Source organism: Bradyrhizobium sp. STM 3557, assembly GCF_045571465.1.
GTDB lineage: Bacteria > Pseudomonadota > Alphaproteobacteria > Rhizobiales > Xanthobacteraceae > Bradyrhizobium.
The window spans coordinates 3,573,948-3,800,971 of record NZ_CP120697.1 but is presented as its reverse complement, the minus strand read 5'-3'; the positions used below and the strand labels follow the sequence as shown (position 1 = coordinate 3,800,971).

Sequence of the window (227,024 nt, the reverse complement as noted above, 5' to 3'; positions counted from 1 at the left end):
GACCGGCAAGGCACTCGGCGCCGAGGTCACAAACGTCGACCTGAAGCGGCTGGACGACGCCACTTTCGCTGCCTTGCTGCGCGCCTTCCATGATCATTCGGTGCTGCTGGTGCGTGGACAGACCCTGTCCGATCAGGACTTGATCGCCTTCAGCCGCCGGTTCGGCGAACTCGACTGGGCGCCGGTGCAGGAGAATGGCCGCCGCTTCGTCGAAGGGCTGCCGGAGATCTACATCGTCTCCAACGTGAAGCAGAACGGCGAGCCGATCGGCAGCCTGGGCGCCGGCGAAGCGGTCTGGCACACCGACATGTCCTATCTCGAGGCACCGCCGATCGCGAGTGCACTTTACGCGCTGGAGATCCCGCCTGTCGGCGGCAACACCTCATTCTGCAGCATGTATGCGATCCATGATGCGCTCGCGCCCGAGCTGAAGCGCCGGGTTACGGGCCTCAAGATCAAGCACGACAGCACCTACAATAGCGGCGGCTTCCTGCGGCAAGGTGTGACGCCGACTGATGACCCGCGTACCTCGCCCGGGGCGATCCACCCGCTGGTCTGCACGCATCCGGACACGGGTCGCGAGATGCTCTATCTCGGCCGCCGCCGCAATGCGTACCTGGTCGGACTCGAGCTTGCGGAATCCGAGGCACTGCTCAATGAGCTCTGGGCGTATGTCGACCGCCCTGAGTTTGCATGGGAGCACGTCTGGCAGGTCGGCGATCTCGTGATCTGGGACAACCGCTGCACCATGCATCGGCGCGACCCGTTCGATGACAACAGCCGCCGCATCATGCATCGGACCCAGATCAAGGGCACGGTACGCCCGGCGTGAGCCGGCTGCGCCTCGATCCTGAGTCGGAGTGACGCAGCTGACGTCGCGAGCAGCGCCGCATTTTCGACCCAACTTGCTGCACTGCGCCGACAATTTGCCGCCTGCGCAGCGTTTGTCCCGCGATTTGCCGCCACAGCGAGATACTGACGACACGTTCCCAGGGCTGAATCAGCCCGTTGGCAAATCAGCGGGGAGTGATGGCCATGACTTTCGGGAGCAACCTTGCCGGCAAGACTAGAGGCGAGATGCGCGCAACGACGCCGGCCATGCTGCTCGGCAGCCTGTTCGAGGTGATTCCGAGTGGACCGCCGCTCGGCGCCGAGGTCCGCAATGTCGATGTCAGGTCGTTCGACGACTGGGCTTTTGCCGCGCTGATGCGTGCGCTGCTCAAGCACCAGGTGCTGCTGGTTCGCGGGCAGACGCTTGGCGAGCACGAGCTCGCCCGCTTCCGCCGCCGTCTCGGTCAGGCCAGCGTGTCCTTGGCGCCGGCGCTCGGCACGACTTCGTCATTCAGCAGCCTGTATGCGATCTACGATGCGCTGCCGCCCGCACTGAGGGGCCGGATCGCGCATCTGAAAATCAGGCATCTGCTGCCCAACGAGAATGATGTCGCTCGCTACGTGGGTGCCACTGACGAGATCGCGATCGATACCATGGTTCAGCCGCTGGTCGGCATCCATCCTGACACCGGTCGATCGATGCTGCATCTCGGCGAGCGCCGCCATGCGTCGCTGGTCGGCATGGAGCCGGCCGAATCCAATGCCCTGCTCGAGGAGCTCTGGCAGTTCGCCGCGCGCACAGAGTTCGCTTGGCAATGCACCTGCAAGCCCGGTGACCTCCTGATCTGGGACCCGCGCAGCACGATGCACCAACGGGCGGCAGTAAGCGCGGCCCACCCGCGTCTACTGCAGCGGGCCGAGATCTGGAGCTCGATGAGCCTGAGCTGATGCACGCGTCAGCATCGCTCAGACCACGCCGCCAAGGTAGAGCCGCTTGACGAGGTCGTTGGCCTTCAGCTCGTCAACCGAATCTGCCGCGGCGGCGATCTCGCCATGGACGATGACATAGCCGCGATCGGCGATCCGAATCGCCTGGTTGAAGTTCTGCTCGGCCATCAACACGGTGAGTCCGAAACTCTGCTTCAGCTCGCCGATCTTGCTGATGGTCTGAGAGACCAACAATGGTGATAAGCCCACGGAGGGCTCGTCGACCAGCAACAGGCGCGGCGAGGACATCAGCGCGCGCGCGATCGCCAGCATCTGCTGCTGGCCGCCGGACATGGTGCCGGCGAGCTGGCGCCTGCGCTCCTTCAGAAGCGGAAACGTCTCAAAGGCCTGGGCGAGATTGTGCGCGATAGCCTTGCGCGCCGCCCTGCGGAAGGCACCCAGCATCAGGTTCTCCTCGACCGTCAGCTTGGGGAACAACCGCCGGCCCTCCGGCACCAGCGCGACGCCGAGCCCGACGATCGCCTCGGCCGGCAGCCGGGTCAAATCATGCTGCCTGCCGTCGATCATCAGCAGGACCCGGCCGCGCGTCGGGCGGACCAGGCCCATCACGCATTTCATCAAGGTGCTCTTGCCATTGCCGTTGGTGCCGAGCAGCGCCACCGTCTCGCCGGCGTCGACCCGCATCGAAACGCCGCGCAGCGCCTTCACTGCGCCATAGCCGGCATCGAGGCTGTCGATCGAGAGGCTAAACGCCAAGATAGGCCTCCTGCACCCGCGCATTGGCCATCACCTCGGCCGGCGCGCCGATCGCGATGATCCGGCCGGCGTCGAGGCACATCACCCGCTCCGAGAACCGCATCACCGCCTGCATGATGTGCTCGATCATGATGATCGCGATGTCCTCGCCGCCGAGGCTCATCAACAGATCCAGCACCTCGTCGACCTCCGAGTGCGACAGCCCGGCCATCGCCTCGTCTGATATCAGGAGCTTCGGCCCCATCGCCAGCGCTCTGGCCAGCTCCATCTTGCGTAGGTCCACCTGGGTCAGGGCGGTCGCGAGCGCGCCGGCCTTGGGTGCAAGGCCAATGCGCGTCAGGATCGACATCGCCGCGTCGCGGCGATGCGCGGCCGATTCCAGCACGCCGCGCCCAGCGGCGAAATCGAGTGCGACCATCAGGTTCTCGAGCACGGTCATGCTCCGAAAGGGGCGCGGAATCTGGAAGCTGCGCGCGATGCCGCGGCGAGCGCGCTGGTTCGGCGGCAGCGGCGTAAGGTCCTCGCCGGCAAGCGACACGCGGCCGCGGCTCGGCCGCAGCGCCCCCGAGATGCAGTTGACCAGCGTCGTCTTGCCCGAGCCGTTGGGGCCGATCAAGCCGAAGCGCTCGCCCTTGCGGATATCGACGCTGATATTGTCGAGCGCGACGAAGCCGCCAAAGCTCTTGGTGAGAGATTCGACGCGCAGCAAGGGCTCGGGCATGGCCGCATCCGTCATGCGCGCTCTCCGGGAGGCTTGGACCGGCGCACCAGGCCAATGATCCCCTTGGGCGCGCCGACCACGAACAGCACCAGCATGATGCCCAGCACCAGCACATTGACCTCGGAGGAGATCGTCACCGCGAGCAGCTGCTGCGTGGTGCCGAGCAGGATCGCACCGAGCACCGGGCCGATCCAGTGCGACGTGCCGCCGATCAAGGCCATCGCCAGCACCGACACCGAGGTGGTCAGGTTGAAGGCCGAGCCTGGATCGGCATATTGCAGATACATCGCCGCCGGCGCGCCGCCGGCCGCGATCAGCGCGCCGGAGATGACGCAGGCGACCAGCTTGAGCCGCAGGGTCGGGACACCCGTGCATTCGGCGGCGAGCTCGTCGTCCCTGAGCGCGTGCAGCCCGCGGCCGATCCAGGAATTCTGGATACCGCGCGTGATCGCGACGGATGAGACCACCAGCAGCGCCTGCACGAAGAACAGCATCTTCACATAGCTGTCGAACGGCGCCATGACCGGCGGCCGCTGCAATTGGATGCCGGCCGCACCGCCGACGAAGCGCCAGTTCGTCACCGTGGTTTCCACGATGATCGCGAGCGCAATCGTCGCAATCGAGAAGAAGATGCCGCGCATCCGCAGCGTCATCAGGCCGACGGTGAGGCCCAGCAGGCTGCCGACCACGGCGGCCATCGCGATCTGCACGCCAAGGGGCGCCTCGTAGGTGTGAGCGAGGAACACCGCCGTATAGACGCCGGCGCCAAAGAAAGCGTTGGTGCCGAAATTCACATAGCCGGCATAGCCGCCCAGGATGGTCCAGGCGACCGAGAGCACGATGAATTGCAGGATCACGTAGCCGGCAAAGAACGGGTATTCGTTGCGAACGAGCTGGGTCATCGTGAGCGCGACGGCAAGGAAGACGATGGCACCTAGCCAGAATGCGATGTTGTTACGCGTCACGGATCACCTGCCGAGCAGACCCTGCGGGCGCACGGTCAGGACACCGAGCAGCAACGCAAAGGAAATCGCCGGTGCCCAGGACGCGCCGAACATCGTGAGCACGATCGACTCCGCGACGCCAAGGATGAGGGCGGCGATCAGCGTCCCGGTGATGCTGCCGAGCCCCGCCATGACCACGACGCAGAAGGTGCGCCCGATATAGACGCGATCGAGCGTCGGCTCGACCGGTGCGACGATGATCATCAGTGCGCCCGCGACCGCGACCACCGCGGTCGCGATCCCGAACGCGAGCTGCTTGACCCGCACCGGACTAGCGCCCATCAGCCGCAGCCCCTCCTCGTCCTGCGCCACCGCCCGGATCGCGCGCCCGAGGAACGTCCGGGACAGATAGGTCGCCAGCAATAACGTGAGCGCCAGCGCGACGCCGAAGGCGACGAGCTGTCGGATCGGAATCCGCATGCCGGCGACCCGCCAGGCCTTGCCGATATAGGGTGCGGTCACCGAGCGCTGGTCGACCCCGAACTGCAGGATGATCAGCACCTCGATGATGAAGGCCACCCCGAAGAAGAACGCGATACCACGCACGGCGGCATCACTACCACGCCGCTCGAAGGTCTCGTAATAGAGCCGGTAGGTCACGAGCCCGAGCACGAAAAAGAGCGGCGTCAGCAGCAGGCCCGCCAGCAATGGATCGATGTCGAAACGGTCGTTGCAGAGGTAGACGCCGTAGGAGGCCAGCACCAGGAAGGCTGGATGCGCGACCTGCGGCACGTCGAGCAGACCGAAGGAGATCGACAGGCCCACGCTGACGGCCGCATAGAAGCAGCCGAGTAGCAGGCCGAGCACGATGGCATCGCGCATCAGTTCGAGTGAGAACAAGCGCCCTCCCCTTTATCCAGCTCTGGACTGACCGCCCCTCATGCGCGCCCTATTGGCGCGCGTCCTCGAAGGGAAAGACGAGATCACCGGTCTTCAACCGGTCCGGAAACAGGATGACCTGCTTGCCGGCGGAGCGGAACTGATCGATGTTCTTGTCCTTGACGCCGCGGAACTGCGCTTCCAGCGTCGCCGTCTCCTTCCACTCGCCATCCGGGCCGAAGATGATCGGGCCGACGATGGTGTTGTGAGTGTGCTCGCGCAGGTACTTGGCTAGCGTCTTCTGGTCGAACGACTTGGTCGCATTGACCGCCTGCTCGACCAGCTGGCCCATGGCGTAGCCGAACGGAGCCAGATAGTAACCGAGCGGATCGACCTTCGCCTCGACGGCGCGCTTGGTATAGGTGTCGAAGAACTTCTTGGTGCCGTCGAAATACATCGAGGGCTCGGGCAGCCAGGTATTGAAGTTGACGACGCCGTTCATCAACGATCCCAGATTTTCCATCACGCCGGCGAACTGCAGACCGACCATGGCGCCGCCGAAGATCTTGACGTTGTCGCCGACGCCGATCTCGTTGACCGCGCGCAGGATGGCGGCGGAATCAGGCGGATAGGATGCGACATAGACGATGTCGGGCTTGGCCGCGTTCAGGGCGCGGATGATGCTGGAGAATTCGACCGTGGCAGGCGGATAGGCCTGATCGAACACGATCGGCATGCCGCGGCTCTTGGCGACGTCGCGGGCGGTCTTGGCGAGGTTCTGCGCGAATTCCTGGTCGGCCGCAAGCAGCGCGACGGTCTTGCCGCCAGCCTTCTGGCCGAGACCAAGAAAGGCCGTCGCCCAGCTATCGGCCGGGCCCCAGGGCGCAATGTTGAACCACATATCGTGGCCGACCTTGCTGTTCACCTGGAATGAGAAATTGCCCATCAGCAGCATGCCGCGCTGCTTGACCAGCGGCATGATCGGCGCGGTCGGCACGGTGGCGTAGGGCGCGAACAAAAGGTCGACCTTGTCGACGTCGAGCAGCTTGGCGTAGATCGCCGGCGTCTCCGCCGCGCTCGACTTGTCGTCATAGACCACGAGCTCGACCTTGCGGCCGAGCAGCCCGCCTTTCGCATTGATATCGTCGCGCCAGATCTCGATGCCGAGCAGCGATGCCTTGCCGCCGGCGGCCAGCCCGCCGGTTTGCGCCATCGACATGCCGATCTTGATCGGCGGCTCATCGGCATTGGTGCCCGATATCCCGCCGAGCATGATCGCGGCCGCAACCAGGCCGAACATTGTCCTGCGATTCATTCTCCCCCCTCCACGCTCTGTTTTTTTGTGCGTTGGTTCGTTGTGTTGGGCGGCCTAGCTCGGCACGGCCGCCTCCCTTTCTTTCATGATGGCCGCCGGGTCGGAGCCGACACGGCCGCTGGTCTTGTCTGCTTCGCCCTCGCGCGGCAGCCTGAGATCGAAGCGGATGCTCGGCAGTCCCTTGATCGGACAGTCCGGATCATCCCGAACGATATCAACGGCGAGATCGTCCGACGAGCCGAACACGACATCGTCGGCGAGATGCGGATCGTCGCGAAGATAAAGCGCGGTGACGAGCTCGCGATAGCCGGGCGCGCCGACCAGGAAATGGATATGGGCCGGCCGCATGCCGTGCCGGGCCTGCGCCTTCACCATCTTGCCGACCGGGCCGTCCATCGGGATCGAATAGCCCAGCGGCCTGACGGTGCGGACGAGATAGCGGCCGTCGGAATCGGTACTGAACACGCCGCGATAGTCAGGTGTGCCGGGGTTTTCCTGAATGTCATAGAGGCCATCGGCGCCGGTCTGCCAGACCGAGACGGTCGCATTGGCGAGCGGCTTGCCTTGAACGTCGGTCACCTGGCCATAGAGCACGCATTCGCTGCCAGGCTTCACATGACTTGCGATCTGGCTGCCGGCCGGCAAGGTCGGCGTCTCTTCGCGATAGAACGGACCGAGCAGGCTGGTATGGGTCCCCTCCTCGATCGCGGTGCGATCATGCAGGCCGTTGACCAGTGCCGAGAGCCCGAGCGTGTCGGACAGCAGGATGAATTCCTGTCGCACCGGCGTGCAGGCCTGGCCGACCTTGGTCATGAATTCGATGCCCTTGATCCACTCGGCTGGGGTCAGGTTCACCTCGCGGGCGAAGGCGTGCAGGTGCTTGACCGCCGCGGCCATGATCTCGCGCAGACGTGGATCGGGGGTGGACGCCATCTGATCGAGCACGGCGTCCGTAATGGTGTCCGGCGTCAATTCCCGCATGATCTGCTTCCTTGCCTGCTCCGCCGACATGCGCAGCGGTATTCATCTCAGCCTAGCGCCCTCCACCGGACAAGGTCCAGAGCGGAGATGAGGCGCTCACGCCTGTGCGAGGGCCGCACAATTTGGGTTTCAGCCGTAGCCGTTTATCGGGGGCGGAATGCTCGCGACCGCGAGGCCCGCCACAGGGTCCACAGGGTGGAGAGGTGCGAGCGCGCCTGCGGCTGAAACGGATCAGCTTCGGCACGCGATCGACGCGCGATATCGCGGCGCACCAACGCGAGGGGCAGCAGGATGGGCCGAACCGCTGGCGGTGCTTCGGCCAGGAGCTGCAGTGCTGTTTGAAGATGCTGCTCGGCCTCGGCGGCGAGCTCGTCCAGCGCCTTGCGGATTGCCGGCGTCGGCTTGCCCGCAAACACCTCTTCAACGCGGCCGCCATGCCGTTCGAGCAGATCCAGCGGCACGAACAATTGCCGGCGAGCGGCATCGCGCGGCAGCGACGCGATGGCTTGCGCCATGCCCAGCGCGAGGCCGGCGTGGCGAGCGAGATGATTGATCTCCGGTGACGGCGGCGCCGCGATCTGCGCGGCAACCGCAATCAGGGCAGCCTGGGTGTCACTGAGATAGCCATCCAGCGCGGCACCGGTCGGCATCGGATCGTTGTAGAGGTCGAACGTGTGCTCGTCGATCAGACGGGTCAGGCGATCGACCGGCAGATCGAAGTGCCGCACCGTCAGCAGCAGCTCGGCCGCAACCGGATTGCCCTCGACGCCGCCATGAGCTGTACCTGTGAGCATGTCCCGCCACCATTGCAGCCGGACTTCGCCGGGCAAAGGCTGGGTGACCTGATCCCGCACCCTGACGATCTCGACATTGAAGGCATAGAGCGACAACAGCGCGCGCCGCAGCTCCGGCTCGACGAACAGCGTCGCGGCGTAGCGGTCGAAATCGTGCTCGCGCACCAGAGCAGCGCAGAACGCGGCCGCGTCTGCTTGCGGCTGGGTTCCGGTCATGGCACCGCGATCAGCGCGGCCGCAACGCGCCGCCGCTCGCCGATCATCACGTTGTAGGTGCGGATCGCCGGGCCAGTCTGCATCGGGTCGAGGACCACCTTGACGGCCCGCAGCGCGTTGCGCAGTCCTGGCGGCGGCATCCAGACCTCGGTCCCGGTGCCGACGATCAGCGTATCGATGCCGTTTGCCGCATCGAACACGCGCTGCAGGGAATAGCGGTCGATCTGGCTTGGCCGCGTCACATCCCAGGCCCAGATCGAATCCGGCAGGCATAGCAGCGAGCCGCGATGCGACATGCCGGCAAAGGCGAAGCCGCCATTGCCATAGCCGTCGATCGGTGCCGATCGCGGGAAATGCGGTGCGTCGTCGGGATTGGCCATGCCTGATACCAACTTGCAGCCCTCGGATATGATCCAACGGGCCAGCTTCGGATGATCAGGGCGACTTCTTCTTCGGCGCCGGCTTCTCCTCCTGCGCCTCGGCGCGGACCGAGTGCACGCCGAGATAGATCAGGATGGGCGAGGCGATGAAGATCGAGGTGTAGGTGCCGACCAGCACGACGCCGAACATCATCACCGCGGTGAAGCTGTGGATGGCCTGGCCGCCGAACAACAGCAGCGCGAGCAAGGCCAGAGTCACCGTGACGTGGGTGATGATCGAGCGCGACAGCGTCGAATTGATCGACTCGTTGAGCAGCTGCGGCATCGGCATCTTCTTGTAACGCCGCAGCATCTCGCGGATACGGTCGTAGATGACGACGGTGTCGTTGAGCGAATAGCCAAGAATGGTGAGGAGCGCGGCGATGCTGGTGAGGTCGAAATCGACCTGGCTGATCGACATGAAACCGATCGTCAGCACGATGTCGTGGACGTTGGCGATCATGGCGCCGAGCGCGAACTGCCATTCGAACCGGAACCAGAGATAGATCAGGATCGAGACGATCGCGAGCATCAGGCCGATCATGCCGAAGGCCAGGAACTCGCCGGAGACGCGCGGTCCCACCACCTCGACGCGGCGATAGTCGACGGCGTCACCGAGCGCAGCCTTCACCTTGTTGGCGGCCTCCTGCTGCGCGGTGTCGCCACCCGGCTGCTCGGCGACGCGGATCAGGACCTCCTCAGGACCGCCGAACTGCTGCAGTTGCACCTCGCCAAGGCCCAGCTTGCCGAGGGTTGTGCGCATCGCGGCGAGATCGGCAGGGCCGGACTTGGAGCGGACCTCGAGCAAGGTACCGCCCTTGAAGTCGATGCCGAGATTGAGGCCGTGGGTGAAGAACAGCGTGATCGCCAGGATCGACAGCGCGGCCGAGATCGGGAAGCTGATCCGGCGGAACTGCGTGAAATCGAAATGCGTGTTGTCGGGCACGATGCGCAGCGACGGCAGCACGCCAAGAGCGCTGACCACTGCCAGCACCACGATCAGGATGCCAAGCCCGATGAGAATCCAGTGTGTCACGGCAGCTCCTAAATAGGCACGCTTTGCGGCCGCTTCCACCGCACCCACCACGCCACGATCAGGCGGGTCAAGGTAAAGGCGGTGAAGACCGTGGTGATGATGCCGATGCCGAGCGTCACGGCGAAGCCGCGCACCGGACCGGTGCCGATGTAGAACAGCACGGCGGCGGCGATGAAGGTGGTGATGTTGGAGTCGAGGATGGTCGCCAGCGCGCGCTTAAAGCCGGCGTCGATCGCCGAGATGGCGTTGCGGCCGCCGCGCAGCTCCTCGCGGATGCGCTCATAGATCAGCACGTTGGAGTCGACCGCAATGCCGACCGTCAGCACAATGCCGGCAATGCCGGGCAAGGTCAGCGTGGCGTTGAGCAGCGACAGCAGGCCGAAGATCATGGCGACGTTGACCGCCACCGCGATATTGGCGAACAGGCCGAACAGGCGGTAGGTCAGCAGCATGAACACGACGACCAGGATCGAGCCGACATAGGCGGCAAGCTCGCCCTTGGCGATCGAGTCCTGTCCGAGGCCGGGACCGACCGTGCGTTCCTCGATGACGGTGAGCGGTGCCGGCAGCGCGCCGGCGCGCAAGAGGATCGCAAGCTCGTTGGCGGACTGCACGGTGAAATTGCCGGAGATCTGCCCGGAGCCGCCGGTGATGGGCTCGCGGATTACCGGTGCCGAGATCACCTTGTTGTCGAGCACGATCGCGAAGGGCTGCCCGACATTCTCGGTGGTGGCCTGGGCGAATTTGCGCGAGCCCGCGCTGTTGAAGCGGAAGCTGACGATCGGCTCATTGGTGCGCTGGTCGAAGCCGGTCTGCGCATCGCTGAGATCGCCGCCCGAGACCAGCACCTGCTTCTTCACCACATAGGGCCGGTTAGGTTCGCTGGCGCTCTGCAGCACTTCCGAATCCGGCGGCACCCGGCCCTGCAGCGCCTGCTCCGGCGGCACCGAGGTGTCGACCATGCGGAATTCCATCTTGGCGGTCTTGCCCAGGATCTCCTTGAGCTGGGTCGGGTCCTGCAGTCCCGGCACCTGGACCAGGATGCGGTCAGTGCCCTGCCGCTGGATCACCGGCTCGACTGTGCCGAGCTCGTTGACACGCCGTTCGACGATCTGGATCGACTGCTCGATCGCTTGGCGAACACGTTCCGTGATCGCCGCCTGCGGAATGGTCAGGCGGATGAGGCCACCGCCGGCATCGGAGACCTCCAGCGAGCGCTGGCCGCTGGAGCCGAGCAGCCCGCCGAGCGGCTGCGACAGCTCGCGCAGCTTGGACAGCGCGGTCTGAACGTCGGTGTCCTTGCTGATCTTGACCTCGACCGCATCGCCACGCGCGGTAAGGCCGGTGTAGCCGATCTTGGCATCGCGCAGGGTGCGCCGCACGTCATCGCGGATCGTGTCCAGCCTGTCCTTCTTGACCGAGTTGGCGTCGATCTCGAGCAGCAGATAGGAGCCGCCCTGCAGGTCGAGGCCCAGCACGATGCGCCGCTGCGCCCAGAGCGGCCAGCCTTTGACGGTGGCTTCGGGGAAGAAATTGGGGACCGCGAACAGGCACACGACCAGCGCCGTGAGGATGATGCCCAGCGCCTTCCACCGCGTGAAATACAACATCAAATTGATCCGTCAGATCAGGGACGATCGAAACTGCGTGGCAGGGATACACCCTCGCGCGAGGGCGCGCGGAGCACCGGCTCAGCTCGTCGCCTTCTCGTCCTTTTTCTCGTCTTTGGCGAGGTCCTTCGCCGGCTCGCCCTTGGCGCGGACGGCGGTGATCATCTGCCGCATCTGGCGGACGCGGACGCCATCGGCGATCTCGAACTCGACCTGGTCATCATCGACGACCTTGGTCACCTTTCCGACCAGGCCCCCCTGGGTGATGATGGTGTCGCCGCGGCGCACGTTCTTGACCAGGTCGGCATGCTCTTTGACCTTCTTCTGCTGCGGCCGCAGGATCAGGAAATACATGATGACGAAGATGATCGCGAACGGCAGCAGCATGCCGAGCATGCTGTTGGTGTCGCCGGCGGCCGCAGCCTGGGCGTAGGCGGGGGTAATCAGCATGCGGTCAATCCTCGTGACGGGAATAGCCGGCAGACCGCCATCTGGGCGGGCCGGAGGGACGTGAATTTGGCGCGGAATATAGCGGCCGCGGTCCCAATTGCAACGTGAACCAGCCCTGCCCCCGGCGTGGCTTGCGGCTCCCGGTCCGGCCCGATATGGCTGCGCCGTCAGGAACTTGCAGCATGTCGAAAAAGCCAGCCAAAACCCCTTCCCGCCGCCCCGCTAAGCCCGCTTCCCGAACCCAGCCGAAAGTCGCGGCAAATCGCCCCAACAGCCGTCTTGTCGACGACACGCCCGAACGGATCGCCCGTGCGCTCGAGGCGATTGCGGCGCACCTTGCCATCTCAACCCCAGCGCAGGCCCAGGCGCCCTCCTTCACTGACGCCGACGCCTTTGTCTGGCACCCGAACGGACGCCTCAGCAAGGTCGCGCGCGTCGCCCGCGTCGAGATCGACCTGCTCAAGGGTATCGACCGGATGCGCGACATCCTGATCGAGAACACCGAGCGCTTTGCCGACGGCCTGCCCGCCAACAACGCGCTACTGTGGGGCGCGCGCGGCATGGGCAAGTCGTCGCTGGTCAAGGCCGCGCATGCCAGCGTCAATCTGGAGCGCGATGAGGCGGACAAGCTGAAGCTGATCGAGATCCATCGCGAGGACATCGAGAGCCTGCCGGCGCTGATGGACATCCTGCGCGCCTCGTCGTTCCGCTTCATCGTGTTCTGCGACGATCTCTCCTTCGACGGCAACGACGCCTCCTACAAGTCGCTGAAGGCGGTGCTGGAGGGCGGCATCGAAGGCCGGCCGGAGAACGTGATCCTCTACGCCACCTCGAACCGCCGGCACCTGTTGGCCCGCGAGATGATCGAGAATGAACGCTCCACCGCAATCAACCCGGGCGAAGCAGTCGAGGAGAAGGTCTCGCTGTCCGACCGTTTCGGCCTGTGGCTCGGCTTCCACCGCTGCAGCCAGGACGAGTATCTCGCCATGGTGAACGGCTATTGCCGCAATTTCGGCATCACGGTGGCCGCGGACGAGCTGGAGCGCGAGGCGCTGGAATGGGCGACCACCCGCGGCTCGCGCTCTGGCCGCGTCGCCTGGCAGTTCATCCAGGAATTGGCCGGGCGGCTCGGCGTCCGTCTGACGGGGAAATGATGAACCGGAGGCGTCATTCCCCGCGAAGGCGGGGAATCCAGTACGCCGAGACAGTCGTGAGATTCGAGATGTCTGTGTTTACTGGATCGCCCGCCTTCGCGGGCGATGACAGGAGTGCTTGGAGCGGCGGCGCGGCACTTACTATTACTTACTATTGCGCTATTACGCCCCGTTCAGGAATTGCAGCGGGTCAACCGGCGACGATCCCTTGCGGATCTCGAAGTGGAGCTGCGGCGATCCGACCTCGCCCGATTGACCCGACTTGGCAATGACCTGGCCGCGCTTGATCGTGTCGCCGCGTTTCACCATCAGCTCACTCGCATGGGCATATGCGGTGACATAGCCGTTGGAATGCCGCACCAGGACCAGATTGCCATAGCCCTTCAATTCATTGCCGGCATAGGCGACCACGCCGTCCTCAGCCGCTTTCACCGGCGTGCCTTCGGGCACTGCGATGTTGATGCCGTCATTGGACTTGCCGTTGGTCTTGGCGCCGTAGCTGGTGATGACCTTGCCGCGCGCCGGCCAACGGAAGGTCGGCAATGCGCTGGTGGTCTCGGCCGGCCTTGCCGGCTCCTCTTCCTTCTCTTCCGCAGCCGGATTGGCTTGGGCCAGCCGCGCGCTCTGCACCGGCCCCGCAGTCGCCACCTTGGTGGTCGGAGCCGGCGCCGGCACGGCCGCGACCGCCTGGGGGACGGCCGCGGCCGGAGCCGCAGGTGCGGCCGCCGCCACCGGCTTGCCGGGGACGGTCAGCCGTGCACCGAGCTTCAACGGCGAGGCCGGGTTGAGGTTGTTGGCGTGTGCGAGTTCGGCGACCGAGATGTGATTCTGGCGCGCGATGCCGGCGAGCGTTTCGCCATGATTGACGAAGTGGACGCTGGACGCCACTGGTGCAGCAGGCATCGCGGCCGGCTTGGGCGGCACGGCGGGTGGTGCAGCCGACATGGCCGCGGCCGCGGGAGCGGTCGCGGGCGCCGGAGCGGCCGAGGCAACAGCGGCCGGATGCGGAATGATGATCTGCTGGCCCGGCGCCAGTGCGCGCGGTCCCTTGTAGCCGTTGGCGGCGAGGATTTCGGCCGGCGTCACGTGATAGCGACGCGCCAGGATCTCGAGCGTATCGCTGGTGCCGACGATGATCTTGGTCCCGCCTGCGGGGCGGACGGCCGCGATCGAGCGCGGCGGCGTCACGGCGCTGGTGGTCTCAAGCTGTGGCTGAGCGGGCGGTGCGTAGGATGAGACCCCGCGCCCGCCGCTGGAGACGCCGCTGTTTGCAACCGGGCCAGGTGCAATGCCACCGCTGCCGCCACCCGACGGATAGGATTGCGGTGCGGTGACGGCCGGCGGCAGGGCCGATGACGAATAGGCCGACGGCGCCGGGCGGCTGTATTGCGGCGCCTCCCGCCGCTGCTCGATCGGGGCGGGCGGCACCGATCCGGTGGAGTCCGAGTTGAACGGGTTGGAAAAGGAATTTTGCGTTTGCGACATCCGCGACGACATGTCGGCGCTGCATCCGGCGAAGCCGAACGATATCAGCGCCAGCGCCGCGACGTGCGGCAGACGGCGGGAGCGAAGCAACTCGACAATAGCGGGCATGGTTACTCACTCGTACGCAACAAACTACGATTTGAATAAACACGCCTGCAGTAAATAACCGCTTAAGCTCTTGGAACGGGAAAGCGCCGGACTGATCGGGCCTACGGGCTCAAAGCTCGCGCGCAATCCCCGGGATGGCCGGCACGAAGCGCACGTCCACCAGCTCCTTGCGCTCCAGACCGCCGGCCGTCCTGATCACGCGGACCAGGGTCTGGACTCCATGCGGCGGTCCGACCGGGGCGATCAAGATCCCATTGAGCTCGAGCCTCTCCAGCAGGGCATCCGGTATCCGGTCAACCGCCGCGGTGACGATGATACGGTCAAACTGTCCGACCGCAGGGGGCATGGCGAGGCCATCGCCGAGCATGACCTCGACGTTGAAGCAACCGAGCTTCTCCAGCCGCTGGCGGGCGATGTCGGCCAGGGTACGGAAACGTTCGACCGTGAGCACCTGCCCGGCCAAGCGCGACAGGATCGCGGCCTGGTAGCCGGAGCCGGTGCCGATCTCGAGCACGCGATGCGTCTTCCGCAGCTTGAGCTGCTCGGTCATGTAAGCGACGACGAAAGGCTGGCTGATCGTCTGTCCGCAGGAGATCGCCATCGCGCTGTCACGATAGGCGTCCGCGCGATCCGCCGGCTCGACGAAGTTCTCCCGCGGGACATCCTCCAGCGTCCGCAGCACGGCCTGATCGCTGATGCCCCGCCGACGGAGGGTAAGCTGAAATATCATTTTCTCCGGAGGAGCGCTGGCCATAGGGATCTCGGTTGCGCGCCGGGAGGGCGCGAGCTGACGTTTGCGGCGTCGGCCTTCGCGTGCCCTCGGGAAGACGGTTCAGCGGAAGCGGCGCCCAAGGGAACACTAGCCAATCTCTGGCCGCTCGTGCAGCTTCGGATTTCAGCTTTGCATCGGCGACGCGCGGTCAGCGGGCGTCCACAACAGAGTTGGCGTGCCTTTGATTTCGGGTGTCTTCAGCCTTGTGGCGGCGCAGGATCATGCAACCAGCCCGATTACGCTGGCCGACGGGACTGCCGATGGCGCTTTTTCCCGTCTCGGCTACCGACGCGTTGTTCCTGGGTCCGGAACCACCCCTCTTCCCACAGCTTGTTGTGCCGGAGGCCCATTGCTTGCAGGCGCCAAAGAGGTCACACCAAGGCTACCATGCGCAACGTTGTTGACGTTGCACCACATGCAGTTATTTGCGAACTTCACGCTTGGTATGGGCAAGGACTGACATCATGACTGCACCGCGGCCGCCGCGCGGCTCTGTGTTTCTCGTTGAAGATGAAGTCATGATCAGGATGATGGTCGCCGACATGCTCGAAGAGCTTGGCTACACCGTGGCGGCCGAAGCGGGCGAAATTGGCGAAGCGATGCGTCTCGCCGAGAGCACTTTTTTCGATCTGGCGATCCTCGACGTCAACGTCAACGGCAAGGTGATTTCGCCGGTCGCCGACCTGATCAAGGCTCGCAACCGCCCCTTCATTTTCGCCACCGGCTACGGCTCGTCCGGCCTGCCGGAGGAATATCGCGACCGGCCGGCCCTGCAGAAGCCCTTCCAGCTGGAGACGCTGGGCAAGGCGATCGACAGCGCCCTGCGCGGCGGCTGACCAGCCCTCCTGAGTCGCAAGCCGCCGCTTCTCCTCATCCTGAGAAGCTTGGCGGAAGCCAAGCGTCTCGAAGGACGAGGCCCGGGGCCTCATGGTTCGAGACGGCGTAGCGCGCCTCCTCACGATGAGGAGTTAGCTAATGACGCAGTAGAACTAACCCAAAATCCCATTGAGCGCGCCGGAAAACGCCTCGTCCGTGCGGTCGAGCCGCAGCGGCGTGACCGAGACGTAGCGCGCGGCGAGCGCCGCGAGATCAGTGCCTTCTTCCGGCGCGTCGAGCGCGGCCGCACGCTCGAAGCCGATCCAGAAATACGGATTGCCGCGGCCGTCGCGGCGCTCATCGATCTTGAGAAAGCCGAGGTTGCGCTTGCCCTGCCGGGTCACGCGAATGCCCTGGACCTCATCGGGCGCGCAGGCCGGGAAATTGACGTTGATGACGGTGTTCTTCGGCACGCCGGCGGCGAGCACCTTGCGGATGATCTCGGGTGCGAATTTCAGCGCGGCCTCCCAGGGCGGGCTGCTGCGGGTCGCAACCGAGAACTCCTGCGAGAGCGCAAATGACGGCAGGCCGAGAATCGTGCCTTCGAGCGCGCCCGCAATGGTGCCGGAATAGACCACGTCCTCGGCGACGTTGCGCCCCTTGTTGACGCCGGACAGCACGAGATCCGGGCCCTTCTCGCCGAGAATATGCTTGGAGCCCATGATGACGCAGTCGGTCGGCGTGCCCCGCACCGCGAAGTGGCGCGGGCCCACTTCGCGCAGCCGTAGCGGATCGTTGAGCGACAGCGAGTGCGAGACGCCGGATTGGTCGAGCTCCGGCGCCACGAGCCAGACATCGTCGGACAGCGCGCGGGCGATCTCCTCCATCACCTTCAGGCCGGGCGCGTGGATACCGTCATCATTGGTGCAGAGAATCCGCATGCTGCCAGACCTTTCGGAGAAATGAAGCCGTTTCGGCCGTCTTATCTGCAAGAGACAACCGAGGCAAACACGCGGGAATTCGCCGCCCGCCACACGCCTTTACGCCTCCGCCGTCACCGCCTTCAGGCCGCCCATATAGGGCTGCAACACGTCCGGCACCGCGATCGAGCCATCTTCCTGCTGATAGGTCTCCATCACGGCGATCAACGCGCGGCCGACCGCGGTGCCGGAGCCGTTCAGCGTATGCACGAAGTGCGGCTTGCCATCACTGCCGCGATAGCGCGCGTTCATGCGCCGCGCCTGGAAGTCGCCGCAGACCGAGCAGCTGGAGATTTCGCGGAAGGCGCCGCCGTCCCCCTGCCCCGGCATCCAGACCTCGATGTCATAGGTCTTCTGCGAGGAAAAGCCCATGTCGCCCGTGCACAAGGTCATGACGCGGTAATGCAGGTCGAGCTGGCGCAGCACCTCCTCGGCACAGGCCAGCATGCGCTCATGCTCGTCCAAGCTGGCCTCCGGCGTCGTGATCGACACCAGCTCGACCTTGCTGAACTGGTGCTGGCGGATCATGCCGCGGGTGTCGCGGCCCGCAGCACCGGCCTCGGCGCGGAAGCACGGCGTCAGCGCCGTCAGCCGCATCGGCAGCTCCTTCTCCTCGACGATCGATTCCCGCACCAGATTGGTCAGCGCGACCTCAGCCGTCGGGATCAGACCGAGCCGGTCGGTCTTCAACCGCTCGTCGGGCGAGGCCAGCAGTTCGCCCTTGATAGCCCAGAACTGATCGTCCTCGAATTTCGGCAACTGACCGGTGCCGAACATCACGTCGTTGCGCACCAAGAGCGGCGGATTGACCTCGGTGTAGCCGTGCTCGTTTGTGTGCAGGTCGAGCATGAACTGCCCGATCGCGCGCTCGAGCCGTGCCAGCCCCTTCTTCAGCACCACGAACCGCGCACCCGAGAGCTTCGCGGCCGACTCGAAATCCATGTAGCCAAGGCCGGCGCCAAGATCGTCGTGCAACTTTGGCGCAAAAGCATAATTGCGCCTGGCGCCGAACACGTGGTGCTGCACATTGTCGTGCTCGTCCTTGCCGTCGGGCACCTCGGCGAGCGGCAGGTTCGGAATCGCGGCAAGCTCGCGTGCCAGCTCCTCGTCGGCCTGCTTTGCGGCAGCCTCCAACTCCGGCATCGTGGTCTTGAGCTTGGCAACCTCTTCCATCAGCGCGCCGGCGCGCGCCTCGTCCTTGGCCTTCTTGGCCTCGCCGATCTCCTTGGAGGCGGCGTTGCGCCGCGCCTGGGCCTGCTCGGAGGACAGGATCGCCGCGCGACGTCGTTCATCGATGGCCAAGAGCTGCGACGACATCGGCGCCAGGCCCCGCCGCGCGAGCGCGGCATCGAACGCTAGCGGATTGTCGCGGATCGATTTGATGTCATGCATGGTCGTTCGGTCCTGAAGACGAAATGTGGCCGAGTCGCGCGGGCGTGCAAACCGCGCCTGCAGTACCGCGATTAACGACAATTGGGAAGCGAAGCGGGATCGGGAGAAGGGGCGGTGCCCTCCTCCGTTACTCCGCCGGTTTGACCGGGGTCGTGGTGGTGCCGGTACCGGCACGAGCCGCATCGGCCTTCTTCTCCACGATCCGCACGGCGATGATCGCGCCCTCATAGAGGGCCAGCAGCGGCAATGCGAGCGAGGCTTGGCTCAGCACGTCGGGCGGGGTCAGGATGGCGGCGATGATGAAGGCGATGACAACGAAATAGCGCCGTTTCTCGCGCAGCATCTGCGAGGTGACGATGCCGATCCGTCCCAACAGCGTCAGGATCACCGGAAGCTGGAAAGCGACGCCGAAGGCGAACACCAGCGACATCATCAGCGAGAGGTACTCGCCGACCTTGGGCAGCAGCGCGATCTGCGCCGTCTCGGCGCCGCCGGCCTGCTGCATGCCGAGCGAGAAGCGGATCAGCATCGGCAGGACGACGAAATAGACCATCGCCGCGCCGGCCACGAAGAAGACCGGCGTTGCGATCAGATACGGCAGGAAGGCATTGCGCTCGTGCCGATAAAGGCCCGGCGCGACGAATTTGTAGATCTGCGTCGCCACGATCGGGAACGAGATGAAGCCCGCGCCGAACAGCGCCAGCTTGAGCTGGGTGATGAAATATTCCAGCAGCGCGGTGTAGATGAACTTGGAGTTCTCTGGTCCCGCGACCCAGACGAACGGCCAGACCAGCACGTTGTAGATCTGCTTGGCGAAGATGAAGCAGAAGATGAAGGCAACACCGAACCCGAGCAAAGCCTTGATCAGCCGCGACCGCAGCTCGATCAGATGCTCCATCAGGGGGGCCTTGCTGGCCTCGATGTCTTCGGCGCTCATGACGCTTTGGCGTCCTTGAACCGGCTCTCATCGGCTTCAGCCGCAGCGTCCGGCGCCGGCGCGGCCTCCGGCTGCACCTCGCGAACGACAGCGAGCGGCTCACTCGCAGCCTGATGCGCCTCGGCTTCCACGAAGGTTTCGGCCTTGGGCGCCTCGGGTGTGGTTGGAATCGTAACGGTTTCGCCTGAGGACTCGCTGGATACCGGCGCCTGCTCGGTGGCCGATGAAGAGGCTGCCGGCTTGTCGACGCCTTCGATGTCCAACGCCTTGTCGACGTCGCGCTGCAGCGAGCTGATCACGCCGGTCGGGCTGAACCCCGAGGCCGCCTCGCGGACCTCGTCAAAGCTTTTCTTCAGGTCGGCCATTTCGGCTTCGCGCAGGGCCTCCTGGAATTGACCCTGGAATTCGGCGGCCATTCGCCGGGCCTTGCCCATCCACTGCCCGACCATGCGCAGCACGCCCGGCAGTTCCTTCGGGCCGATCGCGATCAGCGCAACGACCCCGATGACGAGCAGTTCACTCCACCCGATGTCGAACATGCAAACATCCGCCTACGCAGCGCTTTCGCATCCGGCCGAATGCGGATGCCGCGCCACTCACACCTCACCCGTTCCGGTCAGACGGCCTTGCTGCCGACATCCGTGCGGGTCGCCGTGGGCGTCGCGCCATGATCGATCGACTTGGCCGGCTCGGGCTTCTCGGCAGGCCTGTCGTCGTCCTGCATGCCCTTCTTGAAGGCCTTGATGCCTTGTGCCACGTCGCCCATCAGGTCGGAGATCTTGCCGCGCCCGAACAACAGCAGGACGACCGCGATCACCACGATCCAGTGCCAAATGCTAAGCGAACCCATCCTGCAACCCTCCAAACATCGGCGCGATCGACCGATCCGGCACGGAACTCATAATCGCTCCGCGCAAAGCCAAAACCGCGCCACAACCATGGACTTACCGGCCACCCTTCGCTTCTAGCATTCGTTTGCGAAACGGCAATACGAAGTCACGATACAAGCGAAGGGGCCGGCTGCCTCGAGCCCGATCCTCGCTCGAACGTAGGCGCCGCAGCCCTCAAAAACAAGGACTTAAGCTCGGTCAAATCACGCTCAACGCGACGTCATGACGCGAGCGTTAACCCGGGCTCAGAGGCCGTCATTCGGCCTCGCCACCGCCCCCGTCGTCGCGACGCTCCGTCCGGTCGGTGTCCGGATGATCGGTCTCCGCGTGGTCGTCCGCATCCGCAGCGAATGACGATTCGGATCGCTCTTCGTGCTCGGAGCCGGAGGTCTCTCCCAACGCCCCAGCTTGCTCGGCGCCGGCCTCCGTGCCTACGGCTCCGGGCCTTACGGCCGCTTCGGCCACGCTCTCCGCCGGAGCATCATTCTCCGACCGCGCATCGCTGTTGGACCTGTCGTGATCGTCCGGCTCGGCCCGGGGCGCCAGCGCCAGATCGAGATCGCCGGGCTCGAGCGGCTCCTCGTCTTCGCGCAAGGTCGGATCGTCCGACGGGCTCGGAACCGTGAAACCGGTCGGCAGGCGCGAGTCCAAAAGTCCGGTCCCCTTCAGCTCCTCGAGCCCCGGCAGGTCGCCGAGCGATTCCAGGCTGAACTGCATCAGGAACGCATCAGTGGTTCCGAACGTCAACGGACGCCCCGGCGTCTTGCGCCGGCCGCGCGGCTTGATCCAGCCCGTTTCGAGGAGGACATCGAGCGTGCCCTTCGAGGTCACGACACCGCGGATCTCCTCGATCTCGGCGCGCGTCACCGGCTGGTGATAGGCTACGATCGCCAGCACCTCGATCGCCGCACGCGACAGCTTCTTTGTCTCGGTACTCTCGCGCGACATCAGCCAGGCGAGATCACCCGCGGTGCGGAAGGTCCATTTGTTGGCGACGCGGATCAGGTTGACGCCACGGGTCGCATAATCGGCCTGCAGCTGCGCCAGCGCGGCCTTCACGTCGACGCCTTCCGGCATGCGCTTGGCGAGCGCGGCCTGATCGAGCGGCTCGGATGCGGCGAACAGCAGCGCTTCGAGAATGCGCAGCTCCTCGGGCCGGGCCTGCGGCTCGGCCGCGATCTCTTCCGGTTCCTCCATGCGCATTTCCGCCAAACTTGCCATGGCACGGTCTCCTTCTTCGTTACTCAACCGTCAAGTCCGGCGCGGTCATGGCGCCGGGCGGTTGCGGCGGACGCTTACGAAAATACAGCGGCGCGAAAGCCTGCTGCTGGTTCAGTTCAAGCTGGCCCTCGCGCACCAGCTCAAGCGCTGCGGCAAAGCTGGAGGCGAACACGGTGGCGCGCTGGGAGTCGTCGGCGACGTAGCTCATCAGGTAGCTGTCGAGTGAGCTCCAGTCGTCCGAGACCTCGGTCATGCCGACCAGCCGCTCCAGGGTCGCACGCGCTTCCGCCAGCGACCACACCGTGCGCCGCGCCAGATGCACCGAGGTCAGCACGCCCGATTGGCGCTGCGTCGCATAGGCCGACAGCAGGTCGAACAAGGTGGCGGTGAACTTCTGGTGGCGGATCTCGGCGATCGATTCCGGATTGCCACGCGGGAACACGTCGCGCTGGAACTGCGGCCGGTTCATCAACCGGTTGGCGGCCTCACGGATCGCCTCCAGCCGGCGCAGCCGGTTCGCCAGCGCAGTCGCCATCTCCTCGGCGCTCGGCCCCTCGGCCGCCGGCGGCTCGGGCAGCAGCAGGCGCGACTTCAGGAACGCGAGCCACGCCGCCATGACAAGATAGTCGGCGGCGAGCTCGAGCCGGATCTTCCGCGCCGCCTCGATGAACTGCAGATACTGGTCGGCCAGCGCCAGGATCGAGATCTTGGCGAGATCGACCTTCTGCTGCCGCGCCAGCGCGAGCAGCAGGTCGAGCGGGCCCTCATAGCCCTCGACATCGACGACCAATGCCGGTTCGGCCTCGGACAGCTCCGCGGGCCGGCCGGTTTCAAAAGACAGAATTTCGGCAGTCATGCGTTCGCTGGTCCCAGCCGGTTGATCAGGGCGTCGAGCTCGGCCCGCGCCGCCGCCCGGTCGAACGCGACCGGCGCCCTGCGGGCCGCAAGCGCCCGGTCCGCGCGCGCGAGTGCCCCGCCCGATAGCATCGGCGTCTCGGCTGCGACCGCCTGCATCTCGTCGAGCTTGCCGTTGCAATGCAGGACGATGTCGCAGCCAGCGGCGGTGATGGCCCGGGTGCGGTCGGCGATCGATCCGGCCAATGCATTCATCGAGACGTCATCACTCATCAACAGACCCTGGAACCCGATTTCGCCACGAATCACCCGCGAGATCATTGTCGCAGAAGTCGTGGCCGGATGGGCGGCGTCGATGGCGCTAAACACAACATGTGCGGTCATGGCCATCGGCAGGTCGGCCAACGGCCGGAACGCGGCGAAATCGGTCGCCTCCAGCTCGGATTCCGGCGTGTCGACGGTCGGCAGCTGAAAATGGGTGTCGGCGGTCGCCCGGCCATGGCCGGGAATGTGTTTGAGCACCGGCAGCACGCCGCCCTGCTCCAGCCCATCCGTTACCGCACGCGCGATCGCAGCCACCTTGGCCGGCTCGGTGCCGTAGGCCCGGTTTCCGATCACAGCATCAGCGCCGGGAACGGGCACGTCGGCGAGCGGCAGGCAATCGACCGTGATCCCGAGCTGCAGGAGATCATCGGCGATCAGGCGCGCGCTGAGCCGGGCCGCCTGCAGCCCAACGGCCGAATCAATGTCGTACAGCTGGCTGAACACCTCGCCCGGCGGGTAGACCGGCCAGTGCGGTGGCCCTAGCCGCTGCACCCGCCCGCCTTCCTGGTCGATCAGGACGGGGGCGTCCGGAGAGCCGGCCACATTCCGTAATTCTTGAACCAAAGCAGCAACTTGAGCCGGCGTCTCGACATTGCGTTTGAACAGAATGAAGCCGAAGGGCTGGGCCGCGCGGATGAACGCCTGCTCGTCCGCGCTAAGCGTCAGCCCTGCAACACCGGTAATGAAGGCCCGTCTGGTCATGGGGCCGCTTAACCCCGGCCCCATGCACGGTCAAGAAGTGGTTACTGGTTACTAAACGCGAAACACTGGCCGCCGGCGCTTTTCAACGTTCCGCACATCTTGTTGGCCTCGTCTCGGGTCGCAAACGGGCCGACCGCGGCGCGATACATCACCTTGCCGTTGGGTTCCACGCGCTTGATCACAGGCGAATAGGACCCGAGCACCGACGAATATTTCGCCTGCACGGCCTGGTAGGACGATATCGCATCGGCTTCGCTGATCTGCGACGAGATCGAGACCAGGTATCCGCCACCGCCCGAGGCCGCCGGGGCGGCAGCAGAAGGCTGCTCCGCCGGATTGACCGACGCCACCCGGCTGGGCGCCTGCTGCGGCGTGATCGCCATCGGCGCGTTGTTGGCGGATGCGTTGGCATTGGCGGGCGAGTTGTGCGGCAGCACCGGCTGCGCCGCGATCACCTTTGCCGGCTTGGGCGCAGGCGGCGGAGCCGTGGCGGCGTCGCCCTGGTTGCCGCTCACCGACAGCGTCTTGATCGGACGCGGATCGCCGTTCGGCATGGTGCCATTGCTGACGCTCGGCGCCGCCGAGGCCATCGCAGTCGGCGCGACACTTGCCGTCGAGGGCGGGCTGCCGTTCTGGTTGGGCGGCTGCGGGAAGACCACGCGCGGTCCACCATTGCTATTGCCACTATTGCCACCGATGGACCGGCTCGGATCGACCGGCGTCTCCTCGCGCGACACGAGCTTTTCGCCGCCATCGCCCCCGAGCAGCCGGTCCGGCACCTTCGGAGAGGTGTCGGCAGGCGACGCCATGATCTTGGTCGGGCTGTTATCGGCCCTGATGATCGGGGGCTCGCTGCTGTGCGTGCCTGAGAAATAGGTCCGGTAGGCGAACGCCCCGCTGGTGCCAAGGACGCCGAGCGCGAGGATCGCGACCACCATCACCTTGCCGCCGCGGCGCTTGGGCGCCTCTTCCTCTTCAGCCTCGTCGTAGCCGTCCTGGTAGCCGAACTGGTCTTCCTCATAATCCTGCTCGCCGTGATATTCCTGCTGAGCTGGACCGAGCTGCCCATACAGTGCCTCGTCATAACGGGACGGATCCGCGCCCTGCTCGTCGAACGCTACCTCCCGTTGAAAATGCGGGTCGGCCTCACCGGCACCGAAGCGATGGCGGGACTCGCCGACGCTGAAGTCGAGCTTGGCCAATTCGTCCGCAAAATCCTGATTGGGGTGCGAGCGCTGCGCGGCCGGATGCGGCGCCTGCTGGATTTCGAAGTCCTGCGCGGCGAAGTCGCGGTCGAGATCGCTGGGGCCTTGCACCGCGCCCGGAAACGGCGGCGGTGCAGCCGCGCGCTGCGGCTCGCGTGGCAGCTCGGCAAACGGATCGCGAGCCGATGCCGGGACCTGCTGCTGGCTCTTGGGAATTTCCTGCCGATTGGCCCGCTGCATCCATGATGGCGGCCCGGGGGGAATCGACGGCTCGGGCTCGGCGGGCTGCCGGGCTGCGGGCGGGCGCGGTGCGACAGGAGGCGTGCCGCGTCCGGATTGTGCGTCGGTCTGTCCGATCAGCCGCGCCAGCTCGGCGAGCGGATCGGCATCGGCGCGGGGATCTCCGCCGCGGCCGAAACCATCGGAGGGGAAGGATCTGTCCTGATAACGATCAGCCATGGTAATGAAGCGTCCCTGCGGGTGAGCCGCATATTCGAGCCAAAGGCGGACCCTGCCAGATTGAGGCCCCAAACCCAGGTTGCGTCCGTCTCCTACTACTACCTCATCGCATCGGGAGCATGGACGCCCAAAACAGCAAGTCCCGACGCCAGAACCGAGACAACGCCCTGAACCATGGCCAATCGCGCCTTGGTCATGTGTGCATCATCATTGATAATGAAGCGTAAATAGGGCAAATCGCGGCCCTTCGTCCAGAGCGCGTGAAATTCACTCGCTAGATCATAGAGATAGAAGGCGATCCTGTGAGGCTCGTGAGCTGCCGCCGCGCCCTCGATCATCCGTGGATACATAGCAAGCCGTTTCAAGAGCTCCAATTCCGTGGAATCACTGAGCAGCTCAAGCTTCGCATCCGACAGATACGCGATGCGTGCATCGTCCTCTTCCGGCAGATCCGGGAACACCTCGCGCGCGTTGCGGAAGATCGAATGTCCGCGTGCGTGCCCGTACTGCACGTAGAACACCGGATTGTCCTTCGACTGCTCGATCACCTTGGCGAGATCGAAATCCAGCACCGCATCGTTCTTGCGGTAGAGCATCATGAAGCGCACGGCGTCGTTGCCGACCTCGTCGACCACCTCGCGCAAGGTGACGAAGTCGCCCGAGCGCTTCGACATCTTTACCGGCTCGCCATTGCGCAGCAGTTTCACGAGCTGCACGATCTTGACGTCAAGCGTTGCCTGCCCCGCCGTCACGGCCTTCACCGCCGCCTGCATGCGCTTGATGTAGCCGCCATGGTCGGCACCGAACACGTCGATCAGGTCGGCAAAGCCGCGCTCGAACTTGTTGCGGTGATTGGCAATGTCGGACGCGAAGTAAGTGTAGGTGTTGTCCGACTTGATCAGCGGACGGTCGACATCGTCGCCGTAAGCCGTGGCCCGGAACAAAAGCTGCTCGCGATCCTCCCAGTCCTCCACCGGCGCGCCCTTCGGCGGCGGAAGGCGGCCTTCATAGACATCGCCGCGCTCGCGCAGGAAATCGATGGTCTCGGCGACCTTGTTGTTGCCATGAGCGATCAGCGAGCGCTCGGAAAAAAACACGTCGTGCTTGATGTTGAGCGCGGCGAGATCACCCTTGATCTCGTCCATCATCATCGCGATCGCCTTGTCGCGCACGATGGGGAGCCATTGGGCTTCCGGCAGGTCGCGCAGCTTGTCGCCGTGCTCGGCGGCGAGCGCCTGCCCCACCGGCTTCAGGTAGTCGCCGGGATAAAGGCCTTCCGGAATCGTGCCGATATCCTCGCCAAGCGCCTCGCGATACCTGAGAAAGGCCGAGCGCGCGAGCACGTCGACCTGCGCCCCGGCATCGTTGATGTAGTATTCTCTGACGACGTCACGTCCGGCGAATTGCAGCAGGCTGCACAGCGCATCGCCGAACACGGCGCCACGGCAATGCCCGACATGCATCGGCCCGGTCGGATTGGCCGAGACATATTCGACATTGACCTTGGGCGCGCCCTTGACCGGCGCGATCCGGCCATAAGCTGCGCCCTCGCGCAGGATGGTGGCGAGTTGCTCCGCCCAGACGCCCGGCTGCAAGGTCAGATTGATGAAGCCGGGACCGGCGACGTCGACCTTGGCGACCAGCGCATCCTCGCGCAAGCGTGCGGCGATCGCTTCCGCGAGATCACGCGGCTTCGCCTTCGCCTCCTTCGCCAGCACCATCGCAGCATTGGTGGCCATGTCGCCATGGCTCGGATCGCGCGGCGGCTCGACCACCACGCGCGAAAAATCGATCCCGTCGGGCCAACCGCCCGCTGATGCGAGATCGGCGCAAATGGCATGCACGCGCGCCAGCACGTCGGCGAAAAGATGCAGGTTTGGAGCTTTGTCGGGCATGGGCGCCGCCTAACGCAAATCCGGGGTCGAGTCAAAAAGCCTGTGGTGCTCGGTCAGCGCGAAACGGTCGGTCATCCCGGCAATGAAATTGCCGATCCGCCGGATGCGCTCCCCCTCCTCCTCGCAGCCCAGCAGCCATTCCGGCGGCAGCGCGGCGGGATCGGCTTGGTAATGGCCGAACAGGTCGGCGACGATCGCCTCGGCGTCGCGCATCACTGCGATCACCCGCGGATGGCGATACATGCGGTGCCACAGAAACGATTTGATCGCAGCCTCAGCACCCGAGACCTCGGGCGAGAAGGAGACGAGCTGGCGGCCAAGGTTGCGGACGTCCTCGACCGAGGTCGGCTGCGCGGCATCGATCCGGCGCCGCGTCTCCGACATGACTGCCGAGATCAGATAGGAAATCAGCTCCCGCACCAGCTCCGCGCCGCGCCTGATGTCGTCGAGACCGGGGTAATGCCGATCGATGGCGGCAATCATCTCCTGCGTCAGCGGCATCTCCCTGAGATCATCGACCGCGAACAGCCCGGCCCGCATCCCGTCGTCGATGTCATGGGCGTCATAGGCGATGTCGTCCGATATCGCGGCGACCTGCGCCTCCAAGGAGGCGAAGCTTTCAAGTTCCAGGTCCCAGCGCCCGCTGAACTCGAGGATTCCGAGCGGAACGGGCTCGGCCAGCGGGCCGTTGTGCTTGACGATTCCCTCCAGCGTCTCCCAGGTCAGGTTGAGCCCATCGAATTCCGGGTAGCGCTGCTCGAGCGCGGTGACCACGCGCAGCGTCTGCGCATTGTGATCGAAACCGCCATGATCCTTCAGGCAGGCATCGAGCGCCCGTTCGCCGGCATGACCGAACGGCGGATGGCCGAGATCATGCGCCAGCGCCAAGGCCTCGGTGAGGTCCTCGTCGAGCCCGAGCTGACGGGCGAGCGCGCGGGCGATCTGGGCCACTTCGAGCGAATGGGACAGCCGGGTGCGGTAATGATCGCCCTCGTGAAACACGAACACCTGGGTCTTGTGCTTGAGCCGCCGGAACGCGGTGGAATGGATCACGCGGTCGCAATCGCGCCGGAAGGCGCTGCGGGTCCGCGACGGCGGCTCGGCCACCAGCCGGCCGCGGCTGCGATCGGGATCGCAGGCATAGGGCGCACGGGGGGCAGCCATTCCGACCGACACGGGACAACCTTCCGAGAATTGATTCCTTTACGCAGTGCACTTAACTATGGGGAACGCCCGATACCAACCAAAATGGGCATGAATTTCTCGTCCGGAGACTGTTGCCATGACTGACGCCGTCACCATCAGCGAGCGCGCCGCCCGCCGGATCGGGCAGATCCTGAGCAAGGAGGATGCCGGTGCCATGCTGCGGATCTCGGTCGAGGGCGGCGGCTGCTCCGGCTTCCAGTACAAGTTCGACATCGAGCGCGCCAAGGCGGACGACGACCTCGTCATCGAGCGCGACCAGGCCGTGGTGCTGGTCGATCCCGCCTCGGTGCCATTCCTGGCCGGTTCGGAGGTCGATTTCGTCGACGACCTGATGGGCGCCTCCTTCCGCGTCAACAATCCCAATGCCACCGCCTCCTGTGGCTGCGGCACCAGCTTCTCGGTCTGAGGCATCACGTTCCCACCACATCGCCATTCCGGATCGGCTCGTTTCGCGCGCGCCGGAGTGACGACCCAGTTTGCATTGCGCGTCTCACATCCCTCTGCTGTCATCGTCCGCGAAGGCGGACGATCCAGTACTCAAGACGGTTGTGATCTTCCGAGAGGCCGCGGCGTACTGGATGCCCGCCTGGGCGGGCATGACAGTGGAGTATGAGGCGGCATTCTCGCGACATATTCTGCCCGAGCTTTGCAAGATACTTGTCCCTCTTTTGACAGAGGGTGCAGGGAAGGCCGGGAGCTCGCCGCCCCCATGGCCCGCCTGCAGAAAAAAATGCAGGCGGCAGTCACCACAGGTTCGGCCAAGACATCCCGGCCTTCCCTGCGCGAATGGGCTTCCGGTTTATACGCGCTCTCCTCAGGGACCGGCTTTCTTGCCCCTGTCGTCCGCGCACTCGTCAAAGCGCCGCGAACTTGACCTCAGCACCGGGAGGCCAGGACCACACGATTTCACCGTCCGTGCGGCTGCGCTCGTCTGGCGCCGCCCTCACGTCCATCGCAGCCCGCCTCTACGTATCGTGACGACGCGTACGCCCCTCTTCGACAAGGCGGGATGGCGTAGATAAGCATGATTTCCGAAAAATCGAAAGCGATTTATTTTCGCTCGGGGGGCTTGAACATGCTCATCAGGTTGAAGCGGCTGACGGAATCCGCCTTTCGGCGCAGATCATTTTGAGGCGCCCGGCTCTCGCCTGGGTCAGCCGCACGACAGAATTGCCCGACAACGCGAGTGGCGCCAGCAGAGGACATGCATGCCGCGCTCACGCAAGCCGGCGACCATTCAGTTGAGTGTCAGTCCGGGCGGTCTGTCGGAGGCGCCGCATGCAAGCTTGCAGTTCGATTTGCGAACGGCTGCGGAAAGCCGATCACCTCGTCCCGTGGATGAACGCTTGCATCTCTTCCGGCGTCAGCTTGCCATCCTTATTGGTGTCCATCGCCTTGAAGATTCTTTCGTGAGCTGCCTGAAATTCCTGCAGGGAGATGGTCCCGTCACCGTCGGCATCCATGAGAGCAAACATCATGCGCATCATGACAGGCGAGCCCATCGCACCGCTTCGCATCATGCCGCGTCCCATCATATGTCCCATCATCCCATGGTCCATCATGCTTCCCTGCCCCATCATGCCGCCACCGTCCTGACCCATCGAATGCGATTGCATCTGTTGCGGATCCGGTTGGTTGAGCGTCTGGGCCTGCGCCAAGACACCAGCAGTGCTGCACGCCAGTATGAGAGCAGATGTCGCCATTCCCAAGATGTGCTTGCACATTGAAGCCTCCTCAAAGACTCACCACGGCCCGATCGTTCCGCCCCAACGACATAATTCTATCATTTCGCGCCAAGGCAGCAGATCACAATGTCTGCAATGGGTCCGGTGCACAGCCGGAAGGCTGATGTCGCACCAAATCGAACATGGGTCACCGCGGGGTGAATTGGTCCAGGTCGTGAATGCCCATCTGCTGCTCCAGTCGGGCGACGCGAGCGACCATCTTCTCGAAGCCGTCCTCCCCGAACAGCTCGTGCTCCTTCTTCTCGAAATCCTCGGCCATCGCGTCATACTCGTTCGACGAGACCACGTCCTTCAGCTTGGGGAAAAGGTCGGTATCCTCGCGTGCCGCGTGCGGCCGGTACATCGTGACGAAGGATTGCATGGAGCCGACGAGCTGCTTGCGATCGTCATCATTGCTTCGGCCCGTCGGCGCGAGCTTCAAGATTGTCTCCGTGACCTTCCGTCCCGCTGCGTGCTGGCGCAGCAAGGTGTCTACAAGATCCGTCATCTTCCCGGCTTTCTTGAAGCGTGGAAATACGTGCTCCTCCTCCGACCTCTCATGATAGTTGTTGATGAAATCGCGGACGATCTCGGCCGATTGCGTGATCAAGGCCGGGTCGACGTCCTCGTTCGACGAGAACTTCCGGATTGCTGCTTCATAGAGCAGCAGCACGCGGTCGAGCACTCCGTGCTCGCGCATCAAGTCTTCGGGCGGCGTGACCTCCTCATCCTTCTTTCCGGTGACCATCTCCTTCAACTTCTCGCCGACGCCCTTCTCCTCAGCGAAGACCGGCCCGACGAAAACGGCCGGCGCGGCGACGGCCGCCAGCGCCCCGCCGACCAGAAGCAGACGGCGCTTGCTTGGCATGACGACTTCCATGATGGACGCTCCTGTGAATGCGAGGGGACGGTGGCAACACAGCGCCTTAACGGACGGCGAGGAGCGCCGTTCCAATTACGAAATTCGATAAGGAATGTCCGGTTCGGCCGGCGATCGGCGTGCCGGCACGCCTGACGAAACGTCCGGAGCAGCGGATGCCGGCCAGCGCATGACGCCGTGATCAGGACACCCTTCGGGCGAGACGATAGATTGATATCGCCTTGCTGACGCCCTTGAGCTCGGCCTCGCTCTTGGTCACCGGGTACGGCGCAATGATGTCAGCCACATCGGGCGCGCCGTAAACCTCTTCGGTCATGCAGATCTCGTCGCCATCGGCGAGGTTTTGCACCCGCGCAGCGATGTTCACGGTCTGGCCAAAATAGTCGAGCCGCTCGTTGAGCGTGACCGCGATCGAGGCGCCGCGGTGCACGCCGATTTTCAGGATGAAATCGCGCTGCGGGCGGTCCCGATTGAGCTGATCCACCGCCTCGCGCATCTCGAGCGCCGCCTGCACCGCGTCCGCCGATGTCGAAAACGCCGCCATCACGGCGTCGCCGATCGTCTTAGTGACGGCGCCGTTGTGCCGCACCGTGGCGTCGAGAAGATGCTGGAAGTGCCGCTGCACCTGGATGTAGGCGTTGAGATCGCCGATCCGTTCGTAGAGCGCTGTCGAGCCCTTGAGATCGGTGAAGACGAGGGTCACGTCGAGAACCGCAATGCCCTCCGTCGCGCCGATCACCTCCGAGCGGAAGAAGTCGCGAAAGGTCTGTGTCATCAGCAGCCGCTTGCCGGACAAGGATGGCGTGAACTGAAGCTTTGGGCGCTGAAACGTCGCCGAGGGAAGCTGCAGGATGCCGAACACCACCGGCTGCTTGCCGGCATTGCGAACGTCGAACACGACCTTGCCAGGTCCGATGCTTGCCGTGGGGGTCATGCATTTGCCGTGCTCGAGCGTGACCTGCAGGTGGGATGGGGTGAGCCCCGCTCCTCTTTCGACCGGGAAAGAGAAATGGGCGTCGCTGTCGAAATCCTGGCCCAGGAGCGCACCTTCGGCGGCATCAATATCGAGCTTGGCCACAGAGTCCGGCTCGATGCGGGTGAGCACCCTGACCAGCCCTTTGGCCGCCTCGCTCCATGGCACGCCCTCGGGCAGTAAGCCGCCCGGCGTCAGCTTATATTGGAAGACGTAGTCCCAGGCCGAAAGCGTATCCGGCCGATGGAAGCGGATGCTGCGGACGGCGGGCGACACTGTGAACGTCACCGTGATGTAATCGTCGAGCGCGGCGTCGTAGTCGCTTTGACAGAGATGGCAGTGGAAATGCGTGTGCAGCTTGCGCAAGCTCCGGAAGCTCTCGACAACATCGGAGCACATCGGACAAACCAGCTGCCAGTCCATGTCGAACAGCCCGGCCACGCAGGCGTGGAGGAACAGATCAATCGCCTCCGGCTCGGCGATCGATTTTTCCACGGCGAACTGGATCGGATTGATCCGGTACAGTGCCTCGTCCGTGCCCGCGCGCAGCAGCGTCTCCAACCGTGAGACCACGCGCGGACTCCAGGATTTGGCTGCTTCGAGCACAACCAGGCGCTCCTCGAGCTTCTTTTCGTCGATCATCGCATCACACCGCGACATAGTCCCGATCGTCGTCGGACGTTTTCCCTGAATACACAATTCACCAGCTCGGGGCGAGCCCGTCGCGACGGCAAGCGCGGTGGGAATGTCTATCATGGGAGCTTGCGCGAAGATGTTCAGTTTGCGCTGCTTGCTTGCGCCAAGCGACACAGCAGCTCCATGAGTCAGCAGGGCTTCACGTACCTCGCGCGTCGCGTATGGCCTGAGCGACCTTCGTCGCTTGCGACACCCGTCCCACCCTTGCGCCCGTCACGATCTTTCTACGACGTGGGCTCGGCTTCGCCACCATGCCGCTGTTCGCGCTTGCTCCGGCCGGAGGATACGTCATGAAGTTCGCGGCTCGGTACAGTGCGAGGGCCCTGCGAGCCGCGTCGACATGCGCGGTCCGGGCGGCCAGGTTGTGAAGACGAGCGAGCTCCTTGTTCAGCCGCTTCAGCGCCGAGGCGAAGACCTGCTTGCGCTCCGATGCATGCTCGGCTGTTCCGGAGAAGCTTGCTCCGCGCGCTTCGGCCTTTCCGTGCCGCTCGCGTCGCCGCTGCTGTTCGAATGTCCGCTCCTTATCGCGCATCTTGCGCAAGCGTGGTCGCAGGCGACTCCAGCTCAGCCACCTCGATCTCGTAAATGGCAGGATGATGCGTCAGGCGGATCGTCTCGTATTCGTCGTGGCTGAGCAGGCTGCGTTCGAACTTGCAAGGGACAGACATGATCGTTCCTCGACTTAATCTCTTGAAGTTCAGGCAACGGACGGATCCAGGCCGGTTCGAACAGGCTATTGTGCGAAGCCGCAGCTCTGCCATCAGTAAAATCGGAAGATGGTGGAGAGGGCTATTCCGGATATGCCGCTTCGGGTCGAAGGGCGATCCTGCGCGCCAAGTTCGAAATTTCGGCTGGCGGCCTTTGCGGGCGATACGTCCAGACAATCGGGAGGTGAAGCATGTATCGGCATATTCTCATTCCGACGGATGGGTCGGAGCTGGGGGAGCACGGCCTGGCGCATGGGCTGGCGCTGGCGAAGTCTCTTGGCGCCAAGGCGTCCATCATCTTCGTTGTCGAACCGTTTCCAGACATGACCGGACGCTTCCTCGAAGCATTCGCGACTTATGTCGAGCTCCGCAAAGAACAGGCCAACAGCGCGTTGGACCGCGCAGCAAAGGCGGCCAAGGAGGCCGGCGTTCCCTGCACGACGATCCAGGTCGAGAGCGCACAGCCGCATCATGGCATCATCGCAGCAGCCGAGGAGAACGGCTGCGATCTCATCGTCATGTCATCGCACGGACGCAGCGGACTTCCCGCGCTTCTCATCGGCAGTGTGACAAACAAGGTGGTGACCCACGCGAAAACCCCCGTCCTGGTTTGTCAGTGATGAGCAGACCGCTCGACGACGGTCACGGACGCGTCGGACTGGCGCGGTCCGGCCTTGGGCTGCGTTCCCCGCCATCTGTAAATTCGTAATCAAACGTGCTTGATCAGGATCGCGCGATGGAACGCCCCTAGATTGCATCATTGACTCACAATCTACTTCAGCGCTTAATCGTTCCTGGCGATGAGCGATCGAGGCGACCGGCGGCAGGCCGAGGAAAAGCAGGACGCAAAGAGCATTAGATAGAGCCTTAGTAAGCGTCGAGTCAGTTGCGTAGCACGTGAGTCCGAAGGAGCAGCCAATGGGCCTGCCTTCCATCGCGGAACAAAGGGAGCCGCCGTTCGTCTCGACGGCGCACCCGCCCGAACCAGACATCGCGCAGCGTCTGGTGTTCGATGCCCACCTGCGCTTCAAGGCGAACCAAGACCGCCAGAACTCACAAGCTTATCCGGCGCTTGCGCGCGACCTGTTCGGCGTCTGCGCGGTCGGGACCAGCGGCAATCTGGCCACGCGTCCGACGTTGCCGGTCGCGCCGAGGATCGGCCGTCTGGGCATGGCCGGCCTCGCGCTGCTGGCGGTAATCCCGGCCGGAGGCCTGCCGGACTATCTGCCGCGCGAGATTCCAAGCGATGGAGCCGCGGAGGAAGAACCGGTCTGAGCGAGCCGCCGCATGCCCCTGCATGCGGCGCTTGCGTGAAAGATTGCGCAACACGTTCGAGATGCGCGAAGACAGGAGGTTGGACATGACCACCTACGGCCACAGCTCTCCCATGGGCATGACGAGGCTGCCGACCCCGCCCTTCTGGGTATGCATCCTGCTCGGCATCGTCATGATCGGCGCGGGCTTCCTGGTGCTGGGCGACCTGGCATTCTTCACGGTGATCAGCACCATCTTCATCGGCTGGATGGCCATCGTCGCCGGTGGGTTCGAAGTCATCCACGCCTTCTGGACCAAGGGCTGGGGCGGCTTCCTGTGGCAGGTGCTGCTCGGCATTCTCTATCTTGCATTCGGGATCGTGCTGGTGACGCAGCCGCTGACCAGCGCACTGATCCTCACTTACGTGCTCGGCCTCGTGCTCATTCTATCGGGCGTGGTTCGCATTCTGCTCGGCATCAGCCATTGGCAGGAAGCCGGCTGGGTGATGCTGCTGTCCGGCGTGTTCGGCATCCTGGCCGGCGTGGTCATCCTGACCGGATTTCCGGCCACCGGCCTGTGGGTGCTCGGCTTCCTGCTCGGTATCGATCTCATCATGCACGGCATCGGCTGGCTGACCTATGCCTGGATGCCGGCATCACGGACCGTATAGCGGTCCTGAACCCGACGGTGGATCGATGAGCGCGTCGAGGTCATACGGGATCGCCGGATGCCTGCTGCTGCTGGCCTGGATCGGAATGGTCGCTCCATTCCCATCATCTGCATGGGCACAGCAGGATGCCGCCGTCCTGTTTCGCAATGTGCGCATCTTCGATGGCAAGACTGCTATGGTGTCGACGCCGTCGAACGTTCTGGTGCGGGCCGGCAAGATCGAGAAGATCTCGACATGGGAGATTTCGGCCGAAGGCGCACAGCGGATCAATGGCGATGGGCGGGTGCTGATGCCCGGCCTGATCGACGCGCACTGGCACGCGATGCTGGTGCGTCCCACGCCAATGGCTGCGCTCGTCAATGACGTCGGCTACACCAACCTGCTCGCCGCCGCGGAGGCGACCGATACGCTGATGCGCGGCTTCACCACCGTTCGCGACATGGGCGGACCGTCGTTCGCACTCAAGCGCGCCATCGACGAGGGTCTCGTCACCGGGCCGCGCGTCTATCCCTCCGGAGCGATGATCACCATCACCGGCGGCCATGGCGATTTCCGGCAGCTCTATGAGCTGCCGCGGGTGATCGGCGGCTCGCCCACTCGCATGGAGCAGATCGGGGGCAGCATGGTCGCGGACTCCCCGGACGAGGTCCGTGTGCGGGCGCGCGAGCAGCTGATGCAGGGTGCGAGTCAGGTCAAGCTGACGGCCGGCGGCGGCGTCGCCTCGCCGTTCAGCCCGCTCGATGTCTCGACCTTCACGGAAGCAGAGCTGCGGGCCGCCGTGGAGGCCGCCGAGAACTGGGGCACCTATGTCGCCGTGCACGCCTATACGCCGACGGCGATCCAGCGGTCGATCGCAGCCGGTGTGAAATGCATCGAGCATGGGCATCTGATGGACGAAGCGACGGCGCGACTGATGGCCGAAAAGGGCATTTGGCTCAGCACCCAGCCGTTCGGTGACGAGACCGGTGCGAGCGCACTGGGACCGGTGCAACAAGCGAAGGCGCGCGAGGTCGTCGACGGCACGGATCGCGTCTACGCGCTTGCCAAGCAATACAAGATCAAGACCGCGTTCGGCACCGACATCCTGTTCTCGCGGGAACTAGCGCAGCGACAAGGCGCGCTGCTCGCCAGCCTCACGCGCTGGTATAGTCCGGCTGAGGCGCTGATCATGGCGACCTCAACCAATGCCGAACTGCTCGGACTGTCGGGGCCGCGCAATCCCTATCCCGGCAGGCTCGGCGTGGTCGAGGAAGGCGCGCGGGCCGACCTGCTGCTGGTCGACGGCAATCCGCTCGAGGACATCAATCTCGTTGCGGATCCCGCCAAGAACTTCCTGGTGATCATGAAAGACGGAAAGATCTACAAGAACCGTCTGTCTGGCGAGACCCCCAAATAATCGATCCCCCGGCTCCGGATGATCCTCTCTGGAGTGCCACGTCTGGATTGTCAGGGTCCTGCCCTTGACCGCGGCCCCCGCAGCTTGATCTAACCATGACTTGATCTAAGCAGGCGTGATCCTGCTCTTGCCTATGTTCTTGTCTCTGCTCTTTCCTTGGACCTCCGCCATGCGTATCGCCACCTGGAACGTCAATTCGATCCGGCAACGGATCGAGCCCCTGCTGACTTGGCTCAAGGAATGCTCGCCGGACATCGTCTGTCTGCAGGAAACCAAGTGCACGGACGAGGCGTTCCCGCGGCTCGAGATCGAGGCGCTCGGCTACAACCTCGTCACCCACGGCCAGAAGACATTCAACGGCGTCGCGCTGCTCTCCAAATTCCCGATCGACGAAAGCAAATCGGGGCTCGCCGGCGACGACGAGGACACGCATGCGCGCTTCATCGAGGGCGTGGTCAGCCTCAAGCATGGTGTGGTCAGGATCGCCTGCCTCTATCTGCCGAACGGCAATCCGCCAAACACCGAGAAATATCCCTACAAGCTGAAATGGATGTCGCGCTTGCGCGACTATGCCCGCGAGCGACTATTGACCGAGGAGCCGTTGGTGCTGGCCGGCGACTTCAACGTGATCCCGGCCGCCGCCGACGTTGCCAATCCGGAAGCCTGGGTGACCGATGCGCTGTTCCGGCCCGAGACGCGGGAGAGCTTCCAGTCGCTGCTAGGGCTCGGCCTCACCGACGCGCTGCGCGCGGTGACCGATGCGCCCGGGCAATATACCTTCTGGGACTACCAGGCCGGTGCCTGGCAGAAAAACTTGGGAATCAGGATCGATCACCTGTTGCTGTCGCCGCAGGCCAGCGATCGCCTGGTCGAGGTCGGCATCGACAGCTATGTGCGCGCCTGGGAGAAGCCGTCAGACCACGTGCCGATCTGGGCGGATTTCGACCTGGAGACGGCGTGACATCGCCGTCATTGCGAGCGCAAGCGAAGCAATCCAGAGCGACGAGGAAAGCCTGGATTGCTTCGTCGCCTTCGGCTCCTCGCAATGACGGAGTTCACGAAGAGCGCCTCGTCATGCCCGCGCAGGCGGGCATCCAGGACTCCGAGGCAGCACCGATTGAACCGAAGTGCCGCGGCGTACTGGATCGTCCGGCTTCGCGGACGATGACAGCGTTGGGTGAAGCGAGACCGTGCCCTCAACGCACTCACAATGACGGCTCGGTCATTCCTGTACGCGAAGCGGCTTCACCATCGAATACGACGCCGCCGTGCCGAACTTCCCGACAGACGGTCCCTCGTCGCGGTAGCCGCGCGCGAGATAGAATCGGTGCGCGGTCTCGGTGCTGAGCAGCGTGCAGCTCGCCGCGCCATGCGCCGCCGCCCGCTGCTCCAGCGCTGCGAGCATGGCCGAGCTGACACCACGAAAGCGGGCCGCAGGCGCGACATAGTTGGCCGTGATCTCGCCCGCATGCGTCAGGCCGCCGACTGCGAGAATCGCACCATCCTCGACGGCGACGAGAAGCGCGCGGCCGCTTGCAACCGCCCATGCCGCCACATTGTCCGGTGTCTTGTTGGCAAGCCAGCGCGACAGGATGACAGGATCGTCGCGATGATCGGCGCTGCACAGCTCGACGATCGAATCGCGCAGCACCTGGCAGGCTTGCTTCGCATCGGCCGGCGTCGCGTCCCGGATGATCATTGCATTCCCCTCACATCGCAGGGGAATGCAATGCATTCCCCGCTTTAGTCCCGCTTGCCCTGCACCCAGTGCTCAAGCATCTGCAGCGCGGAGGCGCGGTCATCGTCGGACGCTTTGGCGAAGGCGCGGTTGTAGCTTTCCTTGATCCAGACCTCGTCCGGACCGGCGCCGTCGCGCGCGAGCGTCAGGAACATCAATCCGCGCGCCGCCTGTCGCGGCAGCCGGTCGCCGTTGAACAGCATCTGGCCGAGCAGCGCCTGCGCCTGGTGCTGGCCCTTCTGCGCGGCGAGACCGAGCCAGCGTGCACCATAGCGGAAGTCATCCCGCGAGGCGTCCGCCGTCTTCAGATACATCCGTGCCAGGTCGTACTGGGCGTCGGCATTGCCGAAATAGGAGGCGGCGTAGGAGAACATCTCCCTGGCGCGATCCGGATCCGGCTTGACCTTGGAGTTCGGGATGCCGCTCAGATAATAGCGGCCGAGCGCGACGAAGGCGTTGGCGACGATCTGCGCCTGCGGCGCCGACGGCGAGTCCTCGGCATGGGCATTGGCGATCCGGCTGAAATAGTCGAACGCGCGCAGATCGTCCTGCACAAGCCCACCCTCGCCATTCGCATACATCCGCCCGAGCTTCCACTGGGCGACCGGATGGCCCTCATCGGCGGCATATTGCAGCGCAGTGAGCGAGGAGCTGTCTGGCAGCCCCGCGGTGCCCTGCGGGCCGGCCTTGCGCAGATTGGCTGCCGCTCCGGACTGCGCCGTTGCCACCGGAATGGTCGGCTCCTGGTTGATGGGCGCCCCGTCGAACGCAAAGGACGGCGCGGATGCAACCAGTGGGCTCATGCCCAATATCAATGCAAAGACGAGACGCTCAGATGTCCGCATAGCAATATTTCTCTTGCGCACCGCCTGGGTGGGTGACGGCCCCCGCGACCGCCGGCCCGACCTGCTGGGCATATTTCCAAAGCGCACCTGACGTGTGGTGCGTCTCGCGCGGCGTCCATTTGGACTTGCGCTGCACCAGCTCGGCATCGCTCAATTTTACGTTAAGGATACCCGCCTCGGCATCGATCTCGATGATGTCGCCGTCCTCGAGCAAGGCGATCGGCCCGCCGACGGCAGCCTCCGGCCCGACATGGCCGATGCAGAAGCCGCGGGTGGCGCCGGAGAAGCGGCCATCGGTGATCAGCGCGATCTTGCCGCCCATGCCCTGCCCGGTCAGCGCCGCGGTGGTCTGCAGCATCTCGCGCATGCCCGGACCGCCGCGCGGCCCCTCGTAGCGGATGACGATGACCTCGCCTTCCTTGTAGGTGCGGTTCTGCACCGCCTCGAAGGCATCCTCTTCGCGGTCGAAGCAGCGGGCCGGCCCGGTGAATCTGAGATTGGACATGCCCGCGACTTTCACGATCGCGCCCTCAGGCGCGAGATTGCCTTTCAGACCGACAACACCTCCGGTCACAGTGATCGGCTGGTCGGCCGGCCTCACCACGTCCTGGTGCGGATTCCATTTCACGCCTTTGAGATTTTCGGCGATCGTCCGGCCGGTGACTGTGAGGCAGTCTCCATGCAAATAGCCATGATCGAGCAACGTCTTCATCAGAAGCGGAATGCCACCAGCTTCGAACATGTCTTTGGCGACATAGCGGCCACCCGGCTTCAAATCCGCGATATATGGTGTCTTTTTGAAGATTTCGGCGACATCAAACAGGTCGAACTTGATACCTGCCTCATGCGCGATCGCCGGCAGATGCAGCGCAGCATTGGTCGAGCCGCCGGATGCGGCGACCACGGCTGCGGCGTTCTGCAGCGCTTTCAAGGTCACGATGTCGCGCGGGCGGATGTTGGAAGTAATCAGCTCCATCACCTGCTCGCCGGCGGTCATGCAGAAGGAATCGCGGATCTCGTAAGGCGCGGGGGCGCCAGCCGAATAAGGCAGCGCCAGCCCGATCGCTTCCGACACAGTTGCCATCGTATTGGCGGTGAACTGCGCCCCACAGGCACCCGCCGACGGGCAGGCGACGCGCTCGATCTCGTCGAGATCCTCATCCGACATCGCGCCGACCGAATGCTTGCCGACCGCCTCGAACATGTCCTGCACGGTGACCTGCTGGCCACGGAAATTGCCCGGGAGGATCGAGCCGCCATAGATGAAGATCGAGGGCACGTTCAGCCGCACCATCGCCATCATCATGCCCGGCAGCGACTTGTCGCAACCGGCAAGACCGACCAGCGCGTCATAGGCATGACCGCGCATGGTCAGCTCGACCGTGTCGGCAATGGCCTCGCGCGACGGCAGCGACGAGCGCATGCCGTCATGGCCCATGGCGATGCCGTCGGTCACGGTGATGGTGCAGAATTCGCGCGGCGTGCCGCCGGCATGGGCAACGCCCTTCTTCACCGCCTGCGCCTGGCGCATCAGCGCGATGTTGCAGGGCGCGGCCTCATTCCAGCAGGAGGCGACACCGACGAAGGGCTGGTGGATCTGGGCCGTCGTCAGGCCCATCGCATAGAGGTAGGAGCGATGCGGCGCACGCGCCGGACCTTCCGTCACGTGACGGCTCGGCAGCCTGCTCTTGATGTCGGTCTTGGCGTCCATCGCTGGTTTGTTTTCCGCCGGCCCCGCGTGCACGGGCGAGAAAACCCAGTTCATGAAAACCGATTTTCCCTACACCCTTACGCGCCGCCTACTCATGTAAGGTGTTATTTCACGAAGGGGTGTGGCTAAAAAGCGGCGCACCTGCGGCGCGCCCGAAATCGTTACCAAATGGCGGCAAACTGTTGCGACCTCGCAACAAACGTGGCGATGAGGCAACCCTCAGCGGCCACGCTATACCACTCTTCACTCCGTAGAAACCCGGGCCGCTTTGATCATTGGCCACCATTTCGCAATCTCCGCGCGCTGAACCGCACCGAGTGCATCCGGCGTCAGCTGGTCCTGCGGCGGCATCTGCAACCCCAAGTCTTTCAGACGTTTCTGCACATCCGAATCATTCAACGCTGCGACCGCGGCCTGATTGAGCCTGGCGACGGTCTCCTTCGGCGTGCCCTTCGGCACCCACAGCCCCGACCACAGCGTCATGTGAAAGCCAGGCAGGCCTGCTTCATCTGTCGTCGGGACCTCCGGCGCACTCTCGACGCGCTTACCGTCGGTCACCGCATAAGCGCGGATGGCGCCCGCGCGAACCTGGTTGATCGAGTTGGAGGTCTGATCGACGATCAGATCGATCTGGCCGGCGACGAGATCGTTCAGCGCCGGGCCCGTGCCGCGATAGGGCACATATTGCAGCTTGATGCCGGTGACCTGCTCGAAATAGAGCCCGGCGATGTGACTGCCCGAACCATTGCCCGCCGTGCCTGCCGCTGCAGGCGTCGGCTGCGCCTTCAGCCATGCCAGCAGCTCGGCGAGCGACTTGGCCGGGACCGCCGTCTTGCTGACGATGATCATCGGATTGCTCGGCAGCAGCACCACCGGCTCGAGATCGGCGACGAGGTCATAGCTGAGCTTATAGACCGCGCCATTGGCGACATGTGTGCCGAGATGGCCGAAGCTCACCGTGTAGCCGTCCGGCGGCGAATGCACCGCGCGCCCGACGCCGATCGAGCCGCCGGCGCCGGTCACGTTCTCGATCAGGATCGGCTGCCCGAGCGTCTGGCGCATGTGCTCGCCGAGGATGCGCATCATCGCATCCGACGGGCCGCCGGCCGCGAACGGCACGATGACGGTGATCGGACGCGAGGGATAGGTCTCGGCGGCGCGCGCGGGCGCTGCCAAGGTCAACACCGCGAACAGGACAGCAGACAACAAACGATGCATCACTTCCTCCAAACGAGGCCGCGGTGCAGGCTTGTTATTAGAACTGCGCGAAGTCGATCGGCTGGTGACGATCGAGCGTGCGCGTGACCGGCGGCAGCGGATATTTAAGGCCTGTCGCGCAATTGAACAGCATCACGCGATCATTTTTGGTCACGCGCCCGTCGGCGAGGCTCTGCTTGTAGGCGGCGTAGGTCGCAGCTCCCTCGGGGCATAGCAGCAGCCCCTCCTCGCGCACGACTTCTTGAAGCGCAGATGAAATCTTCTCGTCATCGACCGCAATGGCGAAACCTTTGCTCTCGCGCACCGCGCGCAGGATCAGAAAATCTCCGATGGCCTGCGGCACGCGGATCCCGGACGCGATCGTGTGCGCGTCTTCCCAACGCGCGGCATGCTCGACGCCTGCGTCGAAAGCCCGCACCATCGGCGCGCAACCGGATGCCTGCACCGCGACCATGCGCGGACGTTTTGATCCGATGAACCCGATCTTCTCGAGCTCATCGAACGCCTTCCACATCCCAATCAGGCCGGTGCCGCCGCCGGTGGGATAGAAGATCACGTCGGGCACGTCCCAGCCGAGCTGCTCGGCGAGTTCGAGCCCCATCGTCTTCTTGCCTTCGATCCGGTACGGCTCCTTCAAGGTCGAGGTATCGAACCAGCCGACCTTGGCCTTGCCCTCGCCGACAATTTTTCCGCAGTCATCAATGAGCCCGTTGACGCGATAGACGGTCGCGCCCTGCAGCTCGATTTCGCTGACATTCACCTCCGGCGTATCGGCCGGGCAGAAGATCGTGGTCTTGATGCCGCAGCTGGTCGCATAGGCCGCGAGCGCCGCCCCAGCGTTCCCATTGGTGGGCATCGCCATGTGCTTGATGCCGAGCGCCTTGCCCATCGACACCGCCATGACGAGACCGCGCGCCTTGAACGAGCCGGTCGGCAGCCGTCCTTCGTCCTTGACGATGATCTCGCCGCCGCCGAGCTTAGCAGCAAGCCTCGGCAGTCTGATCAGCGGCGTCATGATCTCGCCAAGGCTGACGATGTCCTTGCACCTGCGCACCGGCAGGAGCTCGCGATAGCGCCACATGTCCGCGGGACGCTCGCTGAGCGCGTCCTTCGTCAGCGCCTGCTTCACGCCCGCGAGATCGTAGCGCACCAGCAGCGGCTTGCCGGCCTTGGAGAGATTGTGAACCTGGTCGGCCGCGTAGTGGTCGCCTTCCATCGCGCATTCGAGATGAGTGACGAAGGTCGGGCGCTCGATGGTGAGATTGTCGCTGGATTGCACGGCGGCGGTTCTTTCTTTTTTCTTTGCCAATAGTCAGTTTGTCTTCGTCATTGCGAGCGAAGCGAAGCAATCCAGTTCTGAGTGCGAGGCAGGTCTGGATTGCTTCGTCGCTGACGCTCCTCGCAATGACGGCGGGATCAGATGTTCAGCACGCGCCCGTAGGCGTCGAGCACGGCTTCCTTCATCATCTCGGACAAGGTCGGATGCGGGAACACCGTGTGCATCAGCTCTTCCTCTGTCGTCTCCAGGTTCATCGCGACGACATAGCCCTGGATCAGCTCGGTGACCTCGGCGCCGATCATGTGCGCGCCGAGGAGCTGGCCGGTCTTCTTGTCGAAGATCACCTTGACCAGACCCTGGTCCTCGCCGAGCGCGATCGCCTTGCCGTTGCCGACGAAGGGGAAGCGGCCGACCCGGATCTCGCGGCCGCCCTCCTTCGCCCTGGCCTCTGTGAGGCCGACGGAGGCGATCTGCGGCTGGCAATAGGTGCAGCCCGGAATCAGGTTCTTGTCCATGGCGTGCGGATGCAGGCCCTTGATTGCCTCCACGCAGATCACGCCCTCATGCTCGGCCTTGTGCGCGAGCATCGGCGGACCGGCGACGTCGCCGATCGCATAGATGCCCGGTACGTTGGTCTTGCCATAGCCATCGATGACGATCGTGCCGCGATCGGTCTTCACGCCGAGCTTTTCCAGGCCCAGATTCTCGATATTGCCGACCACGCCGACCGCAGAGATCACACGCTCGAACTCGACCGTCGCAGGCTTGCCCTTGCCGTCGTCGATCGTCGCCATGACGCTGTCGCTCTTCTTGTCGAGCTTGGTGACCTTGGCGCCGGTCAGGATCTTGATGCCCTGCTTCTCGAACCGCTTGCGCGCGAGGCCCGCGATCTCCGCGTCCTCCACCGGCAAGATCTGCGGCAGCACCTCGACCACGGTGACGTCAGAGCCCATGGTGTGAAAGAACGAGGCGAACTCGATGCCGATCGCGCCGGACCCGACCACGAGCAGCGACTTCGGCATCTTCTCCGGCACCATGGCCTCGAAATAGGTCCAGACCAGCTTCTTGTCCGGCTCCAGCCCGGGCAGCACGCGCGGCCGCGCGCCAGTCGCGATGATGATGTGCTTGGCCTGGTAGCTGCCCTCGCCGAGCGCGCCCTTCGGCGCCTCGACGTCGGACTTCTTCACCGTGATCTTGCCGGGTGCATCGATCGCGGCGTGGCCCCAGATCACCGTGACCTTGTTTTTCTTCATCAGGAAGCCGACGCCGTCGTTCAGCCGCTTCGAGACGCCGCGCGAGCGCTGCACCACCGCCTTGGGGTCAAGGGCGACGTTGTCGGCCGATAGGCCGTAATCCTTGGCGTGCTGCATGTAGTGGTAGATCTCGGCCGATCGCAAAAGCGCCTTGGTCGGGATGCAGCCCCAGTTCAGGCAGATGCCGCCGAGATAGGATTTCTCGATGATCGCGGTCTTGAAGCCGAGCTGCGCGGCGCGGATCGCGGTGACGTAGCCGCCGGGGCCGGAGCCGATGATGATGACGTCGAAATTTGTGTCGGCCATGCTGTGCAATCACTCTTGGGGTCAGCCGGATCGCCTGCATTCTCCACGTCATTGCGAGGAGCGTTAGCGACGAAGCAATCCAGCGTTCCGGCGGTTCTCTGGATTGCTTCGCTGCGCTCGCAATGACGGCGCGCACGTCCTGTGCGCCATTACACCATCATCATCACGGGATTCTCGATCAGCTGCTTGAACGCGCCGATCAGTTCGGCGCCGAGCGCGCCGTCGATGGCGCGGTGATCGCAGGACAGCGTCACGCTCATGATGCTGGCGATCTCGATCTTGCCGCCGCGAACGACAGGCCGCTCCTCGCTGGTGCCGACCGCCAGGATGGTCGCATGCGGCGGGTTGATGACGGCGGTGAAGTGGTTGATGCCGTACATGCCGAGATTGGAGACGGCGGTGGTGCCGCCCTGGTACTCCTCGGGCTTCAACTTGCGGGCCCGCGCGCGGGCCGCGAAGTCCTTCATCTCCCCGGAAATGGCCGACAGCGTCTTGGTCTCGGCCTTGCGGATGATCGGGGTGATCAGGCCGCCCGGCATCGCCACCGCGACGCCGACATCGGAATGCTTGTGCTTGAGCATGCCGCCTTCGGTCCAGCTCACGTTGCAGTCCGGGATCTTCTGCAGCGCCACCGCCATCGCCTTGATGACGAAGTCGTTCACGCTGAGCTTGTAGAGCGGCTTCTTCTCCTTGTCCTTTGGCGCCGCCGCATTGATCTCCTCGCGGGCGACAAGCAGCTTGCCGATATCGCAGTCGATCGTCAGATAGAAATGCGGGACGTTCTGGACCGAGGCCGTGAGCCGCTGCGCGATGGTGCGGCGCATGCCGTCATGCGGCACGACGTCGTAGGAGCCCGGCTCGAACAGCGCCAGGATCTGCTTGTCGGACATCGAGGGTGCCAGAGCAGGTCCGGCGGCAGGAGCTGCGGCCGGCGCCTTCAGGCCCTTGCCGGACTTGGCCTGTTCGACGTCACGCGCGATGACGCGGCCATGCGGGCCGGTGCCGGTGATGCGTCCGATCTCGATGCCGGCCTCCTTGGCGAGGCGGCGCGCCAAGGGCGACGAGAACACACGATCATGGCCGTTGACCTGCTGGGCGGGCGCCGCTTGCGCTGCTGGCGCAGCGGCCGGCTTCGCTGCCGGTGCAGCGGCGGCTGGTGCCGGAGCGGGCTTGGCCGCCTCAGTCTGCGGCGCGGGCTTGTTGTCCGGCTTGCCATCTGCCTTGGCTGGCGCGGCGCTGCCGGCGGCCTTCACGTCCTCGCCATCGCCGGCCAGCACCGCGATCACGTCGTTGACCGCGACATCCTGCGTGCCCTCAGGCACCAGGATCTTGGCCAGCGTGCCCTCGTCGACCGCCTCGACCTCCATGGTCGCCTTGTCGGTCTCGATCTCGGCGATCACGTCGCCGGACTTGATCTGGTCGCCTTCCTTTTTCAGCCATTTGGCGAGGTTGCCCTTCTCCATCGTCGGAGACAGCGCGGGCATCAAGATGTTGATCGGCATGGTGACCTCACGAAGCTAACTTTCACGGGCTGTCATCCCCTTCCGGGAGCCAGCCGAATTCATTTGGGCGCTGGGCGCGCCCGACCAGATCGCTCAATTGCCGATATCGCCTCGCAGATCCGCCCCTCACCCCGATGCGCCACGCTCAGTGCCCCTTTTGCGAACGCGGCGTGGTGGTGCCCGTGTCAGTGGGACGCGCAAGCTCGGCCTGAAACATGTCGACGATGCGCGACAGTGCTTCGTCCTCGGACAGGTCGGTCTCGCGCGCATAGGCGCGGGCGGCATGGCGGGCGACATCGACCAGCAGCAGGCCCCAGACATCCGGCTCCTCGAACGCGCGCTGAAACGCGATCGAGAGCCCGCCGTCGAGCACGAAGGCGCGCAACACTTCGGTGGCGTCCTCGCGGCCGATGACGTCGGGCGGCAACGGCTGTTCCTTAGGGCCCGCCATGGTGCTGTCCTCAGCGGTTACCGATAGCAGACGGCTTTGGCGGCCTGCACCACCTCGGCAGCGGAGGGCAGCGCCAGCTTCTCGAGATTGCTTGCATACGGCATGGGCACGTCCTTACCCGAGACGCGCAGCACAGGCGCATCGAGATAGTCGAAGGCGTGCTCCATGATGCGCGCCACGATCTCGGCGCCGACGCCGCTCTGCTGCCAGCCTTCTTCCACCGCCACCGCGCGGCCGGTCTTCTTGACCGAGGCGACGATGGTCTCGGTGTCCATCGGACGCAGCGTGCGCAGATCGATCACCTCAGCCTCGATGCCTTCCTTGGCGAGCTCCTCGGCGGCCTTCAGCGCATAGGTCATGCCGTTCGACCAGGAGACCAGCGTCACGTCCTTGCCGGCGCGCACGATGCGGGCCTTGCCGAGCGGGATCACATAGTCATCGAGCTTCGGCACCTCGCCCGAATGGCCGTAGAGCACCTCGTTCTCGAGGAAGATCACCGGATTGGGATCCCGGATCGCAGCCTTGAGCAGACCCTTGGCATCGGCCGCTGAATACGGCGCGACGACCTTGAGGCCCGGGATATGCGAGTACCAGGCCGAATAGTCCTGGCTGTGCTGGGCAGCGACGCGCGCGGCGGCGCCGTTCGGCCCACGGAACACGATCGAGCAGCCCATCTGGCCGCCGGACATGTAGAGCGTCTTCGCCGCCGAGTTGATGATCTGGTCCATCGCCTGCATGGCGAAGTTGAAGGTCATGAACTCGACGATCGGCTTCAACCCGGCCATCGCCGCGCCGATGCCGGCGCCGGCAAAGCCGTGTTCGGTGATCGGGGTGTCGATCACGCGGCGGGCGCCGAACTCCTGCAGCAGGCCCTGAGTCACCTTGTAGGCGCCCTGATATTCCGCGACCTCCTCGCCCATGATGAAGACGTCGGGATCGCGGCGCATCTCCTCGGCCATCGCGTCGCGCAGCGCCTCCCGGATGGTCATCGTCACCATCTCGGTGCCCGCGGGCACCTCCGGCTCGGGCTCGGCAACGGCCTGCGGCGCGGCCCGCGCCTTCTCGCCGCCGGTTTGCGCCGGCGCCGCGGCTTTGGCCTCAGCAGGCGGAGCCGATTCGGCCGCCTTCTCCTGCTTCGCGGGCGCTACGGCCTTGCCAAGATCGGCGGCGCTTTCGCCATCGGCCAGGATGGTTGCGATCGGCGTGTTGACCGCAACGTCGGCGGTGCCTTCGGGAATCAGGATCTTGCCGAGCGTGCCCTCGTCGGTCGCCTCGACCTCCATCGTCGCCTTGTCGGTCTCGATCTCGGCGATGACGTCGCCGGACTTGATGGTCTCGCCTTCCTTCTTCAGCCATTTGGCGAGATTGCCCTTCTCCATCGTCGGCGACAGCGCGGGCATCAGAACTTGAATAGGCATATCAGCTCCAGGAAAAAAGCTTGGCGCGCTGTGCGTTACGAACGATAGACGTCGGTCCAGAGCTCCGACGCATCGGGCTCCGGATCGGCCTGCGCGAAATCGGCAGCCTCGTTGACGATCTTGCGCACGTCGGCGTCGATCGCCTTGAGATCCTGTTCGCTGACCTTGGCGGCCAGCAGGCGACTACGCACCTGCTCGATCGGATCCTGATCGTTGCGGATCTTCTCGACCTCCTCACGGGTGCGATACTTCGCCGGGTCCGACATCGAATGGCCGCGATAGCGGTAGGTCTGCATCTCCAGGATATACGGGCCCTTGCCTTCGCGGCACCAGGCCACCGCCTTCTCGCCGGCCGCCTTCACGGCGCGGACATCCATGCCGTCGACCTGCTCGCCGGGGATGTTGAACGAGACGCCGCGCTTGGAGAAATTGGTCTGCGCCGACGCGCGGGTCACCGCCGTGCCCATCGCATAGCGATTGTTCTCGATCACATAGACCACCGGCAGCTTCCAGAGCTCCGCCATGTTGAAGCTCTCATAGACCTGGCCCTGATTGGCGGCACCGTCGCCGAAATAGGCGATGCTGACCGAATCGTTGCCGCGGTAGCGGTTGGCGAGCGCGAGCCCGGTGCCAAGCGAGACCTGGGCGCCGACAATGCCGTGCCCGCCATAGAACTGCTTCTCCAGGCTGAACATGTGCATGGAGCCGCCCTTGCCCTTGGAGTAACCGCCGCGGCGTCCGGTGAGTTCGGCCATCACGCCCTTGGCATCCATGCCGGTGGCCAGCATATGCCCGTGGTCGCGGTAACCCGTGATGACCTGATCGCCCGGCTTCAGCGCCATCTGCATGCCGACGACGACGGCTTCCTGGCCGATATAAAGATGGCAAAAACCGCCGATCGCACCCATGCCGTAGAGCTGGCCTGCCTTTTCCTCGAAGCGGCGGATCAAGAGCATATCGCGCAATGCGGCCAGCTCCTGCTCCCTGGTGAACTCCGGCGGCGGACCGTCGTCCCTGTCCTGCCCTTGTTCCTTCACGACGCTCTTCTTGGGTGCGGCCATGGCAATTCCGGATGAGAGAAAAAGTAGCCCTCTCTATCTCAACTCAAACCGCCGTAAAAGCACTGGCTTGGCGCACCACCGCTTTTGCTATGCCGCAGTGCAGCGCGGGCGAAAGTTTCGCAAAGCTTGAGCCGCCGTCCCGATATTGAATTGCTCACCTCGTCAGCAACGCTCGCAACCATGGCAGCTATGAAAAAAGCGGCGCCGCGCTTTCGCGCAACGCCGCCGAGGGTCCAAGTCCAGGGAGGAGGACTTGAAGGGATGAACAGGTTTGAACCCTAGAAGAAGCCCAGCTTCTTCGGGCTGTAGCTGACCAGGAGGTTCTTGGTCTGCTGGTAGTGATCGAGCATCATCTTGTGGGTCTCGCGCCCGATGCCGGATTGCTTGTAGCCGCCGAAAGCCGCGTGCGCCGGATAGGCGTGATAGCAATTGATCCAGACCCGGCCGGCCTGGATCGCCCGGCCGAAGCGGTAGCAGCGGTTGGCGTCACGGCTCCAGACGCCTGCGCCGAGGCCGTAGAGCGTGTCGTTGGCGATCGAAAGCGCCTCGTCATCGGTCTTGAAGGTCGTCACCGAGACGACCGGCCCAAAGATCTCCTCCTGGAAGATCCGCATCTTGTTGTTGCCCTGGAATACCGTCGGCTGGACATAGAAGCCGCCCGCGAGGTCACCGCCCAGCTGCGCGCGCTTGCCGCCGGCCAGCAGCTTGGCCCCCTCCTGCCTGCCGATATCGATGTAGGAGAGGATCTTTTCGAGCTGCTCGTTGGATGCCTGCGCGCCGATCATGGTCGCGGGATTGCGCGGATCATCCTGCTTGATGGCGGCAACGCGGCCGAGCGCACGCTCCATGAACTTGTCGAAGATGTCTTCGTGGACGAGTGCCCGGCTCGGGCAGGTGCAGACCTCGCCCTGGTTGAGCGCGAACATCACGAAGCCTTCGATCGCCTTGTCGAAGAAGTCATCATCCTCGGCCGCGACATCCTTGAAGAAGATGTTGGGCGACTTGCCGCCGAGCTCGAGCGTGACCGGAATGAGGTTCTGGCTGGCATATTGCATGATCAGCCGCCCTGTCGTGGTCTCGCCGGTAAAGGCGATCTTGGCGATGCGCGGGCTCGACGCCAAAGGCTTGCCGGCCTCCAGGCCGAAGCCGTTGACGATGTTGATGACGCCGGGCGGCAAGAGATCGGCGACCAGCTCGATCCAAACCATGATCGAGGCCGGCGTCTGCTCGGCGGGCTTGAGCACGATGCAATTGCCCGCAGCCAGCGCCGGTGCGAGCTTCCAGCAAGCCATCAGCAGCGGGAAATTCCAGGGAATGATCTGCCCGACGACGCCGAGCGGCTCGTGGAAGTGATAGGCCACGGTGTCCTGGTCGATCTCGGCAAGCGTGCCTTCCTGGCCGCGCACCACGCCGGCGAAGTAGCGGAAGTGATCGATCGCGAGCGGCAGGTCGGCGGCGCGGGTCTCACGGATCGGCTTGCCGTTGTCCCAGGTCTCGGCCACGGCCAAGCGCTCGAGATTGGCCTCCATGCGATCGGCGATGCGATTGAGGATGATGGCGCGCTCGACGACGCTGGTGCGGCCCCAGGCGTCCTTGGCGGCGTGGGCCGCGTCGAGCGCGGCTTCGACATCGGCCGCCTCCGAGCGTGCGATCTTGCAGACGACCTTGCCGGTCACCGGCGAGATGTTGTCGAAATATTTGCCCGAATGGGGCGCGACCCATTTGCCACCGATGAAATTGTCATAGCGCTCGGCAAAGGGCACGGTCGTCGTCGTCAGGAATTCCGGCTTGTTCATGGCGTGTCTGCTCCCATCATTGTTCATCGTTCGTCATAGCGCTCGGCCCGGCAAAACCGTCTTCGATCAGGAATTGCAGGGGGCTGTTCGCGTCGCTGCGACGTGACGAACGATGTCGCGGGAGGGCTCGTCTGTCAGCCCGGGCTCAGCGGCTCAGTGCCCCGAACTGTCTCAGATTTGCGACAGGTGCACCGTACTTCGTGGTGGGAGAGACGGTTGTACGGGCGAGACCACGCACTCCACCCGTCCCGCTCTCGCTTGGGCGAGCAGACCAGCCTAGAGCAAGTCAGTGTGCGTTGAGGCCGAACCGCTTCACCTTGCGGTGGAGCGTGGCGCGGCTGACGCCGAGTGCCTTGGCCGCGGCCGAGACATTGCCTTGCGCCCGCAGCAGCGCGCGTTGCAGGACGCCGCGCTCGACGTCGCCGAGCTGCTCCAGCGCCGCATCCGGGCCGCAGAGCAGATCAGCCGCCGGAGCCGGCTGAAACGCCCGGTCGGGCGCAAGACCCAAAGCGGAGCGGGCCATGCGCGTGGCCCCGATCACAAGGTCATCGGCATCGACCGCAAGCAGCCCGCCGCCATGGCCATCTCCCGCAGGCACCAGGACTATTCTCGCGTTCGGGAACGCCGCCTTGAACAGATCGGCTTCGATGCGGCGCGCCGCTTCGCCGACGACAAGCGTGATGAGATCAGTGAAGGCTTCGGTGCGGTCGGCGCGGCAGGAGGACACGTCGAGCACGCCGACGAGCTTGGCGTCGTGATCGTAGATCGGCGAGGCCGTGCAGCTCAGCGGCGTGTTGCGCGTGAAGAAATGCTGATCGCGGTCGATCGTCAGCGGCCGCTTTTCAACCAGGCAAGTGCCGATGCCGTTGGTGCCTTCGTACTCCTCGCTCCAGATCGCGCCGGTCCAGAGCCCCCACGACGCAAACGTGGCGTCGTCAACTGCGGCGCCACGACGATCGACCGGGACGCCATTCTGGTCGGCCAGCAGAACGCAGCAGCCCGTCGCGCCCACCGCATGATAGAGCCGGTCCATCACCGAGCGGGCGGCCTGCAGCAGCGGCGCAGCCTGCTCGCGAACCCGGTCGAGTTCAGCGTCGGTCAGCCTCAGCGGCGGCCGGGTTCCGGCGGGATCGAGCTGATGGAATCGGGCGGAGCGGCACCAGGAGGCCACCACGGCGGATTTCGCCGCATGGCCGGATGCGATCGCAGCCTCAACCTGCGCTGCGTGCTGCACGAGCTCGCGCTTGTTCATCGCGTTTGGCGCTCCTCCGAGAAGCATTGCTAAGGCAGCTCCGCCCTGCTCCGCTTGATCTGCGTCAAACTCGGAGGCGACGGAGGGACCAGCCGCCACGAGCCGGGACTGTGAGGGCAGGTCCGGAGGAGAGACTACTTCGGATGATTGATCCGGACCAGATCATGCGGATTGGCATAATCGAGCTGGAAGCGCGCCCGCTCGTCGAGCATGTCGGGGTCGACCCGGTCCGAGCGGAGCAGCGAGACCCTTTTCTCGCCCTCGGCGCGCTCCTGCTTCAGCCGCGCCAGCTCCGAGGTCAGCGCGATGATTTCCTGGTCCAGCTCCTGGCGGGCGTTGAGGCCATACTTGCCGGTATAGGCGTTGACGCCGAAATAGCCGACGATCGCAGCCGCCATCATGTAGAGGGCGACACCGGTGAGGAAGGATTTGAGGCGTGCACGGGAGACCATGCACGGAAGATGCGATGGCTTGGTTAATGGATTGCTAAAGGCCGGCTGTCGCGAACAGCGTTGGAGATGGCGAGAACTCAACTCATCCATCGACAGCCGGTTTCATGGAAATGCGCGTCTGGAGCGCGCTACCGGCTCTGCCGCTCGACGAAGGCCGCGAACGCTGCGAGATACTGCTCGAGCACCGTCTTCAGCGACTCCTTTGTCAGTTCGCCCTTCTCGTCGAAGGCATCGCCGACCGCGTTCAGATAGATCTCCGGCTGGCCGAGGATCGGGCCGCAAATACCCGGCAGGATGTTCTGCAGATGCTTGGCGGCCGCGATGCCGCCGAGCGGGCCCGGCGAGTTCGAGACGATGCCGACCGGCTTGCCGAGGAACGAGCTCTTGCCATAGGGCCGCGAGGCGACATCGATGGCGTTCTTCAGCACGCCGGGGATCGAGCGGTTGTATTCCGGCGTGACGAACAGCACGCCATTGGCTGCTTGAATCTTCTCGCGCAGCGCGAGCCAGTCGGCCGGCGGATTGGCCTCGAGGTCCTGGTTGAAGAACGATAGGCCATGCAGCGTGACCACCTCCAGCTTGAGGCTGCTAGGTGCGAGCTTGGCCATGGCGTTGGCGATCTTGAGCGTGAAGCTCTCCTTACGCAGGCTGCCGACCAGCGCAACGATGGAATAGGCCATGGGAGAATGATCCTTCTGAGCGATTTCGCGGACAGCACTTAATCCGCGCCGCGATGAACATGCAAGTGCATGAAATGGCCTCGTTCAGAAACGCAGCGTTTCCGAAATGGGCACATACAGGCCCCTCGCTCCAGCTCGGCTAACCAGCGCCCGCAAGGCAGCGGGCGAACTCGGCGACCGCCTTGTGCGTCAGCCAGATCGACTGTCCCTCGACCGGCTGCGCCCAGCTCGAGACCTTCGCAATCACCATCTCGCTCGCGGCATCGACGAACAGGTTCTGGCCGTGAATGCCCATCGCGAACAGCAGCTGCGGCGCGTCATCGATGACGTACCAGCCGCTGCGATAGTGCATGTTGCGGCTGATCGAAGCGAAGCTGCCGGCCCACTGCCCTTCGCGCCATGCCTCGGTATCGCCGTTGTGCCTGATATCGTCGATCCAGCCCTCAGGCACGATCGGAGTGGAATCCCGCCAGCCGTTCATCAGCACGAGCTGACCCAGCCGGGCAAAATCGCGCAAGGTCGCGCAGAACCCGCCGGTGCAGCGCGGCGCGCCCTTGGCGTCGACGGTGATGAAAGTCTCCCCGCTCGCACCGAGCGGCTTCCACAAGAGCGTGCCGACCAGGCTTGCGAAGCTGCGCCCGGTGGCGCGCTCGATCGCCCAGCCGAGCAGATCGGTGTTGGCCGAAACGTAAGCGAACGGGCCGCCATGCGGCACAGCCTTGGCGCGCATCGTTTCATAGAAGCTGTGCAGATCAGCGCTGGCGCCCGGCGCGAGCGCCTCCCAGCCGCTGGCATCGGCATAGGCCTGTAACGCGCCAGCATCGAGCACGACACCTGTGCGCATGTCCAATAGCTGGCGAATGGTGGCGCCGCGGTAGGCCGTACCGGCGACCTCAGGAACGTAGGACGTGACCTCCGCGTCGATATCCAGTTCGCCACGCCCGGCGAGGATGCCGGCCATCAGCCCGGTGATCGACTTGGTCGCCGACATCAGGATGTGCGGCGTATCGCGATCCAGGCCGCCGTCGTAGTATTCATACGCGATCCGGCCCTGATGCAGCACGATCAGTCCGTCGGTCGCGGTTGCCTTGAGGAAGCCCTGCAGGTCGAGCATCGATCCGTTCGGCAGTCTCAGGCCGAAACTGTCGAACGAGCACGGCCGCGCCGCAAACGGCCAGGCGCTGCCCGGCGCGCTCTCGATGTCGGCGACGGGTAGGATCGAACGAATATTGCGGAATGCCCAGCGGCTGAACGGCGCGGTGCGCCAGTTGGAAAGGTCGGCGCTCGAGGGAAGATCGGTCGACATGCGGAATCCGTCAGTAAGGTTCGGACAACGCTTTTAGTCGCGATCTGCTCGCAGCGCAAAAGATGCGGTGCCCGAACATAAGCAGGCCGCTCGTTCGGAAAACCGGTAACTTCAATGTTTCGTCATTGCGAGCGAAGCGAAGCAATCCAGGGGCAAGAAAGGAAGTCTGGATTGCTTCGTCACTGCGCTCCTCGCAGTGACAAATGGGATCACTTGTCCCTGCTCGGGTCGATCAGGAATTTCTCGCCGGTCGCCCTCTTAGCGTAAACCGCGATGTTGGCAGGATCGAGCGCCTCGGCGAGCGACACCACCTTGGTGTAGTGGCTGGCAAAGGTGGTCTTCAACTCGTCGACGACACGCTGGCGCAGCCGCTGTCCATCGGCCTGCCCGATCTTCATCAGGAACGGGAATAACAGCCAGCCGCCGACGCTCCAGGCCATGCCGAACGACCTGGCGATCTCTGTCGGGCGGGTATCGAGACTGCCGTAGATGTAGACCTGCTTGTGCACACTGGAGCCGTAGCGGCTGTAGGGATGCTTGCCCGATTTGTTGACCGCCGCCTCCATGGCAGCGAGGATCTGGCCGGCAAGCTTGCCGCCGCCGATCGCATCGAAGGCGATCGTCGCGCCGGTCTCGACCAGCGCGTCGGTCAGCTCACTCATGAAATTCGCCGAAGTCGAGTCGACGATATGCTTGGCGCCGATCTTGCGCAGGATCTCCGCCTGCTCGGCGCTGCGCACGATGTTGACCAGTGCGATGCCGTCCTTGATGCAGATCTTGTTCAGCATCTGGCCGAGATTGGAGGCGGCCGCGGTGTGGACCAGCGCGCTGTGGCCCTCCCGCCGCATCGTCTCGGTCATGCCGAGCGAGGTCAGCGGATTGACGAAGCAGGACGCGCCTTCGGCCGGCGTGGTCCCGTCCGGCAGCGGCAGACACTCGGACAGCTTCAGGCAGCGATATTGCGCGTACATCGCGCCGCCGATCATCGCGACCGTCTTGCCCGTCAGCGCCTTGGCGGCATCGGACGAGCCGGTCTTGATGACGATTCCAGCGCCCTCGTTGCCGACCGGCATCGACTGATCGAGCCGGCCGGCCATCGCGCGCATGCCGGCCTCAGGCACTTTCGCAGTAATGACCGGACGATCCTTGGTGCCCGAAGCCTTGACCGTCGACAGGTCCGCGGCGCCGGTGAGCAGCCCGAGGTCGGACGGATTGATCGGCGTCGCCTCGACGCGCACTACGACCTCATCGGGGCCGGGCTCAGGGGTCGGCACATCGAGCAGCGAGATTTCCAGCTCGCCGCTCGCCTTGATCAACGAGCGCAGTTGCAGACCATGCGTCGCGTCAGCCATGCCGACCTCCCTACCCGTTTTCAGCTTCGGCTCAGGCCAGCGCCTTCAGCGCGGCGCGGCCGGCATATTTGGCCTGGCTGTCCAGCTCCTGCTCGATGCGCAGCAGCTGGTTGTACTTCGCGATGCGGTCGGAGCGCGACAGCGAGCCGGTCTTGATCTGCCCGCAGTTGGTGGCGACCGCGAGATCGGCGATGGTGGAATCCTCGGTCTCGCCGGAGCGATGCGACATCACGGCGGTGTAGCCGGCCTTGTAGGCCATCTCCACCGCAGCCAAGGTCTCAGTCAGCGTGCCGATCTGGTTGACCTTGATCAGGATCGAGTTGGCGCGGCCGTTCTTGATGCCGTCGGCAAGCCGCGTCACGTTGGTGACGAACAGGTCGTCGCCGACCAGCTGGCACTTGTTGCCGATCAAATCGGTCAGCTCTTTCCAGCCATCCATGTCGTCCTCCGACATGCCGTCCTCGATCGAGACGATCGGATAGCGGGAGGCGAGGTCAGCAAGATATTTGGCCTGCTCGGAGCGCGAGCGGGTCTTGTTCTCGCCGCCATAGACATATTTGCCGTCCTTGAAAAACTCGGTGGCGGCGCAGTCCAGTGCCAGCATCACGTCGTTGCCAGCCTTGTAGCCGGCTTTGTCGATGGCCTTCATGACGAAATCAAGCGCTTCGTCCGCCGATGCGAGGTTCGGCGCGAAACCGCCTTCGTCGCCGACATTGGTATTGTGACCAGCTTTCTTCAGTTCGCTGCGCAGCGTGTGGAAGACCTCCGAGCCGCAGCGCAGGGCTTCGGCAAAGGTCGGCGCACCGACCGGCATGATCATGAACTCCTGGAAGTCGATCGGATTGTCGGCGTGAGCACCGCCATTGACGATGTTCATCATCGGCACCGGCAGCGTACGCGCGTTAGTGCCGCCGACGTAGCGATAGAGCGGCATGCCAAAGGCGTTCGCGGCCGCCTTGGCGCAGGCCAGCGACACGCCGAGAATGGCGTTGGCGCCGATCCGGCTCTTGTTCGGGGTGCCGTCGAGCTCGATCAGGATCTGGTCGATCGCGACCTGGTCCTGCGCCGACATCTCGCTCAGCGCCTCATAGATCTCGCCGTTGACGGCTTCGACCGCCTTCTGCACGCCCTTGCCGAGATAGCGGCCCTTGTCGCCGTCGCGCAGCTCGACGGCCTCATGGGCGCCGGTGGAGGCGCCGGACGGCACGGCGGCGCGGCCAAGCGAGCCGTCCGCCAGCACGACATCGACCTCGACCGTGGGATTGCCGCGGCTGTCGAGAATTTCGCGGCCGATGATGTCGACGATGTCGGTCATGTGTTCCTCATTCAGGCTTGTGGTGATCCTGCCGGCGCCGCTTCTAGCGCAAGCGGGAGGAACCGAAAAGCCACCTGACCGAGAGGTGACGCGCGGGCCATCATTGGCTAAGAGGGCCCGGAACGGAGACCCCAGGCCTCCGTTCCGATAAAATCGGAACGGAGGCTCTGGATTCTTGTTACGACGCGTTTTCTTGACGCGAACCGGTACCCACTTCGCTGGAACTCTAATGGCGAAAAACCCTCAGAAATCCAATACATCATCGGACCTGCAGCTCGGCCGCGCGGTCGAATGGCCCGATCGCCCGGAAGCGGCCAAGCTGGACCGGGTGCCGAACCCGCAGAAGGACACCGATTATCTTGTGCGCTTCACGGCGCCGGAATTCACCTCCCTGTGCCCGGTCACCGGACAGCCGGACTTCGCGCATCTCGTCATGGACTATGCGCCCGGTCCGTGGCTCTTGGAATCGAAATCGCTGAAGCTCTACATCGCGAGCTTCCGCAATCACGGCGCCTTCCACGAGGATTGCACGGTCATGATCGGCAAGCGGATCGCCTCCGAGATCAAGCCGAAATGGCTGCGGATCGGTGGCTATTGGTATCCGCGCGGCGGCATTCCGATCGACGTCTTCTGGCAGACCGGCAAGCTGCCCAAGGGGCTGTGGGTGCCGGACCAGGGCGTGGCGCCGTATCGCGGGCGGGGCTGAGACAAGCAGCCAGCAATGGCGGTTTTCGTGGCAAATCACTTATGTTATTCTGGTCAGTATGACCAGAATCGTAAAGCCATCAAAAGACAAGTCCACGAAAAAAGACAAGTCCACGAAGCTCCGCCGGCGGGCTCGCGTCTTCAAATCGGGACGCTGGCGGTTGCAGGATGCAAAGGCTCGCTTCAGTGAGTTGGTGCGCCGGGTTCGCAGCGAAGGGCCACAGCACGTGACCGTGCATGGACGCGAGGAAGTTGTCGTCATCTCCGCAGACGAATTCCGCAGACTCAAGGGTGGCCTTACTGGCGAGGCGCTGATCGCCGCAATGCAGGCTTCGCCTCGACGTGACATCGACATCGAACCGGCGCGCACGACGTCGCCCGTGCGCGAGGTCGTTTTGTGAACGGTTGGCTGCTCGACACCAACATCCTTTCGGAGCTGCGCCGCCCCAAGCCTGAACGTAATGTCCTGGCCTTCGTCGCCGCCCAGCCACTCGATCTGCTCTACGTGAGTTCGGTGACCTTTGCGGAAATCCGTTTCGGCATCGAGCTCGTCGCCGACGCCAATCGCCGCGCCGAATTGCACGACTGGCTCATTCATAGGGTGCGGCCGATGTTCGAGCAGCGCGTGCTCGCGGTCACCGAAGACGTGATGTTCAAATGGCGGCTTCTGGTCGAGGATGGCCGCAAGGTCGGGCATACCTTCTCGCAGCCCGATCTCATCATTGCTGCAACGGCCCTGCACCACGGGATGACGGTCGTGAGCCGCGACGTCCGCGACTATCAAAAAGCTCGCACGCCTATCTTCAATCCCTGGACCGATCCCCTTCCGGAGCACGACCCTCGAGCATAGTCCTGATTGAGCGGTTAGGTGTGTGCGTTCGGAAGCTACTCGGTTGTTGGTCTGAAAGACGCGGTCGTTCGGCTCGAGATGTTGATGGCTGCGGACGCTGCGTCGATTCAACCCAAATACATTATCTCCTAAGCGGCAAGCTCAGGCTTTGCCGCCGCATCCGCCGGCGGCCGCGACCGCAGGAATGCCGCGCAAGCGAAGCCGAGCGCGACCATCATGCAGGCGGCCGTGATCAAGGTCGGCTGCTTGCCGGCATGCTGGACGCCGAAGCCATAGGCGATCGGGCCCACCGTCTGCCCCATGAAAAAGAAGAACGAGTGCAGCGACATTGCGGTGGCGCGCGCCTCGATCGACAGTTCGCTGGCGAACACCTGCAGACAGCCATGGATCATGTAGAAGCCCCAGCCCATCAAGAGCATGCTGCCGAACTGCAGCTGCCAAATGGGGCCGAAGGCGACAGCGATCAGTTGCAGGCCAACGAGAGCAGCGCCAGCGATCATCATGCCCTTGACGCCGAGCCGCGGCAGAAACCGCGACACCGTCGCGGTATAGAACAAGCCACCGACGGCAAAGCCCGCGATCACGATGCCCGCGATCGACAGCGACGTCTGGCCGAGTTCGAACAGGAAGGCGGCAATGAAGGGAAACAGCCCAAACACGCAACAGCCTTCGACGAACACCGCCGAGAAGCAGAACTTGGCGTTGGGGTTGGTGAAGATGGTGCGATAGCCCTTGCGCAGCGCCTTCAGATCGGACGTCGGCACATGCGTCAGCGCGGCGCCGCGAAAGCCGGCCGCGACCGCGGCGGCTGCGATGAGCCCGAGCGCGCCGAGGATCATCAGCACGCCGCGCCAGCCGATGAGATCACCAATGACGCCGGAGGCGGTCGCGCCTAGCAGGTTGCCGGTCATCGAGCCGGCCAAGGTGCGGCCGATCGCGACCTGGCGCTTGGACGGCGCCACCAGATCCGCGGTGAGACCGAGCGCGATCGGAAACACGCCACCGGAAGCGATGCCGGCCAGGATGCGGGTGGCGAACAGCGCGGTGAAGGATGTCGCGAGCGCGCCGAGGATGCAGGCGAGACCGAGTAGCGCGAGGCACATCGTCATCAGCCGCGCCTTGCCGAACAGATCGGCCGCAGCCCCGGTCACCGGCTGCACCAGCGCGTAGATCAGCGCATAGCCGGCGGCGATGCTCGCCGCCGTGGTGATGGAGATCGAAAAATCCTCCGCGACGTGCGGCAGCACCGGATCGAGCGCGCGGGTCGACAGCGCCGCCGAGAAGCCGGCGAGCGCGATGATGTTGATGGCAGGCGGAAACTTCTGGTCGGATGCCGGCCGGGCCACGGGCTGGTGCATCAGCGCGCAGCGCCTTTGGTGCCGCTCTTGGCAACCGCGTCGAACGCCATCAGCGTGCGCAGCAGCCTCTCGAACTCGGAGAGCGGCACCATGTTGGGTCCGTCGGAAGGCGCGTGATCCGGATCGGGATGGGTCTCGATGAAGACGCCGGCGACGCCGACCGCCACGGCCGCGCGCGCCAGCACCGGCACGAATTCGCGCTCGCCGCCCGACGAGGTGCCCTTCCCGCCCGGCTGCTGCACCGAATGGGTAGCATCGAAGATGACCGGCGCGCCCGTCGTGCGCGCCATGATCGGCAGCGAGCGCATGTCGGAGACCAGCGTGTTGTAGCCGAACGAGGCGCCGCGCTCGGTCACCAGCACGTTGGAATTACCGCCGCCGACGATCTTCGACACCACGTTGGCCATGTCCCAGGGCGCCAGGAACTGGCCCTTCTTGACGTTGATCACGCGCCCCGTGGCGGCGGCGGCGAGCAACAGGTCGGTCTGCCGGCACAGGAAGGCCGGAATCTGCAGCACGTCCACCGCCTGCGCCACCTCGGCGCATTGACTGGCGTCGTGCACATCGGTCAGCACCGGCAATCCCAGCGAGGAACGGATCTCGGCGAAGATCGGCAGCGATTGTTCCAGCCCCAGGCCGCGCGCAGCGGAGGCGGAGGTGCGGTTGGCCTTGTCGAAGGACGTCTTGTAGACCAGCCCAATCTTCAGCCGCTGCGCGATCTCCTTCAGCGCGGACGCCACCTCCAGCGCATGGGCGCGACTTTCGAGCTGACAGGGCCCGGCGATCACCGCGAGCGGCTTGTCATTGCCGAAAGTCACAGAGCCGGTCGTGACGACCGGCGCGGCTGTTGTCGTGGTATTCAAGGCAGCATCCTTACAGTGAGGCGCGACCATGGCCCATCGGCAGGCGCCGGATCAACCCGTATCGCGGGGTCGAATATCAGGGTTGCGCGACCAGCGCTATCCGGACGGGCCCGCGCCCGGCCGGGCCGAAACGAGCCCCTCCTGGGTTCACTTCACAGCCGAGAACGCCGTTGGCACGAGGAGCTGGCTGACGATGTTGCCGACGATCTGGCCATCCTCTTCGCTCTTCGCACGCGCGGCGAGCCACTCAGGATCGGTCGCAAAGGCGGTCCATTTGGCCTCGCGCTCAGCGAGCGACTCCCAGGCGAGGAAATAGGTCAGCTCCTGGTTGGACTCGCCGATCAGCGTGGTGAAAAAACCGGCCTGGCGAATGCCGTGTTTCTCGAACAGCTTGAGCGTGACGGTCTCGAAGCGCTTGAGCAGCGCCGGCAGCCGGCCGGGAACGCAGCGATAGACACGGCTCTCATAGATCATTGGCAGTCCTCCCAGATTGTTGTGCGGGGGTTATAGCGAGTGGGTTCCGGGCTGTCTTGAGGGGATGACAACATGGCACCCCTGCTCGCCATCATCGGACCGTTCTCGCAATGTTACTGCAATGTTGATGGCGCTAGAACCGGCTGTTCCGGGACCTGGGTATCGAGGACATGCGGATTTTGCTGGTGGAAGACGAGGCCGAAATGGCGGCGGCATTGTCACAGGTGCTGAAGGGGTATGACATGGTGGTCGACCATGTGCCGAGCCTTGCCGAGGCCGAGGAGGCGATTTCCGCCGACGTCCACGGCGCAGTCCTGCTCGACCGCCAGCTTCCCGACGGCGAGGGTCTTACGCTGATCCCGAAACTGCGCGCCAAAGCCGATGGCGTGCCGATCATCGTGCTAACCGCGCGCGGCGATCTTGCCGACCGCATCGCTGGCCTCGACAGCGGCGCCGACGACTATCTGGCAAAACCGTTCGCCATCGAGGAACTGATGGCGCGGCTGCGCGCCGTGCTGCGACGTCCCGCCGGCCTGCAGCTCGACATCATCAGGGCTGGCCGCGTCGCGTTCGATTGCGGCCATCGCGAAGCCAGCGTCGACGGCCGTCCGCTCGACCTGCCGCGGCGCGAGCTGCTCGTGTTGGAGACGCTGCTGCGGCGCATGGGCCGAACCGTGCTGCGCGCGACGCTGGAGGAAGCGGTCTACAATTTCGACGACGAGATCCAGTCGAATGCGCTCGATGCGCACGTCTCGCGGCTGCGGCGCAAACTCGCCGACGCCGGTGGCGGCATCGAAATCCACAGTGTCCGCGGCGTCGGCTATCTCTTGAAGCAGGTGCCATGAGCGCCGCGGCCGATCATTATTGTCTGCGCTCGAAATTGACCTGGCGCCTGGTGACGTTGCAGGCCGCGCTCCTGATCGCCATCATCGCGCTGGTGGTCGGTGCGCTCTGGGCCTGTGGCCTGCCCGTCCTCGAACGCGACGAAGACCGCGTCATGGACGTCGTGCGGAGGTCGCTCGGGCGGGACGGCAACGGCAAACTGGTGCTGCACCCGACTGTCGAGCTCAAGCAGCTGCGCGAGGAAACGCCCGATCTGTGGTTCTTCGTGCGGGACCGCCAGGGCGAAACGCTCTCCGAAGGCAAGGTGCCGGACGAGTTCACGAAGGTCGGCGGCGCGCTCGATCATATCAGCCAGGCGCGGCTCGGCTGGCAGATGTTCGACGACGATCCTCGCAAGCAGCCGGCGCGCATGAAGCGCGTCGACACCGATGCCGGCAACGTCCAGATCATCTCCGCCGCGCAGGGGCGTATCTCCGGCGCCAAGGCGCTATTCGCGGCCTCCCTGACCTTTCTTGCCGTCACCGTGCCTGGCCTGTTGCTGATGGCTGCAGCGACCTTCGTGGCGACGCCGATGGTGATCAAGCGCGCCTTCGCCGGCATCGACACCACCGCAGAGCAAGCGCGCCGGATCGATTTCCGCAAGCACGGCAGCCGGCTGTCGGCGGACCACCTGCCGCTCGAAGTCGCGCCGCTGGTTGCCGCGGTCAACGATGCGCTCAAGCGGCTCGATGACGGCTATTCCCGTCACCAGCGCTTCGTTGCCGATGCTGCGCACGAATTGCGCACGCCGATCGCGATCCTCAACACGCGGCTGGAATCGCTGCCGACAGGCCCTGATAAGATCCGGCTGCTCGAAGACTCAGCGCGGCTTGCGACACTGGCTGAGCAACTGCTCGATATTCAGCGCTTCGATCAGTGCCGCAATCCGTTCGTCCGCGTCGATCTCGTTGCGGTGGCGCGGAGCGTCGCGGCAGATCTCGCTCCGCTCGCGATCAACGCCGGCTACGAGCTGTCGCTCGATACCGCGTCCGACCGCATTGAGACGCTCGGCGACCGCGCCGCGCTGGAACGCGCGCTGACCAATCTGGTGCAGAACGCCATCCAGCATGGCGGCCGGCGTGGCACCATCACCATTCGTGTCGGCTCGACCGCGACGATCGATGTCAGCGACGAAGGCGGCGGCATTCCGCCGGACGAACGCTCGCGGATCTTCGATCCGTTTTACCGCCTGACGCCGCTCGATCGCGGCGCCGGCCTCGGCCTCAACATGGTGCGCGAGATCGCAAGGCTGCACGACGGTCACGTCTCCGTGCTCGACGGGCCGAAGGGCGGCGCCTGCTTCCGCCTGATGCTGCCGCCAGCACCGCTCGTGCAGTGACACGCGCATCGCGCAATGCTGCCGTAATGCAGCCCCCGCAAAAAAGAGAGAGAACGCTTCGCAATCGAGCCGAGGCGATGACACTTTCTGGGAATGCCAATGTCACACGATCTCCTCTCCTTCTTCACGGCATGGATGGCGGCACCGCGCCGCGTCGGCGCCATCGCGCCCTCGGGCACGGCGCTCGCCGAACTCATCACCCGCGAAATCACCGCCGCGAGCGGCCCGATTCTGGAATTGGGACCAGGCACAGGCGTTTTCACGTATCAACTGCTGAAGCGCGGCATTCGACAGCAGGATTTGACGCTCGTTGAATATGGCTCCGACTTCATGCGGCTCTTGCAGCTCCGCTTCCCAGGCGCGCGCGTGCTGTGGATGGATGCGGCGCGACTAGGCGCGGAGCAGCTCTATGACGGCGCGCCCGTCGGCGCCGTGATCAGCGGACTGCCGCTGCTCAACATGTCGCCGCGGAAGGTCGTCTCGATCCTCAGCGGCGCGTTCAGCTATATGCGTCCTGGCGGGGTGTTCTATCAATTCACCTACGGTATGCGCTGCCCGGTGCCGCGGCCGATCCTCGACCGTCTCGGCCTGCGCGCCACGCTGGTCGACCGCGCGCTCCTTAACGTGCCGCCGGCCGCGGTCTATCGGCTGACGCGACGGCCACAGTACAAGCTGTTGACGCGCGACGCTGCGCCAGCGGCCGATGCGGGCATTTCCCCCGTCGCGAAGGATCACCGCGCCAGCGAGCACTATGCCACGCCCGCCTGAGCCGCCTCGCTCGGGGCAATCGGCGCCGTGAGCCGGCTCAGACCAGCCGGCTCTGCACCACAGCGGCCTGGATGAAGGACGCGAACAGCGGATGCGGCTCGAAGGGCCGCGACTTCAGCTCCGGATGGAATTGCACGCCGATGAACCAGGGATGGTCCTCGTACTCCACGATCTCCGGCAGCACGCCGTCGGGCGACAGGCCGGAGAATTTCAAGCCGTGCTGCTCGAGCCGGTCCTTGTAGGCGGTGTTGACCTCGTAGCGATGGCGGTGGCGCTCGGAGATTTCGGTGGCGCCGCCATAGACCTCGGAGACCCGGCTGCCGCGCTTGAGCGTCGCGGGATAGGCGCCGAGCCGCATGGTGCCGCCGAGATCGCCGCTCTGCGAGCGCTTCTCCAGCTCGTTGCCGCGCAGCCATTCGGTCATGAGGCCGACCAGCGGCTCCGGGGTCGGGCCGAATTCGGTGGAGTTGGCGTCCGCGATGCCGACCAGGTTGCGCGCCGCTTCGATCACGGCCATCTGCATGCCGAAGCAGATGCCGAAGTAAGGCACGTCGCGTTCCCTGGCGAACTGCGCCGCGCGGATCTTGCCCTCGGCGCCACGCTGGCCGAAGCCGCCGGGCACCAGGATGCCGTTGACGTGCTCCAGGAACGGCGCCGGGTCCTCGTTCTCGAACACCTCGCTCTCGATCCAGTCGAGCTTGACGCGGACCTTGTTGGCGATGCCGCCATGCGACAGCGCCTCGATGAGCGATTTGTAGGCGTCCTTCATGCCGGTGTACTTGCCGACGATGGCGATCGTGACATCGCCTTCCGGATTGCGGACGCGCTCATTGATGGTGTGCCAGCTCATCAGCGCCGGCGGAATTTTCGGCTCGATGCCGAACGCGGCCAGCACCTCGTCGTCGAGACCGGCGGCATGATACGCCTCCGGCACCGCATAGATGTTGTCGACGTCGCGCGCCTCGATCACGGCGCTTTCACGCACGTTGCAGAACAGGCCGAGCTTGCGCCGCTCCTCCTTCGGAATCTCGCGGTCGGTGCGACACAGCAGAATGTCCGGCTGGATGCCGATCGAGCGCAGCTCCTTTACCGAGTGCTGGGTCGGCTTGGTCTTCAATTCGCCGGCGCTCGGGATGTAGGGCAGCAGCGTCAAATGGATGTAGATGGCGTGACGACGCGGCAGGTCGTTGCCGAGCTGCCGGATCGCTTCGAAAAACGGTAGGCCCTCGATGTCGCCGACCGTGCCGCCGATCTCGACCAGCACGAAATCATACTCGTCATTGCCGGAGACGACGAAATCCTTGATGGCGTTGGTGACATGCGGAACCACCTGGATGGTGGCGCCGAGATAATCGCCGCGCCGCTCCTTGGTCAGGATGTCCTGGTAGATGCGCCCCGTGGTGATGTTGTCCTGCTTGGTCGCCGGACGCCCGGTGAAGCGCTCGTAATGGCCAAGATCGAGATCGGTCTCGGCACCGTCATCGGTCACGAACACTTCGCCGTGCTGATACGGCGACATCGTGCCTGGATCGAGATTGAGGTAGGGGTCGAGCTTGCGAAGGCGGACCTTGTAGCCCCGAGCCTGTAGCAACGCGCCGAGCGCCGCCGAAGCCAGACCCTTGCCGAGCGAGGAGACCACGCCGCCGGTGATGAATATGTACCGCGCCATGGGACTTTACCTTTAATGCCGCAGGTCCGATTCGCCAAAGCGAATCCTGCGTCGGCCCGGCTGACGCCGCGGGCCTGTGGGTTACCGAAAAATAAGAACGCTATCAGCGAGTTGGTAGGGAATTCCTGATGCAGGGAGATAGCTGCTCCCTGCATGATGCCCCCGCATTATTGCGATTGCGGGGCCTGCGGAGCCGCCGGCGCCTGCTTCTGCTGCTCGTCGGCCTGCTTGAGCTGGTCGAGCAGGCCGCCGCCGGCCGACGGCGCCACCGGTGTCGCCCCACCCGCGGGCTGCGACTGGCCCGGCACGTTGTTGAGGATCGAGGTTGGCTTGCGCTCGAGGCCCGCGAGCCAGGACAGCAGCAGGCTGGTCACGAAGAAGCCGACCGCCAGGACCGCCGTGGTCCGCGTCAAGAGATTCGCGGTGCCGCGGCTCGACATGAACCCGGCGCCGCCACCCATGCCGAGCCCGCCGCCCTCGGATTTCTGCAGCAGCACCGCGCCGATCAACACGGCCACGATCATGAGGTGAACGACGATAATGACAGTCTGCATGGTGACCTTCCGTCACAAGCCGATGCAGCCGACCACGGGCCGAGCTTTTCAGGGCTTGCGGGGTTCTCGGAGAAATTTGGGCGGTGTTACACGATCATAGCGGCCATTGTCACCCCCGCAGATAAGGACATTGCGGCTTCTCACAAGCATCCGCGGGCGCGAAAGGCACAGCCTTGTCCGCATCCGGATATTCCATTATAATTTACGAATGGATCAAACAATTGACGATCTCGGTCAACGTCTCGCCCATCGTCTGCGCCGGGAGCGCAAGAGCCGCGGCTGGTCGCTGACCGATCTCGCCGAGCGCTCCGGGGTGTCGAAGGCGACGATCAGCAAGATCGAGCGGGCCGAGGTCAGCCCGACCGCCGTCATCCTGGTCAGGCTGGCCAGCGCCTTCGACCTGACGCTGGCCGGCCTGATGCTGCGCGCCGAAGGCCATGGCGAGCGGCTGTCCAAGGCAGCCGAGCAGCCGGTGTGGCGCGATCCTGAGACCGGATATGTGCGCCGGCAGGTGTTCAGCCGCCCCGATCACCCGGTGGAACTCGTGACCGTCGAGCTGCCGCCGCGCCGCAGCGTGACGCTGCCGACCTCATCCTACGTCCATATCCGCCAGCTGGTCTGGGTCCAGAGCGGCAACCTCACCATCACCGAAGGCAGCGAGCGCCACGTGCTCGGCGCAGGCGATTGCCTCGGCTTCGGGCCGCCGATCGACACCACCTTCGCCAATGAGACCAACGCGCCCTGCACTTATGTCGTGGCGCTGGCCAGAACCTGAATGACAGGAGCTGAACGACAATGTCCGCGATCAGGATCGCCGCGCTGACCGATACTCCCGCGATTCGCAGCGCCCTCAGCGATCTCCTGGTCGAGACCGTCGCGCATGGCGGCTCGGTCAGCTTCATGCATCCGCTGCCCGCCGAGGTCGCCGACCGCTTCTGGCGGAGCTCGCTGGCGGCAGCAGAGCGCGGCGAACGGATCGTGCTCGGTGCCTTCGACGGCGATGAACTGGTGGCAACGGTGACGCTGCAGCTGGATTTGCCGCCGAACCAGCCGCACCGCGCCGAGATCGCCAAGATGATGACGCGGCTGAGCCATCGTCATCGCGGCGTCGCAACCGCCTTGATGCGCGCCGCCGAGACCCTCGCCCGCGAGCATGGGCGCACCCTGCTGGTGCTGGACACCGCGAGCGACGGCGGCGCGTCAGAGCTCTATGAGCGGCTGGGCTTCCAGCTCACCGGAATCATCCCGGACTACGCCTTCAAGCCGCATGGCGGCCTCACCGGGACGAAGATCTACTGGAAGCGCGTTGCGGCCACGATCTGAGACGTGGATTTAGTCTAGGATCATAGGAAGGGTTGATTTAGCCGCGGCAACGGAGATCCCCCACCTCTCTCATCGGGAGAGGTCGGATTGCATCGCCAGATGCAATCCGGGTGAGGGGTCACGGTCTATCGAGAGAGCGGCGCCCCCTCACCCGATCGCTGCGCGATCGACCTCTCCCCGCTGGGGAGAGGTGAACCGAGTTCGCGGTCGCCGTTTCGATTCAGCCAACGACGTGCAGCGCCGGCAGCCTGACACTAGCACCCCTTCGCAATCGCCAGGAAATCCGCGGCCTTCAGGCTGGCGCCGCCGACCAGCGCGCCGTTCACATTGGCGACTGCCATCAGCTCCGCGGCATTGGACGGCTTCACTGAGCCGCCATAGAGGATGCGCATCCGCGCCCCCTCCTCCTTGAAGCGCTGCACCAGCAGATCGCGGATAAACTTATGAACTTGCTCGACATCTTGTGCGGTCGGCGTCAGGCCGGTGCCGATCGCCCAGACCGGCTCATAGGCGACGACGAGATTATCGGCCCTTGAGGCCGCCGGCAGCGAGCGCTCGAGCTGGCCGCCGCAGATATCGAGCGTCTGGCCGGCATCGCGTTGGCTCTGGGTCTCGCCGATGCAGACGATCGCGGTCAGCCCCGCGCGCCAGACCGCCTCGGCCTTCTGGTGCACGATGGCGTCGGTTTCGCCATGGTCGGCCCGCCGCTCGGAATGGCCAACGATGATGGCGCTGGCGCCGGCGTCGGCTAGCATTTCCGCGGAAATGTCGCCGGTGTGGGCGCCGGAGGGCTTGGTGTGACAGTCCTGAGCCCCGACAGCGACGGCCTTCCCCTTGGCCTTGTCGGCGAATGCCGCCAGCAGGGTCGCCGGCGGGCACACCAAGAGGTCGGCTTTGGCCGAGACCTCGGAGCTGCCGGCCAGCATCGCCTCGAACTCGGACCAAGAGGCCTTCAGCCCGTTCATCTTCCAATTGCCGGCGATCAGCGGCCGGATACGATCGGTCATGGCGAAATTCCAGCAGACATTGTGACAGGGAGCATGATGCGCTAGCAGACCCGGTGGACGAGCACCAGAGCGAGGCGGTCCCCGTTCACGGCTTCGATCGGCCGCTCGTTCGACGCGTGGCGCTGAGGTTGCGACCGGACGACTGCCTCTTTATAAGCCATTTCAACTCGGTGACGCCCTTTTGCAGAATCTGCTTTAAGGCGCGTCCTCCCCTCCTGACGACAGATTGGACCCATGCTTCGAGGATTACGCAAAGCCTCATCAAACTGGCTCGGCAAGACCATCATGGCGGTGGTCATGGGCGTGCTGATCGTCAGCTTCGGGATCTGGGGCATCGCTGACATCTTCCGCGGCTTCGGCCAGTCGACGGTCGCGACCATCGGCCACACCGAGATCTCGGTGAACGAGTTCCGCCAGATCTACACCGATCGCCTGCAGCAGATCGGGCGCCAGTTCGGCCGTCCGTTGACGCAGGATCAAGCGCGGGCCTTTGGGCTGGATCGCTCGGTGCTGCAGCAGACCATCGCGGAAGCCGCATTGGATGAAGAAGCGCGCCGGCTCGGCCTCAACCAGTCCGATGCCGAGACCATGCGCGTGATCCTGACAGATCCGAGCTTCAAGGGTCCGAATGGCGCCTTCGATGCCAATCGCTTCCAGGCCATCATTCGGAACTATGGCTTCACTGAGCAGCGCTATCTCGCCGATCAGCGCCGCGTGTCGCTGCGGCGTCAGATCGCCGGCACCATCGAAGCCGGCCTCGAGCCCTCCAAGACCCAGCTCGAAGCGCTGACCCGCTTCCAGAACGAGCAGCGCTCTATCGAGTACATCAAGCTGTCCTCGGCCCAGGCCGGCACCATCGATGCCCCCTCCCCCGAGACGCTCGCCTCCTATTTCGAGGAGCACAAGGCGCAGTTCCGCGCGCCCGAATATCGCAAGATCGATTTCGTCGTGGTGACGCCGGAGGAGATCGGCAAATGGACCGACGTCTCCGACGAGGACGCCAGAAAACTGTTCGAGCAGCGGAAGGATCAGCTTGGGACGGCGGAGAAACGGCAGGTGCAGCAGATCACCTTCCCCACCGTCGAGGAGGCCGAGGCCGCGCGCAAACGTATCATCTCGGGCGAGGTGACGTTCGATGATCTCGCCAAGGAGCGCAAACTCACGCCGGCCGACGTCGACCTTGGCCTGGTGACGAAATCCGCCATTCTCGACCCTGCGATCGCCGATGCGGCCTTCTCGCTGCCGACAGGCGAGCTCAGCGAGCCGGTCAAGGGCCAGTTCAGCGTTGCGCTGGTCAAGGTCAGCGCGATCCAGCCAGGGCATCAACCGACCTATGAGGACGTCGCGACCGATCTGAAGAAGGAGATCGCGGCCGAGCGCGCCCGCACCCAGGTCGCAAGCCTGCGCGACAAGATGGAGGATGAGCGCGGCGGCGGCGCCAGCGTCGCCGAAGCGGCCAAGAAGCTCGGCCTTGCCGTCGTTACGCTCGATTCAGTCGATCGGTCAGGCCACCAGCCGAACGGCCAGCCGGCGGGCAACATCCCGCAAGGTCTCGACGTGGTCGCGCAGGGCTTCAACAGCGACGTTGGCGTTGACAATGAGCCGATCTCCTACCGGGGCGGCTATGTCTGGTACGAGGTGCTCGGCGTCACCCCACCGCGCGACCGCGCGCTCGACGAGGTGAAGGATCAGGTCGCCGCGCGCTGGCGCGAGGACGAGATCGCCACACGTCTGAGCACGAAGGCAACCGAGCTGGTCAAGAAGCTGAACGAAGGCGGCAAGCTCGCCGAAGAGGCGGCCGCGCTCGGCGTTCAGGTCGAGACCGCGACGAGCTTCCGCCGTGACGCGACGCTGCCGGGCCTTCCCGGCGGTGTTGTGACAGCCGCGTTCCGCACCGCCAAGGACAGCGCCAGCCAGACCGAAGCCGCTGGCGGCAGCCAGTGGGTGGTGTTCCGTGTCACTGACATCACCACGCCCGCGGTGGACATGGCGTCGGAAGACGTCAAGAAGCTGAAGGACACGCTGCAGCGTGCCCTCAGCCAAGAGCAGAGCGCAGAGTATGTCGCCCGGCTCGAGAAAGACATCGGCACCACGATCAACGAAGCCGCCGTCGCGCAGGTGGTCGGCAGTAACCAGTAATATTGAAAGCACGCGATGGACGATCTCAAGTCGATCATTGGCAAGGTCGCCACCGGCGCCACCCTGTCCCGCGAGGAAGCGGCCAGCGCCTTCGATAGCATGATGTCGGGCGAAGCGACGCCGTCGCAGATGGGCGCCCTGGTGATGGCGTTGCGTGTTCGTGGCGAGACCGTCGACGAGATCACCGGCGCGGTGAGCGTCATGCGCGCCAAGATGCTGCGGGTCGATGCGCCGGCCAATGCAATCGACATCGTCGGCACCGGCGGTGACGGCTCCGGCTCTGTCAATGTCTCCACCTGCGCATCGTTCATCGTGGCAGGCGCCGGCATCCCGGTCGCCAAGCACGGCAATCGCGCGCTATCCTCGCGTTCCGGCGCCGCCGACGTGCTGGCCGCGCTCGGCGTCAAGATCGACCTCAGGCCCGAGCAGGTTGGCCGCTGCGTGAAGGAGGCCGGCATCGGCTTCATGTTCGCGCCGGCGCATCATCCGGCGATGAAGAATGTCGGCCCGACGCGGGTCGAGCTCGCCACCCGCACCATCTTCAATCTGCTCGGGCCGCTGTCCAACCCTGCCGGCGTCAAGCGCCAGATGGTCGGCGTGTTCTCGCGCCAATGGGTGGAACCGCTGGCCCAGGTGCTAAAGAACCTTGGCTCGGAGGCAGCCTGGGTGGTCCACGGCTCCGACGGTCTCGACGAAATCACCCTCACCGGCCCGACCTTCGTCGCCGCGCTCGAGAACGGCACGATCCGCACCTTCGAGATCTCGCCTGATGAAGCCGACCTGCCCCGCTGCGGCCATGAAGGGCTAAGGGGCGGCGACGCCGAGGCCAACGCGACCGCGCTGATGAGCGTGCTCGACGGCATGCCAAGCCCGTACCGCGATGTCGCGCTTTTGAACGCCGCAGCGGCGCTGCTGGTCGCCGGCCGTGCTAAGACGCTCCGGGAAGGCGTGGCGATCGGCCGGGATTCGCTCGACAGCGGCGCCGCCGCAGCACGATTGAAGCAACTGATCGCCGTCTCCAACAGCTAAAATCAGTGCGGGCGAGCGTGCGACATGTCCGATATCCTGACCAAGATCGAGGCCTACAAGCGCGAAGAGATCGCAGCCGCCAAGCGCGCGCATCCGCTGTCGCACATCGAGGCCCTGGCGCGCAGCGCCACGCCGCCGCGCGGCTTCGCGCAGGCGATCCGTGCCAAGCATGCTGGCGGCGACTACGCGCTGATCGCCGAGGTGAAGAAGGCCTCGCCCTCGAAAGGGCTGATCCGCGCCGACTTCGATCCGCCCGCACTCGCCAAGGCCTATGAGGCCGGCGGCGCCGCGTGTCTTTCGGTGCTGACCGACGCGCCCTCGTTCCAAGGCCATCTCGATTTCATGGTGGCGGCGCGCGCGGCGACCTCGCTCCCGGTGCTGCGCAAGGACTTCATGTTCGACACCTATCAGGTGGTCGAGGCCCGCGCCCACGGCGCCGACTGCATCCTGATCATCATGGCTGCGCTCGATGATGGCGCCGCACGCGACATCGAAGCCGCAGCGATCGTCCACGGCATGGACGTGCTGATCGAGATCCATGATCGCGCCGAGCTCGACCGCGCGCTCAAGCTGCGTTCGCCGATGATCGGGATCAACAACCGCAATCTGCGCACTTTCGAGACCACGCTCGCGACCTCGGAAGCCCTGGCGCCGCTGGTGCCCAGGGATCGCGTGCTGGTCGGCGAAAGCGGCATCTTCACGCCAGCCGATCTGGCGCAGCTGTCGCGTGTCGACATCAAGACGTTCCTGGTCGGCGAGAGCCTGATGCGCCAGGCGGACGTCACTGCCGCAACGCGTGCCCTGCTCGCGCGCAATGACACGTCGGCGAACGCGGCTGGCTGATCGCGAATGACCGATCGTCCCGCCCTCACCCATATCGACGCGCAGGGCGAAGCGCGGATGGTCGACGTGTCGGACAAGCCGGCCACCGAGCGTATCGCGGTGGCAGAGGGCCGCGTCATCATGAGCCCGGCGACTTTGGAGCTGATCGTCTCCGGCAACGCCAAGAAGGGCGATGTGCTCGGCACCGCTCGGATCGCCGGTATCATGGCGGCGAAGAAGACGTCCGAGCTGATCCCGCTGTGCCATCCACTCGCATTGTCGAAGGTCGTCGTGGACATCACGCCGGATGCCGCGCTGCCCGGCTGCCGGGTGCAGGCCACCGTCAAGGTCACCGGGCCGACCGGCGTCGAGATGGAGGCCTTGACGGCAGCCTCGGTCGCCTGCCTCACCATCTACGACATGATCAAGGCCGTCGAGCGCGGTGTGCGCATAGACGGCATTCATCTCGTCGAGAAGCTCGGCGGAAAGTCCGGCCATTTTCGCGCCTAGTCTAGATCCGAAACGGTCGAACGATCCTTTCAAATTAATCATTTGCTAACTGAACTTCCTAACCTGGCCTCTACGGCAAAATGTAACCGTGAGTGGGAAGCGAGCGTTCCAGGACAATCTATCCGGGAACACCGTGGGGAAGCGTTCAGCGGCAAATGGGCGGCGACATCAATTCGGCGACGGCGGTGAAGGCTGCGACAGGCCGCGGGGGCCCAGTCCTGTGGCTCATCGCGGGCGGGTTGATGCTGATTGCAGCCATCGCGATCGGCACCACGATCATGGCCGATAGCTTCCGCGAACGTGCATTGAACAGCACGACACGGGAGCTGCAGAACACGGTTCTGCTGCTGGCCCGCCATTTCGACCAACAGCTCGACGATCTCGGCGCCGTCCAGCGCGACCTTGCCGCGTATGTGCGGCAGAATGGCCTGACGACACGCGCGCGTTTCAAGGAATGGATGGGAAGCGCCGAAGTCCACGCGATGCTCACGGCCAGGATCAGCGGATTGTCCTATGTCGGCAGCGTGAACGTCTTCGATAGCGACGGCAACCTGATCAACTCCACGGCGTCCTGGCCGGTATCGCCGGTGAACGTGGCGGATCGTGCCTATTTCATGCGCTTCCGCACTGATCCCGGCGCGCCGCAGATCTTGATTGAACCTGTGGTCAGCCGCGTGACTGGGATCGTCACCACCGTATTCGCATTGAAGCTGACGGGAACAAGTGGCGAGTTTCTCGGCGTCATCGCGCGTGGCCTCGAGCCGATCAATGTCGAACGCTTCTTTGCATCTGTCGCCCTCGGTCCGGAAGCATCGATCTCGATGATGCACCGCGACGGCACACTGCTCGCGCGCTATCCGCGTGCCAACGGCATGGTCAGCCAGAATTATCGCGATGCTCCGATCTTCCGTCAGATCCTCGCCGGCGACGGCAACACGACCGGGATATTTCACAGTCCTGTCGACGGCGTGCACAGAGTTGGCGCGGCGCATCGATTGTCGAGCTATCCGTTGATCGTGACTGCCACGACGACGGTTTCCGCCGCACTCGCGGATTGGCGCGAGCAGATGCGCTTTCTGATCGGAGTTGGAACAGCCTCCGTCCTGCTAATCGCGGCCATGCTTTATGTGGTGGTGCGACGGCTCTTGCGCGACCACCGGGCCTCGAGCGAGCGGCTGACACTCGAGAAGCAGCGGCTCGACAAGGCCGTCAACAACATGACGCAGGGGCTGTTGATGTTCGACGCATCGCAGCGCCTGGTCATCTGCAACCAACGATACCTCGATATGTACGGCCTGTCGGCCGAAGTGGTGAGACCCGGCTGCAGTTTCCGCGAGCTGATCGCCCATCGCAAGGCCTCCGGCTCCCTCGCCGGCGACGAGAACGAATATGCGGCGTCGGTGCTGCGCAGCATCGGGCGCAAGAAGCAGAACGTGATCGAGACGACCGACGGACGCTGGGTGCAGATCGTCGACGAGCCGCTCGCCGATGGCGGCTGGCTGGCGACGCATGAGGACATCACCGAGCGCCGGCGGACCGAGCAGCAGATCACCCACTTGGCGCATTACGATGCGCTCACCGACCTGCCAAACCGGGCGTTGTTCCACCAACGCCTCAAGCAGGAGCTGGCCGAACTCGGCCCCGACCAGCGGCTCGCTCTGCACTACATCGACATCGACGAGTTCAAGGGCGTCAACGACTCGCTCGGGCACCTGATCGGCGACGAGCTGTTGAAATCTGTGGCCGCGAGCCTGAGCGATTGCGTTGGCGATGCCGGCTTCGTCGCACGGCTCGGCGGCGACGAGTTCGCGATCGTGCAGACCGAGATCGGGTCGGCCAACGACGCAGCGCGGCTGGCCGAAGCCATCTTCGAAGCGATCCGCGCGCCGCATGAGTGCCGCGGCCACCTGATCCCCGCCGACGCCTCGATCGGGATCGCCTTGGTCCCGGAGCATGGCATCGAGCTCGACGAGGTGCTGAAGAATGCCGATCTCGCGATGTATGCGGCCAAAGCGGCCGGCCGCCGGACGTGGCGCTTCTTCGCGCCTGAGATGGACGCAGAGGTCAAGGCGCGCCGCCAGCTCGAAACCGACCTGCGCCAGGCCATCGCCGACGGCGCGCTGGAGGTCCACTACCAGCCGCTGCTCAGCCTGCATGACAACCGCATCTGCGGCTGCGAGGCGCTGGTGCGCTGGCGGCATCCGGAGCGCGGGGCGATCTCGCCGGCCGAATTCATCCCGATCGCCGAGGACACCGGGCTGATCAACCAGCTCGGCGAATGGGTGCTCGGCGTCGCCTGCGCTGAGGCCGCGACCTGGCCGGACGACATCCGGCTTGCGGTGAACGTCTCGCCAGTGCAATTCAAGAGCGGCACGCTGGCGCTCAGGATCGCCCATGCGCTGGCCGCCTCCGGCCTGCCGGCGCGGCGGCTGGAGCTCGAGATCACAGAGGCCGTGCTGATCCGCGATGATGAGACCGCGCTCGCCATCCTGCATCAGCTCCGCGCGCTCGGCGTGCGCATCGCGCTCGACGATTTCGGCACCGGCTATTCCAGCCTCAGCTATCTGCAGCGCTTCCCGTTCGACAAGATCAAGATCGACCGCTGCTTCGTGAGCGACATCACGAATTCCGGCGGCTCCGCCAGCATCGTCCAGGCCGTGGTCAACATCGCCGCCGTGCGCGACATGACGACCACCGCGGAAGGCGTCGAGACCGAGGCGCAGCGCGCGATGTTGCACACGCTCGGCTGCTCGGAGATGCAGGGCTATCTGTTCAGCCCGGCACGCCCCGCCGCCGAGCTGCGGGCGTTGTTCGCCACCTGCCTCGCCGATCCCGCTGCGCTCTCGGAGACGGCCTGAGGGCAGCCGCAAACACAATCTCTAAATACCGCTGCAATTTTACCGGTTCCCGCAATGGGAATCCAAACCTTAATCCCTGATTGCATCGCGGCAATCTTGCACGCGAGTACGGGCTCGTGATTTCATCCGGTTCGACAGACCCACGGTCTGCAGAACGACGCGTACACGTCGGTTGAGGCAAACTGGTTCAAGACGCGACGGGACGACCCTCTCTCAAGGTCGCCCCGTCGGGGCGTATCCGCTCTTGCCGACTCAGTTCGTCGCCGCTCAGTTCGGCACCGCCTCCTTGGACCGCACGACGTCGGCATTGACCGTGACGCCGCGCAGGAACTTGAACGCCGCGCCAAGCGCCTTGTCGTCCTTCTCGTCGGGCGGCACATAGGATTGCGAGCCGGTCTGCTCGGCGCCGTCGGCAGAGAGATGGCCGCGCATCGAGGCCTCGCCGCGAATATCGGTGCGGTCCTTCATGTCGTCAGGCACGTCCTGCTTGACCTCGACGTCGGGCGCAATGCCCTGCGCCTGGATCGAGCGCCCTGACGGCGTGTAGTAGCGCGCCGTGGTCAGCGCCAGCGCGCCGTTGCCGGCGCCGAGCGGGATGATGGTCTGCACCGAGCCCTTGCCGAACGAGCGTGTGCCGATCAGCGTCGCCCGCTTATGATCGTGCAGCGCGCCGGCGACGATCTCGGAGGCCGAGGCCGAGCCGCCATTGATCAGCACCACCAGCGGCTTGCCCTTGGTGAGGTCGCCGCCCTTGGCGGTGAAGCGCTGGGTCTCCTCCGGATTGCGGCCGCGTGTGGAGACGACCTCGCCGCGGGCAAGGAAGGCGCTCGATACTGACACCGCCTGGTCCAAAAGGCCGCCGGGATTGTTGCGCAGGTCGACCACGTAGCCGGCAAGCTTGTCCTGCGGAATCTCCTTGGCGATGCCGGCGATCGCCTTGCGCAGGCCATCTGTGGTCTGCTCGTTGAACGAGGTGATGCGGATGTAGCCGATGTCGTTGCCTTCGGTGTGATAGCGCACCGGGCGCACGCGGATGACCTCGCGGGTGATCGCGACGTCGAACGGCGCGTCCTTGCCCTTGCGGATGATGGTGAGCTTGGTCTTGGTGTTGACCGCGCCCTTCATCTTGTTGACGGCCTGCTCCAGTGTCAGCCCCTGCACCGCATCGCCGTCAATCTTGGCGATCAGGTCGCCCGAGAGAATGCCGGCCTTGGCCGCAGGCGTGTCGTCGATGGGCGCCACCACCTTGACGAGGCCGTCCTCCATCGTGACCTCGATGCCGAGGCCGCCGAATTCGCCCGACGTCGTTTCCTGCATCTCGCGCCAGGATTTGTCGTTCATGTAGCGCGAATGCGGATCCAGCGAGGTCACCATGCCGTTGATGGCGCCCTCGATCAGCTCGGTGTCGTTCGGCTTCTCGACATAGTCGGCGCGCACGCGCTCGAACACTTCGCCGAACAGGTTGAGCTGCGAATAGGTGTCGGCCACGCCCGCGGCCGCCTTGGCGCGGGCAACCAGCTGCTCGCCTTCAGGGCCGGTCACGAGCAGGGTCAGGCAGGCACCGGTCAGCGAGCCCGCGAGGAACAACCATTTTTTCCGCATTGCTTCCGCTTCCCCGAGCCTGTTGGCGCCCTGATGGATAAATACGAAGCCTGAGATCGAACCACCAGCCCTGTCCCAACCCTGAAGCTCACAACAGCTTTCGGGTTTCTTCAAGGCCTTTGGTTGCGGCGGCCGACCAGACCACATGGACGTCGGCTGCCCGATTTCAAGGCAGAATCGTCTGAACCTGCTGACATTATTCAGCATTCCAAAGGACTTTGCGATCAAGTCCGCATGATCGCAGGCCCCTCGCCCCGACATCCATCTCCGCCCCGCCGGCGCCGACGAATCGCCGTCGCCTCGCCATAGCCGCCGATGAGAGCCATGCGATTTTGCGATGGCGTGGCCCGATGGGACACGGTAGGCGATAAGAACACACGAAGACCACAAGGTCCGGAGGAAACGATGAGCGAGCGGAAGAACGTCGAGCTTGGTGCCAGCGACGAGAAATTCCAGAACCTGCACGAGTTCATCCGCAAGGCCAGAGCCCAGCTCAACCAGAATGCCTGGGACTATATCATCGGCGGCGCCGAGACCGAGACCACGCTTCGCCGCAACCGCATGTCGCTCGACGAGATCGCCTTCCGCCCACGCGTGCTGCGCGACGTCGCCCATGTCGATGCGTCGGTCGAGGCGTTCGGCCGCCGGATGCGGCTGCCGGTGGTACTGGCGCCGGTCGGCGCGCTCGAGATCTTCGATCCCGCGGGCGCTGCGAGCGTGGCGCGCGGCGCCGGCCGCTTCGGTGCCGCGCATATGCTGAGCTCGGTCTCCGAGCCGGGTCTTGAGAAGACGGCCGAGGCCGCGCCCGATGCGATGCGCATGTTCCAGCTCTATGTCCGCGGCGACGACGCCTTCGTCGAGGACTATGTCAGCCGCGCCATCGAAAACCGTTACACGGCCTTCTGCATCACCGTCGACACCGCGCATTACAGCCGGCGCGAGCGCGACATCGCCAAGCGCTATGTGCGCGAAAGCCGGCTCCGCGCCACCGGCGGCGACCATCAGAAGGCTCTGAGCTGGCGCACCGTCAAGCTGGTCAAGGACAAGTTCAAGATCCCACTCATCATCAAGGGCATCGCCACCGCCGAGGATGCTCAAATCGCGCTCGATCACGGTGTGGACTGGATCTACGTCTCCAACCATGGCGGCCGTCAGCTCGATCACGGCCGCGGGTCGATGCATGTGCTCCCCGAAATCGTGCAGGCGGTGAAGGGCCGCGCCAGGATCATGGTCGATGGCAGCTTCGCGCGCGGCAGCGACATCGTCAAAGCGATCGCCTCCGGCGCCGATCTGGTCGGCATCGGCCGGCTGCAATGCTGGGCGCTGGCCGCCGCCGGCGAGACCGGCATCCTGCGCATGCTCGAGCTTCTGGAGGATGAGGTGGTCCGCACGCTTGGCCTGCTCGGCGTGACCTCGTTCAAAGAGCTCGACGGCTCCTATCTGCATCCGGCGACCGCGACCAACGCACCGAGCGTGTTCAGCGCCTTCCCGCTGGTCGATATCGAGCCGTATCATTATTGATGCGGCGCGCCGCCTTGGGCGCGCCTGTGAGAGGTTGATGCCGTCATGACCGAGCCACATCTTGTACCAGGCAGCGCCGACGCGCTGCTGTTCGATCTTGGCCGCGTCGTGATCGACGTCGACTTCTCCAAAGCGGTGGCCTGCTGGGCTGGGCACGCCGGCTGTGCGCCTGATGACATCGTCTCCCGCTACGTGCAGGACGAGGCCTATCATCATCACGAGCGGGGCACGATCGAGGACGCTGCGTTCTTTGCCAATTTGCGCAAGATGCTGGGCATCACCATCACCGACGATCAGTTCCTGGAAGGCTGGAATGCGATCTTCGCCGGCGAGGTCGAAGGCGTCGTACCGCTGCTCGCGCGCGCGGCGAAGCATCTGCCGCTCTACGCCTTCTCCAACACCAACCGGGCGCACGTTGCGTATTTCTCGACAGCCTATGCCGAAGTGCTCAGCCACTTCCGCGAGGTCTTCCTCTCCTCGAGCATCGGCCTGCGCAAGCCGGATGCGGAGGCCTACGACCACGTCGTGCGGGCGATCGGCGTGCCGGCCGAGCGCATCGTGTTCTTCGACGATCTCGCCGCCAATATCGAAGGCGCCCGCGCGCGCGGACTGCAGGCCGTCCAGGTGCGCTCCTCGGCCGACGTCGCTGCCGCATTGGATGCGCTGGGGATTTAGGTTCGATTGCTTGAGCTGGTGCATCAAGCCTGGCTCTCTCCACATCGTCATTGCGAGGCGCCCTTGCGCCGAAGCAATCCAGGGCTGATGCAAAGACTCTGGATTGCTTCGTCGCTTTGCTCGTCGCAATGACGAGTTGGATCCATCAGCATCGTCCGGTGTCGTCCTACTGGAAATACAAAGACGTTCCCGCGACGCCGTCACGCCCGAGTCCTGCCTGTTAGTTCGTCCCTCCCCGAAGTAGAGGGCGCAGGGAATGCCGGGTGCTGGCCGCAACCCATGGCCCGCCTGCAACAAGAAAAGCAGGCGGCAGTCACCACAGGTCCAGCCGAAAACATCCGGCACTCCCTGCACGATGGTTGACCGGCTTATACGTACTCTCCCCGGGGACCGGCTTTTTGCCCCCGTCATCCGCGCGCTCGTCGCACCGCGGACTTGGCATCAGCACCGGGATGCCAGGACCATACGATTTCGCCGTCCGCGCCGCGTCGTTCGTCCGTGCGCTTTCCTGAGCATGATCTTTCCGGATCATGCTCGTGCACTGCGACACCTCGCGTCCACCGCATCCCACCTCGCGTGTCGTGACGATCGCGATGCGCCCCTCTTGCCGAGGCGGGACGTGCACAACAAAGCACAATTTCCGAAAAAGCGAAAGAGAAATTTTTCAGCCGAACGGCCTCGCAGCGGCGATCTGGTTCGTCGGATTGCTGAAATGAGTTTTCCGGCGCAACGGCTTTCGGTCACCCGGAAGAAGATTGGCGCAACTCGTGTCTGCAAACACCGACGGTGATTTGCCCGGCGACCGGTCACCCTAGAGGCGCGGCTATGGTTGTGACGCCGGATGGAGGAAGCTTTCGAGCATTCGGCGGAAGCGGTCAACTGCAGTCGAATTCCGTTCGACCTTCATCCTGAGCAGCGTGCCGTGCCAGGCTGCCAGCAGAAAGGCGCCGAGATCGGCTGCCCACGCTTCGTCGGCAGGCCGGAGCAGACGAGCGACCATCTCAAACCGCGCAGATTGCTGCGCGAGCACGGTGCACAGCCGCGCGCGGAGGGCGTCACCATGAGCGGCGATTTCCGCGGCAAGATCGGGAACGATGCACCCGCGCTGCCACTCCGCCTCGGCCACAGCCGTGGAAATGCGATCGAAATACGACCTTAGCCGCTCCGCTGGTGCGAGCCTCTCATCGTCGAGCGTCTCGTGCATGATCGCATCCAGCCTTTCGACGTAGCGGTCCAGCACGAGAATTTCGAACGCTTCCTTGGACCGGAAGTGATTCGTAAAGGAGCCATGCGGCACGCCCGCCGCCGTTGCGACGTCCCGAACCGCGGTCGCACCGAAGCCACGCGCGTGCACGAGCCTGACCGCCGCTTCGAGCAGCGCCTCACGTTGATCCGTTGTCATATGACCTTCTCAATACATGTGTATTGATCTCGCAATACAGATGTATTGGCACGGATGTGAAACGGAGAAAAAGCTGGATGCGCCACCACCACATCGAAGCTGCTGGGATCAGGCTGCACGTCGCCGAGGTCGGGAACGGCCCCGCGGTGCTGTTCTGTCATGGCTTTCCGGCGATCTGGTCGAGCTGGCGATCGCAAATGGAGGCTGTCGCCGCCGCGGGCTGGCGCGCGATCGCGCTGGACATGCGGGGCTATGGCGAGAGTGATGCGCCTGATGATGCCGAGGCCTATACGCCGTTCGAGTGCGTGGGGGACCTGGTGGGCATCCTCGATCGATTGGAGATCCCGAGCGCCGTCATCGTGGGACATGACTTCGGCGCGAACGTCGCTTGGAACGCCGCCATGATGCGGCCGGACCGCTTCACTGCCGTGTTCGGGATCAGCACGCCTTTCCGTCAGCCAGGCGGCCCCAGCTTCCTCGATCAGCTGCGCGCCGCCGGGACGGATGACTTCTATATGCTCGCGCAGATGCGCCCCGAGGCGGACCAAGCCTGGGCGGATGCGGCGACGACGATTCCCGGCTGTTATTACTGGACGTCGGGCCAAGCGCCGGACGAAACGCGCTGGGACCCTTTCGACCCATCACGCGGGTTGCTGCGAGCAGCGCCCGAGCCGCTTGCCGTGATCGACCGGGCGTATCTGGACGAAGCCGTCGCAAGCTTCGCGCGGACCGGCTTTCATGGCGGCCTCAACTATTACCGTGCCATCGACCCGTTCTTCCGCACTGCCTCACGGGCCTACGCTGGCGCCGTCATCCCGCAGCCAACCTTTTTCGTGAACGGAGCGCGCGACGGACTGAACCGCGTTCGCCGCCCAAGCGAGGCTACGATGCGCGCTGCCCTGCCCGGGTTGGCAGGTTTCGTGACGATCGAGGAGGCAGGACATTGGCCGCAGTTGGAGACGCCCGACAAGGTGAACGTTGCGCTGCTGGCTTTCCTGTCAGAGATCGCACGTGCCGCTCAAACCGCCGCCCCTTATTAGGTCCCCCGCAACGAACGCCATCGTCAGCTCGATCGGATCGCGAGATTGGGCGCAACGCCTGTCAGAGAAAACAGCCGTGCCACAGGCCGTACAGCAGGAACGGGGTTGAACACCAAAGGATAAAATAGAAGATCAGTCCAAGAAGATCGCTGTCATTGCGCCGATAAAAAGAACGGTCCGGGCTGGATATCAGCTTCTCCTCTCGAATCAACTTGCGGGCAGCCCGTACAAAAGCCCACGCTCCGACCATCACCCAGATTTGCAACAGGATGGACAACCAAACCTCCTTATGCGGGTAGGTTGGGGGCTATTTGGCGGAAACTGCCATCTCAAAGGTTATCGTGATCCGTCGCTATCCTCGCGATAAAATGCAAATTTGAAGATAGCAAATCCACCAAATACGACCATGCGCAGCATCACGAATGCTACAATTTGAGTGAATAGGCAGGAGGTCCGCAAACGGGTCCGAAGGTCAGCTTCAGGTCAAAGCGAACGCTAGAGTCGCTAGTAACTGCCGTTGGCCGGCTATGATGGCGCGCATTGCCATTTTTCGAGTGTACGCAAGGACGCTGATCAGCACATATGAGCGCATGACCTTCTTTTACAAATGCCTTTCCTGCGAACAAGCGTTTCCGGTATTCAGGGAGAATGTGAGGGCATGCCCGCTTTGCAACAGCCCTCAGATTGAGGAGTCGCCAGAAATCGGTATGGGCGAGCGCCTGGAACGCGGTGCCATTTACAAGGTGGATCTGACAAACGGGCACCTCACAAAGCAGAACCGGCCACCTTCGGACGGAGACTAGGCCAGCTCGGAACTGCCCAGGCGGCAGAGGATGTCTGCCGCGTCCCGTTGCAGCAACCCTCACAATTTCCGGCTTGCTGATTCTCATCAATGTCTTCACCGGCCTGCACAGAATCCGGTTTCATCGGCCGGTCGCAGCATTGCTCTTCGTCCGAGTCCTGCGGACAGCGCTGCGGCCTATACCCGCGTCAAACAAACATGAGGAGCGCCGACAGGGTCGGGAGTGAATGGCCCGACAATGGCGTGCCGAACTGAGTTATTGGATCGCGCGGTGTATTGAAGGTCGGTCTGAGTCAGGATGCGAACCACGCAACCTGGCAATTTGCGTCGATTGACCTCTCCTGAGCAGACCCGCCACTTCGTCTTCCGGCCAGTTCCGGACATTGGATCAATGTGGTATGCGACAGCCATGTTCGGACCGCCCAAAATCGTTACGCTGAATTCCTCCGACCTCCCTTTAATGAGGGGAATGCTCGGAACATTCGCGAGGGCATTCGCAGAGCCTGAGACCTATCTGAGCAAGCAGGCTGATGACACCTATCTGAGCGAACTACTCGCAAAGGCGCACTTCATTGCCATCTGTGCGGTGAACGACGACGCAGTGATTGGCGCCCTGGCCGCCTATCACTTGGACAAGTTCGAGTCGACGTGAAATCTACATCTACGACCTGGCAGTCGATAAAGACTTCCGCCGTCGCGGCGTGGCCACCGCGATGATCAACGCCCTCCGTGAAGAAGCTGTCCGGCGGGATGCCTATGTCATTTTTGTACAGGCTGATCTTATGGATGCTCCAGCCATCGCGCTCTATGAAAAGCTCGGCGTGAAAGAGAACGTTCATCATTTTGACATTGCGCCGACGCGAAGTCAGCCATCGGAGTGATCCTGCTCAACATCTCGTTTGGCCGAATCGCGACGGTTGTGCCCGATCTCTGTCACGTCTGGTCTACCCCTCCGAGCCGACATGCAGGCCACAGGCGGATTTCGTCGAAGGACCAGTTCGCGCGATCAGTCCAAAGACTGCGATCCCCAGACGAACCGTGCCCTTGGCGTACACGACGCGCGCCGGGTCACGTCGACACCCGCTCGACGTCGAGCGCGAAGACGTAGCCGACGCCGTCTAGGCCGCGGTCGGTTAGGATGACCTCGGGAAACCGAGCGTCGATCTCGAGCTTGCGGCGCAGCCCAAGAATCTCGAGCTCGACGCAGGGATCGCCATCATTGTCGTCTGCGGCGAGACGAGCCTGCAGCGCGGCAGCGAGATGGCCGCGCATCAGCAGCTGTCCGGGCGCTTCGAGGAAGATCGCAAGCAGCGCGGCCTCCCGCTTGGTCAGCGCGACCTCACCGCCTGCGGCATCGATCAGTTGCCCGCTTGCGAGGTCGAGCTGCCAGCCGTCGAAGCGGTACAGGCCGCTCGGCCGCTCGCTGAGTTGCGCTTGACCCGGCGCCGGCTCTGCGTCCTTGCCCTGCCCAAGCATGGCACCGAGACCGGACAGCAAGGATGCCAAAGTGTGCGCGCCGTCCATGGATTTTTTCGCCTTCCCGGCCGCGCCTTGTGAGTTGCCTGTTCCATCCTGGAACGACGACGGACTCAGCACGGCGCGCTCGCCACGTCCCTCGCACGGCCCTCGCCGCTGAGAGGATGTCGTGCGGGAACCGGCCTTGGTTCATACGCGCGCGCAGACGCGTGGCGCAGCATGGGCGAACGCCACACTTTACACGTGGCGGTTGGCAAAGAGCGCGAATTTCCCTCGCGCATGTCGATAAGCTCCGTCAGGTTAAGTGCGGGCATTACTTGCTCGCGCGCGGACACATAGCTGCGCATCAGCGCAAATGCGCGTGAAGAGTTGTGAAGTTTTGCGCCACAGGCCCTGGGAACGTGCGCCTAGAGCCTTTTCCGTTCCGATTGAATCGGAACGGGGCTCTAGCTTTTTGCTTTGACGCGTTTTCTTGACGCGAACCGGTGTCCACTTCGCTTGAAAACGCTCTAACGGCTCGCGGTACGCAAACGGAGCCTCGCCGCGCGCAGGTCCGCGGTGTCGAATCCGTCGACGAAATGGTTGAAGGCATCTTCGAGAATGCGCTCGCCATCAAGCGCCGGCGAGGTCTTGCCGAGACGGGCCAGGTCGATCGCAATTCGCAGCTCCCAGCCTGGCGAGGACTGGCTGCGGCTCAGCTCCACCGCATCAGTCAGCAAGGCCGCGACCTGACCGGCGTTAGACGCCGAGACGGCCAGGAGGATCTTGCCCTTCAGGCGCATCAGTTCGGGCTGGTCCATCGAGCCTCCGCTGACCTCGGCCCGGCCGATCGCCTCGTCGATCATCGCGAGCGCATCCGCGGTGCGGCCGAGCTGCAGCAGGCCTTCGGCGAGCGCGCCCCTGAACACGGCATCCTGAATGAGGTGATTCTCCGCCTGGAGCGTGTCGAGCGCCTTGCCCAGCAGCGAGACGCCGAGCTCGGACTGTTTCCGCCGCACCGCCAGCATGCCGCGGAAGCCGATGCCGACTGCGTGATACGGCGCGAGGCAATGCTGATCGGCGAGCCGGATCAACTCATCGATCTGCCGCGATGCCTCGGACCAGTCGCCGCGCCACAGCAACACCGGCGTCGTGTAGATCAGCGCGATGCAGATATCGACGGGATTGCCGAGCTGGCAGGCCTCATCGATGGCGAGCCGCGTCATCTGGATCGCGCGCTCGGGCTGACCACGAAGCCACAAGCAGCGGGCCTGCCCGACGCGCGCGCGAATGCGATGGTCGTAGCCGAACAGCCTGGTGTCGAGGTCGGGATCATGGGCGGCCCTGGCAAAGCCGCGATCGAAGCAGGCCTGCGCCTCAGCCTGCCGCCCTGCCAGATGGTGCGCGATCCCAAGCATCCAGTCGGCCGTGATCAGCGCCAATTCGTCGCCGAGCGACTCCGCGACCGCGCGATACTGGTCGGCGACATCGGATGCAGCCTTGAAGTTTGCGATCCGAGTGAGGAAAATGTGGCGCCCGGCCAGCAGCCGAAGCTGAAACATCTGATCTCCGGCGGCGGTCGCCAGCTCCAGCCCACGAAGCACCGCACTTTGCACGTCGGCGCTGTTGCCGCGGGTGAACATGGCGGCGATGGCGAGCGCCTCGCGCAGCTGCAATTCCTTGTCGATCGCGCCGCCCCGCGCGCGCTGCGCCTCGATCGCCTGCGCGCACCAATGATGGCATTCGCCGAGCAACGCCAGGTTCAGGAACACCGGCGCCGCCGCTGCGACCAGCCGCGCGCCGATCCTGATGTCGCCCGAGGGAGAGAATGCCCAGCATAGCGCCGCGCGCACATTGCCGAGATCGCCCTCTACCTCGCGCAGCGTTTCGTCCCGCCGCTCCAGAAGTGCGGCGAAATGGCCGGCATGGCGGCGCGCGACGTCATCCTGGTCGCTGCTCCGCATCAAGCGGTCGAGAGCGAATGCGCGGGTGGTCTCCAGCAGGCGGTAGCGCGGCGCTTCCCGCTCAATGCCGACGGCCACGAGCGATTTGGAGACCAAGCGCTCGATCACATCGAGCGCGCGGCCGTCGGGCTCGGCCAGGACAGCCCGCACCGCGTCGAGGTCGAAGTCTCCGACAAACACGGCGAGCCGCAGAAAGCAGCGGCGTTCCGCCTCGGACAGCAGATTGTAGCTCCAATCGATCAGCGCACCGAGGGTCTGGTGCCGCTCGCTCGCAGTGCGCCGCCCGAGCCATGCCAGGCGAAAGCGGTCATCGAGCAGCTTCGCCGTGCCCTGCAGGCCGTGACTGGCGACCTGGCTTGCCGCAAGCTCGATCGCCAGCGCGTTGCCGTCGAGGCGGCGGCAGATATCGGCGATCACAGCAGCATCGGCATTCGACAGCACCGGCTTCGCATCGGCGGGACCGGCCCGCTCGAGAAACAGCGTGATCGCGGAGAAGCCGCGCGCCTCGTCCGCGGTCAGCGCGTCGGCGGGCGCGGGCACCTCAAGCGGCGAGAGCGCGTGGACGGTCTCGCCTTCCACCCGCAAGGCCTCGCGGCTCGTCGTGAGGATGTGCACGCCCTCTGCGCTGCCGGCGATCCGCTCAGTCAATGCCGCGACGCTATCGATCACATGCTCGCAATTGTCGAACAACAGCAGCATCCGCCGGCCGGCGAGCTGCGCGACCAGCGCGTCGGTGCAGTCCTGCTCGTGAACGCGAAACCCGAGCGCCGTCGCGACGCTGCTCGGCAACAGAAGCGGGTCGCGCAGCAGCGAGAGATCGATGAAGGCGACCGCACCACCAAACTTGTCCGACAGCGCATGCGCCACCGCGAGCGCAACCGTGGTCTTGCCGATCCCGCCCGGACCAACCACGGACACGAATCGCCCAGCGAGCAGCTGCGTCGCCAGCGTCCTGACGACGTCGTCGCGTCCGACGATCCGCCTCACGGCGGGCAGCCGCGCCGGCATGGCTTCGCCAGCACCGGCGAGCCGCGGCTCGATCTCCTCGCGCGCGACCGGCGCCACGAAGCAGTAGCCGCGGCCCGCGACGTTGGTGATGTAACGGGCGCCGTCCTGGCCGTCGCCAAGCACGCGCCGCAATCCCTTGATGTGGGCGCGCAGCGCGCTCTCATCGACGGTCACGCGCGGCCAGACCCGCGCAATCAGCTCGGCCTTGCTGACGACCGTCCCGGCGTGCTCCACCAGCGCGATGAGGATGTCGAGAGCGCGACTGCCGATCCGCTGCGGCATGGCCGATTTTTCCAGCAGCCGTTGCGCCGGATGGAGCCTGAACGGCCCGAATCGAATCGTCGTCTTCGCCTCGGCCCCTTCCGCCTCGACCTTGGTTCGTCGCGACGGCCCTGAACTCTGCTCCGTAGTACTCAGGCGGTGACCTCACGCGTTGCGCCGTTCAACTGCAAAAACATGTAGGAGTGGCAGGCCAAAACGGCAAATCGGCGGTGTAGCGGCCATACCGGCGCTGTGGAACTGATGCCGCGCGTTTCGCGGCGATCTCGCGTGACAGACGCCTGCATTACAGATGTCATGGTCGCACCCCTCATTGCCGTGCCGGCCGCAGGCCCTGATCATTAGCTACGAGCAAGGCCGCCTTCGCGTTTCACATCACGAGGGCTTGGCCACAAGCCGGCCATTCGGCTAGAACGCGACTTCGCTCTTGTCCTGTCACCTGCGCCAGAAGGAACGATCATGGCCCTGATGCCGGTTGCCGATGCCCTGGCTGCGGTGCTCGCCGGCGCCGAGCCGCTTTCGGAAGAGACGGTCGATCTCGATCAGGCCTATCACCGGGTGCTGGCGCGCGACGTCGCGGCACTGCGCACCCAGCCGCCGCAGGCGATGTCGGCGATGGACGGCTATGCGGTGCGCGCAGCCGATGCGGCGCACGTTCACGCCAGGTTGAAGGTGGTGGGTGAAGTCGCGGCCGGCCGGCCGTTCGGCCGCATGCTGCAGCCGGGCGAGGCCGCGCGCATCTTCACCGGCGGCGTCATTCCCAACGGCGCCGATGCGGTCGTGATCCAGGAAGACACGGTGGCCGACGGCGATCAGGTCACGATCACCGAGGCCGCCGTCAAGGGACGCCACATCCGTCCCGCCGGCGTCGACTTCCACGAGGGCGCGGTGCTGCTGCAGGCCGGCCGCCGCCTGAGCGACCGCGACCTGTCGCTCGCCGCCAGCATGAACCACCCACAGCTGCCGGTGCGGCGGCGTCCGCGCGTCGCCCTGCTCGCGACCGGCGACGAGCTGGTGATGCCCGGCAACAATCCAGGCCCGGGCCAGATCGTCTATTCCAACGGCTACGCGCTGCGGGCGCTGGCCCGCGCGGAAGGCGCCGAGGCGATCGATCTTGGCATCGCCGCCGATACGCTCGCGGCGACCACCGCCGGCATCCGGCGGGGGCGCGAGGCCGATGCCGACATCCTGGTCACCACCGGCGGCGCCTCGGTCGGCGATCACGACCTCGTCAAGGAATCGCTGGAGGCGGAAGGCGTCACCATGGCGTTCTGGAAGATCGCCATGCGCCCGGGCAAGCCGATGATGCACGGCCGACTCGGCGCCATGCGCGTGATCGGACTGCCCGGCAATCCCGTCTCCTCCTATGTCTGCAGCCTGCTGTTCCTGGTGCCGCTGCTCCGGCGCCTGTCGGGGCTGTCGTCGATTCATATCCCGCGCGAGGCCGCCCTGCTCGGCCGCGATCTCGCCGCGAACGACCTGCGCGAGGACTATTTGCGCGCCCGGCTGGAGACGCGTGCCGACGGCAGCGTGATCGCAACGCCGGTCACGCATCAGGATTCGTCGCTGCTCGGCTATCTCTCCGCCACACAGGCGCTGGTGATCCGTCCGCCGTTTGCCCCGGCCGCAACCGCCGGCTCGGCTTGCGAGATTCTGCGCCTGCCGGAATGATCCGTCCCGAGCCGGCGAGCATGACCATCAGGACAAGTCGTGCTCCAGAACGGCTGCGATCGCCTCTAACGCCCAGTCGACCTGATCGCTGGTGATGACAAGTGGCGGGGCGATGCGGATCGTGTGTTCATGGGTGTCTTTGGCCAGGATTCCCCTGCCCTGTAGCGCCTCGCAGTAAAGACGCGCATGGCCGGCTTCCGGGTGAAGTTCGACCGCCAGCATCAGACCACGCCCGCGCACGTCACGGATGAGATTGGAGCGGATGCTCCTGAGCCCATCGAGGAAGCGCGCGCCCTGCACGGCCGCGTTCTCGATCATACCGTCCTCGACGAGCACGCGCAGGGCTGCCCGCGCTACCGCACAGGCGAGCGGGTTGCCGCCGAAGGTCGAGCCGTGCTGCCCAGGTTTGAGGGTGCCAAGCACCGCGTTATTCGATAGCACGGCCGAGACCGGATAAAAGCCGCCGGACAGCGCTTTGCCGAGGAGTGTTACGTCCGCCTCAATCCCCTCGTGCTGCTCGGCCAGCAGCTTGCCGGTGCGACCGAGACCGGTCTGGATCTCGTCGAGGATCAGCATCACGTTGTGCGCGCTGCAGAGTTCGCGCACGTCGGCAAGATACCCGGCTGGCGGGATGATGACGCCGGCTTCCCCCTGGATTGGCTCGACGAGGAAGGCAACGGTGTTCGGGTTGATCGCTTTCTTCAGCGCCGAGGCGTCGCCAAAGGGGATGATCTTGAAGCCCGGCGCGAACGGCCCGAAATGCTCGCGCGTCGCCGGGTCGGTGCTGAAGCCGACGATCCCGAGGGTGCGTCCGTGGAAGTTGTCGGCACAGACGATGATCTCGGCGTGGCCATCCGGTACAGCCTTGACCTCATAACCCCACTTGCGCACGGATTTGATCGCACTCTCCACCGCCTCGGCACCGCTGTTCATCGGCAGCACCTTGTGGGAGCCGGTCAGCTCCGCGATCTGCTCGTAGAAGGATGCCAATTGGTCGTTGTGGAAGGCACGGGAGGTCAACGTCAGCTTACCGGCCTGTTCAACCATAGCCGCCAGAATCTTCGGATGGCAGTGGCCCTGGTTCACTGCCGAATAGGCCGAGAGACAATCGAGATAACGATTGCCTTGCGTATCCCACACCCAGACGCCCTCGCCGCGCGACAGAACGACACCGAGCGGTTCGTAGTTCCTGGCGCCAAACTGCGCTTCCGTCGCGATGAAATCAGCGGCCGATCGACCCATATTCTCGTCAACTCCCATTGTCGCAAACTTGCATCAACCGGTTCTCCATTCACGCAGATAATGACGAGGGCTTCAGTCTGTGAGCAGCGGCGCAATTTCTCGAACAAATAATTCCATGCGGCTCGAGAAAAAACGGGCAACGGCTTTGGAGCTAAGCCTTCGCGTGCAAGGATTGGAGGAGCTGAAGCAAGCAATAGAACCGGAGCCTGCATTCAGCTTCGACGTCCTCAAATTGCGCCGATGTCTTCGGGATCAATTCTATCAGTTCTCAGCCATTCTGCCCATCGAGCCCAACCTGCTGCGTGGCGAGTAAGATGCGGCGCAGGCGACCGGCCGCTGCATTCCGGACACGGCAATTTCGATGGCCATCTGATACCAATCGCCCGCGGGTGAAGTCACCAGGCTTCAGTCCGAGTGCCTTCCATGGCGGCTCTGTTTCCGCGATCAGAGGGGATGTCCCACAGACCTGCAGTGCGGCAACGCTCGATGCAGCCGGCCGTGCTATTGCAAGGCGCGGGCGCAGGCACCAAATGAACATTCGTGGGAGGCAGAATCGCTCCGGAGAGAGAGCGTGGCCAGTCGAAGAACACATCAAGAGCTCCCCGTGATCGCGCGCTTCGAAGTGCGCCAGCGCAACTACCTTGCGCCAGACGGCTCGATAAACCGCGCCCTTCCCGCCTTCGCATCCGATGCCAAGCTGCTCATTGACCTGTATCGGGCCATGGTGCTCCTGCGCGTCTTTGACCGAAAAGCTGTCGCATTGCAGCGTACTGGCCGGCTTGGAACATATGCCGTTTCGCTCGGCCAGGAGGCAGTGTCGGTCGGGATAGCCAGTGCGATGCGGGAGGAGGACGTGCTGCTGCCCTCCTATCGCGACAATGGCGCGCTGATCTGGCGTGGCGTCAAGCTGGAGGAGATTCTGCTGTTCTGGGGCGGCGACGAGCGAGGCAATCACTTCTCCGGACCAGTCCACGATTTCCCATTCTGCGTTCCGGTCGGATCTCAGGCGCCGCACACCGCTGGCGTTGCCTATGCCTTGAAGCTGCGCAAGGAACCACGTGTCGCCGTCTGCATGTTCGGTGATGGTGCGACGTCGAAAGGCGACGTCTACGAAGCCATGAATTTTGCCGGTGTGCACAAGTTGCCGGTCGTGTTCGTCGCCGTCAACAATCAATGGGCCATATCGGTCCCGCTATCGCTGCAGACCAGTTGCGAAACATTGGCGCAGAAAGCCATTGCCGCGGGATTCAGCGGCGAACAGGTGGATGGAAGCGACGTGCTGGCGATGCGGGCCGCGGCTGAAGAGGCTATTGCTGCAGCCCGCGACGGCAAAGGCCCCCGCTTCATTGAGGCGGTGACGTACAGGCTCGGTGATCATACGACCTCCGATGATGCATCACGCTATCGTTCGGCCGAAGAAGTCCAGGCGCATTGGAAGGAGGAGCCTGTCACGCGCTTAAGGTCATATCTCGTCAACCAAAAAATGTGGAGCAAGTCGGACGAGGAGCAGCTCGCCGCCGAGTGCCATGAGCGCGTCGAGGCGGCGGCCGAACGCTACCTGGCAACGCCACCGCGCCGACCCGCAACCATGTTCGATCACCTCTATGCCGATTTGCCCGAGGCCTATGCCGCGCAGCGCCGCGAACTCGTGGGAGACGACAATGGCTGAGGTGACGTTGGTCGAAGCCATCAATCTGGCGCTCGCTCGCGCGATGGAGGATGATGCTGGCGTGGTCGTGCTCGGCGAGGACGTCGGTGTCAATGGCGGCGTTTTCCGCGCGACGGCGGGCTTGCAAAAGCGCTTTGGATCGGAGCGCGTGCTGGATACGCCGCTTGCCGAACTCTTGATCAGCGGGCTCTGCGTCGGCATGGCAGCGCAAGGATTGCGGCCGGTTGGCGAGATCCAGTTCATGGGATTTCTTTATCCCTGCCTTGATCAGCTGGTGAACCACGCATCCCGCATGCGCAACCGCACCCAGGGACGGCTCTCCTGTCCCATGGTTCTGCGCACCCCACACGGAGCCGGCATTCGTGCGCCCGAGCATCACTCTGAAAGCACCGAGGCGATGCTGGCCCATATTCCCGGTCTGCGTGTCGTCATGCCGTCTTCGCCGGAACGCGCCTACGGGCTTCTCCTCGCAGCGATCCGCGACCCCGATCCAGTCGTATTTCTGGAGCCGACACGCCTCTACCGCTCGGCCAAAGGCGAGGTGGAGGACAATGGCGAAGCCCTGCCTCTGGATCGCGCCTTTGTGCTGCGGGACGGTCGCGACCTCACTTTGATCAGTTGGGGTGCGGCGCTGAAGGAGACCATGGCCGCTGCCGACACGCTGTCTACCGAAGGCATCTCCGCCGACGTCATCGATCTCGCGACTCTAAGACCTTATGATGAAGAAGCCGTGCTCGGTTCGGTCGCAAAGACCGGACGCTGCATCATCGTGCACGAGGCCGCGCGCACCGGCGGATTCGGAGCCGAGATTGCGGCTACGATCGCAGAACACAGCCTGTCCTCGCTGCTTGCACCTGTGACGCGCGTCACCGGCTACGATACGATCGTCCCGATGGCGCGTCTTGAGCAGTACTATATGCCATCGGTCGAACGCATCGTGACCGCGGCGCGCAAGGTGTGTCAGTTCAGCTAGACCTCGACGGACTTCGCCCCATGCGCCAATTCATGCTGCCGGATCTCGGAGAAGGTCTTGAAGAGGCGGAGATCGTAACCTGGTACGTCAACGAGGGCGATCATGTCGTCACCGATCAGCCGCTTCTCTCCGTCGAAACCGACAAAGCGGTCGTTGAGATACCATCGCCCTCGAGCGGGCGCATCGCGCACCTGTTCGGCGGCAAGGGAGACATGGTGAAGGTCGGCACGCCCCTGGTCGAATTTGCCGAAGGCGCCGAGCAAGACACAGGCACGATCGTCGGCGAGCTGGGTCGCGGCGAGCATCCGCAGCCGACGGGAATTCACTCCGCGCGGCCAGGCGGCCAGGAATCTCGGGCGTTTCCGGCGGTACGCGCACTCGCGCGCAAGCTGAACGTGGCCCTTGAGCTCATCGAAGGCACGGGACCCGACGGTACGATCACGCGCGCCGATGTCGAAAGGGCCGCGAAGGGGATGGCCCAGACCGGTCGCGCCGAACCCCTGCGCGGCATGCGCCGCACGATGGCCCAGCGTATGACGGCAGCCCATGCGCAAATCGTCCCCGCCACCGTAACCGATGAAGCCGACATCGACGATTGGCCGACGGGCGAGGACGTGACAATCCGCCTGGTACGGGCCATCGCGGCCGCCTGCAAGGCACAACCCACGCTCAATGCCTGGTATGATTCCCGCACAGGAGAACGCCGCCTGATCGCCCGAATCGATCTCGGCATCGCCGTCGATACCGAGGGCGGCCTGATCGTTCCTGTCTTGCGTAATGTCGCAGAGCGGAGCGTATCGGACCTGCGGGCTGGCCTCGACCGCCTGCGCGCTGACGCAATCGCGCGCTCGATACCCCCGGAAGAGCTACGTGGTGCGACCATTACGCTGTCGAATTTCGGGATGATCGGCGGCCGGTTTGCCAATCTGATCATCGTGCCGCCGCAAGCGGCAATCATCGGAGCGGGTCGGATCTCACAGCGGGCAGTCGCGTATCGGGGCCAGCCTGCGGTGAGGCGCATGCTGCCCTTGTCGCTCACCTTTGACCATCGCATCGTGACCGGTGGCGAAGCTGCTCGCTTCCTGGTCGCGCTCAAATCGGATCTCGAGCTGATGTCTTGAACCACCTGCCTGCCATGTCCTGAAGAGAACTCGAAGAGACGCGGCAAGACCGACGAGGTGCAGGCATGGCGGCGACTTGCGTTACGGACTCTTGTATAGTCCGCGCATGGCCGAACCCGATCCAGAGCGAGGTGCCTCGGCGGCGCCTCATCGCAAGATCATCCATATCGACATGGATGCGTTCTACGCGTCGGTGGAACAGCGAGACAACCCGGAGCTTCGAGGAAAGCCGGTCGCGGTGGGCGGCTCGGCGGAACGAGGCGCTGTGGCCGCTGCGAGCTACGAAGCCCGGAGGTTCGGCGTGCGTTCGGCGATGCCGTCGGTCACCGCGAAGCGACAGTGTCCGGACCTGATATTCGTGAAGCCGCGCTTCGAGGTCTACAAGGAGATCAGCCGGCAGATCCGCCACATCTTTGCCGAGCATACGGCAATTATCGAGCCGTTGTCGCTCGACGAGGCCTATCTCGATGTCACGGAGAACCTACAAGGCATCCCGCTGGCCAGGGACATCGCGCTGCGGATCCGCGAGAAGATCAAGGCCGAGACCGGCCTCAATGCCTCGGCCGGCATTTCCTACAACAAGTTTCTGGCGAAGCTTGCCTCCGATCACCGAAAGCCAAACGGACAGTTCGTCATCTCTCCCGAAATGGGTCCGGCCTTCGTCGAATCGCTACCTGTCGGCAAATTCCACGGCATCGGCCCGGCGACGAGCGCGAAGATGAACCAGCTTGGTATCTTCACGGGCCTGGACATGCGCAAACAGGCGCTGGAGTTCATGTGCGCCAACTTTGGCAAGGCCGGAGCCTACTACTATTGGATCTCGCGCGCCGTCGACGAACGGCCAGTCCGCGCCAACCGAATCCGGAAATCGGTCGGTGCGGAAAACACATTCCGGACCGATCTTGCCGAACTCGACGCCATGATCGCAGAGCTCGAGCCGCTGATCGACAAGGTGTGGCGCCACTGCGAGTCAGTCGGCAGTCGGGGGCGAACCGTGACGCTGAAGATCAAGTTCGCGGACTTCGAGATCATCACGCGCAGCCGATCCGTTTCTACGGCTGTCGCGGACCGTGACGATCTCGCACGCCTGGCAATCGGTCTGCTGGAGAATGCCATGCCCCTTCCGAAGGCGGTGCGCCTGCTGGGAGTATCTTTGTCTTCCCTGCTGGGCGAGAACGACACGGACCCGCAACTGGATTTCAGTATTTGACGGAAAGCCGCTCTTGGTTTCACAAGAAGGGGGAACACGGAAGCCTTGTGCTGGCCGCCGAACCGTCGTCGATTTTTGCCGGGCCAGATAGACCCGGTTTTCCTGCGCTCGATATCGTCAAAACCGGGCGGATTCACCCCAAATTAATGATTGCGGAACACATATCGAACATATAGTGTCCGTTCATGATTTGTTTCGAGTATCTTGCGGTAACGCAATTCCGGACCTTCGCAAGCGACCAGTCGCGGAGCTCGGACGACATCAACCTGGGGACTTCATCGAGATGCTGACGCGCAAACAGTACGAACTCCTGCGGTTCATCAACGAGCGGCTCAAGGAAGCCGGCGTGCCGCCGTCATTCGACGAGATGAAGGATGCGCTCGACCTGCGCTCGAAGTCCGGCATCCATCGCCTCATCACCGCACTCGAGGAGCGCGGCTTCATTCGCCGCCTGCCCAATCGCGCCCGCGCGATCGAGGTGATCAAGCTGCCCGAGCTGTCGCAGGCCGCAGGCAACCGGCGCGGCTTCACGCCCTCGGTGATCGAAGGCAATCTCGGCAAGGTGCGCACCTCCACGCCCGCGCTGGATGACGGCGAGCGGCCGGTCGCCGTTCCGGTGATGGGCCGGATCGCCGCCGGTACGCCGATCGAGGCGCTGCAGACGCGCAGCCACACGATCAGCGTGCCGGCCGACATGCTCGGCAATGGCGAGCACTATGCACTCGAGGTGCGCGGCGATTCGATGGTCGATGCCGGCATCCTCGACGGCGACATGGCCTTGATCCAGCGCAACGAGAGCGCCGATACCGGCGACATCGTGGTCGCGCTGATCGACGACGAGGAGGCCACCTTGAAGCGCTTCCGCCGCCGCGGCGCGTCGATCGCGCTCGAGCCGGCCAACACCGCTTATGAAGTCCGTATCCTGCCGCCCAACCGGGTTAAGATCCAGGGCAAGCTGGTCGGGCTGTATCGCAAGTACTAATCCCTGCGGCGGACTTGCCGTTTGCGTGCAGGCGCAGCGCGCCCCGGTGCAAACGTCAGATCCAAAGCCGGACGGGTACGATAGACTGACGAGTGCTGCTGCGTTGCCGAAGTTCGCCGGAGTTGGTCTCTCGCGGGGCTGATGCGAACTTGCTGAAACGGGGGCCTCGTTACGCCGGCCCGCGAACAGGCGGCCGTGTCGGACTGATGCTGCGTGCCGAAGGTATTTGGCGGCAGAGTGATTTTGTGCGCTCGCTTTGCCGTAGGTTAAAGCTCAAACGCTTGTGATCGAGCTAGCCTATGGTCAGCGCAGAATTGCCGTGAACGACGCGCTAGGATTACGATCGATGTCCACTCTGATAGAGGCCTGCGCCTTTCCGGGGGGAGCGCGGGTCGGCTATCTCGAACGAGGAGCGATCCGATGTGTGACTATAGCCTGCATGCTGTTGCGTCCCGCCCGGCGAAGGTGGGTGAAACGCTGATGTCGACGACGTTCCGCGGCACGTCGACCCGTGGCTTCGCGTCCGAGAGCGAGCCCGGTGTCGCGGTTTGCATGCTTCCCGGAACGGAATTGGCATTCGAGGACGACGTCAAATATGACAGCCGTTGGTTCTGGACCAAGACGGTCCGTTCGCGCGTCGCCAAGTTCAACACGCTCGAGCGCCATGTCCCGGATCGTCATCACGACGCGATCGAATTCGCCGACGGCACCCGCGTGCTGGTGACGCAACTCCGCGAAGGCCAGCGCGTCACAGTGCTGCAGCTCCCGGTGACGGGAAAGCCCGCCGACCGCAAGTCCGACGTCCCGGCTGCGACCGCCGCCGCGACCCAAACGACGACGACACCAATAAGGCCGATATCGATAACTTAAACATAGAGGCGCCCACGCTTGATGGGCCCACGTTCAGCCCTCGGCGGAAATGATGAGGTCGCCGAGGGGGAGAGCGTGTTGTGGCCGATGAGATTGCTCCGAAAAGCATTTCGCAGATCACTGCTCCGCGGGGGCTAGGTCCCAAGCTTGGTTCGCAACAGCCTGCAGGGCCCAAGATCGTTGGAAAGATCACTTGGCAGAAGGCCGGGCGCGTGGTCGAGCCCGGCCGCTACATGCATCGGTTCGGCTGGCTCACGGTGACCGCCGAGGATCTCGCGATCTGGCGCCAATATCCTCAGGCCGAGTTCACGATGCTGCAGCTTCCGAAGTCGCACCAAGATGCTCCGGCGGAGGACGCCCTGTCGGACCTCGACGAGTATCATCTGGGCACCTTCGAGCTGCCACGTACTGGCTGATAGCTCGTCTTGATGCCAATCGGCCGCGCTGTGTTTCAGGCGGCAGGCCGGTCATGGCGCATGCGGCGACGTAATCAAGCAATCGAGATATTCTCCTTGGCCAGCACGCGCTGCACGGCTGGCCGCTGCAATACCCGTTGGGCCAGACGGTGCCATGCCGGATAGCTCGCCGACATATCGAGACCGACGCGTGCGCCCCATCCATAGAACACCAGCAAATAGGGATCGACCACGGAGTAAGCGCCGGGCAGCGCCCAATCGCGGCCGTCACTGACCAGGCTTTCGATATAGGCATATTGCTCGCGGACGTTCTGTTGTCCCTTGCCCTGAACGGCGGCGTAATCGCGCTCGTCTGCGACAAAGCGGTTCGGCCGCCAGATCTGGCCGTAGGACATCGCGTGCACATTGCTGGACAGCCAGTTCATCCATTCGATGGCGCGCGCCTCCCCGGCCGCGTCCGCAGGCAACAGTCCCGCATCGGGATGCCTGCGCGCAAGATAGAACAAGATGGCGTGCGCTTCGGTCAGCAGGTCGTCCGCACCTCCGATCCGCCCAGTGACGCCGGACAACGCCGGAATCCTCCCCTTGGGATTTTTTGCCATCCATTCCGGATTTGTCGTACCGACACCGCCGAGGTGTCCGCGGGACGACACCAGCTCCAATTCGTAGGGTTTGCCGATCTCCTCGAGCACGATGTGCACGGCCATGGAGCACGCGCCGGGAGAGTAATACAAACAATGCATAGGCATTCCTGCGAAGTTAGCTCCCGCTTACGAAGCTCTTTCCTCATATGGCATCGCCCAGAGGTCAAGCCGCAGCTTTCGCCGTGAACCGCACGCGGTCGCAGCCTTCGGCCGTGCGCCGAGCGAACGTCAGCGCCGCAGCCGACACGTCCATTCCGGTGACCAGACCGTCCGGGCCAACGAGGCTCGCAAGCTCCAGCGCGGTTTCGCCGCCACCGCAGCCGATGTCCAGCACGTTTTCACCGGGGCGAGGCCCAAGCGCGGTCAACGCACGGCGGCCGAGCGGCGCGAGCTGCAATTCCAGGAGGTCGCGAACCTCCGCCCATGCGGCCGCCCGCAGCTCGTCTTGGGCCGGCGGAGGCGACGAACTGATCCCGCTCATGCTGAAAGCGCCAGCCTTGCAATCGCGTCGACATGAATGGCGGCGCAGTCAACCAGCGGAAACGATGCGTGATCCTGGCTGAAGACCAGCGCGAGATCGGTGCCGCCGAGCATGATGGCCTCGGCGCCGTTCTCCTCGAGCAGCTTGCGACTCACATGATTGAAGATCGACCGCTGAGCCTCGGTCGCAACACCCGAAGCAGCCATCGCCACATAGGCTTGATGCACGTCATCCAGGTCGCTTCCGCTCGGCGGGATGATTTCGGCGCTGCGGATGCCGCCATAGAAGCGCGTTTCCATAACGGTGCGCGTTCCGAGGATTCCGATCCGCTTCAGACCATTTTTGTCGACGGCGTGGCCGACCTCGGCGATCATGTCGACAACCGGCAGCGGCGATACCGACTTGAACGCTTCGATGCAAAAGTGTCCCGCAATCGAGGTGACGACGACGCAACCGGCACCGGCGGCGACGAGACGGTCGGTAAGCCGCGAATAGATCGCCACCTGCGCCTCGATGTCATTGCGCGAGAGATTGCTGAGCAGCGTCTGCGTGTCGGCATGCACGATCGTTAGCTCCAGCGCCGCCTTCCGGCTTGCGAACGTCGCTATCAATCGTCGGTAGTAAAAATCCGTCGCGGCGGGACCAATCCCTCCGATAAGACCAATGTGCATGTCTTCCTCCGGCCACCCCATGCGTTGCCGAACGCACACAGGCGCATCTTGCGTTGCCAATCAAGCAGACCGCTGAGATCGCAGCAATGTGCTTGCGCGGTTGTTAGTCGTCCTGCTGCTGATCGGCCTCTGGCGGCGTTGCATCCGGCGTACGCGATGACGGCGGGCGCGGCGTCAAGCTGGTGTCGAATTCGCTCGCATCCGCTGCGCCTGGCCACCATGGCCGATAGATTCCGTTGGGCCTGACCGCATCGACCGCCAGGGTTGGACCCTCTCGGCGCAGCGCGAGCGCGCCCTGATGCGACAACCGCTCGCGATCGACCACCGCGGCGGCGCATTCCCTGGGCGCCTGCCGCACTGTCACGACCAGAGCGGTGCGCGCGCAATCGTCCGCGAGCGCGTCCGCGCGCCATGACAGAGCGATGAGGCGCCCATCGGCCATCGGCACCACGCAACCGGCATCGTCGCAGGAGACGCCCTCCCCCAGCGACGGATCGGTCGGGAGTCGCGCATCGGCATCGGCCGCAAGCCATTCCTTCAGCAGAAACACATCGTTCCCGGTGCGCATCAGATGCAGCCGGCCATCACGGCCGCGCACCGCGACGTTGCGGCTATCGCCGGAGATCAGCACGTCCGGCAGCGGCGCGGCCGCGGCCCAGCAGACGCCGGCCGCGAGCAGAAGCGCGCCCGACCAGCGCAGCGGCGTGCGCAACAGCCCGATCAGGATCAGGCCGAGACTCATCGTGATCAGCGGTCCGGTGCCGAAGGCGGCGACGCGGCCGACCGCGCCGGGCAGCGCGGCGACCCAGCGTCACCGCGATCATCCAGTCGATGCCCCAGCCCATCGCCGACCAGCACCAGCCGTCGAGCCCGAACGGCGCCGTGAGCAGCCCGAGCAGACCCATTGGCATCACCACCACGGAGACCACCGGCATCGCCGCGAGATTGGCCAGCACGCCATAGGGTGTGACGCGATGGAAATGAAAGGCCGCATAGGGCGTGGTCGCAAGGCCGGCGACCAGCGAGGCCAGCAGCAGCACGATCAGCTCGCGTCCGCCCCATAGCGCCATGCGTCCGGCAAGCGAGCTGTCTGGCGTCGCAAACAGGCGCGGCATGCCGATCTGCACCAGCGCGACGAGGCCGAGCGTCGCGGCAAACGACATCTGGAAGCTCGGATGCACCAGGGCTTCCGGCGCCATCACCAGCACGATCAGCGCGGCCACCGCCAGCGTGCGGAAGGTGATCGCGCGGCGATCGACCATCATGGCGATCAGCACCACCGCCGTCATGAAGAATGAGCGTTGCGTCGCGACCTCCGCGCCCGATAGCAGCAGATAGAACGCCGCGGCCACGAGCGCGGCCGCGGCCGCCCATTTCTTGATCGGGCGGCTGTCGGCGAGGCCTGGAACCAGCGCAAGCAGCGCCCGGATCACGAAGAACACGACGCCGGCGACCACCGCCATGTGATAGCCGGAGATGTGTCAACTGCGTTTATTCTCGAATTAATTCAATGCTCTAGCCCTATATTGCTTCCCGATATTCCCGCCTGGGAAGCGAATGGACACCAGAACGAAACGTTCGGCTACGTCCCCGAGCCGGGCGAAACGCTGGTGCACTCCGACGACGTCGCGGTGATCCTGGTCTATCGCTATGGCCGGCCGATTAAGGTCATCTATCCCGACGGTCGCGTCGAGCCGTTCACCGGGGCGGTCCGCGATCGCCCGAACTGAAGCGCGGGACCGAAGCCCCGCGCCCTGCTCTGTCAGCGCCGGTTCACGAATGCTCTTGGTATCGGCCGACGGCCTCGATCGCCGCCGTCCGCGCGTAGCACTCGATCAGCGTGGCCGCTGTCTCGATGCTGATGGCTTCACGGACCATCTCAGCGAGCTCGCGGGCGGCTTGGTTGGGCGCCGGCGCGACCGTCACCCTCGGAGATTCCGGGCGGCCGCTCATCGCTGACGCCCCTCTGCCAGCTGCCGAAGCTTGGCCTCAATCGCCCGCCGGTCCGCCATCGGCAGAGTGGTAACCACCTCTGCGAACTCTGCGCCGGTCATGTTCGGCCCCACCTCGATCGCGTCGTCCTTGAAGATGCGGCCGCGGCCCTCGAACAGCCATTCGGCTTGAACCCCGTGCTTCAGGCAGAAGCGTCCGATCTCCCGATGTCTGAGCGTCAAGGGCCACTCGATCTGCTCCTCGGAAAGCTTAAGGATTGCGGCAACCTTCCTGATGCGCCGGCGCATGGCCTCCCTGAACTCCCGCCGCTCTTGCTCGGCCTTGCGCTTCGGGGGAGCAGCCTTGACACCGCTCGCAAGCTGGTCGGCAACAGCCGCCTCGATGGCCACGCTCAGCTTGTTCTCGGCCTCGGTCAGCACCTGGATTTTGGCCGCCGCCTGCTCGCGCACGCCTTGCAATCGCTCCTGGATCTTCCTCAGCTTCACCCGGGCCTTGTGGATGTCGAGCCGGACATCGCGCACCAGGTCTGTGTCGTCCGATTCTAAGATCATGTCATAGCTGCGGAACGCGAACGTGTGCATGCTCGGCCCGCCACGCTCATATGGCTTGCGTAGTGTGCTGCGGCTCGGAATGGGCTCAGCAGACTCGGTACTCACAGGGGAAACGAGGCGCGCAGATGCGCTCCGGAAGTCGATGATGTTGGACATGGTGGTGCTCTGGATTGCCGGCTTTCGAAGGCCGGGTGCCAGTGGACAGCACTGGCGCCGGGAAGTTCGAAACGCCGCCAGAGACGACGCGCGACGGCCTTTCCCCGAAGGGTCTTGTATAGCCGCCGCCTTCCCGGCATAGTGATGCCGTTCACGCTGGCGGCTAACCAGCGCGTCCTAATCGATGGCGAAAGCTGATCCCGGCAAGGATCGCCCTGCCATCGCCCTGGTGCCAAACAGGCCCGGCAAGGCCTTTGGCGGGAGTTTCGAAGCTCCGCCGAGCATCATCAGTGATTTGCACCTAACGGTCAATTAACATCCCGCCTCGCGGGGCGCCTCGGCGCGCCTGCGGGTTACCGCCTGCGCTCGAACCGAGCCCGTTGTTCCGGCGTCGCATACTGGAAGAAATCCAGCAGCGTGCGGCCGCGCAGCGATGATGCCGGGTCGATCGCGCTCCGGGTGAGCCCGCGCTGCATCCCGTCCGGAACGCCGATGGCCCTCATGGCAGCCTGCGCGCCGGCGATATCCCCGCGCTGGATCTGCTTCTTGATGTCGGGCCAGGCGAGACTGAACCGCGCCTCAAAGTCTTCCTTGGCCTCCATTTGCTCGCCGCGGCGCGGGCCGCCTGGTGCGCCTTGGCTGGTCGTGAAACCGAGAGCAGGCCCGACAAGGCGCGCAACGTTGATGGTCTTGTCACCATCCCCGCGCAGGAGATCGCCGATCGCGGCGAATTGCCCCTCGGGAAGATGCTTCATGACGATGTGCTTTGCGACCGCCCACGCCGTGTTGAGATCGCCGCGAATGGTGCTGTCATGCTCGTTATAGACCTTCCGGCCAAAGCCGCTGTCATTCATGAGCACGTCGAGCAGGCCCGATGCGATCGGGCTGAGCTTGCCGCGGATCATGGTCATGGGCTTGGTGGCGTATCCCGTCATCTCCTCGCCAAACTTGCCCATGGGAATGCGCGCATAGATGCCGGTCCCGCGCGAGTCGTTGCCGACATAGGCCCGATCCTGCTTCCACGGCTCGTTGTCCCACGTCGGGCTTAGTCGCGCGAGCAGGTGCCGCACCTCGAAGGGATCTTCCTTGATGGCGTCGACCGCGTCATGCCAGCGCCTGACATAGCCTTTCAGCTCATCACTCACGGTCGAGTCCCGCGCGATGACATTGAAAGCGTGCTGCACCAAGGCGTTCACAGTGTAGAAAAGCCCGACCGACATCGCGATCGTGGAAACCGCCTTGCGGCGCGCGATCGACTTCGCGTCCTTCGATATCCCGGCAATGGCCTCGGCCGCTTCCGGTCCCAAGCTTTCCGCGCTGATCGGCATTCCGAAATCCCGCTCGATCTGGGCGAGCAGCGGCTTCGGCAGGCCGAACGCGGCTTGCTTGAACGTCGAGAGGTTTCCCAGCGTGAAGGATCGCGAGAACAACAGCATGTTGGCGGTCGCGCGAGCGCCGGCCGACATCGCTTCCTTCGGGATCGAGCCGACGATGATGTTCGAGAAATGCGTGGCGATCCGGTCAGCCATCAATCGGTCAACGCCCTTGGCGACAAGCTTGTCGCTGATGTGATCGGCCAGGCCAAAATGCACGTCACGAACACGGTCCCATAGCAACGTGTTGTGCCAAAAGTCGCCGGCCTTATCGATCGCCGCTGCGACCTTGTCGCCGAGCCCTCCAACAGTCTGGTTCGGCCGCGCCTCGTCGAATAGGTCAGGGATCATGCGGGCAATCTTTGCCGTCAGTGAGCGGCCAGGCGCGCCAAACTCCGGCGCCTCCATCTCTCCCGTGAGATCCTGATAGGACGCGCGCTTGCCGATCGGGTTCAAGCCGCGCTCGATCAGCTCTTGCGCTCGGCCGGTTACGCCGTTCACGATGCGGTTGCCCTTGAGGTAGAGGCCGAGCCCCATCCATTCGCGACCGCCGGCAGCCTCCGCGACCTTTCCCCATACCACTTGGTTGTGGATCAGCGGCGAATTGAGAATCGCCGTCATGGCCTTGCCCTTGAGCCCCATCATGAAGCCATAGGCCGATGGCGCGCCCGGAATCGCCTTCATGACGGACGAAGATTCGTCGAGGATCGCTTTCATCGGTCCGCGAAATTCCGGGTGCATGTAGATCGGGACCGGCTCAAAGATGATGTTGCCGTTGCCGTCGCGCAGCGGGCCGATTGTGCCGTCCGCCTGCTCGCCCATCTTGGGCCGCCACTTCCTGAACGACGGATGATCGATCGTAAACCAGCCCTGCGGCTTCGTCCCGTATGAGACCGTTTCGTCTCCCGTCGCTTTGCCGATCGCCTCGATCTGATTGATCATGTTCCGCCAGACTGCAGCCTCCTGCAGCCGCGCGGTTGCCAGCGGCAGAACGCGAATATTGCGGATCAGTTTGACCTTCTCGAGTGCCGCGGCAATTTCCTCCGGCGTCGCTCCCTGATCGGTCATGCGCGAGCGCACTAACTCTTGCGCCGCCGCTTCCGTCTCGTGCGCCTCGAGGTGGCCGCGGTGTAACATCTGCGCCGTGCGCGTGAACACGTTCCGGCCGAGCTCGTTGAGCGCGCGCGGTGCCATGGAGTCGCTCGCCATCGCAACGTTTGCCATCATGCGAGGCGTGTATGACGGCAGCCCTTCGCCCTCGACCAGGCCGGCGTCGACTGCCTGTAGCCAGGCATCCTGTGATTGCGCCTGCAGCTTCTCAACGGCCGCGCGCTGTTCCGGATCAAGCCGGGAGAGGCCGATGTTCTCGTTTGCGATATCGCCGGTCTGCCGCGCGACGCTCTCCTCGTCCGCGGCGCGCCACATATTGTCGAGCGCCTCGGCATCGAATTTCTTGACCAGGTCCGCATCAATCCGCGCGTGATCCCAGCGAATGCGGCGAACGCTGTTCACTGCATCCTTGGCCGGCACGATCGCGCGCTTCGATCCGGTCGCCATGGGATCAAGCAGGTATTGAATGTTGGTCGCGAGCCCGTTCCAATCTTCCACTGCCTTGCTTGCCTGCGCTGCCAGCCCGGGCCGAACCGGCTGCACGTCGGGAGATGGCAATTCCGTCGGATCGGTGCGGGCCGCAGACAATGACATCGGCGCGCCGTCCGCCGCCAATAGCTGGCCCTCCTCACCTTCCATCGGGGATTTCACGACGAGCGACGGCGCCGTGATCTCGTGCTTCAGGAACGCATCCCGTTCGGCATCATGCACCGCCTCGGCCGGGTGGATGCCGTCCTCGCTCCAGATCCGGCGGAGGTTCGGCTCGGCGTGCGGCGAGTCCAGCACCTTGCCCGCCAGGGCAAAGTCCTGCTGCGTAGGCAGTGATCCCACGGTTTTGTCCAGCACCACGGCACCGTCCACCGACGGCCGCGAAAACCGACCCATGCCGCCCTCGATCATCGCCCATTCGCCAAGGCTGATGATGTCGCGGCGAGCCATTGCGGCGCTGCCCTGAGAGCCGCCAAACTCGGAAACAAGTTGCTCCATTGCACCGCCGGCGCCATGCAAGCCGCCGGACAACGCGCGGTTGATGCCCTGCCACAGTTGAGCCGCCGGCATCATCAATGCTTCGTTGGCGAGCTGCAGGGGTCCTGGCCGGCCGGATGCAGGATCATGAAAGACGCCCTTCTCGATCAGGTAATTGAGCGTGGCGTCCTCAAATCCCGTCGGCGTGCCGGTGCCAGCGCCTTCCTTGGCGCCTGCAATCGCCGCCTGCATGATCCGACTGACCGCCCGGCCGGCCTGCAGGCGCGCGACGAACGCCTCTGGGATCTCCTGCGGAGCCGGAAATTCAAGCGCCGACGGATCGATCGGCCTGTCTAACGGATGAACTGGCTCCCAATCTTCATCCTGCGGCTGCTGATGAACCGGCTCCCAGTCTTCATCATGAGAGCTCGGCGCGGTCGATTGGTCTGCCATCTGAAATCCTGATCAGTTGATCCGAACTGCGGTGATCGTAGAGGCTTTGGCATCGATGCCGTTGCTCGATGCGATCGAGCCTCCGTTAGCACTTGCATTGGTGCAGCTGATGCGCAGGTTGCCGGCTGGCGATGCCAGGACACCGGAAAGGTGAATGCCGCTTGATGTGCCCACTGCGCTCGGCGTCTTCACGCCGCTGTCGATGACCGTGGTGCCATCCCATAGCTTGCATGCAATAACATTGCCGGCCGCGTTAGGTGCGAGAGACACATTCCCAAGGACGAGCCACGTCCCTGACGATCCCTGCGCGATAGTCGGTCCGTCGTAATAGGTGCTCTGCGTTGTCATCGTGACGGGGCTGGCAAGGCTGTTCGTCAGCGCAGACATCCCGCCCAGCCTTGCGGCTGGGAGCGTCCCAGAGGAGATGTTCGAGGCGTTGGTGGCATCCGTGGAGCACGACGCGCTCGCATTTGACAGATCAGCGCAGGCGGCCTGCGACACTACGCCCGAGCCGTTGGCTTTCAGGGCACCGGTGATGGTGCCGGCGCCACCGCGCGCGGCCGCGAGCGTGCCCGAGCTGATGTTGCTCGCGTTGGTCGTGTCGGTGGAGCACGACGCCGCACCATTGGAAAGGTCGGCGCACGCCGCCTGAGCGATGCCACCGCCTCCCGTTCCCTTCAGGGCGCCAGTCTGCGTGATCGCAGCCTGGTAGTCGGTTCCAGCGACCGCATTAGCGAAGCCACCGCCGCTCGCCTTCAGGATCGAGGTGCCGATGGTGGCCGGAGCATAATCGGTGCCCGACACCGCGGCGACCACGCCGCCCGAGCCATTGCCCTTGAACAGGCCAGAGTTCGGCGGGGTCGTCCCGTTCAGCTTGGCGACGGTCGGGTTCGGGTAGGTGCCGGACAGATCGCCGCCGGCGGTGCCGGCCGCGTTCGAGAGACCAAGCTGACCCAAAGTCCCCAGGAACTCCTGGAACGTCATCGCATAGCCGAGGCCAGTGCCGACATTGCCGCGGCCGACGATCGTGTTCGGCGGCAGCACCAGGGGGTTCGGAAGCGGGGATTGCGCCAGCGCCATCGAAGGCGCCAGCGCTGCGAGGCAGGCAATCAGGATGGACTTGCGCATGGGTTCTTCTCAGCAGGTGATGGAGATGTTGGCAGCGCAAGCGCGGCCACCAGCTCCACTGATGGTTAATGAGAACGTTCCGGTAGATCCTACGACCGACATTGATCCGGCGTTATGTTGAACAGCTGCGCCGAACGTGTTCCCTATCATCATTGCCGCGTGGACATGATTGATAAGGACCTGCGAGTCGAAGATGGAGTTCTCCATCTTGAGATACCCGTTATTTGTTGCATCGTCGTAATAGAATGCGTACGTCGCTCCTTGGACCGAGAAGTCGCACTGCACAAAGTAGTTTTCTGCCGTTGTGAGACCGGTCGCATTGGCTCCCTGAATAAATCCATAGGTCGCCGGAATGACACCTGGGTTCACACTGTCGAACTTGCAGCGCAGATACCAGTTTGCGCCGTTGCTCAGCACATTGCCGGTATATCCAGCGATGAAGCTGTTGAAACAGAGCCCGTCTGTCCCCGTGGTCTGAAGCCCATAAGAGCCGAACCACACGCGGCTGTTATAGATGTTCGCTAAGCAGTTGTTGCCGACGATGATCGCGGCCTGCGTGGCAGCTGCATTCTGGTAGCCGTAGATCGATAGCCGATCGATCCCGCCATTAAGGCCGCCGCTAGGACACGTGTTGATGCTGCCGCCGGTGCCCGTATAAAAGTTGAGGACATGACTATCTGACGCGACCTTGATCGCCGCGCTGTCAATGCTTGGGCCAACAAGCCAGATGCCTCCGGAGATGTGGAGCCCGCCGCCTGAAACGAGATACGTACCGGGCGAAACGAAAACCGTGCCGCCTGCGTAGGTCGAATTCAGATAGTTGATGTGGCATTGGATCGCGGACGTGTCATCGGTCACGCCGTCGCCTACGGCCGCCGGGCAGCCTTGTGCAGCCGACTTCACATCGAACCACGGCTGTCCCCCGAACCGCGTCACACCCTGGAAGTCATTCGTACCGCTCCAGACGTTGTTCTGCGCCAGGGGCGAACCGACGCCGGGTAGCTGCGACGGGCTGGAATACTTGATCTGCCCGGTGGCGTGATCGTAGATCGGCAGAAAGTCCAGCGTCGCGTTCGGCGCAGAAAGGTTCGGCAGGTTCTGGATGGCGAAGGCCTGGGGCGCGGCCGTGCCGCTCCCAGGATTGCCCATTAGCGTGCCGCCGCCCATCTGCGGCAGGTCGGAGAAGATCAACGACCGCGGCGACATAGCACCCGCGCCACCGGAGGTCGGACCGGCAAGTACCGTATTTGCGGCACCCTGCTGCGCGGCCGATAGTAGGCTGGTGATGGGGACGGGCTGCCCCGGGCCAGCACCGATGCCCAACCTCCCGAACACAGAATTCGCAGGCATCGTGGTCGGAAACTGTTGAGCGGCGACGAGCGCGGGCGCCAGTACAAGCAGCAGCATCGTCGCTGCTACTAACTTCGAACTGCGGCCATGCATTTGAATCGAGCCTTGTAGCTTGATGTTTGGCCGGTATCCTCATCGGGGCAGCCATCTCCTTTCGTTGCCGTGTCCTTGCGGGGGCATTTACGCGGTACGCAATCATGAAGGGGACGGGGCAGGCATCCCCTGGAGCTCTGTCACGAGCTGCTGATGACGCTCGTTGAAACGGTGTGACTTCCGAACGGGATACGCCACCGAAAGGCGGTAGCCGCCGGATCGAGCCGTGATGTTTTGACGCTGCCGATTTCTGTCTTCATGAATCGCATTCTCGGGTCGAGTTGCATCCAATTTCCACCGACTAACTGCTCTAGCTCTGGCGGGTCGATGCCATCGGCAATCGTGCCGGAAATGCTCGCGTTGATTTTGGCACCAGCCAAAGTGAACGGCTGCGAATTCGTGGTAATATTCGAATGTGAGACTGTGGTCACGTGTTTCTCCTCAGCTTGATCCTGTTAGTTCACGAGTGTGGCGGACCAGAGTGGGCCGACCTGCAGGGAAACATCTTTTCGATCGCACGCACGAGGCTCGGATTGAGATTGCAGAATGCCGCGAACGTGTCCCGCTGGGCGTAAATATCGAGCGACTTCGACGCACCGAGTTTCATTGCTTCCTTGACGATCTTAAAGCCCTCGTCGCACATCGGCTCTACAATGGAGACAATCTCAGGCGTGATGCTCGTATCGAGCATCTTGTCCAGGTGCTGCAGGAAACATAGGCGCATCGTCTCGGGCATTTCCCCCTGAAGCGCACGCTTCGTCACGGACATCAGCACGAGCGTATAGCGATAGCCCGGCGGGACATGGGCAAATGATAAAAGTTCAGTCATGGCGTACCGCCTTGCCATCGATTACTGTCGGCGCCGGCAAAGCGAATTTCGCCGACAGCTCCGCAATGCGCTTCATGGTTTCGGCAGCTTCCTCGGCGCTCAACTTGATCTCACCCTCGACCTTCACAACCGCTTTCGACTCCACCGGCGAAACGCGGTCCATGACGATGCCGAGTGCGCGACCGAAATCTCGATGGCCTGGGTTGTCCAGTACTTTCTTGAGCGCGCGCACGGCATGGGGACCCAGCACCGTCAGGTAGGCTTTCGAAACCTCCTGAATAGCTGCCTGCACCTTCGGGTCCTGGTTCAGCTGATAGGCCAGCTGCGCGATCGATTGCCGCGAGCTGCTTGCTGTGCCGTAGCCGGCCGCCCGTGCCGCGTGGACGCCGCTCCCGTGAGCCTTCGGTGCGTTGAACAACTCGAGCACATACCGTCGCTGCTTCTCGGTCAAAGCCTGCATGGCCGGACCAAAGTTCGTGCGCTCGACCGAGACATTTTGCGTGCTGTTTGCCATCAGTTCACGAGCGTCGGCGGACCAGAGTGGTCCCACTCCAGCGCGTTCAATTCGGAATATGCTGATTTGAGCACGGTGGCAGACGCAACAACCCGCGCAAGTTCATCTCCATGAGCGCTCCGAGCTTCTTCGATCGCCGCAATCTCGGCGGAGTCGAGCGAGGTAACAACTTCCCGCTTCTCGCCAGTCACCTGATTTACGAATTGCGTGAAGTATCGCATCGGTCATCCCTGCTTGACGGGCGCCAGGCGCATCGCCGACGCGATGTTCAGCAGTCGCGCCGCTTCGGGATCGCCTTCGAAGAGGCGTTTCATGAACGCCGGATCGCGCTTCCACGATTCCACTTTTGCGTCGACTTCTGCGCGCAGCTCGGGCGTGATCGCCAGCTCGCCGGCGACATATTTGGAGACCTCATCACCGACCGGCGTGCCGCCGGGCAACCCGACCGACATAAGGTGATCACGAAGCGCGGCCTGATCGCGCACCTCGGGAGCATTGAACGCGGCCGCAGCCGTGGCGAGCTCGTTGAACTCGCGAAGTATGTCTACATTGCCCGCCTCGAGCCCGGTCCGCTTCGCATCGTCCGCATAAAACGCGGTCAGCTTGTCCTGCGGCGAGACCGGCTGCGTCGCGCGATAGGCCTCGCTCATCTGTTGGAGCGCCGCCGCCGGGTCGGTGTTGTCCGTCATCGGATGGTATCCCCATCATTCGGCGCAACCACGATCCCGAGAATGGAGCGCGCCGCGTGCCTGTTAGCCAGCGTGATCGGGCCGCAACCCTGGTCGCTGGCGAAGACCGGGTGCTTGCACACGCCGACGGTCGAGATCACACACCGCTCCTCGGTGCAGCCGTTCGGGCAAGTCTCAAGGGTCATGCCGGTGAAATCGATCGACATCAGGCTGCATCCTTCGTGCTGTCGGCCGTGGCAGCGGCCATCTGTTTCTCATCGAGCGCCGCCACCTGCTCCTCGACACTGCGGACGATTGCCGTGTTCGCAGATGTGAACTCCATGATCGCCGGTGCCTGCTTGCGATAGTTGCGCTGGATCGGCGAAGGTGGCTTCGCAAAGGGGACCGCCCATCGGCCGCGGCCGTCCTTGCGCTCCGGAGCGACACGCCAGAGCTCGGCCAGGATCAGCGCCTCGCCAGAGCCGAACGCAGGCCCCATGGTGCCGAGCTGGCCCATTGCGATCGGTGGCGCCGACGTGCCGAAGGGAATGGCGGTTTGTGCCGTCAGCGTCGCCTGCCCGTAGGCTGCGAAGGCGGTCGCCATCGCTGCGGCGGCCTCCAGCAGATCCCCCATGGCCCGCTCGCGCGCCGACATCGCCGATTTGAACGCCGCCAGCTGCTCGGCCCGCATCTTCGCAGCGGCGGCCGCGATAGCCTCGCGGTCGAGCCGCTCGCCCAGCACGAGCGCACGCTCCAGCTCAGCCACCTCGCGATCGGCCGCGTCGACCCTGGCGCGCAGCTCGGCAAGCCGTTTATCGGCCCCGCGGACGCCCTCCGCAGCCTCCAGAACAGCCCGATCGAAATCCGGGTCGAGTACCGCCCGGGCCGCGCGCGCAGCCTCCAGGCGGGCTGCTATGGCGGGCGCATGAGTGTTGCTGGTCATCATGCTGCCCTACCCGTTTCGGCCGCGACAACCCGCGCCACCGCGGTCTCAATCAAGACTCGGCGCGCGAAGTCCGACAGCGTCCGCCCCTCGGCCGCGGCCAAATCCTCAAGCGCTGCCTTGAGCGGCGCTGCCACTCGAATTTTCGGCAGCTGCTCTTCTCGGACCTTCTGCATCGGTCGCCGGCTCCTCTCATTGCGTCGGCTGAATCTTCCGCTGGGTCGCAATGGGATGCAACGCACTCCGAAGCTCGGTTTTCGTACCTATTAGTCGGGAGTAGTCAGGAGAGGTCACCGTCCACAGGATTGTGCGGTCCAAAATTTTCAGAACCAGTCGCCGCCAATTTTTGAAAGCCGGTCCGCGAAAGCGGGTGATGATGTCGATTATTGAAAGCGTCGGCCCGTCTTGGGGTACCCCGGCATGGGTGGGGGTCTTTTTCGAGCCAATCCCATGCGTTTCGCGCGTTCAGCCGTTTCGCCAGGCACGCTGCTACATGACTGGTACTAATCGGACGCTGCGGCATGTAGTTGCGCAATACCAATAGGTTGCCGGCGTTTCCATCCTGTCCGAATGGACGAGGGAAGCACCTGGGAAGCACCTCATTGATTTTGCTGGGCGGATTGTGGCTTGGCAGACTGATGTGTGAACGATGCTCAGCGGATTGCTGGCGATCAATGCTGTTGATGCCGCAACGAGGTCCTTCCCGCCTTCCCGAGCTTTGGCCTGTCAGCCCTCGTGCGTGTGCGTGGTCTGCTTCAACAGAGTGAAAGACTGAGTTGGCACCCGTGCGCGAAAAGCCTTCCGGCTGGCTTGGCGATGGTCTGTCGAGAGCGGTTTCGATCCAGCGGAGCGCCAGCGCAGCGGATCGGAAGCGCGGGCGGAATGCGCGCGCGAGATACAGGGGGGTGTGGGGGGATTGAACACAGGGGGATCGCAGTGGATCGCAGCTTGATCGCAGGCGGATAGGCAGATGGAACGCAGGCGGGTAGCAGGCGGATCGCAGGCTGAACGAGTGGATCGCAGGCGGATCGCAGGCTCATGCGATGACCTTTCTCGCGATGCGGCGCGTGCCCTTGGAGGGCGGGCCGTAGGGTACGTTCTCGATCTCGCCGGCAGCGAACAGCCGCTCTTGGGCGGCTTGGAGCGCGCGCCAGGTGAGGCCTGCGGCCTGCGGCATCTCGGCGAACGCTTTGGGCGCATAGCCGCGGCCCTTGGCGTGGCAGACGTGCCGGCCCTGCGCCGTCATGATGTCGAGACAATCGAGATAGATCTGATCGGCCTGCGAATGCGCTGCGGCCCGCTCAGGGGCGCTGGCCGAGGCCTCTGGCACGAAGCAGCCATCTTCCCAGCGCAGCCGCACCTTCGCGCCCGCGGGGCCATAGTTCAGCTTCTTGACCTCGAGCACGCGGCTGGTGCCCCCATCGTCGTCTGTCGTGGTCTCGAGGTGCAGGCGCGCCCTGGTGGCGTTCTGCCAGTCCATCGAGCCGCCGCGACCGGTCCCGCTGGTGATGCCGGACAGACTAGGATGGTCGAGCAGCAGCACCGCGCAATCCGCTTTGCGTGCCAGCTGCCGGAACAGCGACACGAACATGCGAGCGTGCACCCGGTCGTTCTGGTTGCCGCCGAACGTCGCGGCGATGCTGTCGACCACGATCAAGGCCGGCCGGATATTGTCCGCTGCCGTCTCCAAAGCCTGGAACAGTCCCGTCGGCTCCATGGTGCCGTCGCGCTTGGAGACGCCGAGCAGGCAGGCATCGGGGTTTGCAAAGTGGAAGTGGAGATTTTCGAGCTCGCTCGGGTCTAGCCCTCGCTTGCGCGAGACGCGCTGCAGCCGGCGCCGCATCTCCGCTTCCGGCTCTTCGCCTGAGAAGAAGATTACGGGCCCGGCTTCGCAGGTGGTGCAAAGCCAGTCGCCAAGGTCGTGCGCCACTGCCACAGCGAGTTGCAGCGCCACCGTGGTCTTGCCGCCTCCGCCATCGCCGCTCAGGATGGTCACGTCACCTGCTGGGATACGGTCGGTCGCCAGCCAGCGCATAGGCTCCAGCGGCACTCCTCGCCATGACGGCGGCGAGACCAGCGACAGCGCCGGCGCATTAGCCTGCGGCTCGATTACCGGTTCCGCGTCAGCCCATTCCGGATAGCTGTCGTGCGGTGGCGGCTCATCGCGCTTCGGCAGGCCGATCCCGACGCGGGCAAACGCCTCATCTACGCTGCTGCGGTCGAGCATTCTTTCGCCTTCCAGAGCTTGTGGAGATGGACTGCATCGCGCGGGTGGCGCGCCAACCAATCGGCAATGCCGTCGGTGCTCTCGGTGCGGACGACGTACCAGAAGGCGTCGAGAGTAGACCTCGGCGTCTGATAGGCGCGCCGCGGAGACTCGGGCACCAGCGGGATGTCGTCCGGATCGATCTCGGGCTGCGGCCGAAGCGGACCGAACACGTCGGCCATCACGGCTTGCGCGGCATCAACGTCGGAGATGCCCCAGCGCTCTCTTATCCACTCGCAGGTGTCGATCGCGCGATGCCAGTCGATCCAGCCGCGGGCAAGCATGAAAGCCTCGATCTCCGCATATTCACGGAAGTCATCGAGGTCGCCGAAGATCTGACCGTCAGAACTCTTGAAAGGCGCGGCGGGCTGCTGTACGTGCACAGTGCTGATCCGAATTTGCTGATCCACAAATGCGAGCGCCGCCCGGCCAGGGGCGGCGTTTCTCGTTTACGCGGCAGTTTCGATGAGGCGCGACGCCTGCCAGCGGCGATTCTCGCCGACGGTCACACCGATGCGCTTTTCGGAAAGCTGAATGAACCGGGGGCCCTTCCCCGCAGAGATGATGCGCTGACCGGTCGAGCGTGAAAATCCATTGAGCTCACACCACTGCATGAAGCTCAGGACGCGATCGTCATCAATGGACGTGCCGGCGTCGCCTTGCGGATTGTAGTTCATACCGAATATCTCCTGCGCTTTCGTAGCGTCAGGAACATTCGTATCGCCGCTGCAGGCGCGCTTGAAGATTTGGCGGCTTTGGCGGTGTGCCAAAGCTCCAAATCCTATTTCCCTCTTTCGCTGGCCTTTGTCTGACCGACCGGACGACGATAGCTTGCGAACTCTTCGCTTTCGCCGATTTTTCTAATCTGGCGATCAGAAGTCTCGTACCCTTTAGCATTCAAGCGGGGCCGAACCACTTTCGCCAATTCGTTTACGTTAGGTCGATCGAACTGCGGATCGAGATAGACTGACCTGATTTCCTCACGAATAGATTTTTCGGTTGCTGGCCGTAAGCCTTTCTCATCGTGAGGCAAAGGGCCTTGCTCCGCCAGCAAGCTCATTAAGCTATCGCGCCGGATGAAAATTTCCCGCGTGCATCGAGCAGTGAACCCCTCTTTGCTCGGTTGATCACGTTCATCTAGCAGCGGCAGATCTAGATCAATCGTACCTGTCGCAAAATAGTTACGCCACGCTGGGGATCTCCAGACCTTGTTCTCTAGTTCATCGGCGCCGAGTATCGATCGATACGCGGCCGCAAGCCGTCCGCCCTCGCAAGCTTCGGCAATAGCTATTTCGATGTCCTCGCGAGGCATCGATGGATTTCTCGACGCAAACGCATCTACGGCTTCGGCGAGGCTCACAAAGCCGATTGGCGGCTTCATCATTGTACGATCGCAAGCAGGTGCGCCTCCCACTTCATCAGCGCGTCAGCGATCTCCTGCAAATAGTCGTGATGATCGTACACGCCGACGACGCCGGTCCGGTGCGCGATATGGTTCAGGACTAGCTCGGCAATGTGAGGCTTGACGCCAAGCTTTGCCATCCGGGTCCGGACGGTCCGCCTGAGGTCGTGCAGGGTCCAGTGCGGCAACGGCTTCCCCTCAGCCTCCGTGATCCGACTGTCAAAGGCGAGCTTGCACCACGACCAGGCGCCGAACCCACCTCCTTTGCTGCCGAACACGTATTCGCGCTTCAAACGCCGCTGCGCGGCCTCCAGGATCGCTTTGGCCGCCGGGGTAAGAGGTAGCTCCAGGGCCCGCCCGGGCTTCGTACGGTCCGCCGGCAGCGATAGGCGGCCGCCCTGCAGGTCGACCTCTTCCCACCGCAGCCAACCGATCTCGTCGCGTCGGCAGGCCGTCAGAAGCAATAGGCGGACGATCCGGCCGAAATCGTCTTCCTGGCAATGTCGCCACACGATTCGGACCTCGTCATCGGTCAACACGCGGTCGCGCGGCTGCTTGCCCTCGATCGGATTGTTCGTGCCCAACACAGGGTTGGCCTCGGCTAGCCCCTCCTTCATGACCCAGACGAACAGCGCCGAGAGATTGGAGCGCGCGCGGGCGGCCGACGTCGGACCGTGCTCGTCGACGATCCGCCGCAGCTGCTCCGCGACCATCTTCCGGTCTATGGTCGCGATGGGCTTCCGATGCAGCGGCGCCCATTTCTGTTCGAAATAGGCCTTTGCAGCCTTATACGTGCTCGGCCGCATCTTGGCTTCCTTGGCCTTCAGGTAGAGCTCGGAAACCACCTTGAACGTGTTCTTTGCCGCTTCTGCCGCCTCCGCCGATTTGCGTTTCTCTTCCCGGGGATCGAGCCCGAGCTCGAGCTTGGCGAAGAACTGGCGCGCGATCTTTCGCGCCTCCTCCAGGGTCAGCTTCCGGATATCGCCCAGGCTCTCGCGCTGGGTAGCTTTCTGAAACCGATACTGGACGACATAGACCGGCTTCGCGGCGCGGATCCTCACGCCGAAGCCGGGCAGATCTGGATCCCAGTGGATGAAGTCGTTCTTGCCGGCCGGCAGCTGAAGCCGGCGGACGGAAGCATCGGTCCAGCGAGACGGAATCTGGACCACTTTGGCGGACTGCAGGGCTGGCATGGGAAGCACCTCGAAATGCAGGTTGGAAGCATTTGGGAAGCACGGCCGTGAGCCATTCTGATCCGACGTGAGATGATCCGTCACGTGTAGATGCTTGATTCCGCGGGGATATCTGTGGATGATGATGCCTTCTGAACCGTGCTGATGCGAGGCTCTACATGATAGCCGGAGATCGACAGCACGTGGCCAAGCCCGGAGATGAACATCGCGTCGTTGACGGGATCGGTGATGGCGTCGCGCCGCCCAGTCAGCAGCGCGGTGGCGATGGCACGCTCGTCGCCTTCGAGGCGGCCGCGGATCCGCGCGTCGATGGTGTCGCGCAGGTCCTGCATGAATGCCGCATAGCGCAGCTTCCATCCGCCTTCCTGCGGCGGCGTCACGGTCTTGATCGCGCCCATCACGAAGCCGGAAGCGCCGATGCCCTGGAAGAACATGTCGCGCGCGAAGTCATAGGATCCAGGCCTTAAGGGTGCGAGCGGCGGCAGCAGCCGCGCCTTGAGCTCGACGAAGCTACCGACATCGGGCGCCGTGCCTTTCCTCACCGACAGCCGCACGCGCGTCAGCGTGATGTGACCGCGCGTGCTCTCCATCGTGACCACCCGCAGCACGAAGCGATCGGTGCGCTCCCGGATGTCGCGGGTCTCGACGAAGCCGGTGAGCGCCACCGAATAAAGCGGCCGCGCCAGCACGGTATGGCCGACACGGGCGGTCCGCCAGGTCGCGACCGAAAAGCCGGCGGCGACGGCCGCAACCATCACTGCGGTCACGAACAGCCGATGCCGCCGCAGCAGCACGGCAAGCGCACCCAGCACCAGCGCGGCGAGCGCCGTCAGCCACAGCACGGGTTCGTGATCGGCGGAGAAATACAGCGCGATGCCGGCGCCGAAGGCGACGGGCATCCAGGGGAATAGCCGCCCGGCTCCCGCCTCGGCCCGCAGCCAGTCACGCAGCTTCGCCGCCAGCGGCGGCCATGCGGCGCGACCTGCCGCAAGCGCCCCGCCGGCCTGCCCGGCACCGCGCGGCGGCCAGACATCGGCGATCGTCTGCGCCATGCCGCGCCTGCGGCCGGGCGGCCGGTCCGTCTCTGCCACGCGGGCACCCTACGCTACACAAGTTGGCGGAAGGCTACCGGAAGCTGTCGCAAGGCGGCTAGCGGAACGGAAAGAGAATGCGCGCAACTTTTCCGTGCAGGAAGGGAACTTTTTCGGCCCGGCGCGCTTGACGGGCCATGGTCGACCATCAAAATCCCTTCGCCGATCTTGGATTGGAGCGCGCGATCCATTTGCGTTGGACGCTGCGCGACATCAATGCCAAGCGTCTGGTTCTCTCCCCCGTCAGCGACGACGATCTCTCGCTTCTGACCGAACGCGGCCTGGTCGAATTGAACGACGGCGTGCCGCGGCTCACGGAAGCCGGGCTCGAGGTGATCAACTGACGGCCAATCCTGGCGTTTGATCGTCCTGTGCCAAGAGCGCAGGATGGTGAGTTCTTCGTCATTGCGAAGAGCCCACCGGGTCTCGCCTCCGGCGAGCCCGATGGCAGGCTCTGGCGACGAAGCAATCCAGAGTTCCTTTTTGGCTCTGGATTGCTTCCGCCGTCGCCCTTCGGGCTATGGCGGACACGTCGCTTCGCTCGCAATGACGATCACTAACAGCGTCTCACACCCGCTCAGCCCTTGGCCACTTCCTTGGCGAAGGTGTCGCGCAGGCCGATGGTGCGGTTGAAGACGGGCTTGTCCGGCGTCGAGTCGGGGTCGCGCACGAAATAGCCCTGCCGCTCGAACTGCATCGCCGCGTCGGAATTGCTGTCCGCGATCGCAGCCTCGATCCGCGCGTTCGTCAGTACCTCCAGCGAGTTCGGATTGAGGTCGGCGGCAAAGTTCGCTGCGTCGGGCGTAGGATTGGCGAACAGCTGGTTGTAGATGCGGATCTCCGCGGTCTTCGACTGCGCCGCCGGCAGCCAGTGCATCGTCGCTTTCACCTTGCGGCCGTCGGGCGCATTGCCGCCCTTGGTCGCGGGATCATAGGTGCAGCGAAGCTCGACGATCTCCCCAGCGGCGTTCTTCACCACCTCGCGGCACTTGATGAAATAGGCATAGCGCAGCCGCACCTCAGTGCCCGGAGACAGGCGGAAGAATTTCTTCGGCGGGTTCTCCATGAAATCGTCCTGCTCGATATAGAGCTCGCGGCCGAAGGCGATCTTGCGGGTGCCGGCGGAGGGATCGTCGGGATGGTTGATCGCATCCAGCTCCTCGACCTGCCCTTCCGGATAGTTCTCGATCACGACCTTGAGCGGCCTCAGCACCGCCATACGGCGCAGCGCCGTGCGGTTGAGCTCCTCGCGGATGCAGAATTCCAGCATGCCGACATCGACCACGCTGTTGGCCTTGGCGACGCCGATGCGCTTGATGAAGCTGCGCACTGCTGCCGGCGGCACGCCGCGCCGCTTCAAGCCTGCGATCGTCGGCATGCGCGGATCGTCCCAGCCGGAGACATGGCCGTCCTGCACGAGCCTGGTCAGCACCCGCTTGGACAGCAAGGTGTAGGTCAGATTGAGGCGCGCCATCTCGTACTGATGCGGCGTCGACGGCACCGGCAGCTTGGACAGAAACCAATCGTAGAGCGGCCGATGGTCCTCGAATTCCAGCGTACAGATCGAATGCGTGATGCCCTCGATCGCATCCGACTGGCCGTGCGCATAGTCGTAGCTCGGATAGATCGACCATTTGTCGCCGGTGCGCGGATGGTGCGCATGCAGGATACGATACAGCACGGGATCGCGCAGGTTGATGTTGCCGGCGGACATGTCGATCTTGGCGCGCAGCACGCGCGCGCCGTTCGGAAATTCGCCCGCCTTCATGCGGCGGAACAGGTCGAGGTTCTCCTCGACCGAGCGGTCGCGGAACGGGCTGTTCCTGCCCGGCTCAGTCAAGGTGCCGCGGGTGCTGCGGATCTCCTCCTGCGACTGGTCGTCGACGTAAGCGAGGCCTGCCTTGATCAACCCCTCGGCCCATTCGTAGAGCCGTTCGAAATAATCGGAGGCATAGAACAGGTTCTTGCCCCAGTCATAGCCGAGCCAGTGCACGTCAGCCTGGATGGAATCGATATATTCCTGCTCTTCCTTGATCGGATTGGTGTCGTCGAAGCGCAGATGACAGCGGCCGCCGAATTCCTGGGCAATCCCGAAGTTCAGCGCAATCGACTTGGCATGGCCGATATGCAGGTAGCCGTTCGGCTCCGGCGGGAACCGGGTCACGACAACCTTGTGCTTGCCGCTGTCGAGATCGGCCTGGACGATGTCGCGGATGAAATCGCGCCCTGCCTCAGCCGTCGTCGCCGTGTCTGTCGTCGTCATTAAGAACGTCCTGTGTCGGAATCTTAAAAGCCTATCTGCCAAATCCCCTCCGCCCAAGGAAGGCTTTAGTTATGCGCCGGTCCTGCTATACACCCCCCGCCGCTTCACCACCGCCAGGACTTGCTGCCGCCGCCAATGACCGACCCAATCGTCACCCGTTTCGCCCCCTCCCCGACCGGTTTCCTCCACATCGGAGGCGCCCGCACGGCCCTTTTCAATTGGCTCTATGCGCGCGGCCGCGGCGGCAAGATGCTGCTGCGGATCGAGGATACCGACCGGGAACGGTCGACCAAGGAGGCGATCGACGCCATCCTGGACGGGCTGAAATGGCTCGAGCTCGATTGGGACGGTGACGTCATCTATCAATATAGTCGCGCGAGCCGCCATCGCGAGATCGCCGAGCAGCTGCTCGCCAGCGGCATGGCCTATCGCTGCTATGCCACGGCTGAGGAGTTGGCCGCGATGCGCGAGAAGGCGCGCGCGGAAGGCCGTACCCGACTCTATGATGGCATGTGGCGCGACCGTGATCCCAAGGATGCGCCGCCCGGCGTCAAGCCGACCATCCGGCTGCGCGCGCCCTTGACCGGCGAGACCGTGATCGAAGACCAGGTGCAGGGCCGCGTGGTCTGGCAGAACGAGAACCTCGATGACCTCGTGCTGCTGCGGGGCGACGGCAACCCGACCTACATGCTGGCGGTGGTGGTCGACGACCACGACATGGGCGTCACCCACATCATCAGGGGCGATGACCACCTGATCAACGCCGCGCGCCAGAAGCAGATCTATGATGCGCTGGGCTGGGCCGTGCCGTCGATGTCGCATATCCCGCTGATCCACGGGCCGGACGGCTCGAAGCTGTCGAAGCGCCACGGCGCGCTCGGCGTCGATGCCTATCGCGCCATGGGCTATCTGCCCGCCGCGCTGCGCAACTACCTGGTGCGGCTCGGCTGGAGCCATGGCGACCAGGAGATCTTCTCCACGGAGGAGATGATCAAGGCCTTCGATCTGCCGGCAATCGGCCGCTCCGCCGCCCGCTTCGATTTCGCCAAGCTCGAAAACCTGAACGGCCATTACATCCGGCACACCGATGACGCAGCGCTGGTCAGGAGCTTCGAGAGCGTGCTCGATTATGTGCCGCAGGGCGCGGCGCTGAAGGCCAAGCTGAACGCGCGCACCCGTGCCCAGCTTATGATGGCGATGCCGAGCCTGAAGGAGCGCGCCAAGACGCTGCTGGAGCTGATCGACGGCGCCGCCTTCATCTTTGCCGAGCGCCCGCTTGCCGTCGACGCCAAGGCCGCGGCGCTGCTGACGCCGGACGCCCGCGCCCTGATCGGCCGGCTGCATCAGGCGCTGGAGGCGGTTACCGACTGGAGCGGGCCGGCGACGGAAGCCGCGCTGCGTGCCTTTGCCGAAGCCAACAACCTCAAGCTGGGCGCGGTGGCGCAGCCGCTGCGCGCGGCGCTGACGGGGCGCACGACCTCGCCCGGCATCTTTGAAGTGCTGGCCGTGCTCGGCCGCGAGGAATCCTTGAGGAGGCTCAAGGACCAGGTTACCGGATAGGCCGACTTTTGCCTATCTTGCAGCGCACATGGCAATACGATACGGATTTGCGCGGCAGCCCGCTAGAACCTACTGGAATAAGCCCACCCGCCCTGCCATCTCTCAACAAGAACAAGGGCCAAGCCTCACGATCTCATCGGGGACCACACGATGGACGCAAAATCCGCAAGCAAAACAGCGACGCTCACCGTCGGCAACAAGACCTACGATTTCCCGATCCTGAGCGGCACCGTGGGGCCTGATGTCATCGACATCGCCAAGCTTTATGCCCAGGCCGGCATGTTCACCTACGACCCCGGCTTCACCTCGACCGGCAGCTGCCAGTCCAAGATCACTTATATCGACGGCGATGCCGGCGTCCTGGAATACCGGGGCTATCCGATCGAGCAGCTCGCCGAGAAGGGCGACTTCCTCGAGACCTGCTATCTGCTGCTCTATGGAGAGCTGCCGACGGCCGCGCAGAAGAAGGATTTCGACTATCGCGTGACCCATCACACGATGGTGCACGAGCAGATGGCCCGCTTCTTCCAGGGCTTCCGCCGCGACGCCCACCCGATGGCGGTGATGGTCGCCTCGGTCGGCGCGCTCGCCGCGTTCTATCACGACTCCACCGACATCAACGACCCGCAGCAGCGGATGATCGCCTCGATCCGGATGATCGCCAAGATCCCGACGCTGGCGGCGATGGCCTACAAATACTCGGTCGGCCAGCCCTTCGTGTATCCGAAGAACTCGCTGTCGTTTGCCGCGAACTTCCTCAACATGTGCTTTGCAGTGCCCTGCGAGGAATACAAGGTGAATCCGGTGCTCGCAGAGGCGCTGGAGAAGATCTTCATCCTGCACGCCGACCACGAGCAAAACGCCTCGACCTCGACCGTGCGCATCGCCGGCTCCTCGGGCGCCAACCCGTTTGCCTGCATCGCGGCCGGCATCGCCTGCCTCTGGGGCCCCGCGCATGGCGGCGCCAACGAGGCGGCGCTGAACATGCTCTATGAGATCGGCACCGTCGACAAGATCCCGGAATTCATCGCCAAGGTGAAGGACAAGAACAGCGAAGTCCGCCTGATGGGCTTCGGCCACCGCGTCTACAAGAACTATGATCCGCGCGCGCGCATCATGCAGAAGATGTGTCATGCGGTGCTCAAGGAGACCGGCCACGGCGACGACCCGATGCTGAAGGTCGCGATGGAGCTGGAGAAGATCGCGCTCAATGACCAGTACTTCATCGACCGCAAGCTCTATCCGAACGTCGACTTCTATTCGGGCATTACGTTGAAGGCGATGGGTTTCCCGATGTCGATGTTCACCGTGCTGTTCGCGGTCGCGCGCACCGTCGGCTGGATCAGCCAGTGGAGCGAGATGATCGAGGACCCGCAGCAGAAGATCGGCCGTCCGCGTCAGCTCTACACCGGCGTCACCACGCGCCAATACGTCGATATCGAGAACCGCGGTTAAGCGTTTCGCAGAGGCTATTTGCAAGCGGCGCCGTCAGATCGACGGCGCCGTTTTGCTTATGCATGAGCCGTCATTGCGAGGAGCGACGCGACGAAGCAATCCCGACTTCTTGCTCGGCTCTGGATTGCTTCGCTGCGCTCGCAATGACGGAGCTAGACCACGGCGACTGGTAGAGCACCTCGATGTAACTAACTCGCCCGCCGGCCCTTGCGCATGGTCTCGAGCACGATGTCGGCGGCGCGGACACTGGGCGATGCCGCGCCGGTCGACATGATGGTGTCAAAGCGGGCGAAGGCGTCGAGCTGCCGCTGCCGCGCCGGACTATCGGCAATCATATCCGCCAGCGCCGGCGCGAGATTGTCCGGCGTACAGGCCTCCTGCAGAAATTCCGGGATCACGTTCTCGCCGATCACGAGATTGGCGAGGATGACCGACTGCACCCGGATCACACGCCGCAGAATGAACGCCTCGAGCTCGCCGACCCGGTAGGCGGTGACCATCGGCACGCCTGAGATCGCAAGCTCGAGCGTCACGGTGCCGGACTTGGCGAGCGCGGCGCGCGCCGTTCTGAAAGCCGCGCGCTTGTCGGCCTCGCCAAGCACGATGCGCGGCGCGACCGGCCAGCTCGCAACGCCGGTGCGGACAGCGGCTTCGAGATGCGGCGTGGTCGGCAACACCGCCTCGAACACGAGGCCTTGCGCGCGCAGTCGCTGCAGCGTCTCGCCGAAAATGGCGAGGTGACGCGCGACCTCGCTGCGCCGGCTGCCGGGCAGCACCAGGAGCACCGGAGGCGCGCCATCACGCCGCGCCTGCTCTTCGGCATTGGGGCGCAGGCTTGCGATCTGCTCGATCAGCGGATGGCCGACGTAAGTGCAAGGCGGACCGCCGAGCCGCTGATAGGCCGCGGGCTCAAACGGCAGCAGCGCCAACACGTGATCGACATAGCGGCGCATCGCCCGCGCCCGGCCCGGCCGCCAGGCCCATACCGTCGGCGCGACATAGTTGACGATCGGAATCGCGCCATCGCGGGCGTGCACGCGCCGCGCCACGCGCTGGGTGAAATCCGGACTGTCGATGATGACGAGCACGTCGGGTGCGGTGTCGACGATCGCGTCCGCGGTCTGCCGGATCAGCCGCAGGATCTTTGGCAGCTGCTTGATGACGGCGGAAAAGCCGACGATCGAGAGCTCCTCGATCGGAAACAGCGAAACCAGTCCTTCCCGCACCATGCCCTGGCCGCCGACGCCGGAGAATTCCACAGCATCGCCGAGCCGTTGGCGCAGCACCTTCATCAGGCTGGCGCCCAGCCGGTCGCCCGATTCCTCGGTCGCGACCAGAACGATCCTGCGCGCCACGCGCCCTGCCACGCGCGCCATCACGCGTCCACACCGATGATAAACAGGCCGGCGCGATCGGCGGCGGCGATGGTCTCCTCCGGCTCCGCCAGCAGCGCATGGCCGGCGGCGACCGCGATGCCGGCGAGCCCGGCGGCGGCCGCGCCTTCGACCGTGCGCGGCCCGATGGTCGGCAGATCGAAGCGCAGATCCTGGCCGCTCTTCGGCGCCTTCACCAGCACGCCGCGACCGATGGGCTGGCGGATGCGCCGCTGCTCGCGCAGCCGGCCAACGCGCGCCAGCAGCCCGTCGGTGCCCTCGATGTCCTCGACTGCCACCACGTGGCCGTCGATCACGACGACGGCCTGGCCGATGTCGAACGGTCCCAGGGCCTGCAAGACGGCACGTCCCTTCTCGATGTCGGCTGCGACGGCATCACCCGGCTGGATGCGCGTGAGGCGCCCCTTGGGCACCAGGAGATCGGGCGCGACATCCTTGATCCCGAGCATGCGAAAGCCGTCGCACTCGAAGATGCGACCGATGCCCGACAGCAGATGGTCGTCACCGCCGCGAAACGAAGCCCAGATGTGCCTAAGCGCGCGCAAGGTGGTGAGATCGATCCTGATTTCCGACAGCGATGGGCGCACCAGGTTGCCGATGAACAGCAGGTCGCGGCAGCCCTCCGCGCGCAGCAGCTTTGCCAGACGCCCGAGCTGGCCGAGCGCGATCCAGTGATGACGGAAGCGCTCGACGCGTTTGGGATCGCAGATGCCCTTCAGTGCGAACAGCACCGGCGTGCGCCCACGCGCGATGATCGCATCGGCCACCGCGAACGGCATGACACCGCCGGCGGCGATCAGGCCGACCGGTGACGATGTCTCGACAGCCCCATTGGTCATGGCGCCCTTACAGTTCGGCGACAGGTCCGCCCGTCTCCGGAAGGCACAATGCGCGGTGCCTGCCGCCATCGATGAAAGCGAGGATCTCGGCGATCGCCGGGTCCTCGCCGGCGAGCGGGCGCACCGCGGCAAGACGTTCGGCGAACACGCCCGGCCCTTGAAACAGCTTCTGATAGAAGGTGCGAACCAGGGCGAGCCGCTCGCGGGTGAACTTGCGGCGCTTCATGCCGATGATGTTGAGGCCTTCGAGCACGGCATACTGGCCGTTGACGAGGCCGTAGGGAATGACGTCGCCGCGCACGCCGCAGACGCCGCCAACCATCACGCCATGGCCGATCCGGGTGAACTGGTGCACCGCCGACAGGCCACCGATGTAGACGGAGTCGCCGATCTCGACATGGCCGCCCAGCGTCGCGGAGGTCGCGAAGATCGCGCTGTTGCCAACTACGCAATCATGAGCGACATGGGCGTTGTTCATGAAGAAGCCGCCGTCACCAACGCGGGTCACGCCACCGCCCTTGGTGGTGCCGATGTTCATCGTCACGCCCTCGCGGATGGTGTTGCCAGAACCGACCACAAGCTGATGCGGCTCGCCGCGATAGCTTAAGTCCTGCGGCGCGCCGCCGAGCACGACGAACGGCGAAATCACATTGTCATTGCCGAGCGTCGTGTGGCCCATGACCTGGACATGGGAGATCAGCCGGCAATTGGTGCCGATGACGACGTTCGGACCAATGATGCAGTATGGCCCGATCTCGGTGCCGGCGCCGATGATGGCGCCGTCCTCGACGCGGGCGGTAGGGTCGATCTTGCTCATTCGAACGCTATCAATCGGTCAGCATGGCGCCGACATCGGCTTCCGCCACCGTCACGCCGTCGACCTTGGCATCGCCGTGGAACCACCACATCGTCTTGCGGCGGCCGATCGAGCGCATGTGATACTCGATGGTCTGGCCCGGCAGCACGGGCTTTCGGAACTTGCACTTGTCGATCGTGAGGAAATACACCGCCCGCGGCTTCTCGGTGCCCTCGACCGATTTGATCCCGATCACGCCGGCGGTCTGCGCCATGCCCTCGATCATCAGCACGCCCGGATAGACCGGCCGCTCCGGGAAATGGCCCTGGAAGCACGGCTCGCCGATCGAGACATTCTTGACGCCGATGCCGCTATAGTCGGCACGGATGTTCTTCACGCGGTCGATCAGGAGAAACGGATAGCGGTGCGGAAGCGTCTTCAGAATCTCGTTGATGTCGATGTCCGCAAACCTGATGGGTGACTCCTCCATCACTCCTGTCCTTCATCCTTCGGGCTCGGCGCCGTCATATCGCGCACCAGCCGCTCCACCGCGACGATCTCGCGGAACCACTGCTTGGTCGGCTTGGCGAAATGACCGCCCCACCGCCCGTTCGGCGGAATGTCATCCTTGACCGCGCTCATCGCGGTGACCTGCGCGCCATCACCGATCTTGAGATGATTGTTGATGCCGACCTTCGCTCCAAGCGCCACGTTGTCGCCGATCGTGAGGCTGCCTGCCAGCCCGATCTGGGCCGCCAGCAGGCAATGCCGGCCAATTGTGACATTGTGGCCGATCTGGACCTGGTTGTCGATTTTGGTGCCTTCGCCGATCACGGTGTCGCGCAGGCTGCCGCGATCGATGGTGGTGCCGGCGCCGACCTCGACATTGTTCTGGATCAGCACCCGCCCGGTCTGCGGCACCTTGAGATGCCCCTCGGGTCCAAAGAAGATGAAGCCGTAGCCGTCCTGGCCGATGCTGCAGGCGGGATGGATCAGCACGTCATTGCCGATCAGCGCGCACTGGATCACTGTGCGGGCGCCGACATTGCAGTCGCGGCCGATCTTGACGTGAGGACCGATCACTGCGCCGGCGCCGACCACAGTTCCGGTGCCAATCTCGACATGGGCGCCGATCACGGCCAGCGGCTCGACGATGACGCCGTCCTCCAGCCGCGCGGTCGGATCGATGATGGCCTGCGGCGAGATGCCCTCGCAACCGAACCAACTCTGCGGCCGCAACGCGTCGCGGTGCAACTCGCGCGCGAGATTCACGAAGGCGCGAAACGGCTGAGCGATGCGCAGCACGGCAACATGCGCCGGCACCCTGGCCTCAAATCGCGGACTGACGAGCACCGCGCCGGCATAGGTCGCGGTGAGCTGGTCGGCGTATTTGAGATTGTCGAAGAAGGCCAGGTGCATTGGCCCGGCCTCGTCGAGCGAGGCGAGACCCTTGATCACCTGCTCGCCCCTTGATGGCTCGACGAGCGTGGCCTTGGTCGCAGCCGCGATCGCGGCCAACGTCATTGGAGCGGGTTGTTCAAAGAAGGTCGGCTGCGCCATTCGATCCGTCGCGGGACCGGCCCGCTCACAAACTCAAAGCTCGGCCCTGGGGAATCCAGGGCCGAGCTCGATCTTACACCATCAAAGCGTCGCGTTCACGCGCCTCGTGTCCGTCCGGGCCAGCTGTCGTCAGAACGACGTGCCGCCACCGAAGCGGAATTCCTGGGTCCGGTCGAACTGACCCTTCGTGAGCGGAACCGCGTAGTCGAAGCGCAGCGGACCGAACGGCGAGGCCCAGACCAGACCGACACCGACCGAGCTGCGGACCTTGCTGCTGTCGTCAAAGACTAGGCCAGTGCAAGTACCCGGATTGGCGGGGACCGTCGCCGTTGCAGCGGTCGGCCTGATGCAGCCCGGCGCGTTAAACTCGCCTGTCGCAGCCCACGACGTCGGCCCCTGATAGCCGGAGAGACCGCCGGCGTCAGCATAGACAGCGCCCTTCAGGCCCACTTCCTTGGGCAGGAACCAGAACGGCATCTGCAATTCGACCGAAGCGCCCCAGTACTTGGTGCCGCCGATCGCATCCTGGGTGCCGAACGGATTGATGTCGCGCGGACCAATGCCGTTGGGCGCGAAGCCGCGGACCAGGTTCGGACCCATCTGGAAGTGATCCAGCATGCGCAGCTCGTTGTTGCCGATCTTGTTCAGGATACCGCCCTGCAGATGGACGATACCGACGATATCGGAGACCAGCGGGGTGAAGTACTTCGCATCGATGGCCGACTTGAGGTAGGTCACGTCGCCGCCGACACCCGCGAAGTCCTGCTTGAAGTCGACCAGGAGGCCATCGGTCGGGTTCTTGTTGTTGTCCAGCGTGTTGTAGTTCAGCGTGTAGCCCAGCGCCGAGGTCAGCGTCGCACCGTTCGCCAGCTCCTTGCGGACCGGCAGCGAGGCTTCGCCGTTGTTGAAGCAGCCGAGGCCAGTACCGGTCGGATCAGCAATACCGTTGGCGTTGATGAAGGCCGGCGTCGGGTTGAACGGCACGAAGCGGTTACCGATCAGGGTGCCGGCCGCGATGTTGTTACAGTCCGCCAGGGTCGCCGGCAGCGAGATTTCCTGCCGATAGATCGAGTAGCGCAGCTGCAGCGACAGATCCTCGCGGAGCTGGAAGCCGAGTCGCGGGCTGAAGCCGAGCGTCTTGGTGCCGTAGGAGATGAAGTTGTTGGCGAGCTGCTGGCGCTGGTAGAGGTCGAGACCGAGCGCCACGCGGTAGTCCAGCAGATACGGCTCGACGAACGACAGCGAGTAGCCGCGAGCGAACTGGCCGTAGGTCACGGACGCCTTGGCAAACAGGCCGCGGCCGAGGAAGTTGCGCTCGGAGATCGAGACCTCCGCCAGCGCGCCGTCCGTGGTCGAGTAGCCGCCCGAGACCGAAAAGTCGCCGGTCGACTTCTCCTCGAGATCGACAATCAGGATGACGCGGTCGCTCGATGAGCCCGGCTCCGTCGTGATCTTCACGGTCTTGAAGAAGTCGAGGTTCTTCAGCCGGCGCTCGGCACGGTCGACCAGCGCGCGATTGTAGGCGTCGCCTTCCGAGATGTCGAACTCGCGGCGAATGACGTAGTCGCGGGTGCGGGTGTTACCGCGAATGTTGATGCGCTCGATATAGGTGCGCGGACCCTCGTCGATCGCGAACACCACCGAGACGGTGTGCGCCTCGAAGTTGCGGTCACCACGCGGACGCACCACTGCGAACGCGTAGCCGCGCCGGGAGGCCTCGATCTGCATCTCCTCGACCGACTTCTCGACCTGCTCCACATTATAAAGAGAGCCGACGCTGACGCGCGAGAACGAGCGCAGCGAGTTGCCGTCGAGCGTTCCGATCGACGACTGGAAGTCGACCGAACCGACCCGGTACTGCTGGCCTTCCTCGATCTTGAAGGTGACCAGGAAACCCTTCTTCTCCGGGTCGTATTCGGTGAGCGCGGCGACCACCTGCACGTCAGCGTAGCCGTTCTTCAGATAGAAGCGGCGCAGCAGGTCGCGGTCGGCCTCGACGCGGTCGGGATCATAGACGTCGTTGCCGCCGAGGAAGCTCAGCAGATTCGATTCGTGGGTCTTGATGACATCGCGCAGCCGGTAGGACGAGAAGGCGTTGTTGCCGATGAACTCGATCGATTTGACGCCGGTCTTCTGGCCTTCATCGATCGTGAAGACGAGGTCGACGCGGTTGTTCGGCTGCTCGATGATCTCCGGCGTGACACGGACGTCATAGCGGCCCGAATGGCGATAGATCTCGGCGATTCGCTGGGCGTCCGACTGCACCATGGGCCGAGACAGCGTGCCACGCGGCTTGGACTGCACCTCCTGCGAGAGTTGCTCGTCCTTGATCTTCTTGTTGCCCTCGAAGGCGACGCGGCCGATCACGGGATTTTCGACCACGGTGACGACCAGACGGCCGCCTTGGCGGTTGATCTTCACGTCCGAGAACAGCCCGGTCTCGATCAGCGCCTTCAGTCCATCATCGATTCGGCCCGCATCCAGCGTGCCGCCCGGCCCCGGCTTGAAGTAGGAGCGAATGGTTTCGACCTCGACACGGCGGTTCCCGACCACTTCGATCGAATTGACCGTCTGTGCGGCGGCTGGCGACGTCATCATCATGCCCGCCAGCGGCGCTGCCACCGGTACGGCGAACATGATTAGGGTGGCCAGCACGCCCCCCCGCACCCGCAATCCAAACTTCATGCGCTACGCGCCCTTATCATCCCGTGGCCGGTTCCATACCCCTACGGAACCGGCAGATTCCCATTGGTCGTTCGCTTGTAGCCAATTTCACCCAGGTGGCAAACGCCGGATCACCCTCCATTTTCATTTTCGTTTCAAAACGTTGCCTATCGGCCACGTCATAAAAAAGCCCCGCTCACGACCGCGCGAGATGAAGAATGTCGTTATAGGTTGCGAACACCATAAGCATTAATACGAGGCTCAGTCCGATTCGGAACCCCATCTCCTGGGCGCGCTCGGAGAGCGGGCGGCCCCTGACGGCCTCGACAGCATAGAATAGGAGGTGACCGCCATCGAGCAGCGGAACCGGGAACAGGTTCAACAGCCCGATCGACACGGACAATGTCGCACACAATTGGACGATGAACTGGAACCCGAGGCTCGCCGCCTGCCCCGACAGTTGCGCAATCCCGATCACCCCGCGGACATCCCCGGCACTGCCGGAACCGACGAAGATGGACGCGACGAATTTGAAGGTGGTGGCGATGATGAACCACACCTGCTCGAAGCCGATCTTGACCGCCTCGAAGAAGCCGACCGGAACCGAGCGCGATTCGTCGGGCTTGGCATTGTACTGGATGCCCAGCACTCCGATTCGATGACTGTTGCCGAAGAGGTCCTTGACCTCCTTCAGGGCCGGCGCCGCCTTCAGCGTGATGTCCTGCCCGCCCCGCTTGAGCTGGAAGGTCAGCTCGGAACCGGCATTGACCGAGACGATTCGCTGCATGTCGGCGAAGCTCGCGATCTCGTGCCCGTCGATCGCGGTGACGATGTCCCCGACCTTGAAGCCGGCGGCCGCCGCGACGCTGTCTTCCTGCACGGCGTCGACCCGCGGGGTGGTGTTCGGCTTGCCGAAGTAGAGCGCCATGCCGGCGAAGATGATCACCGCAAGGATGAAGTTGGCGACCGGGCCGGCAGCGACGATCGCCGCGCGCGGACCGACCTTCTTGTGATGAAAGCTGCCTTCGCGCTCCTCGGCGGTCATCCTTGCGAGTGCCTCGGACGATGGCGTCGAGGCCTCGCTGTCGTCGCCGAAGAACTTCACATAGCCGCCGAGCGGGATCGCCGAGATCTTCCAGCGGGTGTTGTGACGGTCGTTGAAGCCGATCAGCTCAGGACCAAACCCGAGCGAGAACGTCAGCACCTTCACGCCGGCCCAGCGGGCGACCAGGAAGTGACCGAGCTCGTGAAAGAAGACCACGATGGTCAGGACAAACAGGAAGGGGACGATGTAACCAAGCACACCGTGGCTCAACGTATTGAAAGTATGATGGAAAAATTCTGTCATCCGTTTCCTCGCTGGGCCGAAGCTGCCCCGCCGAACCCGTGGGTTTGGCGGATTTGAAGTTCCGGTCGGTGGTTCCGCGCGCTCCGTCGGAATTTCAAATCCGAAGCCGCCACCAGAACGATAGGCTGTAGGACGCTTTTATTTCCCGCGTTCGCAAAAGTGGTTGCCGCAAATTGACGCGAACTTCGGACGCGGAGCACTACGAGGCCTTTAAGGCAATTTGAGGCAGCAGGGCGGCGGCTTTCTCTCGCGCATCGCGGTCGATCGCGATGGCGTCGTCCGCCGAACTCAGAGGTGTCATATTGGTGGCGCGCGCCCAAGCCTCAAGGGTGGCCTCGACCAGCCGCGCAATCGCGCCGAACCGGATCTGGCCGGCGATGAAGGCCGCGACCGCGACCTCGTTGGCGGCATTGAACACGGTGGTGGCGCCGTTTCCGGTGCGCAGCGATTCATAGGCAAGCCGCAGGCCGGGGAACCGCGCGAAATCCGGTGCCTCGAAGGTCAGTGTGCCGATCTTGGCGAGGTCGAGCCGTGCCGACGGGCCCTTGATGCGATCGGGCCAGCCCAGGCAATGCGCGATCGGAATCCGCATGTCGGGCGCGCCGAGCTGGGCAACCACCGAGCGGTCGGAGAACTCGACCATGCCGTGCACGATCGACTGCGGGTGCACCAGCACGTCGATCTCGTCCGGCGACAGCGCGAACAGATAGGAGGCCTCGATCACCTCGAGGCCCTTGTTCATCATCGAGGCCGAATCGATCGTGATCTTCTGGCCCATGCTCCAGTTCGGATGCTTCAGCGCCTGCGCCAGCGTCGCCTGCTCGATATCATCAGCTTCCCAGGTGCGGAACGGGCCTCCGGAGGCGGTGATGATGACGCGCACCAGCTCCTCGCGGTTGCCCGAGGACAGCGCCTGGAACAGCGCGTTGTGCTCCGAATCGGCCGGCAGAATGCAGGCGCCGGCCCTGGCGGCCCGCTGCATGAACATGTCGCCGGCACAGACCAGGCACTCCTTGTTGGCGAGCGCCACCGTCGCACCGCGATCGACCGCAGCAAGCGCGGGCTTCAGGCCGGCGGCACCGGAGACAGCGGCCATCACCCAATCACTGGGGCGCGCCGCCGCCTCGATGATCGCGCTCTCCCCTGCTCCGCAGGCAATGCCGGTGCCGGCAAGCGACTCGCGCAGCTCGTTCAGCCGAGAAGGATCTGCAACCGCGACGAATCGGGGATTGAACTCGCGCGCGAGCTTGGCAAGCCCCTGCACGTTGCTGTTGCCGGTCAGCGCCTCGACCCGGTAGCGCTCGGGCGCCCCCCGCAACAGGTCCATCGTGCTGTCGCCGATCGAGCCGGTCGCCCCGAGCACCGTGATGCTGCGCACCGCCTCGTCCGTCGCCTTGTTATTTCGCAAAGGAACTGCGCTCATGTTCTCACCAAATCAAAGACCGGTCACCAAACCATAAGACCACGGCCGACGCCATCGAGGCCCCCGCGCGCCAAGCCTAAAACCGCCGCCAGCACGACCGCCGCGACATAGCCGTCGAGCCGGTCGAGCAGACCGCCATGTCCGGGAATGATGTGGCTGGAGTCTTTGACGCCGAAGCGCCGTTTCACCGCGGATTCGAAGAGATCGCCGAGCTGCGAAGCGACCGACAGGACGGCGCCGACGAGCAGGATCGGCATCATCCTCCCGGCGCCCGTCGCAGCCCAGCCGGCCGCCACGATGAGGCTGCCGACGAAACCGCCGATCGCACCGGCCCAGGTCTTGTTCGGGCTTATCAGGGGCGCCAGTTTCGGCCCGCCGATGCTGCGGCCGGCAGCATAGCCGCCAATGTCGCTGGCCCAGACCACGAGCAGCACCAGCACCAGCGCGAACCAGCCATGGTCCTGATCGGAGCGGACCAGCACCGAAGCGAGCTCGGCGGCCGCCGTATAGAGGAAACCGGCCGCGGCCCAGCCCCGATGACCTGCCGCCAGCGCAGCCACCACGACAAGCCCAAGGCCAAGCACGACGACCGCGAAATCCACGAGCCCGAGTGCCAGGCAGACGCCGGAGAGCGCCAGGGCCACGGCGCCGCTCACGGTGACGCTGGTCGCCTTGACCTCGCCGACCACCATCAGCCATTCGACGTAAAGGCCGATCGCGACCACGGTCACGAGCGCAGTCCAGGCCGCGCCGCCCGCATAGGCCAGCGCCAGCGCCAGCGGAATCAGCACGAGTGCCACCAGGACGCGCTGCACCAGGTTGCGCGCGCCCTGCCCGGGCTTTCCGGTCGCTGCTGAGTCGGGCTGGGTCACGAGGCGGTTTTCGCCACGAGGCCGCCGAAGCGGCGTTCGCGCCGGCCGAACTCGGCGATCGCACCCTCGAGCGCGGCCTTGTCGAAGTCCGGCCAGTGAATCGGCACGAACACCAGCTCGCTATAGGCGGCCTGCCACATCAGGAAATTCGACAGCCGCTGCTCGCCGCTGGTGCGGATGATCAGATCGGGATCGGGAATGTCGGGCAGATCGAGGTGCCGGCCGATCGCTTCGGCATCGATCGTCGCCGGGTCGCGGCGGCCCTCCGCGACCTCGCGCGCCAGCCGCTGCGCCGCGCGCGCGATTTCCTGGCGCGAGCCATAGTTGAAGGCGACGACGAGCGTGAGCGTGGTGTTGCCCCGCGTCAGCTCCTCGGCCTCGCCGAGCAGCGCGCAGATGTCGGCATCGAGACCTTCCCGCTCGCCGATCACGCGCACCCGGACGCCGTCGCGATGCAGCGTGGCGAGATCATTGCGGATGAAACGGCGCAACAGACCGAACAGGTCGCCGATCTCGCTCGCCGGACGCGACCAGTTCTCCGACGAGAACGAAAAGATCGTCAGATAGCGGATGCCGAGCTCGTGCGAGGCGCGCACGACGCGGCGCAGCGCATCGACGCCGCGGCGATGCCCTTCGGCCCGCGGCAGCCCGCGGGCCGCCGCCCAGCGGCCATTGCCGTCCATGATGATGGCGACATGCAGCGGGCCGTCGGACCGGCCCGACGCCTCCGTCGCAGGGGCCGCGGCGTTCGACATCGGAAGATCCCTTCAGACGGTGAGGATTTCCTTTTCCTTCGCCGCCAGCATCTGGTCGATCTCGGAGATCACGCTGTCCGTCGCCTTCTGCACCTCGGCGGCGTGACGCTCCTGATCGTCCTCTGAGATCTCGTGATTCTTCTCCAGCTTCTTGACGGTGTCGAGACCGTCGCGCCGGACGTGACGGACCGCGACGCGCGCGGCCTCGGCATATTTGTGCGCGACCTTCACGAGCTCCTTTCGGCGCTCCTGGTTCAGCTCGGGCACGCGCAGGCGCAGCACCTGGCCTTCGGTCGCGGGAGTGAGGCCGAGGTTGGAATCGACGATCGCCTTCTCGACCGCCTTCACCATTGACTTGTCCCAGACCTGCACGGACAACAGCCGCGGCTCGGGCACCGAGACGGTGGCGAGCTGGTTCAGCGGCATATGCGTGCCATAGGCGTCAACCTGGACCGGCTCCAGCATCGAGGCCGAGGCGCGGCCGGTACGCAGACCGTTGAGCTCGTGCTTGAGCGCCTGGGTCGCGCCCTGCATGCGGCGCTTCAATTCGTTGAGGTCGAATGTGCCCGTGGCCATCAGCTTTCCCTTTCTACAACCCCGCCGCTTCGACCTGGCCTCTCGACGTCTGCGGACATCGCATATGACGGCCTTTTGAGAATCGACGGCACTTTCAGCAAACCATATTCACCCGGCAACGTCCTCGCAGCTGCGAGATCGATCAGCCCGCCACGATGGTGCCGCGGCCGGTGCCGCGCAGCATCTCGCCGATCGAGCCGGGCTCGGCAATCGAGAACACAATGATAGGCAGCGACGTCTCGCGGGCAAGCGCGAATGCGGTTGCGTCCATCACCTTGTAGCCGCCCTCGATCGCCTGCGAGTGGCTTAGCCGGTCGAAGCGCGTGGCCGAGGGGTCTTTTTTCGGGTCGGCACTGTAGACGCCATCGACATTGGTGGCCTTGAACACGGCCTGGGCATCGATCTCGGCGGCGCGCAGCACCGCGGTGGTGTCGGTGGTGAAGAAGGGATTGCCGGTGCCGCCGCCCAGCAGCACGATCTTGCCCTCGGCCAGGGCCCTGTGCGCTGCAGCACGAGTGAACAGCTCGCAGATCTCCGGCATCACGAAAGCCGACAGCGCCTGGGCCGGGCTGCCCTTGCGCTGGATCGCAGCTTCCAGCGCCAGGCAGTTCATGATGGTTGCGAGCATGCCGAGCGTATCGCCCGACGGACGCGACATGCCCTTGGCCGAGACATCGACACCGCGCACCATGTTGCCGCCGCCGACCACGACGGCGATCTCGACGCCGAGCCTCGCGGCTGCGATCAGATCGTCGGCGATGCGGTCAACAGTCGCTTGGTCGATACCGGCGGAATGAGGCCCTGCGAGATATTCGCCGGACAGCTTGATCACGACGCGACGATAGACCGGCTCAGCCATGTGCTACTCGCTCTCCTGTCCCGCGCGACGATCCGGCGCGGATCACGCGCCGGATCGTTTGCTGTTCAGCCGTTACTTCTTGCCGCTGGCGGCGGCGACCTCGGCAGCGAAGTCAGTCTCTTCCCTCTCGATGCCCTCGCCAAGCGCGTAGCGCACGAAGCCGGCGACCTTGATCGGACCACCGACCTTGCCCTCGGCTTCCTTCAGCGCCTGCGCGACCGACTTGCCGCTGTCGTGGATGAAGGCCTGCTCCAGGAGGCAGACCTCCTTGTAGTACGTCTTCAGGCCGGACTCGACGATCTTCTCGATCACGTTCTCCGGCTTGCCCTGCTGACGATACTTGTCGGCGAGCACGTCCTTCTCGCGCTTGACGAGCTCCGGATCGAGACCGGTCGGATCGATCGCCTGCGGATTGGCCGCAGCGACATGCATCGCGAGCTGACGGCCGAGCACGGCGAGCTCATCGGCCTTGCCGGACGACTCCAGCGCGACGATGACGCCCATCTTGCCGGCGCCATCGATCACGGCACCATGGATGTAGCTCGACACGACGCCCTGGGCGACCTCGAGGCCGGCTGCACGGCGCAGCGTCTGGTTCTCGCCGATGGTGGCGATCGAATCGGCGATTGCCGCCTCTACGGTGATGCTGCCGACCTTGGCCGCCTTGATCTTCTCGACATCGGCGCCGACGTCGAGCGCGACTTGCGCGATCATCTTCACGAGGCCTTGGAAATGCTCGTTGCGCGCAACGAAATCGGTCTCGGAATTCACCTCGACCAGCACGCCCTTCTTGCCCGAGGTCAGCGCCCCGATCAGGCCCTCGGCCGCGACGCGGCCGGCCTTCTTGGCAGCCTTGGACAGGCCCTTCTTGCGCAGCCAGTCCTGCGCCGCCTGGATGTCGCCGCCGGTCTCGGTGAGTGCGGCCTTGCAATCCATCATGCCCGCGCCAGTGGACTCGCGCAGGTCCTTGACCATCGCTGCGGTGATAGTAGCCATTGTTGAACGTCCTTTTGACCGTCCGGAGCACGGCGCGCCGGATCGCGCGCCGCCGTCCGCTATCAGGTGCGTAGATCAGTCGTGATGGCCGGCGTATGACACCGGCCATAGCACGTGTGCTCGGTCTTAAGCGTCGGCCAGCGACTTGGCCTGCGCCACCCAGGCATCGGCCCGGTTCGGCAACCCGACCTCTTCGGCGACCTGGTGCGCGGTGTCGTGGTCGAGCTCGGCAAGCTGCCAGTAATGGAAGACGCCGAGATCGTTCAGCTTCTTCTCGATCGCACCCGACACGCCGGTGAGCTTCTTGAGATCGTCGGCGGTGCCGCGCGGACCGGGCAGCCCCTGGAAGCCGGACGCTGCCGGCGCCGTCGGGAGCTCCTCCTCGAGCGGCGTCGCGGAGGCGCCGATATCGATGCCAAGCTCGCCCTGCGCGCGCGAGATGCCGTCGATCGCGGCACGCGCGATCAGGTCGCAATACAGCGAGATCGCGCGGCCGGCATCGTCATTGCCCGGCACCACATAGGTAATGCCCTTCGGATCGCAATTGGTGTCGACGATCGCGGCAACCGGGATGTTGAGGCGCTGAGCCTCCTGGATGGCGATGTCTTCCTTGTTGGTATCGATCACGAAGATCATGTCGGGCAGACCGCCCATGTCCTTGATGCCGCCGAGCGAGCGGTCGAGCTTGTCGCGCTCGCGCTGCAGGGTCAGCCGCTCCTTCTTGGTGTAGGAGTTGGCTTCGCCCGAGGACAGCACCTCGTCGAGATGACGCAACCGCTTGATCGATGCCGAGATCGTCTTCCAGTTGGTCAGCGTGCCGCCAAGCCAGCGCGAATTGACGAAATATTGCGCGCAGCGCTTGGCCGCGTCGGCGACATTGTCCTGCGCCTGGCGCTTGGTGCCAACGAACAGGATGCGGCCGCCCTTGGCGACGGTGTCGCTGACAGCCTGCAGCGCCGTATGCAGCATCGGCACGGTCTGAGCGAGGTCGATGATATGGATGTTGTTACGGGTCCCGAAAATGAAATCGGCCATTTTCGGATTCCAGCGGTGAGACTGGTGACCAAAGTGCACGCCAGCTTCAAGCAGCTGGCGCATCGAGAAATCGGGCAGCGCCATTGGATCTATTCTCCGGTTGGTTCCTCCGGAAACGCGTGAGCAATGGGCCTGACGGCCCGGTTGCCACCGGACGGTCTCTCAAGAGAGCCATGTTTCCGTGTGAGATGGCGCGCTATATAGCCGGATTTTCGCGCAACGCAAGGAAATTGGACCGTTTCAGCCGGCACAAGCGCGGCCAAACCCCGCTCGCGCCGTCGCAACCATCGCAGGACGGCAATTGCCGGACCATCCCGGTCCTGGCCCGGGCAATCTGCGCATCAGCCCACCCTCAGCGGCCAATGCTCGGAGCATGACGGTACAATACGGTGGGATTTGGCTGGTTTATTGGCGCTGGCGGACGTCGGCGTCGGGCCCCACCTCGGCCCTGTCGGCGTCGAGCTTGGTCCGCAGCCTGCCGACAGCGGCAAAGAATGTGGTCTCGTCCTGCAGCGGAGCGACGCGCAGGCCCGGGGGCAGCAGCACATGCCAGACGGTCCGTCGTCCCGAACTGGCATAAGCTTCCGACCGCTGCAGCGTCTGCACCGCCACCGCGACCACCAGCAGCACTGCCACCACGATGCCCTTGGCCACCAGATGCGTCCGGCCGACCTCACGCAGATGCAGAAAGCACATCACGGCGAGTGCGAGCCAGGAGGCGATGTATGCATAGGTGTAGGCGATCGACCAGCTCAGCGAGAAGGCCAGGAATTGCGTCACCTCGTCGCCAATGCGACGGCTTCGGCGATCAGCACATGGCGCAGAAAATGCGACTGGCCGGAGAACAGGCGGGACAGCAGCGACCACAGGCCGATCCAAATCAGTCCCACACCGACCAGGGTCAGCAACGGGATCAGATAGTCGGACAAATGGGGCTCGCTGGTCTGCGTGAACCAGACGTTGATCGCGGCGAGGACGAGCAGCGTGAGGCCAAGCCCGACGGCCGCGGCGATCTGGATGAAACGGCTCGCCGATGTTACCAGCCTTTCGCTTTCGACGGCATGGCTGGTCTCGCGAATGCGGATCAAGGTGTGGCCGACGCGGATCGGCACGTTGCCGTCGACAACGACGCGGGCGAGCTTGTTCTTGCTCCGGTCGAGATACATGCCGTTGGCGCTGCCGAGATCCTCGGCCACGAGCTGGCCGGCCTCGTCATGAAACACCTTGAGGTGCCGCGCGGCGACATAGGGGTCATCGAGAATGACGTCGTTGTCGTAGCTGCGGCCGATGCTGAGCTCGCGCGCATTGATCCGGAAGCGCGCGGTGACGTCGCGATGGCGGGAAAGGACCTCGACCCAGATCATCTGACGACCTTCAGAGCTTCGAGGAAGCGCTGGCCGAGCTTGACCGCATCGTCATAGCCGATCGCCTGCAGGCTGAGGCGGGAGACCAATGCCTCTTGCCCCTGATCCTGCGTCACCGCGATCAGCACGACGTCATACAGGTTCTCGAATTCACGATAGCCCTGCATGCACCAGGTCACCCGCAGTGGCGGATGGCTCGACGCCGGTGCCACGCCGACGAAATCCTCGTGGCAGTGCTGCGGGGTGTACCATTTGCGAAACGGCCCGCCGATGGCAAGGCGCGGCTGCGCCATCCCGCTCAGCACATTGGCGAACTGGAATTGATTGAGATCGACCGATTTGACGTAGGATTGACGGACCTCGATGGTCCCGGTGTGGAGATCGGAGGCGACGAACACGCTGGCATCGGCTGTGCAATTGGTGGTGTTGATGCTGGCACGCGGCTTCGGCGAAGCGCTGGCGTTGGTCTGCGACCAGCACTCGAACCACGATACATGGTGCGTTTCGGGTGCCTGATAGGGTCCGAAGGCATCCGATTGATATCCCTGCTCCGCCAACGATCCGTACAGTGCGGCGCGCCAGCTGCCGAGCTGTGCAACGACGTCCTTGCGCAGATCTTCCGGCGTCGCCTGTTGCTCGCGGCCGCGCGCCAGAAGTGCAGCGGCGAAGTGCGCCGGCACCAGGAAGCTGATGAGCTGCCGGTCTCGGCGGGTGGCGACGTTGATGCCGACCACCCGCCCCTGCGGATCGACGGCGGGGCCGCCGCTCATGCCCGGATTGAGCGCGCCGGTGAAATGAATGTGCTCGTTGTAGCTGTGCTCGACGAGGCCGTTATAGGTCCCCTCGACGATCGTGAAGCCGAGATCCAGGGGATTGCCGAGCGAATAGAGCCGCTCGCCCTTCTGCAAGGTGCCGTCGAGCGCCGCCTTGTCGAACGAGAAGAACGGCGCGTCGTGCTTGTCGACCCGCACCAGCGCCAGGTCGTTCGGCAGGTCGACCGCCAGCAGCGTGACGTCGCCATGGCTGCCGTCCGCCGCAGTGTACTCCAGCCGATAGGTCTTCGGCTCCAGCGCGACGTCGGAGACGACGTGATAGTTCGTGATGGCGAGGCCATCGGGTGAGACAAGGAAGCCCGAACCTGTCGAGGTCTGCCGGCCGCCGCCCGCGACCAGCGTGCGGATCTGCAACAGGCGCGGCGGCGCCGAGGCATACACCCCTTCCGCCCCGGAGGGCGCCTCGGCCGCGGCGGCGACCGCGGTGCAGGCGATCAAGACAACCGCACCACACCATCGGAGCGCGCTCACGACACTGGCAACCGACATTTCCTGCACGCCTCCGCCGCAAAGCGCCGCCTGCGGAAGCTTTACGCCCAAAGACCGCCCTGCGCGCCCGGCAATAGCCAAAACGGGTTCGCGTTGCAACCGCGGCAGCACGCTCCCAGAGCGCTGGCGAGCACGCGAGGTCGGCCCCGCCGATGACCAGCCGCATCAGCAGTGCGGGACGTTCGGCGGACACCTCTTGGCAGCTGGGGGCGGCGCGGCCGGCCGCGGCGGTGGCGCCGCAGGCCGCGCCATGGCGGGCGGTGGGGCCATCGGACGCGCCATCGCCGCTGCCGGCGGAGGGCTGGGACGCGCCATCGGCGGCGGTGCAGCCGGCCGCGGGGGCGGCGGTGGTGGTGCGGCGTGAACCATAGGCGCCGGTGGACGGGCCGCCATAGCCGGCGGCGGTGACGGCCGGGCCGCAGCAGGCGGCGGCATCGGTCGAGCCGCAGATGGTGGCGGCGCAGGTCGCGCCGCAGCCGGCGGCGGCGCGGATCGGGCTGCCACTGGCGGCGCAGGACGCGACCGCAGCTCGGGCCGGGCTGGCGCAGTGACCGTCGGAGCGACGGGATGCTGCGGTCCAGGCGCAGGCTTGACCGCCGGCGCAGCGGGAGCGCCGGGCGGCGTGCGGTTCGCCTGCACGCTCGGCGCGGGGCCGGGCTGGGGCCCGCGGTGATCCGGATGCAGACCGGGCTGTCCGGGCGCCGGACCCTGCCCCTGCGGCGACGGCGCGCCTGGAGGCGGCGCCAACCCGGCATGCGGGTTCACCGCTCCAGTCGCGGCTGACGGGGCTGGCGGTGCGCCATGATTGCCCGGCACCGGCAATGCATTTGCCCGCGAGACCCCCTGCGCAGGTCCACCCGGCGACGGTGCAGCCTGCGACGGTGCAGCTTGGGGGTGGGCGAGTGCGCTTGGCGTCCCATTGACTTGCGGGACTGTCCCCTGCCTTGCCGCCGGATTGATCGTGGCGCTTGGCGGCACGGGTGCCTTGCCCTGCTGGATCAGCGCGGCACGCTGCACGACAGCCGGCGGCAGCGTCGCTGCCGTCGCAGGAGCAACGGGTTGCGCTACGGCAGCCGCGCCGCGCGGCCCGCCGGCGGCCGGAGTCGGCGGCTGGTTGATGACGTTGTTGATGACCGTGGTGTTGTGGATGTTGTTGAAGATGATGTTGTTCGGGGGCGGCGCGACGAAGGCCGGCGGCCGCACATAGACCGGGATCGGCACGAACACCGGCTGCGGCAGGATGAACAGACCGACCGGCTCAATCGGCGGCGGCAGCACCACAAAATCCGGCGGCGGCGGTGGCAGGAAGTAGACCGGGGGCGGTGGCGGCGGCACGAAATCAAAGTCGGGATCGGCGAACGTTAGCACCGGTCGATCGACATAGACGATCTCGTCCGGCGGTGGCGGCGGCACGTCGTAATCCAGCATTGCAAAGGACGGCGGCGGCTCGAGCGGCGCGGTCAGGATCGCAAGCCGTCGTCGTGCGTCGCCGGCATGGGGGCCGTGAGAATAGCGTTTCAGGTAAGACCAATAGGCATCCGGCGTGTCAGTGCGATAGGTACGACGCCAGGTGATCGCCTCGCGCCGCGCAGCGACGATCGCTCGCACCCGCTTGGCGAGGGGATCGCCGGCGTAGGCGGCGAGAAACTCCTCGTAGGCGGGCAGCGTATCGCGCTCGATCGCGGCGGCATAGGCATCCTGCACGCCGAGATCGCGGATCGGCTTGTCGTGAATCGCTGCGACCTGGGCCGGCTGTTCCTGCGCGGCCGGCGCATCCGGCGCACGGTCGAAGAAAGTGAACTGGGCCTGGATCTTCTGAGCATCCCAGGGCACCTGCGCTCCCTTGGTGGCTTCGTTGACCCGCAGCCGCACGCGATCGAACACCTCGGGCAGCGCCAATCCGCCGGTGCGGATCATCTCGGCCAATGACTGCGCGTAGATGCCATAAGGCCCGTTCTCGCTGGGCGCGACCGTGCCCGGCGCGGCATTGAAGGCGATCAGCATGTTCGCCTCGGGCTCGACCAGCGCGAGACCGCCGGCCACCGGCTGGCCGCCCTCGATGAAGGGCTGCTGGCGCGCCGCATCGAGCACGATGACGCTTGCCTTCAGCGGGATCGCGGCGAGCTGGCGGATGTAGTCGCTGATCCGCAGGCCCTCGGTCGGAATGTCGGTGTCGCGACTGATCGAGGAATCGACCGGAATGAAGTAGTTCTCGCCCGCAAGCTGCACGCCGTAACCGGCGAGATAGATCATCGCCACGGTGTTGTTGTCGGAGGACTGCGCCTTCTGCATGAAATCGCGAAAGCTCTTGCGCAGTGTATCGCCGTCGAGATCGCGCGCGCCGATCACGTCGAAGCCCGCCGCCTGCAAGGTCTGCGCGATCAGGCCGGCATCATTGGCCGCGGTCGCGAGCGGTCCCTTGGCGTAGGCGCCGTTGCCGACCACGAGCGCAATGCGCTTCTCCTGCGCCGGCTGCTGTGCAGATACCGCCTTGGGCTGCGTGGCGAGCCCCAACAGCAGCAGGCAAACACCAAAAGCAAAGGAAATCCGGGCCACGCGCATGAGAGTCTTCCCGAAAGTACAATGAAACTCTGGTACATTCAACGCGCAGCGGGCTGAATGGCAGTTGAACGGCGGATGATCCAACGTCGCAGATCAAGCACACCCGCGCAGCGCATGTTACCGCCCTCACCGGGCCGGCGCTGCATCGCATCATGACATCGCGTGACGACGCAGCGTGGCAGGACTCCGCCAATCCGGTCGGATGACATCGACTGCATCACAACGTCTGCACGTCGACCACGCCGGTCACGGCCTTGATGGCGCCAGCAATTTGTGGCGAAACCTTGAAGCGGCCCGGAAGTTTCATTTCGACCTCAGTTTCGAGATCGAGCATCATCACCAGCGACACCTCGCCATCACCTGCGATGGGGCGCGCGCCGTTCGGAGCTGCGCTGCCTGCGGGCGCCTTCGCCATTGCACCATTGCCATTTCCCGCCGCTTCCGGCCCCTGCAGGCGCTTGACGATGGAATCGAGCGGCTTGGTGTCGCGCAGGAAGATGCGCAGGCCCTTCTGCGTCTTGGCCGCGGCGGCGTCGAGCGGCTCGGCATGCAGCACGCGCGCACGCACGTCCTCGCCCTGCAGTTCGGCGCCGAGCTGCAACAGCACGGCAGCGCCCGGCTCCAGCACATCGCGATATTGCGCGAGTCCTTCCGAGAACAGCACTGCCTCGAAATGGCCGGTCGGATCGGACAGGCCCATGATGCCCATCTTGTTGCCGGTCTTGGTGCGGCGCTCCATGCGCGACACCACGGTCGCGGCCACCTTCCCCGCGGTCGCGCCGGTCTTCACCGCGCGCGAAAACTCGGCCCAGCTCTGCACGCGCAGCCGCTTCAACGCAGTGGCGTAGTCGTCGAGCGGATGGCCGGACAGGAAGAAGCCGATCGCATCATATTCGCGCCGCAGCCGCTCGGCCGGCAGCCAGTTCTCGATGTTCGGCAGCACGATGGTGGGCGCGTCGGCGGCATTGCCGAACATGTCGTTCTGGCCTGAGGTCTCCGCCTCATGCGCGCGCTGGCAGGCCGCAACGATGGAATCGGCACCGGCAAACACGCGTGCCCGGTTCTTGTCGAGCACGTCGAAGGCGCCGGCCGCTGCCAGGGTTTCGATGATGCGCTTGTTGATGGCGCGCGGATTGACCCGCGCGGCGAAATCCGCGAGCGACTTGAACGGCCCACCCTTGTTGCGCGCCTCCACGATCAGCTCGATCGCCTGCGGCCCGACCCCCTTCAACGCGGCCAGCGCGTAGAAGATGGTGTTGCCGCTGACCTCGAAGGTCGGTCCCGACCTGTTGATCGAGGGGGGCTCGACCTTGATGCCGAGCCGCTGCGCCTCGGAACGAAATTCCGACAGCTTGTCGGTGTTGTTCAGGTCGAGCGTCATTGACGCTGCGATGAACTCGACCGGATAATGCGCCTTCATATAGGCGGTGTGATAGGACACCAGCGCATAGGCCGCGGCGTGCGACTTGTTGAAGCCGTAGTCGGCGAACTTTGCGAGCAGGTCGAAAATCGTATCGGCCTGGCTCTTGCTGACGCCGTTCTTGGTCGCGCCCTCGACGAAGCGGACGCGCTGCTTGTCCATCTCGGCGCGGATCTTCTTGCCCATGGCGCGGCGCAGCAGGTCGGCTTCGCCGAGCGAATAGCCACTCATCCGCTGCGCGATCTGCATCACCTGCTCCTGGTAGATGATGACGCCGAAGGTCTCTTTCAGGATCGGCTCCAGCAGCGGATGCAGATATTCCGGCTCCTCCTCGCCATGCTTGCGTGCGCAATAGGTCGGGATGTTCGCCATCGGGCCCGGCCGGTACAGCGCGACCAGCGCGATGATGTCCTCGAACCGGTCGGGGCGCATGTCGATCAGCGCCCGCCGCATGCCCTGACTTTCAACCTGGAACACGCCGACCACGTCGCCGCGCGCCAGCATCTGGTAGCTCGGCGCATCATCGATCGGCAGCGTCGGCAGATCGACGTGAATGTCACGCTGCTTGAGCAGCTTCACCGCGACGTCGAGCACGGTCAGCGTCTTCAGGCCGAGGAAGTCGAACTTGACGAGGCCTGCCGGCTCGACCCATTTCATGTTGAACTGGGTCACCGGCATGTCGGATTTCGGGTCGCGATAGAGCGGCACCAGCTCGCTCAAGGGCCGGTCGCCGATCACGATGCCGGCGGCGTGAGTCGAGGCATGGCGCGTCAGGCCTTCGAGGCGCATCGCGATGTCGAAGGCGCGCGCCACCACCGGATCCTCGTCGCGGAAGGCCTGCAGCTTCGGCTCGCCCTCGATCGCAGCCGCGAGCGTCACCGGCGCGGCCGGGTTCTGCGGCACCAGCTTGGTCAGCTTGTCGACCTGGCCATAGGGCATCTGCAGCACGCGGCCGACGTCGCGCAGCACGCCGCGCGCCTGCAGCGTACCGAAGGTGATGATCTGCGCCACCTGGTCGCGGCCGTAGCGCTGCTGGACGTAGGAGATCACCTCGCCGCGGCGGTCCTGGCAGAAGTCGATGTCGAAATCCGGCATTGAGACGCGTTCGGGATTGAGGAAGCGCTCGAACAGCAGCGCGAATCGCATCGGGTCGAGATCGGTGATGGTCAGCACCCAGGCGACCAGCGAGCCGGCGCCCGAGCCGCGGCCCGGCCCGACCGGGATGCCGTGCGCCTTGGCCCATTTGATGAAGTCCGACACGATCAGGAAGTAGCCCGCATATTTCATGCGGGTGATGACGTCGAGCTCGAAGGCGAGCCGCTTCTGGTACTCCTCCTCGGTCATCCCGGGCGCAAGACCATGCACCTTCAGCCGACGCTCCAGACCCTCCTCCGCCTGCCGCTTCAGCTCGGCGGCCTCAGCACTGGCGGCATCCGCCGCATCGGTGCCGGCGCCGACTGTGAACAGCGGCAGGATCGGCTTGCGCGTCCGCGGCCGGTACGAGCAGCGCTCGGCGATCTCGACCGTGGACGCCAGCGCCTCCGGGATGTCCGCGAACAGCACCGCCATCTCGGCCCGGGTCTTGAAGCGGTGATCGGGCGTGAGCTGCTCGCGCTCGGTGTCCGCGATCAGATGGCCGCCGGCGATGCACAGCAGCGCATCATGTGATTCGTAGTCGTCGGCGGAGGCAAAATACGGCTCGTTGGTCGCGACCAGCGGCAGACCCTTGCCATAGGCGATGTCGATCAGCCCGCCCTCGACCCGGCGCTCCCGGTCGGTGTTGTGGCGCTGCAACTCGACATACAGGCGGTCGCCGAACAGGCTTGCGAGTCGCTCGCATCGTTGCCCCGCCAATACCGCCTGATCGTGCTGGATCGCCAGCGAAATGGGACCGTCAGGGCCGCCGGTGAGCGCGATCAGGCCATCGACGCCGTCCTTCAGCCAGTCGAACTTGATGTGCGGCGCCTGGTGCGTCGGCGTCTCCAGGAATGCGCGCGAGTTCAGCCGCATCAGGTGGCGATAGCCCTCCTCGCGCGCGGCCAGCAGGACGATTCGCGACGGCGCGGTCAGAGCCGCGGCATGGCGCGCGTTCGGATCCAGATCGCCGAAATCGACCGCCAGCTCGCAGCCGACAATCGGCTGGATGCCGTAGCCGGCCATCTTGTCGGAAAATTCCAGTGCACCGAACATGTTGTCGGTGTCGGTCAAGGCCAGCGCCGGCTGCTTGTCGGCCTTCGCGAGCTCGCCGAGCTTGGCGATCTTGATCGAGCCCTTCAGCAGCGAATAAGCGGAATGGACGTGGAGATGGACGAATCCGGCGCTGGACATGCTCGCCTTGACGCTTGCGGGGCCACGAGGTGGGCGATCCGCCGGGAACTATGGAAACGTTTATTCGCTTCCCTGCTCCCGCCGACTCGCGCCCGCATGATACCGGACCGCGGAAGCTGGAGTCCGCCGCGGCGCGCCGCTGTCCGGATTTTCAACAGGACACGCCGCGAGATTAGCCCAAGCGACGAAAACTCAAAGCTGCGGAATGATTTGCGCCCACAGCGCGATCATCCCGACGAACAACGTGATCGACGCCAGCGCGGCGGCTTCCTCGACAAAGATCTTCAACATCGCGACCTCCCTGACTAAGAACATAGAGAGAACAATGTTCCTTTTTCGTTCTCAGGTCAAGCGCCTCATGCCAGTCGCTCGCCGCCGCGAGATCGCGTGGTTAATGCGGGTGATTCGCGCGGGCCAGTCGGCCAATGGAATCGGCGCATGAAAAAACCCCGGCGCGAACATCGCGCCGGGGCCTTTCGATCCGCCGTCAAAAAGGTGGTCGAGTCTCGTACCGGGATCAGTACTTGGCGACGATCGGGCCGCCGAACCTGTAGTTGATCCGGGCCGTGAACAGGTCCACGTCCTGCTTGATGCTGTCGCTCTGGGTGAACCCAGCACCAACGAAGGTGACGTTCTGACGATCCATGAACATGTGATCGTACTCGAAGCCGAGCGACCAGTTCGGCGCGAAGCCGTACTCGACGCCGGCGCCGACCACGCCACCCCAACGGGTGTTGCTGGTCGAGGCGAGCACACCGCCGGTCGCGCCGGAGATGATTTCGTACTTGCTGTCGGTGACGGCAGCACCGCCCTTGGCGTAGAGCAGCACGTTGTTGATGGCATAGCCGATCTGGCCGGTGAACAAGCCGAACGCATCGATCTTGGTACGGTTACGATCCGGTGCGAAGATGTTGCTCACGTTGCTGCCGGAGACGTCCGCCCAGTTACCCTGAGCTTCGATGCCGAACACCCACGGGCCGGTCTGCCAGCGATAGCCGATCTGGCCACCGACGGTACCACCCGACGCGTCATGGGAACCTTCCGCTCCGGCGGCCGCAAGGCCGTTGAAGCTGGTGAGATCCCAGCTGTTGTGGCTCCAAGCACCACCACCGTTGACGCCGATGTAGAAGCCGCTCCAATCGTAGATCGCAGCAGCCACCATCGGCGGCGCTTTCGTGTAAGGACGCGCGGCGAGATCCGCAGCCTGCGCGGCGGAGCCGAGCGCAACGAGTCCCGTCGTGATCAGCAGAAGTTTCTTCATACGATTAGTCCAGTTCCAGTCTTGAGGCCCCCAGGCCGTGACACCCCGTCTTAACGATCTCAGTCACAATTGCTGTAGCCTGACGGTCACAGTGAGCCGGAAAGCCGGCCGTTCATGTTTGCGGATTTTGTGTGACTTCACAAGTAGTTGATGGAACCTTTGTGCTTGCATTCGTCCCGGCCTGAACTACACAGGCGAAGAGCTCTCGCGCGGCGCGGCGGCTGGCCAAATGAGGCGGCTCTGTGGCATGCGTAGTGTCCCTTGCGTCAATATGTCCACGGAGGATTCTCTCGATGCGTGCCGCACTTCTTGCAGCCCTAGCCATTGGTGGATTGGCGATGGGCGGATTGTCGCTCGTGCCGAGCGGGCCGGCGCATGCCGTCGGCATCCGGCATGCGTTCTGCCTGCAGGGCGACGAATATCCGGGGCTGAGCTACTGCACCTTCGACACCTACGCGCAGTGCCAGGCGACCGCATCGGGACGGCTCCTGCAATGCATCGCCAATCCCTATTTCGCGGGCGTGAGCGATGATCCGCGCGCGACGCCCTACCCCTATCCGCAGCGGCAGCGAATCCGTCCGCGCCCGCCGGCACCCAATCCGTTCGCGCCGCTGCCGAATCTGTTCGAGTTCCAGGAGGACTGACGCGCGGCAGATTCGCGCGCAAAAAATCTCCCGCGCACAAAAAAGCCCCGGCCGATGCCGGGGCTTTTTCCGTCGTGAGTGGCCGACAGCTCAGTGAAACAGGCCCGGCCCGCCGAACCGATAGTTCAAGCGCACGAGGCCGAGGTCGGCGTCCTGCCCGATGTTGCGGGCGGTGGTCGGCATCGCGCCGGCGGTGGTGGTGAAGTTGAGGTTCTTGTTGTCGAGGAAGATGTGGTCGTACTCGACGCCAAGCGACAGGTTCTGCGAGATCCCGTATTCGACGCCGGCGCCGACCGTCGCACCCCAACGCGTCGTGTTCGCGGAGCTGAGCTGGGCGCCGGTTGCAGTGTTGAATGTGTTGTACTTGTCTCCGACCACGGCCGCGCCGCCCTTCACATAGCCGAGCACATTGTTGAAAGCGTAGCCGACTTGTCCGGTGAACAGTCCGAAATCGTTGATGCGCGAACGATCGGTAATGGCTGGATTGAGCAGGTTCCTGTTGCTGCCGCTGAAATCAGCCCAATCGCCCTGGGCTTCGAGGCCGAACACGAAGTTCGACATCTGCATGCGATAGCCGAGCTGACCGCCTACCGCAGCGCCACTCGCGCTGTTGCAGCCTTCAGCGCCGCCGCCGACAAGCCCCCAGCAATTGCGGCTCGTACCGCCGCCGGCGTTGGCACCGATGTAGAAGCCGCTCCAATCGTACACGGTGGCGACCACCGCAGGCGGCGCCTTGGTATAGGGAGCCGGCGGCGCTCGCCTTGCGAGATCGGCTCCGAGTGCAGGAGCCGCTGCGGCAACTGCGCCGGCTCCGATCGTTGCGAGGACAAGCTTCTTCATCGTCGACTCCGTATCTTTCTTTCCAAAGTCCCCAAGCCCTGAGTTGTTCAGAAAGTATCCGGCGGCTTCAGGCGCCGATGCGTGCGCGCGCTCCCGCTGAGATGCGAGAACCACGCCGCGTGAAGTAGTTTTGCTTTCGGGCATTTGTGGGATTCGGGAAAAGCCTGCAAATCCAGGGCTCAACATCACTGACAATAAGAGTTCCATTCACCTGCGTGGAGGAATCATGACGCTGCCATCGGCGAGCCATATTGCGGCATGCAGGCAACACCAGCTACATGGCATCGAATCGGACGTTGCAGATGTGCAACGATTAGTTCCCATCTCGCTCCAGATGTGGCGAACGCATGGCGCCCGTTCTCTATGCGCAACTACACGGGCGAGGCCGCCGTGTAGATCGTCAGCTTCAGCGCCGGCTCGTCATTGGCCTGGAAGCTTGCATACTGCAGGTGCAGCGCGCCCTGCTTCGGATGCTGCAGCAACTTTCGGCCGTCGCTCGCGCCGCGAATGTCATGCGCCTTCCACCAGGTTGCGAATTCGCGGCAGCCGCTGCGCAGTCGCGCCAAGAGATCGATGAAAGCGGGATCACCGGCCCACAGATCATGCGCGGCACGAAACTGCATGACCATCCGTCTTGCTTCATCCTTCCATGTCTTGCCGAACAGCGCGCGGGCATGCGGGCTGGTGAGAACGAGGATCAGCGTGTTGCGCTCGTCCTCTCGGAGCCGTCCGAAGCCGAAAATCTCCTCGGCGCTCGCATTCCATGCCAGCACATCCCAGCGGCGGCCTGTGATGTAGGCCGGCTGGTTCAGGCTCTCAACTAATCGCCGCAGATGCGCCGGCACGATTTCGCGCACGAATGGAGCACGATCTACATCGCGTGCGAGTGCGCGCAAATGCGCGTGCTCGGTTCTGTTCAGGCGCAAAGCGCGCGCCAGCGCGTCGATCGTGGTTGCCGACGGATTGACGGTGCGGCCCTGCTCGAGCCGGATGTACCAATCGACGCCGATACCGGCGAGCTCGGCAACCTCCTCGCGACGCAGTCCGGCGGTGCGCCGCCGTCTTCCATTCGGCAGGCCGACCGCCTTTGGCGTCAGTCTCTCCCTCCGTGAGCGCAGGAAATTGCCGAATTCGGCACGGCGGGGATCGCTCATGTCAGCTCCTCCTTCCGGATCGCTCATGCCAACTTTCCGGCATCCGAAGCGACGATCATGGGCCTGATAATCCCAGGATAATACCAGGCCTTCCAGGCGGCAGCCTAGCCGGTCAGGCTGGCGCCATCCAGCCCCGCAATGGAGGACGTGATGAAAGCCGCAATACTCAAAGCGTTCGGATCGCCGCTCGCGGTCGAGACCGTTCCCGATCCTGTGCCCGGCACCGGCGAGGTGGTCGTCGATATCGTCGCGGCCGGCGTGCTCTCCTACACCAGCGAGGTGTTCAGCGGCGCGCGCAAGTATTTGTTGGAGCTGCCGGTCATCCCCGGCGTTGGCGGCATCGGTCGTGTCAGCTCCGTGGGTCCCGACGCGACCAAGCTTGCGATCGGTGACTGGGTGTTCTGCGATCCCACGGTGCGCTCGCGCGACGGCGGTCTTGCGCCCGACATCACGCTGCAGGGCTGGAGCGCGCGCGGACCCGGCGGGCTGAAGCTGCAGCAGCATTTCCGCCACGGCTCATTCGCGCAGAAGATCATGGTGCCGACTGAGAACGCCAAGCCGATCGGCCCCATCACCGAATCCGAGGCGGCGCAATGGTGCGCGCTCAGCACCCTGCTCGTGCCCTATGGCGGCTTTCTCGCCGCCAATCTGCAGGCCGGCGAGACCGTGCTGGTGAGCGGCGCCACCGGCAAGTTCGGCAGCTGCGCTGTGGCAATCGCGCTGGCGATGGGGGCCGCTCACGTCATCGCGCCCGGCCGCAACGAGGCTGTGCGCGCCGATCTCGTCAGGCGCTTCGGGGAGCGCGTGCGCACCGTCAAGCTCACCGGCAACGAGGACGACGATCGCGAACGTATGAGGCAGGCCTCACCGGCGCCGATCGACTGCGTGATGGACATCATGCCGCCGTCCGTCTCGACGAGCGTCGTGCGCGCTGCGCTGATGACGGTGCGGCCCTATGGTCGCGTGGTGCTGATGGGCGGCGTCGGCATGCTCGGCGGCGCCGGGCTCGAGCTTCCCTATCCCTGGATCATGCGCAACTGCATCACGATTCACGGCGTCTGGATGTGTCCGCCGGATGCTCCGGTGAAGCTGGTGCAGTTGATCCGGGCCGGGCTGCTGCGGCTGGATCAGTTCGCCGTCACGAGCTTTGCTCTCGATCAGGTCAACGAGGCGGTGACGCATGCCGCCGAGCATGCCGGACCATTCAAAATGACGGTGATCCGACCCTAGCCGCGTTAGCCGCTCAGTCGAGCTCGACGACCTTGCCGCCGACGATCGAGACGCGGCGGTCCATGCGGCCGGCGAGCTCCATGTTGTGGGTCGCGATCAGCATCGCGACATGGGTCGCCTTGACGAGCTGCATCAGCGCGTTGAAGACATGATCGGCGGTCGATGGATCGAGATTGCCGGTCGGCTCGTCCGCGAGCAGCACGCGCGGCGCGTTGGCCACCGCGCGCGCGATCGCCACGCGCTGCTGCTCGCCGCCGGAGAGCTCGGCCGGGCGGTGCTTGATGCGCTCGCCAAGGCCGAGATAGGCCAGGATCTCGGTCGCCCGCTTGACGGTCTCCGACCGCTTCAGGCCGCGGATCATCTGCGGCAGCATCACGTTCTCCAGCGCCGAGAATTCCGGCAGCAGGCGGTGGGACTGATAGACAAAGCCGATATCCGTGCGGCGGATCTGGGTGCGCTCGATATCGGTCAGTTGTGAGGTCGGCACGCCCGAGACATAGACCTCGCCCTCATCGGGGGTCTCAAGCAGGCCGGCAATGTGCAAGAGCGTCGACTTGCCCGAGCCCGAGGGTGCCACCAGCGCCACCGACTGCCCCGCCCACAGCGCGAGCTTGGCGCCGTCCAGGATGGTCAGCGGCACCTCGCCCTGCATGTACTGGCGCTTGATGTCGTGGAGGTAGATGACCGGTACATCTTCCGCCGCCCCCTGCTCGTCCATCATGGCCTCACTCGTAGCGGAGCGCTTCGACCGGATCGAGCCGGGCGGCGCGCCATGACGGATAGAGCGTGGCGAGGAAGGACAGGGTCAGCGCCATGATCACCACCGCGAGCGTCTCGCCGAAATCGACCTCCGCCGGCAGCTTGGAGAGGAAGTAGAGCGTGGGCGGAAACAGCTCGGTGTTGGTGAGCCAGGAGAGAAACTGCCTGATCGACTCGATGTTCATGCAGATGAGCAGACCGACGATGAAGCCGGTCAGCGTGCCGACCATGCCGATCGATGCGCCGGTGATCAGGAAGATCCGCATGATCGAGCCCTGCGAGGCACCCATGGTGCGCAGCACGGCGATGTCCTGCCCCTTGTCCTTCACCAGCATGATCAGGCCGGAAATGATGTTCAGCGCCGCGACCAGCACGATCAGGGTCAGGATCAGGAACATCACGTTGCGCTCGACCTGCAGCGCATTGAAGAAGGTCGAGTTGCGCTGGCGCCAGTCGACCACGAAGATCGGCCGGCCCGCCGCTTCCGTCACAGACTTGCGGAACATCTCGATCTGGTCCGGATTGCTGGTGAAGACCTCGATCGCGGTGACGTCGTTGTTGCGGTTGAAATAGGCCTGCGCCTCGGCCAGCGGCATGAACACGAAGCTGGAATCATATTCGGACATGCCGATCTCGAACACGGCCGCGATCCGGTAGGGCTTGATGCGCGGCGTGGTGCCCATCGGCGTCACCGCGCCCTTCGGCGAGACCAGCGTGATCATGTCGCCGGCATGCAGCGACAGCAGGTCGGCGAGACGCTTGCCGATCGCAACCCCCTGCCCCTCGTCGAAGCCTTCGAGCGAGCCCTGCCTGATGTTCTTGGCAATCGAAGTCAGGTTCTGCAGATCCGCCGAGCGGATGCCGCGGATGAAGACGCCGGAGGCGTTGAACGGCGAGGAGCCCAGCCCCTGCCCGTCCACGACCGGCGCGGCGAGGCGGACGCCCTGCACCTGGCTGATGCGCTCGGCCACGTCTTTCCAGTCGGTGAGCGGCGATTCCAGCGGCTGCACCAGGAGGTGGCCGTTGAGGCCAAGGATCTTGTCGAGCAGTTCCTTGCGGAAGCCGTTCATCACGGCCATCACGATGATCAGCGTGGCAACGCCGAGCATGATGCCGAGGAACGAGAAGCCGGCTATGACGGAGATGAAGCCTTCGCGGCGGCGCGCGCGCAAGTAGCGCCCGGACAGCATCCATTCGAAGGGTGCGAAGGGCGCGGTATGCACGGGTTCGTTCACGGTCTCAGCCATCGCTCGATCATCCCATGATTCGGGCCAAAAGTGGCCGGATTGGCCGCGCGCGTGACGACCGCCGGTGGATAAGCGGCGATCACTGCGAAACGCGCGTATCAGCCCGCCAGCCGCGCCACCACATCGCTCGGCGACATCATCTCGCGCGCGCCATCGCTGCGCGTCTTCACCTCGACCTTGCCCTCGGCCAGGCTCTTCGGTCCCACCATGATCTGCCAGGGAATGCCGATCAGGTCGGCGGTGGCGAACTTAGCCCCAGCACGCTGCTCGGTGTCGTCATAGAGCACGTCGACGCCCTTGGCCTGAAGCTCATGATAAAGCTTCTCGCAGGCCGCATCGGTGTCGCTGCCGCCTTGCTTCAGGTTGAGAATGACAGCACGGAACGGCGCCACCGCTTCCGGCCATTTGATCCCGGCATCGTCATGGCACGCTTCGATGATGGCACCGGCCAGTCGGGAGACGCCGACGCCATAGGAGCCGCCATGGATCGGCACTTCGGCGCCATCTGGCCCCGCAACCAGCGCCTTCATCGCATCGGAATATTTGGTGCCGAAATAGAAGATCTGCCCGACCTCGATGCCGCGGGTGTGGACCCGCCGCTCCGCCGGCACCTCGTTCTCGAAGCGCGCCGCGTCGTGCACGTCCTCGGTCGCCGCATAGAGCGAGGTCCACTCTTTGATGATCGGCATCAGGTCGCCGTCATAATTGACGTCGTCGGGCGGGATCGGCAGATCGAGCACGTTGCGGTCGCAAAAGACCCCGGACTCGCCGGTCTCGGCCAGCACGATGAACTCATGGCTGAGATCGCCGCCGATCGGCCCCGTCTCGGCACGCATCGGAATGCCCTTCAGCCCCATGCGCGCGAAGGTCCGCAAATAAGCGACGAACATCTTATTGTAGGCACGCCGCGCGCCGGCCTCGTCGAGATCGAAGGAATAGGCGTCCTTCATCAGGAATTCACGGCCGCGCATCACGCCGAAGCGCGGGCGCTGCTCGTCGCGGAACTTCCACTGGATGTGATAGAGATTAAGCGGCAGGTTGCGATACGACTTCACATAGGCGCGGAAGATCTCGGTGATCATTTCCTCGTTGGTCGGCCCGTACAAGAGCTCGCGCTTGTGGCGGTCGCTGATGCGCAGCATCTCCGGACCGTAGGCATCGTAGCGCCCGCTCTCGCGCCAGAGATCGGCGAGCTGGAGAGTCGGCATCAGCAGCTCCAGCGCGCCGGCGCGGTCCTGCTCCTCGCGCACGATCTGCTCGATCTTCTTCAGCACCCGAAAGCCCAGCGGCAGCCAGGCATAGATGCCGGCAGCCTCCTGCCGCAGCATGCCCGCGCGCAGCATCAGCCGATGCGAGACGATCTCGGCTTCCTTCGGGTTTTCTTTCAGGATCGGCAGGAAAAACCGCGTCAATCGCATGGGATAGGCCTTGAGATTCGCTTTTGGCTGCGCAGTCAAAGCGGATCGGACGGCAAAACACAAGACTATCGTTGAGAATTACAGGCTAAGCGTTCGATTTTTCAATCGTTTTGGCGGTTCCGCTGAGCCTGAAGATGAACCGAGTCCGCCGCGATTTTACGGCAAAGCGATGTCCGCGCCGTGCTCCGGGCCGATCCGGCCGAAATTGCCGACCGGGGCGTCGAGCCCAATATGCCAACGCTCGCGGCAGCAGCGGCGCTCGCTCGACGCCGCTGCGTGCCAGCACGGCCGGCCTGACCGACAACAACCCTATCGTCGCGCGCCCTGCCCCGCCGACCATTTGTCCAAATCGGATATGTCGGCAGTTCCCTCGATCGTGGAGATCGCGCCATCACGTCCGATCAGCATCGTGCGCGGGATGTCGCCTTGCCACGACGGATCGATCTCAAACCGCAGGCGCTCGACGTAACCATCGCCGAAAATGAAATTGTCCGCTGACGCGAGGCCAGCCTTGTCGAGCATCGCTTGCGTCGCGTCCGGCAAGTTGGGAACGAGGTCGGCGCTGATCGTGACCACGTCGATCCCGGGGTGGTCTTTCATGAACTGTCCAAGCTGCGGCAGCTCGACCTTGCAGGGACCGCAGGTGACGCCCCAGAAGTGCACGAGCGTCGGACGGCCGGCATGGGCACGCAGCACCTCGCGCCAGCTTCCGCGCTCGAACGGCTTCAAAGGCGACGGGGCAGCGAAGCTCGACATAGCCAACAGACCGACCACCATTGTGACCAGCAGGCCCGCCCCCGCGGCCCATAGATAGCGCTTCATGTCTGGTCTCCGATCGGTTGGAAGTGATAGCCATCCGCCTTGGTCATCCAGGACAGATAGACCTGGCCGCCATTTGCGACCAGCAGCGGATGATCAGAGGAATCAGCCGTGCTGGCGATCGCCTTTGGCGTCGACCAGCTCTGCCCATCGTCATGCGATTGCATCAGCCTCACCACGGTCTTGTCGCCGTCGAACTCCTTCCAGACCATCGAGGTCAGACCGCCGGTCGCCAGCACGTAGGGCCGCGCCGGATTGTGGTCGGCCAGACCGATCGGCATCGGCTCCGAGAAGCTACGTCCGCCATCGCGCGAGCGAGCATAGAACAGCCCTTTGCGAACCTTGCCGTTCGTGTACCAGGCGACGTGATAGACGCCGCCGGGCGATATCGACAGGCTCGGTCCATGATGCGGGCATGCCTTGATCTGCCAGTCGTCGGTGCTCACGCGATCGATTGCGCCGGGAGTCGCGAGGTCCTTGAACGTGGTGATGGCGTGATCGCGGACGCCGCCGTCGAAGATGTTCCTGAACACCACGACGGGCCGTCCGGGACCGGCAAAGGCGATTCCCAGCCGGCAGCATTCGCAGGTGTTGTCCTGCGCCATCTTTGCCTCGGTGTAGCTGGCGCCGCCGTCTCGTGAGGACGCGAAGAACAGAGCAGCCCCGTCGTAGCTCCTGCCCGCCTCCTTGGCCGGAACGCGATTGCGCTTGTCGAGCCAGGCGGCGAACACCGTGCCATCATCGTCGAGTGCCAGCGCCGCGAAGCGCTGGCTCTCATTGTTGGCCGTGATCGGCCGCGGCGGCGCAAAACTCTTGCCGCCATCGTCCGAGCGCGTGAACAGCACCTGACCGTTGAACGACTGGTCGCGAAAGATCGAGAACGCCAGCGCGATGCCGCCCATCCGATCCACGACCAGCTTGGGCCGCGCATCCGGACCCCAATCGAGATCGAGCGGCTGCGTGGTGACCGGCACGGGTACGGACAATGTCTGCCCCGCATCCTTCGAGCTCGCGACAGAGATGCGTCCACCGGCCATCCAGGCCAGCCACAACGTCCCATCAGGCGCGAACGCGGGCGTGACCTTGGTGGCGCAGCGCAGGTCGCTCCCTTCGCAGGCGGCTTCGGTGGCGTGCTGGTGACTCATCTGAGCAAAGACAGGAGAGTGCAGCATCGCCGCTGCGAACGCGCCGGCAAAGCTGGCGCCGAGAAATGATCGAATCTTGGGACGCGCCCTCATTTGAATGCCACCTTCATGCCCGCCACGAAGGCGCGCGGCGAGCCTGCGTAGATCGTCCCAGTGTTCGCCAGCCCTTGCAAACCACCGGCTAACACCGTGTTCGACAGATTGTTCGCGGACGCGATGTAGGTGCGGTCGAACAGGTTGCGGACCTCGAAGAACAGATTCAGCGTCTTGAAGGTGTCCGATGCCAGCTCGGTCTTGTAGTGGACGTTCAGGTTGACCAGCTCGTAGCCGGGCGCCTTCAGCAGATTGGCATTGTCCATGTAGAACGAGTCCTTCCACTGGACTTCGACAAAGGCGCCGAGACCGGCAAATCTCCCGCTATCGTGATCATATCCGACCCGTGCTGTGAGCTCATTCGGAGAGATGCCTGGAATCTTGTTGCCGGCGCGATTGAAGTTGAATAGCCCGCCGGACACCGAACCGAGACTTTCACTGTATTCCGTATAGACCTCGTCCAAATAGGTGTAAGCGGCAGTGAACCGCCACCCCGGAAGGAACTTCCAGTCGGCGGCTACCTCGACGCCGCGATGTTCCGAGCGCGGCGCATTGAACGCGTATGTCGTATTGGTCTGAACCGTGCCGGCCTGCGTGACGATTTCGTTGCGGAAGAATTCGTAGAACCCGGTCGCGCTCACGGTCAGCGCAGGATTAGGCGTCCAGTCCAAGCCCAGATCATAGCCGAGATTGGTTTGGCTCTGGAGCTTCGTGTTGTTTCCTGCCAGTCCCGTGGAGGCGACGAACAGATTCGAGACCTGCGGGGTGCCGTAGCCGGTGCCGACGCGGGCACGCAGCAGCCAGTCGCTATTCACCTTGTAAAGCAGCGCCAATTCGGGTGCCGAGTTCTGAAACTGACGGTCCGTCGCGATCACCTGCCCGACGCTGCCCGCCGTGGTATAAGGCGTGTTGATGCCCCGCAACCGGGTCGCCTCCCAGCCCACGCCTGCGACGACCGTGAGCGCCGAGGTCAGCTTGAGTTCCTCCCGCGCGCGCACGCCATAGTTGGTCGTCTCACTGAACAGATTATTGGTCAGGCTGCCCAGCGTCGCATTACCACCGGGCATCACGTTGCGCGTGTCGCTCGATGCGGTCAGCGTGTTGTAGAACGCGCCGAAGAACGCGGTCGACTCCAGGCCGAAGATCTCGCCTCGCCTGGTGATGTCGCTCATGTAGTTGTAGGACGGGAAGTCCCCGATCGTGCTGGTCGATCCCGTCGGCTGGCTGATGTTCCGATCATCGAATGTGAACTGGTTACGCCAGGTCGTGTCGTTGTCGAAGTCATGCTCCCAGCGTCCGCCGACTATGGTCCTGCGATCGTTACGGCCGAGTCCAGCCTGCAGCGCCGTTTCCTTGTCGGTGTCGGCTGCATTGTTGAGACCATTGTTGAACAGCGTCACGGTCGGGCAGCCCACCGCTACCGTTGCGCCAGTCGTGCAGCCCAATTGATAGGGGTTCTGATAGTATTGGCTGATGGTCTGCCGGATCGGCAGCCGCGTGAACAGGTCGTTGTTGATGATCTTGACCGTGAACCGGTCGTCCGGCGTCGCTTTGTAAGTGCCGAGGAAATTGACCGTCTGGGTATTGAACCAGCTGTTGCCGAGAAAACCATCGCCCCGTGCATCGCTTGCAAACAGCGAGGCCTCGAAATTCCCGACCTGCTTTCCGAGTGTCATGTAGTTGTTCAGATAGCCGAAGCTGCCGCCCTCGCTGCCAATCTCTGCGCCATCGATGCTGGCTCCGGGCCGGGTGCGGAAGTTGATCGCCCCACCTGTGGCGTAGTTGCCGTAGAGCGCCGATGACGGACCGCGGATCACATCGACCGCGCCATAAGCGTGCGGGTCGATCAAGTCGGTCCGTGACAGGCCGTCGGGTTGCGTGACGGGAAAGCCGTCGTCGAACACGACGATGTTGCGGATGCCGAAACTATTGCGCGCGTTGGAGCCGCGGATCGAGATGCCGAAGTCACGCGGGCCATTGCCCTGCTTCAGCGAGACGCCTGGACTTTCGCGCAGGATATCGCTCACCGAGAAGGCCGGCCTGTCTTCGAAGCGGCTGCGATCGATCGTGGTTGCGGTCTGCCCGGCGGGCGCCTGATCGAGCCTGCCGCGCGCGACGCTCGCGGTCTCCGGCACGTTAAGCGCTGTGGCGCTTGAGCGCGAGCTGACCGACCCCGGTTGTGTCTGGCGAACGCGCGCCGCGGCTTGGACCGGCCGAGCGGCCGGCTTGTGCGCGCGAGTCTGCGGGCGCGGCGCATCGACCGTGACCGGTGGCAGCTCTGTGCCAGTGGACTGAGCAAACGCCATCGGGAGTGGCGGCAACAGCACCGCCTCGGCCGCGATGACGCTCACACCGGCGAGGGCATGACGACAAAACATATTCCAACCTTTCCTGACCCGGACTCCACGCCGGCCATGTCGAACAACGAAGGCGCGGGCCGCATGCCCTCGCCATTGCCAAGTTGACGTCAGGAAAGGATCGGTGGCGCCCGCGCCTGCGCATTCGAGCCGGCGTGGGCGCGCGCAAGGATCAGCGCGGCGCCCAGCCAGGTGATCCGGATAGTCGCGAGATGGGGGACGACCAGCGCCGGCGCCGGCGGCGCGTCGAGCGCCCCGCCGGCATGCAGCACGCAACAGATCAGGCAATCGATGCCGCAGGCGTGCTGGTCGCCACCTTGATTGGCCGGCGCGGGAGCGGCATCGGGATCGCTGTGGCAGATTTCGCTTCCGCGCAGCGGGTCGGCAAAGGCGGCCGCAGCGAGCCAGGCGGCGCCGATCGGGGCTGCGATCTGCATGAGCAGCGCGAGCAGCGCGATCGGCAGCCATGATTGCAGGCGGCGCCGCCGCGCAGCGACGGCACCCATGCGGGAACGGCCGCCATGGGCAGCGTTCCGCATCGAGATGACATCACCGCGCGACATCGACTTGCCTGACCTCGGACGTTACGAACGTTGCCGCTACATCTTCATTCCCGAATGATCGGGCATTTTCTTCATCATGCCGCCGCTGTCCCCGCCCGGCCCCTTCGCACCGACGCCCTGGACGTCGAGCGTCACTGCCACCTTGCCGGCCTTCTCGAACTCCAGCGTGAGCGGCACCTTATCGCCCTGCTTCAGTGGCGCCTTGAGGTCCATCATCATCAGGTGATAACCGCTGGGCGCCAGGGTCACGGTCTTGCCGGGATCGATGGTGAGCCCCTGTTCCAGCGGGCGCATGGTCATGACACCCTTGTTCATGGCCATCTCATGCACCTCGATCTTGCCGGCCGCATCACCTGAGACCGCAACGAGCCGGTCGGGAGCGCTGCCCTTGTTCTCGATGCTGAGATAGCCGGCCCCGATCTTGGCGCCGCCCGGCGTCGCCCGGCTCCAGGCCTGGCTGATGACGAGATCGCCGGCCTTCACTTCGTCGGCGCGCGCGGCCGCGCTCAATATCAGCAACGCCCCACACAGGACCGCGCCGATTGACCTGATCGTCAACTTAAGAGCTTGCATGTCGAATTCCTTTCTTCGTCCTCATGCAGTCAAGAAATGTGCGGCGGGATGCTGGGTCCCGAGCGCACCAACGAGTGCGAATACGGCAATCGCGAACACAAGCTCGATTGCCGCGGTGCTGATCAGCATCGCCGTGGCACGCTCCGTCGATGCGGTCGCCAGGCGAGGCGTCAGCCACAGCCTGTTGATCGTCGCCAAGGCCAGCATCAGGGCAAACAGCGCGAGCTTGATGATGAGCAATCGTCCATAGGCCGTCACAAGCAGCACGTGGAGCGAGCCGACCAGAATCCAACTGTGGATCGCGCCGGACACGAGCAACGTTCCGACGCTGGCGAGGCCGAGGATCGAGAAGCGCCGCACGGCCACCATTATGGCCGCTCGCGCCTCCGGGCCGCGCCCGAGCGCAACCAGCAGCAACACCAGCCCCAACAGCCCGCCGGTCCAGGCCGCAGCAGCCCAGAGGTGCAGGACATCGGCCGCAACATGCACGGCGCCCTCACCTCCGGCCGTCGCGCCGGCGTGCCCGGTCCAGGCGATGGCCCCGACAAAGCCAAGCGCGGCGGCCAACGCAAGCCGCTGCATCGCCGCGATCCCATCCAAGCCGAGACAAGCCGCGAGCACGATGAGGCAGAGCAAGCGCGCCAGCATGACCTGCCCGAATTGCGTCTCAACCAGCACGGTCCACAGCACATCCGGCGCGATCGCCTCACCGGGCGCAAGCCCGCTCATCGAGGCGGCCTGCAGGACGAACCATACAAATCCGCTCACGACGTCGACTGCGAGCGCAAGCCAGATGACGCGCCGAAGCCGCGATCCGATCACCCGCGCCTGCGGCATGGGAGACGCCGCCGGTGCGAGGACCGTCGCACCAAAGATCAGGACACCTGCCGTGATCGCGCTCGCGGCAAGATGCACTCCGCGCGCCGCAACCAGAGGCGCAGCAATGTCCGCTCCGAACCAGTCCATCGGGACATGCGCTCTTATTGGCCGACCTGGAAGGTGAAATTGCCGTCCGTCGTATGGGTATCGACCGAGAGCACATGCCAATTGACGTGGTAGGTGCCGGCTCCGCCGCCGCGCAGTGACACCGACATCTGGTTGCCGCTGACGCGCGTCTTGCCGCTATCGACTCGCTCGCCGGCGGCGTTCGTCACGGTGATCCTGCTGAAGGCCGGCTCGAGCTTTTGCGTGAACCACAGCGTCACCTCGCGCGGCGGCGTCGCGACTCTGTTGCCGACCCGCGGCTCAGCGTGATCGAGCTCGGCATGGGCGTGGGCGTCGACGGCAAACAACAGCACGAGGATAGCAGCGGCGACCATCGATATTCGGCGCATGATCAATTCCCTCCAAACGGCCGGGCCGGTGCGGCGGCATTGCCAAACAGTGGCCGGCCGATGCCGCGGGGATCGATGTCATCGAGATAGAAGTGCAATTGCGCGATCGCCCCGATATTGCTGCCGCTCTGCCGGTTGATCGGAATCAGCGCCTCCACACCGAACTGGTACTTGCTGCCGACCCAGATCACGCCGGGATTGATGGTTCCGGTCGTCAGGTGGCCCGACGTCAAGGTATTGGCGACCGGCGTCTGCAGATTGGCCTCGACCAGCGGAATCATTCGGTTGAAGAACTCGGGCAGGCCGAGATCGATCACGGAGGCCTTCAGGTAAGGCATGCTGTACTGCAACGTGCCGCCCCAGTTCAGGACCTTGGGATGGAATTCCGTGTCGGCCGTAAGCGCACCGCTGTCCGGATCGATGCCGAAGGTGGTGGTCGAATTGCGTCCGGGGATCGCATAACCCACCTGCCCGGTCACTGCCACCGGCCGCAACCACGACATCGTGTCCGGCAGGTCGCCGAAGCCTTTGCCGAAATAGACGGTCGGCGTGTAGGTGTTGAAGGGATCGGCGCCGACATTGGCCGCACCGGTGCCTCCCCACTCGACGCTGAGCCCGACCGACATCACGAACTCATGTGCGGGGTCCTTGAACAGCCTGTACTTGAACGTGGTCTCCAGGTTCTGAAAGCCGTTGGCGCCCGGCACGGTCGGATCGGTCGGATTGAGGAAGCTGTAGGTCGCACCGAGCGCGATCGCGAAATCCTCCGTGATCCGCTTGGAGAACTCGCCCGACACGTCGTGCTGCCGGACCGGCGGCGTGTCACCGGACTTGAAGGTATCGACAGTCGGCACGGCGAGCTCGTCATTGACGCCGGGATCGTCGACGCCGAGCGTTGCCGGGAAGAAGCGATTGCCGACGATCTCGTGCGCAAGGCTTGGGGCAACGAGGCTTGGCGCAAACGGCACGAGCGCGATCACGAGCCCGGACAGGCCCGTACGCCACGAACTGATAAACATGATGATCTCCGCGGATGCATCCAACATGAAACGGTGATTGCGGCCGCCAGGCCGCGACGCTTCACGCGACTACAGGCGGAGCGCGCGCCTTCGCATTGGAGCCGATGCGCGACGCCGCGAGCACGAATGCGCTGGCGTGCCAGACGACGCGACGGACTTCGAGGATGGGAGCGGCGAATGCGACGGACTGAGGTGTATCCAGCGCCGCCCCCGTCTGCGCGGCACAGCAGAGCGCGCAGGCATCGTGGACGTGCTGTCCGCTCTGATTGTCGCTGGCCGGAGCGCCGCTCGGGTCGCTATGGCAAATCTCGAGGCTGCGTAGCGGGTCGGATGCGGCAAATGCAGCCGTCCAGGTCGCGCCGATCGGTGCGAGGATCTGCACCATCAGCGCGATCAGCAGGATCGGGAAAAATCCGTGCAGCCGCTGCCGCATCAAAGTCCACCAATTCAATGGTCCCCTCGTACGCCTGCGACGGCAGCGAGTCGAGGACGCGTCGCGCATTTGCCGATGTTTGGCGCACGATTGGTGCAGAGGCGCCACGAGGGGGACCGCGCCGTCTGCCTGAAAAATATTCCCTGGCCGACTAAAACGGAATCGCCCTACAATATTACCCTTATCTAAGTTATGTTACAGCTGAAATATTCCGCCCTCGGATTAGTTCGCGATCATTTCGCAAACTGCGCGAATTTTGAACAATCGTTGCCGAAAAGGATGACAAGCGTAAAAAGATCGTCTACCACTTGAGGCTCAGGCCGACGCACTTGCCGAAGTCTGGTGGTCCAAGTCTCGGGAGGAGCCCTGGCGCGCAAAAGCAGCGTCAACCCGCCAAAGAAGATCAAATCTGAACTAGCGGGATTACAAAGGGTCGACACAATTTCCGAGCAGGGCCCGCTGCCCTGCTCATTTTTTTGAGCCAGGCGGATATGGATTGCGCCGCGCCGTATATGGACGATGGCCTGTGAACGCCGTGTGAATGCTCGCCGCGCTCACCCTCTCGCGCTCTTTTTTCCACATCGCATCGATGCGATCCGAATGGTCCAGCGCCTGCTCTGGTGCCAGATGGATCATCCGCCCCGACGCAGCGCACAACATCCATCTGTAGCTTGATGCGGCAGGTTGTGAAACACTCGCTATTGTGGCGGATGCGATCAACGACACCGCCGAACAAACAATGGGAACAGGGAGCGGGTTAATGTCAGGGACGGAAAAATCCACGACGAGGCGCGATCTTCTTCAGGCGGCCACCGCCGCCGGCACGGCGGCGGCCCTGCTCGGCGGGCTGGGCATCAACCCGGTGCTCGCAGCCGAGATGGGACGCTCGGAGAAGCCGCTCAAGGCCGCTTTCTCCAATGCCGGTCTGCAGGCGACCTGGTGCGCCCAGGGTAAGCAGGCCGCGGAATGGTGGGGCAAGCTGCTCAATGTCGAGGTCACCTGGTTCGACGGCCAGCTCGACGCGGTGAAGCAACGCGCCGCGATCGACAATATGGCGTCGCAAAAATGGGATTTCGTCGCGATCCAGGCCTTCGGCATCGGCACGCTGACCCAGCCGGTGCAGAAAATGATCGACGCCGGCATCCCGGTGATCGACATGGACACGCTGATCGCCCCGCTCGATCAGATCAACGTGCACTCCTTCCTCGCCCCGGATAATGAGTTCATGGGCGCCTCGGTGACGCAGGCGCTGGTCAATGCGCTCAACGGCAAGGGCAAGATCATCATGACGCAGGGCGCGCTGGGCCATACCGGTGCGCAGGGCCGCGCCAAAGGCTTCGAGTCGGTCGTCAAACAGTATCCCGGAATCGAGGTGCTCGACACCCAGCCGGCGGACTGGGACGTCTCCAAGACGGCACGGCTGTGGGAGACCTATCTCACCAAATATCCGCAGATCGACGCCGCCTTCTTCCACAATGATGACATGGCGCTCGCCGCCTACAACATCATGAAGGCGCGCAACCGCACCAACATCCTGATCGGCGGCGTGGACGCGATGCCGCCGGCGATTCAGGCGGTCAGCGAGGGTCGCATGTTCGCGACCGTGCGCAACCCCTCCTGCCGCATCCATGGCGGTGCGATCATCGCCGGAGTCGCCGCCGTGACCGCGGGCGAGAAGAGCGGCCAGGGCATTCCGAAGAGCGTCGTCACCGATGGTCCCGTGGTGACCAAGAACAACGCAGCCGGCATGCAGTGGATGGAGGATCACTTCCTGATCTGAGCAAGTCCCATGTCGCAGAGCCGCCCGCCTCTTCTCGAGCTGCAGGACATCACCAAGGCGTTCGGCGGCGTGACGGCGCTGCGTGGCGTCGACTTCACGCTTCTCCCCGGCGAGATCCACGGTCTCGTCGGCGAGAACGGCGCCGGCAAGAGCACGCTGATGAAGATCATCGCCGGCGTGCATCCGGAGTTCGCCGGCCGCTTCCTGCTCGACGGCCACGAGCACCGTTTTCGCTCGACCCGCGACGCCCGCGCCGCGGGCATCGCGATGGTGCATCAGGAGCTCTCGGTCGCGCCTGACCTGACCGTTGCGGAGAATGTTTTTCTCGGGACCCAGCCGACCAACCGTTTCGGCCTGGTGCAATGGCGGCGGATGGCGCGCGAGGCGGCCGAGCAGCTCAAGAAGCTCGGCATCGATGCCGATCCGATGGCGCGGCTCGGCGATCTACCGATCGGGCTGCAGCAGCTGATCGAGATCGCGCGCGTGCTGTTCTCCGGCGCCCGCATCATCATCCTGGACGAGCCGACCTCGGCGCTGTCGCCGCCCGAGGTCGAGCGGCTGTTTGCGACGCTGCGCCGGCTGCGTGACCAGGGCACGGGCATCGTCTTCATCTCGCATTTCATCGAGGAAATCCTGCTGATCTCCGACCAGGTCACGGTATTTCGCAACGGCCGCAAGGTGATGGAGACGAAGGCGGCCGCGACCAGCAAGGCCGCGCTCATCGAAGCCATGATTGGCAAGGGCCGCGACGCGCTGGAGGAGACCTATACCCACGACATCACCCTGCCCGCCCCGCCGGCCGGCCAACCCGTGGTGGTTGCCGCGCAAGACCTGTCGCTGGCACGCAGCCTGAAGCAGGTCTCGTTCAATGTACGCGCCGGCGAGGTGCTCGGCGTCTACGGCTTCATGGGCTGCGGTCAATTGGAGCTCGCGCGCATCCTGTTCGGCAAGCTCGCGCCTGACCAGGGGCGGCTGGTCGTCGCTGGCCGACCTGCGTCCTTTCACAACACCGCCGACGCCCGCCGCGCCGGCATCGCCTTCGTGCCCGAGAGCCGGCGCGACATGCTGTTCCACCAGGAGCCGGTCTACAAGAACGTCTCGGTCAGCATTCTCGACCGCATCGGTGCGCTGCTCTTAAGGCCCGCGCGCGAACGCAGCATCGCCAAGCGTCAGGTCGAGCAGCTGCAGATCCGCCCCGCCGATGTCGAGATCGATCTCGGCCTGCTCTCGGGCGGCAATCAGCAGAAGGTCGCGCTGGCGAAATGGCTGACGCATCCGCCGCGGCTCCTGGTGCTTTGCGAGCCGACCCGCGGCATGGATGTCGGCGCCAAGAGCGACGTGATCCAAATCGTGCGCCAGTTGCGCGACCAGGGCATCGCCGTCATCGTGCTCTCGACCGAGCCGGAGACGGTGCTGTCGCTCGCCGACCGCATCATCGTGCTCAAGCGCGGCGAGGTCGTGCGCGAGTTTGCAGGCGAGACCATCAGCAAGGACCGTCTGCTCGAGGCGGCGTAGGGAGACGGCGATGACGAGTGAAGGGGTGCCGATGTCCAAGGCTCACGCGCATCGGACCGGGCGGATTGCGACGCTGCTGCGCTCGCAGATGCGCAACATCGCGCCATTCCTGACGCTGATCTGCCTCAGCCTCTTCTTCGCCGTCGCAAGCCCCTCCTTTGCGACCATCGATAATGTCGGCAACATCCTGACCCAGGTGTCGGTCACCGGCATCATCGCCGTCGGTCTCACCTTCGTGATCCTGTGCGCCGAGATCGACCTGTCGATCGCCAGCATCGCGAACGTCACCGGCATCGCGGTTGCGTACTTCACGGCGCAGGAATCCTACGTCAACATCGCTAACATTCCGCTGCCGGGCTTCGCCGCCATCCTGCTTGCGCTTTTGCTCTGCGCCGCGCTCGGCCTCGTCAACGCCTTCGGATTGACGGTGGTCGGCATCCCATCCTTCATCATGACCTTGGCGATGATGCAGATCGCAGCCGGCATCTCGGCGCTGCTGGTGCGCGGCCAGATCGCCTACAAGGTCCCGAGCCTGATCGCGACGCTCGGATCGAGTTCGGTCGCCGGCATTCCCTGGATCGTGATCGTGGCCGCGATCATGCTGCTCGCCGGCCATCTCGTGCTGACCTATACGCGCTTCGGCCGGTACGTCTACATGGTCGGCGGCAACCGTGAGGCGGCCGAATATTCCGGGTTGAACGTCAAGCTGATCCTGGGCAGCGTGATGGTGATCTCGGCCGTCTGCTCCGGGATCGGCGGCATGCTCGGCGTGGCGCATTTTGGCAGCGCCCAGCAGAACGAATTTGACACCTATCTGCTCGATTCCATCGCTGCTGTCGTGGTCGGCGGCACCAGTCTCTTTGGCGGCCGCGGCGGCATCGGCAACACCATCGTCGGCCTGTTCGTGCTCGGCGTGCTCAACAACGGCCTCGATCACGTCAATATCGACAGCTTCCTGAAGATCCTGATCCGCGGCCTGATCCTGCTCGCCGCGCTGGTCATCAATGTCTATGCGCAGCGGCTGCGCGCCAAAGCGGCGGACTGATCCGCCGGGGTTCGGCGATGAACTCGACCGCGCCTGTGCCGTTATCGATGTCGATCCGCAACTCCCGGCCGGAAGTCGACGTCGATGACGAGGAGCAGGCGACAGCCAAATGACAGCCATGCCACGCGGCTGTGGCCCTTGCTCGCCGTCAATTTCTTCATGGCGGACATGCAGTCGGGCATCGGCCCGTTCCTGAGCGTGTTCCTGATCGAGCGCGGCTGGACCAGCGGCCTGATCGGCACTGCGCTCAGCATCGGCAACGTCGCGGGCATGCTGATCACGACGCCCATTGGCGGCTTCATCGATGCCTCGCATCACAAGCGCGCCTGGGTCATCGTGCCTGGAGTGGCGGTCGTGCTGGCCTCCTCGGTCATCCTGCTCTGGCAGAATTTCTGGGCCGTCGCCGCTTCGCAAGTGGCGACCTCGATCGCGAGCGCGGCGATCGTGCCTGCCGTCACCGGCATCACGCTCGGCATGGTCGGACAGAGAGGCTTCAATCGGCAGAACGGCCGCAACCAGGCCTTCAACCATGCCGGCAACATGGTCGGCGCGGCGGCATCCGGGCTGCTCGGCTGGAAGCTCGGCTATTTCTGGGTGTTCGCGCTGGCGGCGCTGTTCGGGGCCATCACGGTCGCCTGCGTGCTCCTGATCCGCCCTGATACGATCAACGACCACGCCGCGCGCGGCAACAAGGAGGATGATTCCAAGAGCCAGCCCGGCGCAATGACGGTGCTGCTGCGGCACAAGCCGCTGCTGGTGCTGGGCCTTGCGCTGGCGCTCTTCCATCTCGGCAACGCGGCGATCATCCCGATCTTCGGCATGTCGGCGGTGTCGGGTGGCAAGGCCAATGGTCCGGGCTTCGTCGCCACCACGGTCGTGATCGCCCAGGGCGTCATGGTGATCGCCTCGCTGATTGCCATGCAGGTCGCCGAGAAGCGCAATTACTGGCTGATCCTGCTGATCTCGTTTCTCGTGCTGCCGCTGCGCGGCGTCATCGCTTTTTTCTTTGGCGGCTGGTCCGGCGTGGTGCCGGTCGAGATTCTCGACGGAATCGGCACGGGCCTGCAGAGCGTCGCCGTGCCCGGCATGGTGCGCGCTCGCTGTATGGCACCGGCCGCGTCAATCTCGGGCAAGGCGCCGTCATCACCGTCCAGGGCGTCGGCGCCGCGGTGAGCCCGGCGCTGGGCGGCTGGGTCGCGCACTGGATCGGATATTCCCCGAGCTTTCTCGTGCTCGGCGGCCTCGGCCTGCTCGCGGCTGGCGCGTGGGTCGTGCTCGGCGCTGCGGTGAAAGAATATTAGCATCGATGACCCGCGCGTGCCTTGTTCCAATGACGCGAGCCAGACAGAAGCCCCGGAACTCCGGCCGAAGCCAAGGGTTCTAGGGACATCCGCCGATGATGGCGCATTCACTGGAGGCCCGACATGTCGAACCCGAAGACTCAGTTGCTCGGCCGCACGGCCGTAATCGCTTCGCTGACCGCGCTTGCGATCGGCGCACTCACCCCGACCAGCGCCGACGCGCGGCATCTGCGCTGGCATGGCGGCGGTCCGGCGGTTGGCGCGGCTCTCGCGGCCGGCGCGATCGGCACCGGTCTGGCGATCGCCGCGAGCCGCGACGCCTATGCCTACTACGATGGTCCGGTCTATGGCGGCCCGGCCTATTATGATGCGGGTCCGGTGTATTACGGCCCGCCGGCCTACGGCTACTATCGTGCCGGCGATTATCCGTACCAGGTCTATGGCGGCGACAGCCCGTACACAGTGTGCGGCCAAGCCACCACCTGGAACTGCCGCTAAGCGATGCTGAGCTGCAGCGAGGCGCGACGCCGGGCACTTCGTTGTCCGGCGCCGCCGCACGACGCCTCGGCCGAACGTTCGTGATCCTTTGATAGCGCCCCTCTCGCAAGCGAGGACGCGGGGAAATGTGAGCTTGTGAGCTTCCGCCCACATCAGTAAATCCACGGCACGAGGCGCCAAGTCCGCGCGAAGTAGTCGTCATACTCCTTCCCGAAATGCTCACGCAGCAACCGTTCCTCCGCGTGGATGCGCGGGACGAGAGGAATCAACAGCAGCAGAGCGAGTAGCACGCCCACGACCGAGCGGAATGCGAGCGCCCAACCGACGGCCGACACCAGCATGCCGAGATAGCTTGGGTTGCGAATAACAGCGTAAATGCCGCGCGTTTCGAGCTTGTGGTCGGCCTGGATCGCCACCAACCCGCTAAAGCGGTTTTTCAGCAGGAACACCGGAACGAGCCTGAGCGTGCTGCCGGCGACGCAGACAGCGACGCCGAACCAGCGCACGGCGTCTCCGTCGATGGTCCAGAAGTCGATGCGGTCGGTGTAGGCCGAGACATAGGCCATCAAGAGCGCGATGACCAGGAATGCGAAGAGGACCCAGCGGTCGCTCCTGTCCTCTCTCTCCCCGGAACTCAGGCCGCTGCTTCCCGAAAACATCGCAACGACGATAAAGAGAAGAGTGACCAAGGCGAGCACGCGAAGCGCGGGATGCGCGAAGAACGCGCTCCATCCGCCCCAAGCCCAGATGGCTAATCCGAACTGGACGGCGGCCGTCAGGAAGCCGGCGACGAGTATCGTGATCGCGGTTGCCACACCGCCCGCCCTTGGCCTTATTGCCGTTTCGCTCATGGCTGCCGCATCCCTTGCTCAAGAAGCGCCAAAAGGAGATTGCACTGCTGCCGCATCAAATTGTATATTCGGAATATGCCGAATATACCGAATAAGATGGGCAAGGACAAGCGCTTCATCGAGGACGTGACGCGCCTGTTCACGCCTTGGGGCGTGCCGCCCGTTGCCGCCCGTCTCTACGGGTATCTGCTCCTTTGCCCTCGCCCGGTCAGCCTCGACGAGATCACCGAGGATCTTGAGATCAGCAAGAGCAGCGCAAGCGTGGCCGCTCGGCTCCTGGAGAGCTACACGCTGGCGCGTCGCCATAGCGAAGCCGGAACAAAGCGCGCGCTCTATGCGGTCGCCGACGATTACGAAGCCATGATCCGGCAACAGAACCAGCTGCTCGAGGCATTGGCCGAGCAGCTGAACGCCGGAGCCGGAATCGCCGCGTCCAAGACGGTCAGCGCGCGCCTCGAGGAGATGGCGGATTTCTACCGGGTGATGCGTGAGGCCATGGAGGACGCGATGCGACGCTGGAAACGCAGCCGGCGACCGCGATGAGTTACGAACTCCCCGCGACGGCGCATGCGCCGCGGAATCATCGGCAGCTTCGAGGGAGCGGCAAGACATGAGTCTCTTTCTGAATCTCGTTGTCCAGACGATCGCCTGGTTCGGCTTTATGGGCGTCATCATCTTCGGCGCTGCGGGGACACTGCACTACGCCGGCGGGTGGCTCTATCTCGGTGAAATGGTTGCCTTCTCAATGATTTTTGGAGCGTACGCGATGCGCGTCGATCCCGGCCTCCTTCGGGAGCGCCTGAAGCCGCCGCTCCAGAAGGAGCAGCCGCTCGCGGACAAGCTGGTGCTGATCCCGTTCCTGCTCCTCGTATTCGGAGCCATCGGCTTCATGGCAGCGGATGCTGCGCGTTGGCGCTGGTCAATGATGCCGCCTGCCGTGCAGTGGTCGGGATGCGGCCTGCTCCTGGCTGCGCTTTTGTTCATGTGCTGGACCTTGCGCACGAACAGCTTCGCCGCGCCCGTGGTCAAGATACAGAAAGAGCGCGGGCAGACGGTCGTCACGACCGGCCCCTATGCGATCGTCCGCCATCCGATGTATCTCGGCGCAATCCTGTACTTTGCGAGCACCTCGCTCGTGCTCGGCTCGTGGTGGGGGCTTGCGACAATCCCCATTCTCGCGCTCCTGCTCGGCATCCGCATCGTCATCGAAGAAGCGACCCTGCGCAGCGGCCTCGAAGGCTACCACGATTATGCGCGTCGCGTGCGCTGGCGCATGCTTCCGTACGTGTGGTGACATCACACCCCCGATCACGCCTGCTGGGTGGGATAGAGGGTGAGAATGTTGACGTTGACCCTGCGCGGTTGCGTCACTGCGTAGAGGATCGCGGTTGCGATGTCCTCGCTCTCGAGCTGCTCCATGTCTCCAAGCCTGTCCTCGACCGCCTGGCGCACGTCGGGGCGCATATGCGAGACGAACTCGGTCTTGACCGCGCCGGGCTCGATGCTTGTGACACGAATTCCATCCTTGCCCACTTCCCGCCGCAACGACTCGGCCATGGCGCTCGCCGCATGCTTGGTCCCCGAGTAGACGGTGGACGGATGAATGTACCTGCCCGTGCCGGAAGACACGATCACGATATGCCCGCCGGCCTGCCGCTTCATGATCGGCAGCGCGGCATGGATGCCGTAGAGCAGGCCCAGGAAGTTGAGCTCGATCATCTGCCTGTATTCCGCGGGAGTCGTGTTCTGAAACGGCGCCGCCACACCCACTCCTGCGGCCGCGACCAGAATGTCCAGCCGGCCGTATTCGCTCAGAACGGTCTCGACTGTCCTGTCGACCTGCGCCTCGTCCGTGACGTCGGCCTGAATCGGGAGCACCTCGCCGCCGCCGTCTCGTAACTGCTTAGCGAGAGCTTCGAGGCGCTCGCGGCGGCGCGCCACCAAGCCGACACGCGCGCCTTCGGCGGCGAGCGCAGCGGCCGTTGCCGCTCCGATCCCCGAGGAAGCGCCCGTGACCAGCGCCACGCGTCCGCTCAGTTTGCCCGTCTGCATGTTCATCTCCTCAATATTGGGCGGCGTGACCAATCGACTCAAAGAAGTGCGACGGCCTGCCATTCCATCAGCTCTGGTTGCATCATGATGGGCTCGCAGCCTCCTGCTCAACTTGTCAAATGGCGCGGAGGTCACAGGTTCGCGATCTCGCGGCACGATGCGCCCGAGCTTTGCATCAATCGACCCCTCTTTCTGAAGAAGAGGGTGCAGGGAAGGCCGGGTATCGGCTGATACCCGCGGTCCGCGTGCAGCAAAAAAGCACGCGGCAGAACCACAGGTTCAGCCCAATAACCGGCCTTCCCTGCGCGATGGTTTAGCGGCTTATACGTACTCTCCCCGGGGACCGGCTTGATTGCCCCCGTCGCGTTGCGGATCATCCGCCGCAAAGCTTGACCTCAGCACCGGGAGGCCAGGACCACACGATTTCACCGTCGCATCGATCTGTTCGTCCGCCTGATGAGATCAAGCTGCAAACCGACGCGCCCACCGCATCCCGGGCTCAACGTTCGTGACGATCGCGAAGCGCCCCTCTTGTGAGCCGGGACGCCGGGAAATGTGAACTCGATTTGCCCGACGGCACAAGCCGAGCCACATGCGGCAAACTGGCACGACGGGCAATTTAGGCATGACGCGTATGCAGAAACTGCCCGTCGTGCAGCCGGCGGTCAGCATGCCCTGATTGCTTGAGCGCCTTTGATGCGCGCATCTGCCGACGATCGGCCGGGTGATGCAATGCTGATACAGGGGACGAATTCGCGCGGGCGGGACACGCCAACACCCTTCGATTGCCCCATTCTCGTCGTATTCCGCCGGTCAGGTCATGCCATCGAGGAAGGGGCTGGGGCACTGTCCAACCTCGAGGAGATGTCGAGTGAAGAAATTCGCGATTGCCGCGGGCGCCGTGCTCGCGCTGGTGACCGTGGCCCATGCTGCGGACCTGCCGCATCCGCAACCGGTCTATGACCAACCCGCCTTCGGCAAGATGCCGATCGGGAAAGCTCCGATCGGCAAGAGCCCGGTCGGCAAGGCGCCGGTGGTCCCCCCGCCTGTGGTCCGCCGCAGCTACTGAGCGCGATCAGTCCCCTGCGCCATCATTCATCTCGGGGCGTGCTTGCCATGCAGCGTTCGTGTCTGGCCGGAATACTCTCGTTTGCGCTGCTGCTCCCGTGCGGTATGCAGACCGCATCCGCGCGGTCGGCGCACGCATCAGTCGGACATTCGAGCAAACCCAGCGCGCCCGAACGGCGCGCTTCCGAAGCCAAAGGGCCCTATTACGTCGACTTCAGAGCGCGCACTGCCGCGAGCTGGGGGCACGCGTTCGTCTGGTACGGCAAGACCAGCGAGCGGGCGGTCGAGGTGGCGGGCCTCACGCCGGCCGGCGATACGCTGGCCTACATGCTCGGTTATTTCACCTTCGTGCCATCCGAGACCGGCGCGAGCTATGGCGATCTCGATCCCGACTACCTGACCGCGAGCTACCGCGTTTATCTAAACGAAGCCGACGCCAAACGGGTGTTCGCCTACATCAAGAAACTGCAGGCGAGCTCGCCGGTGTGGAACGCCGAAACGACCAATTGCACCTCGTTCATTGGCAGCATCGCAAGCTTCATGGGTTTGCAGACGCCGGTGCGTTGGCGTCGTCCCGAGGACTACGTCAACAGCCTCCGCGAGATGAATGGCGGCCGCCAAATCGTGCGCCTGGCCGCGGAGCAATAGCCGCTCGCCCGGCTGCCCGCAGCCGCCATGGCCGGGCAAAAGCGCGCGTCTGCGCGCAGATGCTGGCCGTTCACGTTATGATCACTGCGGGTCGGGCGCAATGACGCTCTTGCTGAACGGGAATCAGCCGTAGAACCGGCGCTCGGCCGTCCCGTGTTCGCTCCGGCCGAACCTCGGCTTTACCGAACCAGCGAGTGCGCTGTCATCGTGATGCATCGCCAACCAGGCGGAGATTGATCCGGTCGATCAGCTGGAAACGGAGCCCTTCCGCTTCGGCCATCTGGGCCATCGTCTGTCGCAACGTGCTGACGTTCGATCCAAGCGACACGATTCCGCCCAGCACCGCGGCAATCGCCCCGATGGCGACGACCGGTGAAGACCCGAGCAGGCCCAGCATCATGCCAAGCAGCGAACCGGCACCAATTGCGATCGCCACCTTCGAGGCCAGGATGATTTTGCGGCAGCGCTCGGCAATGTCGCCGAGCTCGTCGAGTCGGGCTTCGATCCGCGAAATCTCATCGGTTGGCTCATCGTCGGCCATCAGAACGGATCCTAAGGATGCGCGCCGCGCTCGCTTGCGTCGGGGACGTCGGGACAGATACTTAGCGCAGTTTGCTCACGATTAAGGATTTTGTTCATGTCCATCGACGCCCAGGCCGCCACCGACCGCCTCATGCGCTTTCTAGCTATCGAGGGCGTGACCGGACAGGAGGCGGCGATCGGGCGCGAGATCACGGCCGCACTGCAGGAGAGCGGCGTGCCGGCCGATGCAATCCGCCTCGACGACGCCAACAGCCGCATTCCGCTGCCGACCGAGACCGGCAATTTGATCGTCGACCTGCCCGGCCGCGGCACCATGCACAACCAGCCGCGCATCATGTTCATGACCCACATGGACACCGTGCCGCTGTGCGCCGGCGCCAAGCCGAAGCTGGCGGGGCGCAAGATCGTCAACGAGGCCAAGACCGCGCTCGGCGGCGACAACCGCTGCGGCTGCGGCATTCTCGTCACCTTGGCGGCCGAGCTTGCGCGGCAAAAGCTCGATCATCCGCCGATCACGCTGCTGTTCTGCGTGCGCGAGGAGAGCGGGCTTTATGGCGCCCGCCACGTCAAGACCGACGATCTCGGTTCGCCAGTGATGGCCTTCAACTTCGACGGCAGCTCCGCCTCCAGCGTCACCATCGGCGCGGTCGGCGCCGACCGCTGGCAGGTCGAGATCTTCGGGCGCGCCTCCCATGCCGGTGTCGCGCCGGAGCGCGGCATCAGCGCGACCATGATCCTGGCGCTCGCGCTCGCTGAGGTGAAAGCCGGCGGCTGGTTCGGCAAGGTGGTGAAGGGCAAGGGCAAGGGCGCCAGACAAGGCACCAGCAATGTCGGCCCCGTCACCGGCGGCGATGGCCGCCCCGCAGGCGACGCCACCAATGTCGTCACCGACTACGTACACGTGCGCGGCGAGAGCCGCAGCCATGATGCGAAATTCTTCAGGGAGATCACGAAAGCCTACAAGACCGCGTTCGAGAACGCCGCCAAACGCGTCACCAACAGCGACGGCAAGTCGGGCCGCATCAAGTTCAAGGCCGAGACCGACTACTATCCGTTCCGCATGAAGGAGAGCCTGCCGGTGGTCAAGCGCGCGATCGCGGCGGTGTCTGATGTCGGCGGCCAGCCTTCCATCCGCGCCGGCAATGGCGGGCTGGATGCCAACTGGATGGTCCGCCACGGCGTCCCCACAGTGACCTTCGGCACCGGCCAGAACGAGCCGCATACGATCGACGAATGGATCAACCGCGACGAATACGAGCGGGCGTGTGCGCTGGCGGTAAGGCTGGCGACGATGGGGTGAGGGACGCGACGCCGTGGCTTCCCCCTCCTCACTTCGTGTGTACTCCTGTACAGCGAAATGTACTTTGGTAGGAATTGTGGTACACTGGCATTCGCAACCAGAACCACTACATTGCACCCATGGCAAAGACCGGCAAGCACGAGACCATCGGGTCATCCCAAACTGTCCGCAATACGAAAACCGGGCAGTTTGTAACCGTGCGCGGCGTCGGCGCCCTGAAGGGGCAGTTGTCGCTAAAGAAGGGCGTCGACCTGACGAAGCCAATCGCTTCGCAGGCGTTGAAGGGCGGCAAGTCGTCCGCTACGCACAAGCGCTGATCCTTGCCGGGCCTGTTGCTCGACACCCATGCACTGTTCTGGCTGGTCAGCGGCGAGGACACACTCACCAATCAAGCTCTTGTGGAGATCGGCCTCGCCCAGACCGCAGGCAATCTCTATGTCTCGCCCATCACGGCCTGGGAGCTTTCCGTCGCCACCCAGAAGCCGCGACAGACCGGACGCCCGCATCTCGGCCGTGATCCGGTCGACCGCTGGTTTCGAGAGGCGATCCGCGCGACGAGCGCGAAAATCATTCCGATCCATCAGACCATCGCACTGGAAGCAGCCAATGTGGTGCTTGAAACGGGCCACAAGGACCCTGGCGATTGCTACCTGATCGCGACGGCGCGTCGGAGACGAATTCCGATCGTGACCCGAGATGCCGTGCTGCAACGTATCTCTGCTGCCGACCCGCACTACCTCGCCATCATTGCCTGCTGACCATGATCCCGTAGCCCGACATGGAAGCCGCGGACGGGCCAGTTTGATTGGAGTCTCTGAGCTCGCGCCCGCCGCCCCGATGGCGTCATGGCCGGCTCGTCTCGGCCATCACGCGCCGAAAGTAAGATCTGATTACGCCCATCGATCGTCCACCGCGCATCCTGCATGCTGGCCAACACGAAATCGGTGATGCTCAGCCCCTGCAGCGCAGCCGCCCGCTCGATCAGCTCTTCTGCGCGGCGGCCACCCCGATCCTCCAGGCGCTCCCCGGACGCGGCCTGTTCGAGGCTTCGGACGTGGCTCCGTCTCCGGGAGCAACGCCCGGGCAATTGCTGGATAGTTCAAGGGTGGGCTGACTTGGGAGGCGTCGACGGAGGCCCGCAGGAGAAACTAAGTGCACTCTCGTCGCTATCCAAATCTAATGAAGGAACGACTTAATCTTCTCGAGATCCTTCAGCGCTGTCAGCTCGGCAATACGGAACAGCATAGAGCAGGTGTTACGTGCAAGATCACGATCAATCACCCCCTGTACGCTTGTGATGATTTCGTAGCTTCTCTCGCCGTAAAGATTTCGAACAACTTCCAGAAAAATATCGAGAATCACAACACACAGAGCGAGCGCCATAGCTCGGTAACGGATGGATGCATTGAGGATCGAAACTTGCCCTGACCGAATATCGATGAACTGACCATGTATGGCGTGCCCCCAATGAGAGAACGTCGAAAGGTATCCGTAAAGTTTTCCGGCCGGCTTGTACATACTCTTCATGTGAGAAATACACGATTGCGCCTTCAAATTCATGACATCATTTTCGTCTTGTGTGACGAAGGCCGTATTCGCCCAGGCCATCATCTCAAGGCAGAGGCGCAGAATTGGCAAAACCTCGAGTAGCAAGCCTCTATTCGACAGCATTCGAGCAGCATCCAGACTATGAGGTATCCTATAGAGAGTTAACTCCGCACCGAAGACTCCAAAGGTAGGTTGCTTGGCGTGCAATTCGCGCAAGCCCCTCATTAATTTCTCGACACTGTCTCGCAAAAAGTCGCTAGTAGCGTCCCCTAACGAGGCGGTTTCGTCCTCATACAAATCCGGTTCGACGTAACGCTTCAGCGTGTAGTCGATTGAGCTCAACTGCATCTGATAAGATATGACGGCAGCAACAATCCGTCGCCGAAACTCAGGCGTGCTCTTCCTAAGCATTCCGACCGGATATCCGACGCCCTGGCCGATCACGAGATCCAAATCCACCGCGGATTGGATTTGGAAATCCTTTGCCCATAGTCGATTGTCAATAGCCAAATGGTAGCCCCAAAGTCCTAAGCCAAATTAGGATTCCCTCACTCCCACTCGATCGTTCCCGGCGGCTTGCTCGTCACGTCATACACCACGCGGTTGACGCCTTTGACCTCGTTGATGATGCGCGTCGCCGTGTTGCCCAGGAACTTCATATCGAACGGATAGAAGTCGGCGGTCATGCCGTCGGTCGAGGTGACGGCGCGCAGGCCGACGACGTAGTCGTAGGTGCGACCGTCGCCCATGACGCCGACGGTCTTGACAGGGAGCAGCACGGCGAAGGCCTGCCAGATGGTATCGTAGAGGCCGGCCTTCCTGATCTCGTCGATATAGACAGCGTCGGCCTTGCGCAGGATATTGAGCTTATCCCCGGTGATCTCGCCGGGGCAGCGGATGGCGAGGCCCGGGCCTGGGAACGGATGGCGGCCGACGAAGATTTTGGGCAGGCCGAGCTCGCGGCCCAGCGCGCGCACCTCGTCCTTGAACAATTCGCGCAAGGGCTCGACCAGCTTCATGTGCATGCGCTCGGGGAGGCCGCCGACATTGTGGTGCGACTTGATGGTCACCGACGGGCCGCCGGTGAAGGAGACGCTCTCGATCACGTCGGGATAGAGCGTGCCCTGTGCCAGGAAATCGGCGCCGCCGATCTTCTTGGCCTCCGCATCGAACACATCGATGAAGAGCTTGCCGATGGTCTTGCGCTTTTGTTCGGGGTCGGTGACGCCGGCGAGCTCGCCGAGGAACAGTTTTGACGCGTCCACATGCACGAGCGGGATGTTGTAGTGATGGCGGAACAGGTCCACGACGGTCTCGGCCTCGTTCAGCCTGAGCAGGCCGTGATCGACGAACACGCAGGTGAGCTGGTCGCCGATCGCCTCGTGGATCAGCACGGCGGCGACGGCTGAGTCGACGCCGCCGGAGAGGCCGCAGATCACCCGGCCCTTGCCGACCTGCGCGCGGATCTTCTCGATCGCCTCCTCGCGGAAGGCGCGCATGGTCCAGTCGCCGGAGAGGCCGGCGATCTTGCGCACGAAATTGCGCAGGAGCTTGGCGCCATCAGGCGTGTGCACCACCTCGGGGTGAAACTGCATCGCGTAGAACTTGCGCGCATCGTCGGCGATCACAGAGATCGGCGAGCCCTGCGCTTTCGCCACGCCGCGGAAGCCGTCGGGCAGCCTGGTGACGCGATCACCATGGCTCATCCAGACCTCGTAAGTGCCGCCCTTCTCCCAGACGCCGTCAAACAGCGCGCAGTCGTCGGTGACCTCGATGGTGGCGCGGCCGAACTCGCGATGGTGGCCGCCCTCGACAGTGCCGCCGAGCTGCTGCGCCATGGTCTGCTCGCCATAGCAGATGCCGAGCACCGGGACGCCGGCGTTCAGGATAGGCATCGGCACGGAGGGCGCATTGTCGTCGAGCACCGAGGCCGGGCCGCCGGAGAGGATCACGGCCTTCGGCTTCATCTCGCGGAAGGCCGCCTCCGCCTTCTGGAACGGCACGATCTCGCAATAGACGCCGTCTTCGCGCACCCGGCGGGCGATCAGCTGGGTGACCTGGCTGCCGAAATCGACGATCAGAATCTTGTCATGCGCCGAGGCCACGTGGAGCGTCGGGTCGGCGGCGGTGGCTTCGGAATTGTCTGGTGCTGTCATGGCAAGGAATTACGCGACGAATCCCCGCGCCGCAACCCTCCAAGCGCTTCTCCCCCTGTCGTCCCGGGCAAGCCCGGGGCGCGCAGCGCCTCGGGCGCCGACCCGGGACCCATAACCACGGGGCGCAGTTACCGCGCGAGATGCAACGACGCGCGTGCCACAAACCCAGCCCTGTGGCTATGGGTCCCCGCTTTCGCGGGGACGACAGTGGAGGTACTCGGGAAAGCTGCAGGACCTCACTTCTTCTTCAAAATCGCCACGAAAAACCCATCCGTTCCGGTCCGGCGCGGGGTCATCAGCCAGCCTTCGGGCGATTGCAGCGCCGCGTCGGCGAAATCCTCGGCCTTGTCCCAGAGCACTCCGGCGGACTGCTCCGGCGGCACAATCGAAAACTCCGGATGGCGTTCGACGAAGCCGCGGACCTGCTCACCGTTCTCGGGCGTGAGCACCGAGCAGGTGATGTAGGCGATGCGGCCGCCCGGCTTGACCATGGGCGCCGCCCGCTCCAGCACCTCGGCCTGGTCCTTCAGGCGGATCTCCAGCGCGCCGGGGCGCATCCGCCACTTGGCATCTGGATTGCGGCGCCAGGTGCCGGTGCCCGTGCAGGGCGCATCGATCACGACGAGGTCGGCGGAGGCCTTGATGTCCGCGAGCGGCTCCTCCTCGCCTTTCGGCGAGCGCACCTCGGCGTTGTGCACGCCGGCGCGCGACAGCCGCTCATGGATCGGCGCCAGCTGGCGCTTGTCCTGGTCGGTCGCGATCAGCCGGCCCTTGCCCTGCATCTGCGCCGCGAGCGCCAGCGTCTTGCCGCCGGCACCGGCGCAGAGATCGATCACCTGCTCGCCGGGCCTTGCGGCGGCGAACATCGCCGCGAGCTGCGAGCCCTCGTCCTGGACCTCGATATTGCCCTTGATGAAGTCCTCCTCGGCATGGATACCGGGATTGCGGGCATCGGCGCCGAGCGCGATGCGCAGGCCAATCGGCGACCACGGCGTCGGCGAGGGGCGGAGGTGGCCGAGCGATTTGAGCACCTTGTCGCGGCCCGCTTTGAGCGTGTTGACGCGCAGGTCGAGCGGCGCCCGGCTCGCCATCGCGGCGGCTTCCGCGGCGCGGTCCTCGCCGAAGACAGCGGTGAGATAAGGATCGAGCCACTCCGGATAGTCGCCGGCGATGGGCGCCGGCGCGCCTTCGGCTGTGCGCGAGGCCAGCGCGCTGCGTTCGGCCTCGGTCAGCGGCGCCGGCGCGAAGCGGCTGCCGTCGCACAACGCCTCGATGGTCGGAATGTCGAGGCCGCGCTCGAGCTTGAGCATGCCGAGCAGGCGCGCGCGCGGGCTGTCGTCCTCCATCACATAGGCGCTGGAGGCGCGCCGTCGCAGCACGTCCCAGACGAGGCCAGCGATGGCGGCACGGTCGCCGGAGCCGGCGAAGCGGTGGCTGGTGCCCCAATCCTTCAGCGCCTTGGCGGCCGGGGCGCGCTGCGCCTCGATGGTGTCGATCAGTTCGATGGCGGCGGACAGCCGGGCGGCGGGGGTCATTTGTGGCTTTCGACCATAGAGTTAAATCAGAAGCAGGATCTTCAGCGCGAAGTACAGCCACATGGCCAGCAAGACCAGCGCGCTCGCATACCAGGCCATCGAGCGCTCGCCGCTCTCGCGGGAGCTGACCAGAATGCCGGCGTGGGCAAAGCGGGTCACCACGAAGATCCAGGACAGCATCACGATCACCAGATCGGCATGGCGGACCGGCATCGCCAGTGCGATCAGCGCGTAGAACAGCGTCGGCAGGCCGAACTCGTCGGTGCTGACCGGTCCGTTGGAAGTCCGTCCGCGCCCGCCCCGCATCCACAGCAGCAGCGCGAAGGTCAGGCCGACCTGCACGAACACCGGCAGCAAGATCATCTGAACCGACATCGAATTCCCTAACGCCCCCGATCAGGTCCGGCGGACCGGAACCTCTTAACCGCCGCGCACCGGACTCACAATGATTGAAGCCGTGATGTCAGGACGCCGAACAAGGCCCGCCGGTTCCAGCGATTTCCGCCGGCTGCGTGGCCGCCTGACATCAGCACGCCCGGCAATGTCGAAATGTGAAGCAGTTCACATTTTGGTTCTAAGGTCAGCGGTAAGCATGCGCGACAGAGGACCCTGCATGCCCGAATTCCGCCTGATCCAGATTTCCGATCCCCATCTCACCCGGCGCCATGCGTCCCTGACCGCCAATTTCGAGCGCGTGAGTGCGCATATCGACGCTGCGCGGCCCGATCTTGTCATCAACAGCGGCGACCTCGCTTTTGATGCGCCGACCTCGCCCGACGATCTCGCCTTCGCCCGCAGCCTGCATGACGCCCTGCCCGTGCCCTGCCGCTATCTGCCGGGCAACCACGACGTCGGCGACAATCCGACCGAGCTCGGGCCTCAGCCGCCGCACCCGGTCTCCGAGGCCCGCTGCCGGGCCTTCAGCAGGATCTTCGGCGATGACCGCTGGCGGTTCGAGGCGGCGGGATGGAGCTTCATCGGCCTCAACTCGCTGCTGATGCAGTCCGGGCTACCCACCGAAAGCGAGCAGCTCGACTGGCTGGCGACGCAGCTCGCGGCGGCCGCAGGCCGGCCGGTGGCGCTGTTCCTGCACAAGCCGCTGTTTCTGGACACCCCTGACGATCCCGAGCTCGAGGCCAGCGCGATCCGCTATATTCCGCCACCGGCGCGGCGGCGGCTGCTGGACGTGCTCGGCAAGGCCGACCTGCGGCTGGTCGCCAGCGGCCATGTCCACCAGCGGCGCGATTTCACCTATCGCGGCACCCGCCACATCTGGGCGCCGTCGGCCGGCTTCATCATCTCCGACCAGAAGCAGGAACGGATCGGCATCAAGGAGGTCGGCCTGGTCGAATATCGCTTCGAGCCCGACAGCCTCGAGGTCCGCCATATCAGGGCGCCGGGCCAGGTCGATATCGACCTGGACGAGCTGCTGATGGACAATGTTTAGATTGAACTATGAGATGAGGGTTGGATCGAGCTGCACAGGAGCTCCACCTCTCCCGCTGGGAGAGGTCGGATTGCATCGGGAGATGCAATCCGGGTGATGGGTTACGGTCCCTCGTCGGAGCTGAGCCCCCTCACCGGCGCCTGTCGGCGCGACCTCTCCCCGCTGGGGAGAGGTGAACTGAGTGCGCGGGTCGCGTTTCACCGAACCCAGTGTTGAGTGGATTTCACGCGCAATCATCACGCCCGGTCCGGTCCGACGCGGACCAGCTGCTTGCCGAAATTGGCGCCCTTGAGCAGGCCCATGAACGCGCCCGGCGCGTTCTCCAGCCCCTCGGTGACGAACTCCTTGTACTTGACCTTGCCGTCGCGCACCCATTCGGACATGTCCTTGAGGAAATCGCCGTGCCGGGCGGCGAAATCGGAGACGATGAAGCCGCGGATGGTGAGGCGCTTGGTCAGCACGTTGCGCATCAAGGCGCCGGCCCATTTCGGCGCCACCGATTGCGTGTCGTTGTAATGCGCGATCAGGCCGCAGACGGGCACGCGCGCGAACGAATTGAGCAGCGGAAACACCGCCTCGAACACCGCACCGCCGACATTCTCGAAATAGACGTCGATGCCCTTGGGGCAAGCCTCCTTCAGCTTTGCCGCGAGATCGGGATCACGATGATCAATGCAGTCGTCGAAGCCGAATTCATTCTTCACGTAGTCGCATTTGTCCTTGCCGCCGGCGATGCCGATCGCGCGGGCGCCTTTGATCTTCGCGATCTGGCCGACCGCCGAGCCGACCGCGCCGGAGGCCGCGGCGACCACCACGGTCTCGCCGGCTTGCGGCTTGCCGATGTCGAGCAGGCCGGTATAGGCGGTCATGCCGGGCATGCCGAGCACGCCGACCGCCGTCGAGATCGGTGCCAGCTGCGGATCGATCTTGCGCAGGCCGCTGCCGTCGGACAGCGCGTGGGTCTGCCAGCCGGCACGCGACAACACGATGTCGCCTGTCGAAAACGCCGGATTGTTGGAGGCGATGACCTCGCTGACCGTGCCCGCTTCCATCACGCCCCCGACCGGCACCGGCTGCGCATAGGACGGGCCGTCGCTCATGCGCCCGCGCATATAGGGATCGAGCGACAGCCAGATCGTGCGGAGCAGCACCTGCCCCGGACCGGGCTCCGGCACGGCGCATTCCTCGAGCCGGAAGTCGGACGGCTTGGGCTCGCCCACGGGCCGCGCCGCGAGCACGATGCGCTTGGCCTGATTTGAGGCTTGGGACATTATCGTTTCCTCCGATGGTTTTCGTCATTGCGAGCGAAGCGAAGCAATCCAGCGCCGTCAAGCGGCAAGGCTGGATTGCTTCCGCCGTCGCCCTTTGGGCTATGGCGGACAAGTCAGCGCTAACGCGCTTCGCAATGACGGCGGAGGACGATGTGCGGCCTTACGCCCCGCCCGGATAGTTCGGGGCCTCGCGCGTGATGGTGACGTCGTGGACGTGGCTTTCGCGCAGGCCCGCGCCGGTGATGCGGACGAACTCCGCCTTCTCGTGGAATTCATTCAGATTCCGCGCACCGACATAACCCATGGCGGCGCGCAGGCCGCCGGCGAGCTGGTGCATGACGTTGCCGACCGGCCCCTTGTAGGGCACCTGGCCCTCGATGCCCTCGGGCACGAGCTTCAAGGTGTCCTTGATATCCTGCTGGAAGTAGCGGTCGGCCGAGCCGCGCGCCATCGCGCCGACCGAGCCCATGCCGCGGTAGGCCTTGTAGGAGCGGCCCTGCCACAGGAACACTTCGCCCGGCGTCTCGTCGGTGCCGGCGAGCAGCGAGCCGACCATGGCGACATCGGCGCCAGCGGCGAGCGCCTTGGCGAGGTCACCGGAATATTTGATCCCGCCGTCGGCGATTACGGAGACGTCGGCCTTCTTGGCCGCTTCCACCGCATCCATGATCGCCGTGAGCTGCGGCACGCCGACGCCGGCGACGATACGCGTGGTGCAGATCGAACCCGGCCCGATGCCGACCTTGATCGCATCCGCCCCCGCATCGATCAGCGCCTGCGCGCCGTCGCGGGTGGCGATATTGCCGGCGATCACCTGGACCTGGTTCGACAGTCGCTTGATGCGATTGACCGCCTCCAGCACGCGCGAGGAATGGCCATGCGCGGTGTCGACCACGACGAGATCGACGCCGGCATCGATCAGCCGCTCGGTGCGCTCGAAGCCGCCCTCGCCCACAGTGGTTGCCGCCGCGACGCGCAGGCGCCCCTGCCCGTCCTTGCAGGCGAGCGGATGCGCGACCGCCTTCTCGATGTCCTTCACGGTGACGAGACCGACGCAGCGATACTGCTCGTCCACCACGAGCAGCTTCTCGATGCGATGCTTGTGCAGCATCCGCTTGGCCTCGTCCTGGCTGACGCTTTCGCGCACCGTGACGAGGTTCTCATGCGTCATCAGCTCCGACACCTTCTGCTTGGGATCGGTGGCAAAGCGGACGTCGCGGTTGGTGAGGATACCGACCAGCTTGCCCGGAACGCCCTTGCCGCCGCCGGTCACCACGGGAATGCCGGAGATGCCGTGCGTGCTCATCAGCGTCAGCGCGTCCGATAGCGTTGCATCCGGCGAAATGGTCAGCGGGTTCACCACCATGCCGGATTCAAACTTCTTGACCTGCCGCACCTGGGCGGCCTGGCCCTCGGGATCGAAATTGCGGTGAACGACGCCGACGCCGCCGGCCTGCGCCATCGCGATGGCCATGCGCGCCTCGGTGACCGTGTCCATGGCGGAGGCCATGATCGGGATATTCAGCGGGATCGCCCGGGTGACGTGGGAGCGGATGTCGACCTCGGAGGGGAGGACATCCGACAACCCTGGCTTCAAGAGCACGTCGTCGAATGTAAAGGCTTCGCGAATTCCCTGCACGACGGCCATCGTCAACTCCTTATCTGCGGCCGGCCGGCCGCGGCATGATCTGAGGATGAGCGGCGGCGCCAGCGAAAGCCACTGCCTCGCTGTCGAATCGATGCCCATCGGTGGGGTTGACGCGGGTCGATAGCACGCTGACGTGACGAATCAAAGGGGCCACGGGCAGATTCCCGCAATTGCGAACCGAAGTGACCGGCCGCTCGCCCAGGCCCGAAATCCACGGCACAGGCGGAATAAAATATCGCGAGGCGCGCCTTTCCGGGATCGAAATTCCGCGCCGTTCGCTGGGACAGAAGACAATTAGCGCGGATAGCCCGGCGGCGGCCCATAGCGGCGGATGGCATCGACCACTTCGCGGTGGCGGCGCTCCTCCCGCTTCATGTGCACGGCGATGAGGGCATGCGCCGATGGCACCAGCAGCAGGACGTGGAAGACCAGCCCGAGCAGCAGGCAGACCACGATCAGCAGCAGGTTGAGGATGGCCGAGAACGGCTGGCCGTTGAGCAGGAGGCCGAGCGGCGGCACCAGTGCGGCGAGCAGGTAGATCACCTGAGACCTCCGGGCATGTGTCTGTCGTGGAGCATTTAGGGAGCCATGCAGGCAGCGCAATGGCCTCGCCTGCGGCAGGGTGATAAAGCCGCACCGCCCGCCTCTCCCTCCTCCGTCAAGCCCGACTTTCGATGAACAAGCAACGCATCATCCCGCTGATCGTCGCCACCGCGCTCTTCATGGAGAACATGGACTCCACGGTGATCGCGACATCGCTGCCGGCGATCGCCGCCGACATCGGCACCAGCCCGCTGACGCTGAAGCTTGCCATCACCTCCTATCTGTTGTCGCTCGCGGTGTTCATTCCGGCGAGCGGCTGGACCGCCGACCGGTTCGGCGCGCGCACTGTGTTCAGCGTCGCCGTCGGCGTCTTCATGGTCGGCTCGATCGGCTGCGCGTTGTCGCAATCCGTATCGAACTTCGTGTTCGCCCGCATCCTGCAAGGCATGGGCGGGGCGATGATGACGCCGGTCGGACGGCTGGTGCTGCTGCGCTCGGTCGACAAGAGCGAGCTGGTCAGCGCCATGGCCTGGGTCACGGTCCCGGCCCTGATCGGCCCTGTCATCGGCCCGCCGCTGGGCGGCTTCATCACCACCTATTTCTCCTGGCACTGGATCTTCCTGATCAACATCCCGATCGGGCTGCTCGGCGTGGCGATGGCCCTGCGCTTCATCGATCCGATCAAGGAGGAGAATCCCGAACCATTCGATCTCTATGGCATGGTGCTCGCCGGCATCGGCCTTGCCGGCATCGCTTTCGGCTTGTCCGTGGCCGGCCTCAACCTGCTGCCATGGTCGGTGGTCGCCGCGCTGGTCGCCATCGGCGCGATCGCGATGACCCTCTACGTCATGCATGCGCGCCGCACCGGCTCACCGGTGCTCGATTTCTCGCTGTTTCGGCTCGCGACGCTGCGCGCCGCCGTGGTCGGCGGCTTCATGTTCCGGCTTGGCATTGGCGCGCTGCCGTTCCTGTTGCCGCTGTTGATGCAGATCGGTTTCGGGCTGACACCTTTTCAGTCCGGCCTCATCACGTTCGGCTCGTCCGCCGGCGCGATGGGCATGAAGACGCTCGCGAGCCGCATCATCCGCACCTTCGGCTTTCGCAATTTGATGACCGTGAATGCGGTGGTCTCCTCGGTCTTCCTCGCCGCCTGCGCGCTGTTCACGCCGACGACGCCGCTGCTGCTGATTCTGATCATCCTCGTCGTCGGCGGCTTCTTCCGCTCGCTCGAATTCACCGCAATCAACACCGTCGCCTATGCCGAGGTCGACAGCGCGGCGATGAGCCGTGCCACCACGCTGGTCTCGGTCAACCAGCAGCTTGCGATCTCCGCCGGCGTCGCGGTCGGCGCCTTCTCGGTCGAGAGCACGCTGTGGTGGCACGGCGCCACCGATCTCAGCGCGAGCGCCTTCGCGCCCGCTTTCGTCGTGGTCTCGATCGTTTCGGCCGCTTCGGCCTTCTTCTTCTGGCAGATGCCGGACGATGCCGGCCACGAGATCTCCGGCCGCAAGGTCAAGGAGATCGCCAGCCGCAAGGGCGCCGAAAAGGCCGCGCGGAAGGTGGCGACCGAGACCACGCAGGATGCGCGGGACCAGCGCTCGGCTTGATGCGAGCAAATCGCATGGCTACGCCGTCATTGCGAGCCACCCGGTCCGCGCAAAGCGCGGCCGGATGACAGGCTCCGCGAAGCAATCCAGCGTGAATCGCGAGACCCTGGATTGCTTCGGCGCGTCGCGCCTCGCAATGACGAGAAGAGAGAGCAGCAACTCCCACCACATCGTCATTCCGGAGCAGCCCGCTGATGGAGCAGTTCAGCAAGTCGGCGGTGCGCGCCCTAAACGCGTGACAACGCGGCCAGGTACGCTTGCGTGTAGCTCTCGGCCACCACGGACGCAGTGAAGCGGTTGCGGACCCGGACGCGTGCAGCTTCCCTCGCTTGCGCGAGGAAGCTGGGTTCTGCGAGAAACCGTTCGATGGCAGCGATCAGGCTCGCTTCATCACGCGGCTCGACGACGATGCCGGTCACGCCATCCTCGATGATATCGGGAATGCCGGACCAGCGGGTGCCGATCGCCGGCAGGCCGAGAGCCATTCCCTCGAGCAGGCACAAGGGAAACATCTCTCCCGTCTCATATGTCGGAAGCACGACCACATGGGCGCTGCGCATCGCCGCCGGGACGTCGCGATGATCGACCTTGCCTTTGCAATCCACGATCTGGCGCAGACCGAGCCGATCGATCTCCGCCTCGACAGACCCGCGCATCGGCCCATCACCGAGGAACACGGCGCGGAGGCCTGGATGACGCGGCGACAACCTGGACAGCGCACGCAAGAGATCGATATGGCCCTTGCCCTCGACCATGCGGGCGACCAGCACGAGCGTGAGCTCGCCATCGCGCGGCTGCACTGAGACGCCGGAGAAGGCCTGCTCATCGACGCAAAACGGAATGACCTTGCTCTGATCGGCCCGAACGCCTTCGTCGGTCAGCTCGGCGACGGCGGCCGCATAGGGCATCGCAATGGTCGAGGCGAGCCGCTTCTCGATCCAGAACGTGATGTCGGCAAGCCGGTCGCGCTGCGGCGCAAACCAGCTGAGCGTGCCGTGATGCGTAACGACCACGGGGACACCCGTCAGCGCTGCCGCGACGAAGCCATCGAGACAGGAGATGCCCACGGCCTGAATGTGCAGGATATCGTTCGTCTTGAGCAATCGCCGCAGCGCCTGGACGCGCCGGACCCGCAGCATCGCGGTGCCGAGCTTGCGCGGCAGGCGGCTCTCGGCGGCCCCTCTCGACGGAAGATCGTGGACCGCAATGCCGCGGTCATTTCCGATCAGCCGCACGTCCTGGCGGTTGTCGAGATCCATCACGATCGACGGCGTCAAGCCACCGCGCTTCTGAGCGGCCGTGAGTTGCAGGATGAACGTCTCCACCCCCGTCATGCCGAAGTTCGTGCCCATGTAGTGCAGAACGCGAACATCGGAGCGCTGCTCTGGCGGCGTCACGCGCGCCAATGGCAGCGACGTCAATCCGACAGAGGCAAGCAGAGGTGACTCCAGCAGATCGGACAAGCTGTCGGCGGCAACCACAACCAGCGGTTGCGAAAACTCGATTTGCAGCGTCTTGAACAGGACAGCCAGATCGCCAGCGACGGTGCCGATCGCGAGCCATGTCCAGCACAGCACGAGCCCGGGAACGATCGCGGTCAGAAACAGGACCGATCGTACAAATCTTACAGAATTGAACATGACAATAAATGACTGTGAATAGATGCACGATCCCTAAAGCGATCTACGGTGCGGGTCCATGTGACGTTCTGGCGCAAGTGAGCCAACAAGTAACTCTCGGTAGAGCTTATGTATGACGATGGTCAGATCTCGCTCCGGCGCGACATGCGGGGCGCTGGCCGCCCAACACGACTCCTGTCCATGAATAGTGGCGGCTGCTGGTGCAGCAGGCGTCCGAGTGGTTTGCCGAGTTTTGCGCCAAGTGGTCCTTTCGGCCGGATGGCCGCCATCGTAGGCTGCATTCGCGCAAGATGCAGCCAAGTGAGCGCCGGCGCCGTGCATCCAGCGGAGCCACTCCGCACAGTCAGGGGAGAGGACATGAGCGCGCCTGCTTTGCGCCGCACTGACATCGCGATGACGCAGGAGCAGATCGAGGCGACGCTCGCGCGCGGCTTTGCCGGGCGTCTCGCCACTGTTGGCGCGGATGGCTATCCCTATTGCGTGCCGATGCTGTACATCTGGGCCGATCATCAGCTGTTCCTGCACGGCACCAGCGCCCGCGGACATCTGCGGGCCAATGTGGAGCACGAGGCACGCGCCTGCTTCGAACTCGACGAGCCAGGCGAGGTCTTCGACTATGGCCGCTTCGAATGCGATTCCGGCCTCGCTTATTGCAGCGTCATCCTGTTCGGCCGCATCAGTGTCGCGGACGATGTCGCGATCAGGCAGCGGTTCTGCGAACGGCTGATGGAGAAATACGGCAAGCCGGATTCGATCCGGCCCAAGAACTTCTTTCCGCGGCTCGACGCGATCACCGTCTATGCCATGCACGTCGAGCGGATGACCGGCAAGCAGCGGCTGCTACCCGAATTGTCCGAGCAATGGCCGGCGAAAGACCGGACGCGAACGCCGGACGCGCGGCCGTAGGTCGCTTCAGCCGCCTCTAGCGCCCGAGAAAAACCGCGCCGCGCGAGACCTGCCAGGGCCGGCCCCAGGGCGAGCCCGATCTGCCATCGCGCCGTAGGAGGAACCGAACAGCCGCACCACCAGTAGCTGTCGCGGCGCGACGCTCGGCTGCAGCCGCGCGAGCATCACGCGACCGGTTTGCGAGGCGATCGACGCCTCGATCCATCCGAGTCCTTATAGATGGAGCTGAAAAGCCTTGCTCGCATCTCCGTCGTCATTGCGAGCGAAGCGACGTGTCAGAAGTCGATCGCGGACATCTCGCTCGCCGCGGTGAGCGAGATGAACGCCCGGAGGACCACCGAACGGCTTGATGCAGGCGCTCGCCAGCGTCGCGGTGACGGCGAAGCAGGTGATGGCATGGCCGCCTCCATGAACAGAGGCGGCGCTACCCACAATTCCAGACCAGGCCGACCGGCGTGCGGGTCCAGCATGGACCGAGGCTGCCGCCATTGTAATGACCGCGGAAGAATCCAGGCCGGCCGAAATAGTGCCACTCGCCGTCGTAGTAGTTCAGATATTCCGGCGTCGGATCGATGTACCAATGTCGCCGGGACGCATAGCGCGGGCCGCGCGGGGCGCCATTTACGCCATAGATCGGCACGCTGTTGTTCGGCGGCTGACGATAGCCGGGCAGAAAGCCGTAGCCATGCCATTTCTGCGGCGCTCGCTTGTGAGCGGGCGCAGCCAGCGCGAGCGCCGGCAAGAGCATCAGTAGGATTGCAATCGAAGCGGATGAGATGCGCACCATCGAGGCAAGATAGACCGCTTGCTGCATGAATGCGACCGAAATCGACGGCATGCCGGCGGCGGTGTTCGCAGTGTGGCAAGTTTGGCGTTCAAATCCGCAGTTAATGATTTCTGACTGTTTCGGCCTCACGTGCCGGACACGCATGTATCACGGTGCCGGAGGCTGCATCCCGAATCGATCGCCCAGAAAGCACAAACCTCCGGCGGGGCATCGCCGGAGGTCCGTGGAGCATGCTGGAGGTTTAACGTTGTTACAGCATCACCAATTACGCTGAGCGCGGAACAGTGCGCTCACCGTATCCTGATCCTTCAGCTGATAAGTCGCCGCAGGCTTGGCGACGCTCGCGACCGCCGGTGCGTTGGCAAAGCCATCGTACTTCTGGTCGAGATGGGTATAGGTCACGTCGGCCGAGAAGGTCAGGTTCTTGACCGGCGTCCAGCGCGTGATCACACCGATCTGGCCGATGTTGAAGTCTGGATTGCAGGTCGAGCCCGGGGTGAGGAGACGCGCCGTGGCAATGCCGGAGCAGATCAGCGCCGAACCGGTGCTGCCATAGTTGACCGCAGCGTAAGCGCCATAAACAGCCGTGTTCCAGTACGGGCTCCAGTTGTGGGTGTAGGCGCCGCGCATGCCCCAGGTCTTGACCGTCGAAAGGCCCGTGCCCGGTGCGAACACCGCGTCCGCCACGCCGGCAAAGCCGATGCTCTGGAACGCGGAGCCCGAGCCGCCATACATCGAATAGCTGGTGTTGGCCAAGCTCTGGAAGTTGTAGCGGCTGGCACCATCGGTGTAGACGCCCTGGATGTTGATGACGTCGCCGGGCCCGGTCGGGATGTTCTTGATCGACAGAGCCAGCTGACCGGCCCAGCCCCACTTGTCTTCGGGGTGTCCGGTGAGCTCGGTCGCACCGTAATACGCAGCGTGGTTGTCATGCGCCGCGAACGACGCCTGGAACAGACCCCAGGCCTGGTCGACGCGGACCATGCCGATGATGTCAGGAGACGTCGTGCCGCCGATTGCGTTCGCGCCGTACGCACCGCCCAGCACGCCACTGGCGGAGATGCCGGACGTATTCCAGATGTTGGTGGTGAAGAACTGCGACTGGTCCTCGGCCGAGATCGCGGCCGTGATGCCCTGGCCGAAATCGGCGGTATAGGTGAACTGGTTGACGCCGTTCACGTTGCCGCTGCCGCCGACCAGACCGTCGAAGTTGTTGCCGGGATAGTTGGTCCAGGGCGCATCGAACGACGACACGGCCTTACCCATGGTGAAGCCGGCGAACTGGATGAAGGCGTAGTAGACGCCGAGCGTGCCGCCCGAGATGCCGTCATTGCTGAGGCCATTGACCGACGTCAGGCCGGCGGAGTTCGCCGCACCCGTCGAATACTGGGTCCCACCATTGCCGACGCCGCTGTAGGAGCCCGACGTCCAGGTGAACACCAGATCCGCATAAGTGCGGACGACGCCATATTCGGTCGCGGTGCGGGTATCGACGTTGAAATCTTCGCGCGAGCGCATCTGGTAGGTGTTGCTCAGGCGATTTTGCGCACCGGCCACGCCGCTATAGGCGCCGCCATAGTTGCTGTTGGTCCAGAGCGCGGTCTCGGCGCGGATATAACCGCCGAGCTTGATGCAGGTATCCGTGCCCGGAATGTAATAGAAGCCCGCACCGTAAAGCGAGCAGACCCTGACATATTCAACCGCCTTGGCCTTCAACGGAAGATCGGCAGCTTGCGCCCCCGCCGCGGCAAAAATCACTGCTCCCGTGCCGAGAAGCAGGCCCCGAATCGACTTCATTTGCAGATTTCTCCAAGTTATTGGATGGCGGACGCGACCCCTTGCGCGCCCGCCCTTGTTGAACACATCACCGTCTGCACTCACGATCACCTTTTCGGCATTCGTTCGTACACACACGACATGCTCTACACCTTTTATCAAATGATAACCATCATTTAAACTCGCAAACCGGTTACGAGCGACACATTCTCGTTCAACAAATTGCGAAGTTGGGGCGCAAGCATGTCGAGGACAGCAACGCTGAATGGAGACGGCTTGCAGCATGCGATCTATGCGAGTTGTTCCAGGTGTGACATTCGGCTCGGCGCGTCGAACGATGCGTGTCTCATCACCCGCAGTGTGACTCCGTTGTGTCGAGTCGCTCGACGCGATGCTGATATGCGCAGGGCTCCGATCGTTCTATCTGCGTTGAATTACGTAAGACCGATGTAGCAAATCAGCTGAGCAAATAAGGTGACTTCAACGCATCGCGTGCGTACATGCACTCTTGAGTGGGCGCGTGACCACGGTACGTAGTGGCGCCGCCAGCCCGCGTCGCTTCGAACTGCTATTGATGTGAGCCTGCGATGGTCAGCGGGTGTGCCGATGTCGCCGATGCGGGCGCGGCAGCAGATCGGGAGCCTGCGCGAAGAACGGATTCATCATGCAGATCGCCGCCCGTCCCGATGCGCTCGCCCGACATTGCGGCAGCGAGGTGAAGCTGCAGTCATTCCATTCGCCGCCGAACGGCCCCTGATAGAGCTTCATGCACACGGGATAACGTGGATCGTAGGTTTGCGCTTCGGCCGGATGTGACAGCGCCACCAGCGACGCGACCGCAAGCGACAGGAAAGCGCCGGTCAACGCGCGAACCGACAGGCCACGGCGATCGGCGGGATGATGTGGCACAAGCAACTCCGGCATGAACGCAAGATCAGAACCGGCATTTAAGGTGTGCCATCACAAAACGCCAGCGCGTGACGGCGGGTCATCATTGACGAGAACGCGGGTCTCGGCGCTCATTCGCCCGAGCCCGGTGCTCCGCGGTACCCCATCGCCAGCACGTAGCGCTCGGAGGAATCCTGCCGGCTCGCCGCTGGCTTGACGTGGCGGACGCTGGCGAAATCGCGCTTGAGCTGCGCCAGCAGCTCTGCATCCGCTCCGCTCTGGAACGTCTTGGCGAGAAAGCTGCCGCCCGGCTTCAACACCTCGCCGGCGAAGTGCGCGGCGAGTTCGACCAGGCCGACGATGCGGAGCTGGTCGGTCTTGCGATGACCGGTGGTGTTGGCGGCCATGTCCGACATGACAATATCGGCGCGGCCGCCCAGCATCGCCATCAACCGCTCCGGCGCATCGCTCGCGTGGAAGTCGAGCTGGGCGAAGGTCACGCCGGGGATCTCGCCCATCTCGAGCAGGTCGATCGCGATCACCCTGCCCTTGCCCGCCTCCGCGCCGACCCGCCGCGCCGCGATCTGGCTCCAGCCGCCGGGAGCCGCGCCAAGGTCGACCACGGTCATGCCGGGCTTGAGCAAATGATGCTTGTCGTCGATCTCGATCAGCTTATAGGCCGCACGCGAGCGATAGCCGTCCCGCTTGGCCTGCGCGACATAGGGATCGTTGAGCTGCCGCTCCAGCCAGAGTTTCGAGGACAGCTTGCGCTTGCCGCCGGTCTTGACCTGCACATGCATGCGGCCGGTGGTGTCTTTGGCCATGGTGGACTCTGAACTTGGGAGATCGTTGAGTTGATCTGGTGCGGCATCGGAGGTCCACCTCTCCCCGCTGGGGAGAGGTGATTCGAAATTGCGGCGACCATCGTGCCCTAATCGAACTTCAATTCCATCTCAGCTGGTCCGCAGCGCGCCGTCCTCGCGCATCATCTCGACCAGCATGCCCTCGCGCAGGCCCCGGTCGGCGACGCGCAGGCGCGGCAGCGGGAAGGCCTTGCGGATCGCATCCAGGATGGCGCAGCCGGCGAGCACGAGATCGGCGCGATCGATGCTGATGCAGTTGTTCTCGGCGCGCTCCTGGTAGCTCATGGCGAGCAGCCGCGCGACGGTCTTGGTGATCTCGGCATCGTCGATCCAGATGCCGTCAACCCGCCGACGGTCGTAACGCGCCAGATTGAGGTGAATGCCGGCGAGCGTCGTCACTGTGCCGGAGGTGCCGAGCAGGTGCATGCCGTCGAGATCGCCCCCATGCTCGGCCGCGAACGGCGCCACATGCTCCATCACCGCGTCGATCATCCGCGCATAGATGTCCGGCGTCACATCGCGGCCGCCGAAACGCTCGGCCAAAGTCACCACGCCGAGCGGGATCGACATCCAGGCCTTGATCTGCGGCTCGGCGTGCTTCTGCGCGGGATCGCGCTCGATCCGGACCAGCTCCGACGAGCCGCCGCCGATGTCGAACAGGATGGCACCATGACCCCTGGGATCGAGCAGCGGCGCGCAGCCCTTCACGGCCAGCGCCGCCTCGGTCTCGCGATCGATCACCTCGAGCCGGATACCGGCCTCGGCCGCGACCCGGTCGCGGAAGGTGTCGGCGTTCGAGGCCGCGCGGCAGGCTTCGGTCGCGATCAGCCGCAGCCGCTTCGCCTTCTTGGATTCGATCTTGTCCCGGCAGATCGCGAGGGCCGCGATGGCCCGCGCCATCGCCGCCTCGCTGATGCAGCCCGTGGTTGAGATGCCCTCGCCCAATCGGACAATGCGAGAGAAGGAATCGACCACGCGGAAGCTGTCGCCCGAAGGACAGGCGATCAGGAGCCGGCAATTGTTGGTGCCGAGGTCCAGTGCTGCGTAGACGCTGCTGCCTTGATTGGCAGCGCAGCCCGTCGCGGCAGGATCCGGACCAGGCCGCAGCCGGGGCTCCATGTTCCCGCGCGGCTCGAGATCATCCCGGAGCCGCGTATCATTGATCATTCAAATGGTCTTTCCGCCGGGCCATGCGGCCCTCGCCTGGAATGTCGCTTTGGCGAAACATTAGCAGTGCCAAGCGCCTATGCAACAGCCCCGCCATCAGGGGTTACGGAGCATGCCCAATCGGGCGTTGTCGGGCGGTGAGGGCTGGATTATCTGGGAACAGAACGCGATTTCGCGGCCAATCCAGCCTTTCAGGGCCTAGTTCCATGCAAGATTACACCTCTCCGGCCTCCCTCGATAACGCCATGGCACTGCAGAAATACGGTGTCGGGCAGCCGGTCCGCCGGAAGGAGGACGACACGCTGGTCCGGGGCAAGGGCAAATATACCGACGATTTCAACCTGCCGGACCAGGCCCATGCGTGGATCGTGCGCTCCAGCCATGCCCACGGCATCATCAAGGGAATCGATACCACGGCCGCAAGGGCCATGCCGGGTGTGCTCGGCGTCTGGACCGGCGCCGACCTCGCCTCGGCCGGGTATGCCCCCTTCGTCTGCGGCCTGCCGCTGAAGAATCGGGACGGCTCGCCGGTGCTGCAGACCAACCGTCCGGCGCTGCCGACCGACAAGGTACGCTATGTCGGCGATCCCGTCGCCTTCGTGGTCGCGGAGACGGCGACCCAGGCCCGCGACGCCGCCGAGGCGGTCGAGGTCGATATCGAGCCCCTGCCCGCCGTGACCAATGCGGAGGAAGCGGCCAAGCCGGGCGCGCCGCAGCTTTACGATCACATCCCCAATAATGTCGCGCTCGACTACCATTACGGCGACACAGCCAAGGTCGAGGCGGCCTTCGCCAGCGCCGCCCACGTGACCAAGCTCGACATCGTCAACACGCGCGTCGCGGTGGTGCCGATGGAGCCGCGGGTCGCTTTGGCGTCCTTCGACAAGAAGAGCGGGCGCTACACCATCCAGGTGCCCACCCAGGGCGTCAGCGGCAACAAGGCCATGCTGGCGCGGCTGCTCAACGTGAAGCCGGAGCAGGTGCGCATCCTCACCGCCAATGTCGGCGGCTCGTTCGGGATGAAGAACATCGGCTATCCCGAATATATCTGCATCCTGCACGCAGCGAAGGCGCTTGGGCGTCCGGTGAAGTGGCGCGACGAGCGCTCGACCAGCTTTCTCTCCGACAGCCAGGGGCGCGACCAGATCATCCATGCCGAGCTTGCGCTCGACGCCGAGGGCAAGTTCCTGGCAGTGCGGCTATCGGGCTATGGCAATCTCGGCGCCTACATCACCGGCGTCGCGCCGAGCCCGCTCTCGCTCAACACCGGCAAGAACCTCGCGAGCGTCTACCGCACGCCGCTCTTGAGCGTCGACATCAAGACGGTGCTCACCAACATGACCTTGATGGGCGCCTATCGCGGCGCCGGCCGGCCCGAGGCGAACTATTTCATGGAGCGGCTGATCGACGCCGCCGCCGACGAGATGGGGATCGATCGCGTCAGCTTGCGCAAGCGCAACTACATCAAGCCGAGCCAGATGCCGTTTCCGGCCGCTTCCGGCGTCACCTATGATTCCGGTGATTTCGCCGCCGTGCTCCAGAAGGCGCTGGAGATCTCCGACCATGCGGGGTTCGCCAAGCGCAAGCGCGAGAGCCGCAAGAATGGCAAGCTGCGCGGCATCGCGGTCGGCTCCTATCTCGAGGTCACGGCGCCCCCGAGCGGCGAGCTCGGCAAGATCACCTTCGACGCCGATGGCGGCGTGACGCTGACCACCGGCACGCTCGACTACGGCCAGGGCCACGCGACGCCGTTCGCGCAGGTGCTGTCGAGCCAGCTCGGCATTCCCTTCGAGAAGATCCGCCTGGAGCAGAACGACTCTGACCTCGTCCGTTTCGGCAACGGCACCGGCGGCTCGCGCTCGATCACCGCGACCGGCCAGGCGATCGTCGAGGCCTCCGCGCTCGTCATCGCCAAGGGCAAGCAGGCCGCCTCGCATCTGCTGGAAGCCTCCGAGACCGACATCGAATTCGACGATGGCCGCTTCACCATTGCCGGCACCGACCGTGCCATCGACATCATGGAGCTCGCGCAGCGTATGCGCGAGGGCAAGCTGCCTGAGGGGGTCCCAAGCTCGCTCGACGTCGATCACAACACCACGACGACCGAGTCCGCCTTCCCGAACGGCTGCCATGTCGCCGAAGTCGAGGTCGATCCGGACACCGGCGTCGTGCAGGTGGTCGGCTACACCGGAGTCAACGATTTCGGCACGGTCGTCAACCCGATGATCGTGGCCGGCCAGCTCCATGGCGGCGTCGCCCAGGGCATCGGCCAGGCGCTGATGGAGCACGTGCGCTACGACGAGCACGGCCAGCCGATCACCGGCTCGCTCATGGACTATGCGCTGCCGCGTGCCTCCGACATTCCGAGCATGACGGTGGGCGACCAGCCGGTGCCGGCCAAGACCAATCCCTTGGGCACCAAGGGCTGCGGCGAGGCCGGCTGCGCCGGCTCGCTCGCCTCGGTCGTCAACGCTGTCATCGACGCGCTTTCGGAGTACGGCATCAAGCACCTCGACATGCCGCTCACCCCGGAGAAGGTCTGGCGCGCGATCCAGGAGGCGAAGGCGAACAAGGCGGCGTGATACGTCGAGCTTCAGCCCGGTTCAAATGACCCGCGCAGTCCCTTCGCGCTCAGCTGTCATCGCCCGCGAAGGCGGGCGATCCAGTATTCCGTGACAGTTTTGGTTGGACGGAGACGCCGCGGCGTATTGGATGCTCCGGCCTTCGCGGAGCGTGACGGTTGCCGTGCAGAGGCCAGGCGCCTCTTTCAGGACCTCTCTTTCAGGACCTCGCCCCTTCCTACGCCGCCGCCTGCTGCCGCGGCTGATAGATCGCCACATGATGGCAATACGCCAGCGGCGTCTTGCCGTTGGCGACCACCAGCGCGTCGAGCTCGACGAAGCGATGGCCCTTCTTCTCGTAGTTGGCGATCACCTTCGCCCGCGCCGTGATCTCGTCGTCCGGCTGCAAAGGAGCCAGGATCTGCATCCGGCTGCCGACGTGAATCCATGGACCGAGGATCACGTTGTCGACCAGAAGCCGGTTCATCACCTTCTGCAGCAGGCCGGGATGGCCGAGCCCCTCGCGCGTATAGATCGAATCGCTCTCGCGGATGTCGGCGCGGTAGGCCGCACCGGTCGCGCCCGGCCAGGCCCGCGGCGCGGTGCCGAGCCAGGTGCCTTCCACAAAGGACGACGCGCCGATGGGCTGGCGTTCGGCCACGGGTCCCACATCCCTAAAATCAGCCAGCGCAATCGCTGGCGCAGCCGGCGGCAGCGACGCCGAGCCGGTGGCGCAGAGTTCGCCGCGGCTCACAACCTCGAGCGTCAGCACACCGTCGCTTTCGCTGCCGCTGACCTCGACGGTCTCGCCGTCATAAACGGGTTTAAGGAAGCGCGCGTCCATCAGCCCGCGCTCCAGGAACGCCCGCCCCCACTCTGCCACCGGCAGATGCATCATATAGGCCATGACGTCGACGCCGGGCACCAGCCCGCCTGCGAAGCCGAAACGGCGCGCCACGGTGTCGTCGTGCATCTTGTTCTCGGATTGTTTTGCCGTGTTGTAGGCTTTGACCACGTGGCTTTCGAGCGCGCGCGCCATCGGTGTTTCCCTGTTCTTGTCGTTGTCTGCCCGAATGGTAGCCGCCGGGAACGGACCGGCCAAGGTTTACGTCAACGCGTTCGTTCGGCTCGCAATTCCCTGCGCGATGGGTTACCACCCGAGGCCCGAAACACGCGGAAGACGACCGAATTGAACCCGACCCGGATCTATGTTGACGCTGACGCCTGTCCGGTGAAGGACGAGATCTATCGCGTCGCGATGCGGCACGATGTGCCCGTCAGCGTGGTCGCGGGGAACTTCATCCGCATTCCCCAGGACCCGCTCATCGAGCGGGTCGCCGCCGGCGGGGGGATGGATGCCGCCGACAACTGGATTGCCGAACGCGCTGGTCCCGGCGACATCGTCGTCACGGCCGACATTCCGCTGGCGGACCGCTGCGTGAAGGCAGGCGCCGAGGTGATTGCGCCGAACGGCAAGCCGTTCACGAAGGAGTCGATCGGCATGGCGCTGGCGGTGCGCAACCTGATGACGGATCTGCGCTCGTCGGGCGAGATCACCGGCGGGCCGCGCGGTTTCACGCCGCGTGATCGCTCGACGTTCCTGTCGGCTCTTGATCAGACAATTCGACGCATTCAGCGCCAGCGCGCCAACCAACAAGCGCAGCAGAGCTAATCCCATGGCGCCTCCGCTCATCCAGCTCAAAGACATCAAACTGACGTTCGGCGGCACGCCGCTGCTGTCCGGCGTCGAACTGTCGGTCTCGCCCGGCGAGCGCGTCTGCCTGATCGGCCGCAACGGCTCGGGCAAATCGACCCTGCTCAAGATTGCTGCTGGGCTCGTCGATTCCGATTCCGGCAGTCGTTTTGTTCAACCGGGAGCCACGGTGCGCTATCTGCCGCAGGAGCCGGACTTCTCCGGGCACGCGACGACGCTCTCTTATGTCGAGGCCGGCCTCGGCCCCGGCGACGATCACTACCAGGCGCGCTACCTGGTCGAGCAGCTTGGCCTCACCGGCGAGGAGGATCCAGCGCATCTCTCCGGCGGCGAGGCGCGGCGCGCGGCGCTGGCGCGGGTGCTCGCGCCCTCGCCCGACATTCTGTTGTTGGACGAGCCGACCAACCATCTCGATCTCACAACCATCGAATGGCTGGAGAACGAGCTCGACGGACGGCGCAGCGCGCTGGTCCTGATCAGCCATGACCGCCGCTTCCTCACCAACCTGTCGCGCGCCACAGCCTGGCTCGACCGCGGTCAGATCAGGCAGATCGACCGTGGCTTCGCCGCCTTCGAGGCCTGGCGTGACGAGGTGCTGGCGGAAGAGGAGCGCGAGCAGCACAAGCTCGACCGCAAGATCGTCAACGAAGAGCACTGGCTGCGCTATGGCGTGTCCGGCCGGCGCAAGCGCAACGTCAAGCGGCTCGCCAATCTGCACGCGCTGCGGCAGCAGCGGCGCGACTATCGCGGCACGGCTGGCAGCGCCAATCTCGCGGCAAGCGAGGCCGACAAGTCCGGCAAGCTGGTGATCGAAGCGAAGGGCGCGTCGAAAGCTTATGGCGAGCGCAAGATCGTTGATGATTTCTCGATCCGCATCCAGCGCGGCGACCGCGTCGGCATTGTCGGGCCCAACGGCGCCGGCAAGACCACCCTTGTCAATCTGCTGACCGGCGCCAGCGAGCCGGATGGCGGCAGCGTGCGGCTCGGCGTCAACCTGGAAATGGCGACGCTCGACCAGCATCGCGAAAGCCTCGATCCCAAGTCGACCTTGGCAGAAGCCTTGACCGGCGGCCGCGGCGACCACGTCATGGTCGGCGGCAAGCCCAAGCATGTCGTCAGCTACATGGAGGACTTCCTGTTTGCACGCGAGCAGATGCGCACGCCACTGGAGGTGCTCTCGGGCGGCGAGCGCGGCCGCCTGATGCTGGCGCGCGCGCTGGCCAAGCCCTCGAACCTGCTGGTGCTGGACGAGCCGACCAACGACCTCGATCTGGAGACGCTCGACGTGCTCGAGGACATGCTCGGCGACTACGAGGGCACCGTGATCCTGATCAGTCACGACCGCGACTTCCTCGACCGCATCGTGACTTCCGTGATCGTGCCAGAGGGCAACGGCAAATGGGTCGAATATGCCGGCGGCTACAGCGACATGCTGGCGCAGCGCGGCGCCGACCTGAAGCGCGAGGCGCCGAAGGCCGCTGCGCCGGAGAAGAAGGAAACCAAGGCAGCCGCGGCGCCGGGCGGCGCGCCGAAGCGAAAACTCTCCTTCAATGAGAAGCACGCGCTGGAGACGCTGCCGAAGACGATCGCCAAGCTGCAGGCCGAGATCGAGAAGCTGCAGACGGTGCTGGCCGATCCGAGCTTATATGCCACGGACCGCAAAAAATTCGACGCCGCCTCCGCCGCAATCGCCACTGCGCAAACCGAGCTCACCGCCGCCGAAGACCGCTGGCTCGAGCTTGAAATGCTAAGGGAAGAGATCGAGAGCGCGTGAGGCACAATGTTGATGGCGTTCTCGAATGAAATCGCTTTGGTCGCCACAACATCGGTGCACCCTCTCCCCTTGTGGGAGAGGGTGGCGCGCATCGTTAGATGCGGGCCGGGTGAGGGGTTTGTCTCCGCGGATGCAGACCCCTCACCCGCCTTCGATGCTTCTTCGTATCTCAGGCACCCTCTCCCACAAGGGGAGAGGGTACACTTCCCGAGCCGCTTCACTTTAATTCACAACTAACAACGCCAGCTTGCAGTCACGAGGCCAAACCATGACCACGCCGCTCGCCGCCAAAATTGCCAGAGAATACGGCACGCCCTGCGCCGTCGTCGACATGGAGAAGGTCGAGCGCAACATCGCGCGGGTGCAGGCGCAGTGCGATGCCGCCGGCATCGCCAATCGGCCGCATATCAAGACTCACAAGAGCCCAGTGCTGGCGAAGCTGCAAATCGAGGCCGGCGCCAAGGGCATCACCTGCCAGAAGATCGGCGAGGCCGAGATCATGGCAGAGGCCGGCATCGACAACATCCTGATCAGCTATAATCTGATCGGCGAGGAGAAGATGGCGCGGCTCGGCGCGCTGCAGGCCAAGGCCGACGTCACCGTCGCCGCCGACAACGCCACCGTGATATCGGGCCTCCCGCAGGCCGCAGCGCAATCCGGCCGCACGCTGTCGGTGGTGGTCGAATGCGACACGGGACGCAAGCGCGCCGGCGTCGAGACGCCGGCCGAGGCGATCCAACTGGCGCAGCAGATCGCCGCCTCCGAGGGCCTGCGCTTCGCCGGCTTCATGCTGTATCCGACCGAGAGCGGCTGGGAGGACGCGCAGAAGTTCTATGACGAGGCGCTGGCCGGCGTGCGCGCCCACGGACTGGACGCCACCATGGTCTCGACCGGCGGCTCGCCGAACCTGAAGAATCTCGGCAAGCTGAAAGGCGCGACCGAGCATCGCCCGGGCACCTACATCTACAACGACCGCATGCAGGTTGCGGCCGGCGTGGCCAGTTGGGACGATTGCGCGCTTCACATCTATTCCACGGTTGTGAGCCGCGCCGCGCCCGAGCGCGGCATCCTCGATGCCGGCTCCAAGACGCTGACCACCGACACAGGCGGTCTCGACGGCCACGGCCTGATCCTGGAGCATCCCGAAGCCAAGATCGCCCGCTTCGCCGAGGAGCACGGTTTCCTCGATCTCTCGCGCAGCAACACCCGCCCCAATGTCGGCGACGTCGTGCGCATCGTGCCCAACCATGTCTGCGTTGTCGTCAACATGATGGACGAGGTCGTGATGGTGCGCGGCGACGAGATCCTGGGCGTGCTGCCGGTCGCAGCGAGGGGAAAGCTGCGGTAACACCTCTTGCTCCATCGTCATTGCGAGGAGTCGAAGGCGACGAAGCAATGACGGCGGCAGTAGATGGGTTGAGCTACGCTCAACCCATCCGTCGATTCAGCCACCTAAGCACGCCCCTGCCCGCCGCCACGCCGGTCGCGAACGACGCCTGCAGAAGATAGCCGCCGGTCGGAGCTTCCCAATCCAGCATCTCGCCGGCCGCGAACACGCCGGGCAGGCGCTTGATCATGTAGGCGGTGTCCAGTTCATCTAACGCGATACCGCCCGCGCTCGATATCGCGCGTGACAGGCCTGACGTAGCGGTGAGCTTCACCGACACGGCATTGACTAGCGCGGCGAGTTCATCGGCCCCGAATGATGCGAGCTGGCGCCCGGCATTGATCGCAGCTTCCTGCAACAACCCGATCGCGACCGGCGACAACTGTAATGACTTGCGCAGGACGTTGGAGAGCGATTGCTTGCCGCGCGGCGCCGACAGGCGCGCGACGAGATCTCTCGTTGTGAGATCAGGCCGCAGCGCGATCTGCGGTGTAGCCTCACCTGATGCGGCAATCGCCTCACGCAGCTCGGACGATAACGCATAGACCGCACCGCCTTCGATCCCTTCGCGGGTGATCACGGCCTCGCCGCGCACGATGCGACCGCCGAATAATAGCGCGATGCCCTTCAGCGGCTGCCCCTCGAAACGATCGCGGAAGATCTCCGACCAAGCGACGGTGAAGCCGCAATTGGCCGGCCTGAATTTCGTGATCGCGACGCCCTCATTCGCGAGAATATTCGTCCATCTGCCGTCGGAGCCAAGCCGCGGCCAGCTGGCGCCGCCGAGCCCGAGCACGGTCGCGTTCGCTTCGACGACGCGCAGTCCGTGAGGCGTCTCGAACAGCAAGCGCCCCTGCCCGTCCCAGCCGGTCCAGCGATGGCGCAGCGCCAGCCGCACACCCTGTCTATCCAACCGGTGCAGCCAGGCGCGCAGCAGCGGCGAAGCCTTGAAGCTTTTCGGGAACACGCGGCCCGAGGAGCCGACAAAGGTCGGCTCGCCCAGCGTCTCGCACCAGTCACGCAGATGTTGTGGCGGAAAGGCACTGACGGCAGCCTCCAGGAACGGCGCGGCTTCGCGGTAGCGCGAAAGGAATGCGGGCAGCTCCTCGCTATGGGTCAGGTTGAGCCCGCCGCGCCCGGCCATCAGGAATTTGCGCGCCACCGAGGGCATCGCATCATAGACAGTGACGGCGGCCCCGCCCTCGGCCAGGACCTCGGCGGCCATCAGCCCGGAAGGACCGGCGCCGATGACGGCGACGTTTTTTGCAATCGAGGACATCGCGCCAGCGAATGTGGGAGGAACTCTTTATCCGCAAAAGAGGTCGTCATTCCGGGATGCGCGCCGAAGGCGCAAGCCTGAATCCATACTCCAGATCGTGGTTATGGATTCTCGGATGCGCAATTGCGCATCATAGCTCATCGCTTCGCGAGGCCCCGGAATGACGGTGAGCGTTACAGCTTGATTCCCAACCTTGCCGCGGCCTGGGCAACGTATTTCTGCGTCTGCTCGAACGCGCCCTGCAACGCCTTGGCCTTCGACATGTCGCTGATCTCCTGGAAATGCGCGACGATGGCATCCGGCGTCCAGTCGGACCGGGGCAGATTGATGCCCTCGCTCTCCACGATCTTGATGACCGCGAACGAGCCGGCGCCCGCGCCCATGATGGTCCTGGTCGGCGCGTCCTCGCTCAGCATGTATTCCACCGCCGGCGTGATCGCCTCCGGCTTCATCAGTTCGAGCGCCTGCGGCGGCAGCAGCTCCTCGGTCATACGGGTGGCAGCGGTCGGCGAGATCGTGTTGACCCGGATGTTGTTCTTGCGGCCCTCTTCCGCCAGCACGTTCATCAGGCCGACCATGCCGGTCTTTGCCGCGCCATAATTGGCCTGGCCGAAATTGCCGTACAGGCCGGACGACGATGTCGTCAGCACGATGCGGCCGTAATTGCGCTCGCGCATGCCGGCCCAAACCGCCTTGCAGCAATAGAAACTGCCGACCAGATGCACGTCCAGCACCTTGGCGAAGTCCGCCACCTCCATCTTGCCGAACGACTTGTCACGCAGGATGCCGGCATTGGCGCAGAGCAGATCGACACTGCCCCACTCCCTGGTGGCGCGCTCGACCATCGCACTCACCTGCTCGAAATTCGATACGTCGGCGCCATCCGCCATCGCGGTGCCGCCGGCCTTTTCGATCTCCTCGACCACGGCCTGCGCCGGGGTCAGCGAGCCGCCGGTACCGTCACGCGCGCCGCCGAAATCATTGACCACGACCTTGGCGCCGCGGCTCGCCAATCCCAGCGCATGCGCGCGGCCAAGCCCATTGCCGGCGCCGGTGACAATGGCGACGCGTCCGTCAAATCTGATTGCCATGTGCTGATATCCTGAACTTTCAAGCGAGAACGATGAGGCCGAGCCAATGAGCGACGAGTGCGGGCTTGGGCTCTCCCTCGATCTCGACCGACACGTGGGTCACCGACTGCAACTCCTTCGGCCGGCGCAGCTCGGCTTTTGCCAGAGTGAAACGGCCACGCACGCGTTGTCCCGACTTGACCGGCGACATGAAGCGCAGCCTGTCGAAGCCGTAGTTGACGCCCATCGCGGTGCCCTCGATCGCCGGCATCACCTCATAGGACATCACGCTGAGCAGCGACATCGTGAGAAAACCGTGCGCAATGGTCGTGCCGAACGGCGTCGCCTTGGCGCGCTCCGGATCGACGTGAATGAACTGGTGATCCTCGATCACATCGGCATAGGCATCGATGCGCTTCTGATCGACGACATGCCACGACGAGACGCCGATCTCCTGCCCGACCAGCGCCTGGTAGGACTCAAGCGAAATCGGCGGCTTCTTCCAGATCTGTTCCATGCTCTAGCTTTCGGTCGGACGGCTGCGCTGCAGCTCGGGAAAGTCTTCTTCCTTGAACTCGACGCCGCGCAGGGCGTCGTCGCGATTATTGTCGTGCTCGAGCCGCCGCAGCTGCACGCGCCGGATCTTGCCCGAGATCGTCTTCGGCAGCTCGGTGACAAGCTCGATGCGCCGGATCCGCTTGAACGGCGCCAGCCGCGCCTGCAGATGTTCGAAGATCGACAGCGCGGTGGCGCGCGAGCGCTCCGCGCCCGATGTCAGCAGCACATACGCCTTGGGAATCGCGAGCCGGATCGGATCGGGGCTCGGCACCACGGCGGCTTCAGCAACTGCCTCGTGCTCCAGCAGCACGCTCTCCAGCTCGAACGGCGAGATACGGTAGTCCGACGACTTGAACACGTCATCGGAGCGGCCGACGAAAGTGAGATAGCCATCGTCATCGGCGAACACGACATCGCCGGAGCGATAGCGCGCGCCATCGGTGCCGGAGAGCTTGCCATCATCGCCCTGATAACCTTGCATGAGGCCGGCCGGACGATCGGCGCCGAGCACCAGGGTCACCTCGCCCTCTTTCGTGACGTTGCCGTCGATGTCGGTGATCTCGATGCGGTAGCCCGGCAGCGGCCGGCCCATCGAGCCGATCTTCACCGCCTGCCCCGGCGAGTTGCCGACGATCGCGGCGGTCTCGGTCTGGCCGTAGCCGTCACGGATGGTCAGGCCCCAGGCGTTACGCACCTGATCGATCACTTCGGGATTGAGCGGCTCGCCGGCACCGCAGACTTCGCGCAGGGCCACCTTGAAGTCGGAAAGACGCTCCTGGATGAACAGACGCCACACGGTCGGCGGCGCGCACAGCGTGGTGACGCCGCAACGGCCGATGATGGCGAGCAGCCCCTTGGCGTCGAAGCGCGGCTGGTTGACCACGAACACCGTAGCGCCGGCATTCCATGGCGCGAAGAAGCAGCTCCAGGCATGCTTGGCCCAGCCCGGCGAGGAGATGTTGAGATGGATGTCGCCGGGCTGCAGGCCGAGCCAGTACATGGTCGAGAGGTGCCCGACCGGATAGCTGCGCTGGCTGTGCCGCACCAGCTTCGGCTTGGCTGTCGTGCCGGACGTGAAATAGAGCAGCATGGGGTCGTCGGCGTTGGTCGGACCGTCGGGCGCGAACTCTTCCGGCGCGCTCGCAGACTGCTCGAACGGCAGCCAGCCATCTGTGGCGGTGCCGACCACGATGCGCGTCAGCCCTTCCGCGCCGAGGCTCGCGAATTTCGCGACCTGATCTTGCGCTGCGACCACCGCCTTGGCGCGGCCGCGATCGAGCCGATCGCGTAGTTCGTCCGCTGTCAAAAGTGTAGTAGCCGGGATCACGACGACGCCGAGCTTCATCGCGGCCAGCATGGTCTCCCACAGCGGTACGACATTGCCAAGCAGCAGCAACAAATGATCGCCGCGCCTCAAGCCCTGCGCACGCAGGAAGTTTGCAACCTGGTTGGAGCGGCGCGACAGCGCCGAAAAAGAGAGTTTGGTCTGCCGGTCCTGCGCCGCATCGACGATCCACAGCGCAAGTCGATCACGGCTTGCGGGATCGCGGGCCAGTTCGGCGTCGAACCAGTCCAGCGCCCAGTTGAACGGCACCGGATCGGGCCAGCGAAAGCCCTTGACGGCGGCTTCATAATCGGTGCGATGGTTCAGCAGAAAGCTGCGCGCGTCTTGAAAGGTCGTCATCGCCCGCCCTCCGCCAGTTTGCGGACATGTTGAATGATGCCGGAGAAATCCACGCCACTATTACCCGCCGCATCGAACGCCTTGTAGATTTCCTGTGCATGCTGGCCGAGCGGTGTCGCGGCGCCCACTGCCTTCGCCGCGTCCTGCGACAGCGTGAGATCCTTCAGCATCAGCGCGGTGGCGAAGCCCGGTCTGTAGCCGTTATTTGCGGGTGAGGCCGGCACCGGTCCCGGCACCGGGCAATAGGATGTCAGCGACCAGCACTGGCCTGACGAGGTCGAGGCGACATCGAACAGCGCCTGATGCGACAGGCCGAGCTTCTCGCCCAGCGCAAAGGCCTCACCGACCGCGATCATCGAGATGCCAAGGATCATGTTGTTGCAGATCTTGGCCGCCTGGCCCGCGCCGGCGCCGCCGCAATGGACGATCTTCTTGCCCATCGCCTCCAGGATCGGCTTTGCGGTCGCGAACGCGCCCTCCTCGCCGCCGCACATGAAGGTGAGCGTCGCCGCCTTGGCGCCCCCGGTGCCGCCGGACACCGGCGCGTCGACGGAGGCGATGCCGTGCTTGGCGGCCAGCGCATGCGCAGCCCGCGCGCTTTCGACATCGATCGTGGATGAATCGATGATCAGCGCGCCCTCGGACATCGCGGGCACGACGTCGTTCCAAACCGCGAGCACATGCTTGCCGGCCGGCAGCATCGTCAGGACGATCTCAGCGCCCTTGACCGCAGCCGCAGCGCTGTCGGCGATCTCGGCGCCATCGCTCCTGGCCTGCGCTCGCAACGCCTCGACCAGATCGAACGCCACCACCTCGTGGCCGGCCTTGATGAGGTTGGCGGCCATCGGTCCGCCCATATTGCCGAGGCCGATGAATGCGATCCTTGCCATATTGCTTTTCCTCCCCTCGGACGTCCCGTTATTTGCTTGGCGATTTACTTGGCGGGAATGTCAGCTCGTCGGCGCCAATCTCGGCAAGATACGGCGCCAGCATCGCCGGTGTCACGTCATCGATATCAGGCGGCGACCATTTCGGATTACGGTCCTTGTCGATGATCGCGGCGCGCACGCCCTCGCGGAAATCATCGCTGCGGAACACTTCGAGTGCAGCGCGATATTCCCGCACCAGGCATTCCTCGAGCGAGGCGGCGCCGCGCGCCAGCCGCAGCAGCGTCAACGTCACGACCATGCCGCGCGGCGATTTCTCCTGCAGCGCCTTCAAGGTCGCGCGCGCCAGCTCGGAGCCGTCCTGCTTCAGCGCGGCGACGATGTCGTGCATGCTGTCATGGGCGAACCAGGCATCGATCTTGTCCTGCTGCGCCGCGACCGGCCCCGCACTTTCGCCGGTGGCGAAGCCCTCGATCAGTTGCGCAATCTCGCGGGGCGGCGTGCCGGGACGGACCTTGGTCAGGGCCTCGCGCAGCGCCGGCCATTCGCCGGACGACACGACAGCGTCGGCAAAGCGCGCATGGATCGCGTCGGGTCCGTTCATGGTCTGGCCAGTGAGACCAAAATAAGCGCCGAGCTCGCCGGGCGCACGCGACAGGAGCCAGGTGCCGCCGACGTCGGGGAAGAAGCCGAGCCCGACCTCCGGCATTGCGAGCTTGGTACGTTCGGTGACGATGCGATGGCGGCCATGCGCCGACAGGCCGACGCCGCCGCCCATCACGAGGCCATCCATGTACGCGACATAGGGCTTCGGGAACGCGGCAATGCGCGCGTTCATGATGTATTCCTGGCGCCAGAACACCTTGCCGAGATCGCCGCCTTGTTTCGAGCTTTCATAGAGCCCGCGAATATCGCCGCCGGCGCACAGCCCTCGCTCGCCCGCGCCCTCGAGAATGATGACAGCGATTTCAGGATCGGCCTCGAACCGATCGAGCGCCGCGTCGATGCCGAGCGACATCTCCAAGGTCATCGCGTTGATCGCCTTCGGGCGGTTGAGCCGGATGATTCCGGCCGCGCCCTCCCGGCGAACGATCAGGTCGCCCGCCTCCGCGGCCGCCGTCGTATCCATCATCGCGCGTCCTCGATCAGCTTGCGCGACACGATCAGCCGCATGATCTCGTTGGTGCCTTCGAGGATCTGGTGCACGCGCAAATCGCGCACGATCTTCTCGATGCCATATTCGCTCAAATAGCCGTAGCCGCCATGCAGCTGCAGCGCCTGATTGGCGACCTCGAAGCCGACATCGGTACCGAAGCGCTTGGCCATCGCGCACAGCATGGTCGCATCCGAATCCTTGCGGTCGAGCGCAGCCGCCGCGCGCCAGACGAAGCTGCGCGCCGCCTCCAGCTCGATCGCCATGTCGGCGAGACGAAACTGCAGCGCCTGGAATTCATCGAGCCGCTTGCCGAACGCCTTGCGCTCCCTGGTATAGGCCAGCGTCTTGTCTAGCGCGGCCTGCGCACCGCCGAGCGAGCACGCCGCGATGTTGAGGCGGCCGCCATCGAGCCCGGCCATCGCGATCTTGAAGCCGATACCTTCCTCGCCGAGACGGTTGGCGACCGGGACGCGGGCATTCTCGAAGATCACCGCGCGGGTCGGCTGCGCGTTCCAACCCATCTTGCGCTCGTTGGCACCGAACGAGACGCCCGGCGTGTTCGCAGGGATCACCACGGTCGAGATACCGCCTGCGCCCTCGCCGGCGGTGCGCACCATCGCAACCAGGAGGCCCGTGGCGCCCGCACCTGAGATGAACTGTTTCTGGCCATTGAGCACGTAATGATCGCCGTCGCGCACCGCACGGGTGCGCAACGCCGCAGCATCCGAGCCCGCGCCAGGCTCGGTCAAGCAATAGCTCGCGATCAGCTCCATGGTGCAGAGTTTCGGCAGATAGGCTTGGCGCTGCGCCTCGGTGCCGAAGGTGTCGATCATCCACGAAGCCATGTTGTGGATGGAGATGAAGGCCGACACGGTCGGGCACCCCGTGGCCAGCGCCTCGAAGATCAGCGCCGCGTCGAGCCGGGACAAGCCGGAGCCGCCGACATCGTCGCGGATGTAGATGCCGCCCATGCCGAGCGATGCGGCCTCCCGCATCACATCGACGGGGAAATGCTTCTCCTCATCCCAACGCAGCGCATGCGGCGCGATCTTCTCCGCGGCGAAGGACCGCGCCATGTCGCGCAGTGCGATCTGATCCTCGTTGAGAGCGAATTGCATGCGTCAGTCGGGTTTCCTCTTGCTTGAGCCGAGCTAACTGGTCTCGCCGTCATTGCGAGCGAAGCAATCCAGCGCTGCGAGGTAGGTCTGGATTGCTTCGTCGCCTTCGGCTCCTCGCAATGATGGCGCTAAGTCCTGACGGTCTTCCCTGTCACTTCATCGTCGGGATCGAGAACTCCGCGCCGTCCTTGACGCCGGACGGCCAGCGCGAGGTCACGGTCTTGGTCTTGGTGTAGAAGCGGATCGAATCCGGGCCGTGCTGGTTGAGATCGCCGAAGCCGGACTTCTTCCAGCCGCCGAACGTGTAATAGGCGATCGGCACCGGGATCGGCACGTTGATGCCGACCATGCCGACGTTCACGCGTGCAGCGAAATCGCGCGCGGCGTCGCCGTCGCGGGTGAAGATCGCGACACCATTGCCGTAATCATGATCGGACGGCAACGCCAGCGCTTCCGCATAATCCTTGGCGCGCACCACCGACAGCACGGGGCCGAAGATCTCCTCCTTGTAGATGCGCATGTCCTTGGTGACGTTGTCGAACAGGCAACCGCCCATGTAGAAGCCGTTCTCATAGCCCTGCATCTTGAAGCCGCGGCCGTCGACCGCCAGCGTCGCGCCTTCCTTGATGCCGATCTCGACATAGTTCTTGACGCGCTCGACCGCCTCCTTCGTTACCAGCGGGCCGTAATCGGCCGACGGATCGATCGAGGTGCCGATCTTCAAGGACTCCACGCGCGGGATCAGCTTCTCCATCAGCCGGTCCGCGGTGGTCCTGCCGACGGGAACGGCGACCGATACCGCCATGCAGCGCTCGCCGGCCGAGCCGTAACCGGCGCCGATCAACGCGTCGACCGCCTGGTCCATGTCGGCGTCGGGCATCACGATGGCGTGGTTCTTGGCGCCGCCAAAACACTGGCAGCGCTTGCCGTGGGCGGCGGCACGCTCATAGATGTATTGCGCGATCGGCGAGGAGCCGACGAAGCCCACCGCCATAACATCGGGATCTTCCAGGATGGCGTCGACCGCCTCCTTGTCGCCATTGACGACGTTGAGGATGCCTGCGGGGAGGCCGGCTTCGATCATCAGCTCGGCCAGCTTCATCGGCACGCCGGGGTCGCGCTCGCTCGGCTTGAGGATGAAGGCGTTGCCGCAGGCGATCGCGGGCGCGAATTTCCACATCGGAATCATCGCCGGGAAATTGAACGGCGTGATGCCGGCAACGACACCGAGCGGCTGGCGCATCGAAAAAATGTCGATGCCGGGGCCGGCCCCCTCGGTGAATTCGCCCTTCATCAGGTGCGGGATGCCGCAGGCGAATTCGACCACCTCCAGACCGCGCTGGATGTCACCCTTGGCATCGGGAATTGTCTTGCCGTGCTCGCGCGCGAGCAGCTCGGCGAGCTTGTCGTAGTCGCGCTGGACCAGCTCGAGGAACTTCATCATGATGCGCGCGCGGCGCTGCGGGTTTGTCGCGGCCCAGGCCGGCTGCGCGGCCTTGGCGTTCTCCACGGCTGCCCGCAGCTCGGCGCGAGAGGCCAGCGCCACCTTGGCCTGGACCTCGCCGGTCATCGGCTCGAACACGTCGGCGGTCCGCCCCGAGGTACCTTTGACCTCGCGGCCGCCGATGAAATGACCGATTGAACGCATGCTGTCCTCCCGTAAACCAAGTGCCGATTTGGCCGGCATCTTGCAGTCTTTGCAGCGTTTGGGAAGGGTCTATCCGCGCGGCGGAACTGCGAAAATGCTGCCCTTACCGCCGCGCCACCGCCGACGTCATCGCGCGGTCGGGGCGGGTTGCGGGACGCGATCGGGCTGGCGTCAACGCCGCGCGGCTGCGGCCGCGGTCTTGCCTATGGTGCGCTTTCGCGCGACCGGCTTCGCGGCGCTCTTCGGCACATCGCCGCCATACGCGCAGGCCAGCGCGGCGACCCGGCCAGCGTCCAGGATCTCGTCCGAGAATTCGCCACTGCCGGCGATGCGCGCCATCACCAGCGTACCCATCAGGGTCGCAAGCATCGCAGAGGCCCGCTTGCGCGCGACCTTGGGCGAAACACCCATGATGTTTTCGGCAAACAGGTCGACCATGGCTTCGAGCTTGGCCGCGAAGGCCTTGCGCGTCTTCGGGCTCTCGCGGGCAATCTCGGCACCGAGCGCCGGAATGGCGCAGCCATGGCCCACATCGTCGCGATGCTGGGGACACAGATAGCCATCCACGATCGCGGGTAGGCGCTTCTCCGGCGCGAGCTCGGCCAGCACCTTACGCCATCGCTCGGTCGAACGATCCATCGCATCCCCGAACGCCTCGATGACAAGCGCTTCCCGCGAGGCGAAATGGGCATAGAAGCCGCCATGGGTCAGACCGGCCTCTTTCATCAGGTCGGCGACGCCGACGCCGTGTGCGCCCTTCTCCCGCAGCCGCACCGAGGCCTTGCGAACGATTCGCGCGTGGGTTTCCGCCTTGTGTTCCGGAGAATACCGCATGGCTGTCCTATGGCATGTTCTCAATCATATAATAGCAGCTTCGTTCGGCGATCGCTGCAGCTATTTCATTAATTTGCATTGATCTAAATCGGGGTGGTTGACATTGCCGCGGTTTCGCCTGGAACTGGCCTCGCCACCTGGCCCGTAAATGTCGCCCCGCGAGATATTCCATGGACATGCTCAATTCTCATTGCGGCATCGGTCGCGATTCCCGCGGCGTCGTGACGCTGACCATCTGCAATGCCGGCTCGCTCAACATCCTCAGCTCTGCTGTGACCGACGGTCTGCGCGCGGGCCTGGAACAGCTCGCTGGCGATGCCTCGATCCGCGTGCTGGTGCTGTCGGGCCAGAGCGGCAAGAGCCTGATCGGCGGCGCGGATATCAAGGAGATGGCGAGGCTCGACCAGGCATCGGCCGAGGCGTTCATCACGCGCCTTGCCCAACTCTGCGAAGCCGTGCGCGCCTTCCCTGCTCCCGTCGTCGCGCGGATGCCGGGCTGGTGCCTTGGCGGCGGGCTTGAAGTGGCTGCGGCCTGCGACATCCGCATCGCGGCACATGATGCCAAGTTCGGCATGCCCGAGGTCCGCGTCGGCATCCCCTCGGTGATCCATGCCGCGCTGCTGCCGCGGCTGATCGGCTGGGGCCGCACCCGCTGGCTGCTGCTCACCGCGGAGACAATCGATGCGCCGACCGCGCTCGCATGGGGTCTGGTCGACAAGGTCGCGCCGGACGGCGGGCTGGATGCTGCCGTCGAGCACACGGTGGCATCGCTGCTGGCGTGTGGGCCACAGGCGCTGCGCGCACAGAAGGCGCTGCTGCGGCAATGGGAGGAACTGCCGCTGAAGCAATCGGTCGATATCTCGATCGGCGCGTTTGGCCGCGCGTTCCTGACCGACGAACCGAAGCGCCTGATGCAGGAATTCGTCGACCGGAAGCGATAGGTTTCGCAACTTTTTCCAAGAAGGTTGCGCTTTTTGGACGAATGATCGCGGCGGAGATTGCAGGGGTCGTGGGTTCGTCATGCCCCGCGCAGGCGGGGCATCCAGTAATCGCCGGTGTTTACTGGATCATCCGCTTTCGCGGATGATGACGACAGAGCCAGCAGTATCCACCGTTTATCTCACGGCAAGTTCAGCTCGGCATGTCCGTTGCAATTCTGGTGGCAGATTATATGATGAGTGTAATATCACAGATATCAAGGGAACACGCCATGGCCGCCTCGCCCGATCCCGTCGTCATCCTCTCCGCCGCCCGCACGCCGCTCGGCCGCTTCATGGGCGAATTGTCGCCCCTGAGCGCCAACAAGCTCGGCGCCCATGTCATCAAGGCCGCGCTGACGCGCGCGGGCCTCGCAGCCGACGCCGTCGACGAGGTGTTCATGGGCAACGTGCTGCCGGCCGGCCAGGGCCAGGCGCCGGCCCGCCAGGCTGCGCGGGCTGCCGGCCTGCCGGATGCCACCGGCGCGACCACCATCAACAAGGTCTGCGGCTCCGGCATGAAGGCAACCATGCTGGCGCACGACATCATCCATGCCGGCTCCGCCGGGATCGTGATTTCCGGCGGCATGGAGAGCATGACCAATGCGCCGTACCTCCTCGCCAAGGCGCGCGGCGGCTACCGCGCCGGCCATGACCGCATTCTCGATCACATGATGCTGGACGGGCTGGAGGACGCCTATGAGACCGGCCGCTCGATGGGCGATTTCGGCGAGGCCACCGCCGAGGCCTATCAGTTCACCCGGGCGGACCAGGATGCTTACGCCATCGAGACGCTGACCCGCGCGCGCAAGGCGGTCGAAAGCGGCGCGTTCAAGGCCGAGATCGCGCCGATCACCATCGCTGAAAAATCCGGCCCGCGCGAGATCAGCAATGACGAGCATCCGCTCAAGGTCGACCCGGCCAAGATCCCTGCGCTGAAGCCGGCGTTCCGCACCGGCGGCACCATCACGCCGGCTGCTTCGTCCGCCAATGCCGACGGCGCCGCCGCACTCGTGCTCGCCAATCGCTCGCGCGCCGAGCGCGATGGCCTGCCCGTCATCGCCGAGATCAAGGGCCACGCCACCCATAGCCAGGAGCCGCAATGGTTCACGACCGCGCCGATCCCGGCGATACGCAAGCTCCTGGATAAGGTCGGCTGGAGCGTCGCCGACGTCGACCTGTTCGAGATCAACGAGGCGTTCGCCGTGGTCGCCATGGCCGCGCAGCGCGATCTCGGCATTCCACGCGAGCGCCTCAACGTCAATGGCGGCGCCTGCGCGCTCGGCCATCCGATCGGCGCCACCGGCGCGCGATTGATCGTGACCCTGCTGCACGCGATGCAGGCGCAGAACTTGCGGCGCGGGGTCGCCGCCCTGTGCATCGGCGGCGGCGAAGCCACGGCAATCGCCGTCGAGCGGACCGCGAGCTAACGATGTCCTGAAACGAGGGAACTTAGTCATTTCAGTCATCTGCCCCGTTCTGTCAGAATGGGGTTCAACGTCCCGCATTTCATCCTGACGAGGCCCAATGATCTCGAACTGGCTCGCGGCCGCGCTCGACCGCCGCAACATTCATTACGGCTGGGTGATGGTCGCCGTCACCTTCTTCGCCGCCCTGGTCTCGGCCGGCACGGTCGGCGCGCCCGGCGTGTTCATCGTGCCGCTTCAGCATGAGTTCGGCTGGAGCACCGCGGAGATTTCCTCGGCGCTGTCGATCCGCTTCATTCTGTTCGGGCTGATGGCACCGTTCGCGGCCGCCCTGCTCAACCGCTACGGCCTGCGCAACGTGACGCTGGCCGCGCAGCTCATCGTGGTCTCGGCGCTGCTCGGCTCGCTGGCCATGACCAGGGTCTGGCATCTCGTTGCGCTGTGGGGTGTCGTGATCGGCATCGGCACCGGCATGACCGCGCTGGTGCTGGGCGCGACCATCGCGACCCGCTGGTTCGCCGAGCGCCGCGGCCTCGTGGTCGGCATCCTCACGGCCAGCGTGGCCACAGGGCAGCTCGTGTTTCTGCCATTGATCGCGAGCCTGACCGACCATTTCGGCTGGCGCGTGGCGCTGGGTCTCGTCTGCGTCGCACTCGGCGTCGCGGCCTTCGCCGTGCTGATGCTAATGCGCGACCGTCCGAGCGACGTCGGGTTGCGTCCCTATGGCGACAAGAGCACCGAGCCCCTGCCCGCGCCGCCTGCGACCAACGCACCGATCCTTGCCGCCGCGCTCGGCACCTTGCGCGACTCCTCGCGCTCGGCTGCGTTCTGGATCCTGTTCGCGACCTTCTTCATCTGCGGTGCGTCGACCAACGGGCTGGTGCAGGTGCATCTGATTCCGATGTGCCTCGATTTCGGCATTCCGCAGGTCCAGGCCGCAAGCCTGCTCGCCGCGATGGGCATCTTCGACTTCTTCGGCACCATCATCTCGGGCTGGCTGTCGGACCGCTACGATAATCGCTGGCTGCTGTTCTGGTATTACGGCCTGCGTGGCCTGTCGCTGGTGTTCCTGCCGTTCACGGACTTCTCGTTCTACGGCCTGTCGCTGTTTGCGATGTTCTATGGGCTGGACTGGATCGCCACCGTGCCGCCGACGGTGCGTCTGACCGCGCAGCGCTTCGGCGCCGAGCGCGCCAACCTGGTGTTCGGATGGATCTTCGCCGGCCATCAGCTCGGCGCCGGCACCGCGGCGTTCGGCGCGGGCCTCTCGCGCACGCTGCTTGCGAGCTATCTGCCCGCTTTCTTCATGGCCGGCGTGCTCTGCATCGTCGCGGCTCTCCTGGCGCTGGCGATCGTCCGCCAGCCCAAGCCGGTCGCTGCCGCAGCCGCGGCCTGATCGAGCGACAACGATCTCAGCAATCCCGCTGTTCATCTGAGCGATGCGAGAAGGGCAGCCCCTGGGCTGCCCTTCTGCTGCGGCCCGAGAATGCCATAATGTCGCGTCCTGGTAGGCAGCGCGGCGGCGGGACCGGCGGGAGCCAACGACCATCGCTGCGCGAGGAACAGCAGGCGCAGAGGTAAATCTGTGAATATTCTGGGAATCAATGCGGTGTATCATGATACGGCCGCCGCGCTGCTCGTCGACGGCAAGCTCGTCGTCGCCGTCGAGGAGGAGCGGTTCAGCCGCATCAAGCACGGCAAGAGGCCCGACGTCGACAACCCGCATCAATTCCCCGAGCGCGCGATCCGCTTCTGCCTGGATTATGCCGGCCTGACCGCTGAGGACATCGATCACGTCGCCTACTCGTTTGATCCAGAACTGCGCCGAACGCGATTTCGCGCCGAGTGGTGGCAGGACCCGCGCGCCGAGGAGGTGTTCCTGCTACGGCTCGGCCAGGTGCGCGATGTCGCCGATGGAGTTCTTCGAAGGCAGCTACGACAAAAATTCCATTTCGTGCCCCACCATCTCGCGCACGCCGCCTCGGCCTATTTCCCTTCGGGCTTCGACCAGGCCGCCATTCTCACCGTCGACGGCATCGGCGAGGCGGCCGCCTCGACGCTGGGGAAAGCCGTCGGCAAGCATATCGAGTCCATCGAGACATACGACTTTCCCCACTCTCTCGGTTTCGCCTGGGAGGTGATCTGCGGCTATCTCGGTTTCGACCCGTACGACGCCTCCAAGCTGATGGGCCTCGCTGCCTACGGCAATCCGGAGACCTTTCGTCGCCAGCTCAAGCAGATGATACGCGTCGGCGAGGAGGATTATGCGGTCGATCCGGAAGCGATGGGCTTCCAGTCGGTCAAGACGAGCAGATTGGAGAGCCTGCTTGGTCCACCGCGCTATGAGGGCATGGCATTCGAACGCCGGCACGCTGATATCGCGGCCGCACTCCAGGTCGCTACGAATGAGGCGATCATGGCGCTGGCCCGGCGCGTCAGACGGAAGGTGCCATTCGACAAATTGTGCTTCTCAGGCGGTGTCGCACTGAATTGCGTCACCAACGAACTCGTCAAGCGGTCGGGCCTTTTCTCCGAGGTATTCATCCCTTATGCGCCGCAAGACTCCGGCACCGCGATCGGTGCCGCCCTTGTCGTGCATTGCGCAAAAGCAAAGGGTCCGCCCGAGCGTGGCAATTCAACGCCCTATCTCGGTCCCGAATTCGATCGTCGCGAGATTCTCGCGGCGGTCAAATCGTCCGGCTTCACGCCTCAGCTCAGCAAGAACCCGGCCCGCGACGCGGCCGAGATGCTCGCCGAGGGCAAGATCGTCGCCTGGTTCCAGGGGCGCATGGAGTTCGGGCCGCGCGCGCTTGGCAACCGCTCGCTCCTTGCCGATCCGCGCCGGCCGGACATGCGCAACATCCTCAATCAGAAGGTCAAGCACCGCGAGGACTTCCGCCCCTTCGCGCCAAGCGTCCTCGCCGAGCATGCCGACGAATGGTTCGACGTGGGCGACCACGTGAGGAGCCACGAGTTCATGCTGTTCGCCTGCCCGGTCAGGTCGGACCGCAAGGATCGCATTCCTGCCGTCCTGCATCAGGACGGCACCGCCCGACTGCAGCTCGTGAGCCGCGCGTCGAACCCGCGCTACCATGAACTGATCTCGTGCTTTCATGAGCTGACCGGCGTTCCGCTCGTCGTCAACACCTCCTTCAACGACAGCGAGCCCATCGTCTGCACGCCGGCGGACGCGATCGTCACGTTCCGCAAATCGGGCATCGACGCGCTATTCATGGACAACGTCTATCTAACGGCAGACAGCTAGGCTCACGGCCTCGTCGTCATCGCGGCCGGCGGGCCCGGCGTGCGCAGCGGCTCGGCGAGGCGCGCAAACTCACAGAGCAGCGCGCGCGTCTTGCGCGGATCGATGATCTCCTCGACCCAGAATTTCTCGGCGGAGCGGAACGGCGAACGCAGCTTGTTGAGCCGCTCCTCGATCTCCTTCAGCTTCGCCTTCGGATCGGGGGCAGCATCGATCTCGGCGCGATAGGCCGCCTCGATGCCGCCTTCCAGCGGCAGCGAGCCCCAATAGGCCGACGGCCAGGCATAGCGCACGGAGAAGCGGTCCGCGGGCTGATGCACCACGCCGGCAACGCCGAACGAGTTGCGCACGATCACCGTGCACCACGGCACGGTCGACTGATTGACGGCGGCCATCGCGCGCACGCCGTGACGGATGGTGGCGGCCTTCTCGGCCTCCAGCCCGATCATGAAGCCAGGGCAATCCATCAAATAGACGATCGGCAAATGGAAGGTCTCGGCGAAGTCGACCCAGCGCACCACCTTCTGGCAGGCGTCCGCCGTCCACGAGCCGCCATAATGGAAGGGATCGCTGGCGAGCACCACGACCGCGCGGCCCTCGAGGCGCGCCAGCCCCACGATGATCGGCCGGCCGAAATTCTGCGCCACCTCGAAGAACGAGCCATGATCGACCACGGACTCGATGATCGGCCGCATCTTGTAGACCTGGCGGCGGTTGCGCTGCACGGCATTGAGCAGCGCCTCATCGTGGCGCTCAGGATCATCTGTGCACGGCACGGTCGGCGGCAGCTCATGGACCGACGGCGGCAGATAGGACAGGAAGCGCCGCGCGCAGGCGAACGCCTCCTCCTCCGTGTCCACTGCATGGTCGACCGCACCGGCGCGGGTCTGGATGTCGGCGCCGCCAAGCTCCTGCTTGCCGAGATCCTGCCCGAGCCGTTTCACCACGGGCGGGCCGGCGACGAACATCGCCGACGCTTTGGTCATGATCGAATAATGACTGGCGGCGAGCCGCGCGGCACCCAGCCCCGCGACCGAGCCCAGGCCCAGCGCGACCACCGGGACGCGCGACAGGTTCTCCGTCGTATAACGATACCAGCGATTGCCGCCGATGCCGCCCGGCAGGTTGGCCGCGCCCTTGGTCTCGATCGTCTTCACCGAGCCGCCGCCGCCCGAACCTTCGATGATGCGGATGATCGGCAGACGGAAGTCGTGCGCCATCTCCTCGGCCATCAGCGGCTTGGCGGAGATCGAGGCATCGGCCGAACCGCCGCGCACAGTGAAGTCGTCGCCGACCACGACCACGGTGCGGCCGTCGATCCTGGCACGGCCGAACACGCAGTTCGCGGGCGTCACATGCTTGAGCTCGCCCCGCTCGTCATATTCGCCGAGACCGGCGATAGCGCCGATCTCGTGGAAGCTGCCGCGGTCGATCAATCCCTCGATGCGTTCGCGGACGGTGAGCCGGCCCTGGTCGTGCTGGCGCTTGACCTTCTCAACGCCCCCCATCTCCCGCGCGAAGGCTTCGCGCCGGTTGAGTTCGTCGAGCTCGGGCTTCCAGACCATTCATCTCCTCCGGCCGGGTGATCGTGTCGGTGTTCTTGTGATTGTTCTTGATATTGTTCTTGGGCGTCACCGGGAGCGGTTTTCTGTCGATCCGACCGTTGAACATCTCGGCCTCGGCGCCCTGCAGCAGCGCACCGACAGTGCGGCCGAGCTCAAGCATGGGACGCGCTACTTCTTCATGCAGACGCGCCTCGTCATACATCGCCGAAAGCAGCCCGATCGTCAGCACGACAAAGGTCTGGTACTGCGGCGACCACAGCGGCAGCGCCAGGCCGTTGATATGCGGGCTCCACAGGCCGCAGGCCGTGACATAGCCATGCTCCTTGAGATGCAGCCGGTTGGCGGCAAGCCGCGGACGCAGCGCCTGCGCCGCCTCCGGCATCTCCCGCTCCATCTCGACCAGCAGCGCGTCGCCAACTTCCGGCTCCAGCGCGGCCACATAGGCATGGCCTGCCGCTGTGCTCGCCATCGAGATCCGGCTGCCGGTGGTCTCGTGCAAGCCGAGCGCGTTGGCGGCGCGGCCGAACTCCAGATAAACGAGATGAAAGCGATCGGGGATCACGAAGCCGACCGTGCCTGGCAATTGCTCGGCGACATCCTGCAGCCGCTGGCGGATCAGGTTGCGCAGCTGCAAGCCGCGCGTCATCGAGGTGCTCATCGCCACTGCGCTCGGCCCGATGCGGTACTTCTGGTCGCGCGGCAGATAGACCAGCTGGCCCATCCGCGTCAGCGTGTGTGTCAGGCGCGATACCGTCGAACGCGGCAGCCCGCAGCGATTGGAGATCTCCAGATTGCCGAGGCGCGCCTCGTGTCCTTCGAAGCAGCGGAGCACATCGAACGCCCGCGACACCACCTGAATGACATCCCCTTCCCCGGTCATATCACCAGGGAGCATTCCCACCCTGCTCAGTCGCTCCGAGCGTCGTCCCATGCGCTGCGCTTCCCTCTAATTTCGCTGTGCGGAATGAAATTCCACTTGAAGGACAAGCTACCTCAGGCAATCTGCTGCCACAACAAAAAGCCGTGTATTAAAACCAGCGTTGCTAGCGTGCTGGCACAAGACGCTGCGCCGGGGAGTGGAATGCGAGAGATCAAGGTCGTGACCGAGGTCGCAGGTCGCGTCTGCGCGCTGCCGGCGGAAATCGGCGGCAGTGTCAGTGCCGGTGATGACATCGTGTTTGTCGAAGCCATGAAGATGGAAATACCGGTGCCCTCGCCGGCCGCCGGCACGCTGACATTGTTGCTGGTGAAGCTCGACGATGTGGTGGCCGAGGGCCAGGTGGTCGCGATCGTCGCAGCCTGAGCACGCTTCAAACGTGAGCGGCGGTAATATTTGATCTGCCTTGGGCAAACTGTGGGCTGGCTGATCGTGCCCGGCTGCGACATAACCGCCGCCGAGCTCCATCTCCGGCGAGTTTGACCATGTCCCCTGCGCAGCCCGGGCCGCGTGCCAAGGCTCTCCGCAATCCGCAAAATCCTCAAGCCTGGGCGGCCTCGATGCCGCCGCTGCAACGCTTTCTCGCGGCCTGCCACGCGGATTTCCGCAGCGATGATGACGGCGCAGTCGCGAGCTACATCCCCGAACTCGGCAAGGCCGATCCTGCGCATTTCGGCATCAGCCTCGCGACGCTGGACGGCCATGTCTACGAGATCGGCGACAGCCGCATCCCTTTCACCATCCAGTCGATGTCGAAGCCCTTTGTGTTTGCGCTGGCCTTGGACACGCTGGGCGCAGCCAGAGTCGAGAGCGTGATCGGCGTCGAGCCCTCCGGCGATCCCTTCAACTCGATCCGGCTCAACGCGGAGAATCATCCGTTCAACCCGATGGTCAATGCCGGCGCGATCGCCTGCAGCGGCCTCATTCGCGAGACCAAGGGCGAGAATGCTTTCGAGACGATCCGCGATGCACTGAGCCGGTTTGCCGGACGCGCGCTCGACGTCGACGAAGCGGTGTTTGCCTCCGAGCGCGCGACCGGCGACCGCAACCGCGCCATCGGCTATCTCCTGCGCAATTCCGATGTCATCACGGTCGATGTCGGCGCCGTGCTCGACGTTTACTTCCGGCAATGCGCCGTGCTGGTCACCGCGCGCGATTGCGCGGTCATGGCGGCGACGCTCGCCAATCGCGGCGTCAACCCGGTGACCGGCGAGCAGGTGGTGAGCACCTATGCGGTGGCGCGGACATTGTCGGTGATGACGTCGAGCGGCATGTACGATTATGCCGGCGAATGGATCTACCGCATCGGCATTCCCGCCAAGAGCGGCGTCGGCGGCGGCATCCTCGCCAGCCTGCCCGCGCGGCTCGGGCTTGGCAGCTATTCGCCGCGGCTCGACAAACATGGCAACAGCGTGCGCGGCATCCACGTGTGCGAGGCGCTGTCGTCGCATTACGACCTGCACATGCTCAACCGCAGCGACGATGCGCGCAGCGCAATCATCGCCGACTATGACATCGGTGCCAGCCCGTCGCGGCGCAGCCGCAGGGTCCAGGAACGCAACATTCTGGCGCAGCATCCGGACGCCGTGCGCGTCCTTGAGCTGGTCGGAACGCTGTCGTTCTCCAATGCCGACTACGTCTCGCGCCAGCTCGCGCGCAGTCCGATCCGGCCGCAATTCGTCATCTTCGACCTGCGCCGCGTCACCGCGATGACGCCGGCGGGCCTGCGTCTGCTGGTCGAGCTGTTCCACGAGCTCGCCGAGTTCCACGTCACCGTCATCCTCTCTGGCGTCCGTCGCTCCTCGCCGGAGTGGAACGACATCACCGCACTCACCGGCGATATCTCCAATGTCCGCGACTTCTATCTGCTCGATACCGCGATCGAATGGGCCGAGGATCAGATCGTCTACCGTTATGGCGGCGCGATCGACTTTCTCGAAACCACCGAACTCGGCGAGCAGCCTCTGCTGGCCGGACTGACGGCGGCCGAAATTGCCGAGCTCGCCGCGCTTGCCACGATCAACCTCTATCAGCAGAGCGAGCGCATCATCGCCGCCGGCGATCCCGCCACCTCGCTGTTCTTCCTGCGCTCCGGCGTGGTCCATGTGACGCTGCCTGACGGCGTCAGGCTGGCCACCCTCACCGCGGGGCAAGCCTTCGGTGAGATGGCGCTGATCGAGCCGCAGCGCTCGGCCGATGTATTCGCCGATTTCTCCGCGACCGCGTTCGAGATCGCGCTCAGCGACTTCGAACGCTTTCGCATGCAGCATCCGAAAGCCGGAGAGACCATCATGCGCAACCTGGCCAAGCTGCTCGCGGACCGGCTGATCGTCGCCAATGCACGGCTCGATGTGCTGAAAGCGGATTAGGACACGGCCGGCTTCTGCCATTCCATCACCACGAACCACGGCACGCGCCGGGCGCGCTCCTGATGCGCAGCATCGCCCGACACCGGCGCGGGCTCGGCAAAGAAGGTCAGGTTGAGCCCGGCTTCGAGGAACGCGGCCATATAGGCCGACAGCGGGCGGTGCCAGTTCTCGATCCGAATGCCTGCCCAGGCGAACCAGAACGGATATTCGTCGAGATAGCGGTCGACTGGAAAATGCAGATGGCGCCCAGCCTCGTCCTTCACCCAGCCCTGCTCTGCGCCAGCGGAGGTAAACCCGTTGAGGTTTGCAATCAGCACCACACCGCCCGGCCGCACCACCCGCGCCATCTCGCGGATCGCGGTCCTGAAATCGGCAATGTCGACCAGCGTGACGTAGCTGACGACAAGATCGAAGCTCGCGCTTTCGAAGTGGAGCTGTTCCGCACGACCGAACCGATAGTCTCCTGCAGGGTCGCGCTTGCGCGCCGTCTCCAGCAATGGCGGCGTTCGATCGATCCCGGTGACGGCGATGCCGCGTGCCGCAAGCAGCCGGCAGAAGCGTCCCTCGCCGCAGCCGACATCGAGTGCGTTTCGAAAGCGCCCGTTGCCGATCCGCGCCAGCATCGCCGGATCGAGCACGTGCTCGCGCCCCCAATCGCCGCGCTCGCCGACCGAATCAATCCACGCCTGCGCGGAACTTTCCCACCCATTGTCCATCGATGTTCCCTGACGACTTTGACCAAATTCGCCGTCATACACGGATCAGGTAACGTCACAATGTCGCCTTAGATGATCTCCTCGGCCTGCTGCATGTCGATCATGAACGTTTCGAGGAACCTGGATGTCATCACGTAGAATCCGACCGCGAGCTGCAGCTCGACCAGCGCAGCTGGTGACAATTTTGCGGCAATTGCCCTGAATGTGGCATCAGTCGGACGCTTCAGCGTCACAATCTCGTCGGTGAAGGCCAATGCGGCACGCTGCACCTCATTGAAGCATGAGGCGCTCTGCCAATTCTCGATCGCCACATTCTGCTCGTCGGTGACACCGACGTTCTTGCCGATTCGCTTGTGGGCCACGACCTCGTAAGGGGCTTCGCACAGGATGCCGGTGCGCGTGATCGCGAGTTCCCTCACCACAGGATCGAGCTCGCCTTTATGGCGAATGGCGCCGCCGAGCCGGCAATATTGCTCCAGATGATCAGGCGAATGCGCCAGCATGCGGAAAATATTAGCGTTCCGATTCTTCGAAAGCAGCTCGCGGGTCCGCTCGCTGAAACCGGCAGGATCGGCATAGTCGATGCGGGCCATCGGGTTCCTCCCTGAAATCACTGCTTTTGTCGTTGATCGCCCAAACGTTACCGGCACTCCGACGCAGGAGCAACATAAGCGAGCCCAATTGGCGCCGCATTACCAGACGATCTTTGGAACTGTCGATCGACGCCGAGTGGGGACTCGCGAAGCGGACATCGACGCGGGGGTGTTCCGAGTAAAAATCCAGCCGACGTTGCGTGCGTTCTTGCGCAACGAAGAGTCGTGTCCAGTGTCCAGGGAGGAACGGCATGAGGGAAGCCACTAAGAGGGCGACGTCGGAAGCATTCGCGCACATGCTGGCGGTGACAGCGTTGCTCGTCATCGCCAGCGTCCTCTTCTACTGGCGGTGAAGCGCTGTTTGGGGGTTCTGCGTATCAGTTTGCTCTCCGCCAGTAGGGTGAGACGTGAGCCGAGCACTG

At 64.5% G+C, this 227,024-nt stretch carries 212 protein-coding genes and 4 pseudogenes (1 of these 216 only partly in view); 68 read left to right on the top strand and 148 right to left on the bottom strand.

Translation table 11 applies throughout. The features are described 5' to 3' along the window. Together P6U24_RS17245 and P6U24_RS17240 are read left to right on the top strand one after the other, a co-directional pair. On the top strand, positions 1-832 hold the 3' portion of the coding sequence (locus tag P6U24_RS17245) for a TauD/TfdA dioxygenase family protein (protein ID WP_407160265.1). It extends 59 nt beyond the left edge of the window; only the last 832 of its 891 coding nucleotides appear in the window; its start codon lies beyond the left edge, outside the window; its stop codon occupies positions 830-832. A gap of 203 nt (positions 833-1,035) precedes the next feature. Beyond that, entirely contained in the window at positions 1,036-1,779 is a 744-nt protein-coding gene (locus P6U24_RS17240) for a TauD/TfdA dioxygenase family protein (RefSeq protein WP_407160264.1), read from the top strand. Positions 1,780-1,797: 18 nt separating this feature from the next. Here the strand turns inward: P6U24_RS17240 and P6U24_RS17235 are convergent, their stop codons facing one another. The 11 genes from P6U24_RS17235 to yajC form a co-directional block, all read right to left on the bottom strand. Next, positions 1,798-2,535 carry an ABC transporter ATP-binding protein gene (locus tag P6U24_RS17235; RefSeq protein WP_407160263.1) on the bottom strand — a complete coding sequence of 246 codons (738 nt, stop codon included), beginning with the start codon at positions 2,533-2,535 and terminating at the stop codon, positions 1,798-1,800. Beyond that, a complete protein-coding gene (locus tag P6U24_RS17230; RefSeq protein ID WP_407160262.1) occupies positions 2,525-3,271 on the bottom strand; it encodes an ABC transporter ATP-binding protein in 747 nt (248 codons plus the stop codon). The genes P6U24_RS17235 and P6U24_RS17230 overlap by 11 nt, the downstream gene beginning before the upstream one ends. After that, on the bottom strand, positions 3,268-4,221 hold the full coding sequence (locus P6U24_RS17225; RefSeq protein WP_407160261.1) for a branched-chain amino acid ABC transporter permease: 954 nt from the start codon (positions 4,219-4,221) through the stop codon (positions 3,268-3,270). The genes P6U24_RS17230 and P6U24_RS17225 overlap by 4 nt, the downstream gene beginning before the upstream one ends. A gap of 3 nt (positions 4,222-4,224) precedes the next feature. After that, positions 4,225-5,100 carry a branched-chain amino acid ABC transporter permease gene (locus P6U24_RS17220; protein WP_407160260.1) on the bottom strand — a complete coding sequence of 292 codons (876 nt, stop codon included), beginning with the start codon at positions 5,098-5,100 and terminating at the stop codon, positions 4,225-4,227. Between the two features lie 49 nt (positions 5,101-5,149). Then, positions 5,150-6,394: an amino acid ABC transporter substrate-binding protein gene (locus tag P6U24_RS17215; RefSeq protein ID WP_407160259.1), complete on the bottom strand. Its 1,245-nt coding sequence runs from the start codon at positions 6,392-6,394 to the stop codon at positions 5,150-5,152. 54 nt (positions 6,395-6,448) lie between these two features. Then, entirely contained in the window at positions 6,449-7,375 is a 927-nt protein-coding gene (locus tag P6U24_RS17210) for a dioxygenase (protein WP_407160258.1), read from the bottom strand. A gap of 143 nt (positions 7,376-7,518) precedes the next feature. Continuing rightward, on the bottom strand, positions 7,519-8,385 hold the full coding sequence (locus P6U24_RS17205; protein WP_407160257.1) for a phytoene/squalene synthase family protein: 867 nt from the start codon (positions 8,383-8,385) through the stop codon (positions 7,519-7,521). After that, on the bottom strand, positions 8,382-8,765 hold the full coding sequence (locus P6U24_RS17200; protein ID WP_407160256.1) for an Mth938-like domain-containing protein: 384 nt from the start codon (positions 8,763-8,765) through the stop codon (positions 8,382-8,384). The genes P6U24_RS17205 and P6U24_RS17200 overlap by 4 nt, the downstream gene beginning before the upstream one ends. A 55-nt stretch (positions 8,766-8,820) precedes the next feature. Continuing rightward, the gene (gene secF / locus P6U24_RS17195; protein WP_407160255.1) at positions 8,821-9,840 is read right to left on the bottom strand and encodes a protein translocase subunit SecF; all 1,020 of its coding nucleotides are present in this window, start codon (positions 9,838-9,840) and stop codon (positions 8,821-8,823) included. Between the two features lie 8 nt (positions 9,841-9,848). Next, positions 9,849-11,450, bottom strand: coding sequence for a protein translocase subunit SecD (gene secD, locus P6U24_RS17190; RefSeq protein ID WP_407160254.1), 1,602 nt, complete (start codon positions 11,448-11,450; stop codon positions 9,849-9,851). A gap of 81 nt (positions 11,451-11,531) precedes the next feature. Next, entirely contained in the window at positions 11,532-11,900 is a 369-nt protein-coding gene (gene yajC / locus P6U24_RS17185; protein WP_407160253.1) for a preprotein translocase subunit YajC, read from the bottom strand. Between the two features lie 182 nt (positions 11,901-12,082). Here yajC and P6U24_RS17180 point away from each other — a divergent pair, with 182 nt between their 5' ends. After that, positions 12,083-13,054 (top strand): ATP-binding protein, encoded by a 972-nt coding sequence (locus P6U24_RS17180; protein ID WP_407160252.1) that lies wholly within the window; start codon positions 12,083-12,085, stop codon positions 13,052-13,054. A 162-nt stretch (positions 13,055-13,216) separates the two neighbouring features. On the opposite strand, the gene P6U24_RS17175 is transcribed toward P6U24_RS17180, so the two are convergent. Continuing rightward, the gene (locus P6U24_RS17175; RefSeq protein ID WP_407160251.1) at positions 13,217-14,647 is read right to left on the bottom strand and encodes a peptidoglycan DD-metalloendopeptidase family protein; all 1,431 of its coding nucleotides are present in this window, start codon (positions 14,645-14,647) and stop codon (positions 13,217-13,219) included. Positions 14,648-14,756: 109 nt separating this feature from the next. Beyond that, on the bottom strand, positions 14,757-15,401 hold the full coding sequence (locus P6U24_RS17170) for a protein-L-isoaspartate(D-aspartate) O-methyltransferase (RefSeq protein ID WP_407160250.1): 645 nt from the start codon (positions 15,399-15,401) through the stop codon (positions 14,757-14,759). Positions 15,402-15,883: 482 nt separating this feature from the next. Between P6U24_RS17170 and P6U24_RS17165 the strand changes: the two genes are divergently transcribed. Next, positions 15,884-16,255 carry a response regulator gene (locus tag P6U24_RS17165; protein WP_407160249.1) on the top strand — a complete coding sequence of 124 codons (372 nt, stop codon included), beginning with the start codon at positions 15,884-15,886 and terminating at the stop codon, positions 16,253-16,255. Between the two features lie 153 nt (positions 16,256-16,408). On the opposite strand, the gene surE is transcribed toward P6U24_RS17165, so the two are convergent. From surE to P6U24_RS17110, 11 genes are all read right to left on the bottom strand, one after another. Beyond that, positions 16,409-17,176 (bottom strand): 5'/3'-nucleotidase SurE, encoded by a 768-nt coding sequence (gene surE / locus P6U24_RS17160; RefSeq protein WP_407160248.1) that lies wholly within the window; start codon positions 17,174-17,176, stop codon positions 16,409-16,411. A 99-nt stretch (positions 17,177-17,275) separates the two neighbouring features. Further along, positions 17,276-18,607 carry a serine--tRNA ligase gene (serS, locus tag P6U24_RS17155; RefSeq protein ID WP_407160247.1) on the bottom strand — a complete coding sequence of 444 codons (1,332 nt, stop codon included), beginning with the start codon at positions 18,605-18,607 and terminating at the stop codon, positions 17,276-17,278. A 127-nt stretch (positions 18,608-18,734) separates the two neighbouring features. Further along, positions 18,735-19,544: a twin-arginine translocase subunit TatC gene (gene tatC / locus P6U24_RS17150; protein ID WP_407160246.1), complete on the bottom strand. Its 810-nt coding sequence runs from the start codon at positions 19,542-19,544 to the stop codon at positions 18,735-18,737. Next, positions 19,541-20,083, bottom strand: coding sequence for a Sec-independent protein translocase protein TatB (tatB, locus tag P6U24_RS17145; protein WP_407160245.1), 543 nt, complete (start codon positions 20,081-20,083; stop codon positions 19,541-19,543). The genes tatC and tatB overlap by 4 nt, the downstream gene beginning before the upstream one ends. A 77-nt stretch (positions 20,084-20,160) precedes the next feature. Further along, positions 20,161-20,394, bottom strand: coding sequence for a twin-arginine translocase TatA/TatE family subunit (locus tag P6U24_RS17140; protein WP_407160244.1), 234 nt, complete (start codon positions 20,392-20,394; stop codon positions 20,161-20,163). Positions 20,395-20,689: 295 nt separating this feature from the next. Further along, the gene (gene scpB / locus P6U24_RS17135) at positions 20,690-21,655 is read right to left on the bottom strand and encodes an SMC-Scp complex subunit ScpB (RefSeq protein ID WP_407160243.1); all 966 of its coding nucleotides are present in this window, start codon (positions 21,653-21,655) and stop codon (positions 20,690-20,692) included. A 19-nt stretch (positions 21,656-21,674) separates the two neighbouring features. Further along, entirely contained in the window at positions 21,675-22,511 is an 837-nt protein-coding gene (locus tag P6U24_RS17130; RefSeq protein WP_407160242.1) for a segregation and condensation protein A, read from the bottom strand. Then, on the bottom strand, positions 22,508-23,536 hold the full coding sequence (gene nagZ, locus P6U24_RS17125; protein WP_407160241.1) for a beta-N-acetylhexosaminidase: 1,029 nt from the start codon (positions 23,534-23,536) through the stop codon (positions 22,508-22,510). Before nagZ ends, P6U24_RS17130 begins: the two co-directional genes overlap by 4 nt. A 41-nt stretch (positions 23,537-23,577) precedes the next feature. Continuing rightward, positions 23,578-25,200 carry an SPOR domain-containing protein gene (locus P6U24_RS17120; protein ID WP_407160240.1) on the bottom strand — a complete coding sequence of 541 codons (1,623 nt, stop codon included), beginning with the start codon at positions 25,198-25,200 and terminating at the stop codon, positions 23,578-23,580. 98 nt (positions 25,201-25,298) lie between these two features. Beyond that, positions 25,299-27,095, bottom strand: a complete 1,797-nt coding sequence (gene argS, locus P6U24_RS17115; RefSeq protein WP_407160239.1) for an arginine--tRNA ligase — start codon at positions 27,093-27,095, stop codon at positions 25,299-25,301. 9 nt (positions 27,096-27,104) lie between these two features. Continuing rightward, positions 27,105-28,271, bottom strand: a complete 1,167-nt coding sequence (locus tag P6U24_RS17110) for a deoxyguanosinetriphosphate triphosphohydrolase (protein ID WP_407160238.1) — start codon at positions 28,269-28,271, stop codon at positions 27,105-27,107. Between the two features lie 106 nt (positions 28,272-28,377). On the opposite strand from P6U24_RS17110, the gene erpA reads away from it, so the two are divergent. Next, on the top strand, positions 28,378-28,707 hold the full coding sequence (gene erpA / locus P6U24_RS17105) for an iron-sulfur cluster insertion protein ErpA (protein WP_407160237.1): 330 nt from the start codon (positions 28,378-28,380) through the stop codon (positions 28,705-28,707). 916 nt (positions 28,708-29,623) lie between these two features. Here the strand turns inward: erpA and P6U24_RS17100 are convergent. The 5 genes from P6U24_RS17100 to P6U24_RS17080 all read right to left on the bottom strand — a co-directional run bounded on the left by P6U24_RS17100 (position 29,624) and on the right by P6U24_RS17080 (position 33,242). Next, positions 29,624-30,025, bottom strand: a complete 402-nt coding sequence (locus P6U24_RS17100; RefSeq protein WP_407160236.1) for an EF-hand domain-containing protein — start codon at positions 30,023-30,025, stop codon at positions 29,624-29,626. A 148-nt stretch (positions 30,026-30,173) separates the two neighbouring features. Then, on the bottom strand, positions 30,174-30,905 hold the full coding sequence (locus P6U24_RS17095; RefSeq protein ID WP_407160235.1) for a hemerythrin domain-containing protein: 732 nt from the start codon (positions 30,903-30,905) through the stop codon (positions 30,174-30,176). A gap of 181 nt (positions 30,906-31,086) precedes the next feature. Continuing rightward, a complete protein-coding gene (locus P6U24_RS17090; protein ID WP_407160234.1) occupies positions 31,087-32,520 on the bottom strand; it encodes a DUF5939 domain-containing protein in 1,434 nt (477 codons plus the stop codon). 193 nt (positions 32,521-32,713) lie between these two features. After that, positions 32,714-33,115, bottom strand: a complete 402-nt coding sequence (locus tag P6U24_RS17085) for a hypothetical protein (protein ID WP_407160233.1) — start codon at positions 33,113-33,115, stop codon at positions 32,714-32,716. Further along, positions 33,096-33,242, bottom strand: a complete 147-nt coding sequence (locus P6U24_RS17080; RefSeq protein ID WP_407160232.1) for a hypothetical protein — start codon at positions 33,240-33,242, stop codon at positions 33,096-33,098. Before P6U24_RS17080 ends, P6U24_RS17085 begins: the two co-directional genes overlap by 20 nt. A 230-nt stretch (positions 33,243-33,472) precedes the next feature. Here P6U24_RS17080 and P6U24_RS17075 point away from each other — a divergent pair, with 230 nt between their 5' ends. The 5 genes from P6U24_RS17075 (at position 33,473) to xth (ending at position 37,562) form a co-directional block, all read left to right on the top strand. Beyond that, a complete protein-coding gene (locus P6U24_RS17075; protein WP_407160231.1) occupies positions 33,473-33,901 on the top strand; it encodes a universal stress protein in 429 nt (142 codons plus the stop codon). A 298-nt stretch (positions 33,902-34,199) separates the two neighbouring features. Continuing rightward, a complete protein-coding gene (locus P6U24_RS17070; RefSeq protein WP_407160230.1) occupies positions 34,200-34,556 on the top strand; it encodes a hypothetical protein in 357 nt (118 codons plus the stop codon). Positions 34,557-34,641: 85 nt separating this feature from the next. Continuing rightward, positions 34,642-35,205, top strand: a complete 564-nt coding sequence (locus P6U24_RS17065; RefSeq protein WP_407160229.1) for an HdeD family acid-resistance protein — start codon at positions 34,642-34,644, stop codon at positions 35,203-35,205. Between the two features lie 85 nt (positions 35,206-35,290). Further along, positions 35,291-36,601, top strand: a complete 1,311-nt coding sequence (locus tag P6U24_RS17060; protein WP_407160493.1) for an amidohydrolase family protein — start codon at positions 35,291-35,293, stop codon at positions 36,599-36,601. Between the two features lie 169 nt (positions 36,602-36,770). Next, on the top strand, positions 36,771-37,562 hold the full coding sequence (xth, locus tag P6U24_RS17055; RefSeq protein ID WP_407160228.1) for an exodeoxyribonuclease III: 792 nt from the start codon (positions 36,771-36,773) through the stop codon (positions 37,560-37,562). 261 nt (positions 37,563-37,823) lie between these two features. Here xth and P6U24_RS17050 read toward each other — a convergent pair whose 3' ends face one another. From P6U24_RS17050 to eno, 17 genes are all read right to left on the bottom strand, one after another. After that, positions 37,824-38,300: a GNAT family N-acetyltransferase gene (locus P6U24_RS17050; protein WP_407160227.1), complete on the bottom strand. Its 477-nt coding sequence runs from the start codon at positions 38,298-38,300 to the stop codon at positions 37,824-37,826. Between the two features lie 44 nt (positions 38,301-38,344). Further along, the gene (locus P6U24_RS17045; RefSeq protein ID WP_407160226.1) at positions 38,345-39,184 is read right to left on the bottom strand and encodes a tetratricopeptide repeat protein; all 840 of its coding nucleotides are present in this window, start codon (positions 39,182-39,184) and stop codon (positions 38,345-38,347) included. Beyond that, positions 39,171-40,895 carry a dihydroxy-acid dehydratase gene (gene ilvD, locus P6U24_RS17040; RefSeq protein ID WP_407160492.1) on the bottom strand — a complete coding sequence of 575 codons (1,725 nt, stop codon included), beginning with the start codon at positions 40,893-40,895 and terminating at the stop codon, positions 39,171-39,173. The genes P6U24_RS17045 and ilvD overlap by 14 nt, the downstream gene beginning before the upstream one ends. Positions 40,896-41,138: 243 nt before the next feature. Further along, positions 41,139-42,113 carry a tripartite tricarboxylate transporter substrate binding protein BugD gene (locus tag P6U24_RS17035; RefSeq protein ID WP_407160225.1) on the bottom strand — a complete coding sequence of 325 codons (975 nt, stop codon included), beginning with the start codon at positions 42,111-42,113 and terminating at the stop codon, positions 41,139-41,141. Positions 42,114-42,150: 37 nt separating this feature from the next. Then, positions 42,151-43,392, bottom strand: a complete 1,242-nt coding sequence (locus P6U24_RS17030; protein ID WP_407160224.1) for a threonine synthase — start codon at positions 43,390-43,392, stop codon at positions 42,151-42,153. Between the two features lie 137 nt (positions 43,393-43,529). Continuing rightward, positions 43,530-44,951 carry a dihydrolipoyl dehydrogenase gene (gene lpdA / locus P6U24_RS17025; RefSeq protein WP_407160223.1) on the bottom strand — a complete coding sequence of 474 codons (1,422 nt, stop codon included), beginning with the start codon at positions 44,949-44,951 and terminating at the stop codon, positions 43,530-43,532. 149 nt (positions 44,952-45,100) lie between these two features. Next, positions 45,101-46,453 (bottom strand): pyruvate dehydrogenase complex dihydrolipoamide acetyltransferase, encoded by a 1,353-nt coding sequence (locus tag P6U24_RS17020; protein ID WP_407160222.1) that lies wholly within the window; start codon positions 46,451-46,453, stop codon positions 45,101-45,103. 145 nt (positions 46,454-46,598) lie between these two features. Beyond that, the gene (locus P6U24_RS17015) at positions 46,599-46,904 is read right to left on the bottom strand and encodes a DUF5076 domain-containing protein (protein ID WP_407160221.1); all 306 of its coding nucleotides are present in this window, start codon (positions 46,902-46,904) and stop codon (positions 46,599-46,601) included. Between the two features lie 17 nt (positions 46,905-46,921). After that, positions 46,922-48,322, bottom strand: coding sequence for a pyruvate dehydrogenase complex E1 component subunit beta (locus P6U24_RS17010; protein WP_407160220.1), 1,401 nt, complete (start codon positions 48,320-48,322; stop codon positions 46,922-46,924). 35 nt (positions 48,323-48,357) lie between these two features. Further along, positions 48,358-49,383, bottom strand: coding sequence for a pyruvate dehydrogenase (acetyl-transferring) E1 component subunit alpha (pdhA, locus tag P6U24_RS17005; protein ID WP_407160219.1), 1,026 nt, complete (start codon positions 49,381-49,383; stop codon positions 48,358-48,360). Positions 49,384-49,661: 278 nt separating this feature from the next. Continuing rightward, on the bottom strand, positions 49,662-51,179 hold the full coding sequence (gene adh, locus P6U24_RS17000) for an aldehyde dehydrogenase (protein ID WP_407160218.1): 1,518 nt from the start codon (positions 51,177-51,179) through the stop codon (positions 49,662-49,664). A gap of 286 nt (positions 51,180-51,465) precedes the next feature. Then, entirely contained in the window at positions 51,466-52,431 is a 966-nt protein-coding gene (locus P6U24_RS16995; RefSeq protein ID WP_407160217.1) for a GAF domain-containing protein, read from the bottom strand. Positions 52,432-52,565: 134 nt separating this feature from the next. After that, the gene (locus tag P6U24_RS16990; RefSeq protein ID WP_407160216.1) at positions 52,566-52,883 is read right to left on the bottom strand and encodes an FtsB family cell division protein; all 318 of its coding nucleotides are present in this window, start codon (positions 52,881-52,883) and stop codon (positions 52,566-52,568) included. Between the two features lie 128 nt (positions 52,884-53,011). Further along, positions 53,012-53,563, bottom strand: coding sequence for an NADPH-dependent FMN reductase (locus P6U24_RS16985; RefSeq protein ID WP_407160215.1), 552 nt, complete (start codon positions 53,561-53,563; stop codon positions 53,012-53,014). A gap of 139 nt (positions 53,564-53,702) precedes the next feature. Beyond that, positions 53,703-54,869, bottom strand: coding sequence for a serine hydrolase domain-containing protein (locus P6U24_RS16980; protein ID WP_407160214.1), 1,167 nt, complete (start codon positions 54,867-54,869; stop codon positions 53,703-53,705). Positions 54,870-55,078: 209 nt separating this feature from the next. Continuing rightward, on the bottom strand, positions 55,079-56,221 hold the full coding sequence (locus tag P6U24_RS16975; protein ID WP_407160213.1) for a zinc-binding dehydrogenase: 1,143 nt from the start codon (positions 56,219-56,221) through the stop codon (positions 55,079-55,081). 31 nt (positions 56,222-56,252) lie between these two features. Beyond that, positions 56,253-57,536 (bottom strand): phosphopyruvate hydratase, encoded by a 1,284-nt coding sequence (gene eno / locus P6U24_RS16970; RefSeq protein ID WP_407160212.1) that lies wholly within the window; start codon positions 57,534-57,536, stop codon positions 56,253-56,255. A gap of 229 nt (positions 57,537-57,765) precedes the next feature. On the opposite strand from eno, the gene queF reads away from it, so the two are divergent. Genes queF through P6U24_RS16955 form a run of 3 tightly spaced genes read left to right on the top strand, consistent with a single transcriptional unit; the run spans position 57,766 to position 59,091 of the window. After that, complete coding sequence (queF, locus tag P6U24_RS16965) at positions 57,766-58,242, top strand: preQ(1) synthase (protein ID WP_407160211.1); 477 nt, start codon at positions 57,766-57,768, stop codon at positions 58,240-58,242. 58 nt (positions 58,243-58,300) lie between these two features. Beyond that, complete coding sequence (locus P6U24_RS16960) at positions 58,301-58,642, top strand: type II toxin-antitoxin system Phd/YefM family antitoxin (protein ID WP_407160210.1); 342 nt, start codon at positions 58,301-58,303, stop codon at positions 58,640-58,642. Beyond that, positions 58,639-59,091 (top strand): type II toxin-antitoxin system VapC family toxin, encoded by a 453-nt coding sequence (locus P6U24_RS16955; RefSeq protein ID WP_407160209.1) that lies wholly within the window; start codon positions 58,639-58,641, stop codon positions 59,089-59,091. The genes P6U24_RS16960 and P6U24_RS16955 overlap by 4 nt, the downstream gene beginning before the upstream one ends. Positions 59,092-59,219: 128 nt before the next feature. On the opposite strand, the gene P6U24_RS16950 is transcribed toward P6U24_RS16955, so the two are convergent. The 3 genes from P6U24_RS16950 to P6U24_RS16940 form a co-directional block, all read right to left on the bottom strand. After that, the gene (locus tag P6U24_RS16950; RefSeq protein ID WP_407160208.1) at positions 59,220-60,449 is read right to left on the bottom strand and encodes an MFS transporter; all 1,230 of its coding nucleotides are present in this window, start codon (positions 60,447-60,449) and stop codon (positions 59,220-59,222) included. Next, positions 60,449-61,342, bottom strand: coding sequence for a 3-deoxy-8-phosphooctulonate synthase (gene kdsA, locus P6U24_RS16945; RefSeq protein ID WP_407160207.1), 894 nt, complete (start codon positions 61,340-61,342; stop codon positions 60,449-60,451). Before kdsA ends, P6U24_RS16950 begins: the two co-directional genes overlap by 1 nt. A gap of 117 nt (positions 61,343-61,459) precedes the next feature. Then, positions 61,460-61,786: an NIPSNAP family protein gene (locus tag P6U24_RS16940; RefSeq protein WP_407160206.1), complete on the bottom strand. Its 327-nt coding sequence runs from the start codon at positions 61,784-61,786 to the stop codon at positions 61,460-61,462. A gap of 170 nt (positions 61,787-61,956) precedes the next feature. Here P6U24_RS16940 and P6U24_RS16935 point away from each other — a divergent pair, with 170 nt between their 5' ends. From P6U24_RS16935 to P6U24_RS16925, 3 genes are all read left to right on the top strand, one after another. Beyond that, positions 61,957-62,631, top strand: coding sequence for a response regulator transcription factor (locus P6U24_RS16935; protein ID WP_407160205.1), 675 nt, complete (start codon positions 61,957-61,959; stop codon positions 62,629-62,631). Beyond that, entirely contained in the window at positions 62,628-64,007 is a 1,380-nt protein-coding gene (locus tag P6U24_RS16930; RefSeq protein WP_407160204.1) for a sensor histidine kinase, read from the top strand. The genes P6U24_RS16935 and P6U24_RS16930 overlap by 4 nt, the downstream gene beginning before the upstream one ends. Positions 64,008-64,106: 99 nt before the next feature. Further along, entirely contained in the window at positions 64,107-64,775 is a 669-nt protein-coding gene (locus tag P6U24_RS16925) for a class I SAM-dependent methyltransferase (protein WP_407160203.1), read from the top strand. A gap of 37 nt (positions 64,776-64,812) precedes the next feature. Here P6U24_RS16925 and P6U24_RS16920 read toward each other — a convergent pair whose 3' ends face one another. Together P6U24_RS16920 and secG are read right to left on the bottom strand one after the other, a co-directional pair. Continuing rightward, positions 64,813-66,444 carry a CTP synthase gene (locus P6U24_RS16920; RefSeq protein WP_407160202.1) on the bottom strand — a complete coding sequence of 544 codons (1,632 nt, stop codon included), beginning with the start codon at positions 66,442-66,444 and terminating at the stop codon, positions 64,813-64,815. Positions 66,445-66,611: 167 nt separating this feature from the next. Then, positions 66,612-66,998, bottom strand: a complete 387-nt coding sequence (gene secG / locus P6U24_RS16915) for a preprotein translocase subunit SecG (RefSeq protein ID WP_407160201.1) — start codon at positions 66,996-66,998, stop codon at positions 66,612-66,614. 208 nt (positions 66,999-67,206) lie between these two features. Between secG and P6U24_RS16910 the strand changes: the two genes are divergently transcribed. Next, on the top strand, positions 67,207-67,773 hold the full coding sequence (locus P6U24_RS16910; protein ID WP_407160200.1) for a helix-turn-helix domain-containing protein: 567 nt from the start codon (positions 67,207-67,209) through the stop codon (positions 67,771-67,773). Positions 67,774-67,793: 20 nt separating this feature from the next. Then, positions 67,794-68,321, top strand: a complete 528-nt coding sequence (locus tag P6U24_RS16905; protein WP_407160199.1) for a GNAT family N-acetyltransferase — start codon at positions 67,794-67,796, stop codon at positions 68,319-68,321. Positions 68,322-68,575: 254 nt separating this feature from the next. Here P6U24_RS16905 and tpiA read toward each other — a convergent pair whose 3' ends face one another. Next, on the bottom strand, positions 68,576-69,328 hold the full coding sequence (gene tpiA / locus P6U24_RS16900) for a triose-phosphate isomerase (RefSeq protein ID WP_407160198.1): 753 nt from the start codon (positions 69,326-69,328) through the stop codon (positions 68,576-68,578). Between the two features lie 234 nt (positions 69,329-69,562). On the opposite strand from tpiA, the gene P6U24_RS16895 reads away from it, so the two are divergent. The 5 genes from P6U24_RS16895 to P6U24_RS16875 all read left to right on the top strand — a co-directional run bounded on the left by P6U24_RS16895 (position 69,563) and on the right by P6U24_RS16875 (position 76,686). Next, positions 69,563-71,467, top strand: a complete 1,905-nt coding sequence (locus P6U24_RS16895) for a SurA N-terminal domain-containing protein (RefSeq protein WP_407160197.1) — start codon at positions 69,563-69,565, stop codon at positions 71,465-71,467. A gap of 15 nt (positions 71,468-71,482) precedes the next feature. Next, complete coding sequence (trpD, locus tag P6U24_RS16890; RefSeq protein WP_407160196.1) at positions 71,483-72,496, top strand: anthranilate phosphoribosyltransferase; 1,014 nt, start codon at positions 71,483-71,485, stop codon at positions 72,494-72,496. A gap of 24 nt (positions 72,497-72,520) precedes the next feature. Continuing rightward, complete coding sequence (trpC, locus tag P6U24_RS16885; protein WP_407160195.1) at positions 72,521-73,339, top strand: indole-3-glycerol phosphate synthase TrpC; 819 nt, start codon at positions 72,521-72,523, stop codon at positions 73,337-73,339. Between the two features lie 6 nt (positions 73,340-73,345). Continuing rightward, positions 73,346-73,828 carry a cyclic pyranopterin monophosphate synthase MoaC gene (moaC, locus tag P6U24_RS16880; RefSeq protein WP_407160194.1) on the top strand — a complete coding sequence of 161 codons (483 nt, stop codon included), beginning with the start codon at positions 73,346-73,348 and terminating at the stop codon, positions 73,826-73,828. 155 nt (positions 73,829-73,983) lie between these two features. Then, positions 73,984-76,686, top strand: a complete 2,703-nt coding sequence (locus tag P6U24_RS16875; RefSeq protein WP_407160193.1) for an EAL domain-containing protein — start codon at positions 73,984-73,986, stop codon at positions 76,684-76,686. Between the two features lie 267 nt (positions 76,687-76,953). Here P6U24_RS16875 and P6U24_RS16870 read toward each other — a convergent pair whose 3' ends face one another. After that, positions 76,954-78,288, bottom strand: a complete 1,335-nt coding sequence (locus P6U24_RS16870) for a S41 family peptidase (RefSeq protein WP_407160192.1) — start codon at positions 78,286-78,288, stop codon at positions 76,954-76,956. Between the two features lie 405 nt (positions 78,289-78,693). Here P6U24_RS16870 and P6U24_RS16865 point away from each other — a divergent pair, with 405 nt between their 5' ends. Both P6U24_RS16865 and P6U24_RS16860 read left to right on the top strand, forming a co-directional pair. Then, on the top strand, positions 78,694-79,809 hold the full coding sequence (locus P6U24_RS16865; protein ID WP_407160191.1) for an alpha-hydroxy acid oxidase: 1,116 nt from the start codon (positions 78,694-78,696) through the stop codon (positions 79,807-79,809). A 45-nt stretch (positions 79,810-79,854) separates the two neighbouring features. Continuing rightward, positions 79,855-80,484, top strand: a complete 630-nt coding sequence (locus P6U24_RS16860; protein ID WP_407160190.1) for an HAD family hydrolase — start codon at positions 79,855-79,857, stop codon at positions 80,482-80,484. Positions 80,485-81,307: 823 nt separating this feature from the next. Here P6U24_RS16860 and P6U24_RS16855 read toward each other — a convergent pair. Together P6U24_RS16855 and P6U24_RS16850 are read right to left on the bottom strand one after the other, a co-directional pair. Next, positions 81,308-81,724 carry a TetR family transcriptional regulator C-terminal domain-containing protein gene (locus tag P6U24_RS16855; RefSeq protein ID WP_407160491.1) on the bottom strand — a complete coding sequence of 139 codons (417 nt, stop codon included), beginning with the start codon at positions 81,722-81,724 and terminating at the stop codon, positions 81,308-81,310. Positions 81,725-81,796: 72 nt separating this feature from the next. After that, positions 81,797-81,886, bottom strand: a pseudogene (locus P6U24_RS16850) (hypothetical protein); the annotation flags it as partial. A 77-nt stretch (positions 81,887-81,963) separates the two neighbouring features. Here P6U24_RS16850 and P6U24_RS16845 point away from each other — a divergent pair. After that, positions 81,964-82,926 (top strand): alpha/beta fold hydrolase, encoded by a 963-nt coding sequence (locus P6U24_RS16845; protein WP_407160189.1) that lies wholly within the window; start codon positions 81,964-81,966, stop codon positions 82,924-82,926. A gap of 61 nt (positions 82,927-82,987) precedes the next feature. Here the strand turns inward: P6U24_RS16845 and P6U24_RS16840 are convergent, their stop codons facing one another. Then, complete coding sequence (locus P6U24_RS16840) at positions 82,988-83,203, bottom strand: hypothetical protein (RefSeq protein WP_407160188.1); 216 nt, start codon at positions 83,201-83,203, stop codon at positions 82,988-82,990. Positions 83,204-84,137: 934 nt separating this feature from the next. Between P6U24_RS16840 and P6U24_RS16835 the strand changes: the two are divergent. Then, a pseudogene (locus P6U24_RS16835) lies at positions 84,138-84,609 on the top strand (GNAT family N-acetyltransferase). Positions 84,610-84,796: 187 nt separating this feature from the next. Here P6U24_RS16835 and P6U24_RS16830 read toward each other — a convergent pair. Then, complete coding sequence (locus P6U24_RS16830) at positions 84,797-85,252, bottom strand: winged helix-turn-helix domain-containing protein (protein ID WP_407160187.1); 456 nt, start codon at positions 85,250-85,252, stop codon at positions 84,797-84,799. 461 nt (positions 85,253-85,713) lie between these two features. Next, positions 85,714-88,437 (bottom strand): ATP-binding protein, encoded by a 2,724-nt coding sequence (locus P6U24_RS16825; protein ID WP_407160186.1) that lies wholly within the window; start codon positions 88,435-88,437, stop codon positions 85,714-85,716. A 456-nt stretch (positions 88,438-88,893) separates the two neighbouring features. On the opposite strand from P6U24_RS16825, the gene glp reads away from it, so the two are divergent. Beyond that, a complete protein-coding gene (gene glp / locus P6U24_RS16820) occupies positions 88,894-90,105 on the top strand; it encodes a gephyrin-like molybdotransferase Glp (RefSeq protein WP_407160185.1) in 1,212 nt (403 codons plus the stop codon). A gap of 27 nt (positions 90,106-90,132) precedes the next feature. On the opposite strand, the gene rocD is transcribed toward glp, so the two are convergent. Further along, positions 90,133-91,347 (bottom strand): ornithine--oxo-acid transaminase, encoded by a 1,215-nt coding sequence (rocD, locus tag P6U24_RS16815; RefSeq protein ID WP_407160184.1) that lies wholly within the window; start codon positions 91,345-91,347, stop codon positions 90,133-90,135. 115 nt (positions 91,348-91,462) lie between these two features. Between rocD and P6U24_RS16810 the strand changes: the two genes are divergently transcribed. The 8 genes from P6U24_RS16810 (at position 91,463) to P6U24_RS16775 (ending at position 98,588) form a co-directional block, all read left to right on the top strand. After that, positions 91,463-91,660 carry a hypothetical protein gene (locus P6U24_RS16810; protein WP_407160183.1) on the top strand — a complete coding sequence of 66 codons (198 nt, stop codon included), beginning with the start codon at positions 91,463-91,465 and terminating at the stop codon, positions 91,658-91,660. A 291-nt stretch (positions 91,661-91,951) separates the two neighbouring features. Beyond that, positions 91,952-93,016 (top strand): pyruvate dehydrogenase (acetyl-transferring) E1 component subunit alpha, encoded by a 1,065-nt coding sequence (gene pdhA, locus P6U24_RS16805; RefSeq protein ID WP_407160182.1) that lies wholly within the window; start codon positions 91,952-91,954, stop codon positions 93,014-93,016. Further along, positions 93,009-93,989, top strand: a complete 981-nt coding sequence (locus P6U24_RS16800; protein ID WP_407160181.1) for an alpha-ketoacid dehydrogenase subunit beta — start codon at positions 93,009-93,011, stop codon at positions 93,987-93,989. Before pdhA (P6U24_RS16805) ends, P6U24_RS16800 begins: the two co-directional genes overlap by 8 nt. Positions 93,990-94,009: 20 nt before the next feature. Further along, positions 94,010-95,110 (top strand): dihydrolipoamide acetyltransferase family protein, encoded by a 1,101-nt coding sequence (locus P6U24_RS16795; protein ID WP_407160180.1) that lies wholly within the window; start codon positions 94,010-94,012, stop codon positions 95,108-95,110. A 106-nt stretch (positions 95,111-95,216) separates the two neighbouring features. Next, a complete protein-coding gene (dinB, locus tag P6U24_RS16790; RefSeq protein WP_407160179.1) occupies positions 95,217-96,320 on the top strand; it encodes a DNA polymerase IV in 1,104 nt (367 codons plus the stop codon). A 283-nt stretch (positions 96,321-96,603) separates the two neighbouring features. Next, positions 96,604-97,302 (top strand): transcriptional repressor LexA, encoded by a 699-nt coding sequence (gene lexA, locus P6U24_RS16785; RefSeq protein WP_407160178.1) that lies wholly within the window; start codon positions 96,604-96,606, stop codon positions 97,300-97,302. 420 nt (positions 97,303-97,722) lie between these two features. Then, positions 97,723-98,172: a hypothetical protein gene (locus P6U24_RS16780; RefSeq protein ID WP_407160177.1), complete on the top strand. Its 450-nt coding sequence runs from the start codon at positions 97,723-97,725 to the stop codon at positions 98,170-98,172. 233 nt (positions 98,173-98,405) lie between these two features. Continuing rightward, entirely contained in the window at positions 98,406-98,588 is a 183-nt protein-coding gene (locus tag P6U24_RS16775; RefSeq protein WP_407160490.1) for a hypothetical protein, read from the top strand. A 74-nt stretch (positions 98,589-98,662) separates the two neighbouring features. Here the strand turns inward: P6U24_RS16775 and P6U24_RS16770 are convergent, their stop codons facing one another. From P6U24_RS16770 to P6U24_RS16755, 4 genes and pseudogenes are all read right to left on the bottom strand, one after another. Then, positions 98,663-99,295, bottom strand: coding sequence for a glutathione S-transferase family protein (locus P6U24_RS16770; protein WP_407160176.1), 633 nt, complete (start codon positions 99,293-99,295; stop codon positions 98,663-98,665). Between the two features lie 100 nt (positions 99,296-99,395). Further along, complete coding sequence (locus tag P6U24_RS16765) at positions 99,396-99,713, bottom strand: methyltransferase domain-containing protein (RefSeq protein WP_407160175.1); 318 nt, start codon at positions 99,711-99,713, stop codon at positions 99,396-99,398. Then, positions 99,710-100,384 (bottom strand): aspartate/glutamate racemase family protein, encoded by a 675-nt coding sequence (locus P6U24_RS16760; RefSeq protein ID WP_407160174.1) that lies wholly within the window; start codon positions 100,382-100,384, stop codon positions 99,710-99,712. The genes P6U24_RS16765 and P6U24_RS16760 overlap by 4 nt, the downstream gene beginning before the upstream one ends. A gap of 103 nt (positions 100,385-100,487) precedes the next feature. Then, positions 100,488-101,862: pseudogene (locus P6U24_RS16755) on the bottom strand (ComEC/Rec2 family competence protein); the annotation flags it as partial. Positions 101,863-101,910: 48 nt separating this feature from the next. On the opposite strand from P6U24_RS16755, the gene P6U24_RS16750 reads away from it, so the two are divergent. Beyond that, entirely contained in the window at positions 101,911-102,114 is a 204-nt protein-coding gene (locus P6U24_RS16750; RefSeq protein WP_407160173.1) for a hypothetical protein, read from the top strand. A gap of 43 nt (positions 102,115-102,157) precedes the next feature. Here P6U24_RS16750 and P6U24_RS16745 read toward each other — a convergent pair whose 3' ends face one another. From P6U24_RS16745 to P6U24_RS16655, 19 genes and pseudogenes are all read right to left on the bottom strand, one after another. After that, a complete protein-coding gene (locus P6U24_RS16745) occupies positions 102,158-102,310 on the bottom strand; it encodes a hypothetical protein (protein ID WP_407160172.1) in 153 nt (50 codons plus the stop codon). Between the two features lie 23 nt (positions 102,311-102,333). Continuing rightward, positions 102,334-103,044, bottom strand: coding sequence for a hypothetical protein (locus P6U24_RS16740; RefSeq protein WP_407160171.1), 711 nt, complete (start codon positions 103,042-103,044; stop codon positions 102,334-102,336). 353 nt (positions 103,045-103,397) lie between these two features. Then, positions 103,398-106,946 (bottom strand): hypothetical protein, encoded by a 3,549-nt coding sequence (locus tag P6U24_RS16735; protein WP_407160170.1) that lies wholly within the window; start codon positions 106,944-106,946, stop codon positions 103,398-103,400. A 12-nt stretch (positions 106,947-106,958) separates the two neighbouring features. Next, positions 106,959-108,074: a hypothetical protein gene (locus tag P6U24_RS16730; protein ID WP_407160169.1), complete on the bottom strand. Its 1,116-nt coding sequence runs from the start codon at positions 108,072-108,074 to the stop codon at positions 106,959-106,961. A 9-nt stretch (positions 108,075-108,083) separates the two neighbouring features. Then, entirely contained in the window at positions 108,084-109,481 is a 1,398-nt protein-coding gene (locus P6U24_RS16725; protein ID WP_407160168.1) for a glycosyl hydrolase family 28-related protein, read from the bottom strand. Between the two features lie 176 nt (positions 109,482-109,657). Further along, a complete protein-coding gene (locus P6U24_RS16720; protein ID WP_407160167.1) occupies positions 109,658-109,948 on the bottom strand; it encodes a hypothetical protein in 291 nt (96 codons plus the stop codon). A gap of 29 nt (positions 109,949-109,977) precedes the next feature. After that, positions 109,978-110,346 carry a hypothetical protein gene (locus tag P6U24_RS16715; protein ID WP_407160166.1) on the bottom strand — a complete coding sequence of 123 codons (369 nt, stop codon included), beginning with the start codon at positions 110,344-110,346 and terminating at the stop codon, positions 109,978-109,980. Further along, complete coding sequence (locus P6U24_RS16710) at positions 110,339-110,860, bottom strand: hypothetical protein (RefSeq protein WP_407160165.1); 522 nt, start codon at positions 110,858-110,860, stop codon at positions 110,339-110,341. Before P6U24_RS16710 ends, P6U24_RS16715 begins: the two co-directional genes overlap by 8 nt. Further along, entirely contained in the window at positions 110,860-111,081 is a 222-nt protein-coding gene (locus tag P6U24_RS16705) for a hypothetical protein (RefSeq protein ID WP_407160164.1), read from the bottom strand. Before P6U24_RS16705 ends, P6U24_RS16710 begins: the two co-directional genes overlap by 1 nt. 3 nt (positions 111,082-111,084) lie before the next feature. Then, positions 111,085-111,549 carry a hypothetical protein gene (locus P6U24_RS16700; protein ID WP_407160163.1) on the bottom strand — a complete coding sequence of 155 codons (465 nt, stop codon included), beginning with the start codon at positions 111,547-111,549 and terminating at the stop codon, positions 111,085-111,087. Continuing rightward, a complete protein-coding gene (locus tag P6U24_RS16695; protein WP_407160162.1) occupies positions 111,546-111,755 on the bottom strand; it encodes a hypothetical protein in 210 nt (69 codons plus the stop codon). Before P6U24_RS16695 ends, P6U24_RS16700 begins: the two co-directional genes overlap by 4 nt. Further along, positions 111,755-112,474, bottom strand: a complete 720-nt coding sequence (locus P6U24_RS16690; RefSeq protein WP_407160161.1) for a hypothetical protein — start codon at positions 112,472-112,474, stop codon at positions 111,755-111,757. Before P6U24_RS16690 ends, P6U24_RS16695 begins: the two co-directional genes overlap by 1 nt. Further along, positions 112,471-112,647, bottom strand: a complete 177-nt coding sequence (locus tag P6U24_RS16685; RefSeq protein WP_407160160.1) for a hypothetical protein — start codon at positions 112,645-112,647, stop codon at positions 112,471-112,473. The genes P6U24_RS16690 and P6U24_RS16685 overlap by 4 nt, the downstream gene beginning before the upstream one ends. A gap of 860 nt (positions 112,648-113,507) precedes the next feature. Beyond that, positions 113,508-114,698: an AAA family ATPase gene (locus P6U24_RS16680; RefSeq protein ID WP_407160159.1), complete on the bottom strand. Its 1,191-nt coding sequence runs from the start codon at positions 114,696-114,698 to the stop codon at positions 113,508-113,510. Further along, positions 114,677-115,120, bottom strand: coding sequence for a hypothetical protein (locus tag P6U24_RS16675; protein ID WP_407160158.1), 444 nt, complete (start codon positions 115,118-115,120; stop codon positions 114,677-114,679). The genes P6U24_RS16680 and P6U24_RS16675 overlap by 22 nt, the downstream gene beginning before the upstream one ends. 66 nt (positions 115,121-115,186) lie before the next feature. After that, on the bottom strand, positions 115,187-115,414 hold the full coding sequence (locus P6U24_RS16670; RefSeq protein ID WP_407160157.1) for a helix-turn-helix transcriptional regulator: 228 nt from the start codon (positions 115,412-115,414) through the stop codon (positions 115,187-115,189). Positions 115,415-115,518: 104 nt separating this feature from the next. Beyond that, a complete protein-coding gene (locus tag P6U24_RS16665) occupies positions 115,519-116,121 on the bottom strand; it encodes a hypothetical protein (protein WP_407160156.1) in 603 nt (200 codons plus the stop codon). Beyond that, a complete protein-coding gene (locus tag P6U24_RS16660) occupies positions 116,118-117,332 on the bottom strand; it encodes a tyrosine-type recombinase/integrase (RefSeq protein ID WP_407160155.1) in 1,215 nt (404 codons plus the stop codon). Before P6U24_RS16660 ends, P6U24_RS16665 begins: the two co-directional genes overlap by 4 nt. 155 nt (positions 117,333-117,487) lie before the next feature. Then, positions 117,488-118,384, bottom strand: a pseudogene (locus tag P6U24_RS16655) (DUF4131 domain-containing protein); the annotation flags it as partial. A 176-nt stretch (positions 118,385-118,560) separates the two neighbouring features. On the opposite strand from P6U24_RS16655, the gene P6U24_RS16650 reads away from it, so the two are divergent. After that, the gene (locus tag P6U24_RS16650) at positions 118,561-118,767 is read left to right on the top strand and encodes a hypothetical protein (protein WP_407160154.1); all 207 of its coding nucleotides are present in this window, start codon (positions 118,561-118,563) and stop codon (positions 118,765-118,767) included. A gap of 233 nt (positions 118,768-119,000) precedes the next feature. On the opposite strand, the gene P6U24_RS16645 is transcribed toward P6U24_RS16650, so the two are convergent. After that, positions 119,001-120,686, bottom strand: a complete 1,686-nt coding sequence (locus tag P6U24_RS16645) for a glutamine--tRNA ligase/YqeY domain fusion protein (protein WP_407160153.1) — start codon at positions 120,684-120,686, stop codon at positions 119,001-119,003. A 135-nt stretch (positions 120,687-120,821) separates the two neighbouring features. Between P6U24_RS16645 and gltX the strand changes: the two genes are divergently transcribed. Both gltX and gltA read left to right on the top strand, forming a co-directional pair. Then, positions 120,822-122,246: a glutamate--tRNA ligase gene (gltX, locus tag P6U24_RS16640; protein WP_407160152.1), complete on the top strand. Its 1,425-nt coding sequence runs from the start codon at positions 120,822-120,824 to the stop codon at positions 122,244-122,246. Positions 122,247-122,396: 150 nt separating this feature from the next. Continuing rightward, on the top strand, positions 122,397-123,701 hold the full coding sequence (gene gltA / locus P6U24_RS16635) for a citrate synthase (RefSeq protein ID WP_407160151.1): 1,305 nt from the start codon (positions 122,397-122,399) through the stop codon (positions 123,699-123,701). A 188-nt stretch (positions 123,702-123,889) separates the two neighbouring features. On the opposite strand, the gene lpxB is transcribed toward gltA, so the two are convergent. From lpxB to P6U24_RS16535, 20 genes are all read right to left on the bottom strand, one after another. After that, positions 123,890-125,077, bottom strand: a complete 1,188-nt coding sequence (gene lpxB / locus P6U24_RS16630; RefSeq protein WP_407160150.1) for a lipid-A-disaccharide synthase — start codon at positions 125,075-125,077, stop codon at positions 123,890-123,892. Then, the gene (locus P6U24_RS16625) at positions 125,077-125,934 is read right to left on the bottom strand and encodes an LpxI family protein (protein WP_407160149.1); all 858 of its coding nucleotides are present in this window, start codon (positions 125,932-125,934) and stop codon (positions 125,077-125,079) included. Before P6U24_RS16625 ends, lpxB begins: the two co-directional genes overlap by 1 nt. A 7-nt stretch (positions 125,935-125,941) precedes the next feature. Continuing rightward, positions 125,942-126,751 (bottom strand): acyl-ACP--UDP-N-acetylglucosamine O-acyltransferase, encoded by an 810-nt coding sequence (gene lpxA / locus P6U24_RS16620; RefSeq protein WP_407160148.1) that lies wholly within the window; start codon positions 126,749-126,751, stop codon positions 125,942-125,944. 10 nt (positions 126,752-126,761) lie between these two features. Then, positions 126,762-127,220, bottom strand: a complete 459-nt coding sequence (gene fabZ, locus P6U24_RS16615; RefSeq protein WP_407160147.1) for a 3-hydroxyacyl-ACP dehydratase FabZ — start codon at positions 127,218-127,220, stop codon at positions 126,762-126,764. Beyond that, positions 127,220-128,290 (bottom strand): UDP-3-O-(3-hydroxymyristoyl)glucosamine N-acyltransferase, encoded by a 1,071-nt coding sequence (lpxD, locus tag P6U24_RS16610; protein ID WP_407160146.1) that lies wholly within the window; start codon positions 128,288-128,290, stop codon positions 127,220-127,222. The genes fabZ and lpxD overlap by 1 nt, the downstream gene beginning before the upstream one ends. Positions 128,291-128,419: 129 nt before the next feature. Further along, a complete protein-coding gene (bamA, locus tag P6U24_RS16605; RefSeq protein ID WP_407160145.1) occupies positions 128,420-130,975 on the bottom strand; it encodes an outer membrane protein assembly factor BamA in 2,556 nt (851 codons plus the stop codon). 175 nt (positions 130,976-131,150) lie between these two features. Further along, positions 131,151-132,302, bottom strand: coding sequence for an RIP metalloprotease RseP (rseP, locus tag P6U24_RS16600; protein WP_407160144.1), 1,152 nt, complete (start codon positions 132,300-132,302; stop codon positions 131,151-131,153). A 199-nt stretch (positions 132,303-132,501) separates the two neighbouring features. Continuing rightward, on the bottom strand, positions 132,502-133,725 hold the full coding sequence (locus tag P6U24_RS16595; RefSeq protein WP_407160143.1) for a 1-deoxy-D-xylulose-5-phosphate reductoisomerase: 1,224 nt from the start codon (positions 133,723-133,725) through the stop codon (positions 132,502-132,504). A 23-nt stretch (positions 133,726-133,748) separates the two neighbouring features. Continuing rightward, complete coding sequence (locus P6U24_RS16590; RefSeq protein ID WP_407160142.1) at positions 133,749-134,597, bottom strand: phosphatidate cytidylyltransferase; 849 nt, start codon at positions 134,595-134,597, stop codon at positions 133,749-133,751. Further along, positions 134,594-135,352: an isoprenyl transferase gene (locus tag P6U24_RS16585; RefSeq protein ID WP_407160141.1), complete on the bottom strand. Its 759-nt coding sequence runs from the start codon at positions 135,350-135,352 to the stop codon at positions 134,594-134,596. Before P6U24_RS16585 ends, P6U24_RS16590 begins: the two co-directional genes overlap by 4 nt. 12 nt (positions 135,353-135,364) lie before the next feature. Continuing rightward, positions 135,365-135,928 (bottom strand): ribosome recycling factor, encoded by a 564-nt coding sequence (gene frr / locus P6U24_RS16580; RefSeq protein WP_407160140.1) that lies wholly within the window; start codon positions 135,926-135,928, stop codon positions 135,365-135,367. Positions 135,929-136,070: 142 nt separating this feature from the next. After that, positions 136,071-136,787 carry a UMP kinase gene (pyrH, locus tag P6U24_RS16575; protein WP_407160139.1) on the bottom strand — a complete coding sequence of 239 codons (717 nt, stop codon included), beginning with the start codon at positions 136,785-136,787 and terminating at the stop codon, positions 136,071-136,073. Positions 136,788-136,859: 72 nt separating this feature from the next. After that, a complete protein-coding gene (gene tsf, locus P6U24_RS16570) occupies positions 136,860-137,783 on the bottom strand; it encodes a translation elongation factor Ts (RefSeq protein ID WP_407160138.1) in 924 nt (307 codons plus the stop codon). Between the two features lie 126 nt (positions 137,784-137,909). Then, positions 137,910-138,902 (bottom strand): 30S ribosomal protein S2, encoded by a 993-nt coding sequence (locus tag P6U24_RS16565; RefSeq protein ID WP_407160137.1) that lies wholly within the window; start codon positions 138,900-138,902, stop codon positions 137,910-137,912. Between the two features lie 321 nt (positions 138,903-139,223). Beyond that, on the bottom strand, positions 139,224-139,598 hold the full coding sequence (locus P6U24_RS16560; RefSeq protein ID WP_407160136.1) for a hypothetical protein: 375 nt from the start codon (positions 139,596-139,598) through the stop codon (positions 139,224-139,226). Next, positions 139,595-140,182 (bottom strand): FHA domain-containing protein, encoded by a 588-nt coding sequence (locus tag P6U24_RS16555; RefSeq protein WP_407160135.1) that lies wholly within the window; start codon positions 140,180-140,182, stop codon positions 139,595-139,597. Before P6U24_RS16555 ends, P6U24_RS16560 begins: the two co-directional genes overlap by 4 nt. Next, positions 140,179-141,504 carry a S1C family serine protease gene (locus P6U24_RS16550; protein ID WP_407160134.1) on the bottom strand — a complete coding sequence of 442 codons (1,326 nt, stop codon included), beginning with the start codon at positions 141,502-141,504 and terminating at the stop codon, positions 140,179-140,181. The genes P6U24_RS16555 and P6U24_RS16550 overlap by 4 nt, the downstream gene beginning before the upstream one ends. Before the next feature lie 165 nt (positions 141,505-141,669). Next, entirely contained in the window at positions 141,670-144,066 is a 2,397-nt protein-coding gene (locus P6U24_RS16545; RefSeq protein WP_407160133.1) for a caspase family protein, read from the bottom strand. Between the two features lie 217 nt (positions 144,067-144,283). Beyond that, positions 144,284-147,814: a DNA polymerase III subunit alpha gene (dnaE, locus tag P6U24_RS16540; RefSeq protein WP_407160132.1), complete on the bottom strand. Its 3,531-nt coding sequence runs from the start codon at positions 147,812-147,814 to the stop codon at positions 144,284-144,286. 517 nt (positions 147,815-148,331) lie between these two features. Next, the gene (locus P6U24_RS16535) at positions 148,332-149,075 is read right to left on the bottom strand and encodes an outer membrane protein (RefSeq protein WP_407160131.1); all 744 of its coding nucleotides are present in this window, start codon (positions 149,073-149,075) and stop codon (positions 148,332-148,334) included. Positions 149,076-149,368: 293 nt separating this feature from the next. Between P6U24_RS16535 and P6U24_RS16530 the strand changes: the two genes are divergently transcribed. Beyond that, positions 149,369-149,719 (top strand): DUF3551 domain-containing protein, encoded by a 351-nt coding sequence (locus P6U24_RS16530; protein ID WP_407160130.1) that lies wholly within the window; start codon positions 149,369-149,371, stop codon positions 149,717-149,719. Between the two features lie 90 nt (positions 149,720-149,809). Here P6U24_RS16530 and P6U24_RS16525 read toward each other — a convergent pair whose 3' ends face one another. Together P6U24_RS16525 and P6U24_RS16520 are read right to left on the bottom strand one after the other, a co-directional pair. Then, on the bottom strand, positions 149,810-150,559 hold the full coding sequence (locus P6U24_RS16525) for an outer membrane protein (protein ID WP_407160129.1): 750 nt from the start codon (positions 150,557-150,559) through the stop codon (positions 149,810-149,812). Positions 150,560-150,930: 371 nt separating this feature from the next. Next, the gene (locus tag P6U24_RS16520; protein ID WP_407160128.1) at positions 150,931-151,713 is read right to left on the bottom strand and encodes a helix-turn-helix transcriptional regulator; all 783 of its coding nucleotides are present in this window, start codon (positions 151,711-151,713) and stop codon (positions 150,931-150,933) included. 150 nt (positions 151,714-151,863) lie between these two features. Between P6U24_RS16520 and P6U24_RS16515 the strand changes: the two genes are divergently transcribed. Beyond that, the gene (locus P6U24_RS16515) at positions 151,864-152,943 is read left to right on the top strand and encodes a zinc-binding dehydrogenase (protein WP_407160127.1); all 1,080 of its coding nucleotides are present in this window, start codon (positions 151,864-151,866) and stop codon (positions 152,941-152,943) included. A gap of 13 nt (positions 152,944-152,956) precedes the next feature. Here P6U24_RS16515 and P6U24_RS16510 read toward each other — a convergent pair whose 3' ends face one another. The 12 genes from P6U24_RS16510 to P6U24_RS16455 all read right to left on the bottom strand — a co-directional run bounded on the left by P6U24_RS16510 (position 152,957) and on the right by P6U24_RS16455 (position 164,721). Beyond that, entirely contained in the window at positions 152,957-153,661 is a 705-nt protein-coding gene (locus P6U24_RS16510) for an ABC transporter ATP-binding protein (RefSeq protein WP_407160489.1), read from the bottom strand. Positions 153,662-153,668: 7 nt separating this feature from the next. Next, a complete protein-coding gene (locus P6U24_RS16505; RefSeq protein ID WP_407160126.1) occupies positions 153,669-154,949 on the bottom strand; it encodes a lipoprotein-releasing ABC transporter permease subunit in 1,281 nt (426 codons plus the stop codon). A gap of 98 nt (positions 154,950-155,047) precedes the next feature. After that, complete coding sequence (gene proS, locus P6U24_RS16500; protein ID WP_407160125.1) at positions 155,048-156,367, bottom strand: proline--tRNA ligase; 1,320 nt, start codon at positions 156,365-156,367, stop codon at positions 155,048-155,050. Positions 156,368-156,676: 309 nt separating this feature from the next. Continuing rightward, a complete protein-coding gene (locus tag P6U24_RS16495) occupies positions 156,677-157,189 on the bottom strand; it encodes a TlpA family protein disulfide reductase (protein ID WP_407160124.1) in 513 nt (170 codons plus the stop codon). After that, complete coding sequence (locus tag P6U24_RS16490; protein ID WP_407160123.1) at positions 157,186-158,424, bottom strand: sialidase family protein; 1,239 nt, start codon at positions 158,422-158,424, stop codon at positions 157,186-157,188. Before P6U24_RS16490 ends, P6U24_RS16495 begins: the two co-directional genes overlap by 4 nt. Then, complete coding sequence (locus P6U24_RS16485) at positions 158,421-160,802, bottom strand: TonB-dependent receptor family protein (RefSeq protein WP_407160122.1); 2,382 nt, start codon at positions 160,800-160,802, stop codon at positions 158,421-158,423. Before P6U24_RS16485 ends, P6U24_RS16490 begins: the two co-directional genes overlap by 4 nt. An 89-nt stretch (positions 160,803-160,891) precedes the next feature. Then, positions 160,892-161,344 carry a DUF2946 family protein gene (locus P6U24_RS16480; protein WP_407160121.1) on the bottom strand — a complete coding sequence of 151 codons (453 nt, stop codon included), beginning with the start codon at positions 161,342-161,344 and terminating at the stop codon, positions 160,892-160,894. 36 nt (positions 161,345-161,380) lie between these two features. Beyond that, entirely contained in the window at positions 161,381-161,917 is a 537-nt protein-coding gene (locus tag P6U24_RS16475) for a copper chaperone PCu(A)C (RefSeq protein ID WP_407160120.1), read from the bottom strand. Between the two features lie 21 nt (positions 161,918-161,938). After that, on the bottom strand, positions 161,939-162,883 hold the full coding sequence (gene copD / locus P6U24_RS16470; protein WP_407160119.1) for a copper homeostasis membrane protein CopD: 945 nt from the start codon (positions 162,881-162,883) through the stop codon (positions 161,939-161,941). 14 nt (positions 162,884-162,897) lie between these two features. Then, the gene (locus P6U24_RS16465) at positions 162,898-163,251 is read right to left on the bottom strand and encodes a copper resistance protein CopC (protein WP_407160118.1); all 354 of its coding nucleotides are present in this window, start codon (positions 163,249-163,251) and stop codon (positions 162,898-162,900) included. Between the two features lie 2 nt (positions 163,252-163,253). Then, positions 163,254-164,270, bottom strand: a complete 1,017-nt coding sequence (locus P6U24_RS16460) for a hypothetical protein (RefSeq protein ID WP_407160117.1) — start codon at positions 164,268-164,270, stop codon at positions 163,254-163,256. Between the two features lie 61 nt (positions 164,271-164,331). Beyond that, positions 164,332-164,721: a DUF2946 family protein gene (locus P6U24_RS16455; protein ID WP_407160116.1), complete on the bottom strand. Its 390-nt coding sequence runs from the start codon at positions 164,719-164,721 to the stop codon at positions 164,332-164,334. Positions 164,722-165,463: 742 nt separating this feature from the next. Here P6U24_RS16455 and P6U24_RS16450 point away from each other — a divergent pair. The 6 genes from P6U24_RS16450 (at position 165,464) to P6U24_RS16425 (ending at position 170,842) form a co-directional block, all read left to right on the top strand. Further along, entirely contained in the window at positions 165,464-166,483 is a 1,020-nt protein-coding gene (locus P6U24_RS16450; RefSeq protein ID WP_407160115.1) for a sugar ABC transporter substrate-binding protein, read from the top strand. 9 nt (positions 166,484-166,492) lie between these two features. Continuing rightward, positions 166,493-167,998, top strand: a complete 1,506-nt coding sequence (locus tag P6U24_RS16445) for a sugar ABC transporter ATP-binding protein (protein WP_407160114.1) — start codon at positions 166,493-166,495, stop codon at positions 167,996-167,998. Positions 167,999-168,008: 10 nt separating this feature from the next. After that, entirely contained in the window at positions 168,009-169,043 is a 1,035-nt protein-coding gene (locus tag P6U24_RS16440; protein WP_407160113.1) for an ABC transporter permease, read from the top strand. Positions 169,044-169,127: 84 nt separating this feature from the next. Further along, positions 169,128-170,216, top strand: coding sequence for an MFS transporter (locus P6U24_RS16435; protein WP_407160112.1), 1,089 nt, complete (start codon positions 169,128-169,130; stop codon positions 170,214-170,216). Further along, entirely contained in the window at positions 170,213-170,344 is a 132-nt protein-coding gene (locus tag P6U24_RS16430; RefSeq protein WP_407160111.1) for a hypothetical protein, read from the top strand. The genes P6U24_RS16435 and P6U24_RS16430 overlap by 4 nt, the downstream gene beginning before the upstream one ends. 123 nt (positions 170,345-170,467) lie before the next feature. After that, entirely contained in the window at positions 170,468-170,842 is a 375-nt protein-coding gene (locus P6U24_RS16425; RefSeq protein WP_407160110.1) for a hypothetical protein, read from the top strand. Positions 170,843-170,994: 152 nt separating this feature from the next. Here P6U24_RS16425 and P6U24_RS16420 read toward each other — a convergent pair whose 3' ends face one another. Further along, positions 170,995-171,693, bottom strand: a complete 699-nt coding sequence (locus P6U24_RS16420; RefSeq protein ID WP_407160109.1) for a methyltransferase family protein — start codon at positions 171,691-171,693, stop codon at positions 170,995-170,997. A 96-nt stretch (positions 171,694-171,789) separates the two neighbouring features. Between P6U24_RS16420 and P6U24_RS16415 the strand changes: the two genes are divergently transcribed. Both P6U24_RS16415 and P6U24_RS16410 read left to right on the top strand, forming a co-directional pair. After that, positions 171,790-172,236: a GbsR/MarR family transcriptional regulator gene (locus P6U24_RS16415; RefSeq protein ID WP_407160108.1), complete on the top strand. Its 447-nt coding sequence runs from the start codon at positions 171,790-171,792 to the stop codon at positions 172,234-172,236. A 67-nt stretch (positions 172,237-172,303) separates the two neighbouring features. Continuing rightward, positions 172,304-172,987: a methyltransferase family protein gene (locus tag P6U24_RS16410; protein ID WP_407160107.1), complete on the top strand. Its 684-nt coding sequence runs from the start codon at positions 172,304-172,306 to the stop codon at positions 172,985-172,987. A gap of 14 nt (positions 172,988-173,001) precedes the next feature. On the opposite strand, the gene P6U24_RS16405 is transcribed toward P6U24_RS16410, so the two are convergent. Next, a complete protein-coding gene (locus tag P6U24_RS16405; RefSeq protein ID WP_407160106.1) occupies positions 173,002-173,808 on the bottom strand; it encodes an SDR family oxidoreductase in 807 nt (268 codons plus the stop codon). A gap of 808 nt (positions 173,809-174,616) precedes the next feature. Between P6U24_RS16405 and P6U24_RS16400 the strand changes: the two genes are divergently transcribed. After that, positions 174,617-174,814, top strand: a complete 198-nt coding sequence (locus P6U24_RS16400) for a hypothetical protein (protein WP_407160105.1) — start codon at positions 174,617-174,619, stop codon at positions 174,812-174,814. A gap of 47 nt (positions 174,815-174,861) precedes the next feature. Then, a complete protein-coding gene (locus P6U24_RS16395; protein ID WP_407160104.1) occupies positions 174,862-175,461 on the top strand; it encodes a hypothetical protein in 600 nt (199 codons plus the stop codon). A gap of 202 nt (positions 175,462-175,663) precedes the next feature. Here P6U24_RS16395 and P6U24_RS16390 read toward each other — a convergent pair whose 3' ends face one another. Then, on the bottom strand, positions 175,664-176,002 hold the full coding sequence (locus P6U24_RS16390; protein ID WP_407160103.1) for a hypothetical protein: 339 nt from the start codon (positions 176,000-176,002) through the stop codon (positions 175,664-175,666). A 96-nt stretch (positions 176,003-176,098) separates the two neighbouring features. Between P6U24_RS16390 and P6U24_RS16385 the strand changes: the two genes are divergently transcribed. From P6U24_RS16385 to P6U24_RS16375, 3 genes are all read left to right on the top strand, one after another. Next, the gene (locus tag P6U24_RS16385) at positions 176,099-177,304 is read left to right on the top strand and encodes a M20/M25/M40 family metallo-hydrolase (RefSeq protein ID WP_407160102.1); all 1,206 of its coding nucleotides are present in this window, start codon (positions 176,099-176,101) and stop codon (positions 177,302-177,304) included. A gap of 119 nt (positions 177,305-177,423) precedes the next feature. Continuing rightward, a complete protein-coding gene (locus tag P6U24_RS16380; protein WP_407160101.1) occupies positions 177,424-177,621 on the top strand; it encodes a hypothetical protein in 198 nt (65 codons plus the stop codon). A 3-nt stretch (positions 177,622-177,624) separates the two neighbouring features. Then, a complete protein-coding gene (locus P6U24_RS16375; RefSeq protein WP_407160100.1) occupies positions 177,625-178,062 on the top strand; it encodes a type II toxin-antitoxin system VapC family toxin in 438 nt (145 codons plus the stop codon). On the opposite strand, the gene P6U24_RS16370 is transcribed toward P6U24_RS16375, so the two are convergent. From P6U24_RS16370 to P6U24_RS16350, 5 genes are all read right to left on the bottom strand, one after another. Continuing rightward, positions 178,038-178,391: a DUF1778 domain-containing protein gene (locus tag P6U24_RS16370; RefSeq protein ID WP_407160099.1), complete on the bottom strand. Its 354-nt coding sequence runs from the start codon at positions 178,389-178,391 to the stop codon at positions 178,038-178,040. The two genes, P6U24_RS16375 and P6U24_RS16370, sit on opposite strands and share 25 nt — an antisense overlap. 89 nt (positions 178,392-178,480) lie before the next feature. After that, positions 178,481-179,362, bottom strand: a complete 882-nt coding sequence (locus tag P6U24_RS16365) for a hypothetical protein (protein WP_407160098.1) — start codon at positions 179,360-179,362, stop codon at positions 178,481-178,483. 38 nt (positions 179,363-179,400) lie between these two features. Next, on the bottom strand, positions 179,401-181,008 hold the full coding sequence (gene guaA / locus P6U24_RS16360) for a glutamine-hydrolyzing GMP synthase (protein ID WP_407160097.1): 1,608 nt from the start codon (positions 181,006-181,008) through the stop codon (positions 179,401-179,403). Positions 181,009-181,244: 236 nt separating this feature from the next. Next, positions 181,245-182,543 carry an RsmB/NOP family class I SAM-dependent RNA methyltransferase gene (locus P6U24_RS16355; protein ID WP_407160096.1) on the bottom strand — a complete coding sequence of 433 codons (1,299 nt, stop codon included), beginning with the start codon at positions 182,541-182,543 and terminating at the stop codon, positions 181,245-181,247. A gap of 21 nt (positions 182,544-182,564) precedes the next feature. Next, on the bottom strand, positions 182,565-182,918 hold the full coding sequence (locus P6U24_RS16350) for an MAPEG family protein (protein ID WP_407160095.1): 354 nt from the start codon (positions 182,916-182,918) through the stop codon (positions 182,565-182,567). Between the two features lie 238 nt (positions 182,919-183,156). On the opposite strand from P6U24_RS16350, the gene P6U24_RS16345 reads away from it, so the two are divergent. Beyond that, a complete protein-coding gene (locus P6U24_RS16345; protein ID WP_407160094.1) occupies positions 183,157-183,990 on the top strand; it encodes a metallophosphoesterase family protein in 834 nt (277 codons plus the stop codon). A gap of 236 nt (positions 183,991-184,226) precedes the next feature. On the opposite strand, the gene P6U24_RS16340 is transcribed toward P6U24_RS16345, so the two are convergent. From P6U24_RS16340 to P6U24_RS16330, 3 genes are all read right to left on the bottom strand, one after another. Then, positions 184,227-185,261 (bottom strand): NADP-dependent oxidoreductase, encoded by a 1,035-nt coding sequence (locus tag P6U24_RS16340; protein ID WP_407160093.1) that lies wholly within the window; start codon positions 185,259-185,261, stop codon positions 184,227-184,229. A 160-nt stretch (positions 185,262-185,421) separates the two neighbouring features. Beyond that, on the bottom strand, positions 185,422-186,909 hold the full coding sequence (guaB, locus tag P6U24_RS16335; protein ID WP_407160092.1) for an IMP dehydrogenase: 1,488 nt from the start codon (positions 186,907-186,909) through the stop codon (positions 185,422-185,424). Positions 186,910-187,203: 294 nt separating this feature from the next. Further along, positions 187,204-187,452, bottom strand: a complete 249-nt coding sequence (locus P6U24_RS16330; RefSeq protein ID WP_407160091.1) for a hypothetical protein — start codon at positions 187,450-187,452, stop codon at positions 187,204-187,206. A 131-nt stretch (positions 187,453-187,583) separates the two neighbouring features. Here P6U24_RS16330 and P6U24_RS16325 point away from each other — a divergent pair, with 131 nt between their 5' ends. Next, positions 187,584-189,059, top strand: coding sequence for an MFS transporter (locus P6U24_RS16325; RefSeq protein ID WP_407160090.1), 1,476 nt, complete (start codon positions 187,584-187,586; stop codon positions 189,057-189,059). Between the two features lie 227 nt (positions 189,060-189,286). On the opposite strand, the gene P6U24_RS16320 is transcribed toward P6U24_RS16325, so the two are convergent. After that, positions 189,287-190,699, bottom strand: coding sequence for a glycosyltransferase family 4 protein (locus P6U24_RS16320; protein WP_407160089.1), 1,413 nt, complete (start codon positions 190,697-190,699; stop codon positions 189,287-189,289). Between the two features lie 357 nt (positions 190,700-191,056). Between P6U24_RS16320 and P6U24_RS16315 the strand changes: the two genes are divergently transcribed. Beyond that, positions 191,057-191,605: a pyridoxamine 5'-phosphate oxidase family protein gene (locus P6U24_RS16315; RefSeq protein WP_407160088.1), complete on the top strand. Its 549-nt coding sequence runs from the start codon at positions 191,057-191,059 to the stop codon at positions 191,603-191,605. A 424-nt stretch (positions 191,606-192,029) separates the two neighbouring features. On the opposite strand, the gene P6U24_RS16310 is transcribed toward P6U24_RS16315, so the two are convergent. The 5 genes from P6U24_RS16310 to P6U24_RS16290 all read right to left on the bottom strand — a co-directional run bounded on the left by P6U24_RS16310 (position 192,030) and on the right by P6U24_RS16290 (position 197,086). Next, entirely contained in the window at positions 192,030-192,392 is a 363-nt protein-coding gene (locus P6U24_RS16310) for a hypothetical protein (RefSeq protein ID WP_407160488.1), read from the bottom strand. Positions 192,393-192,650: 258 nt separating this feature from the next. Next, entirely contained in the window at positions 192,651-194,189 is a 1,539-nt protein-coding gene (locus P6U24_RS16305; RefSeq protein ID WP_407160087.1) for a porin, read from the bottom strand. 570 nt (positions 194,190-194,759) lie between these two features. Beyond that, positions 194,760-195,092, bottom strand: coding sequence for a DUF3551 domain-containing protein (locus P6U24_RS16300; RefSeq protein ID WP_407160086.1), 333 nt, complete (start codon positions 195,090-195,092; stop codon positions 194,760-194,762). A gap of 95 nt (positions 195,093-195,187) precedes the next feature. Further along, on the bottom strand, positions 195,188-195,880 hold the full coding sequence (locus P6U24_RS16295) for an RlmE family RNA methyltransferase (RefSeq protein ID WP_407160085.1): 693 nt from the start codon (positions 195,878-195,880) through the stop codon (positions 195,188-195,190). A 129-nt stretch (positions 195,881-196,009) separates the two neighbouring features. Beyond that, positions 196,010-197,086 (bottom strand): Ppx/GppA phosphatase family protein, encoded by a 1,077-nt coding sequence (locus tag P6U24_RS16290; RefSeq protein WP_407160084.1) that lies wholly within the window; start codon positions 197,084-197,086, stop codon positions 196,010-196,012. Positions 197,087-197,292: 206 nt separating this feature from the next. Between P6U24_RS16290 and P6U24_RS16285 the strand changes: the two genes are divergently transcribed. Beyond that, on the top strand, positions 197,293-199,668 hold the full coding sequence (locus P6U24_RS16285) for a xanthine dehydrogenase family protein molybdopterin-binding subunit (protein ID WP_407160083.1): 2,376 nt from the start codon (positions 197,293-197,295) through the stop codon (positions 199,666-199,668). A 217-nt stretch (positions 199,669-199,885) separates the two neighbouring features. On the opposite strand, the gene P6U24_RS16280 is transcribed toward P6U24_RS16285, so the two are convergent. Beyond that, a complete protein-coding gene (locus P6U24_RS16280; RefSeq protein ID WP_407160082.1) occupies positions 199,886-200,686 on the bottom strand; it encodes a hypothetical protein in 801 nt (266 codons plus the stop codon). 150 nt (positions 200,687-200,836) lie between these two features. Here P6U24_RS16280 and P6U24_RS16275 point away from each other — a divergent pair, with 150 nt between their 5' ends. From P6U24_RS16275 to P6U24_RS16265, 3 genes are all read left to right on the top strand, one after another. Further along, positions 200,837-201,319: a YaiI/YqxD family protein gene (locus P6U24_RS16275; RefSeq protein WP_407160487.1), complete on the top strand. Its 483-nt coding sequence runs from the start codon at positions 200,837-200,839 to the stop codon at positions 201,317-201,319. Between the two features lie 4 nt (positions 201,320-201,323). Then, complete coding sequence (locus tag P6U24_RS16270; RefSeq protein ID WP_407160081.1) at positions 201,324-203,135, top strand: ABC-F family ATP-binding cassette domain-containing protein; 1,812 nt, start codon at positions 201,324-201,326, stop codon at positions 203,133-203,135. Positions 203,136-203,403: 268 nt separating this feature from the next. Beyond that, positions 203,404-204,483 carry a D-TA family PLP-dependent enzyme gene (locus P6U24_RS16265; RefSeq protein WP_407160080.1) on the top strand — a complete coding sequence of 360 codons (1,080 nt, stop codon included), beginning with the start codon at positions 203,404-203,406 and terminating at the stop codon, positions 204,481-204,483. Between the two features lie 79 nt (positions 204,484-204,562). Here P6U24_RS16265 and P6U24_RS16260 read toward each other — a convergent pair whose 3' ends face one another. From P6U24_RS16260 to P6U24_RS16220, 9 genes are all read right to left on the bottom strand, one after another. Further along, the gene (locus P6U24_RS16260; RefSeq protein WP_407160079.1) at positions 204,563-205,801 is read right to left on the bottom strand and encodes an NAD(P)/FAD-dependent oxidoreductase; all 1,239 of its coding nucleotides are present in this window, start codon (positions 205,799-205,801) and stop codon (positions 204,563-204,565) included. 173 nt (positions 205,802-205,974) lie between these two features. Further along, positions 205,975-206,892 carry an SDR family NAD(P)-dependent oxidoreductase gene (locus P6U24_RS16255; RefSeq protein ID WP_407160078.1) on the bottom strand — a complete coding sequence of 306 codons (918 nt, stop codon included), beginning with the start codon at positions 206,890-206,892 and terminating at the stop codon, positions 205,975-205,977. Positions 206,893-206,911: 19 nt separating this feature from the next. Then, the gene (locus P6U24_RS16250; RefSeq protein ID WP_407160077.1) at positions 206,912-207,388 is read right to left on the bottom strand and encodes a MaoC family dehydratase; all 477 of its coding nucleotides are present in this window, start codon (positions 207,386-207,388) and stop codon (positions 206,912-206,914) included. Positions 207,389-207,391: 3 nt separating this feature from the next. Further along, a complete protein-coding gene (locus P6U24_RS16245; RefSeq protein WP_407160076.1) occupies positions 207,392-209,113 on the bottom strand; it encodes an AMP-binding protein in 1,722 nt (573 codons plus the stop codon). Further along, positions 209,110-210,003, bottom strand: a complete 894-nt coding sequence (gene mmsB / locus P6U24_RS16240; RefSeq protein ID WP_407160075.1) for a 3-hydroxyisobutyrate dehydrogenase — start codon at positions 210,001-210,003, stop codon at positions 209,110-209,112. The genes P6U24_RS16245 and mmsB overlap by 4 nt, the downstream gene beginning before the upstream one ends. Positions 210,004-210,031: 28 nt before the next feature. After that, entirely contained in the window at positions 210,032-211,132 is a 1,101-nt protein-coding gene (locus P6U24_RS16235) for an enoyl-CoA hydratase/isomerase family protein (protein WP_407160074.1), read from the bottom strand. Then, complete coding sequence (locus tag P6U24_RS16230; RefSeq protein WP_407160073.1) at positions 211,129-212,274, bottom strand: isobutyryl-CoA dehydrogenase; 1,146 nt, start codon at positions 212,272-212,274, stop codon at positions 211,129-211,131. Before P6U24_RS16230 ends, P6U24_RS16235 begins: the two co-directional genes overlap by 4 nt. Positions 212,275-212,425: 151 nt before the next feature. Beyond that, positions 212,426-213,922: a CoA-acylating methylmalonate-semialdehyde dehydrogenase gene (locus P6U24_RS16225; protein ID WP_407160072.1), complete on the bottom strand. Its 1,497-nt coding sequence runs from the start codon at positions 213,920-213,922 to the stop codon at positions 212,426-212,428. Between the two features lie 171 nt (positions 213,923-214,093). After that, positions 214,094-214,756 (bottom strand): TetR/AcrR family transcriptional regulator, encoded by a 663-nt coding sequence (locus P6U24_RS16220; RefSeq protein WP_407160071.1) that lies wholly within the window; start codon positions 214,754-214,756, stop codon positions 214,094-214,096. A 170-nt stretch (positions 214,757-214,926) separates the two neighbouring features. Between P6U24_RS16220 and P6U24_RS16215 the strand changes: the two genes are divergently transcribed. The 4 genes from P6U24_RS16215 (at position 214,927) to P6U24_RS16200 (ending at position 220,425) form a co-directional block, all read left to right on the top strand. Continuing rightward, positions 214,927-215,697 carry an enoyl-CoA hydratase gene (locus tag P6U24_RS16215; RefSeq protein WP_407160070.1) on the top strand — a complete coding sequence of 257 codons (771 nt, stop codon included), beginning with the start codon at positions 214,927-214,929 and terminating at the stop codon, positions 215,695-215,697. Between the two features lie 269 nt (positions 215,698-215,966). Further along, positions 215,967-217,163 (top strand): thiolase family protein, encoded by a 1,197-nt coding sequence (locus P6U24_RS16210; RefSeq protein WP_407160069.1) that lies wholly within the window; start codon positions 215,967-215,969, stop codon positions 217,161-217,163. A 97-nt stretch (positions 217,164-217,260) separates the two neighbouring features. Further along, positions 217,261-218,556, top strand: coding sequence for an MFS transporter (locus P6U24_RS16205; protein WP_407160068.1), 1,296 nt, complete (start codon positions 217,261-217,263; stop codon positions 218,554-218,556). 213 nt (positions 218,557-218,769) lie between these two features. Further along, on the top strand, positions 218,770-220,425 hold the full coding sequence (locus P6U24_RS16200) for a carbamoyltransferase (protein ID WP_407160067.1): 1,656 nt from the start codon (positions 218,770-218,772) through the stop codon (positions 220,423-220,425). 2 nt (positions 220,426-220,427) lie between these two features. On the opposite strand, the gene P6U24_RS16195 is transcribed toward P6U24_RS16200, so the two are convergent. Together P6U24_RS16195 and P6U24_RS16190 are read right to left on the bottom strand one after the other, a co-directional pair. Further along, positions 220,428-221,987: an acyl-CoA carboxylase subunit beta gene (locus P6U24_RS16195; protein ID WP_407160066.1), complete on the bottom strand. Its 1,560-nt coding sequence runs from the start codon at positions 221,985-221,987 to the stop codon at positions 220,428-220,430. After that, on the bottom strand, positions 221,917-222,918 hold the full coding sequence (locus P6U24_RS16190; RefSeq protein ID WP_407160065.1) for an IclR family transcriptional regulator: 1,002 nt from the start codon (positions 222,916-222,918) through the stop codon (positions 221,917-221,919). The genes P6U24_RS16195 and P6U24_RS16190 overlap by 71 nt, the downstream gene beginning before the upstream one ends. Before the next feature lie 150 nt (positions 222,919-223,068). On the opposite strand from P6U24_RS16190, the gene P6U24_RS16185 reads away from it, so the two are divergent. Then, the gene (locus tag P6U24_RS16185) at positions 223,069-223,290 is read left to right on the top strand and encodes an acetyl-CoA carboxylase biotin carboxyl carrier protein subunit (protein WP_407160486.1); all 222 of its coding nucleotides are present in this window, start codon (positions 223,069-223,071) and stop codon (positions 223,288-223,290) included. Positions 223,291-223,409: 119 nt separating this feature from the next. Next, positions 223,410-225,293: a glutaminase A gene (glsA, locus tag P6U24_RS16180; RefSeq protein WP_407160064.1), complete on the top strand. Its 1,884-nt coding sequence runs from the start codon at positions 223,410-223,412 to the stop codon at positions 225,291-225,293. On the opposite strand, the gene P6U24_RS16175 is transcribed toward glsA, so the two are convergent. Continuing rightward, a complete protein-coding gene (locus P6U24_RS16175) occupies positions 225,290-226,009 on the bottom strand; it encodes a class I SAM-dependent methyltransferase (protein ID WP_407160063.1) in 720 nt (239 codons plus the stop codon). The genes glsA and P6U24_RS16175 overlap by 4 nt on opposite strands. Before the next feature lie 68 nt (positions 226,010-226,077). Beyond that, a complete protein-coding gene (locus P6U24_RS16170) occupies positions 226,078-226,602 on the bottom strand; it encodes a carboxymuconolactone decarboxylase family protein (protein WP_407160062.1) in 525 nt (174 codons plus the stop codon). Between the last annotated feature and the right edge of the window lie 422 nt (positions 226,603-227,024).

What these genes read in the sequence shown, in the direction of transcription:
- P6U24_RS17240 (WP_407160264.1), top strand. Translation starts at nt 1,036, where the DNA reads ATGACTTTCGGGAGCAACCTTGCCGGCAAGACTAGAGGCGAGATGCGC.
- P6U24_RS17230 (WP_407160262.1), bottom strand. Translation starts at nt 3,271, where the DNA reads ATGACGGATGCGGCCATGCCCGAGCCCTTGCTGCGCGTCGAATCTCTC.
- P6U24_RS17215 (WP_407160259.1), bottom strand. Translation starts at nt 6,394, where the DNA reads ATGAATCGCAGGACAATGTTCGGCCTGGTTGCGGCCGCGATCATGCTC.
- P6U24_RS17210 (WP_407160258.1), bottom strand. Translation starts at nt 7,375, where the DNA reads ATGCGGGAATTGACGCCGGACACCATTACGGACGCCGTGCTCGATCAG.
- P6U24_RS17205 (WP_407160257.1), bottom strand. Translation starts at nt 8,385, where the DNA reads ATGACCGGAACCCAGCCGCAAGCAGACGCGGCCGCGTTCTGCGCTGCT.
- P6U24_RS17200 (WP_407160256.1), bottom strand. Translation starts at nt 8,765, where the DNA reads ATGGCCAATCCCGACGACGCACCGCATTTCCCGCGATCGGCACCGATC.
- secD (WP_407160254.1), bottom strand. Translation starts at nt 11,450, where the DNA reads ATGTTGTATTTCACGCGGTGGAAGGCGCTGGGCATCATCCTCACGGCG.
- yajC (WP_407160253.1), bottom strand. Translation starts at nt 11,900, where the DNA reads ATGCTGATTACCCCCGCCTACGCCCAGGCTGCGGCCGCCGGCGACACC.
- P6U24_RS17180 (WP_407160252.1), top strand. Translation starts at nt 12,083, where the DNA reads ATGTCGAAAAAGCCAGCCAAAACCCCTTCCCGCCGCCCCGCTAAGCCC.
- P6U24_RS17175 (WP_407160251.1), bottom strand. Translation starts at nt 14,647, where the DNA reads ATGCCCGCTATTGTCGAGTTGCTTCGCTCCCGCCGTCTGCCGCACGTC.
- P6U24_RS17170 (WP_407160250.1), bottom strand. Translation starts at nt 15,401, where the DNA reads ATGGCCAGCGCTCCTCCGGAGAAAATGATATTTCAGCTTACCCTCCGT.
- P6U24_RS17165 (WP_407160249.1), top strand. Translation starts at nt 15,884, where the DNA reads ATGACTGCACCGCGGCCGCCGCGCGGCTCTGTGTTTCTCGTTGAAGAT.
- surE (WP_407160248.1), bottom strand. Translation starts at nt 17,176, where the DNA reads ATGCGGATTCTCTGCACCAATGATGACGGTATCCACGCGCCCGGCCTG.
- serS (WP_407160247.1), bottom strand. Translation starts at nt 18,607, where the DNA reads ATGCATGACATCAAATCGATCCGCGACAATCCGCTAGCGTTCGATGCC.
- tatC (WP_407160246.1), bottom strand. Translation starts at nt 19,544, where the DNA reads ATGAGCGCCGAAGACATCGAGGCCAGCAAGGCCCCCCTGATGGAGCAT.
- tatB (WP_407160245.1), bottom strand. Translation starts at nt 20,083, where the DNA reads ATGTTCGACATCGGGTGGAGTGAACTGCTCGTCATCGGGGTCGTTGCG.
- P6U24_RS17140 (WP_407160244.1), bottom strand. Translation starts at nt 20,394, where the DNA reads ATGGGTTCGCTTAGCATTTGGCACTGGATCGTGGTGATCGCGGTCGTC.
- scpB (WP_407160243.1), bottom strand. Translation starts at nt 21,655, where the DNA reads ATGGCAAGTTTGGCGGAAATGCGCATGGAGGAACCGGAAGAGATCGCG.
- P6U24_RS17130 (WP_407160242.1), bottom strand. Translation starts at nt 22,511, where the DNA reads ATGACTGCCGAAATTCTGTCTTTTGAAACCGGCCGGCCCGCGGAGCTG.
- nagZ (WP_407160241.1), bottom strand. Translation starts at nt 23,536, where the DNA reads ATGACCAGACGGGCCTTCATTACCGGTGTTGCAGGGCTGACGCTTAGC.
- P6U24_RS17120 (WP_407160240.1), bottom strand. Translation starts at nt 25,200, where the DNA reads ATGGCTGATCGTTATCAGGACAGATCCTTCCCCTCCGATGGTTTCGGC.
- argS (WP_407160239.1), bottom strand. Translation starts at nt 27,095, where the DNA reads ATGCCCGACAAAGCTCCAAACCTGCATCTTTTCGCCGACGTGCTGGCG.
- erpA (WP_407160237.1), top strand. Translation starts at nt 28,378, where the DNA reads ATGACTGACGCCGTCACCATCAGCGAGCGCGCCGCCCGCCGGATCGGG.
- P6U24_RS17100 (WP_407160236.1), bottom strand. Translation starts at nt 30,025, where the DNA reads ATGTGCAAGCACATCTTGGGAATGGCGACATCTGCTCTCATACTGGCG.
- P6U24_RS17095 (WP_407160235.1), bottom strand. Translation starts at nt 30,905, where the DNA reads ATGGAAGTCGTCATGCCAAGCAAGCGCCGTCTGCTTCTGGTCGGCGGG.
- P6U24_RS17090 (WP_407160234.1), bottom strand. Translation starts at nt 32,520, where the DNA reads ATGATCGACGAAAAGAAGCTCGAGGAGCGCCTGGTTGTGCTCGAAGCA.
- P6U24_RS17080 (WP_407160232.1), bottom strand. Translation starts at nt 33,242, where the DNA reads ATGTCTGTCCCTTGCAAGTTCGAACGCAGCCTGCTCAGCCACGACGAA.
- P6U24_RS17075 (WP_407160231.1), top strand. Translation starts at nt 33,473, where the DNA reads ATGTATCGGCATATTCTCATTCCGACGGATGGGTCGGAGCTGGGGGAG.
- P6U24_RS17070 (WP_407160230.1), top strand. Translation starts at nt 34,200, where the DNA reads ATGGGCCTGCCTTCCATCGCGGAACAAAGGGAGCCGCCGTTCGTCTCG.
- P6U24_RS17065 (WP_407160229.1), top strand. Translation starts at nt 34,642, where the DNA reads ATGACCACCTACGGCCACAGCTCTCCCATGGGCATGACGAGGCTGCCG.
- P6U24_RS17060 (WP_407160493.1), top strand. Translation starts at nt 35,291, where the DNA reads ATGGTCGCTCCATTCCCATCATCTGCATGGGCACAGCAGGATGCCGCC.
- xth (WP_407160228.1), top strand. Translation starts at nt 36,771, where the DNA reads ATGCGTATCGCCACCTGGAACGTCAATTCGATCCGGCAACGGATCGAG.
- P6U24_RS17050 (WP_407160227.1), bottom strand. Translation starts at nt 38,300, where the DNA reads ATGATCATCCGGGACGCGACGCCGGCCGATGCGAAGCAAGCCTGCCAG.
- P6U24_RS17045 (WP_407160226.1), bottom strand. Translation starts at nt 39,184, where the DNA reads ATGCGGACATCTGAGCGTCTCGTCTTTGCATTGATATTGGGCATGAGC.
- ilvD (WP_407160492.1), bottom strand. Translation starts at nt 40,895, where the DNA reads ATGGACGCCAAGACCGACATCAAGAGCAGGCTGCCGAGCCGTCACGTG.
- P6U24_RS17035 (WP_407160225.1), bottom strand. Translation starts at nt 42,113, where the DNA reads ATGCATCGTTTGTTGTCTGCTGTCCTGTTCGCGGTGTTGACCTTGGCA.
- lpdA (WP_407160223.1), bottom strand. Translation starts at nt 44,951, where the DNA reads ATGGCCGACACAAATTTCGACGTCATCATCATCGGCTCCGGCCCCGGC.
- P6U24_RS17020 (WP_407160222.1), bottom strand. Translation starts at nt 46,453, where the DNA reads ATGCCGATCAACATCTTGATGCCCGCGCTGTCTCCGACGATGGAGAAG.
- P6U24_RS17015 (WP_407160221.1), bottom strand. Translation starts at nt 46,904, where the DNA reads ATGGCGGGCCCTAAGGAACAGCCGTTGCCGCCCGACGTCATCGGCCGC.
- P6U24_RS17010 (WP_407160220.1), bottom strand. Translation starts at nt 48,322, where the DNA reads ATGCCTATTCAAGTTCTGATGCCCGCGCTGTCGCCGACGATGGAGAAG.
- pdhA (WP_407160219.1), bottom strand. Translation starts at nt 49,383, where the DNA reads ATGGCCGCACCCAAGAAGAGCGTCGTGAAGGAACAAGGGCAGGACAGG.
- adh (WP_407160218.1), bottom strand. Translation starts at nt 51,179, where the DNA reads ATGAACAAGCCGGAATTCCTGACGACGACGACCGTGCCCTTTGCCGAG.
- P6U24_RS16995 (WP_407160217.1), bottom strand. Translation starts at nt 52,431, where the DNA reads ATGAACAAGCGCGAGCTCGTGCAGCACGCAGCGCAGGTTGAGGCTGCG.
- P6U24_RS16990 (WP_407160216.1), bottom strand. Translation starts at nt 52,883, where the DNA reads ATGGTCTCCCGTGCACGCCTCAAATCCTTCCTCACCGGTGTCGCCCTC.
- P6U24_RS16985 (WP_407160215.1), bottom strand. Translation starts at nt 53,563, where the DNA reads ATGGCCTATTCCATCGTTGCGCTGGTCGGCAGCCTGCGTAAGGAGAGC.
- P6U24_RS16980 (WP_407160214.1), bottom strand. Translation starts at nt 54,869, where the DNA reads ATGTCGACCGATCTTCCCTCGAGCGCCGACCTTTCCAACTGGCGCACC.
- P6U24_RS16975 (WP_407160213.1), bottom strand. Translation starts at nt 56,221, where the DNA reads ATGGCTGACGCGACGCATGGTCTGCAACTGCGCTCGTTGATCAAGGCG.
- eno (WP_407160212.1), bottom strand. Translation starts at nt 57,536, where the DNA reads ATGACCGACATCGTCGACATCATCGGCCGCGAAATTCTCGACAGCCGC.
- queF (WP_407160211.1), top strand. Translation starts at nt 57,766, where the DNA reads ATGGCGAAAAACCCTCAGAAATCCAATACATCATCGGACCTGCAGCTC.
- P6U24_RS16960 (WP_407160210.1), top strand. Translation starts at nt 58,301, where the DNA reads ATGACCAGAATCGTAAAGCCATCAAAAGACAAGTCCACGAAAAAAGAC.
- P6U24_RS16950 (WP_407160208.1), bottom strand. Translation starts at nt 60,449, where the DNA reads ATGCACCAGCCCGTGGCCCGGCCGGCATCCGACCAGAAGTTTCCGCCT.
- kdsA (WP_407160207.1), bottom strand. Translation starts at nt 61,342, where the DNA reads ATGGTCGCGCCTCACTGTAAGGATGCTGCCTTGAATACCACGACAACA.
- P6U24_RS16940 (WP_407160206.1), bottom strand. Translation starts at nt 61,786, where the DNA reads ATGATCTATGAGAGCCGTGTCTATCGCTGCGTTCCCGGCCGGCTGCCG.
- P6U24_RS16935 (WP_407160205.1), top strand. Translation starts at nt 61,957, where the DNA reads ATGCGGATTTTGCTGGTGGAAGACGAGGCCGAAATGGCGGCGGCATTG.
- P6U24_RS16930 (WP_407160204.1), top strand. Translation starts at nt 62,628, where the DNA reads ATGAGCGCCGCGGCCGATCATTATTGTCTGCGCTCGAAATTGACCTGG.
- P6U24_RS16925 (WP_407160203.1), top strand. Translation starts at nt 64,107, where the DNA reads ATGTCACACGATCTCCTCTCCTTCTTCACGGCATGGATGGCGGCACCG.
- P6U24_RS16920 (WP_407160202.1), bottom strand. Translation starts at nt 66,444, where the DNA reads ATGGCGCGGTACATATTCATCACCGGCGGCGTGGTCTCCTCGCTCGGC.
- secG (WP_407160201.1), bottom strand. Translation starts at nt 66,998, where the DNA reads ATGCAGACTGTCATTATCGTCGTTCACCTCATGATCGTGGCCGTGTTG.
- P6U24_RS16910 (WP_407160200.1), top strand. Translation starts at nt 67,207, where the DNA reads ATGGATCAAACAATTGACGATCTCGGTCAACGTCTCGCCCATCGTCTG.
- P6U24_RS16905 (WP_407160199.1), top strand. Translation starts at nt 67,794, where the DNA reads ATGTCCGCGATCAGGATCGCCGCGCTGACCGATACTCCCGCGATTCGC.
- tpiA (WP_407160198.1), bottom strand. Translation starts at nt 69,328, where the DNA reads ATGACCGATCGTATCCGGCCGCTGATCGCCGGCAATTGGAAGATGAAC.
- P6U24_RS16895 (WP_407160197.1), top strand. Translation starts at nt 69,563, where the DNA reads ATGCTTCGAGGATTACGCAAAGCCTCATCAAACTGGCTCGGCAAGACC.
- trpD (WP_407160196.1), top strand. Translation starts at nt 71,483, where the DNA reads ATGGACGATCTCAAGTCGATCATTGGCAAGGTCGCCACCGGCGCCACC.
- trpC (WP_407160195.1), top strand. Translation starts at nt 72,521, where the DNA reads ATGTCCGATATCCTGACCAAGATCGAGGCCTACAAGCGCGAAGAGATC.
- moaC (WP_407160194.1), top strand. Translation starts at nt 73,346, where the DNA reads ATGACCGATCGTCCCGCCCTCACCCATATCGACGCGCAGGGCGAAGCG.
- P6U24_RS16875 (WP_407160193.1), top strand. Translation starts at nt 73,984, where the DNA reads ATGGGCGGCGACATCAATTCGGCGACGGCGGTGAAGGCTGCGACAGGC.
- P6U24_RS16870 (WP_407160192.1), bottom strand. Translation starts at nt 78,288, where the DNA reads ATGCGGAAAAAATGGTTGTTCCTCGCGGGCTCGCTGACCGGTGCCTGC.
- P6U24_RS16865 (WP_407160191.1), top strand. Translation starts at nt 78,694, where the DNA reads ATGAGCGAGCGGAAGAACGTCGAGCTTGGTGCCAGCGACGAGAAATTC.
- P6U24_RS16860 (WP_407160190.1), top strand. Translation starts at nt 79,855, where the DNA reads ATGACCGAGCCACATCTTGTACCAGGCAGCGCCGACGCGCTGCTGTTC.
- P6U24_RS16845 (WP_407160189.1), top strand. Translation starts at nt 81,964, where the DNA reads ATGCGCCACCACCACATCGAAGCTGCTGGGATCAGGCTGCACGTCGCC.
- P6U24_RS16830 (WP_407160187.1), bottom strand. Translation starts at nt 85,252, where the DNA reads ATGGACGGCGCGCACACTTTGGCATCCTTGCTGTCCGGTCTCGGTGCC.
- P6U24_RS16825 (WP_407160186.1), bottom strand. Translation starts at nt 88,437, where the DNA reads ATGCCGCAGCGGATCGGCAGTCGCGCTCTCGACATCCTCATCGCGCTG.
- glp (WP_407160185.1), top strand. Translation starts at nt 88,894, where the DNA reads ATGGCCCTGATGCCGGTTGCCGATGCCCTGGCTGCGGTGCTCGCCGGC.
- rocD (WP_407160184.1), bottom strand. Translation starts at nt 91,347, where the DNA reads ATGGGTCGATCGGCCGCTGATTTCATCGCGACGGAAGCGCAGTTTGGC.
- P6U24_RS16810 (WP_407160183.1), top strand. Translation starts at nt 91,463, where the DNA reads ATGCGGCTCGAGAAAAAACGGGCAACGGCTTTGGAGCTAAGCCTTCGC.
- P6U24_RS16800 (WP_407160181.1), top strand. Translation starts at nt 93,009, where the DNA reads ATGGCTGAGGTGACGTTGGTCGAAGCCATCAATCTGGCGCTCGCTCGC.
- P6U24_RS16795 (WP_407160180.1), top strand. Translation starts at nt 94,010, where the DNA reads ATGCGCCAATTCATGCTGCCGGATCTCGGAGAAGGTCTTGAAGAGGCG.
- dinB (WP_407160179.1), top strand. Translation starts at nt 95,217, where the DNA reads ATGGCCGAACCCGATCCAGAGCGAGGTGCCTCGGCGGCGCCTCATCGC.
- lexA (WP_407160178.1), top strand. Translation starts at nt 96,604, where the DNA reads ATGCTGACGCGCAAACAGTACGAACTCCTGCGGTTCATCAACGAGCGG.
- P6U24_RS16780 (WP_407160177.1), top strand. Translation starts at nt 97,723, where the DNA reads ATGTGTGACTATAGCCTGCATGCTGTTGCGTCCCGCCCGGCGAAGGTG.
- P6U24_RS16775 (WP_407160490.1), top strand. Translation starts at nt 98,406, where the DNA reads ATGCATCGGTTCGGCTGGCTCACGGTGACCGCCGAGGATCTCGCGATC.
- P6U24_RS16770 (WP_407160176.1), bottom strand. Translation starts at nt 99,295, where the DNA reads ATGGCCGTGCACATCGTGCTCGAGGAGATCGGCAAACCCTACGAATTG.
- P6U24_RS16765 (WP_407160175.1), bottom strand. Translation starts at nt 99,713, where the DNA reads ATGAGCGGGATCAGTTCGTCGCCTCCGCCGGCCCAAGACGAGCTGCGG.
- P6U24_RS16760 (WP_407160174.1), bottom strand. Translation starts at nt 100,384, where the DNA reads ATGCACATTGGTCTTATCGGAGGGATTGGTCCCGCCGCGACGGATTTT.
- P6U24_RS16740 (WP_407160171.1), bottom strand. Translation starts at nt 103,044, where the DNA reads ATGTCCAACATCATCGACTTCCGGAGCGCATCTGCGCGCCTCGTTTCC.
- P6U24_RS16735 (WP_407160170.1), bottom strand. Translation starts at nt 106,946, where the DNA reads ATGGCAGACCAATCGACCGCGCCGAGCTCTCATGATGAAGACTGGGAG.
- P6U24_RS16730 (WP_407160169.1), bottom strand. Translation starts at nt 108,074, where the DNA reads ATGCGCAAGTCCATCCTGATTGCCTGCCTCGCAGCGCTGGCGCCTTCG.
- P6U24_RS16725 (WP_407160168.1), bottom strand. Translation starts at nt 109,481, where the DNA reads ATGCTGCTGCTTGTACTGGCGCCCGCGCTCGTCGCCGCTCAACAGTTT.
- P6U24_RS16715 (WP_407160166.1), bottom strand. Translation starts at nt 110,346, where the DNA reads ATGACTGAACTTTTATCATTTGCCCATGTCCCGCCGGGCTATCGCTAT.
- P6U24_RS16710 (WP_407160165.1), bottom strand. Translation starts at nt 110,860, where the DNA reads ATGGCAAACAGCACGCAAAATGTCTCGGTCGAGCGCACGAACTTTGGT.
- P6U24_RS16705 (WP_407160164.1), bottom strand. Translation starts at nt 111,081, where the DNA reads ATGCGATACTTCACGCAATTCGTAAATCAGGTGACTGGCGAGAAGCGG.
- P6U24_RS16700 (WP_407160163.1), bottom strand. Translation starts at nt 111,549, where the DNA reads ATGACGGACAACACCGACCCGGCGGCGGCGCTCCAACAGATGAGCGAG.
- P6U24_RS16695 (WP_407160162.1), bottom strand. Translation starts at nt 111,755, where the DNA reads ATGTCGATCGATTTCACCGGCATGACCCTTGAGACTTGCCCGAACGGC.
- P6U24_RS16690 (WP_407160161.1), bottom strand. Translation starts at nt 112,474, where the DNA reads ATGATGACCAGCAACACTCATGCGCCCGCCATAGCAGCCCGCCTGGAG.
- P6U24_RS16685 (WP_407160160.1), bottom strand. Translation starts at nt 112,647, where the DNA reads ATGCAGAAGGTCCGAGAAGAGCAGCTGCCGAAAATTCGAGTGGCAGCG.
- P6U24_RS16680 (WP_407160159.1), bottom strand. Translation starts at nt 114,698, where the DNA reads ATGCTCGACCGCAGCAGCGTAGATGAGGCGTTTGCCCGCGTCGGGATC.
- P6U24_RS16670 (WP_407160157.1), bottom strand. Translation starts at nt 115,414, where the DNA reads ATGAACTACAATCCGCAAGGCGACGCCGGCACGTCCATTGATGACGAT.
- P6U24_RS16665 (WP_407160156.1), bottom strand. Translation starts at nt 116,121, where the DNA reads ATGATGAAGCCGCCAATCGGCTTTGTGAGCCTCGCCGAAGCCGTAGAT.
- P6U24_RS16660 (WP_407160155.1), bottom strand. Translation starts at nt 117,332, where the DNA reads ATGCCAGCCCTGCAGTCCGCCAAAGTGGTCCAGATTCCGTCTCGCTGG.
- P6U24_RS16650 (WP_407160154.1), top strand. Translation starts at nt 118,561, where the DNA reads ATGGTCGACCATCAAAATCCCTTCGCCGATCTTGGATTGGAGCGCGCG.
- P6U24_RS16645 (WP_407160153.1), bottom strand. Translation starts at nt 120,686, where the DNA reads ATGACGACGACAGACACGGCGACGACGGCTGAGGCAGGGCGCGATTTC.
- gltX (WP_407160152.1), top strand. Translation starts at nt 120,822, where the DNA reads ATGACCGACCCAATCGTCACCCGTTTCGCCCCCTCCCCGACCGGTTTC.
- gltA (WP_407160151.1), top strand. Translation starts at nt 122,397, where the DNA reads ATGGACGCAAAATCCGCAAGCAAAACAGCGACGCTCACCGTCGGCAAC.
- lpxB (WP_407160150.1), bottom strand. Translation starts at nt 125,077, where the DNA reads ATGGCGCGCGTGGCAGGGCGCGTGGCGCGCAGGATCGTTCTGGTCGCG.
- P6U24_RS16625 (WP_407160149.1), bottom strand. Translation starts at nt 125,934, where the DNA reads ATGACCAATGGGGCTGTCGAGACATCGTCACCGGTCGGCCTGATCGCC.
- lpxA (WP_407160148.1), bottom strand. Translation starts at nt 126,751, where the DNA reads ATGAGCAAGATCGACCCTACCGCCCGCGTCGAGGACGGCGCCATCATC.
- fabZ (WP_407160147.1), bottom strand. Translation starts at nt 127,220, where the DNA reads ATGGAGGAGTCACCCATCAGGTTTGCGGACATCGACATCAACGAGATT.
- lpxD (WP_407160146.1), bottom strand. Translation starts at nt 128,290, where the DNA reads ATGGCGCAGCCGACCTTCTTTGAACAACCCGCTCCAATGACGTTGGCC.
- bamA (WP_407160145.1), bottom strand. Translation starts at nt 130,975, where the DNA reads ATGAAGTTTGGATTGCGGGTGCGGGGGGGCGTGCTGGCCACCCTAATC.
- rseP (WP_407160144.1), bottom strand. Translation starts at nt 132,302, where the DNA reads ATGACAGAATTTTTCCATCATACTTTCAATACGTTGAGCCACGGTGTG.
- P6U24_RS16595 (WP_407160143.1), bottom strand. Translation starts at nt 133,725, where the DNA reads ATGAGCGCAGTTCCTTTGCGAAATAACAAGGCGACGGACGAGGCGGTG.
- P6U24_RS16585 (WP_407160141.1), bottom strand. Translation starts at nt 135,352, where the DNA reads ATGTCGAACGCCGCGGCCCCTGCGACGGAGGCGTCGGGCCGGTCCGAC.
- frr (WP_407160140.1), bottom strand. Translation starts at nt 135,928, where the DNA reads ATGGCCACGGGCACATTCGACCTCAACGAATTGAAGCGCCGCATGCAG.
- pyrH (WP_407160139.1), bottom strand. Translation starts at nt 136,787, where the DNA reads ATGGCTGAGCCGGTCTATCGTCGCGTCGTGATCAAGCTGTCCGGCGAA.
- tsf (WP_407160138.1), bottom strand. Translation starts at nt 137,783, where the DNA reads ATGGCTACTATCACCGCAGCGATGGTCAAGGACCTGCGCGAGTCCACT.
- P6U24_RS16565 (WP_407160137.1), bottom strand. Translation starts at nt 138,902, where the DNA reads ATGGCGCTGCCCGATTTCTCGATGCGCCAGCTGCTTGAAGCTGGCGTG.
- P6U24_RS16555 (WP_407160135.1), bottom strand. Translation starts at nt 140,182, where the DNA reads ATGATCTGGGTCGAGGTCCTTTCCCGCCATCGCGACGTCACCGCGCGC.
- P6U24_RS16550 (WP_407160134.1), bottom strand. Translation starts at nt 141,504, where the DNA reads ATGTCGGTTGCCAGTGTCGTGAGCGCGCTCCGATGGTGTGGTGCGGTT.
- P6U24_RS16545 (WP_407160133.1), bottom strand. Translation starts at nt 144,066, where the DNA reads ATGCGCGTGGCCCGGATTTCCTTTGCTTTTGGTGTTTGCCTGCTGCTG.
- dnaE (WP_407160132.1), bottom strand. Translation starts at nt 147,814, where the DNA reads ATGTCCAGCGCCGGATTCGTCCATCTCCACGTCCATTCCGCTTATTCG.
- P6U24_RS16535 (WP_407160131.1), bottom strand. Translation starts at nt 149,075, where the DNA reads ATGAAGAAACTTCTGCTGATCACGACGGGACTCGTTGCGCTCGGCTCC.
- P6U24_RS16530 (WP_407160130.1), top strand. Translation starts at nt 149,369, where the DNA reads ATGCGTGCCGCACTTCTTGCAGCCCTAGCCATTGGTGGATTGGCGATG.
- P6U24_RS16525 (WP_407160129.1), bottom strand. Translation starts at nt 150,559, where the DNA reads ATGAAGAAGCTTGTCCTCGCAACGATCGGAGCCGGCGCAGTTGCCGCA.
- P6U24_RS16520 (WP_407160128.1), bottom strand. Translation starts at nt 151,713, where the DNA reads ATGAGCGATCCCCGCCGTGCCGAATTCGGCAATTTCCTGCGCTCACGG.
- P6U24_RS16515 (WP_407160127.1), top strand. Translation starts at nt 151,864, where the DNA reads ATGAAAGCCGCAATACTCAAAGCGTTCGGATCGCCGCTCGCGGTCGAG.
- P6U24_RS16510 (WP_407160489.1), bottom strand. Translation starts at nt 153,661, where the DNA reads ATGGACGAGCAGGGGGCGGCGGAAGATGTACCGGTCATCTACCTCCAC.
- P6U24_RS16505 (WP_407160126.1), bottom strand. Translation starts at nt 154,949, where the DNA reads ATGGCTGAGACCGTGAACGAACCCGTGCATACCGCGCCCTTCGCACCC.
- proS (WP_407160125.1), bottom strand. Translation starts at nt 156,367, where the DNA reads ATGCGATTGACGCGGTTTTTCCTGCCGATCCTGAAAGAAAACCCGAAG.
- P6U24_RS16495 (WP_407160124.1), bottom strand. Translation starts at nt 157,189, where the DNA reads ATGAAGCGCTATCTATGGGCCGCGGGGGCGGGCCTGCTGGTCACAATG.
- P6U24_RS16490 (WP_407160123.1), bottom strand. Translation starts at nt 158,424, where the DNA reads ATGAGGGCGCGTCCCAAGATTCGATCATTTCTCGGCGCCAGCTTTGCC.
- P6U24_RS16485 (WP_407160122.1), bottom strand. Translation starts at nt 160,802, where the DNA reads ATGTTTTGTCGTCATGCCCTCGCCGGTGTGAGCGTCATCGCGGCCGAG.
- P6U24_RS16480 (WP_407160121.1), bottom strand. Translation starts at nt 161,344, where the DNA reads ATGTCGCGCGGTGATGTCATCTCGATGCGGAACGCTGCCCATGGCGGC.
- P6U24_RS16475 (WP_407160120.1), bottom strand. Translation starts at nt 161,917, where the DNA reads ATGCAAGCTCTTAAGTTGACGATCAGGTCAATCGGCGCGGTCCTGTGT.
- copD (WP_407160119.1), bottom strand. Translation starts at nt 162,883, where the DNA reads ATGGACTGGTTCGGAGCGGACATTGCTGCGCCTCTGGTTGCGGCGCGC.
- P6U24_RS16465 (WP_407160118.1), bottom strand. Translation starts at nt 163,251, where the DNA reads ATGCGCCGAATATCGATGGTCGCCGCTGCTATCCTCGTGCTGTTGTTT.
- P6U24_RS16460 (WP_407160117.1), bottom strand. Translation starts at nt 164,270, where the DNA reads ATGTTTATCAGTTCGTGGCGTACGGGCCTGTCCGGGCTCGTGATCGCG.
- P6U24_RS16450 (WP_407160115.1), top strand. Translation starts at nt 165,464, where the DNA reads ATGTCAGGGACGGAAAAATCCACGACGAGGCGCGATCTTCTTCAGGCG.
- P6U24_RS16445 (WP_407160114.1), top strand. Translation starts at nt 166,493, where the DNA reads ATGTCGCAGAGCCGCCCGCCTCTTCTCGAGCTGCAGGACATCACCAAG.
- P6U24_RS16440 (WP_407160113.1), top strand. Translation starts at nt 168,009, where the DNA reads ATGACGAGTGAAGGGGTGCCGATGTCCAAGGCTCACGCGCATCGGACC.
- P6U24_RS16435 (WP_407160112.1), top strand. Translation starts at nt 169,128, where the DNA reads ATGACGAGGAGCAGGCGACAGCCAAATGACAGCCATGCCACGCGGCTG.
- P6U24_RS16425 (WP_407160110.1), top strand. Translation starts at nt 170,468, where the DNA reads ATGTCGAACCCGAAGACTCAGTTGCTCGGCCGCACGGCCGTAATCGCT.
- P6U24_RS16420 (WP_407160109.1), bottom strand. Translation starts at nt 171,693, where the DNA reads ATGAGCGAAACGGCAATAAGGCCAAGGGCGGGCGGTGTGGCAACCGCG.
- P6U24_RS16415 (WP_407160108.1), top strand. Translation starts at nt 171,790, where the DNA reads ATGGGCAAGGACAAGCGCTTCATCGAGGACGTGACGCGCCTGTTCACG.
- P6U24_RS16410 (WP_407160107.1), top strand. Translation starts at nt 172,304, where the DNA reads ATGAGTCTCTTTCTGAATCTCGTTGTCCAGACGATCGCCTGGTTCGGC.
- P6U24_RS16405 (WP_407160106.1), bottom strand. Translation starts at nt 173,808, where the DNA reads ATGGCAGGCCGTCGCACTTCTTTGAGTCGATTGGTCACGCCGCCCAAT.
- P6U24_RS16395 (WP_407160104.1), top strand. Translation starts at nt 174,862, where the DNA reads ATGCAGCGTTCGTGTCTGGCCGGAATACTCTCGTTTGCGCTGCTGCTC.
- P6U24_RS16390 (WP_407160103.1), bottom strand. Translation starts at nt 176,002, where the DNA reads ATGGCCGACGATGAGCCAACCGATGAGATTTCGCGGATCGAAGCCCGA.
- P6U24_RS16385 (WP_407160102.1), top strand. Translation starts at nt 176,099, where the DNA reads ATGTCCATCGACGCCCAGGCCGCCACCGACCGCCTCATGCGCTTTCTA.
- P6U24_RS16380 (WP_407160101.1), top strand. Translation starts at nt 177,424, where the DNA reads ATGGCAAAGACCGGCAAGCACGAGACCATCGGGTCATCCCAAACTGTC.
- guaA (WP_407160097.1), bottom strand. Translation starts at nt 181,008, where the DNA reads ATGACAGCACCAGACAATTCCGAAGCCACCGCCGCCGACCCGACGCTC.
- P6U24_RS16355 (WP_407160096.1), bottom strand. Translation starts at nt 182,543, where the DNA reads ATGACCCCCGCCGCCCGGCTGTCCGCCGCCATCGAACTGATCGACACC.
- P6U24_RS16350 (WP_407160095.1), bottom strand. Translation starts at nt 182,918, where the DNA reads ATGTCGGTTCAGATGATCTTGCTGCCGGTGTTCGTGCAGGTCGGCCTG.
- P6U24_RS16345 (WP_407160094.1), top strand. Translation starts at nt 183,157, where the DNA reads ATGCCCGAATTCCGCCTGATCCAGATTTCCGATCCCCATCTCACCCGG.
- P6U24_RS16340 (WP_407160093.1), bottom strand. Translation starts at nt 185,261, where the DNA reads ATGTCCCAAGCCTCAAATCAGGCCAAGCGCATCGTGCTCGCGGCGCGG.
- guaB (WP_407160092.1), bottom strand. Translation starts at nt 186,909, where the DNA reads ATGGCCGTCGTGCAGGGAATTCGCGAAGCCTTTACATTCGACGACGTG.
- P6U24_RS16325 (WP_407160090.1), top strand. Translation starts at nt 187,584, where the DNA reads ATGAACAAGCAACGCATCATCCCGCTGATCGTCGCCACCGCGCTCTTC.
- P6U24_RS16320 (WP_407160089.1), bottom strand. Translation starts at nt 190,699, where the DNA reads ATGTTCAATTCTGTAAGATTTGTACGATCGGTCCTGTTTCTGACCGCG.
- P6U24_RS16315 (WP_407160088.1), top strand. Translation starts at nt 191,057, where the DNA reads ATGAGCGCGCCTGCTTTGCGCCGCACTGACATCGCGATGACGCAGGAG.
- P6U24_RS16310 (WP_407160488.1), bottom strand. Translation starts at nt 192,392, where the DNA reads ATGGTGCGCATCTCATCCGCTTCGATTGCAATCCTACTGATGCTCTTG.
- P6U24_RS16305 (WP_407160087.1), bottom strand. Translation starts at nt 194,189, where the DNA reads ATGAAGTCGATTCGGGGCCTGCTTCTCGGCACGGGAGCAGTGATTTTT.
- P6U24_RS16300 (WP_407160086.1), bottom strand. Translation starts at nt 195,092, where the DNA reads ATGCCGGAGTTGCTTGTGCCACATCATCCCGCCGATCGCCGTGGCCTG.
- P6U24_RS16295 (WP_407160085.1), bottom strand. Translation starts at nt 195,880, where the DNA reads ATGGCCAAAGACACCACCGGCCGCATGCATGTGCAGGTCAAGACCGGC.
- P6U24_RS16290 (WP_407160084.1), bottom strand. Translation starts at nt 197,086, where the DNA reads ATGATCAATGATACGCGGCTCCGGGATGATCTCGAGCCGCGCGGGAAC.
- P6U24_RS16285 (WP_407160083.1), top strand. Translation starts at nt 197,293, where the DNA reads ATGCAAGATTACACCTCTCCGGCCTCCCTCGATAACGCCATGGCACTG.
- P6U24_RS16280 (WP_407160082.1), bottom strand. Translation starts at nt 200,686, where the DNA reads ATGGCGCGCGCGCTCGAAAGCCACGTGGTCAAAGCCTACAACACGGCA.
- P6U24_RS16270 (WP_407160081.1), top strand. Translation starts at nt 201,324, where the DNA reads ATGGCGCCTCCGCTCATCCAGCTCAAAGACATCAAACTGACGTTCGGC.
- P6U24_RS16265 (WP_407160080.1), top strand. Translation starts at nt 203,404, where the DNA reads ATGACCACGCCGCTCGCCGCCAAAATTGCCAGAGAATACGGCACGCCC.
- P6U24_RS16260 (WP_407160079.1), bottom strand. Translation starts at nt 205,801, where the DNA reads ATGTCCTCGATTGCAAAAAACGTCGCCGTCATCGGCGCCGGTCCTTCC.
- P6U24_RS16255 (WP_407160078.1), bottom strand. Translation starts at nt 206,892, where the DNA reads ATGGCAATCAGATTTGACGGACGCGTCGCCATTGTCACCGGCGCCGGC.
- P6U24_RS16250 (WP_407160077.1), bottom strand. Translation starts at nt 207,388, where the DNA reads ATGGAACAGATCTGGAAGAAGCCGCCGATTTCGCTTGAGTCCTACCAG.
- P6U24_RS16245 (WP_407160076.1), bottom strand. Translation starts at nt 209,113, where the DNA reads ATGACGACCTTTCAAGACGCGCGCAGCTTTCTGCTGAACCATCGCACC.
- mmsB (WP_407160075.1), bottom strand. Translation starts at nt 210,003, where the DNA reads ATGGCAAGGATCGCATTCATCGGCCTCGGCAATATGGGCGGACCGATG.
- P6U24_RS16235 (WP_407160074.1), bottom strand. Translation starts at nt 211,132, where the DNA reads ATGATGGATACGACGGCGGCCGCGGAGGCGGGCGACCTGATCGTTCGC.
- P6U24_RS16230 (WP_407160073.1), bottom strand. Translation starts at nt 212,274, where the DNA reads ATGCAATTCGCTCTCAACGAGGATCAGATCGCACTGCGCGACATGGCG.
- P6U24_RS16225 (WP_407160072.1), bottom strand. Translation starts at nt 213,922, where the DNA reads ATGCGTTCAATCGGTCATTTCATCGGCGGCCGCGAGGTCAAAGGTACC.
- P6U24_RS16220 (WP_407160071.1), bottom strand. Translation starts at nt 214,756, where the DNA reads ATGCGGTATTCTCCGGAACACAAGGCGGAAACCCACGCGCGAATCGTT.
- P6U24_RS16215 (WP_407160070.1), top strand. Translation starts at nt 214,927, where the DNA reads ATGGACATGCTCAATTCTCATTGCGGCATCGGTCGCGATTCCCGCGGC.
- P6U24_RS16210 (WP_407160069.1), top strand. Translation starts at nt 215,967, where the DNA reads ATGGCCGCCTCGCCCGATCCCGTCGTCATCCTCTCCGCCGCCCGCACG.
- P6U24_RS16205 (WP_407160068.1), top strand. Translation starts at nt 217,261, where the DNA reads ATGATCTCGAACTGGCTCGCGGCCGCGCTCGACCGCCGCAACATTCAT.
- P6U24_RS16195 (WP_407160066.1), bottom strand. Translation starts at nt 221,987, where the DNA reads ATGGTCTGGAAGCCCGAGCTCGACGAACTCAACCGGCGCGAAGCCTTC.
- P6U24_RS16190 (WP_407160065.1), bottom strand. Translation starts at nt 222,918, where the DNA reads ATGGGACGACGCTCGGAGCGACTGAGCAGGGTGGGAATGCTCCCTGGT.
- P6U24_RS16185 (WP_407160486.1), top strand. Translation starts at nt 223,069, where the DNA reads ATGCGAGAGATCAAGGTCGTGACCGAGGTCGCAGGTCGCGTCTGCGCG.
- glsA (WP_407160064.1), top strand. Translation starts at nt 223,410, where the DNA reads ATGTCCCCTGCGCAGCCCGGGCCGCGTGCCAAGGCTCTCCGCAATCCG.
- P6U24_RS16175 (WP_407160063.1), bottom strand. Translation starts at nt 226,009, where the DNA reads ATGGACAATGGGTGGGAAAGTTCCGCGCAGGCGTGGATTGATTCGGTC.
- P6U24_RS16170 (WP_407160062.1), bottom strand. Translation starts at nt 226,602, where the DNA reads ATGGCCCGCATCGACTATGCCGATCCTGCCGGTTTCAGCGAGCGGACC.